The organism is Heyndrickxia vini, assembly GCF_016772275.1.
Classification (GTDB): Bacteria; Bacillota; Bacilli; order Bacillales; family Bacillaceae_C; genus Heyndrickxia; species Heyndrickxia vini.
Genome location: NZ_CP065425.1, coordinates 1,152,674 through 1,383,359 on the forward strand (window position 1 = coordinate 1,152,674; position 230,686 = coordinate 1,383,359).

The 230,686-nt window shown below is 35.9% G+C and carries 218 protein-coding genes, 22 tRNA genes, 3 rRNA genes, 4 pseudogenes, 2 riboswitches and 2 other annotated features (2 of these 251 cut by a window edge); of the genes and pseudogenes, 187 read left to right on the forward strand and 60 right to left on the reverse strand.

Features of this window, described 5'->3' with window-relative positions; translation table 11 throughout:
• The 3 genes from I5776_RS05660 to I5776_RS05670 form a co-directional block, all read left to right on the forward strand.
• Positions 1 to 497 carry the 3' portion of a GNAT family N-acetyltransferase gene (locus I5776_RS05660; RefSeq protein WP_246483935.1) on the forward strand. Its footprint begins 31 nt before the window's first position, so the window shows 497 of its 528 coding nt (coding positions 32-528); its start codon lies off the left edge, out of view; its stop codon occupies positions 495 to 497.
• A gap of 27 nt (positions 498 to 524) precedes the next feature.
• Positions 525 to 1,511, forward strand: coding sequence for an NAD(P)H-quinone oxidoreductase (locus I5776_RS05665; protein ID WP_202779364.1), 987 nt, complete (start codon positions 525 to 527; stop codon positions 1,509 to 1,511).
• Positions 1,512 to 1,689: 178 nt separating this feature from the next.
• Positions 1,690 to 2,676, forward strand: coding sequence for a nuclease-related domain-containing protein (locus I5776_RS05670; RefSeq protein ID WP_202779365.1), 987 nt, complete (start codon positions 1,690 to 1,692; stop codon positions 2,674 to 2,676).
• Between the two features lie 25 nt (positions 2,677 to 2,701).
• Here I5776_RS05670 and I5776_RS05675 read toward each other — a convergent pair whose 3' ends face one another.
• Together I5776_RS05675 and I5776_RS05680 are read right to left on the reverse strand one after the other, a co-directional pair.
• Positions 2,702 to 3,631: a VanW family protein gene (locus I5776_RS05675; protein WP_202779366.1), complete on the reverse strand. Its 930-nt coding sequence runs from the start codon at positions 3,629 to 3,631 to the stop codon at positions 2,702 to 2,704.
• 93 nt (positions 3,632 to 3,724) lie between these two features.
• Entirely contained in the window at positions 3,725 to 5,122 is a 1,398-nt protein-coding gene (locus I5776_RS05680) for a zinc ribbon domain-containing protein (protein WP_202779367.1), read from the reverse strand.
• A gap of 356 nt (positions 5,123 to 5,478) precedes the next feature.
• On the opposite strand from I5776_RS05680, the gene I5776_RS05685 reads away from it, so the two are divergent.
• The 29 genes from I5776_RS05685 to I5776_RS05825 all read left to right on the forward strand — a co-directional run bounded on the left by I5776_RS05685 (position 5,479) and on the right by I5776_RS05825 (position 40,572).
• The gene (locus tag I5776_RS05685) at positions 5,479 to 5,634 is read left to right on the forward strand and encodes a hypothetical protein (RefSeq protein ID WP_202779368.1); all 156 of its coding nucleotides are present in this window, start codon (positions 5,479 to 5,481) and stop codon (positions 5,632 to 5,634) included.
• 329 nt (positions 5,635 to 5,963) lie between these two features.
• Positions 5,964 to 7,085, forward strand: a complete 1,122-nt coding sequence (locus I5776_RS05690; protein WP_202779369.1) for an AAA family ATPase — start codon at positions 5,964 to 5,966, stop codon at positions 7,083 to 7,085.
• Positions 7,081 to 8,346 (forward strand): TadA family conjugal transfer-associated ATPase, encoded by a 1,266-nt coding sequence (locus I5776_RS05695; protein ID WP_425490372.1) that lies wholly within the window; start codon positions 7,081 to 7,083, stop codon positions 8,344 to 8,346. Before I5776_RS05690 ends, I5776_RS05695 begins: the two co-directional genes overlap by 5 nt.
• On the forward strand, positions 8,343 to 9,287 hold the full coding sequence (locus tag I5776_RS05700; protein ID WP_246483937.1) for a type II secretion system F family protein: 945 nt from the start codon (positions 8,343 to 8,345) through the stop codon (positions 9,285 to 9,287). The genes I5776_RS05695 and I5776_RS05700 overlap by 4 nt, the downstream gene beginning before the upstream one ends.
• A gap of 8 nt (positions 9,288 to 9,295) precedes the next feature.
• The gene (locus I5776_RS05705; RefSeq protein ID WP_246483989.1) at positions 9,296 to 10,156 is read left to right on the forward strand and encodes a type II secretion system F family protein; all 861 of its coding nucleotides are present in this window, start codon (positions 9,296 to 9,298) and stop codon (positions 10,154 to 10,156) included.
• Positions 10,157 to 10,191: 35 nt separating this feature from the next.
• On the forward strand, positions 10,192 to 10,389 hold the full coding sequence (locus I5776_RS05710; RefSeq protein WP_202779371.1) for a Flp1 family type IVb pilin: 198 nt from the start codon (positions 10,192 to 10,194) through the stop codon (positions 10,387 to 10,389).
• Between the two features lie 11 nt (positions 10,390 to 10,400).
• Positions 10,401 to 11,024 (forward strand): TadE/TadG family type IV pilus assembly protein, encoded by a 624-nt coding sequence (locus I5776_RS05715; RefSeq protein WP_202779372.1) that lies wholly within the window; start codon positions 10,401 to 10,403, stop codon positions 11,022 to 11,024.
• A 38-nt stretch (positions 11,025 to 11,062) separates the two neighbouring features.
• Positions 11,063 to 13,258 (forward strand): DUF5702 domain-containing protein, encoded by a 2,196-nt coding sequence (locus I5776_RS05720; protein ID WP_202779373.1) that lies wholly within the window; start codon positions 11,063 to 11,065, stop codon positions 13,256 to 13,258.
• Between the two features lie 21 nt (positions 13,259 to 13,279).
• Positions 13,280 to 13,948 (forward strand): DUF4352 domain-containing protein, encoded by a 669-nt coding sequence (locus tag I5776_RS05725; RefSeq protein ID WP_202779374.1) that lies wholly within the window; start codon positions 13,280 to 13,282, stop codon positions 13,946 to 13,948.
• Positions 13,949 to 14,074: 126 nt separating this feature from the next.
• Entirely contained in the window at positions 14,075 to 14,734 is a 660-nt protein-coding gene (locus tag I5776_RS05730) for a DUF4352 domain-containing protein (RefSeq protein WP_202779375.1), read from the forward strand.
• Between the two features lie 42 nt (positions 14,735 to 14,776).
• Positions 14,777 to 15,427 (forward strand): DUF4352 domain-containing protein, encoded by a 651-nt coding sequence (locus I5776_RS05735; RefSeq protein ID WP_202779376.1) that lies wholly within the window; start codon positions 14,777 to 14,779, stop codon positions 15,425 to 15,427.
• Between the two features lie 131 nt (positions 15,428 to 15,558).
• Positions 15,559 to 16,209: a DUF4352 domain-containing protein gene (locus tag I5776_RS05740; RefSeq protein ID WP_202779377.1), complete on the forward strand. Its 651-nt coding sequence runs from the start codon at positions 15,559 to 15,561 to the stop codon at positions 16,207 to 16,209.
• A 190-nt stretch (positions 16,210 to 16,399) separates the two neighbouring features.
• Positions 16,400 to 16,969, forward strand: coding sequence for a DUF4352 domain-containing protein (locus I5776_RS05745; protein ID WP_202779378.1), 570 nt, complete (start codon positions 16,400 to 16,402; stop codon positions 16,967 to 16,969).
• A gap of 106 nt (positions 16,970 to 17,075) precedes the next feature.
• On the forward strand, positions 17,076 to 17,639 hold the full coding sequence (locus I5776_RS05750) for a TadE/TadG family type IV pilus assembly protein (RefSeq protein WP_202779379.1): 564 nt from the start codon (positions 17,076 to 17,078) through the stop codon (positions 17,637 to 17,639).
• Positions 17,640 to 17,657: 18 nt separating this feature from the next.
• Entirely contained in the window at positions 17,658 to 18,179 is a 522-nt protein-coding gene (locus tag I5776_RS05755; protein WP_202779383.1) for an A24 family peptidase, read from the forward strand.
• 24 nt (positions 18,180 to 18,203) lie between these two features.
• Positions 18,204 to 19,865 carry a DUF6382 and FHA domain-containing protein gene (locus tag I5776_RS05760; protein WP_202779395.1) on the forward strand — a complete coding sequence of 554 codons (1,662 nt, stop codon included), beginning with the start codon at positions 18,204 to 18,206 and terminating at the stop codon, positions 19,863 to 19,865.
• A 6-nt stretch (positions 19,866 to 19,871) separates the two neighbouring features.
• Complete coding sequence (locus tag I5776_RS05765) at positions 19,872 to 20,816, forward strand: PP2C family protein-serine/threonine phosphatase (protein WP_202779396.1); 945 nt, start codon at positions 19,872 to 19,874, stop codon at positions 20,814 to 20,816.
• A gap of 5 nt (positions 20,817 to 20,821) precedes the next feature.
• A complete protein-coding gene (locus I5776_RS05770; RefSeq protein WP_202779397.1) occupies positions 20,822 to 21,748 on the forward strand; it encodes a serine/threonine protein kinase in 927 nt (308 codons plus the stop codon).
• A gap of 31 nt (positions 21,749 to 21,779) precedes the next feature.
• The gene (locus tag I5776_RS05775) at positions 21,780 to 23,243 is read left to right on the forward strand and encodes a type VII secretion protein EssB/YukC (RefSeq protein WP_202779398.1); all 1,464 of its coding nucleotides are present in this window, start codon (positions 21,780 to 21,782) and stop codon (positions 23,241 to 23,243) included.
• 37 nt (positions 23,244 to 23,280) lie between these two features.
• Positions 23,281 to 24,330: a DUF4352 domain-containing protein gene (locus I5776_RS05780; RefSeq protein ID WP_202779399.1), complete on the forward strand. Its 1,050-nt coding sequence runs from the start codon at positions 23,281 to 23,283 to the stop codon at positions 24,328 to 24,330.
• 325 nt (positions 24,331 to 24,655) lie between these two features.
• Complete coding sequence (locus I5776_RS05785; protein WP_202779400.1) at positions 24,656 to 25,957, forward strand: ABC transporter substrate-binding protein; 1,302 nt, start codon at positions 24,656 to 24,658, stop codon at positions 25,955 to 25,957.
• Between the two features lie 159 nt (positions 25,958 to 26,116).
• Positions 26,117 to 26,977 (forward strand): carbohydrate ABC transporter permease, encoded by an 861-nt coding sequence (locus I5776_RS05790; RefSeq protein WP_202779401.1) that lies wholly within the window; start codon positions 26,117 to 26,119, stop codon positions 26,975 to 26,977.
• On the forward strand, positions 26,977 to 27,798 hold the full coding sequence (locus I5776_RS05795) for a carbohydrate ABC transporter permease (RefSeq protein WP_202779403.1): 822 nt from the start codon (positions 26,977 to 26,979) through the stop codon (positions 27,796 to 27,798). The genes I5776_RS05790 and I5776_RS05795 overlap by 1 nt, the downstream gene beginning before the upstream one ends.
• Positions 27,799 to 27,865: 67 nt before the next feature.
• Positions 27,866 to 28,894, forward strand: a complete 1,029-nt coding sequence (locus I5776_RS05800) for a LacI family DNA-binding transcriptional regulator (RefSeq protein ID WP_202779404.1) — start codon at positions 27,866 to 27,868, stop codon at positions 28,892 to 28,894.
• 25 nt (positions 28,895 to 28,919) lie between these two features.
• Positions 28,920 to 30,605 carry a glycoside hydrolase family 13 protein gene (locus tag I5776_RS05805; protein WP_202779406.1) on the forward strand — a complete coding sequence of 562 codons (1,686 nt, stop codon included), beginning with the start codon at positions 28,920 to 28,922 and terminating at the stop codon, positions 30,603 to 30,605.
• Positions 30,606 to 30,656: 51 nt separating this feature from the next.
• Complete coding sequence (locus tag I5776_RS05810) at positions 30,657 to 32,315, forward strand: glycoside hydrolase family 13 protein (RefSeq protein ID WP_202780707.1); 1,659 nt, start codon at positions 30,657 to 30,659, stop codon at positions 32,313 to 32,315.
• Between the two features lie 297 nt (positions 32,316 to 32,612).
• The gene (locus I5776_RS05815; protein WP_246483938.1) at positions 32,613 to 39,590 is read left to right on the forward strand and encodes a DNRLRE domain-containing protein; all 6,978 of its coding nucleotides are present in this window, start codon (positions 32,613 to 32,615) and stop codon (positions 39,588 to 39,590) included.
• A gap of 25 nt (positions 39,591 to 39,615) precedes the next feature.
• The gene (locus tag I5776_RS05820) at positions 39,616 to 40,083 is read left to right on the forward strand and encodes a hypothetical protein (RefSeq protein WP_202779408.1); all 468 of its coding nucleotides are present in this window, start codon (positions 39,616 to 39,618) and stop codon (positions 40,081 to 40,083) included.
• A 75-nt stretch (positions 40,084 to 40,158) separates the two neighbouring features.
• Complete coding sequence (locus I5776_RS05825; protein ID WP_202779410.1) at positions 40,159 to 40,572, forward strand: SMI1/KNR4 family protein; 414 nt, start codon at positions 40,159 to 40,161, stop codon at positions 40,570 to 40,572.
• Positions 40,573 to 40,669: 97 nt separating this feature from the next.
• Here the strand turns inward: I5776_RS05825 and speD are convergent, their stop codons facing one another.
• The gene (gene speD / locus I5776_RS05830; protein WP_202779412.1) at positions 40,670 to 41,482 is read right to left on the reverse strand and encodes an adenosylmethionine decarboxylase; all 813 of its coding nucleotides are present in this window, start codon (positions 41,480 to 41,482) and stop codon (positions 40,670 to 40,672) included.
• 362 nt (positions 41,483 to 41,844) lie between these two features.
• Between speD and helD the strand changes: the two genes are divergently transcribed.
• Both helD and I5776_RS05840 read left to right on the forward strand, forming a co-directional pair.
• Entirely contained in the window at positions 41,845 to 44,148 is a 2,304-nt protein-coding gene (gene helD, locus I5776_RS05835) for an RNA polymerase recycling motor HelD (RefSeq protein ID WP_202779414.1), read from the forward strand.
• A 471-nt stretch (positions 44,149 to 44,619) separates the two neighbouring features.
• Positions 44,620 to 45,567 carry a magnesium transporter CorA family protein gene (locus tag I5776_RS05840; RefSeq protein ID WP_202779415.1) on the forward strand — a complete coding sequence of 316 codons (948 nt, stop codon included), beginning with the start codon at positions 44,620 to 44,622 and terminating at the stop codon, positions 45,565 to 45,567.
• Positions 45,568 to 45,836: 269 nt separating this feature from the next.
• On the opposite strand, the gene I5776_RS05845 is transcribed toward I5776_RS05840, so the two are convergent.
• The gene (locus I5776_RS05845) at positions 45,837 to 45,971 is read right to left on the reverse strand and encodes a lmo0937 family membrane protein (protein ID WP_202779416.1); all 135 of its coding nucleotides are present in this window, start codon (positions 45,969 to 45,971) and stop codon (positions 45,837 to 45,839) included.
• Positions 45,972 to 46,119: 148 nt separating this feature from the next.
• Between I5776_RS05845 and I5776_RS05850 the strand changes: the two genes are divergently transcribed.
• Positions 46,120 to 47,547, forward strand: coding sequence for a phospholipase D family protein (locus tag I5776_RS05850; RefSeq protein ID WP_202779417.1), 1,428 nt, complete (start codon positions 46,120 to 46,122; stop codon positions 47,545 to 47,547).
• A gap of 85 nt (positions 47,548 to 47,632) precedes the next feature.
• Positions 47,633 to 48,118 (forward strand): spore coat protein, encoded by a 486-nt coding sequence (locus I5776_RS05855; protein ID WP_425490373.1) that lies wholly within the window; start codon positions 47,633 to 47,635, stop codon positions 48,116 to 48,118.
• Between the two features lie 107 nt (positions 48,119 to 48,225).
• On the opposite strand, the gene I5776_RS05860 is transcribed toward I5776_RS05855, so the two are convergent.
• Complete coding sequence (locus I5776_RS05860) at positions 48,226 to 48,342, reverse strand: YjcZ family sporulation protein (protein ID WP_202779423.1); 117 nt, start codon at positions 48,340 to 48,342, stop codon at positions 48,226 to 48,228.
• A 255-nt stretch (positions 48,343 to 48,597) separates the two neighbouring features.
• Here I5776_RS05860 and I5776_RS21375 point away from each other — a divergent pair, with 255 nt between their 5' ends.
• The 3 genes from I5776_RS21375 to I5776_RS05875 all read left to right on the forward strand — a co-directional run bounded on the left by I5776_RS21375 (position 48,598) and on the right by I5776_RS05875 (position 51,019).
• Entirely contained in the window at positions 48,598 to 48,735 is a 138-nt protein-coding gene (locus I5776_RS21375) for a YjcZ family sporulation protein (protein ID WP_246483939.1), read from the forward strand.
• A gap of 44 nt (positions 48,736 to 48,779) precedes the next feature.
• Positions 48,780 to 50,615, forward strand: coding sequence for a terpene cyclase/mutase family protein (locus tag I5776_RS05870; protein WP_202779425.1), 1,836 nt, complete (start codon positions 48,780 to 48,782; stop codon positions 50,613 to 50,615).
• A 119-nt stretch (positions 50,616 to 50,734) separates the two neighbouring features.
• Positions 50,735 to 51,019 carry a hypothetical protein gene (locus I5776_RS05875; protein ID WP_202779427.1) on the forward strand — a complete coding sequence of 95 codons (285 nt, stop codon included), beginning with the start codon at positions 50,735 to 50,737 and terminating at the stop codon, positions 51,017 to 51,019.
• 75 nt (positions 51,020 to 51,094) lie between these two features.
• Here the strand turns inward: I5776_RS05875 and I5776_RS05880 are convergent, their stop codons facing one another.
• Positions 51,095 to 51,415, reverse strand: coding sequence for a thioredoxin family protein (locus I5776_RS05880; RefSeq protein WP_202779429.1), 321 nt, complete (start codon positions 51,413 to 51,415; stop codon positions 51,095 to 51,097).
• A 234-nt stretch (positions 51,416 to 51,649) separates the two neighbouring features.
• Between I5776_RS05880 and I5776_RS05885 the strand changes: the two genes are divergently transcribed.
• Positions 51,650 to 52,822 (forward strand): FtsW/RodA/SpoVE family cell cycle protein, encoded by a 1,173-nt coding sequence (locus I5776_RS05885; protein ID WP_202779431.1) that lies wholly within the window; start codon positions 51,650 to 51,652, stop codon positions 52,820 to 52,822.
• A 38-nt stretch (positions 52,823 to 52,860) separates the two neighbouring features.
• Here the strand turns inward: I5776_RS05885 and I5776_RS05890 are convergent, their stop codons facing one another.
• The 4 genes from I5776_RS05890 to I5776_RS05905 all read right to left on the reverse strand — a co-directional run bounded on the left by I5776_RS05890 (position 52,861) and on the right by I5776_RS05905 (position 57,437).
• Positions 52,861 to 53,919, reverse strand: a complete 1,059-nt coding sequence (locus I5776_RS05890) for a Ger(x)C family spore germination protein (protein ID WP_202779433.1) — start codon at positions 53,917 to 53,919, stop codon at positions 52,861 to 52,863.
• Positions 53,916 to 55,004, reverse strand: coding sequence for a GerAB/ArcD/ProY family transporter (locus I5776_RS05895; RefSeq protein ID WP_202779435.1), 1,089 nt, complete (start codon positions 55,002 to 55,004; stop codon positions 53,916 to 53,918). The genes I5776_RS05890 and I5776_RS05895 overlap by 4 nt, the downstream gene beginning before the upstream one ends.
• Positions 55,005 to 55,072: 68 nt before the next feature.
• Positions 55,073 to 56,593 (reverse strand): spore germination protein, encoded by a 1,521-nt coding sequence (locus tag I5776_RS05900; RefSeq protein ID WP_202779437.1) that lies wholly within the window; start codon positions 56,591 to 56,593, stop codon positions 55,073 to 55,075.
• Between the two features lie 157 nt (positions 56,594 to 56,750).
• Entirely contained in the window at positions 56,751 to 57,437 is a 687-nt protein-coding gene (locus I5776_RS05905) for a hypothetical protein (RefSeq protein ID WP_108069921.1), read from the reverse strand.
• Positions 57,438 to 57,629: 192 nt separating this feature from the next.
• Between I5776_RS05905 and I5776_RS05910 the strand changes: the two genes are divergently transcribed.
• The 4 genes from I5776_RS05910 to tatC are packed head-to-tail and all read left to right on the forward strand — an operon-like array spanning position 57,630 to position 61,111.
• Positions 57,630 to 58,385, forward strand: a complete 756-nt coding sequence (locus I5776_RS05910) for a gluconate 2-dehydrogenase subunit 3 family protein (RefSeq protein WP_202779439.1) — start codon at positions 57,630 to 57,632, stop codon at positions 58,383 to 58,385.
• Between the two features lie 16 nt (positions 58,386 to 58,401).
• On the forward strand, positions 58,402 to 60,117 hold the full coding sequence (locus I5776_RS05915) for a GMC family oxidoreductase (protein WP_202779441.1): 1,716 nt from the start codon (positions 58,402 to 58,404) through the stop codon (positions 60,115 to 60,117).
• A gap of 16 nt (positions 60,118 to 60,133) precedes the next feature.
• Entirely contained in the window at positions 60,134 to 60,331 is a 198-nt protein-coding gene (gene tatA / locus I5776_RS05920; protein WP_108069914.1) for a twin-arginine translocase TatA/TatE family subunit, read from the forward strand.
• 27 nt (positions 60,332 to 60,358) lie between these two features.
• Complete coding sequence (tatC, locus tag I5776_RS05925) at positions 60,359 to 61,111, forward strand: twin-arginine translocase subunit TatC (RefSeq protein ID WP_202779443.1); 753 nt, start codon at positions 60,359 to 60,361, stop codon at positions 61,109 to 61,111.
• A 37-nt stretch (positions 61,112 to 61,148) separates the two neighbouring features.
• Here tatC and I5776_RS05930 read toward each other — a convergent pair whose 3' ends face one another.
• On the reverse strand, positions 61,149 to 62,117 hold the full coding sequence (locus I5776_RS05930) for an ABC transporter substrate-binding protein (RefSeq protein WP_202779445.1): 969 nt from the start codon (positions 62,115 to 62,117) through the stop codon (positions 61,149 to 61,151).
• Positions 62,118 to 62,289: 172 nt separating this feature from the next.
• On the opposite strand from I5776_RS05930, the gene I5776_RS05935 reads away from it, so the two are divergent.
• The 5 genes from I5776_RS05935 to I5776_RS05955 are packed head-to-tail and all read left to right on the forward strand — an operon-like array spanning position 62,290 to position 66,196.
• Positions 62,290 to 63,294, forward strand: coding sequence for a FecCD family ABC transporter permease (locus I5776_RS05935; RefSeq protein WP_202779447.1), 1,005 nt, complete (start codon positions 62,290 to 62,292; stop codon positions 63,292 to 63,294).
• Positions 63,291 to 64,346, forward strand: a complete 1,056-nt coding sequence (locus tag I5776_RS05940; RefSeq protein WP_107921228.1) for a FecCD family ABC transporter permease — start codon at positions 63,291 to 63,293, stop codon at positions 64,344 to 64,346. Before I5776_RS05935 ends, I5776_RS05940 begins: the two co-directional genes overlap by 4 nt.
• Positions 64,347 to 64,357: 11 nt before the next feature.
• Positions 64,358 to 65,182: an ABC transporter ATP-binding protein gene (locus tag I5776_RS05945; RefSeq protein WP_373454653.1), complete on the forward strand. Its 825-nt coding sequence runs from the start codon at positions 64,358 to 64,360 to the stop codon at positions 65,180 to 65,182.
• A complete protein-coding gene (locus tag I5776_RS05950) occupies positions 65,172 to 65,927 on the forward strand; it encodes an IucA/IucC family C-terminal-domain containing protein (protein ID WP_202779449.1) in 756 nt (251 codons plus the stop codon). The genes I5776_RS05945 and I5776_RS05950 overlap by 11 nt, the downstream gene beginning before the upstream one ends.
• A gap of 20 nt (positions 65,928 to 65,947) precedes the next feature.
• A complete protein-coding gene (locus tag I5776_RS05955; RefSeq protein ID WP_108069906.1) occupies positions 65,948 to 66,196 on the forward strand; it encodes a DUF2573 family protein in 249 nt (82 codons plus the stop codon).
• A 21-nt stretch (positions 66,197 to 66,217) separates the two neighbouring features.
• Here the strand turns inward: I5776_RS05955 and I5776_RS05960 are convergent, their stop codons facing one another.
• From I5776_RS05960 to I5776_RS05985, 6 genes are all read right to left on the reverse strand, one after another.
• Entirely contained in the window at positions 66,218 to 67,543 is a 1,326-nt protein-coding gene (locus I5776_RS05960; RefSeq protein ID WP_108069904.1) for a (Fe-S)-binding protein, read from the reverse strand.
• A complete protein-coding gene (gene glcD / locus I5776_RS05965; protein WP_202779451.1) occupies positions 67,540 to 68,952 on the reverse strand; it encodes a glycolate oxidase subunit GlcD in 1,413 nt (470 codons plus the stop codon). Before glcD ends, I5776_RS05960 begins: the two co-directional genes overlap by 4 nt.
• Positions 68,953 to 69,256: 304 nt before the next feature.
• Positions 69,257 to 70,357, reverse strand: coding sequence for a CdaR family transcriptional regulator (locus I5776_RS05970; protein WP_202779453.1), 1,101 nt, complete (start codon positions 70,355 to 70,357; stop codon positions 69,257 to 69,259).
• A gap of 280 nt (positions 70,358 to 70,637) precedes the next feature.
• Complete coding sequence (locus tag I5776_RS05975; RefSeq protein WP_202779455.1) at positions 70,638 to 70,973, reverse strand: spore coat protein; 336 nt, start codon at positions 70,971 to 70,973, stop codon at positions 70,638 to 70,640.
• A gap of 14 nt (positions 70,974 to 70,987) precedes the next feature.
• Positions 70,988 to 71,272, reverse strand: a complete 285-nt coding sequence (locus tag I5776_RS05980; RefSeq protein WP_202779456.1) for a hypothetical protein — start codon at positions 71,270 to 71,272, stop codon at positions 70,988 to 70,990.
• Positions 71,273 to 71,294: 22 nt separating this feature from the next.
• Positions 71,295 to 71,426: a YuzL family protein gene (locus tag I5776_RS05985; protein ID WP_202779457.1), complete on the reverse strand. Its 132-nt coding sequence runs from the start codon at positions 71,424 to 71,426 to the stop codon at positions 71,295 to 71,297.
• A gap of 197 nt (positions 71,427 to 71,623) precedes the next feature.
• Here I5776_RS05985 and I5776_RS05990 point away from each other — a divergent pair, with 197 nt between their 5' ends.
• The 21 genes and pseudogenes from I5776_RS05990 to yunB all read left to right on the forward strand — a co-directional run bounded on the left by I5776_RS05990 (position 71,624) and on the right by yunB (position 92,792).
• On the forward strand, positions 71,624 to 74,053 hold the full coding sequence (locus tag I5776_RS05990) for a 3-hydroxyacyl-CoA dehydrogenase/enoyl-CoA hydratase family protein (RefSeq protein WP_425490339.1): 2,430 nt from the start codon (positions 71,624 to 71,626) through the stop codon (positions 74,051 to 74,053).
• Positions 74,054 to 74,105: 52 nt separating this feature from the next.
• The gene (locus I5776_RS05995; protein ID WP_202779459.1) at positions 74,106 to 75,281 is read left to right on the forward strand and encodes an acetyl-CoA C-acetyltransferase; all 1,176 of its coding nucleotides are present in this window, start codon (positions 74,106 to 74,108) and stop codon (positions 75,279 to 75,281) included.
• 30 nt (positions 75,282 to 75,311) lie between these two features.
• Positions 75,312 to 77,087 carry an acyl-CoA dehydrogenase FadE gene (locus tag I5776_RS06000; protein WP_202779460.1) on the forward strand — a complete coding sequence of 592 codons (1,776 nt, stop codon included), beginning with the start codon at positions 75,312 to 75,314 and terminating at the stop codon, positions 77,085 to 77,087.
• Positions 77,088 to 77,197: 110 nt separating this feature from the next.
• Positions 77,198 to 78,537, forward strand: a pseudogene (locus I5776_RS06005) (glycosyltransferase family 2 protein).
• A gap of 124 nt (positions 78,538 to 78,661) precedes the next feature.
• The gene (locus I5776_RS06010) at positions 78,662 to 79,018 is read left to right on the forward strand and encodes an arsenate reductase family protein (RefSeq protein WP_202779461.1); all 357 of its coding nucleotides are present in this window, start codon (positions 78,662 to 78,664) and stop codon (positions 79,016 to 79,018) included.
• 80 nt (positions 79,019 to 79,098) lie between these two features.
• Entirely contained in the window at positions 79,099 to 79,482 is a 384-nt protein-coding gene (gene gcvH / locus I5776_RS06015; protein ID WP_202779462.1) for a glycine cleavage system protein GcvH, read from the forward strand.
• Positions 79,483 to 79,555: 73 nt separating this feature from the next.
• A complete protein-coding gene (locus I5776_RS06020) occupies positions 79,556 to 79,861 on the forward strand; it encodes a thioredoxin family protein (protein WP_202779464.1) in 306 nt (101 codons plus the stop codon).
• A gap of 177 nt (positions 79,862 to 80,038) precedes the next feature.
• A complete protein-coding gene (locus tag I5776_RS06025) occupies positions 80,039 to 80,377 on the forward strand; it encodes an SCP2 sterol-binding domain-containing protein (protein WP_202779466.1) in 339 nt (112 codons plus the stop codon).
• Positions 80,378 to 80,503: 126 nt separating this feature from the next.
• Positions 80,504 to 80,610, forward strand: a riboswitch (SAM riboswitch).
• 112 nt (positions 80,611 to 80,722) lie between these two features.
• Positions 80,723 to 81,751 carry a methionine ABC transporter ATP-binding protein gene (locus I5776_RS06030; protein ID WP_202779468.1) on the forward strand — a complete coding sequence of 343 codons (1,029 nt, stop codon included), beginning with the start codon at positions 80,723 to 80,725 and terminating at the stop codon, positions 81,749 to 81,751.
• A complete protein-coding gene (locus I5776_RS06035; RefSeq protein WP_202779470.1) occupies positions 81,744 to 82,412 on the forward strand; it encodes a methionine ABC transporter permease in 669 nt (222 codons plus the stop codon). The genes I5776_RS06030 and I5776_RS06035 overlap by 8 nt, the downstream gene beginning before the upstream one ends.
• A gap of 25 nt (positions 82,413 to 82,437) precedes the next feature.
• Positions 82,438 to 83,271 (forward strand): MetQ/NlpA family ABC transporter substrate-binding protein, encoded by an 834-nt coding sequence (locus tag I5776_RS06040; protein ID WP_202779472.1) that lies wholly within the window; start codon positions 82,438 to 82,440, stop codon positions 83,269 to 83,271.
• A 252-nt stretch (positions 83,272 to 83,523) separates the two neighbouring features.
• Positions 83,524 to 83,682: a YuzK family famiily protein gene (locus I5776_RS06045; RefSeq protein WP_202779474.1), complete on the forward strand. Its 159-nt coding sequence runs from the start codon at positions 83,524 to 83,526 to the stop codon at positions 83,680 to 83,682.
• Between the two features lie 260 nt (positions 83,683 to 83,942).
• Positions 83,943 to 84,728, forward strand: coding sequence for a Fe-S cluster assembly ATPase SufC (gene sufC, locus I5776_RS06050; protein ID WP_202779475.1), 786 nt, complete (start codon positions 83,943 to 83,945; stop codon positions 84,726 to 84,728).
• A gap of 17 nt (positions 84,729 to 84,745) precedes the next feature.
• On the forward strand, positions 84,746 to 86,056 hold the full coding sequence (gene sufD, locus I5776_RS06055; RefSeq protein WP_202779476.1) for a Fe-S cluster assembly protein SufD: 1,311 nt from the start codon (positions 84,746 to 84,748) through the stop codon (positions 86,054 to 86,056).
• Complete coding sequence (locus I5776_RS06060; protein WP_202779477.1) at positions 86,056 to 87,285, forward strand: cysteine desulfurase; 1,230 nt, start codon at positions 86,056 to 86,058, stop codon at positions 87,283 to 87,285. The genes sufD and I5776_RS06060 overlap by 1 nt, the downstream gene beginning before the upstream one ends.
• Positions 87,275 to 87,706, forward strand: coding sequence for a Fe-S cluster assembly sulfur transfer protein SufU (gene sufU, locus I5776_RS06065; protein ID WP_202779478.1), 432 nt, complete (start codon positions 87,275 to 87,277; stop codon positions 87,704 to 87,706). Before I5776_RS06060 ends, sufU begins: the two co-directional genes overlap by 11 nt.
• A gap of 86 nt (positions 87,707 to 87,792) precedes the next feature.
• Complete coding sequence (sufB, locus tag I5776_RS06070) at positions 87,793 to 89,190, forward strand: Fe-S cluster assembly protein SufB (protein WP_202779479.1); 1,398 nt, start codon at positions 87,793 to 87,795, stop codon at positions 89,188 to 89,190.
• A 124-nt stretch (positions 89,191 to 89,314) separates the two neighbouring features.
• A complete protein-coding gene (locus tag I5776_RS06075) occupies positions 89,315 to 90,172 on the forward strand; it encodes a DUF72 domain-containing protein (protein ID WP_202780709.1) in 858 nt (285 codons plus the stop codon).
• 20 nt (positions 90,173 to 90,192) lie between these two features.
• Positions 90,193 to 91,569 (forward strand): bifunctional metallophosphatase/5'-nucleotidase, encoded by a 1,377-nt coding sequence (locus I5776_RS06080; protein ID WP_202779480.1) that lies wholly within the window; start codon positions 90,193 to 90,195, stop codon positions 91,567 to 91,569.
• Between the two features lie 57 nt (positions 91,570 to 91,626).
• Positions 91,627 to 91,947 carry a YunC family protein gene (locus I5776_RS06085; RefSeq protein WP_425490340.1) on the forward strand — a complete coding sequence of 107 codons (321 nt, stop codon included), beginning with the start codon at positions 91,627 to 91,629 and terminating at the stop codon, positions 91,945 to 91,947.
• Positions 91,948 to 92,030: 83 nt separating this feature from the next.
• Complete coding sequence (gene yunB, locus I5776_RS06090) at positions 92,031 to 92,792, forward strand: sporulation protein YunB (RefSeq protein WP_202779489.1); 762 nt, start codon at positions 92,031 to 92,033, stop codon at positions 92,790 to 92,792.
• A 260-nt stretch (positions 92,793 to 93,052) separates the two neighbouring features.
• On the opposite strand, the gene I5776_RS06095 is transcribed toward yunB, so the two are convergent.
• Positions 93,053 to 94,045: a M23 family metallopeptidase gene (locus I5776_RS06095; protein ID WP_202779491.1), complete on the reverse strand. Its 993-nt coding sequence runs from the start codon at positions 94,043 to 94,045 to the stop codon at positions 93,053 to 93,055.
• Positions 94,046 to 94,164: 119 nt separating this feature from the next.
• On the reverse strand, positions 94,165 to 94,863 hold the full coding sequence (locus I5776_RS06100) for a YhcN/YlaJ family sporulation lipoprotein (protein ID WP_202779493.1): 699 nt from the start codon (positions 94,861 to 94,863) through the stop codon (positions 94,165 to 94,167).
• Positions 94,864 to 94,974: 111 nt separating this feature from the next.
• Between I5776_RS06100 and I5776_RS06105 the strand changes: the two genes are divergently transcribed.
• The gene (locus I5776_RS06105) at positions 94,975 to 95,244 is read left to right on the forward strand and encodes a YutD family protein (protein ID WP_202779495.1); all 270 of its coding nucleotides are present in this window, start codon (positions 94,975 to 94,977) and stop codon (positions 95,242 to 95,244) included.
• A gap of 20 nt (positions 95,245 to 95,264) precedes the next feature.
• On the opposite strand, the gene I5776_RS06110 is transcribed toward I5776_RS06105, so the two are convergent.
• Positions 95,265 to 95,573 (reverse strand): cytosolic protein, encoded by a 309-nt coding sequence (locus I5776_RS06110; RefSeq protein ID WP_202779497.1) that lies wholly within the window; start codon positions 95,571 to 95,573, stop codon positions 95,265 to 95,267.
• A 139-nt stretch (positions 95,574 to 95,712) separates the two neighbouring features.
• On the opposite strand from I5776_RS06110, the gene I5776_RS06115 reads away from it, so the two are divergent.
• Entirely contained in the window at positions 95,713 to 96,150 is a 438-nt protein-coding gene (locus I5776_RS06115) for a DUF86 domain-containing protein (protein WP_202779499.1), read from the forward strand.
• Positions 96,151 to 96,203: 53 nt separating this feature from the next.
• Positions 96,204 to 96,968, forward strand: coding sequence for a TIGR01457 family HAD-type hydrolase (locus tag I5776_RS06120; protein ID WP_202779501.1), 765 nt, complete (start codon positions 96,204 to 96,206; stop codon positions 96,966 to 96,968).
• Between the two features lie 39 nt (positions 96,969 to 97,007).
• Here the strand turns inward: I5776_RS06120 and I5776_RS06125 are convergent, their stop codons facing one another.
• Complete coding sequence (locus I5776_RS06125) at positions 97,008 to 97,508, reverse strand: phosphatidylglycerophosphatase A family protein (RefSeq protein ID WP_202779503.1); 501 nt, start codon at positions 97,506 to 97,508, stop codon at positions 97,008 to 97,010.
• 108 nt (positions 97,509 to 97,616) lie between these two features.
• Here I5776_RS06125 and yutH point away from each other — a divergent pair, with 108 nt between their 5' ends.
• Positions 97,617 to 98,621 carry a spore coat putative kinase YutH gene (gene yutH, locus I5776_RS06130; RefSeq protein ID WP_202779505.1) on the forward strand — a complete coding sequence of 335 codons (1,005 nt, stop codon included), beginning with the start codon at positions 97,617 to 97,619 and terminating at the stop codon, positions 98,619 to 98,621.
• A 254-nt stretch (positions 98,622 to 98,875) separates the two neighbouring features.
• Here the strand turns inward: yutH and I5776_RS06135 are convergent, their stop codons facing one another.
• Positions 98,876 to 99,172, reverse strand: a complete 297-nt coding sequence (locus I5776_RS06135; RefSeq protein WP_202780710.1) for a NifU family protein — start codon at positions 99,170 to 99,172, stop codon at positions 98,876 to 98,878.
• A 73-nt stretch (positions 99,173 to 99,245) separates the two neighbouring features.
• Here I5776_RS06135 and I5776_RS06140 point away from each other — a divergent pair, with 73 nt between their 5' ends.
• Complete coding sequence (locus I5776_RS06140) at positions 99,246 to 99,581, forward strand: YuzD family protein (protein ID WP_202779507.1); 336 nt, start codon at positions 99,246 to 99,248, stop codon at positions 99,579 to 99,581.
• A gap of 56 nt (positions 99,582 to 99,637) precedes the next feature.
• Positions 99,638 to 99,874 carry a YuzB family protein gene (locus tag I5776_RS06145; RefSeq protein WP_202779509.1) on the forward strand — a complete coding sequence of 79 codons (237 nt, stop codon included), beginning with the start codon at positions 99,638 to 99,640 and terminating at the stop codon, positions 99,872 to 99,874.
• A 33-nt stretch (positions 99,875 to 99,907) separates the two neighbouring features.
• Here the strand turns inward: I5776_RS06145 and I5776_RS06150 are convergent, their stop codons facing one another.
• Positions 99,908 to 100,609: a DUF2225 domain-containing protein gene (locus I5776_RS06150; protein WP_202779511.1), complete on the reverse strand. Its 702-nt coding sequence runs from the start codon at positions 100,607 to 100,609 to the stop codon at positions 99,908 to 99,910.
• 232 nt (positions 100,610 to 100,841) lie between these two features.
• On the opposite strand from I5776_RS06150, the gene I5776_RS06155 reads away from it, so the two are divergent.
• A complete protein-coding gene (locus I5776_RS06155) occupies positions 100,842 to 101,204 on the forward strand; it encodes a HesB/IscA family protein (protein ID WP_202779513.1) in 363 nt (120 codons plus the stop codon).
• A 34-nt stretch (positions 101,205 to 101,238) separates the two neighbouring features.
• On the opposite strand, the gene I5776_RS06160 is transcribed toward I5776_RS06155, so the two are convergent.
• On the reverse strand, positions 101,239 to 102,237 hold the full coding sequence (locus I5776_RS06160; protein ID WP_202779514.1) for an NAD(P)/FAD-dependent oxidoreductase: 999 nt from the start codon (positions 102,235 to 102,237) through the stop codon (positions 101,239 to 101,241).
• Between the two features lie 335 nt (positions 102,238 to 102,572).
• Between I5776_RS06160 and I5776_RS06165 the strand changes: the two genes are divergently transcribed.
• The 6 genes from I5776_RS06165 (at position 102,573) to I5776_RS06190 (ending at position 107,570) form a co-directional block, all read left to right on the forward strand.
• A complete protein-coding gene (locus tag I5776_RS06165; protein WP_202780711.1) occupies positions 102,573 to 103,799 on the forward strand; it encodes an NAD(P)/FAD-dependent oxidoreductase in 1,227 nt (408 codons plus the stop codon).
• A 203-nt stretch (positions 103,800 to 104,002) separates the two neighbouring features.
• Positions 104,003 to 104,125 (forward strand): YuiA family protein, encoded by a 123-nt coding sequence (locus I5776_RS06170; RefSeq protein ID WP_202779516.1) that lies wholly within the window; start codon positions 104,003 to 104,005, stop codon positions 104,123 to 104,125.
• Between the two features lie 201 nt (positions 104,126 to 104,326).
• Complete coding sequence (locus I5776_RS06175) at positions 104,327 to 104,650, forward strand: YuiB family protein (protein ID WP_202779518.1); 324 nt, start codon at positions 104,327 to 104,329, stop codon at positions 104,648 to 104,650.
• 152 nt (positions 104,651 to 104,802) lie between these two features.
• Positions 104,803 to 105,513 carry a 3D domain-containing protein gene (locus I5776_RS06180; protein ID WP_202780712.1) on the forward strand — a complete coding sequence of 237 codons (711 nt, stop codon included), beginning with the start codon at positions 104,803 to 104,805 and terminating at the stop codon, positions 105,511 to 105,513.
• Positions 105,514 to 105,644: 131 nt separating this feature from the next.
• Complete coding sequence (locus I5776_RS06185) at positions 105,645 to 107,147, forward strand: leucyl aminopeptidase (protein ID WP_202779520.1); 1,503 nt, start codon at positions 105,645 to 105,647, stop codon at positions 107,145 to 107,147.
• A gap of 174 nt (positions 107,148 to 107,321) precedes the next feature.
• On the forward strand, positions 107,322 to 107,570 hold the full coding sequence (locus I5776_RS06190; protein WP_202779522.1) for a hypothetical protein: 249 nt from the start codon (positions 107,322 to 107,324) through the stop codon (positions 107,568 to 107,570).
• A gap of 52 nt (positions 107,571 to 107,622) precedes the next feature.
• Here I5776_RS06190 and I5776_RS06195 read toward each other — a convergent pair whose 3' ends face one another.
• Positions 107,623 to 107,997 carry a YuzC family spore coat inner layer protein gene (locus tag I5776_RS06195; RefSeq protein WP_202779524.1) on the reverse strand — a complete coding sequence of 125 codons (375 nt, stop codon included), beginning with the start codon at positions 107,995 to 107,997 and terminating at the stop codon, positions 107,623 to 107,625.
• 154 nt (positions 107,998 to 108,151) lie between these two features.
• On the opposite strand from I5776_RS06195, the gene I5776_RS06200 reads away from it, so the two are divergent.
• Positions 108,152 to 108,535, forward strand: a complete 384-nt coding sequence (locus I5776_RS06200; RefSeq protein ID WP_202779525.1) for a hotdog fold thioesterase — start codon at positions 108,152 to 108,154, stop codon at positions 108,533 to 108,535.
• A 32-nt stretch (positions 108,536 to 108,567) separates the two neighbouring features.
• Here I5776_RS06200 and I5776_RS06205 read toward each other — a convergent pair whose 3' ends face one another.
• Positions 108,568 to 109,779, reverse strand: coding sequence for an MFS transporter (locus tag I5776_RS06205; RefSeq protein ID WP_202780713.1), 1,212 nt, complete (start codon positions 109,777 to 109,779; stop codon positions 108,568 to 108,570).
• Between the two features lie 418 nt (positions 109,780 to 110,197).
• Positions 110,198 to 110,593 (reverse strand): kinase-associated lipoprotein KapB, encoded by a 396-nt coding sequence (gene kapB, locus I5776_RS06210; protein WP_202779526.1) that lies wholly within the window; start codon positions 110,591 to 110,593, stop codon positions 110,198 to 110,200.
• Positions 110,594 to 110,753: 160 nt separating this feature from the next.
• Between kapB and I5776_RS06215 the strand changes: the two genes are divergently transcribed.
• From I5776_RS06215 to I5776_RS06225, 3 genes are all read left to right on the forward strand, one after another.
• Complete coding sequence (locus tag I5776_RS06215; protein WP_202779527.1) at positions 110,754 to 111,347, forward strand: peptidylprolyl isomerase; 594 nt, start codon at positions 110,754 to 110,756, stop codon at positions 111,345 to 111,347.
• A gap of 119 nt (positions 111,348 to 111,466) precedes the next feature.
• Positions 111,467 to 111,670 (forward strand): hypothetical protein, encoded by a 204-nt coding sequence (locus I5776_RS06220; protein ID WP_202779528.1) that lies wholly within the window; start codon positions 111,467 to 111,469, stop codon positions 111,668 to 111,670.
• A 293-nt stretch (positions 111,671 to 111,963) separates the two neighbouring features.
• Complete coding sequence (locus I5776_RS06225) at positions 111,964 to 112,473, forward strand: superoxide dismutase family protein (RefSeq protein ID WP_202779529.1); 510 nt, start codon at positions 111,964 to 111,966, stop codon at positions 112,471 to 112,473.
• 21 nt (positions 112,474 to 112,494) lie between these two features.
• Here the strand turns inward: I5776_RS06225 and I5776_RS06230 are convergent, their stop codons facing one another.
• Both I5776_RS06230 and I5776_RS06235 read right to left on the reverse strand, forming a co-directional pair.
• Positions 112,495 to 113,334, reverse strand: coding sequence for an alpha/beta fold hydrolase (locus I5776_RS06230; RefSeq protein WP_202779530.1), 840 nt, complete (start codon positions 113,332 to 113,334; stop codon positions 112,495 to 112,497).
• Between the two features lie 181 nt (positions 113,335 to 113,515).
• The gene (locus I5776_RS06235; protein WP_202779531.1) at positions 113,516 to 113,719 is read right to left on the reverse strand and encodes a helix-turn-helix domain-containing protein; all 204 of its coding nucleotides are present in this window, start codon (positions 113,717 to 113,719) and stop codon (positions 113,516 to 113,518) included.
• A 193-nt stretch (positions 113,720 to 113,912) separates the two neighbouring features.
• Here I5776_RS06235 and yugI point away from each other — a divergent pair, with 193 nt between their 5' ends.
• Positions 113,913 to 114,290 carry a S1 domain-containing post-transcriptional regulator GSP13 gene (gene yugI, locus I5776_RS06240; RefSeq protein ID WP_202779532.1) on the forward strand — a complete coding sequence of 126 codons (378 nt, stop codon included), beginning with the start codon at positions 113,913 to 113,915 and terminating at the stop codon, positions 114,288 to 114,290.
• Positions 114,291 to 114,325: 35 nt separating this feature from the next.
• Here the strand turns inward: yugI and I5776_RS06245 are convergent, their stop codons facing one another.
• Positions 114,326 to 115,624, reverse strand: coding sequence for an AAA-type ATPase lid domain-containing protein (locus tag I5776_RS06245; protein ID WP_202779534.1), 1,299 nt, complete (start codon positions 115,622 to 115,624; stop codon positions 114,326 to 114,328).
• A gap of 253 nt (positions 115,625 to 115,877) precedes the next feature.
• Between I5776_RS06245 and I5776_RS06250 the strand changes: the two genes are divergently transcribed.
• Positions 115,878 to 117,071, forward strand: a complete 1,194-nt coding sequence (locus tag I5776_RS06250; RefSeq protein ID WP_202779536.1) for an ornithine--oxo-acid transaminase — start codon at positions 115,878 to 115,880, stop codon at positions 117,069 to 117,071.
• Between the two features lie 57 nt (positions 117,072 to 117,128).
• A complete protein-coding gene (locus I5776_RS06255) occupies positions 117,129 to 118,370 on the forward strand; it encodes a Glu/Leu/Phe/Val family dehydrogenase (RefSeq protein WP_202779537.1) in 1,242 nt (413 codons plus the stop codon).
• Positions 118,371 to 118,424: 54 nt separating this feature from the next.
• On the opposite strand, the gene I5776_RS06260 is transcribed toward I5776_RS06255, so the two are convergent.
• On the reverse strand, positions 118,425 to 118,658 hold the full coding sequence (locus I5776_RS06260) for a DUF378 domain-containing protein (RefSeq protein WP_202779539.1): 234 nt from the start codon (positions 118,656 to 118,658) through the stop codon (positions 118,425 to 118,427).
• 159 nt (positions 118,659 to 118,817) lie between these two features.
• On the opposite strand from I5776_RS06260, the gene I5776_RS06265 reads away from it, so the two are divergent.
• Both I5776_RS06265 and I5776_RS06270 read left to right on the forward strand, forming a co-directional pair.
• Positions 118,818 to 120,167, forward strand: a complete 1,350-nt coding sequence (locus tag I5776_RS06265) for a glucose-6-phosphate isomerase (RefSeq protein WP_202779540.1) — start codon at positions 118,818 to 118,820, stop codon at positions 120,165 to 120,167.
• Between the two features lie 292 nt (positions 120,168 to 120,459).
• Positions 120,460 to 120,864: a YugN-like family protein gene (locus I5776_RS06270; protein ID WP_202779541.1), complete on the forward strand. Its 405-nt coding sequence runs from the start codon at positions 120,460 to 120,462 to the stop codon at positions 120,862 to 120,864.
• A 5-nt stretch (positions 120,865 to 120,869) separates the two neighbouring features.
• Here I5776_RS06270 and I5776_RS06275 read toward each other — a convergent pair whose 3' ends face one another.
• Complete coding sequence (locus tag I5776_RS06275; protein WP_202779542.1) at positions 120,870 to 121,862, reverse strand: potassium channel family protein; 993 nt, start codon at positions 121,860 to 121,862, stop codon at positions 120,870 to 120,872.
• 117 nt (positions 121,863 to 121,979) lie between these two features.
• Here I5776_RS06275 and I5776_RS06280 point away from each other — a divergent pair.
• Positions 121,980 to 122,052 (forward strand) — tRNA-Ala (locus tag I5776_RS06280).
• A 270-nt stretch (positions 122,053 to 122,322) separates the two neighbouring features.
• Here I5776_RS06280 and I5776_RS06285 read toward each other — a convergent pair.
• A complete protein-coding gene (locus I5776_RS06285; protein WP_202779544.1) occupies positions 122,323 to 122,994 on the reverse strand; it encodes a transcriptional regulator in 672 nt (223 codons plus the stop codon).
• Between the two features lie 434 nt (positions 122,995 to 123,428).
• Between I5776_RS06285 and I5776_RS06290 the strand changes: the two genes are divergently transcribed.
• The gene (locus tag I5776_RS06290) at positions 123,429 to 124,655 is read left to right on the forward strand and encodes an MFS transporter (RefSeq protein WP_246483940.1); all 1,227 of its coding nucleotides are present in this window, start codon (positions 123,429 to 123,431) and stop codon (positions 124,653 to 124,655) included.
• A gap of 40 nt (positions 124,656 to 124,695) precedes the next feature.
• Here I5776_RS06290 and I5776_RS06295 read toward each other — a convergent pair whose 3' ends face one another.
• Positions 124,696 to 125,385: an MgtC/SapB family protein gene (locus I5776_RS06295; RefSeq protein WP_202779545.1), complete on the reverse strand. Its 690-nt coding sequence runs from the start codon at positions 125,383 to 125,385 to the stop codon at positions 124,696 to 124,698.
• A 115-nt stretch (positions 125,386 to 125,500) separates the two neighbouring features.
• Here I5776_RS06295 and I5776_RS06300 point away from each other — a divergent pair.
• The 31 genes and pseudogenes from I5776_RS06300 to menC all read left to right on the forward strand — a co-directional run bounded on the left by I5776_RS06300 (position 125,501) and on the right by menC (position 141,789).
• Positions 125,501 to 126,412, forward strand: a pseudogene (locus I5776_RS06300) (DMT family transporter).
• Between the two features lie 516 nt (positions 126,413 to 126,928).
• Positions 126,929 to 128,479 (forward strand): 16S ribosomal RNA (locus tag I5776_RS06305).
• Between the two features lie 189 nt (positions 128,480 to 128,668).
• Positions 128,669 to 131,616: ribosomal RNA gene (locus I5776_RS06310) — 23S ribosomal RNA — on the forward strand.
• 72 nt (positions 131,617 to 131,688) lie between these two features.
• Positions 131,689 to 131,805 (forward strand): 5S ribosomal RNA (gene rrf, locus I5776_RS06315).
• The 16S, 23S and 5S rRNA genes sit together here with 21 tRNA genes alongside, the layout of an rRNA operon.
• 12 nt (positions 131,806 to 131,817) lie before the next feature.
• A tRNA-Val gene (locus I5776_RS06320) sits at positions 131,818 to 131,893 on the forward strand.
• 169 nt (positions 131,894 to 132,062) lie between these two features.
• Positions 132,063 to 132,138: transfer RNA gene (locus I5776_RS06325), tRNA-Thr, on the forward strand.
• 14 nt (positions 132,139 to 132,152) lie between these two features.
• Positions 132,153 to 132,228, forward strand: a tRNA-Lys gene (locus tag I5776_RS06330).
• 10 nt (positions 132,229 to 132,238) lie between these two features.
• A tRNA-Leu gene (locus tag I5776_RS06335) sits at positions 132,239 to 132,319 on the forward strand.
• A 17-nt stretch (positions 132,320 to 132,336) separates the two neighbouring features.
• Positions 132,337 to 132,411 (forward strand) — tRNA-Gly (locus I5776_RS06340).
• A gap of 10 nt (positions 132,412 to 132,421) precedes the next feature.
• Positions 132,422 to 132,510: transfer RNA gene (locus I5776_RS06345), tRNA-Leu, on the forward strand.
• A gap of 36 nt (positions 132,511 to 132,546) precedes the next feature.
• Positions 132,547 to 132,623: transfer RNA gene (locus I5776_RS06350), tRNA-Arg, on the forward strand.
• A gap of 7 nt (positions 132,624 to 132,630) precedes the next feature.
• Positions 132,631 to 132,707, forward strand: a tRNA-Pro gene (locus I5776_RS06355).
• Between the two features lie 20 nt (positions 132,708 to 132,727).
• Positions 132,728 to 132,803, forward strand: a tRNA-Ala gene (locus tag I5776_RS06360).
• Positions 132,804 to 132,827: 24 nt separating this feature from the next.
• Positions 132,828 to 132,904 (forward strand) — tRNA-Met (locus I5776_RS06365).
• Positions 132,905 to 132,908: 4 nt separating this feature from the next.
• A tRNA-Ile gene (locus tag I5776_RS06370) sits at positions 132,909 to 132,985 on the forward strand.
• Positions 132,986 to 132,994: 9 nt separating this feature from the next.
• A tRNA-Ser gene (locus I5776_RS06375) sits at positions 132,995 to 133,087 on the forward strand.
• A gap of 22 nt (positions 133,088 to 133,109) precedes the next feature.
• A tRNA-Met gene (locus I5776_RS06380) sits at positions 133,110 to 133,183 on the forward strand.
• Positions 133,184 to 133,288: 105 nt separating this feature from the next.
• Positions 133,289 to 133,365, forward strand: a tRNA-Asp gene (locus tag I5776_RS06385).
• Positions 133,366 to 133,387: 22 nt separating this feature from the next.
• A tRNA-Phe gene (locus tag I5776_RS06390) sits at positions 133,388 to 133,463 on the forward strand.
• A 35-nt stretch (positions 133,464 to 133,498) separates the two neighbouring features.
• Positions 133,499 to 133,574: transfer RNA gene (locus I5776_RS06395), tRNA-His, on the forward strand.
• Between the two features lie 4 nt (positions 133,575 to 133,578).
• A tRNA-Gly gene (locus I5776_RS06400) sits at positions 133,579 to 133,652 on the forward strand.
• 8 nt (positions 133,653 to 133,660) lie between these two features.
• Positions 133,661 to 133,734, forward strand: a tRNA-Ile gene (locus tag I5776_RS06405).
• 5 nt (positions 133,735 to 133,739) lie between these two features.
• Positions 133,740 to 133,814, forward strand: a tRNA-Asn gene (locus I5776_RS06410).
• A gap of 21 nt (positions 133,815 to 133,835) precedes the next feature.
• Positions 133,836 to 133,926: transfer RNA gene (locus tag I5776_RS06415), tRNA-Ser, on the forward strand.
• Between the two features lie 4 nt (positions 133,927 to 133,930).
• A tRNA-Glu gene (locus tag I5776_RS06420) sits at positions 133,931 to 134,002 on the forward strand.
• A gap of 276 nt (positions 134,003 to 134,278) precedes the next feature.
• Positions 134,279 to 135,685 (forward strand): isochorismate synthase, encoded by a 1,407-nt coding sequence (locus tag I5776_RS06425; protein WP_246483941.1) that lies wholly within the window; start codon positions 134,279 to 134,281, stop codon positions 135,683 to 135,685.
• Positions 135,682 to 137,433: a 2-succinyl-5-enolpyruvyl-6-hydroxy-3-cyclohexene-1-carboxylic-acid synthase gene (gene menD / locus I5776_RS06430; RefSeq protein WP_202779546.1), complete on the forward strand. Its 1,752-nt coding sequence runs from the start codon at positions 135,682 to 135,684 to the stop codon at positions 137,431 to 137,433. The genes I5776_RS06425 and menD overlap by 4 nt, the downstream gene beginning before the upstream one ends.
• The gene (menH, locus tag I5776_RS06435) at positions 137,430 to 138,239 is read left to right on the forward strand and encodes a 2-succinyl-6-hydroxy-2,4-cyclohexadiene-1-carboxylate synthase (protein ID WP_202779547.1); all 810 of its coding nucleotides are present in this window, start codon (positions 137,430 to 137,432) and stop codon (positions 138,237 to 138,239) included. The genes menD and menH overlap by 4 nt, the downstream gene beginning before the upstream one ends.
• A gap of 40 nt (positions 138,240 to 138,279) precedes the next feature.
• Positions 138,280 to 139,098 (forward strand): 1,4-dihydroxy-2-naphthoyl-CoA synthase, encoded by an 819-nt coding sequence (menB, locus tag I5776_RS06440; RefSeq protein WP_202779548.1) that lies wholly within the window; start codon positions 138,280 to 138,282, stop codon positions 139,096 to 139,098.
• A gap of 95 nt (positions 139,099 to 139,193) precedes the next feature.
• Positions 139,194 to 140,669, forward strand: a complete 1,476-nt coding sequence (locus I5776_RS06445) for an o-succinylbenzoate--CoA ligase (RefSeq protein ID WP_202779549.1) — start codon at positions 139,194 to 139,196, stop codon at positions 140,667 to 140,669.
• 4 nt (positions 140,670 to 140,673) lie between these two features.
• On the forward strand, positions 140,674 to 141,789 hold the full coding sequence (menC, locus tag I5776_RS06450; RefSeq protein ID WP_202779550.1) for an o-succinylbenzoate synthase: 1,116 nt from the start codon (positions 140,674 to 140,676) through the stop codon (positions 141,787 to 141,789).
• A gap of 198 nt (positions 141,790 to 141,987) precedes the next feature.
• Here menC and I5776_RS06455 read toward each other — a convergent pair whose 3' ends face one another.
• The 3 genes from I5776_RS06455 to ytzI all read right to left on the reverse strand — a co-directional run bounded on the left by I5776_RS06455 (position 141,988) and on the right by ytzI (position 142,690).
• Positions 141,988 to 142,149, reverse strand: coding sequence for a DUF1540 domain-containing protein (locus I5776_RS06455; RefSeq protein WP_202779551.1), 162 nt, complete (start codon positions 142,147 to 142,149; stop codon positions 141,988 to 141,990).
• A gap of 97 nt (positions 142,150 to 142,246) precedes the next feature.
• Positions 142,247 to 142,483, reverse strand: coding sequence for a membrane protein insertion efficiency factor YidD (gene yidD / locus I5776_RS06460; RefSeq protein WP_425490341.1), 237 nt, complete (start codon positions 142,481 to 142,483; stop codon positions 142,247 to 142,249).
• A gap of 30 nt (positions 142,484 to 142,513) precedes the next feature.
• On the reverse strand, positions 142,514 to 142,690 hold the full coding sequence (ytzI, locus tag I5776_RS06465) for a YtzI protein (RefSeq protein WP_246483942.1): 177 nt from the start codon (positions 142,688 to 142,690) through the stop codon (positions 142,514 to 142,516).
• A gap of 136 nt (positions 142,691 to 142,826) precedes the next feature.
• On the opposite strand from ytzI, the gene I5776_RS06470 reads away from it, so the two are divergent.
• Positions 142,827 to 143,270 carry a Dps family protein gene (locus tag I5776_RS06470; protein ID WP_202779554.1) on the forward strand — a complete coding sequence of 148 codons (444 nt, stop codon included), beginning with the start codon at positions 142,827 to 142,829 and terminating at the stop codon, positions 143,268 to 143,270.
• Between the two features lie 37 nt (positions 143,271 to 143,307).
• Here I5776_RS06470 and I5776_RS06475 read toward each other — a convergent pair whose 3' ends face one another.
• Positions 143,308 to 143,568: a DUF6154 family protein gene (locus I5776_RS06475; protein ID WP_425490342.1), complete on the reverse strand. Its 261-nt coding sequence runs from the start codon at positions 143,566 to 143,568 to the stop codon at positions 143,308 to 143,310.
• A gap of 86 nt (positions 143,569 to 143,654) precedes the next feature.
• Between I5776_RS06475 and I5776_RS06480 the strand changes: the two genes are divergently transcribed.
• Positions 143,655 to 143,984: a hydrolase gene (locus tag I5776_RS06480; RefSeq protein ID WP_202779558.1), complete on the forward strand. Its 330-nt coding sequence runs from the start codon at positions 143,655 to 143,657 to the stop codon at positions 143,982 to 143,984.
• Between the two features lie 39 nt (positions 143,985 to 144,023).
• Here the strand turns inward: I5776_RS06480 and I5776_RS06485 are convergent, their stop codons facing one another.
• The 4 genes from I5776_RS06485 to I5776_RS06500 all read right to left on the reverse strand — a co-directional run bounded on the left by I5776_RS06485 (position 144,024) and on the right by I5776_RS06500 (position 147,567).
• Positions 144,024 to 144,878: a DUF6612 family protein gene (locus I5776_RS06485; RefSeq protein WP_202779560.1), complete on the reverse strand. Its 855-nt coding sequence runs from the start codon at positions 144,876 to 144,878 to the stop codon at positions 144,024 to 144,026.
• A 99-nt stretch (positions 144,879 to 144,977) separates the two neighbouring features.
• A complete protein-coding gene (locus I5776_RS06490; protein ID WP_202779562.1) occupies positions 144,978 to 145,787 on the reverse strand; it encodes an ABC transporter permease in 810 nt (269 codons plus the stop codon).
• Positions 145,771 to 146,544 (reverse strand): ABC transporter ATP-binding protein, encoded by a 774-nt coding sequence (locus tag I5776_RS06495; protein ID WP_202779564.1) that lies wholly within the window; start codon positions 146,542 to 146,544, stop codon positions 145,771 to 145,773. The genes I5776_RS06490 and I5776_RS06495 overlap by 17 nt, the downstream gene beginning before the upstream one ends.
• An 18-nt stretch (positions 146,545 to 146,562) precedes the next feature.
• Positions 146,563 to 147,567: an ABC transporter substrate-binding protein gene (locus I5776_RS06500; protein ID WP_202779565.1), complete on the reverse strand. Its 1,005-nt coding sequence runs from the start codon at positions 147,565 to 147,567 to the stop codon at positions 146,563 to 146,565.
• A gap of 136 nt (positions 147,568 to 147,703) precedes the next feature.
• Between I5776_RS06500 and I5776_RS06505 the strand changes: the two genes are divergently transcribed.
• Together I5776_RS06505 and I5776_RS06510 are read left to right on the forward strand one after the other, a co-directional pair.
• On the forward strand, positions 147,704 to 148,471 hold the full coding sequence (locus I5776_RS06505) for an alpha/beta hydrolase family protein (protein ID WP_202780717.1): 768 nt from the start codon (positions 147,704 to 147,706) through the stop codon (positions 148,469 to 148,471).
• A gap of 49 nt (positions 148,472 to 148,520) precedes the next feature.
• The gene (locus tag I5776_RS06510; RefSeq protein WP_202779568.1) at positions 148,521 to 148,763 is read left to right on the forward strand and encodes a DUF2584 domain-containing protein; all 243 of its coding nucleotides are present in this window, start codon (positions 148,521 to 148,523) and stop codon (positions 148,761 to 148,763) included.
• Between the two features lie 116 nt (positions 148,764 to 148,879).
• Here I5776_RS06510 and pckA read toward each other — a convergent pair whose 3' ends face one another.
• Positions 148,880 to 150,469, reverse strand: a complete 1,590-nt coding sequence (gene pckA, locus I5776_RS06515) for a phosphoenolpyruvate carboxykinase (ATP) (protein WP_202779570.1) — start codon at positions 150,467 to 150,469, stop codon at positions 148,880 to 148,882.
• A gap of 240 nt (positions 150,470 to 150,709) precedes the next feature.
• Positions 150,710 to 150,898: riboswitch (SAM riboswitch) on the forward strand.
• 383 nt (positions 150,899 to 151,281) lie between these two features.
• Between pckA and metK the strand changes: the two are divergent.
• Both metK and asnB read left to right on the forward strand, forming a co-directional pair.
• Positions 151,282 to 152,480 (forward strand): annotated as a pseudogene (gene metK, locus I5776_RS06520) (methionine adenosyltransferase).
• 484 nt (positions 152,481 to 152,964) lie between these two features.
• Positions 152,965 to 154,863 carry an asparagine synthase (glutamine-hydrolyzing) gene (gene asnB, locus I5776_RS06525; RefSeq protein ID WP_202779572.1) on the forward strand — a complete coding sequence of 633 codons (1,899 nt, stop codon included), beginning with the start codon at positions 152,965 to 152,967 and terminating at the stop codon, positions 154,861 to 154,863.
• Positions 154,864 to 154,886: 23 nt separating this feature from the next.
• Here the strand turns inward: asnB and I5776_RS06530 are convergent, their stop codons facing one another.
• Positions 154,887 to 155,645, reverse strand: coding sequence for a C39 family peptidase (locus I5776_RS06530; protein WP_202779574.1), 759 nt, complete (start codon positions 155,643 to 155,645; stop codon positions 154,887 to 154,889).
• A gap of 209 nt (positions 155,646 to 155,854) precedes the next feature.
• On the opposite strand from I5776_RS06530, the gene I5776_RS06535 reads away from it, so the two are divergent.
• Both I5776_RS06535 and I5776_RS06540 read left to right on the forward strand, forming a co-directional pair.
• Positions 155,855 to 156,661, forward strand: a complete 807-nt coding sequence (locus I5776_RS06535) for an alpha/beta hydrolase (protein WP_202779576.1) — start codon at positions 155,855 to 155,857, stop codon at positions 156,659 to 156,661.
• Between the two features lie 14 nt (positions 156,662 to 156,675).
• Entirely contained in the window at positions 156,676 to 157,797 is a 1,122-nt protein-coding gene (locus tag I5776_RS06540; RefSeq protein WP_202779578.1) for a tetraprenyl-beta-curcumene synthase family protein, read from the forward strand.
• Positions 157,798 to 157,854: 57 nt separating this feature from the next.
• Here the strand turns inward: I5776_RS06540 and mnmM are convergent, their stop codons facing one another.
• Positions 157,855 to 158,427 (reverse strand): tRNA 5-(aminomethyl)-2-thiouridylate-methyltransferase MnmM, encoded by a 573-nt coding sequence (gene mnmM, locus I5776_RS06545; RefSeq protein WP_202780718.1) that lies wholly within the window; start codon positions 158,425 to 158,427, stop codon positions 157,855 to 157,857.
• Between the two features lie 160 nt (positions 158,428 to 158,587).
• On the opposite strand from mnmM, the gene I5776_RS06550 reads away from it, so the two are divergent.
• The 8 genes from I5776_RS06550 to I5776_RS06585 all read left to right on the forward strand — a co-directional run bounded on the left by I5776_RS06550 (position 158,588) and on the right by I5776_RS06585 (position 166,484).
• A complete protein-coding gene (locus tag I5776_RS06550; protein ID WP_202779580.1) occupies positions 158,588 to 158,863 on the forward strand; it encodes a YtzC family protein in 276 nt (91 codons plus the stop codon).
• 20 nt (positions 158,864 to 158,883) lie between these two features.
• Positions 158,884 to 159,054 (forward strand): glycogen biosynthesis protein GlgD, encoded by a 171-nt coding sequence (locus I5776_RS06555; RefSeq protein WP_202779582.1) that lies wholly within the window; start codon positions 158,884 to 158,886, stop codon positions 159,052 to 159,054.
• Positions 159,055 to 159,266: 212 nt separating this feature from the next.
• Complete coding sequence (locus I5776_RS06560; protein WP_202779584.1) at positions 159,267 to 160,454, forward strand: MDR family MFS transporter; 1,188 nt, start codon at positions 159,267 to 159,269, stop codon at positions 160,452 to 160,454.
• Between the two features lie 63 nt (positions 160,455 to 160,517).
• Positions 160,518 to 160,748: a binding site (T-box leader), on the forward strand.
• Positions 160,749 to 160,795: 47 nt separating this feature from the next.
• Positions 160,796 to 163,210 (forward strand): leucine--tRNA ligase, encoded by a 2,415-nt coding sequence (leuS, locus tag I5776_RS06565; protein ID WP_202779586.1) that lies wholly within the window; start codon positions 160,796 to 160,798, stop codon positions 163,208 to 163,210.
• 221 nt (positions 163,211 to 163,431) lie between these two features.
• Complete coding sequence (locus tag I5776_RS06570) at positions 163,432 to 164,571, forward strand: processed acidic surface protein (protein WP_202779588.1); 1,140 nt, start codon at positions 163,432 to 163,434, stop codon at positions 164,569 to 164,571.
• Positions 164,568 to 165,149, forward strand: a complete 582-nt coding sequence (locus I5776_RS06575; protein WP_202779590.1) for a class D sortase — start codon at positions 164,568 to 164,570, stop codon at positions 165,147 to 165,149. Before I5776_RS06570 ends, I5776_RS06575 begins: the two co-directional genes overlap by 4 nt.
• Before the next feature lie 79 nt (positions 165,150 to 165,228).
• A complete protein-coding gene (locus tag I5776_RS06580) occupies positions 165,229 to 165,543 on the forward strand; it encodes a rhodanese-like domain-containing protein (RefSeq protein ID WP_202779592.1) in 315 nt (104 codons plus the stop codon).
• Between the two features lie 758 nt (positions 165,544 to 166,301).
• Positions 166,302 to 166,484: a sporulation protein Cse60 gene (locus I5776_RS06585; RefSeq protein ID WP_066235888.1), complete on the forward strand. Its 183-nt coding sequence runs from the start codon at positions 166,302 to 166,304 to the stop codon at positions 166,482 to 166,484.
• Between the two features lie 12 nt (positions 166,485 to 166,496).
• Here I5776_RS06585 and I5776_RS06590 read toward each other — a convergent pair whose 3' ends face one another.
• Positions 166,497 to 167,768, reverse strand: a complete 1,272-nt coding sequence (locus I5776_RS06590) for a BaiN/RdsA family NAD(P)/FAD-dependent oxidoreductase (protein WP_202779594.1) — start codon at positions 167,766 to 167,768, stop codon at positions 166,497 to 166,499.
• Positions 167,769 to 167,895: 127 nt separating this feature from the next.
• On the opposite strand from I5776_RS06590, the gene I5776_RS06595 reads away from it, so the two are divergent.
• Together I5776_RS06595 and I5776_RS06600 are read left to right on the forward strand one after the other, a co-directional pair.
• Entirely contained in the window at positions 167,896 to 169,515 is a 1,620-nt protein-coding gene (locus I5776_RS06595) for a putative polysaccharide biosynthesis protein (RefSeq protein WP_202779596.1), read from the forward strand.
• 60 nt (positions 169,516 to 169,575) lie between these two features.
• Positions 169,576 to 170,298 carry a pseudouridine synthase gene (locus I5776_RS06600; protein ID WP_202779598.1) on the forward strand — a complete coding sequence of 241 codons (723 nt, stop codon included), beginning with the start codon at positions 169,576 to 169,578 and terminating at the stop codon, positions 170,296 to 170,298.
• Between the two features lie 54 nt (positions 170,299 to 170,352).
• Here the strand turns inward: I5776_RS06600 and I5776_RS06605 are convergent, their stop codons facing one another.
• Positions 170,353 to 170,574, reverse strand: coding sequence for a DeoR family transcriptional regulator (locus I5776_RS06605; protein WP_108070268.1), 222 nt, complete (start codon positions 170,572 to 170,574; stop codon positions 170,353 to 170,355).
• Between the two features lie 464 nt (positions 170,575 to 171,038).
• On the opposite strand from I5776_RS06605, the gene pepV reads away from it, so the two are divergent.
• The 5 genes from pepV (at position 171,039) to I5776_RS06630 (ending at position 176,123) form a co-directional block, all read left to right on the forward strand.
• Positions 171,039 to 172,451, forward strand: coding sequence for a dipeptidase PepV (gene pepV / locus I5776_RS06610; protein WP_202779600.1), 1,413 nt, complete (start codon positions 171,039 to 171,041; stop codon positions 172,449 to 172,451).
• A gap of 27 nt (positions 172,452 to 172,478) precedes the next feature.
• A complete protein-coding gene (dat, locus tag I5776_RS06615) occupies positions 172,479 to 173,318 on the forward strand; it encodes a D-amino-acid transaminase (protein ID WP_202779602.1) in 840 nt (279 codons plus the stop codon).
• A 168-nt stretch (positions 173,319 to 173,486) separates the two neighbouring features.
• Positions 173,487 to 174,047, forward strand: coding sequence for an RNA 2',3'-cyclic phosphodiesterase (thpR, locus tag I5776_RS06620; RefSeq protein ID WP_202779604.1), 561 nt, complete (start codon positions 173,487 to 173,489; stop codon positions 174,045 to 174,047).
• A 20-nt stretch (positions 174,048 to 174,067) separates the two neighbouring features.
• Entirely contained in the window at positions 174,068 to 175,042 is a 975-nt protein-coding gene (locus tag I5776_RS06625; protein WP_202779611.1) for an NERD domain-containing protein, read from the forward strand.
• Positions 175,043 to 175,343: 301 nt separating this feature from the next.
• Positions 175,344 to 176,123 (forward strand): phosphotransferase family protein, encoded by a 780-nt coding sequence (locus I5776_RS06630; RefSeq protein WP_202779612.1) that lies wholly within the window; start codon positions 175,344 to 175,346, stop codon positions 176,121 to 176,123.
• Here the strand turns inward: I5776_RS06630 and I5776_RS06635 are convergent.
• Complete coding sequence (locus tag I5776_RS06635; protein ID WP_202780719.1) at positions 176,113 to 176,391, reverse strand: YtzH-like family protein; 279 nt, start codon at positions 176,389 to 176,391, stop codon at positions 176,113 to 176,115. The genes I5776_RS06630 and I5776_RS06635 overlap by 11 nt on opposite strands.
• Before the next feature lie 104 nt (positions 176,392 to 176,495).
• Here I5776_RS06635 and trmB point away from each other — a divergent pair, with 104 nt between their 5' ends.
• Entirely contained in the window at positions 176,496 to 177,155 is a 660-nt protein-coding gene (gene trmB / locus I5776_RS06640; RefSeq protein ID WP_202779613.1) for a tRNA (guanosine(46)-N7)-methyltransferase TrmB, read from the forward strand.
• Between the two features lie 295 nt (positions 177,156 to 177,450).
• Positions 177,451 to 178,290, forward strand: coding sequence for a YtnP family quorum-quenching lactonase (locus tag I5776_RS06645; RefSeq protein WP_202779614.1), 840 nt, complete (start codon positions 177,451 to 177,453; stop codon positions 178,288 to 178,290).
• Between the two features lie 47 nt (positions 178,291 to 178,337).
• On the opposite strand, the gene I5776_RS06650 is transcribed toward I5776_RS06645, so the two are convergent.
• Positions 178,338 to 178,649, reverse strand: a complete 312-nt coding sequence (locus I5776_RS06650; RefSeq protein WP_202779616.1) for a PepSY domain-containing protein — start codon at positions 178,647 to 178,649, stop codon at positions 178,338 to 178,340.
• A 116-nt stretch (positions 178,650 to 178,765) separates the two neighbouring features.
• On the opposite strand from I5776_RS06650, the gene I5776_RS06655 reads away from it, so the two are divergent.
• The 5 genes from I5776_RS06655 (at position 178,766) to I5776_RS06675 (ending at position 183,772) form a co-directional block, all read left to right on the forward strand.
• Positions 178,766 to 180,625: an LTA synthase family protein gene (locus I5776_RS06655; protein WP_202779617.1), complete on the forward strand. Its 1,860-nt coding sequence runs from the start codon at positions 178,766 to 178,768 to the stop codon at positions 180,623 to 180,625.
• Positions 180,626 to 180,914: 289 nt separating this feature from the next.
• Positions 180,915 to 181,985: a M42 family metallopeptidase gene (locus I5776_RS06660; protein WP_202779618.1), complete on the forward strand. Its 1,071-nt coding sequence runs from the start codon at positions 180,915 to 180,917 to the stop codon at positions 181,983 to 181,985.
• A 43-nt stretch (positions 181,986 to 182,028) separates the two neighbouring features.
• Positions 182,029 to 182,544, forward strand: a complete 516-nt coding sequence (locus I5776_RS06665; RefSeq protein WP_202779619.1) for a DUF84 family protein — start codon at positions 182,029 to 182,031, stop codon at positions 182,542 to 182,544.
• A 40-nt stretch (positions 182,545 to 182,584) separates the two neighbouring features.
• Entirely contained in the window at positions 182,585 to 182,896 is a 312-nt protein-coding gene (locus tag I5776_RS06670; protein WP_202779620.1) for a thioredoxin family protein, read from the forward strand.
• Between the two features lie 81 nt (positions 182,897 to 182,977).
• On the forward strand, positions 182,978 to 183,772 hold the full coding sequence (locus I5776_RS06675; protein ID WP_202780720.1) for a DUF1444 domain-containing protein: 795 nt from the start codon (positions 182,978 to 182,980) through the stop codon (positions 183,770 to 183,772).
• A gap of 37 nt (positions 183,773 to 183,809) precedes the next feature.
• On the opposite strand, the gene I5776_RS06680 is transcribed toward I5776_RS06675, so the two are convergent.
• Positions 183,810 to 184,367: a YhcN/YlaJ family sporulation lipoprotein gene (locus I5776_RS06680; protein WP_425490374.1), complete on the reverse strand. Its 558-nt coding sequence runs from the start codon at positions 184,365 to 184,367 to the stop codon at positions 183,810 to 183,812.
• A 247-nt stretch (positions 184,368 to 184,614) separates the two neighbouring features.
• Between I5776_RS06680 and I5776_RS06685 the strand changes: the two genes are divergently transcribed.
• Together I5776_RS06685 and murC are read left to right on the forward strand one after the other, a co-directional pair.
• The gene (locus tag I5776_RS06685; protein ID WP_246483943.1) at positions 184,615 to 187,101 is read left to right on the forward strand and encodes a DNA translocase FtsK; all 2,487 of its coding nucleotides are present in this window, start codon (positions 184,615 to 184,617) and stop codon (positions 187,099 to 187,101) included.
• A 265-nt stretch (positions 187,102 to 187,366) separates the two neighbouring features.
• Entirely contained in the window at positions 187,367 to 188,671 is a 1,305-nt protein-coding gene (murC, locus tag I5776_RS06690; RefSeq protein ID WP_202779622.1) for a UDP-N-acetylmuramate--L-alanine ligase, read from the forward strand.
• 34 nt (positions 188,672 to 188,705) lie between these two features.
• Here the strand turns inward: murC and I5776_RS06695 are convergent, their stop codons facing one another.
• Positions 188,706 to 189,821, reverse strand: coding sequence for an aminopeptidase (locus I5776_RS06695; protein WP_202779623.1), 1,116 nt, complete (start codon positions 189,819 to 189,821; stop codon positions 188,706 to 188,708).
• A gap of 236 nt (positions 189,822 to 190,057) precedes the next feature.
• Here I5776_RS06695 and I5776_RS06700 point away from each other — a divergent pair, with 236 nt between their 5' ends.
• Both I5776_RS06700 and I5776_RS06705 read left to right on the forward strand, forming a co-directional pair.
• Positions 190,058 to 190,549 carry a DUF948 domain-containing protein gene (locus I5776_RS06700; protein ID WP_202779625.1) on the forward strand — a complete coding sequence of 164 codons (492 nt, stop codon included), beginning with the start codon at positions 190,058 to 190,060 and terminating at the stop codon, positions 190,547 to 190,549.
• A 24-nt stretch (positions 190,550 to 190,573) separates the two neighbouring features.
• Positions 190,574 to 190,966 (forward strand): YtxH domain-containing protein, encoded by a 393-nt coding sequence (locus tag I5776_RS06705; protein WP_202779627.1) that lies wholly within the window; start codon positions 190,574 to 190,576, stop codon positions 190,964 to 190,966.
• 77 nt (positions 190,967 to 191,043) lie between these two features.
• Here the strand turns inward: I5776_RS06705 and I5776_RS06710 are convergent, their stop codons facing one another.
• Positions 191,044 to 193,200: a cell division protein FtsA gene (locus I5776_RS06710; RefSeq protein WP_202779629.1), complete on the reverse strand. Its 2,157-nt coding sequence runs from the start codon at positions 193,198 to 193,200 to the stop codon at positions 191,044 to 191,046.
• A gap of 273 nt (positions 193,201 to 193,473) precedes the next feature.
• On the opposite strand from I5776_RS06710, the gene I5776_RS06715 reads away from it, so the two are divergent.
• The 3 genes from I5776_RS06715 to lepB all read left to right on the forward strand — a co-directional run bounded on the left by I5776_RS06715 (position 193,474) and on the right by lepB (position 196,547).
• Positions 193,474 to 194,556, forward strand: a complete 1,083-nt coding sequence (locus I5776_RS06715; protein WP_202779630.1) for a bifunctional 3-deoxy-7-phosphoheptulonate synthase/chorismate mutase — start codon at positions 193,474 to 193,476, stop codon at positions 194,554 to 194,556.
• Positions 194,557 to 194,866: 310 nt separating this feature from the next.
• Positions 194,867 to 195,865: a catabolite control protein A gene (ccpA, locus tag I5776_RS06720; protein WP_202779638.1), complete on the forward strand. Its 999-nt coding sequence runs from the start codon at positions 194,867 to 194,869 to the stop codon at positions 195,863 to 195,865.
• A gap of 133 nt (positions 195,866 to 195,998) precedes the next feature.
• Positions 195,999 to 196,547, forward strand: coding sequence for a signal peptidase I (gene lepB / locus I5776_RS06725; protein ID WP_202779639.1), 549 nt, complete (start codon positions 195,999 to 196,001; stop codon positions 196,545 to 196,547).
• A 23-nt stretch (positions 196,548 to 196,570) separates the two neighbouring features.
• Here lepB and I5776_RS06730 read toward each other — a convergent pair whose 3' ends face one another.
• The 3 genes from I5776_RS06730 to I5776_RS06740 are packed head-to-tail and all read right to left on the reverse strand — an operon-like array spanning position 196,571 to position 199,071.
• Positions 196,571 to 197,749, reverse strand: a complete 1,179-nt coding sequence (locus I5776_RS06730; RefSeq protein WP_202779640.1) for an acetoin utilization protein AcuC — start codon at positions 197,747 to 197,749, stop codon at positions 196,571 to 196,573.
• A complete protein-coding gene (locus I5776_RS06735) occupies positions 197,746 to 198,396 on the reverse strand; it encodes an acetoin utilization AcuB family protein (protein ID WP_202779641.1) in 651 nt (216 codons plus the stop codon). Before I5776_RS06735 ends, I5776_RS06730 begins: the two co-directional genes overlap by 4 nt.
• 42 nt (positions 198,397 to 198,438) lie before the next feature.
• Positions 198,439 to 199,071, reverse strand: coding sequence for a GNAT family N-acetyltransferase (locus I5776_RS06740; protein ID WP_202779642.1), 633 nt, complete (start codon positions 199,069 to 199,071; stop codon positions 198,439 to 198,441).
• 242 nt (positions 199,072 to 199,313) lie between these two features.
• Between I5776_RS06740 and acsA the strand changes: the two genes are divergently transcribed.
• Complete coding sequence (gene acsA / locus I5776_RS06745) at positions 199,314 to 201,032, forward strand: acetate--CoA ligase (protein WP_202779643.1); 1,719 nt, start codon at positions 199,314 to 199,316, stop codon at positions 201,030 to 201,032.
• Between the two features lie 90 nt (positions 201,033 to 201,122).
• Here the strand turns inward: acsA and I5776_RS06750 are convergent, their stop codons facing one another.
• Entirely contained in the window at positions 201,123 to 203,951 is a 2,829-nt protein-coding gene (locus I5776_RS06750; protein WP_202779644.1) for a transglycosylase domain-containing protein, read from the reverse strand.
• 140 nt (positions 203,952 to 204,091) lie between these two features.
• Positions 204,092 to 204,305, forward strand: a binding site (T-box leader).
• 49 nt (positions 204,306 to 204,354) lie between these two features.
• On the opposite strand from I5776_RS06750, the gene tyrS reads away from it, so the two are divergent.
• On the forward strand, positions 204,355 to 205,614 hold the full coding sequence (gene tyrS, locus I5776_RS06755; RefSeq protein WP_202779645.1) for a tyrosine--tRNA ligase: 1,260 nt from the start codon (positions 204,355 to 204,357) through the stop codon (positions 205,612 to 205,614).
• Between the two features lie 88 nt (positions 205,615 to 205,702).
• Here the strand turns inward: tyrS and rpsD are convergent, their stop codons facing one another.
• A complete protein-coding gene (gene rpsD / locus I5776_RS06760; RefSeq protein ID WP_202779647.1) occupies positions 205,703 to 206,305 on the reverse strand; it encodes a 30S ribosomal protein S4 in 603 nt (200 codons plus the stop codon).
• Between the two features lie 425 nt (positions 206,306 to 206,730).
• Between rpsD and I5776_RS06765 the strand changes: the two genes are divergently transcribed.
• Positions 206,731 to 208,599: a sensor domain-containing diguanylate cyclase gene (locus tag I5776_RS06765; RefSeq protein ID WP_202779649.1), complete on the forward strand. Its 1,869-nt coding sequence runs from the start codon at positions 206,731 to 206,733 to the stop codon at positions 208,597 to 208,599.
• Between the two features lie 23 nt (positions 208,600 to 208,622).
• On the opposite strand, the gene I5776_RS06770 is transcribed toward I5776_RS06765, so the two are convergent.
• Positions 208,623 to 209,102, reverse strand: a complete 480-nt coding sequence (locus tag I5776_RS06770) for a GAF domain-containing protein (protein ID WP_202779650.1) — start codon at positions 209,100 to 209,102, stop codon at positions 208,623 to 208,625.
• Between the two features lie 187 nt (positions 209,103 to 209,289).
• On the opposite strand from I5776_RS06770, the gene refZ reads away from it, so the two are divergent.
• The 9 genes and pseudogenes from refZ to I5776_RS06815 all read left to right on the forward strand — a co-directional run bounded on the left by refZ (position 209,290) and on the right by I5776_RS06815 (position 218,768).
• Positions 209,290 to 209,928 (forward strand): forespore capture DNA-binding protein RefZ, encoded by a 639-nt coding sequence (refZ, locus tag I5776_RS06775; RefSeq protein ID WP_202779652.1) that lies wholly within the window; start codon positions 209,290 to 209,292, stop codon positions 209,926 to 209,928.
• Between the two features lie 177 nt (positions 209,929 to 210,105).
• Positions 210,106 to 211,800 (forward strand): septation ring formation regulator EzrA, encoded by a 1,695-nt coding sequence (gene ezrA, locus I5776_RS06780; protein ID WP_202779653.1) that lies wholly within the window; start codon positions 210,106 to 210,108, stop codon positions 211,798 to 211,800.
• 141 nt (positions 211,801 to 211,941) lie between these two features.
• A complete protein-coding gene (locus I5776_RS06785; protein WP_202779654.1) occupies positions 211,942 to 213,093 on the forward strand; it encodes a cysteine desulfurase family protein in 1,152 nt (383 codons plus the stop codon).
• Positions 213,090 to 214,298, forward strand: a complete 1,209-nt coding sequence (thiI, locus tag I5776_RS06790) for a tRNA uracil 4-sulfurtransferase ThiI (protein ID WP_202779655.1) — start codon at positions 213,090 to 213,092, stop codon at positions 214,296 to 214,298. Before I5776_RS06785 ends, thiI begins: the two co-directional genes overlap by 4 nt.
• 103 nt (positions 214,299 to 214,401) lie before the next feature.
• Positions 214,402 to 214,596 carry an alpha/beta-type small acid-soluble spore protein gene (locus I5776_RS06795; protein ID WP_202779656.1) on the forward strand — a complete coding sequence of 65 codons (195 nt, stop codon included), beginning with the start codon at positions 214,402 to 214,404 and terminating at the stop codon, positions 214,594 to 214,596.
• A 132-nt stretch (positions 214,597 to 214,728) separates the two neighbouring features.
• Positions 214,729 to 216,309 (forward strand): acyl-CoA synthetase MbcS, encoded by a 1,581-nt coding sequence (gene mbcS / locus I5776_RS06800; protein WP_202779657.1) that lies wholly within the window; start codon positions 214,729 to 214,731, stop codon positions 216,307 to 216,309.
• Positions 216,310 to 216,402: 93 nt separating this feature from the next.
• Positions 216,403 to 216,981, forward strand: coding sequence for an EamA family transporter RarD (gene rarD / locus I5776_RS06805; protein ID WP_202779659.1), 579 nt, complete (start codon positions 216,403 to 216,405; stop codon positions 216,979 to 216,981).
• A 51-nt stretch (positions 216,982 to 217,032) separates the two neighbouring features.
• A pseudogene (locus I5776_RS06810) lies at positions 217,033 to 218,380 on the forward strand (IS3 family transposase).
• 46 nt (positions 218,381 to 218,426) lie between these two features.
• Complete coding sequence (locus tag I5776_RS06815) at positions 218,427 to 218,768, forward strand: EamA family transporter (RefSeq protein WP_202779661.1); 342 nt, start codon at positions 218,427 to 218,429, stop codon at positions 218,766 to 218,768.
• 56 nt (positions 218,769 to 218,824) lie between these two features.
• Here the strand turns inward: I5776_RS06815 and I5776_RS06820 are convergent, their stop codons facing one another.
• Positions 218,825 to 219,625: an NAD kinase gene (locus tag I5776_RS06820; protein ID WP_202779663.1), complete on the reverse strand. Its 801-nt coding sequence runs from the start codon at positions 219,623 to 219,625 to the stop codon at positions 218,825 to 218,827.
• 195 nt (positions 219,626 to 219,820) lie between these two features.
• Here I5776_RS06820 and sppA point away from each other — a divergent pair, with 195 nt between their 5' ends.
• The 10 genes from sppA to I5776_RS06870 all read left to right on the forward strand — a co-directional run bounded on the left by sppA (position 219,821) and on the right by I5776_RS06870 (position 227,624).
• On the forward strand, positions 219,821 to 220,831 hold the full coding sequence (gene sppA / locus I5776_RS06825) for a signal peptide peptidase SppA (RefSeq protein WP_202779664.1): 1,011 nt from the start codon (positions 219,821 to 219,823) through the stop codon (positions 220,829 to 220,831).
• A gap of 13 nt (positions 220,832 to 220,844) precedes the next feature.
• On the forward strand, positions 220,845 to 221,363 hold the full coding sequence (locus tag I5776_RS06830; RefSeq protein ID WP_202779665.1) for an RDD family protein: 519 nt from the start codon (positions 220,845 to 220,847) through the stop codon (positions 221,361 to 221,363).
• A 113-nt stretch (positions 221,364 to 221,476) separates the two neighbouring features.
• Positions 221,477 to 222,154 carry a DUF2953 domain-containing protein gene (locus I5776_RS06835; protein ID WP_202779666.1) on the forward strand — a complete coding sequence of 226 codons (678 nt, stop codon included), beginning with the start codon at positions 221,477 to 221,479 and terminating at the stop codon, positions 222,152 to 222,154.
• Between the two features lie 17 nt (positions 222,155 to 222,171).
• On the forward strand, positions 222,172 to 222,654 hold the full coding sequence (gene ytfJ / locus I5776_RS06840; RefSeq protein ID WP_202779669.1) for a GerW family sporulation protein: 483 nt from the start codon (positions 222,172 to 222,174) through the stop codon (positions 222,652 to 222,654).
• Between the two features lie 87 nt (positions 222,655 to 222,741).
• Positions 222,742 to 223,242: a thiol peroxidase gene (gene tpx, locus I5776_RS06845; RefSeq protein ID WP_202779671.1), complete on the forward strand. Its 501-nt coding sequence runs from the start codon at positions 222,742 to 222,744 to the stop codon at positions 223,240 to 223,242.
• Positions 223,243 to 223,310: 68 nt separating this feature from the next.
• Complete coding sequence (locus I5776_RS06850; protein WP_202779673.1) at positions 223,311 to 224,300, forward strand: class I SAM-dependent methyltransferase; 990 nt, start codon at positions 223,311 to 223,313, stop codon at positions 224,298 to 224,300.
• A 403-nt stretch (positions 224,301 to 224,703) separates the two neighbouring features.
• Positions 224,704 to 225,891, forward strand: a complete 1,188-nt coding sequence (locus I5776_RS06855; protein WP_202779675.1) for an acetate kinase — start codon at positions 224,704 to 224,706, stop codon at positions 225,889 to 225,891.
• Positions 225,892 to 226,038: 147 nt separating this feature from the next.
• Positions 226,039 to 226,872 (forward strand): EcsC family protein, encoded by an 834-nt coding sequence (locus I5776_RS06860; RefSeq protein WP_202779677.1) that lies wholly within the window; start codon positions 226,039 to 226,041, stop codon positions 226,870 to 226,872.
• Positions 226,869 to 227,384 carry a MogA/MoaB family molybdenum cofactor biosynthesis protein gene (locus tag I5776_RS06865; RefSeq protein WP_202779679.1) on the forward strand — a complete coding sequence of 172 codons (516 nt, stop codon included), beginning with the start codon at positions 226,869 to 226,871 and terminating at the stop codon, positions 227,382 to 227,384. The genes I5776_RS06860 and I5776_RS06865 overlap by 4 nt, the downstream gene beginning before the upstream one ends.
• Positions 227,385 to 227,474: 90 nt before the next feature.
• Positions 227,475 to 227,624, forward strand: coding sequence for a hypothetical protein (locus I5776_RS06870; protein WP_202779680.1), 150 nt, complete (start codon positions 227,475 to 227,477; stop codon positions 227,622 to 227,624).
• 31 nt (positions 227,625 to 227,655) lie between these two features.
• Here I5776_RS06870 and I5776_RS06875 read toward each other — a convergent pair whose 3' ends face one another.
• Positions 227,656 to 228,753, reverse strand: a complete 1,098-nt coding sequence (locus I5776_RS06875) for a M24 family metallopeptidase (protein ID WP_202779681.1) — start codon at positions 228,751 to 228,753, stop codon at positions 227,656 to 227,658.
• A gap of 196 nt (positions 228,754 to 228,949) precedes the next feature.
• Here I5776_RS06875 and I5776_RS06880 point away from each other — a divergent pair, with 196 nt between their 5' ends.
• From I5776_RS06880 to I5776_RS06890, 3 genes are all read left to right on the forward strand, one after another.
• Complete coding sequence (locus tag I5776_RS06880) at positions 228,950 to 229,630, forward strand: metal-dependent hydrolase (protein WP_202779682.1); 681 nt, start codon at positions 228,950 to 228,952, stop codon at positions 229,628 to 229,630.
• A gap of 102 nt (positions 229,631 to 229,732) precedes the next feature.
• The gene (locus I5776_RS06885; protein ID WP_202779683.1) at positions 229,733 to 229,966 is read left to right on the forward strand and encodes a hypothetical protein; all 234 of its coding nucleotides are present in this window, start codon (positions 229,733 to 229,735) and stop codon (positions 229,964 to 229,966) included.
• An 86-nt stretch (positions 229,967 to 230,052) separates the two neighbouring features.
• Positions 230,053 to 230,686, forward strand: the beginning of a protein-coding gene (locus I5776_RS06890; RefSeq protein WP_202779684.1) for a CBS domain-containing protein. It continues 680 nt past the right edge of the window; the window shows 634 of its 1,314 coding nt (coding positions 1-634); it begins with the start codon at positions 230,053 to 230,055; its stop codon lies off the right edge, out of view.

Here is a 230,686-nt window from a genome sequence, read left to right on the forward strand (position 1 = left end):
CCGATGCTGTAATTTATCAGGAATTACGATTAAAAGCATTGAAAAATAATCCTGAAGCATTTGGCTCCACTTTTGAGAGGGAAAGTAAGTTCACCAAACAAATGATTGTTGACCGAATTAAGCCAACGGAAAATAAATTTGTGCTAGGGGCTTTTGACGAGAACATGGTATTAGTCGGAATGGTGACGTTTATGCGCGAAGCGAGTCCGAAAACAATACATAAAGCGAATATTTTCGGAATGTTTGTTGCACCTGAAGCAAGGGGTAAGAGTATTGGGAAATCACTCCTACTTGAATTAATAAAAATGGCCAAAAAGTGTAATGGAGTAGAGCAATTAAATCTAACGGTAGTTTCAGAGAATAAACCGGCGAAAAAGTTATATGAGTCTTTAGGATTTAAGGTGTATGGGGTTGAGCGAAATGCTCTTAAATTTAACGGAAAGTATTATGATGAGGATTTAATGGCATTCTACATTAATAGAATGGATACGATCTAGATATTACATAAACAGGAGGAGTATAGCATGAAAGCTGTAATCGTAAATCAAAATGGCACCAGTCAGTTGGAGCTTATCGAGCATCCGATTCCGAAGGCGAAAGAAGGAGAGCTGCTCATCAAAGTACATACAGCCGCAATCAATCGTACAGATATAGTTACGAGAGAAGGAAAAAGTGGTTATTTAACGAATCCTATCCTCGGAGTTGAGGTCGCGGGAACGGTTGTTGAAGCTAATGGAAGGAGTTCTTTTTCTGCAGGAGATCGGGTGATGGGACTGGTTAATGGCGGGGGTTACGCAGAATACGCAATTATGCCTATTAATCGAGCGATGAAAATACCTGAGAATTTCACATTTGAAGAAGCTGCGGCCATCCCGGAAGTATTTTTGACGGCGTATCAAACATTATTTTGGATTGGCAAACTTCAAAAACAAGAATCAGTTTTGATTCATGCAGGTGCAAGTGGAGTGGGAACAGCGGCTATTCAACTCGCAAAAAAGTTATGTGATGCGAAAGTGATCGTTACTGCAGGCTCCAAGGAAAAACTAGATTTTTGCAAGGAGCTTGGTGCTGATGTTGTTATAAATTATAAAGAGCAGTCATTTGAAGAAGAAGTTCAAAGAGCCACTGAAGGCTTGGGTGTTGATGTTATTTTAGACTTTGTAGGTGCTTCGTATTGGCAAAAGAACTTAGAAAGCATTAAAAAAGGTGGACGCTGGGTTTTAATTGGTATTCTTGGTGGCAGTGTAATAGAAAAGGTCAATTTAATGTCGTTAATGTCGAAGTATGTACAATTAACGGGAACACTGCTAACGCCAAGAAGTGATGAATATAAAGCACAGTTAACAAAAGAATTTGTTGAAAAGGTGACTCCATATTTTGAGCGAAAAGAAATTCGTCCTATCGTCGATACTATGTTTCCGTTGGAAAAAGCAAGAGAAGCACAACAATATATGGAAGAAAGCCGCAATACCGGTAAGATTATTCTTAAAGTGAATGAGCACCTTTCCTAAAATGGGAGGTGCTTTGCTTCGTTTGACCGAAATATTTCGTTTTTTGACCGATATTTCAACGAAGGTAGTTGATATATGTTAAATCCCGACCGATATTCTTATATAAATAAAATTAAAGGAGGATTTTGTTAAGTAATAATCGAATCTAGTAACAAATAAATTACAGGAGAGTGAGGATATGATTGTAAAACCGATTGAAATACCGGAATTTTTACAGCAATTGGAGGCATTAGATGGACGACTTTTTAAAAAACATGAAAAAAAAGAACTGGTTGGAAAGCAATTGACCTATCGAAGAACGGGTTATTACGGAGAAAAGTCGGTTGAATTTCCCCTAAGCTGTCTACCGAATAAGGATTACCTTATCCTTCACAATATTAGACTTCACTTTCAAAACCACTACTTTCAAATTGATACATTAATCCTTTCTCGCAATTTTTTCTTACTATTAGAAATTAAAAATTATTATGGTACACTCGTTTTTGATTCTGATTTTGATCAGTTTATACGAATTACAGATGAAGGTAGGAAAGAGGGATTTGAAAATCCAATTATTCAAGTAGAAAGGCACAAAAATCAATTAAATCAATGGCTTGTCAAATGTTTTGGCCTCGCCATTCCAATTGAAACACTCGTTGTCATAAGTTCTCCTCGAACAATCCTTATAAATGATTCAAATAATCCGCATGTCAAAGAAAAAGTTATCCACAGCGCAAACCTTCCATTAAAAATACAAGAGATACAAAATAAATATAGACACCCAATAGTCGATACTAAACAACTAACAAGGATTTCCAAAAAAATACTGAAGGAACATACACCTGCATGGAGAAACATACTGCAAATGTTTAATCTTAAAGAAAATGAGATTTTAACAGGGACCCGTTGTGACAGCTGCTTCCATATTCCCATGATTAGAAAAAATGGAAAATGGAGCTGTCCAATTTGCTATCATATTTCAAAGGACTCACACCTCTTTGCACTAAAGGATTATGCTCTTCTAATAAGAAAAACAATAACAAATAAAGAGGCGAGGAATTTTTTACACTTATCATCGGATACAACGACCAAGAGATTACTACAATCCATGGATCTACCATATATCGGCGAGAACAAAGGAAGAAAGTATTTGCTCGATTCGCTTGTAAAACGTTTTGAAAAGTGAAAAATAGACCGATATCTCCAAATGTTTATTCCTCTCGATGAACCTCAGATCCCATCGATTCCTCTTTTGGAAGTTTAAACGAAGCACTCGGTACCTTTCTTGGTGAGACTTTTAAATCTTCAGATGAGTAGATCGTAATACTTGCTGTTCCTCCATATACATTGGAACGTATAAGTATAGGTTGTTGATATTTGTTTGTAAACCGAAAATCCGGTCCATACCAGCTTACCGTAGCATCCCTTCCCGGTGGCACATAAGCGACCCGTTTGCTATGGGAATAACGTTCAGTAATCGTCATTCCTGCCGAATCAACGGCATTATATAACGTGGAGGAGATTTGGCAGATGCCGCCGCCAATATCTTCAGAAAGTTCTCCTCTTACAATGACTGGTGCGCGCATATATCCTTTTTCCTTCGTTCTTTTTCCTACGGTTTTGTTAAAGGAAAAGGTTTCCCCCGGAAATATAACTTGGTTATTAATTGCTTTACTTGCCAGTACAATATTATGGGAACGCTCTTTATTACCGGAATTAAAATAAGTTGCGTATTGCCCAATTCGCTTCACACGGATTTGAGAAAGTAGCTCACTATCAACGGCGGGAAATACTTTTCGCACGGGAACTTCAATAGTTGAGGCATCTTTTGTAAAAAAATATGTATAAAATAAACGTTTAAACGCTTCATGATCAAGTGTATAGCCAACCTTTTCCGATACGATATTTCCTTGTTTATCGATGCTTGCATTAGTAGGTGGTACATAGACGGATTTTTCGAGTCGTTGAATAAATGCTTCCAATTTATCATGATCAGCTATTGGAAGATTGATTAATGGATTGGCAAAATAGGTTCGATTGACACTAGCGACCGTGTTTCCTTCGTATGTTATTGTCAAATTATCAGGAAGATTACCTATACTTCCTATTAATAAAAAAATTGAAACTAAAAAATGCTTCATAAATCGCTATCCCTCCCAACAATAGTATGGGTAGGTTTGTCTTTTTTCATGTTAATTAATTTTTATATAAAAAACAGCCTTCAGAAAAGGCTGTTAAGAATGAAAATCGAATGATTTTAAATCGTCAGATTCGGTTAAGAAAAAGCTTCCATTATGATAATCTTCAATTTTCCACTTCTTTTCTTTTTCATCGAAATAAAGATCCATATAATAGGTTGTTATCGCATCGTCGCCTTTTCTTAATAGAGCATAATTATGAAGTTTTGGCTCATGCAGCGTGTATTCCGCCTCAACTTTTAGTTCATAGCGATTTTTTTCTTCATTAAAGACAGGAGTTTTTAACGTATCAGTGTTATATCTTGCTTTTGTGAAAGTAGCAACATATTTTTTCGGTCTTGATTTAATGCTCTTTGCTTCTTTTTTAACCGCTGCTTGATATTCTTTCGGTGCGTATGTCATTTTGGCTGTATTACCTGTCTGTAATGCCGCTGTGTGTTGCTTCCAATTCTCGTTTAGCATAACCATGAGTTCTTCTTGCTGATCTTGAGGAATTGCTACAAATTCCTCCATATTCATAAATTTGTCGTCTACAGGGTAATCTTCCGAAGTTGCCGAACCCCACGGGAATTCTTTTTCCAACTTAAACGTCGCTGTTCCATCTGTTGGGAGCATTCCTACTTCTTCCATATCCTTGCCTATTTTCACATCCGTTTTTTCGCCATTTACGTATAAAGTTGTATCATCATATATTGTCATGGCTTGTACTTCGGATGCCTGAATTTCTAACGTTTTATTTATTTCTCGATGTTTTTCATCGAATAATGCAACCGTCTCTTTCTCTTCAGCATTAATGTATTTACCAGGAAGTACAGCTTTGATTTCATGGTCTCCCGGTGAGAACGGCCCGTATGTTTTAGATTTTCCCTCATTTGTATTTGTTTCTACTTCTTTATTATCTACGAAGATCTTGGCGCTGTCTTTATTCACCGTAATATTAATATAGGCAGGGATGACATCTAATGAATAGTTATGGAAAAACAGCCACTTCTTTCCGTCCTCTTTCAAATGGATGCTAGCAAACGTTTCATCATTATTCATATAAATGGAATCGTCTGTAAAACTTTCTGCTTGTCGATCTAATTTTGTAAATAAATCATCTTTCATATCTGGATGATCTTCAAGGTAAGAAAGTAGCTCACTTGCATCCGCTTTTTTAAACTTCCAATTGTCAGTGCGAGAGTTCAACAAAGAAACAATTTTGCTTTCATTCTTCGCTTTAACAGCTTCTTTGAAAGCCGCAACCGTTTTATCAGGCGATGAAGCAGATAAGCCGATTTGATAAAGCACGATACAGAGAACGATGATTAGTAAACAGCTACCGAGCAGACCCATTCTTTTTTTTGTGAAAAAAGGTTTCTGAACCGGTGTTCCGCATTCAGGACAAAAGCTGGAACCTTTATTTAATGTGGTGCGACAGTTTTTACATTTCATATCTAAACCTCACTTTTCATAAATAATCCCACCAATTAGTAACCAATGGTGGGAATTTTAGGAATGATTAAATAATTATAAAATTTATGTTTCAATTTTACCATATTTGGGTAATGTATTCATGAAACATTTGTCATAGGAAAATTTACAGAGTCGATTTATTGTAAAATTTAGTACTATTTAAATGGATAGAGTAGATGGATATATTTTACACTCCTATTTTCGCTTCGTATTCTACTACTTCTAATTACCACATCATTCATTTTTAAAACATATCTTTCATTTTTCCATTAATAAAGGGGGAGAGTAATATAGCGAATCACGATGATACCGTGTTATTAGAGTCGAAAACAGAAATGGAAATGAAAAGTGATCATTACCAGGAAGAAAAATGGGGTCAAAGTAAAAAGGTACACAAGAAAAGTAAAAAACAAACCCTTATTACATTTGCCCCAGAAATAATTTTTTTAACTGCTGTCATTATTTTAAGTTTATATATTTACTTTACATAAGGTAAAAGTCCTGAAAAAGTTAGAATTACGCAAAACACAGGTATGAAAAACTACCTATTTTTCTGCTTGTGTATAGGAAAAAAGTTTTGATAGTATAATATTTTTTCTTCATAGTTAATTAGTATTTTACTTGAATTGTTGGTTGTATATAGGATAAGGACCTAATGACTATCTGGACTGTAAGGATTTTACTAAATAGGTAGCGGTACTATTTTCTCATTTTTTGGAATGTGTATTTTTTCCTGAACCCATTTTAGTATAATTTTAGTATTACTAAATAAATGGAATTTATTAAGAATTTATCATAAAGAGGAAGTAGGTGGTTTTATATGAAAAAATTACAACTGATACTATTGGACTCGGATTCTCTTTATCTAAAATCCTTTGGTGAGTATATTTTGTCCTCGAATTTAAATGCAAAATTCGATGTGAAGTTGTTTTCAAATACGTTAAGTTTCAAGCAACATTTATCTTCCGGCCAAACATATGATGTGTTGCTTATTCAGCCATCATTGTATGACTCTGGAATCATAGGCAATGAAAAAGGTTTAGTTGTTTTGTTGAAAGAGGAAGAAGCCGCTGAAGAAGGTCCGCTATTTTCCGTTTTTAAATATCAACCTTTAAATCAGCTCATCTCATCGATTTTGTCAGTCTATTATGAGAACCATTCAAGTCTATCAGGGTATTCAAGAAATGGGGGCAAAACAAAGGTCATTTCTATATACTCACCATCCGGTGGTTCAGGAAAATCGACTATTTCTGCAAACATGAGCAGGCAACTCGCATTAAGAGGGGATAAAGTTTTCTACTTAAACCTAGAATTAATGAATACAACATCGCTTTATTTTCGTTCTCAACAGGATCAACCATCACTGCAAATACTTTATTATTTGAAAGCAAGACCGAATCAACTATTAGCGAAGGTGGAAGCTCTTAAGAAATATGATCCGGAATCAAAAGTTGATTATTTTGATTTGCCCCCGTGTCCGGATGAAATGATGGCGATCACAAAAGAAGAAACAAAAAGATTAATTCACGCACTAATTGAAACACAAAGTTATGATTACATTATTATCGATTTAGATAGTGCCATCCATGACAGAATAGCTGCAGCATTTGAAGAAAGCAGTCTTATTATCTGGCTGTTAAACAATGATTTGCAAAGCTTCCATAAAACTTCTGCCTATATTGAGCGAATGAATGAAATCATTGGTACGGATCATGATATCGAGGGAAAATTGGCCTTCATAATGAACCGCTTTAACGGACAATTCCCTGAAGCATATATGAAATACAATCTTCCAATTCAAGGATATCTGTCGAATATTCAAGAGTGGGCTCTTGGAACAGAACCGCAACAACAATACTATCATCCTCTTTTTACACAAGAATTACTATCAATTGTAGAAGATATTGTTGTTAGGAATCAGGTGGGTGTGACGATTGATTAGTGAAAAAATAGTAAAGGATATTATCCAAAGGCTTAGAGAAACGTTAGATTTAATGCATTCCATTCCAAATGAGGAATTACTGGAATATGTCGAAACAGCCGTATTTGAATACGCGCAAAAAAATCGGATAAATTCTGAACAAATTCAATGGTTAGTCGAAAGAATTTATCATGCCTTTCGCGGTTATGATGTCATTCAGCCGTTGATCGATGACAAATCAATTACCGAAATTATGGTCAATAACCATAAGGAAATTTTCATCGAACGTGATGGAGAAATTTCTCAAGTTCCTATAGAGTTTGAAAGTCAACAAAAGCTAGAGGACATTATTCAAGCAATCGTCTCAAAAGTGGACCGTGTTGTTAATGAATCCTCACCAATCGTTGACGCAAGACTTCATGATGGATCGCGGGTAAACGTTGTTTTGCCACCTATCGCATTAAAGGGCCCAGTTATGACGATTCGTAAATTCCCTGAAAAAGCTCTAACGATGGAGGACTTAATCGAGAAAAAGGCAATCACAGAAGAGGTTGCTACATTTTTACAAGATTTAGTCATAGCGAAATACAATATCTTTATTGGGGGAGGTACCGGTTCTGGGAAAACGACCTTTCTGAACGTGCTTTCCAATTTCATTCCACACCAAGAACGGATTATTACGATTGAAGATTCAGCTGAGCTTCAAATTAAAAATGTTCCTAATCTAGTAAGCATGGAAACTAGGAATGCCAATACTGAAGGAAGAGGTCAAATATCGATTAGGGAACTGATCAAAACATCTCTACGGATGCGTCCGAACCGAATTATCGTAGGGGAGGTACGTGGGGAAGAAGCGTTAGATATGCTCCAGGCAATGAATACTGGTCATGATGGTTCATTATCAACAGGCCATGCCAATTCAACGACAGATATGTTAAGCCGTTTGGAAACAATGGTACTAAGCGGAGCAAGCCTTCCAGTTCAAGTAATCAGGAAGCAGATTAGTTCTGCAATTGATATTATGGTCCATCTAAGTAGATTACGAGACAATTCCCGAAAAGTTGTCGCGATTAGTGAGTTAACTGGATTAAAAGACGGAGAAATACAGGTGAATCCACTCTATGAATTTATCGAAGAAGGAGAAAGTCCCGAAGGCGAAATCATTGGGCGTTTGCTGCCAACGGGGAATCATCTGCAAAGCATCTCAAAGCTTAAACAAGCGGGAATTTATAATGAAGAATATCCGCATGAAAAAAATAATAGGCTGGTGATGAATGAATGAACGGGGATTCCTTGATTCTTTTATTACTTCCAATTATTTTCGGCGCTTACTTTTTATTGAAGCATCGAAAAAAGAAGAAAGACATGACGGCGATAGAAGAGGATGGAAAAAAAGCGGATCAAGGTCCATCTTTAGTGCAAATTGCTGTTGAAAAAAAACAAGAAGCCAATCGGAATCGATATCGAAAAGTCGAAGGGCATTTAATCGATTACTCAAAATATCACCTAAGCACAAAAGAGTATTTGTTTTATTCATTAAGTGCCATGATTGTTCTTTTCTTAATCGGAATTCTATTCTATGAAAATATTTTTATCGCATTAATTGTAGCAGCATTAGGATTATTATTTCCGAAAATGCAAAGGAAGAAACTTCTTAGAAAAAGAAAAGAAAAACTTTCTGTTCAATTTAAAGAAGCAATCGCATCACTGTCCTCTTCTTTAGCTGCAGGGAGATCAATCGAAAACAGCTTTAAAGAGGTAGTAAATGATTTAAAACTGTTATATCCGGATCCAAATACTTACATTATTCGAGAATTTGAAATTATTAATCGTCGTATTGAAAATGGTGAAACGATTGAAAGGGCGATTGAAGATTTTGCCCTGCGGTCAGATATAGAGGATATTATGAACTTTTCAGATGTCTTTATTACATGTAAACGAACAGGTGGAAACTTAGTGGAAGTGATTCGTCGAACTGCGGATGTTATTAGTGAAAAAATTGATATCCAGCAGGAAGTTCAAGTAATGGTTGCCCAGAAAAAATTTGAATCGCGAATTTTATCAGTTATGCCAATTGGAATGATTGCCCTATTAAAATACAGTTCAGGAGATTACCTGGCTCCCCTGTATAAGAATTTAGGTCCAGTTATAATGACCTTTTGCTTAGGTTTGCTTGGCTTCTCCTACTGGTTAAGTCAACGAATTATGAATATTAAGGTGTGATGCACTTGGTGATTTATGGATTATTTACATTCGTACTTATCGCTATCTATTTTACTTTTTCAGTTGCAGCGAGAAATAAATATGACCTTATTTTAGAAGAATTTAAGGGTGAGTACCCACTTATGTTTATGGCACCGGTCTCCATGCATATTTTAACAAAGTTTCGAATCATGGAGCGCTTTCATACGCAAGCAGCTAATATACAACAAAAAATGATTAGTCTTCATGGAAGCAGAGAAGCATTCAAGCATACAAGAATGTTTATTGTGCAACTTGTATCGATTATTCTTATCTGTTTGCTTGGTTCGTTTTTACTCGCTCTGCTCACTGGGGATCATCTATTATTTGCAGTCGGAATGTTCTTTACCATTCTCCTTCCCGCGTTTCTAATTAATCAGCTATCCAATAAAGAGAAGGAACGCAAGCATAAAATATTGCTGGAATTACCTGAGTTTGTTAATAAAATTATCCTACTCGTAAATGCAGGAGAAACGGTGCAACAAGCATTCATTCGTTGTGTGGAGATGAAAGAGAACAATCTTGAATCACCCTTATATCATGAGTTAACAGAAACGGTTAACCGTTTAACAAGTAATGAACCCTTTCCACATGTATTAAATGAATTAAGTAAAAAATGTGCCATACAGGAAGTAGCTATATTTACCACAACCGTTTTGCTTAATTATCGTAAAGGGGGTCAGGATTTAATTCTATCCTTGCGCGAGCTATCACACGACTTATGGGAAAAAAGAAAGAATATCTCAAAAACGAAAGGGGAAGAAGCATCTTCTAAATTAGTATTCCCCTTAATCTTAATCTTTGTGGCAGTTATGATTATTGTTGGTTATCCGGCAATAAGCATTATGTAAATATAAATAGAATGATTGAATTGGAGGATATTAGGATGAAAAAATTGACGAATTGGTTTAAAGCATTTTGGAAGGATGAAGAAGGTCTGCAAACACTTGAAATCATGCTTATTATTGCCGTAATTGTTGTTATTGCGTTGGCATTTAGAGACAAAATTACAACTTGGGTTAAAAGTTTATTAGATTTTGGAGATAGCAAAGTAGGTCAATTCCAAACTGATTCAGGAAAATAGGAGTGTCATTCATGAAGAAGAAAGTATTTTCCTTTCTTAAAAATGACAAAGGAAGCTTCACAATCGAAGCATCGATGCTTTTTCCGATGCTTCTTATTATCACCTTATGCTTGATTTTTTTCAGTCTCGTGATTTATTACAAATCTATCCTGCAATTTGAAGCCAATCGAATTGCCGATCAAGTTTCCTTTACATGGAATAATAGTTCGAAGGATTTAGAAACAGGAGCCTTTGACACGTATACAACTGATTTAGATGATGGACTTTACTGGCGTCTAACAGGAAATGAATTTTTCACACAATTTGGTCTTCCATCCTTCTCAGATGGATTAGTTGGGAAAAAGACAAATCATAGCATAATTGATAAAATTCCAGGACCAATCGATGGGGATATCAAATTCAAAAATGGCCTTGTAGGCAGTGAGATTATTGTTAATCTGAATCAGCCGCTACATTTACCTGGTTATGTTACCAATCTATTTAAAATGGATGTAATGGAAGCGAAGGCAACGCGATCCATTTCCGAGCCGCCGGAATTCATTCGGAATACTGACTTTGTTATTTATTTTTTTAAAGAGGCAAAGCAGTATGGAGGTTATATTAAGCAATTTAAAAATAAAGGAAAGAAAAAATAAGTTGAGTGTACTTTCAATAATAGAAAGGAGGAGATTAGATGAAGTGGATGAAAAAATTGTTTCATAGATTTATTATCGATGAAAATGGAGCAGTCACCATTTATGCAATTGTCATTACTCTTCTCCTTTTTATTTTCAATGCTGTCTTAATCGACTTTATTCGCATTATGGTTGCTGAACGCGACACAGATAAAGCGGCAAAGGCAGCCGTTCGATCAGTTATGTCCGCCTATAATAAAGATGTTAAAGCATATGGTCTATTTGGTTTAAATGGCGAGAATGCAAATGATGAATTCAAAAAGGTACTCGATGAAAATTTAAAGCAAGAAGGCGATTATTTTCGATTTGTCGATACAAAGCCTGAAGAGTCAAAAGTTGTACTTAATGACAATCGGATGCTTTCTAACAAAACAACATTTGAATACCAAGTTCTTGAAGAAATGAAATACATAGCACCGATGGAAATCGGAAAATCCATTATTGAAGGGTTTTTAGCTGTATCAGAAGCGATGGAACAAGCATCAACCTATGCTGATATCGCAACAAGCATTCAGGATGATGTCGATAAACGGGAAGATTTGCTTGATAAAGTGAAATCAAAGTTAGAAATTGCAAAACAAAGAAATGATGAATTAAAGAAAATTGTTCAGGATCCACCAAGCTCAGATGGAAAGTTCCCCATCGTAAGAAATATGAAAGATATGCTAAAACATCTTAATAAATATAAAGAAATTAAAGAGCGTGAGGGTGACGATGAATCTGATAAGGATGATGATTCCGATAAGGAGGATGATGAAAAAGAAAAAAGAAAGCAAGATCAAAAAGATGCAAGAACCTATGAGAAACGAGTCAAAGAATTAGTAGAAACCTTTGAATTAAAATCAAATGCAATAAGGGAAGAGCTAAAAGAAGCAAAAGAGCTTCTTGAACAAGCTGAGGAATTAAATAAAACAGTAAAAAAGACAATTGATGACAAAAGGAAAGAAAATCAAGAAAATTATTCAAATGCCAATGAAGCGGCGAATATGAGAGAAAATGATCGTGGCAATGCAAATGGAGCCTTAAATAATATTGAAGAAGCGAATAAAAAACTAGATGATTATGTCATTGATGATGAGTTTTTCAACAAGCTGAAACGAAAAATTAATTTAGCGATTGATGAAGTGGAAACAAGAAATAATACGAATTTAGCAGGCTACATTAACCAACTAAAGGAAAAGGTTAATGGAAGTGGGCTTTACCAAGACACTTACGGCGTAGCATCTATTGCGGATAAACTTAGAGTCCATCATAATTTGCTAACCGACTTGTTAGAAGATGCCCTTGCAATTATTTCAGGTGACCGTCCCAAAATTAAAGATGAAGAAGTCGAACAAAAAGAAGAAGAAGCAGAAGAAAACTTGGATAAAGTAAATGAGGAGCTAGACAAAGCACTCGAAGAAGCCGAAAAATACAGCAAGGATAATGAGCTTCTCCAAGAGATTGCTAACTTAGTAGCCAAATATAAAGGATCTATCGAAAATAGCAAAAATGAATTTAATCGGGAAGACCCGGATAAAGTAGCTAAAGATGCCATGAGCTTCGTTGACAAAGTCTTTAATGCACTAGGTGATGCTCTTATCAACTCAAGAGACAAAGCCTATCTCAACGAATACATTCTAACCAAGTTTAAAAGCCATGATTTCTCAGTAAAAGGTGCAGACGGCATGTCCCTTGACAATAACCAAGTCGAATACATCATGTATGGACTAAACTCCACCGGTGCCAACTTCTCCGCTGCTATGACCGAACTATTCGCCTTCCGATTTGCGGTGAACTTTGTGGAGGCATTTACACAGCAATCTGTAAGATCATTTGGTCCATATATGTGGGTAGCGGCTTTGGCTTATGCATTGGAACAAACTGTTATCAACATAAAACTAATTAATGAAGGAAAACCAATACGGTTTTTCAATAAAATGAATATTTTTACTAGCTATAAAGATTATCTTAGAATCTTTTTATTTATGCATCCAGATGGCAATAAAATAGCAAGGACAATGGCCTTAATTGATAACGATACAAGTGCAGATCTTACTACCTTGCCCACTTATATAAGTGGTGAAGCAACTACATCAGTAAAACTATGGTTTTTACCAGGTGTAACTAAGATGTTAGGAAAAACCGGAATATTAAATGGGAAAGTAAAAGGCAACAGATTTATTATCGATAAAAAAGTAGATTATTCATACTAATTACTTGGAGGTTGAAGATATATGAAGAAAACTATCGCTTTTTTTGCAACTTTGGTTTTATTTGTAGGAATTTTATCAGGATGTAATTCTTCAAATAATCAGGGTAGTTCTAGCAATAAAAATAAAAATAATGAGAATACACAAGTAAATAAAGATTCAAATAATGCAACAGAACAAGATTCTGGAAATGAAGATAAAGAGAATACAGAAAAAAAGGAAGATAATAGTAAAAATTCTTCTTCCACGGGAAATTTCAAAGATCAGACAGATCTAAAAATTGGTGACACGGGAAAATTAGAAAGCACCTTAGGAAAATATGAAATAACAGTAAAGTCTATAAAACTTAAAAATGAAATAGGAGGAGAAGTATCACAAATAGATCACTTATTTTTAACAGAAATTACTATAAAAAATATTGGCGATCAACCAATCGATGCTGCTGAAACAATTGGTCTGTTAGAATTAACAGATGATTTAGAAGGTTCTGGTTCACCGAATGATTCTGATTTTTATAAAGTAAGTAAGCCATTTTCTGGGGAAATAAAGCCAGGTCAGACTATGACGGGAGAAGCAGTTTTTCAAGGATTAGATTCCAAAACCTATTATATTCGAGTAACTCCCGGATTAATTGCTGCAAGTGCTGTTAAAAATAAAGCGATTTGGACATTCAAAAAAAGTGAAGCTGAATAAAAGTAAGAATTTTCTTCTGTCTGGCAGTGAAATCTGTCAGACAGAAAGTGTTAATTCATCTAGTAAAATGAACGTCTTCGTTTTCCTAGATGAATTAAGACTAATCTTGGAGGGGTGGAGTATATAATGAGAAAACTCATGTGTTTTATTGGTACCATAATTGTATGTTTTAGTATATTAACAGCTTGTCAATCCACAGATGACAACAAAAAGGCAAGTGCTAAAAATAATGATAAAACTTCCCAAATAAAAGTAAATGATACAAATAAGCAATCAACGGATAATGAACAAAAAAGTAAATCGGATTTGGAGGGGAAAAATGGTGAAAGTGTTCCTTCTTCAGGAGATTTCAAAGACCAAACAGATTTAAAACTTGGGGATACAGGTCAAGTAGAAAGTACGGTTGGAAAGTATGAAATAACCATTCATTCCGTAAAAATGATAGATGAAATAGATGGGCAATCACCGAGTCTTGATCATTTTTTTGTTGTTGAAGTAACAGTTAAAAACATTGGAAACAAGCCAATAGATGCAATAGAACCAATTAAAACTTTAGAGTTGACCAGTAATCCGGACGGTGGAGGCAATGGTGATGATTCCTCGTTTTATAAAAGTATTAATGCCCTAACGGGAGTAATTGAACCTGGAAAATCAGTCTCTGGAGAAGCTGTTTTCCAAGAAATGGACGCAAAAACATATTATCTTAGAACTAATGTTGGCTTGATTGCCGCTAAAGCTGTAAAAAACAAAACAACTTGGACGTTTGAAAAAAGTGAAGCTAAATAAAATTAAGTGATTTCATGCAATCTTGGATGGGTGGAGTATAAAATGAAAAAAATCATATGTTTTGTTATAGCTATGATCGCATGTTTCAGTATTTTATCAGCATGCCAATCTTCTGATAACAACAAAAAGACAAGTGATAAAAATAATGATAAAACTTCGATAATTAAGGAAAATGATTCAAATAAACAATCATCTAATACTGAAGAAGGAAGTAAACCAGAAGATAATAGCAAAAATTCTTCTACCACGGGAAATTTCAAAGATCAGACAAATCTAAAAATAGGTGATACTGGCAAGGCAGAAAGTACAGTTGGAAAATATGAAATAACCATTCATTCGGTAGAAATGAAAGATGAAATTGAAGGCCAAGCACCGATGTTTGATCATCTATTTATAGCAGAAATCACTGTTAAGAATATTGGGGATCAACCTATTGACGCAATTGAACCGATAAAAACTTTAGAATTTTCAAGCGAAGAGAATGGCAGTGGAACAGAGGATTATTCTAGTTACTTTAACAGTATAAAAACTTTCTCCGGAAAGTTACAACCAGGTGAGTCACTTAAAGGGGAAGCTGTTTTTGATGGAGCGGATTCGAAAAAATACTATATAAGAACAAATGTCGGCCTTGTTTCTTCCAAAGCCGTAAAAAACAAAACGACATGGACGTTTGAAAAAAGTGAAGCCAAATAAAATTAGGGGATACCATTCATTCTGTCTAGCAGTAAAAACTGTTAGACAGAAAGTGTTAATTCATCTAGTAAAATGAACGTCTTCGTTTTACTAGATGAATTAAGACCAATCTTGGAGGTGTGGAGTATATAATGAGAAAAATAATGTGTTTTGTTATAGCTATAATCGTATGTTTCAGTATTTTATCAGCATGCCAATCTTCTGATAACAACAAAAAGGCAAGTGATAAAGATAACGATAAAACCTCGCAAGTTAAGGAAAATGATTCAAATAAACTATCATCTAATAATGAAAAAGAAAGTAAACAAGAAGATAATAGTAAAAATTCTTCTTCCACGGGGAATTTCAAAGATCAGGAAAATCTAAAAATAGGTGATACAGGCAAGGCAAAAAGTACAGTTGGAAAATATGAAATAACTATTCATTCGATAAAAATGAAAGATGAAATTGAAGGCCAAGCACCGATGTTTGATCATCTATTTATAGCAGAAATCACTGTTAAGAATATTGGCGATCAACCTATTGATGCAAAGGAACCGGTTGGTACATTGGAAATAACTGAAGATTTAAATGGATCGGGGTCCGGCGACGATTCACAGTTTTTTAACAGCGTTAAAACCTTTGAGGGAACGATAGAACCCGGTAAAACTGTTACTGGTGAAGCAGTGTTTGACGGTAGAGAGGCCGATACTTATTACATTCGAACAATTAGTGGATTAATTGCATCAAAAACAGTAAAAAACAATACCGTTTGGAGCTTTAAAAAAAGCGAAGCTAAATAATTAAACTTTTCCGGCAGACCCTGCTAATACTGCCGGAAAATGAGCTTTTATTTCATCTAAATAAATGAATTGGATCGTTTATTTAAATGAAATAAAAATTCATACGCTGAATTACCATGGATTCAATTAGATTTTACAAATGACAAAAATGTAGGGCAAGAAGGGATTATTAAACGGAGGTTCATTACAAATGAAAAAATTCTCAGTTATTGTTGGAGCATTGTTTTTAAGTTTCAGTATTTTATCAGCCTGTAATTCTTCAGGTGGCGAAAAGGGTAAATCAGAAGGAAATGATAATAAAGCTACTACTTCATCTGGTGAATTTAAAGATCAAACAAATCTTAAAATAGGTGAAACTGCAAAAGTGGAGAGCACAATAGGAAAATACGAAATTACGATAAATTCTGTGAAAATGAAGGATGAAATAGGTGGAGAAGCGTCTCAACTTGATCATTTTTTTGTGACTGAAATCTCTTTAAAAAATATTGGTGATCAACCAATAGATGCTTTAGATACAATTGGTATCTTGGAATTAACAGAGGATTTAAAGGGATCGGGTTATTCGGATGTATCTGAATCTGTTAAGGTAAGCAACCCATTTTCAGGTGAAATAAAACCAGATCAAACTGTTACGGGGGAGGCAGTCTTTGAAGGCTTGGATTCAAACGAAAATTATATTCGAATTAGCCCTGGATTAATAGCAGCAAAAGGGGTTAAAAATAAAGCAATTTGGAAATTTGAAAAAGCCGAAGCAAAATAATTAATCGTTTTCGGCAGGCCAGTTAAGTCTGCCTGAAAGATACCTCTTTTTCCATCTAGAAATCCAATAATTTACTATCAATACCTAGAAAGGGGGCGAGGGAGATATGTTAAAGAAATTTAGAAAGGATGACGATGGAAGTTTAACATTGGAAGCAGCAATGGTGATGCCGATTTTTCTTTTATTTGTTGTGTTTTTGGCTACGATTATACGAATTTCCGTTGCCGATTTGGCGTTAAGAAATGCTGTCAATAATACAGCAGAAATTCTTGCCACCCATGCGTATCCCGCCTATTTAGCAGAAAAAGCAGCAAAGTCCAAAATCGATGATACGATTAAGAACTACACACAAGATCAGTTTGATCTTGAACAGGCAACGAAGCTGGCAAAAGGCGTGCTAGAGAAATTCAATATTAATTTAATGGACTATGTATCTAGCATTTCAGGTGCTATTTTAACCCCGGTCGTTAAAGAAAATTTTAAAGAGTCTAATAAAGATCAATTATTTAAGGAAAATTCATTGGAAATTAAAGTGGAACCCCCATCAACATTAGAAAATTCATATATAGGTATCATAGGTACTTATCGGGTAAGTATTACCGCCCCATTTGTTAATAAAAAAATCACGTTACAAAAAAAGGCCTATGAACGTTTATGGACAGGATCTTAATAGAAAGGAGGGAAATTGGTGCAGTTACATTTATATGATTATTTTCTATTTTTCTACCTATTAATTGCCCTATATTTAGATGTTAAATATAGCAAATTGCCGAACTGGTTAACGGTTTCGGGAATGGCATTTGGAATCATCTATCACCTTCTTACAAATGGCATACATGGTCTTATTTTTTCAATTGCTGGATTACTAGTTGCAGGACTTATATTTATTATATTGTATGTGTTTAAAGCTATCGGTGCGGGTGATGCCAAATTATTTGCTGCTATCGGTTCATTTATAGGGATTGAAATGGTTTTATATCTGGCTATGTATTCGATTGTTTTTGCGGGAATTATCGGTGTACTGATCTTATTATTCACAAAGACCTTTTTGAGAAAATTAACTAATGCATTTATGGAAATTATGTCGTCTATCCTATCAAGTGATTTTCAATCACTGGAAGACTACAAGGTAAACAAAAGTACGAGGTTCCCATTCATGTATGCAGTGATTCCGGCAGTCCTTACGACGTATTATTTCTTTTACATATAAAAAATTAGCTAGGAGGAGATAAAAATGAAATCATCAATATATGGAATTGGTTATGATTTTTATCAAAAAAATGGTCATTACCTAATGCTTTACGAAAATCAAGGGGAACAATTATTAGGGGATGCACTTATTCCACTTCAAGTAAAAATGATGCAATCCAATCAAATACCAAATATTCTTCCTCTTTCAATCGAAGAACTGGATTTCAATATACGGTTATATTATGACATAACATCCAAACGTAATTTACAATCCTATTTAGACAATCATACACTTTCATCTTTTGATTTCTATCAACTATTTATAAATATCATTACAACGTTGGAACAAAGTAAATTGTATATGCTCAATGAACATCATTACATATTAAAAGAAGACTTTATCTTTATTGGTAAAGAAGTGAAACAACTCTATTTAACCTATTTACCTATCCAATCGTTTGAGAAGAAATCAAGTACGTTGGATGAGTTGAAAGAATTACTACTGCGGATTGTTAAGCAAGTTGAAAGTTTACAAGGAAGTGAACAAAAGCATATTTCCCAATATGTGGAGGATCCATCATTTAGTTTAGCAGGATTAAAGGAACTGTTAATCGATTTACAGAGGCTCCGTCCAACACCTTATACCAATTATCAAAATGGATTAGCAAATCAATCGATTCATTCGAATCAAATGAATACAGGAGTTCAAGGAAATTACGCGAACCAACCAAATGCCATAAGTCAGCAATCATCACCAGTACAAAATCAAGAAGTAAAAACAGATTCACAGCCACCGGCTAAAAAGAAGACAAAAGAAACGTTAAAAAAAGAAAAGCGCGGTTCAGCTTTTACGCAAAGACAAAAAGTATATATTATTGTCCTTGGCCTGCTGGCATTAACAATTATTTGGAAGATTTTCGAAGCAGTTCCTACCCAAATGATGTTATTAGTATGTACTGTCTTATCTGTTGCTGTTCTTGTAATTGGTGCAATCTTGCTTTTGAAGAAGGGGCAAAGCACATTAGCAGCATCAGAAGCGGCTGCCTCTAATCAAGCAACGGAAAATCCAAATTTTCAACAAAATGTCCCATTACCAGTCGGTGCAATGAATAATCAAGCATTTGTGCCAAATCCTCAGCAATCTCAGTCATATTATGGGGGAAGTACAACAAACATTCAAACAGCAACGAATATCATGGAACCTCCCGCGGTTCCTCCAATGACACAAACGGATAGTAAGCAAGCAAAGGTTGAAAAACCGATTCGAATCAAACAAACCGAACAAAAGAAACTAAACCCTATTCGTGAAGAACAATCTTTTTCACTAGATACAAATTTACTAGTCGAAAATGACGATACCGTATTGTTAGCAGACGAGATGGATGATGACTTCGTTCAACCGATCGTTGAACCCTATTTGGAAGTAGATCGAAATGGGGAAGTTGAACATATTAAGTTAACAGAAGATCATTTTATGATAGGCAGAAATGAAGCGGCAGTTGATTATGTAGAGGATAGTGTAGGGATTTCTCGAGTTCATTTAGAATTAATCAAAATTGATAATAGCTACGGTGTGAAGGATCTTGGATCAAGGAATGGAACGAAATTAAATGGAGAAACATTAATCCCATATAAAATCTATGCCTTAAACGAAGATGATTGTTTAACTATCGGCAAAGTGGAATACCGATTTAAGTGGGAGTAGTAAGGAATGATTTCTAATCAAAATTGGCAAATAGGGATTGCAACTCACACCGGTCCTGTCAAACAAATCAATGAAGATGATTATTTTATTCAGACGATAGAAGATGCAGTTGGAAATGAATTTACGATAGTTGCCATTGCTGATGGTATGGGCGGTTATGAACGTGGTGATGCAGCAAGTAAAATGGCGATTACAATTCTTGAACAATGGTGGGACAGAAACATTAAAAAGTTTTTAAAGAAGAAAAATTGTCTTCAACGGCTAATCACCGAAATGAACCAATTGTTCAATAAAATGAATAAGCAATTATTGCAGTATGGGACAAAGATTGGAACAACCTTCTCTATCTTAATGTTATATAAAGGAGACTATGCGATTTGCCATGTCGGAGATAGTAGAATATACCAATTTAAAGGTGGAAATGTTGGATTTCAAAACTTCTTCCGGGCATTAAGTGATAGAGAAGGAATGGAATTTTTGAAAAAGCAAAATACAGAAACACTGGAAACCGATGTGGAAATTGTTCAGCTAACAGAGGATCATTCTTGGGTGGAACAGCAAGTGAAAAAGGGAAAACTGACCAAGGAAGAAGCACGTAATCATCGGAAGCGCAATGTATTAACCCAATGTTTAGGAATTGAAAACGGTATTAATCCATGGGGACAAATGGGTACCTATCAATCCAGTGATTTATTTTTATTATGTACGGACGGATTTTATTCAATGTTTTCCAATGATGAAATTGCGGACACGATTCTTGGTTTAGAGAAAGAATATACGGATCTGCAAACTTTAGCTGATTACTTAGTAAACTTAGCGAATTATACCGGGACAAAAGACAATATTACTGTCATTCTATTACGAAACATATTTAATAAAGAAAATGACAACAACCAAAGTCACGATAAGTTTAACCTATTATCCTTTTTGAATCATAAACGTTGGAGTTAGATACTATGGCCAAACATAATATTCATTTAGCCGAAGGAGATATTTTAAAGAACCAATATGAAATTATTCAACAAATCGGTTCAGGTGGAATGTCGGTCGTGTATCTGGCGAAAGAATGTAAAGAAGAAAACCGCCTTTGGGCGATAAAAGTAGCTGATATGGAGAAGAAGATTTCTAAAAGGCTATTTTCAGAGGCAAAAATATTAAGTGAATTGGATCATCCTTCATTACCGAAAATTGCCGATTTTTTCTCTTCACCAGACAAAGAATTCTTTTATCTCGTTCAAGAATATGTTGAAGGTGAAACCTTGTATGAATGGTTCGAACAAAATGATTGTTTCATCGATGAAGAGACAGTCGTAAACATCTGCATCCAACTATGCGATGTTCTGCATTATTTACATTCAAGGAAACCATCCCCAATTATCTATCGGGATTTAAAACCAGCGAATATTATGATCACGAAAACGAGGGATATAAAGCTAATCGACTTTGGAATTGCACGAAAGTACACGGAAAATAAAGCGAAGGACACATTACAAATAGGTACGGTCGGATTCGCGGCACCCGAGCAATTCGAAAAAAGACAATCGGATACGAGAACAGATCTGTTTTCATTAGGTGCATTAATGTACTACTTACTTTCCGGCGGCAAATATGTTTATATCACACAGAAACCTATTCAGTTTTTCCGAAAGCAATTACCAAAAAGCTTAAAGAAATGTATTCATTTACTAGTAAAATCAAACCCGAATGAGCGAATTCAAACGGCCGGGGAAGTAAAAGACTATCTAAAAAAAACGCAAATGCAGCTTGCTAAAGGAAAAAATCATTCATTAAAAAAGGGTTTGTTAATTTCGAAATATGTATTTTCTATATTTTTTTTCATCGGTGTAATTGTTTATATTGCCTACGACCAATTTCATAAATAAGTACAACTGTTAAAAACAAGGAGGCTTTCGAATGGCAGAGAGAATTAAGCTGCCCCACGGTGTATTACAGAAAAATGATCATGAGCTAATTGTCGAAATTCCATTGAAAAATACAAAAGTAATTGAAGCGGAGCAATTAATGGAATTAACGAAATCAGATTCTTTGTTCTTAGCTTGCCAGAAACAGGAGATAAAAGAATCAACGATTTATTTATGCTATACACTACCAAATGGTTATAAACCATTGCAGCAATATACTGGGGCAGCATTGAAAACAAAAATAAAGATCGCTAAAGAAATTATGCAAATCCAAAAAATTCAAGGAACACAATTTACTACCTATATTCATCCGGATAATATTTATGCTAATTCTTCAGGAGACGTAAAGTTTGTCCATAGAGGGATACGTTCGGTGCTTCCACCTGAATTGGAAGATGGAAAGGCATTTGTTTTCCACATTAAATGTTTGATTATCTCACTTTTTACTGGAAAATCTTTTGCTGAGCTTGTTAATAAAGGACTAACAAATATAACGGTCAAACATTCTTTTGTTAAAGATTTAGGAAAGGCTAAATCGTTGTCAGAAATTGAGAACATCCTTTCTTCTAACGTACAAGTGCAAGAAGCAGAGCAAAAAATAATAAAAGATAGCAAGCCTGTTGAGAAATTAAGTAAAACAAATGATAAAATAAACGACCAAAATTTATCTGAAATAAAGCCGCATAAAGAACAGGATAAGCAACAAATAACGAAGGAAAATAAAAAATGGGCTACACCGTTCAGCTTCTTATTGATCGGTCTTCTTATTGGTATCGTAATTATGTATATGGGCCAAGTCAAACCAAATTCGAATGCGCTTGCCTCAAGTAATGATGATAAAAAATCGGTAGAAAAAAAGCTAGTGATGGTAAACGCGGAAAAGGATCGGCAAGAACAGCTACTAGCAGCATATAGACTTTTGGCTGATGGAAAAAATGATGAAGCCATAAAGAAACTGGCAAGTATAAAGAATCTATCTGACGAAGATCAACAATTGCTTGTAAGGGAATATATGAAACAAAATACCCCAGAAAGCTTAAGAAAAGCAGCGATGTTATCTAATGAGTTTAATGATGAGATTGCAGCAAAACTAGTAGCACTTAACACAGAAGAATCCAAGAAAGTTTTGCTGAATTTACAATCTGATTCACCATCTATCCAAATTGAACAGGCATGGCTAAAAAAAGAGTATGATACGGTCACCCAAATAGCCGAACAGCAGCCAAAAAGTAACAAGCGGGCAAAAACATTAGCGATCAATAGTTATCTTGAATTAGGAAAGACAAAAGAAGCAGAAGGGCTCGCTAAAGAAATTGGTGACATCCCACTACAAATTAAAGCGAAAGAACAAGAAATAAAAAGTATTAAAGATGACAAAAAGAAATCAAAAAAGCAAAAGGAAAAAGAAATAAAGGAAATTAATAAATCAATAGAGAAATTGAAAAAAAAGAAATAGACTACTAGAAAAGCGGCTTGAAAGGATGTCCCTGTTTATGAAACCAACAAAATCGATGATCCTCATTGGTATAATCGTCGTATTAGCTATTGGATACTTTTTACGTTCAGGATCTACTGGTTTGCCCTTTCATAAAAACGATAAAAAAGCTGTCGAGGAACGGGCCGAGGCACTTATAAAAGAAGAACTTCCAGAAAAGACAACCATCACCAAGGATATGATTCCACAGGATTTGCAAAAAAAAGTACAGATTAAAGACGGGTATATTGAAAGGGTTATGCCTGATGGAATAAGGGCAGGGTATTATAATCCACGAAGAGGAAAAGTCGAAGGGGAAAAAACATATTACACGCTCCACCTTGATCTTGTTGCTGATGTCAAAGATACGATTAATGAAACATATCTACAAATGATGAAAGATACGCAAACAATTATCGAACGACTGGCTTCCTTTAAGTTAAAAGATAAATTGACATCGGACTTTTCAAAAGATTATATCCGAAATGTCAAAATAACGTGGAAGGCTCCTGTTAAGAACGAAACCGTTTTTGAACCGTTGAAATGGAACAATATTGCAAATGTCAATTTTAAAATAACCCGGGCAGTAGACTGGCCCCAATCACCTAAACACCTTAATGACTACATTGATATGCCAATTGAACTCAACTCTGGATTTTTATTAACGAAAAAGCAGAAGAATGCAGCGTTTAAAGTGGGTGATACAGCTGTAGTAGATCAAGTAGCATTTACTTTAAATGAGGTGAAAAAAGTAAGTGATTCTATCATACAAGTAAACTATACAATAAAAAATAATAGCAAATATAAACTATTATTCGATTCATCAAGTAATTTGCGTTTATACGCTGAATCCAATAAAGATGAACGTTTATATGGCGCAAGTAATAATCAGCAGCAAGAAGGATTCATCGCCCCAGGTGATCAAATAAAAATCACAACCAATTTTGAAGCGGGAACTGGAACTAAATATGCCTTACAATTAGGGTCGTTATCGTATATGGAAACGGATGATAAAAATAATAAATTTCTAAAATTGCTTCAGGCGGGCTGGGTTTTTGACGTTAAATAAAAGATAGATCGAGTGAATGAGAGTAAGGACTTGTTATGAAAACAAGTTTTTACTCTTTTTTAATGAAAAAAATTTTTTTATTGTAAATTAGAAATCTCTGTGCTAATATAATGACATAAGTTCATGCAATCGTTTGCACTACGTGTGGAACTTTTAGGTGAGTAGGCAAGATGCTGTTTTTCTTTTCTATGCTATGAAAGCGTTTAATTATTAGATTAGTAGCTTTAGATAAAAGAACGTATATTTGTCGATTTTTATGCAAACGGTTTCCTGAGTAGGCAACATTTCATGATTAGTGTCATAACAAATAATGGGGGTATCATTTATGAAAATGAAAAAGCTATTTCCAGCCATGCTTGCACTATTGCTTTTAGTAAGTGTTGGATTAGTAGGATGTTCTTCTAGTGATAAATCGAAAGGTGGAAGTTCATCAAAAGGTGATGTAGTGGTTGATATTTTTCAATTTAAAGTAGAATTTAAAGACCAATTTAAAGCGGTTGCAAAAAAATACGAAGATGAACATAAGGGTGTAAAAATCAATATTACTTCTGTCGGTGGTGGAGAAGATTACGGTGCAGCATTGAAATCTAAATTCGCGTCTGGTAATGAGCCTACTATCTATAATGTAGGTGGACCACAAGATGTGAAAGATTGGGAAACGAAATTAGCAGATCTATCTGATACAAAAGCAGCATCAGTTGCATTAGATGGAACACTTGATGGTGTGAAAAAAGGAAATGAAGTGTTAGGACTTCCATATAACCAAGAAGGATATGGCTTCATTTATAATACAAAAGTTTTTGAAAAAGCAGGAATCAATCCGAAAGACATTACTTCTTTTGCTAAATTGCAAGATGCAGTGAAAACATTAGACAATAAGAAAAAAGAATTAGGATTAAAAGGTGTATTTGCCTTACCTGGAAAAGAAACATGGGTAACTGGTTTACACTTATCTAATACGTTCTTATCACCAGAATTCAATGGAAATGTTATTGATACATTTAATGCGAAAAAAGTTGATTTTAAATATGGTGACGCATTCAAGAATGTGCTTGATTTAGAAAACAAATATTCTGTACAACCTACGGTAAGTCTTGATTACTCTCAACAGGTAGAGGAATTATTCTCTACTGGTAAGGTAGCAATGATTCAGCAAGGGAACTGGGTATATAGTTCAATTGCTGGTATTGATCAAGATTTAGCGGACAATGGCATTGGACTTTTACCAATCCCTGTTGAAGGATTTAAAGAAGATGCGATACCAGTCGGTGTACCTATGTACTGGGCAGTAAATAAAAATAAAGATAAGAAAGAAGTAGAAGAAGCGAAGAAATTCTTAGATTGGCTATATACTTCTGACGCTGGTAAAGAAGCGGTTATTAATGATTTCAAATTCATCCCTGCATATGATGGATTTGATGCAAGCAAAATTTCTGATCCTCTAGCTAAAGCAGTTTATCAATATGCACAAGACGGAAAAACAATTCCTTGGGTATTCATGGGCTATCCTACTGGATGGGGACAAGAAAAATTAGGTGTGGATATTCAAAAGTATTTAAGTGGAGAAATAAGCTGGGATGAATTAGTCAAAGATTCAAAAACAGCTTGGGAATCTTCAAGAAAATAATACGTCTTATTTAAAAATAGAAAACAAGGCAGCATGGGTTGCTTTGTTTTCTATATTATTTTAAAACTAAGTCATCTTAATGAGTGGCTTTACGGTTAGCCACTCATTAAGGTGACTTATAAAAAGGCGCTACCGCATTTCAATATTGGAGGAATAATGATGAAAAAAAGGAATTTATGGTATTGGTTGTTTTTAGCTCCTACTCTCATTGCGCTAGCAATCGTTGTTATTTTACCATTAATTTATGGAGTATATTACTCTTTTACGAACTGGAATGGAATTGAAAATCCTCAGTTTATCGGTTTCGAAAATTATATCAATCTATTTAAGGATCAGGAATTTTTGGAGTCCTTATGGTTTACTGTGAAATTTACAGTTGTTTCGGTATTCTTGATTAACTTTTTCGGGCTTGCTCTAGCACTTATTGTTACGCAAAAAATGAAAACAAGTAATCTACTAAGAACGATTTTCTTTATGCCGAATCTTATTGGCGGACTTATCCTAGGTTTCATTTGGCAATTCATATTTCTTAAAGTATTTTCCGGAATTGGTGAATTATTAGGGATTGAATCATTGCAAGGATGGTTGTCAACTTCAACAACCGGTTTTTGGGCTCTAGCAATTTTAATGAGTTGGCAAATGGCTGGATACATTATGGTTATCTATATCTCCTATCTTGAAAGTGTTCCACAAGAATTACTGGAGGCAGCAGAAATCGATGGGGCAAATAGTTTCCAACGCTTTATGCATATTACATTTCCTCTAGTTGCGCCAGCATTTACAGTAAGTTTATTTTTAACATTATCGAATTCATTTAAATTATATGATCAAAACCTATCATTAACAGGTGGAGGACCCTTTCATTCCACACAAATGGTGGCGATGGAAATTTACAAAACGGCATTTACTGAAAATGCGATGGCATATGCCCAATCAAAGGCAGTTATTTTCTTTATTATCGTTGCCGCCATTTCACTAACACAAGTGTATGTCAATAAGAAACGGGAGGTCGAAATGTAGTGAGCAGAAAAAAGAAAAAATCATTTATCATTGGTACGATAGGAATCATTTTGGCTCTCCTATGGCTTTCACCGTTTTACTTAATGATCGTAAACTCTTTTAAAACAAAGCGGGAAATATTCACTGATACGTTGAAACTTCCTAAACAATTTACCTTTGATAACTATGTGGAGGCATTTAACCAGTTAGATTTTTTAAAAACCTTATTTAATTCGATTTTAATAAGCGTGGTTGCAGTCGTCATAATTGTTATTTTTTCATCGATGGCAGCGTATGCACTATCACGCAGAAAAAGTAAAATTAGCGGGTTAATCTTTTTCCTTTTCGTTGCTGCAATGTTAATTCCATTTCAATCCGTCATGATCCCACTTGTTTCTATATTCGGGAAAATGGAAATGCTCAATCGAATAGGAATTATCATCATGTATCTAGGATTTGGATCAAGTCTTTCCATCTTTTTATATCATGGTACATTATCAGGAATTTCAAAATCTCTTGATGAGGCGGCTACAATCGATGGAGCGAATCGTTTTCAAGTATTTTGGTATATTATCTTTCCAATGTTAAAACCAATTACGGTTACTGTTGCGATTTTAAACATTATTTGGATTTGGAATGACTATTTATTGCCATCACTCGTTATTAATAAAGAAGGAATGGAAACGATTCCTTTAAAAATGTTCTTCTTCTTTGGAGAATATACGAAACAATGGCATTTAGCATTAGCTGGTTTAACAATTGCAATTATCCCGGTTATTATCGTGTATTTCTTCCTGCAAAAACAAATTATTAAAGGAATTTCTGAAGGCTCTGTAAAATAATCGTAATTATCAATACTTACCGTTTACAATAGAAATACTTACATTTGAATAACGGGGGATAGAAACAATGACAGTAACAATAAAAGACGTAGCAAGAGTAGCTCAAGTGTCACCTTCTACGGTGTCAAGGGTCATTGCTGATAATCCGCGCATTAGTGAAGAAACAAAAAGGCGGGTACGTGAAGCAATGAACGAATTAGGATACCATCCTAATTTCCAAGCACGAAGCTTAGTCGTAAAAAGTACGAAAACAATTGGAATCATTATGCCGAATTCAGCTACGCAAGTGCTAGAAAATCCTTTCTTCCCAGAAGTATTGAGGGGAATCAGTTTAATTGCACGGGAAAATCGCTTTGGTATCTATTTGTCTACAGGTGCTACTCAAGAAGAAATTTTTGAAGAAGTTATTCAAATGGTTCAAGGGCGTCGAGTTGATGGAATTATTCTCCTCTATTCAAAAACAGATGACAAAATCATGAAATATTTACTAGATAATGATTTTCCATTTACTGTTATTGGAAGACCATTTCATAATGCGGAGCGGATTACCTATGTTGATAATGACAATATATATGCCACTAAGCAAGTGACGAAATACCTTATTGATAAAGGGCACGAAAAAATTGCATTTATTGGTGTGAATACAGAAGATGTTTTTACCATTGATCGGATGGAAGGGTATAAACAAGCAATGGAGGAAGCCGGAATTCCCTTCAAGAAAGACTATGTAATCCATGAGAAATGGCTGAAGGAAAATGAAAAGGAAGCGATTATTGAATATTTATTCAGCAAAGAAGTGCCGACGGCCATTGTGTTAACAGATGATTTCCTTGCAATTAAATTGATGAGTATAGCAGAGGATTTATCGATACGCGTACCAGAGGATATTTCGATTGTCAGCTTTAACAATATTATGCTTTGTCAGTATATGAGACCTCCATTATCATCCGTAGATATCAATATTTTTCAATTAGGAATTGAAGCCGCAGGCTGTTTATTGGATAAAATAAATCATCCGGAAACTTTACCTAAGCGAATCACAATTCCGGCTAAAATGATCGAAAGAAAAACGTGTGCGAAAATTATAAAGAAATAATACGAATAAAAGGTGTGGGTATCAAATGGAAAAAAGCTGGTGGAAAGAGAGTGTCGTTTATCAAATTTATCCGCGAAGCTTTAATGACTCGAATGGCGATGGAATCGGGGATCTAAAAGGAATAACAAATAAACTGGATTATTTAAAAGAATTAGGAATTGATGTCATCTGGCTTTCTCCTGTATATCAATCTCCGAATGATGATAATGGATATGATATCAGTGATTACCGAGCAATTATGGATGAATTTGGAACGATGGATGATTTTGATGAATTACTAAGCGAAATCCATCATCGTGGAATGAAATTAATGATGGATTTAGTTGTCAATCATACGTCCGATGAACATGAATGGTTTAAACAAGCAAGAAGTTCTAAAGACAATCCATATCGAGATTATTATTATTGGATGCCGGGAGAAAATGGTCAGGAACCAAATAACTGGGAATCCGTCTTTAGTGGTTCGGCGTGGGAGTATGACGAAAAAACAGAAGAATATTACCTCCATCTTTTTAGCAAAAAACAACCCGATTTAAATTGGGAAAACCGTAAAGTTCGTGAAGAAGTATATGAAACAATGAAATATTGGTTAGATAAAGGCATTGATGGATTTAGAATGGACGTTATCAACTTTATTTCAAAAGTACCTGGATTACCGAATGGGGAAAATGTACAAGGGAAGAAATATGCATCGGGTGCTAATTTTTATATGAATGGACCGAAAATTCATGAATACTTACAAGAAATGAATCAGGAAGTTCTTTCTAAATATAACATTATGACAGTTGGTGAAATGCCCGGTGTAGATGTTGAAATGGCAAAACAATACACTGGCGAAAACCGTAATGAGTTAAATATGGTCTTTCAATTTGAGCATGTCGACTTAGATTCGGGACCTAAAGGGAAATGGGATTTAAAAGATCTGAATTTCCATGAATTTAAAGCCTCATTTACTAAATGGCAAAAAGGATTAGAAGGTGTTGGCTGGAATAGTCTTTATTTGAATAATCATGACCAACCAAGAATGGTATCAAGATTTGGTGATGATAAAGAATACTGGAAAGAATCAGCAAAGATGCTTGCTACATTTCTTCATTTTTTACAAGGGACCCCATACATTTATCAAGGTGAAGAGCTTGGAATGACGAATGTTCGTTTTGATTCAATTGATGACTATAAAGATATCGAGATTTTGAATATGTATAAAGAAAAAATAAGCGAAAACGATAGCAATCATCAGCAGATTATGGAATCCATTTATGTGAAAGGGAGAGATAATGCAAGAACCCCTATGCAGTGGAATGACCAGAATCATGGAGGATTTACATCCGGGACACCTTGGATAACAGTAAATTCAAACTATAAGGAAATTAACGCAAAGAAGCAGTTAACTAATGATGATTCTATTTTTCACTATTACAAACAGCTCATTCAATTAAGAAAACAACACGACATCATCGTGTACGGTACATATGATTTAATCTTGGCAGATCATAATGAAATCTTTGCCTATACTCGTACATTAGATGAAGAAAAGTTGTTGATTATTTTAAACTTTTCTAAAGAAAATTGTCTATTTGAACTTCCTAAGGAAATTCAGTTTACTGATAAAGAGCTGCTAATCTCAAATTATGAAGTCAATTCTGCTGACTCAATAGAAAAAATTACATTATTACCTTTTGAAGCTAGAGTATATAAATTATTCATATAAAAATGCTTCAGTTTACACCTTATGATGAAAAAGAAAAGCGAGGAAATGTTTATGAAGCAAACATGGTGGAAAGAAGCGGTTGCCTACCAGATATATCCTAGGAGTTTCAAAGATTCAAATGGCGATGGAATCGGCGATCTAAACGGGATTATTTCAAAATTAGATTATTTGAAGGATTTAGGAATTGATGTCATATGGATCTGTCCAATGTATAAATCGCCAAATGATGATAATGGGTATGATATTAGTGATTATCAAGATATCATGGACGAATTTGGGACCATGGCGGATTTTGACTTATTGTTAGAGGAAGTTCATAAACGTGACATGAAATTAATTATTGATTTAGTTATTAATCATACAAGCGACGAGCATCCTTGGTTTATTGAATCTAGATCTTCATTAAATAACCCGAAACGTGATTGGTATATTTGGCGCGATGGGAAGAACGGGAAAGAACCGAACAACTGGGAAAGTATTTTCGGTGGCTCTGCTTGGAAGTATGATGAGACGACCAATCAATATTTTCTTCATATTTTTTCTACAAAACAACCAGACTTAAATTGGGAAAATAAAGATGTGAGAAATGCGCTTTATGAAATGATGAATTGGTGGTTAGATAAGGGAATTGACGGATTTCGGGTGGATGCGATCAGTCATATTAAAAAAGAAGAAGGACTTCATGACATGCCTAATCCGGAAGGGCTGCAGTATGTTTCATCCTTTGATAAGCATATGAATGTGAAGGGGATTCAACCGTTTTTAGAGGAATTAAAGGAAGAAACCTTTTCAAAATACGATATTATGACCGTAGGCGAAGCAAATGGTGTTGGAATAGATGAAGCCGATGGATGGGTAGGGGAAGACAATGGGAAATTTAATATGGTCTTCCAATTTGAACACCTTGGTTTATGGGATGCAGAGAGCAAAACAAATATTGATATTGTAGAGTTAAAAAAGATTTTAAGCAGATGGCAAAAGGGCCTTGAAAACAATGGCTGGAATGCATTGTTTATTGAAAACCATGATAAAGCACGTGTCGTTTCAACATGGGGAAATGACGGAAAGTATTGGTATGGAAGTGCGACAGCTTTAGGTGCTATGTACTTTCTAATGCAAGGCACACCATTTATTTATCAAGGACAGGAAATTGGCATGACCAATGTTAAATATGCAACGATTGATGAATATGATGATGTAGCCACGAAGAATTTATATAAAATTCGTTCGGAAGCGGGTATATCCCATGAAAAAATCATGGAAGTCATTTGGGCATCTAGTCGAGATAATTCCCGAACGCCAATGCAATGGTCGGATGACACCCATGCCGGGTTTACAACAGGTACACCATGGATGGGCGTAAATCCAAATTATCGAGAAATAAATGTAGAGAAACAACAAAAGGATCCACATTCTGTCTATCATTTTTATAAAAAAATGATTGCTCTAAAGAAAGAAAATAAAATTTTCACGTATGGAAGTTATGATTTAATCCTAGCTAACGATCCACAAATCTATGCATATACACGTACAATAGAAAACGAAAAGGTAATAGTTATTACAAATTTATCGGAACAGCCAATTGAGTATTCGTATAACCATGTTTTAAACTATAACAATCTCCTACTTCATAACTATGAGGTTACACAGCATGATACAATGACACATTTTACTTTGCAGCCATATGAGGCAAGAGTGTATAAACTATAATTTTTCTGAACATGAACTTTTAATGAGGTTCATGTTTTTTTAAATTAGGTGTTTAAATGTCTGTTATTTAAACGGTTTTGAAAGAGCCCTTCATTCATATGCGGAAAAATCACTGTTCATTATTTGAGGCTTACTTTAGGTGTCTTAAATATTGAAAGAAAAAGCCTAAATATATCAAAAAAATTGGAAACATTAACCGCTTCAATACCTAATTTATCTTATTTATACTAGATTAGGTAAGTCTTAAAATTCCTTAACTTCCTAGACTTACCAAAAATCCTAGAAGGGAAGAAAAACATGCAAAAAACTTTACAAAAAGGACTGCTAGTATTATTAATCTTGTTTGTCATGTTCAGTAGTATTCCTATGAATGGTTTAGCCAAGACCATGAAGGAAAATCTAAAAGAAACGGAAACAAAACAAGAAAATAGCAATACAAAGCCTGCACTAGAAGATCCTGAAAATGGGGAGGTGGTAAGTGAACGAACAGAAAATACTCGATTATTTTATGATGGCAATGGGGAATACACAAAACAAATTTACTTCGATCCCATTTATAAAAAAGATAAAGCAGAGGGAGAATGGGAAGAACTTTCATCTGATATTTCAGAAGTTTCTAGCACCGAGCTTCAGACCGAGAATGCAAATTTAACATCAACATTTCCTAAGAAAACTTCCAACGGTCAATATGCTTCCTTTCAATATAATGAACATGCAATTGAATATTCTTTATTAGAAGCTTCGGGTAAGGAGCAAGAACCTGTTCAACCAAGTGAAGTAAGTGCTGATTATAAGAATAATAGTAATACTATTACGTACTCTAATATTCTTCCAGATATTGATTTAAGAAATATATCGTTTAATCAGAATACGAAAGAAGATCTCATTCTTAATCAATATAATGGCTTTAATATCTTTAAATTTAAATTAAAAACGAATTTACAAGCAGATATTCAAGACGATGGTTCTATACAATTTATTGATCAGAATCAAAAACAAGTGTTTCAATTACCCAAACCCTATATGATTGATTCAAACTTCGATGAACATTCCGGAGAATCCGCACGCTCTGAGGACGTAACATATAAATTGGATAAAACTGAAGATGGTTATATTTTAACTGTACAGGCTGATTCTGAATGGTTAAAGGACGCAAATCGGAAATATCCCGTTTATATAGATCCTACAACATCAATTAATACTACTTCTGATGCCTTTGCAGCAAGTGCTTACCCTACAACAAATTATAGTTCGGCTTCAAGTAAATGGGATGAAGGGCTAAAAAAATATATATTAAAAGTAGGATATTACGATAATACAACCGGTACAAATTTTGCTTACTTAAAACAAAGTTTATCAAGTATAAGTAATATGGAAATTACCAATGCAACATTCAATGTCTATGTTGCTCATGCTTATTACGTAAATACAGCTAATGGACTTTGGATAAATGCAAATACTCAAGATTGGTCCGCTAATACGGTAAACTGGAACAATAAGCCTACATCTTTAGCCATTGGAAAAGTAGACGTAGCAAGAAATCAGTGGGCAAAGTTTGATGTGACAAGCACTGTTCAAAAATGGATTGATGGAAGTCTTAAAAACTATGGATTTAAACTTCACACCGATGGGAATGGACAGGGCTTCTGGAAAAAAGTTGTTTCTTCTACGAATACTGACGATAAACCGTATTTATCTGTTACTTACACGATTCCTGCTCCAACAGGTCCAGCAGGGCAGGCTTATAGCAATGGGAACGGTACAGGGTATGTTGACTTAAACTGGAAGGCTGTTCCTGGTGCCATTGGATATAAAATATGGGTATATAACGGTGCACAATATGAATCTATTAATGTAGGAAATGTGACCTCGTGGTCAAGTAAAGGTCAAAAGATTTGGCCAACTGAAGCTGAAATAAAAAGTGGAAAATTTAATCTACACACCGATACAGATATCAATAAACGAACAGGAACTGAATTAGCTATTGATCCGAGCACGGTATACAAAAATTCGGGTGGAAACTATTCAACCAATACCAATTATTGGTTTAGAATTAGTGCGGTTTATTCACAAGGCGAAAGTAGCTATTCAACGTCATATTATCGGCCAACTCTACCGAATTTAAACTTGCCGCAAGCACCTGAAGGAATGAGTTATTCCAATGGCAATGGAACGGGTTATCTTGATTTCAATTGGAAACCAGTTAAAGATGCGAAAGGTTATAAGATTTGGCTTTATAATGGAAAGGAATATGAATCTAAAGATGTAGGAAATGTGACTTCTTGGTCAACGAAAGATCAAAAGTATTGGCCGACGACAGCGGAAGTTAAAGCAGGGAAATACAAACTTCATCTTAACGATAATTCTGGAGTAGAACTACCTGTAGATCCTTCGCCTGTTTATCATAATTCTGGTGGAAATTATGGGACAGCAACGAATTACTGGGTTCGAATAAGCGCCTATAATGATCAAGGAGAGACTGTCTTTTCATCTTACTATCGACCCAATATTCCGGATTTATCTGTGCCTACGAATATAAATGCTTTTCCATATACAAATATGGTTTCAAGTAACTCAGGATATGTCCAATTGAATTGGGATCCAGTCGATGAAGCAACTGGGTATAAGGTATGGCTGTATAATGGGATCAATTATGAATCATTTGATGTAGGGGATAAAGATTCATGGACTACTCAAAACCAAGGAATTTGGCCGACGGATGACGAAATTGCCAAAGGAAGATTCGAATTACATCATGATAAATCGGGAACAGAATTATCTACTGACCCATCCCCCGTTTATCGAAATTCAAAAGGTCATTATACGACGAACACCAACTATTGGTTTAAGGTAAGTGCCTATAATAATGATGGCGAAACGATTGTTTCGAAATATATTCGTCCGACGATAGGAGCTCCAACAGAATTACTAGGTACAGAAGATTACTGGTCAATCATCGATGTTACTAACGGTAGTGTGAATGCAGCAACGGGAAATTTAATAATCAGCGAAACGGATTTTTCTATTGATGGGCGTGGTCCAACGCTAGGTTTAAATAGAACATATAACAGTCTCTCCCCTAGTATTGGGCTGTTTGGTGCAGGCTGGCATAGTGATGCTGAGATGAAAATGGAAGCGATGGGCAATGAAGTTATTTTTACAGACGAAGATGGAACGGTTCATCATTTTCTAAAAGAATCGGACGGTAGTTATAAGCCACCTACAGGAGTGTACCTCGAACTTAAGGATACTACCAATGAATATATACTTACATCAAAAGATCAATCAGAAATGTATTTCAATAAAAAAGATGGTCACTTAATAAAAATTGTTGACGGACACAATAATGTACTGTCGTACACATTTACAGACAATCAACTACAATCAATAAAAGATGCTTCTGGACGGACTTTATTGTTTGAATACAATAAAGATGGCTTTGTTTCAAAAATTACAGATCCGAAAAGTAAGGACACAACCTTTGATTATGTAGACAATCAATTAGTTTCGGTAATAAATGCAAATTCAGAAAAAACAATATATGAATATGACGAGGATGGACGTTTAATTAAATACTATTCTCCTACACATATTCCAGAAAAGCCTGTAGCAACTCAATTCGGCTATGATAAAACGACCAATCGAATGATGGAAGTCACAAATCCTGAAGGCAAAAAAACAACGTTTGATTATAATACGCCAAAACGTGAACTAACAGTGACAATGCCGAACGGCAAAAAAATGTTCTATGTATACAATGCGGCAGGAAATCCAACAGAAGTAACTGTCGACCCAGATGGGCTAAAATTAACAACGACTTATAACTATGAAGGAAATAACCTAAAAGAGTCACGAGATCCAAATGATCAATCGTCAATTAAACCAACGGAGTCTTATCAATATGATTCTAACGGAAATGTAACGACTGCCGAAGATAGCTATGGGAAAGAAACCTATCAATATAATAAAAACAATGATGTGACTTCCTATGTAGATACAGAAGGCGACGAAACAACGGTTGCTTATGATGGATTAAATGCTGTTTCAGAAACTGATCAATCGGGAAAAACATCATCTATCTCGAAATACGATAAGTATGGGAATGAGATCGAATCAAGTGGTGACTTAGCTCCATCAAATAATCAATTATTGAATAATAATTTTGAAGATGGTACAACCTCATGGAATGTTGTAAATGTAAAAGATGACGGAAAGATGGTCATAGATCCAGAACAGGCATCTTCCGGAATGGGTGGTAAGCAATCCATTAAGTTATCCAGTCAAACAGCTTCAGCTGATTCCGAACATGGATATATTGCAGCTACTCAAGTGCTATCTGTATTACCAAATGTAACTTATACTTTAAGTGGACAAATCAAAACAAGCAATCTAAAAAATGCACAAGCGTTTTTTAATATTAGTTTTATTGACGGTACCGGCAAACATATTAGTTGGGCGGATAATCGTTATAGTCAGTTAACAGGCACAAAAAAGTGGACAAAGCGTCAATTGACATTCAAAACTCCTGAAAACGCAGCAAAAATTAAAATCTTTTTAGAAGTTGATCATACGTCAACAGATGCATCTGGTGAAGCATGGTTTGATGCTCTTCAATTAGAGCAAGGTGAAGTATCATCTAAATACAATCCAGTAATCAACAGCAGCTTCGAACAAAGCCTTGGTAATTGGTCTGGTTCAGGTGGTTCCGTCGATAAAACAGGTTTTGAAGGTGACAAATCGTTAAAAATTAATCGTACAAGTTCCACACAAACAAACAGCCGGTATAAACAAACGGTATCGATTGGTCAAAAACCTGAAGATAAGCCATTAGTTCTAACATTAACAGGTCTTTCTAAATCAGAAAATGTCAAAAATGGATCTTCTTCTGATCCGAATGCAGACTATGCACTTCTTGCCAAGGTTTACTTAACAGACGGAACATCGAAAAGTTATGAAGCAAAGTTTCCGTTGGGAACACAGGATTGGAATCGTTCTGCGGTTAAAATTGATCCGAATACCCCGATTGATAAAATTGAACTAACAGCCGTTTTCCAAAATGGAAATACGGGAACAGTTTGGTTTGATGGAATTCGCTTGCTAGAAGGAAATGTGATCACAAAACAAACGTTTGATAATAATGGAAACTATGCAACCCGTATCGAAGATGAATTAGGTCATGCAACATTAAACGAGTACGATGAAATCGGAAATCTTCTAACTGAAACGGATCCAAAAGGACATAAAAAGTCATATGTCTATGATGCGATGGATCGTCTCAAAGAACTAACGTTGCTTAATAGTACAAAAGTTACCTATGAGTTTGATAAAAATGGAAATAATACAAATAAATCAATTATTTCTAGTGATGGGAAAACTCAAACTTTCCATTATGAATATGATCGGAACGACCAATTAAAACAAGTAACTGACCCATTAGGTGGACTAGCAATCTATCAGTATGATGATAACGGGAATCAAATAAAAACTACCTTCCCTAATGGAAAGACGCAAGAATGGAAATATGATGGTGCTGACCGTCAAATTGAAACACTATTTGATGGAAAGAAAATGTTTACATTTGGTTATGATAAAAATGGAAATGAAAGGTCCGTTACGGATGTAGCCAGTGGAACAAGTAAAGAGAAAACATATGATTCTTCCAATCGCCTTCGTACATTAATAGAACGTGGAGGTAAAATCGAATGGACATATCCGACAACATCGGATAAAATGAATCAATTATTATTTTCTCACGGGACAACTTCTCTCAAGACAACGTTTGAGTACAATACGCTTGATCAGAATACCGTTGTCAAAGATGGTATATATTCGTATCAATTTGATTATGATGAGCAAGGTAATGTTGGAACGTATACAGCTGGGAATGGCTCTGGTTCAACCTTTGTTTATGATGATGCTGGAAAAATTAATAGTCTGGCAGTAGGCACGAAAAAGGGTGATATCCTTCTTGAGGAACATTATCGTTACGATGAAAACGGAAATCGTACAAAGATTGAATATCCAGATGGTTCGGATATATCTTACGAATTTGATTCCTCTGATCAGTTAACAAAAGAATCGTTAAAAAACGGTACTGAAAAATCATACAAATATGATGGATTTGGTAATCGTACTAACGTGAATGTAACATCAAAAGAAGGGGAAATTTCCACAGATGCCGAATATAATTCAGCCAATCAATTAACTAAATTCGGAAACGAAAAGATTACGTATGACCAAAACGGTAATCGATTATCTGATGGAAAATACATCTATGGATGGAATGCGGCCGATCAACTCATTTCCATTACCAAAAAAGAAGAAACGGCACCATTTGCGAAATATGTATATGATGAAGATGGTCGCCGAATTCAAAAAATAGTTGATGGAAAAGTCACTAACTATTATTATGATGGTGAAAGCCTGAACGTACTATACGAAACAGATGAACAAGACAAGGTTGTTCGCTCTTATGTCTATTCTCAAGATGGACAATTACTCGCATTACGTAAAGGTAGTGACACATACTTCTATCATTACAATGCACATGGTGACGTAATTGCTCTTACTGATAAAGAAAATAATATTGTTGCCGATTATCAGTACGATGCCTGGGGGAATGTGCTTCAATCAGATGAGCAAGACAGTGTGAAGGATAATCCTTACCGTTATGCAGGATATCAGTTTGACAAAGAAACAGGATTATATTATTTGATGGCTCGGTACTACAATCCGAATCACGGTGTTTTCTTATCTATGGATCCTGATCCTGGTGACGATGATGACATTTTGACCCAAAATGGCTATACGTATGGTAATAATAATCCGGTAATGTTAGTCGATCCAGATGGACATTGGGTATGGCTCGTCATTAATGCAGGGTTTGCTATTTATGATGGTTATAAAGCTTATAAAGCAGGAAAAAGTAAAAAACGAATTGCTTGGGCTGCAGCCTCAAGTTTTGTTGGAATCGGAAAAATAAATAAAGTTTCAAGGGCGGCAAAATATGCGGGGAGAGTTGGAAAGCAGACTAAACTAAAATCACTACTAAATCATAAGCATACGCCCCGACATGTAAAAGGACATATTAAAAATGAGTTAAGACATATTAAAAGTAAAAAAAGAAAAACAATTAGGGTACCACAAGGATATAATCTTGCACATAAGAGAGGATACGAAGCGAGAAAGGGATATGGTTATGCACATACAGTACTTCAAAATATAAAAAACCATAAAACTCAACATAAATATGATGGAAATGGTAGAAGAAGATAACTAAATATTAGAGGGTGATATTTTTATGAAGCTTTATAATAAAATGCTTGTTGGAATTGGGGAAAAAAGTCTTAAGTGTTTTTCACCTAAGGGAGAATTATTATATGTAGCTAGTAGTTTTGATAAAATGAAAGGGCGCTTACCCAAAGATCATCATTTCTTTGTTGGATTAACTGGAGATCGAACATTTTCAAGATATGGTGTTGTAAAAAAAATAAATGATCCTTTATCTGTGCATGATCTTGTGAAATTAGACTTTAAGTCTAGAAATTTGAGTATACCTAATTTGGCAGAGGTGGATTTACAACCGTATGAACGGTTTTTAGAGAAAGTAAACTCTTTTCCAGAACACACACCATTGGCTACTACTTGGATTGAAAAAGGTGTGGGCATACTTGAAAAAAAGAAAGAGTTACGAGTTCATAAAGTTTTCTTTCGTGATCTCACAAAAGAGGAGAAAATGGAATTGTTTGGATTTGAATTAAATTCTTAAAAAACACCAATTATTTTATTTCCTTTTTTACTTTTGGTGAAACCTCATAAATTAAATAAGGAGTATTAATTAATAATGCAGAATATAAGAAAGCTCATTTCTTCAAGGAAACCTGGAGTGTCGGAAGATTGTATATTAAGAACCGAAGAAAAGTTAGGAGCTAAATTTCCTATTCGATATAGAGAGTTGGTAAAATTAATTAATAATGCAGAGGTTGATAATTGGATTTTTTATCCTATAAAAGATGAAAATCGAATTGAAAAAACATTTGATGATATAGTTAGAGCAAATACCGATATAAATAATGAAAGTTCTAATAATTATATTGCTTTTGCAGAGGACGGAACTGGTGATCAATTATGTTTCAAAATTAAGGATGAAAAAATGCTTGAATATATTTATTTTTGGGATCATGAAAATAGCAGCGTTGAAATAATTGCGAAAAATCTAGAAGAATTTATTATTAATTTGTTAAAAGGAGATTTTTAATAACCATATTCTAAATACACAAGCCTAATACAGAAAATGTTGTTACAAATTTAAAAAGGGAATTAGAGTGTATCGCTCTGATTCCTTTTTTTATGGGTTACTGTTGCTCAATATTCCTCCCATAAAATATTTCATCCATTTCCTTTTTCAATCTTTCGGTTATTTTCTCTTCTTCCCCTTCAGCAAGTTCATCCTTTGTAGATCCGAATAGATAATTATTTAAATCGAATTTTTTGATCTTACATTTCGTGTGAAAAATATGCTCCGGATAGACGTTTACATCAATCATATCGTAGTTACTTTTGATGTTATCTGGAATATAATTTTGGATAGAGCTTATGTCATGGTCAATAAATAATTTCTGTCCTTTTTTGTTTCTAGTAAATCCTCTTACACGGTAATCTATTGTCATAATATCCGTATCAAAGGAATGTATAAGGTGATTGAGAGCTTTAAGCGGAGAAATTTCTCCACAAGTGGATACATCAATATCCGCACGAAACGTACTAATCCCTTCATCTGGGTGATATTCTGGATACGTATGTACAGTAATATGGCTTTTATCTAATTGTAATACAACAGATCCCGGAAGTGGCCCGGGAGACTCACTGTATGATTCAGTAGGAACATCGACAACAGGTCCTTCAGAAACTAGTAAGGTCACACTTGCTCCTTGGGGGATAAAATCTTGTTTTGCTGTGTTCAATACATGGGCACCGATGATATCTGATACATCATTTAAAATCGCTGTTAATCTGTCCGCGTTATATTGTTCATCAATATACTCAATATAAGCCTCTCGTTCTTCCTTCGTTTTTGTAAAGCAAATATCATACATATTAAAACTTAATGATTTAGTAAGATTATTGAAACCATGTAATTCAATACGCTGTTCAGGTGTAAGCTTCATATCGAATTCGCCCCCTTCTCCAATTGTTTACCCTCTTTTTATTATTACACTCGATTATTAGATAAATACTTATAAAGTAGTTCAAAAAAAGTGAATAATAAAATGATAATTGACTGCATAGGGTAAGGGTGTATCTGGGGATACCTGCAAAACAAAAACGACATGAATTAAACTTTGAAGTTAGTATGATGAATAGGGAAAATTTCGAATAAAAGGAGAATGTGGTGGATAACAAGCATAGAAAGTGCTATAATGAAAAGTGATCGATTATTATTTGTTAATTAATCATAATTATCTATATTAACATTAACACAAATAAAGAGCGATGTCAACTATTTTAGATTTTTTTCAGGAGGTTTCTTATGACAATTCAAGATAACGAATGGTTACAAGAACAAAAAAGGGTAGATGACACAGTTAGAAAGGTGAAAGATAAGAAGCAATCTTTGCTTTCTCAAGTGAAATCTGTCAAAGATGAAGCAGATGAGATTAAGCAGAACTTTTGGGAAGATGTGACAGTTAACCTTGACGAACCGGATGATGTTATTGAAACCTTTACAAGTATAAAGCAACAGGCAGAGCTTCTTTCAGAACGTGAACGAAGTTATAAGCATGTGGAAGAAAATATTTCTATTCTTAATAAGCTTGAATACTCGCCTTATTTTGCACGTGTGGATTTTAAAGAACAAGATGAAGAAAATGAAAACATATATATTGGCATCGGATCTTTTCTCGATGGTGATGATTATCTCGTTTATGATTGGCGGGCGCCGATATCAAGTATTTATTATGATGGAAGCCCTGGACCTGTTTCTTATGAAACTCCAGAAGGTCCTCGGAAAGGTGAAATGTTATTAAAACGACAATTTATAATAAAAGATGGACAGATTGAATCGTTATTCGATACAGGAGTAACGATAGGAGATGAAATGCTTCAAGAAGTGCTTGGGAATAGAGCGGATACGCAGATGAAAAACATCGTAGCGACTATTCAAAAAGAGCAAAATAAGATTATCCGTGATATAAGAAGTAGATTATTATTTGTTCAAGGGGCAGCAGGAAGTGGAAAAACATCTGCAGCATTGCAAAGAATAGCCTACCTCTTATATCGTTTTCGTGATTCGCTTTACTCTGATCAAATTATCCTGTTTTCACCTAACCGTTTGTTTAATCACTATATTTCAAAGGTACTCCCAGAGCTTGGCGAAAATAACATGGAACAAACAACGTTTTTGGAATTTGCGCAATCAAGAATTCCGGATCTCACTGTAGAAAGCTTATTTGAACAATTTGAAACAAGTTTAAACGCAGTGGATCATCACTACAGATCAAAGGCCATTCGATTAAAGGGCGATTTGCCTTTTGTTCATGCAATCAGTGATTATGTGGACAATTTAGTTACTTCAGGTTTGTTTTTTAAAGACATAAGCTTCCGTGGGAAGATACTCATATCAAAGGAGGAAATTTCTGAGCTCTTTTATTCATATGATCAATCCTATACATTGCCGAATCGTTTTCCTCTTATTAAGAAGGAATTATTAAAAAGATTAAAAGAAATAGCTAGGGAAGAAGAAAAGGCACCGTGGGTAGAAGAGGAGATGGAGCTATTAGATAGAGAGGATTATTTAAAGGCATTTCAGCATTCTCTAAAAGGAGAAGATGATTTCAATTCTTTCGATCAAGAGAAGAAATTTTTAGCTAAACAAATTGTTAATAATTATTTTAAAAAAATACGGGCCGGAATAAAACGGTATCGGTTTTTTCACCGTAAAGCTCAGTATGTAGATTTTTTAAAAAAGGTTCCAGAATTACTTACTCTTAAAAATTATGATATCAATGCAGAAGATTGGACAGAGATTCAAAGAAACACGATTAAATTACTAAATGAAAAAAATATTCAAATGGAAGATTCGGTTCCTTACATGTATTTATACGATTTAATTGTTGGGAGAAAGAATCAAACCTCAATTAAATATGTGTTTATCGACGAGATTCAAGATTACACACCCGCACAACTTGTCTATATGAAATTTATGTATCCATATAGTAAGTTCACGATGCTTGGTGACATCAATCAATCCATTTTCAATAAAGGAAGCGAATCTCCAATTCAAACATCGATGAACATATTTGGGGAGGAAAAAGCTGAGATTATCCGCTTGACGAAAAGCTATCGATCAACCGCTGCAATTACAGCATTCACTAAAGCCATTTTACCTGATGGGGAGGCAATAGAGCTATTTGAGAGGGAAGGAGAACTACCATCCTTTATCATTGAAAGTACATTTGAAGGAATGTTAGATCAAATTGTTAGGCAAGTAGAAAGAATAGCGTTAACATCCAGTTCCATCGCCATAATTGGGAAGACGATGAAAGATTGTGAGCAAGCTTACCAGCAATTAAAGAAAAAAATAAACATTTCATTAATCGACTTGAAAAACCAAGAATTAGCGGAAGGCCCAATCATTCTTCCTTCCTATTTAGCAAAAGGATTGGAATTCGACAATGTTATCGTCTTAAATGCATCAGACGATCGTTACAACGATGAATCAGAACGTACCTTGCTTTACACAATATGCACAAGAGCCATGCACCACCTCATCATCACCAGCCAAAACCAACCATCACACCTATTTGATAGGGTTCCTGAAAATTTATATAAGTAAAAATCTCAAATCAAGTATACATCCACGTATGCTTGATTTTTTACTTTTTTATACGGTTAAAGGAAATTCTTAGTCCTTACACGAAGTAGATTGGAGCGGAAGGGTGCGAGACTCCTGCGGGAAAAACGGTAAACGGGAGACCCCATAGCGAGGTACGAGCGAGGAGGCTCCCGAACCGCCCGCGGAAAGCGAGCACCCTGCAGCGGAAATCTACGTCCACGTCCAGCACAAAGTAATAAAATTCAGCATTATATATGAAAAGTATTCAGAAAAATAAAATGTTTCACGAATGGATTGTTCTTTCATCCATTTGAGTTTAAGATTAGAAGGTACAAAAAATTACTTTTATGGGGAGTTGATATATTTGGATAACCCAAATGGTCCTGAGCCAATAGAATATGAGGAAGTCAATATATCTGCGTACCTATTGAAGGTAAGATGACTTCCTCGTCACCAAGAGGAGGTTAGATGATGTTAGAAATCTACAAAACAAATGGAATGAACAAGCTAGAAGCTGTATCTGAAATCACAAAAGGATGCTGGATTAACTTAGTTTCACCAAATGAAGAAGAAATTCAATATGTGGCCAATCATGCGAATGTACCAGTGGATTTCATTAGGGATGCATTAGATGATGAAGAACGATCTCGGATTGAAAAAGAAGAAGGAGATGTCTTCATTATCATTGATTATCCGTATATTTTGAAGGATGAATCAGGCTATTCAGTGTATGAAACATTGCCGCTAGGAATTATTCTAACAAATGAGTGTATCATCACGATTTCACTTAAAGATGCCCAAGTACTGATGGATTTTAAAAATAACAAAATTAAAGGCTTTTATACGAATAAAAAAACACGATTTGCCTTACAAATCCTATTTGTCATTTCATCCTATTATTTAAGATACCTAAAACAAATCAACAAAAAGACGGATGATGTAGAACGAGAATTACATCAAACATCGATGAAAAACAAGGAATTGTATTCCTTGCTTGCATTAGAAAAAAGTTTGGTTTATTTTACAACATCATTGAAGTCAAATAAAATGGTGCTCGATAAAATTCTCCGTATTAATTATATAAAAATGTATGAAGAAGATAAGGACTTATTAGAAGATGTAATCATTGAAAATACACAGGCGATTGAAATGGCAGCGACGTATAGTTCTATTTTAAGCAGTATGATGAATGCCTTCGCATCCATCATTTCAAATAATTTGAACGTTGTTATGAAATTTTTAACTTCGATTACAATCATTCTTTCTTTTCCAACAATGGTTGCTAGTTTTTTAGGAATGAATGTCCATTTACCTTTTCATTTAGAAGAATACCCACATGCATTTTTAACAGCAATTATTTTTGCCATCTTTTTAGCGAGTTTAACTGCATTTATTTTTTGGAAAAAGAAATACTTTTGAAATAAGAAAAGCGGAAGCGCCTTGCTGATCGACGTAAAAACTGGATGGACTTTGACTGAGATAAAGGAAACGCGGGTTATGCAAGGGGAATCGATGTTGACTTATCGTAGGGAAAAGTCCTGAAGTTTTCTAGTCGATAGGCGCTGGAGCTAGACAAAGCAGGTACTTTATAGGAACATTGATCCTAATAAATTTATACTTTCTTTCCTTATAAACAAGGCTGATCCTCAGGATCAGCCTTTTAATATTAATGCATCGATCATTTTTCTTTAGCGTTTGATTAGCTTTATGATAAAAACAATGACAGCTATAACGAGGAGAATGTGAATTAGTCCACCGGCAACATGTCCGATTAATCCTAAAATCCATAGTACGATAAGAATTCCAATTATTGTCCAAAGCATATGTAACTCACCTTTCAAGTTTTTTTGTTATTGTTAGAATACCCATCGTGTTGAATAGTAAACCAGTAAGCCAATTGTGGACATGGTTATAACCGTTTCATTTTCGGGAAAACTACGGTAATGACTGCTATGGTGAGGAGGGCTACCCGTGACAAAGAAAAAAATTCTTTTTTTTATTTTATTCCTATTTTTTCTTGTTTACGTTAGCACAATCATTTATCACGTGTATAAACCTCTTCCGAAAGGAATTTCCTATGAGGGTCAAATACATCATGTTTCAGAAGATGATATTTCCTTTTTAACTGATTTAACCTACCAAAAGGCAGGACATCTGAAAATAGAGCAAGAAATCTTCCCTCGTATCTTTAAAGTCATTGATCAGGCTCAGAAATTTATTGTTTGTGATTTTTTTCTTTTTAATGGTTATTATGATCATGAATTGAATTTTCCGCCATTAAGCGAAGACGTGGCACAAAGACTCATTCGTAAAAAACAAGAAAACCCCAATATACGAATCATCGTGATTACCGACGATATCAATACATCCTATGGATCACATAAATCAAAAGAGCTTGAAGAATTAAAACGAAATGGAATAGAAGTAGTGATGACAAATTTAGATCCTTTACGAGATTCAACTCCCCTGTATTCCGCTCTTTGGAGAATGTTCTTTCGTCCATTTGGTCAATCAGGAAAAGGGTGGATACCTAATGCGATGGCAGATACTGCACCACATATGACCATCCGTTCGTACTTGAAATTATTAAATATCAAGGCCAATCATCGAAAAACGTTTGTGACAGAAAAATCCGCATTTATTTTATCAGGGAATCCTCATGATGCTAGTGCATACTTTTCTAATCACGCGATAGAAATCAAAGGATCGATTATTCAAGATTTACTGTTTTCTGAACAAGCAGCAGCTAATCTTTCAAATGGACCGACGCTTCCGACCTATCTATCGAAGGATGAAAAAGAGGGGAAATATCAGGTCCAATTATTAACGGAAGGGAAAGTATTTAAGCATATTTTACATGCAATCAATCAAACAAAAGCGGGGAACGAATTGTGGATGGGAATGTTTTATATTGCTGATCGAAAAATAATCCATTCCTTGCTAAATGCCGCTGATAGAGGAGTAAGAATTAAATTAATATTGGATCCTAATGAAAATGCCTTTGGAAATAAAAAATCCGGCCTTCCAAATCGACCTGTCGCTGAGGAGCTAAACAAGAAATCTAAAGGAAAGATTCGCATTCGATGGTATAACACGGGGAAAGAACAATATCATGCGAAGTTAATATATATAAAGAAACGAAAGCACGCCCTAATCTTTAGTGGATCCACCAATCTAACTTTTCGAAACTTGGCCGATTATAATCTTGAGACAGATGTGAAGATAACAGCTCCTATTCAAGCAAAATTAGTTGGTAAAGTTGACCGTTATTTTGAGCGAATTTGGTCAAATCAGGATGCCGAATATACATTGGAGCTTTCTAAGTTTCAAGGAAAACTTCTTTTTTTACAAAGAGGTGTGTATCGATTACAAAAACTATTGCATTTAACAACGTATTGACGAATGAAAAGCCCATTTTCCCAAGGATAACCTTCCATTTTCGCCTAGTATGAATAAACTAGTAGCGATTTGAAATAGGAGGGGAATACTGATGGCAAGACAATTAGCTTGGCACGAAACACTAGAATTGCATGAATTAATGGCGTTACAAGCAAACTGTTTAATGCATTTAAAAAAGTCTGTGAAAAAAGTGACAGATCCGGAACTTAATGATTTGTATGTATCATCGATTCGTTCGATTGAAAAAAACTTAAAAGAACTTGTTCCATTTGTGAAAAGAGCTCCCTCACCTAGAATGGACCTCATGCGTCAAGATGAAACCGGATTCTTTGCCGGGAATTTGTTAGGTGCTGCGAAAACATCAGTTAAATCATATGCTGCAGCAATAACAGAAACAGCTACTCCTGAATTAAAAGCAATCTTTACTAAGCATTTAAATAATAGTATTAAATGGCATACGAGGGTGTTCGAATATATGCATAGAAAAGGATTATATCCTGCCTATGATTTACACAAATTATTAGAAAATGATACAAACAACGTACAAAAGGCTTTATCAATGAAATATTAATTAATCTAAGCCCATCCAAATCGATGGGTCTTTTTATGTAAGAAGGGGAAAAATCATTCAATTCAATTTCCCCTCGTACACTTATTTACCGGAATAAGGAAGGGTTTTTAATAACCGCCTCCAACGTAAGCAGCTCCAATAATGACTAATAGAATAAACAAGACAACTATCAATGCAAAACCAGCTCCAGCGCCATATCCACCACCAGCAACAGCTTCACCCATAATAACACCTCCTGTTCATGGTTATTCTATGAAACTAAATTGATATCGTTATAGACATTAACCCGTCCTTTATGAATTAGTCAGACGCTTATTTTTTTAAATAGTAATCCCTACCTAATTCCAATCCCCCATAGACTTATGCCTTTCCAACAATAATGAATGTACATATGCTGGTAATGAAGTTGTTTGGAAATCTTGTTTTATACAAAATGATGGAAATTTCTATGCAACGAAAGTGGAAAGGAGGAGATCATAATGGGTTTTGGTTTTGGAGGAGCTCCATGGTGCCGACGTCAAGTAGTCCAGCCTGTTGCACGACCACCATTTAACTTTGCATTAATCGTAGTCCTATTTATCCTGCTTATTATTGTAGGTGCAGCTATTTGTATGTAATGTAATGGATGATTCTCAGGCGAGCAAGAGAGTGGGGTGAATAAATGAATATAAATGAAAAGATTAGCAATAAAATAAACCAACTTACCGAGGAGATTATAAACTGTCAAGAAAGTGATGGGGCATGGAGGCTTTGTTTCGAAAGCGGCACGATGACAGATGCTTATCTACTGATCATTCTGCGGATTTTGGAATATGAAGAGGAGAAATTAATCAAAAGACTTTACAGGCGATTAATCAATACTCAACAAACAAATGGAGCTTGGATATTATATGACGACGAGGAAGGAAATCTTTCAGCTACGGTTGAAGCATACACGGCTCTATTATATTCAGGCTATGTATCCCAATCAGACGAAAACATGAAAAAAGCAGAGACATTTATAGTAGAACATGGTGGTCTCGAAAAAGTTCATGTATCAACGAAATTTATGTTAGCACTAAACAATCTATACCCATGGCCTAAGTTCTTTCCTCTTCCACTATATCTACTAAATATTCCGAAATTCCTTCCAGTCCATTTTAATAAATTTAGTGCTTATGTTCGTGCACACCTATCACCTATTTTAATTCTAGGTCATAAAAAATTTGCAATAAAAAATGATTGGACACCCGATTTATCCCATTTACTCACTCGCCGAAAAAAAGGTCGGAAACGAAAAGGGCTTTTTTCACGACTTTCGCCATTTCATTTCCTCACTAAAAAAGCAATGGGAAAAGCCGAATCGTATATGCTTGAAAGGATCGAGGATGACGGAACACTATATAGTTACGCAAGTGCTACTTTTTATATGGTATATGCAATGCTTGCACTAGGTTACCGACCGAATTCACCATATATTCTGCATGCAATCGAAGGGTTAAAATCGTTGCTATTTCATCAATCAGAAGACAGCCATTTGCAGAATTCGCCATCAACCATTTGGGATACGGCATTACTAAGCTATGCTTTACAGGAATCAGGTATCCCGATAGATACTCCGGTCATTCAATCCTCAGCTAAATTCTTGCATTCTGTTCAGCAAACAGTAAAAAAAGAAGGAAGCACACATACACCGGGAGGATGGGGATTTTCAGTTACAAATACTTCTAATCCAGATATCGATGATACACAGGCAGCGCTGCGAGTTATTTCTCAGTTTGCTTTACATCAATCAGAATACCGAAAGTCATGGAATTTAGGGGTCAATTGGTTAATGTCCATGCAAAACGATGATGGAGGATGGGGAGCATTTGAAAGAAATCAATATAAAAGCTTTATAGGACTATTTCCTATTGAAAATTTTAAAGATACCGCGATTGATCCATCCACAGCTGATTTAACAGGAAGAACACTAGAGTTTTTTGGAAATTATGTGAATGTCTCAACACTACATCCACGGATTCAATTAGCTGTAGATTGGTTGTGCAAACATCAAGAGCAGAATGGATCGTGGTATGGACGATGGGGAGTTTCATATATATACGGAACTTGGGCAGCTGTAACCGGTCTGAGAGCCGTCGGTGTAGAAACAGCGCATCCATCGATTCAAAAGGCGAGAAATTGGCTGCTAAGTATTCAGCGAGCCGATGGAGGATGGGGAGAATCTTGTATAAGTGATATAGAAAAGAAGTATGTACCATTACCATTTTCAACAATTGTACAAACCTCCTGGGCTTTGGATGCACTTATTTCAACTGCTGAATATTCCACTCAAGAAATTGAGAGTGGGATCCATTTTCTCACGAAAGAGCGTGATGAATCGGAAAGATCTGTAACCTATCCAACAGGAGCGGGGTTACCCGGTCATTTTTATATAAACTATCATAGCTATCATTTGATTTGGCCCTTGCTAACATTAAGTCATTATCGTAATAAATATTTAAATGGGGCGATTTAACGATTTTGTATTAAAGGGTAAAATGCCGTTTCTTATACTAATTTGTTTTAATATGATATACCATGTCTTAAAAACTAAACTTATAGGAAATTCTCTAATAGGAGCAAAGGAGGGAGATAATGGCGTATCTAGATCCAGGATTAATGAGAGTATTTCGTGGCAGAATTGCTAACCCAATGACATTGAGGCGTGTTTACGGTATTTGTCGTTCCTATCGTTTACATGATTTGAGACGTCCTGCGGGAGCATACGGAATGGTAGACCGATTATCGAGATGTGTTGGTGTACCAGTAACACCAGCGCAAAGGCATAATGCAGCACAATGGTTGATGACATGTGGGGTAGATCCACAACACCCTGGTCATCGAAGAAGAATGTGGCGAATGATTCGCGGTGGTTGGTAAAAGGAATAAATAGTGAAATAATGAGTAAAAAGGGGTTGTCTGATGCTTTGCTTTTCAGACAACCCCTTTTGCTTTTTAGTAGCCAGTACTATCAAGAAATTCTCTGACTTGCTCAGGACTTTTTGCATTAGCACTATGAAGATGATGAGTTTTTTCTCCGTTTTGATAAATTAATAAACTTGGGATTCCCATGACATTATATTTTTCAGCAAGCTCAGGGAAGTTATCCCGATTAATTTCATACCATTTATATTGTCCGTAATCGTTAATGATGTCGTCAATGAACATATTTAGTCGTGTACAATCTGGACACCATCCCGCATAAAACTTTACAATAACCGGATTTGATCCAGAGATAATACTCTCAAATGTTTCTAATGTTGTAATTTCTTCCATTTTATTAACCCTCCAAATGAACTTGTTAAAATTTGTTTATCGTACTATTAGTATTGTATATATAGTTGTAATTTCATACAATGATTTAGCTTATGTTAGTTGGCTCCAAAGAGATTATAATATACAATAGTATTCTTGGTACAATTTGTTTCTTTGTTCCATTGACAGGATTCAGTATAATGATAGTATGTGTTTTTAACGACTTTTTTAGATTTACTTAGGAGACGAGGATGTATGACTTCTCAAAAAGGGAAAACTTCAAAAATAGATTACGGTCTTGTATTGACACTTATGCTAATGTGCTTAGTAAGTTTAATATCCATCTACAGTGCACAAAAAGCGGGACAATTAGATCAAAATTACTTAGTTAAACAGGTTGTCTGGTATGTAGTTGGTGTTTGTATTGTTGCTGTGACCATTCACTTTGATTCAGATCAGCTAAAAAAGTTATCATGGTATCTTTATGGATTTGGAATCTTATTACTAGGGTTTCTAATTATTGCTCCAGAGAGTATCGCCCATGTGACAAAGGGTCAAAAAAGCTGGTTTACCGTTCCGTTTATGGGAACTTTTCAGCCGTCTGAGGTCGTGAAAGTTTTCGTTATTATCGCTTTAGCACGAACGATTGTGGATCATCATGATAAATTTCTTATTAAAACAGTTAAGACGGATTTTTGGTTGTTAATCAAATTGGGTTTAGTTGCTGCACTGCCGCTTGCTTTAATTATGCAGCAGCCTGATTTAGGAACAGCTTTAGTAGTTGTTTCGATATTATTAGGAATCATTTTTGTATCAGGGATTACTTGGAAGTTACTGCTTCCGATTTTTGGCGGTGGCGGTTTATTAGCTGGTATTGTCCTTTATTTTGTCATTTGGATGCCGCAGATTTTAGAAAAGTATTTACATGTTAAACCTTATCAATTTAATCGTATTTATTCATGGCTTGATCCGTATAAGTATAAAAGTGATTCGGGTTATCAGTTAATTAATTCACTTCTTGCTATCGGGTCCGGTCAAACACTTGGAAAAGGTTTCAACATTAGTGAAGTGGACATACCTGAGAGACAGACCGATTTTATTTTTAGTATGATTGGTGAAAATTTTGGATTTATCGGGGCGAGCGTAGTCGTCAGCTTATTCTTTATGTTGATTTACCATATAACAAAAGCTAGCTTAGAAACGAAAAATAACTTTTATTCCTATATTTGTGCCGGGGTCATCGCGATGATTACGTTCCACGTGTTTGAAAATATCGGAATGACGATTGGACTACTTCCGATAACAGGTATTCCTTTACCGTTTATTAGTTATGGGGGAAGTTCATTAATGGGAAATATGCTTGCCATTGGTCTCATCTTTTCCATACGTTATCACTATAAAAAATATATGTTTGGTACGGAAAAGTAAAAAGCTTCTGGAGATAATTCCAGAAGCTTTTTTTTACTTTATTGGACAGTACCACTCTCCATGATTGTTACCTTAGGAACTACTTTGATTTTCATTGTTTTGTACTCATCTCTCCATTTACTGTAACTAAAGTTTCTCGTTTTATTTTTAACACGCAGGCCAAATCCAACAGGATCCATCCCTTCTTTTTGAAAGTCTTTTAACATCTTGAGACATTCCTTTTTAACTTCCTTTTCCATTCCCTTTTCTAAATTTTTTACAACTTTTGTCGTCACTTTTGTGCCCGAATATTCTCGAACGATAGCATTTAATTTTAAATAAACGGTTGCTTCAAGGGGGTGTTTCTTTATTTTTATTTTATTTTTAGAACGAATACTATGGACAACGGCATTATATTTACCTGCCGTTACTGTTTTTGTTCCTTCACTGTATTTATCAACTAATAATTTAAAATGAAATAAATGATCCGCATCCACCTTTTTTACAATTCTATTTTTTTTAAATACTGCCATTCCGGTTATATCCAGATCCGTATCATTTACTTTTTGGATGATCGGTAAATAGGCATCGCGACCCTTTTGGGCGTAGTATGAGCCAAATACATGGAGGTTCACTTTTGGAATATCGCCATTTTTCATATTATGTATGAGTAGATCGCGAATAAATGTACTATTTCCTTCAAATCCATAATTTCCGGTTAATATATCCTCGGCATTTCCTTCTGTAATCGCTATGAACAGCCGTGTACCAATATTAGGATCACGCTGCAATGAATCAACGAGTTTGACAAATCCATGTTTAGCTAATTCCTCTCCGAATAAAACGACTCCCACCCCGCCAGTTACAAGTGGGTCACTTGATCGTCTTTCTAAATTAGTAAGAACATCGCGACTCGTTTTTGCAGTGGCAGTTAATGTTCTGTTTTGCACTGATTTATCCGGCAAATATTTAACAAATAGAAGAGTCCCTCTTAACTGGTCATTTTCAGCAAGGTCATATCCTTGTGCTGTTTCAATATTTAACTTGTCGATTACTTGCTGTTGCACGCAACCGGTTAACAAAGGAATGATGAGTAGTAATAATAAACACTTTTTCATGTTTTATTTTTCACCTTCTTTACAATCCATACGCAAATGAACAAAAATGGAATATAGATGAAGTTAATAACAAATCCCAGACTACCTAATAGATTATTTATTAAATTTATTTGTTCCCGGGATTTAAAAATTGGAATAATGAATAAGGCGATTGCTCCAACTACATATACCCCTATTCTTTGGGGAATTCGATACGTTTGTTTGATTAAACGGGTGGCACACCATAAAGCAAGACATGCATTCGGTAAAATAATTAAACACCAATTGGCAATTCCGACATATTCAAAGCGCTCGACAACGGGGAGATGAACAATTTTCCAAGTTGTCAATGTTGCCCAAACGTATTTTTGTATTTGCTCCTCACTGTAGTACCCAAAAGATATGAGAGCGGTATAAAGATATAACCCGGTTGAGGATAATAAAGCGAGATGGGCCCATTTTTTTGATTTTTGTTTATCTTTTATAAATGGATAATATATTATGAATGATTCATAACCCATATATGTTAGTGACATTTGATAGGAAGCCTTTATTAAGTCCTTTGCAGAATGGTCCAATATTGGCAAAAAGTGACGGAAATTGGAATAGGGAATGGTAAATCCAAATAATATAATTAAATATGAAGGGACGACAACACCAAAAAAGGCAATACCTACTACGGTTCGAAAACCACCTCTTACAATATAGATACAAAGGGTGATAAAGAACATAGCAAAAAGAAAAACGTTTAAATCATTAAACATCCAAACTTGTACAATTTCGATGTAGGTACGAAGAACGATAATAATGAAAGTAGTAAAATAAAAGATGAATAATGTATTAAATATTCCTCCTATCCATTTTCCGTACACATATCGATGGTTTTCCCCAAGGTCCTCTTTTCCTAGTTCAACAATTTTATACATAAACCACAAAATCATATTTGTTGCTAGACCCGCGATAATGACGGAAATCCAAGCATCATATCCCGCAGTCTTTGCAATAATCCTTTGAAAGCCCAGTGCACCGACACCAATTTGTACGGAGGAAATAGCGAAAAAGACGAGAGATGGAGAAATTTTTCGGTTTTCAGGTACGGGCAACATAATTTAACCTCCGAAAGTAGTCTTTTTGGTGGTGCACTTTCTTTTTTTTGGGGCATTTAAAAATCTATTTATTCATCAATGTCCAATTTTCGCTTTCCATCCTTTGGAGGAAAACGGACAGTGTCTTGCGTCCGTAAAAATTGCGGGCGTTTCACATTTTTATTAAAACCTAAACGAACAATCGTATCCTTAAGATCCTTTATCCTTGGTGGATAAAGAGGTTCAAAATAAGGTCTTCCTAAAGAGGTTAAACGAATTAGGTGTGTAAGTAATATGCAAAAACAAAAGACAATTCCTAGTAATCCCCAAAGCTGTGCAAAAATTAAAAATGGAAAACGAATGAAACGAATGGTATTACCAATTTTATAAACAGGTGTAGTAAAGGAAGCTAGTGCGGCTAACGCAACAAAAATTAATAATACATTACTTGTAAGACCAGCTTCCACAGAGGCAGTTCCAATAACGATCCCGCCCACGATACCGATTGTTTGGCCGATTTTCGTAGGTAGTCTCGCCCCTGCTTCCCGTAAGAGCTCAATGGTAATTTCTAGAACTAATGCTTCTAAAATTGGCGGCAAAGGAACCCCTTGTCGGGAACTAATAAGGGTTGCCATTACTGCCCTCGGCACCATTTGATAATGATAGGTCAATGCTGCCACATATAAGGGGGTTACTAAAATCGAAAAGGTTACTGAGAAAACACGCAGTAATCTAAAGAAAGTAGCAATAATCCAGTTTAAATAATAATCCTCAAAAGATACAAAAAACTCCACTAACGTTGTTGGACCAATTAATGCATGGGGAGAGCCGTCAACAATTAAAACAACTTTCCCTTGACCTAACACACTTGCAGCACGGTCGGGTCGTTCTGTATCCAAAAATTGTGGAAAGGGTGATGAATGATTATCCGCTATAAGCTGTTCTATGAATGAGCTATCGCTGATCATATCAAAATCTAGTACATTAAGTCTCTGTTTAATTGTCTGCACATTTGTCAGGTCAACAATTTGATCCATATATAGAACAGCTACTTTTGTTTTTGATAATTTTCCTACCGTTAGTTCCTCAATAATTAATTCCGGTACGGGAAGACGTTTTCTAATTAAGTTTAAATTTTGATCAAGTGCTTCAACAAATGCCTCTTTTGGCCCAATTACACTAAATTCGATTTCAGGAGCGCTTACTGCTCTTGTAATTTCCTTTTGGGCAGAAATAAATGCATACTTGCCTTCATCTGTTTCGATTTGTAATAATACATATCCGTTATATAATTTTTGATTTACTTTTGACATGTCTGTTGTAATTTCTACATCGGCAACTGGAAGCAACTTGGAAATGTCTCCAATCGTCGCAAAATCGCCCTCAAGTAAATCTGGCAAAATATCCTTTTGAATAATCTCTTCATCTATTACTGTCGAGACAAAAGTTAAGGAAAACTCCATTCCGGTTCGACTATTTATATATTTAGCTTCTTTTACATCTTGTGATTTAGGTTTTGGCGCTTTTTTTTGCTGCGTTTCTTTTTTTTGTAATTCTTTTTCTTTTTTCTTTTGTTGTTTAAGCGCATTCCTTTTTTTAAAGAAATCCATAGTAATCCCCCGATAATATATTCAATAAATGTAGGAAACTGATAATTGATAATGATTGGAAGTACCTACGTGACATATTGTTACCAAATATCGGTTGAATATGTAAAACGATGCAAGAATTATCAAGTTAATACAGAAAAAAGCTGATAGTTATTAATCAGCTTTTTTCTTTCGTCATTTGAACAAGAGTATTTATATCATTTGTTAATTGATTATATGATGGGGCTTTGCCTTTTAAATTTGACTTTATTCTTTCAATTAATTTGGGGGCATTTGCGTTTGTAATCGTAAGGATTTGCACATGGCCATCGAATGCATCATTCATGATTCTTTTAGCATGATCTAAGTTATCATCAACATTGTTATCTATGTCATTCCGGCTATTATTTTCAACTTTACCGGATGATCCATTTGTTCCGCTTAAAACTCGATTTTGCATGTCATCATAGTGAATGGAGGTATTTTCCTGTTTTGCTCTTGCTAAGATAACAGTGTCATCGAGAACAAAAACTTTAATACCTGGAATTCCTTCACCAGCTAAACGAGATTCTAAATGAGAAGAAATACCACCATCATGTAAACTCGAACTTCCTATTAAGCTATAGACATTGGATCCGGGACCACTTGTAATCTCTCCATGTTGATTGGTTGTTAACTTTTTTGAACGATCCGTACTTGGAATGACATTCACATCCTGGTCATTATGTGTTGATACATTCATAGGATGTTGAGTATTCCTTATTCCTTGTTGTCTATCTTTAGCACCTTGTTGACTAGTACAAGCTGCTAAGACAAGAAGTACTCCAACAAAAGGAACCAACCATTTACTTCGCGTTTTTTTCACTTTGTTTACCTCCTAAATAGAAATTATTTCAAAAATAAGGTTCCCAAATTTTAATTATTTATGAGTAGTAGTTTTGTGTATATTTAAATATTTTTGGAACATATTAAAAAAAAACCCATGCTAGTCATTAATAATCTTTTTCGACTATTAAATTAAATTTTTTAACATGGATGAATTCAGGAGGTGGACCAGATGGTTGATGAAACAAAAAAGGAGATTCCAGAATCAGTATCCCGACGTAAGTTTATTCGAAACACTGGTTATGTTGTTGGAGGTGTTGTAGTAGGAGGAGCAGTAGGAAGCCTATTACCATTCGGTAACAAAACGAAGGAAATCAAAAATAATGAAACTTCTCCAACAAAGTCAGAAAATTTTAACCAAGCACTAATGCACTTTACTCAAGAACAATTTAATATTGTTCAAGCAGCGACGGAAAGGATATTTCCCGAGGATGAGAATGGGCCCGGAGCAAAAGCTTTAGGTGTTGCCTTTTTTATCGATCATCAGCTTGCAGGCGATTGGGGATTTAATTCAAGAGATTACATGCAAGCTCCGTTTTATAAAGGTGAAAAAGTCCAAGGTTATCAAGGTAGATTAAAGCGTAGGGAAATATTTGATATCGCATTACAAGAAATGCAAAACCATAGTATGGAAAAATATAAGAAAAAATTTACTGATCTTTCTGGAGACGAACAAGATGCAGTCCTAAAAGATTTTGAAGGAGACAAGGTGAATATAACAACGATTTCACCGAGTGGTTTTTTTAATATTCTAAGAAGTAGCACGTTAGAAGGTGTATATAGTGACCCATTATATGGTGGGAATATGAATATGGCCGGTTGGAAAATGAAGAATTATCCCGGCAACCAAATGGCTTATTCCGACATCATCGAAAAAGGTTACAAAAAAATAGCACCACAAAGTCTGCGTGACCATTTGGCTCATTAAAGAAGAGGTGAATAGTATGGTGAAAAAATTACCAAAAGTAGATGTTGTGATTATAGGTGTTGGTTGGGCAGGTGGGATTATTGCATCTGAGCTTACTAAAAAGGGATTAAATGTAGTTGGTTTGGAAAGAGGGAAAGAAAGAAAAACGGAAGATTACTATATGGTTCATGATGAATTAAGGTATGCCTTAAGATATGAGTTAATGCAAGATCTATCAAAAGAAACGATTACATTTAGAGGGAATGAAAGAACGAGAGCCCTTCCTATGAGACAATATGGATCCTTTTTACTAGGTGATGGCTTAGGAGGAGCTGGGGTACATTGGAATGGACAAACATTTCGATTTCTACCATATGATTTTGAAATCCGTAGTAAAACAATTGAAAAGTATGGAAAAAACAAAATACCAAAAGGAATGACAATTCAGGATTGGGGCATTACATATGATGAACTAGAACCCTACTTTGACCGTTTTGAAAAAATAGCAGGTATTTCCGGCGAAGAGAATCCTTTAGGTGGAAAACGTTCTGCAAAATACCCAACCCCACCTATGAAGAAATCTCCGCAAATGAATGATTTTGAAAAGGCGGCAAAGCAATTAAAGCTTCATCCTTATATTGTTCCTTCAGCAAACCTGTCGGAGTCATATACAAATCCTGACGGTATTTCAAGAGCGGCTTGCCAATATTGTGGATATTGTGAAAGATTTGGTTGTGAGTATGGAGCCAAAGCAGATCCAGTTGTAACAGTTATCCCAGTGGCGAAAAAAACAGGGAAATTTGAAATAAGAACCCATTCCAATGTTAGAAGAATTTTGCATAGTGGAAAAAAAGCGACAGGAGTCATGTATACTGATGTCACCACCGGAGAAGACATTGAACAACCAGCAGATATAGTAGTTTTGACAGGTTTTGTATTTAATAATGTAAGATTATTGTTAATGTCAAATATCGGAAGCCCATATAATCCGAGTAACGGAACAGGAGTAATTGGAAAAAACTATGCTTATCAAGTAGCAAAGGGGGGAGCAGTAGGATTTTTTGATGATAAAGAATTCAATACCTTTGCAGGAGCTGGTGCTTTAGGTGTAACTATAGATGATTATAATGGAGACAATTTTGACCATTCAAATTTGGGCTTTATTCATGGTGGAATGATCCAATATAATCAGTCCGGAATGCGTCCTATCCAAAACAATGCTGTTCCTTCAGGCACACCAACATGGGGAAAGGATTTCAAAAAAACATCGATAAAATATGCGAATAGATATTTATCAGTAGGCTCACAAGGCTCTTCCATGCCTTTCCAGCATCATTATCTCGATCTGGATCCAACCTATAAGGACGCATATGGAGATCCGTTAATTCGAATCACTTTTGACTTTGAAGAGCAGGATCAAAATCTAGCCAAATTTTTAGCGGGAAAATGTGGGGATATTTTAAAGGAAATGGGAGCTAACCATGTTGATGTATTAAAGGAGTTAGGTCCATATGAAATAACAACTTACCAATCCACACATAATACCGGGGGTGTCATTATGGGAGCTGACCCAAATACATCTGCAGTAAATAATTATTTACAAATGTGGGATATGGATAATTTATTTGTTGTCGGTGCCTCTGCTTTCGCTCATAACTCCGGCTATAACCCAACTGGAACAGTTGGTGCATTATCTTACAGAGCAGCAGAAGGAATCTTAAAATACCACAAAAAAGGTGGATCATTAGTTTAAGAAGGGAAGTGTTGAGATGTTATCAAATATTGGTATTCCGGGTCTAATCATTATTTTGGTCATTACATTAATTATATTTGGACCAAAGAAGCTGCCGGAAATCGGATCAGCCTTTGGGAAAACATTATCAGAATTTAAACGGACAGCGAATTCAATTATGAGTGATGAGGTAACGGAAGAAAAAACAACTAAGGAAACTCCTCCTAAAGGATGAGTTTCCTAATAAATGTAGTAGAAGGAGATGAGTGCATTGTCAGAAGATCTCCCATTTGAAGTGGAAAAAGAGGAAACGGCTTTGGACCATTTTACGGAACTTAGAAGGATTTTGCTTTGGTCCGCTTTTTTCTTTGCTATTATGTTTGTGACCTTTCTTGTTTTTATGCCTAAAGTTCTTCCTTTATTAGCTAATGGCTACAAGATTGTACTGATGGGGCCATTAGATGTGATTCGCTTTTACACGGGTGTTTCAGGTGCATTAGCATTGGGCCTAACAACCCCATTCCTCGGATACCAAATTTGGAGATTTGTAAAGCCTGGCTTAACCCCGACAGAAAGTAAAGTGACACTCACTTATGTGCCAGCTATCACGGCCAGTTTTTTGACGGGTATTGCCTTCGGCTACTTTATCGTTTTCCCTGTATTATTTAAGTTTCTCATGAATCTTGGAGAAAAATCGTTTGATGTTCTAATTACTGCAAGAGAATACTTTCTTTTTTTACTAACATCAACATTGTCTTTAGGATTTCTATTTGAATTGCCGATTGTAATGGTCTTTTTAACATCTGTTGGCATGTTAACTCCGGTAAAATTAAAACAAGTTCGAAAATATGCGTATATCTTGCTTGCAGTCATTTCAGCACTGATCACACCACCGGACTTTATAAGTCAAATATTAGTGCTGACTCCATTAATGGCTCTATATGAACTTGGGATACTATTATCCGTTGTTTCATTTAAGAAGAGGCAGAAACGGGTTGAACCTGCAGTTACATGAAAAAACCCGCAAATTTGCGGGTTTTTTCATGTAATATTTATTTTCCAAGAAAGATTTTCTCTATATCATCTAACATGAGATTAGCAGCAAGAACGCCACCGGCCGTATTCCAAATATCATCGTTTACTTTATGAACATTTCCAGCTTTAGCAACTTTTAAGTTTTTAAATAGCGGATCATTGATCCATTCCTTTTCAAGAGAAGCAGCTTCACCATCACCTGTTTCATAAGTGAAATAGAAAAGTATATCTCCGTCCATTGCCGGAATGCGTTCTTTCGTTAGGTTTCTTTCGGCAAAGTCATTTTTGTTTTGGTCGCCGGGACGGGCAAATCCTAATTCATCCAAAATAACACCGGAGAATGTATCCTTATGATAAATACGAACATCACCAGGCATAAAGCGAACCATTGAAACTTTCATTTTTAATTTATCGCCTAATTTTTCTTTTAAGTCAGCAATTCGTTGATCATATTGCTGAATAACTTCTTTTCCTTTTTCTTCTTTATTTAATGCTTTTGCATAAAGTTCAAAGTTTTCTTTCCAATCGCCGCGTAACGTTTCTGCAAATACAGTTGGAGCGATTGCACTTAGTTGATTATAGATTTTTTCTTGGCGCATTTTATTTCCAATAATAAGGTCTGGATGTAGCTTTGCAATTGCCTCTACATTTACTTCACTTTCTGTACCCACGACTTCAACATCTTTCATTTGATCGCTGATATGTTTATACCATGGATCACCTGTCCATGATTTAACCGCGCCAACAGGCGTTACCCCCATCGCTAAAAGAGCTTCAGTTCCCTCGTTTGTTAAAATGACTACACGTTTCGGGGTACCTTTTATAGGTGTTTTTCCCATTGCATGTTCCACTGTATAACTTGATCCGCTATTTTTTTCTGTATTCTTATTTGTTTCTTTGCTAGCTTCATTTTTATTGCCGCACGCAGCAAGGGCGAATAGGGCCATTATCGCTACTAGCGAAACAAAAAAACGCATTTTTTTCATCGTATGTACCTCCACAGTTATATGAATGATAATCGTTATCAATTACATACTAATCTTATCAGATGTTAGAAAGTTGTCAATAACTAAATGAAAATGATTTTCAAAGTCATTGACTAACTGAGAATCTTTCTCTACACTAAATAGTAGATATTATTGAAGAGGAACAGTGAAAATGGTTCTAAAGAAAAATTGGCAAAAATTATTTGCAATGATCATCGCTACTATTATTTTGTTGATGTTAATTGGGATGAGTATTGTTTTTGGATATACGGGGATTTCTATAAAAACAGCCATTCAATCCTTTATGGATTTCAATGGTTCAAATGAGCATGTCATAATTACTTCGGTTCGGTTGCCAAGGGCACTGATTGCAGCAGCAGTAGGTGCATGCTTAGCAATGTCCGGGGTGATTATGCAAACATTAACAAAAAATCCGCTTGCTGCTCCAGAAATTCTCGGATTAAACGCGGGAGCAAGTTTTGCAGTTGTATTAGCTGTTACCTTGTTTCACTTTTCGAGTCTGCAAGCATTTGCATGGGCATCATTTACTGGTGCAGCGATTGCGACAATTGGTGTATTTCTTATTGGATCGGTTGGCAATGAGGGACTGACTCCGATGAAATTAACACTAGCCGGTGCAGCCATAGCTGCGCTATTTGCTTCATTTACCCAAGGGCTATTGTCTATAAATGAGGCTGCATTAGAGCAAGTTCTTTTTTGGCTTGCTGGATCTGTTGCAAATAGAAAATTAGACATTTTAACATCTGTTTTCCCTTATATGCTTATTGGATGGATAATCGCATTGGTTTTTGCAAAAAAAATGAATGTATTATCGATGGGGGAGGACGTTGCGAAAGGATTAGGTCTAAAGACGGGCTTAGTGAAGATTGTTTCAGGGGTAGTCGTTATTTTGTTAGCAGGGAGTGCAGTTGCTGTTGCTGGACCAATTGGATTTGTTGGAATTGTTATTCCGCATATTGCCAGAAAAATAATTGGCATTGATCATCGTTGGTTGCTTCCATTATCCGGAATTTTAGGTGGCGTATTATTAGTAGCGGCAGACATTGCATCAAGATATGTGATTATGCCTCAAGAGGTGCCAGTTGGTGTGATGACGGCCATCATTGGGGTTCCATTTTTTATTTATATTGCTAGAAGGGGGTTTAATGGACGATGAGTCAATTCAAAAATCTTCGTCTTTTTAAAGGGAAAATCTCCTTTTTAGTTGATCTTCGTGCAACTTGGACTATCTTGATTTTGTTTATCGTGACTTTACTTGCACTCGTTATAAGTACAGGTTTAGGGGATATGAATATTAATCCGATAAATGTTGTTAAAACATTTTTCGGAGGTGGTTCAAGCATTGAGCAGTTAGTTGTATTAAAGTTTCGGTTACCAAGAATTCTTGTTGCAATGTTTGTAGGTATTGCATTAGCAATGGCAGGGGGAATTTTACAAGGAATTATCCGGAATCCATTAGCATCACCGGATATTATCGGAATAACTGGTGGGGCAGGTGCTGCCGTTGTTTCCTTTCTAGCCATTTTTAGTAATAAAGATAATAGTTTGACAGTGAGTATAGGCTGGATGCCAATTGCAGCTTTCCTTGGGGCAACAATCGTGGCATTTCTGGTATATTTTTTAGCTTGGAAAGATGGCGTTTCTCCCATAAGATTAGTATTAATAGGAATTGGAATTTCCGCTGTGATGAAAGCTATCACTACATTATTAATGTTAGTTGGACCTATTTATCGGGCAAGTGAGGCGAATATTTGGTTAACAGGTACCGTAAACGGATCCAGCTGGGGGAATGTTAAAGTTATTGTCCCATGGGTGCTAATACTGACGTTAATTTCCTTTTTATCCGCCCGAAAAATCAATGTACAAGAGTTTGGTGATGAACTCGCGACTGGTGTTGGAAGTCACGTTCAACGCCAACGATTTTTTCTTTTACTATTAAGTACGGCTTTAGTTGGTGCCGCTGTTGCATTTGGTGGGGGAATTGGCTTTGTTGGTTTAATGGCTCCACATATTGCGAGAAGACTTGTCGGTTCTTCCTTTGGTGTTTTATTGCCTGCATCAGCCTGTATCGGCGGAATTTTGGTCATGGTGGCGGATTTAATCGGACGTACCGTATTTACGCCGCTTGAAGTGCCGGCTGGAGTGTTTACTGCCGCGATTGGGGCACCGTATTTTATCTATTTATTATTTAAATCAAAGTCTGCATAAAAGGAGTGGGCATGATGAATGAAACAATTCAAGCAAAATCATTAACATTAGGTTATGGTGATTCGATTATTATAGATGAGTTAAATTTGAGTATTCCTAAAGGGGAAATTACCGTTTTCATTGGTGGGAATGGCTGTGGAAAATCGACTTTATTACGATCAATGGCACGTTTATTAAAACCGGAATCAGGTTCCGTTTTATTAGCTGGGAAAGAGATTGCTAAGCTCCCGACAAAAGAGGTAGCGAAAAATTTATCAATTCTCCCGCAAACACCAATAGCCCCGGAAGGATTAACAGTGCTGCAACTTGTAAAACAAGGACGATTTCCATACCAGTCATGGCTTAAACAATGGTCGAATGAAGACGAAGAAATTGTCATGCGCGCTCTAAAAGCTACTCGTATGGTTGAATTTAAAGATCGACCTGTCGATGAACTATCGGGAGGACAGCGACAAAGAGCATGGATTGCCATGACACTTGCTCAAGATACGGAGGTTATTCTACTAGATGAACCGACAACCTATCTTGATATGACTCATCAAATTGAAATTCTTGATTTATTATTTGAATTAAATGAACAAGAAAACAGAACGATTGTTATGGTGCTGCATGATTTAAATTTAGCGTGCAGATATGCACATAATATTGTTGCGATTCGTGATAAGAAAGTATATGCCCAAGGAACGCCGGAATCCGTGATTAGTTGCCAAATGGTTCGAGATGTTTTCGATATGGATTGTCAAGTATCAATGGATCCACTTTTTGGTACACCATTATGTATTCCACACGGTAAAGGCCGTTGCATATTAAAAGGCGGGGAGATTAATGCCATCTAGTTTATCATCGGAGCTTTCAAACTATCGATATATTGATGAAATAAAGAGTACGCATTCCTTTATAAATGGTAAAGATTTTTTCGATAGTGAAAAGCTTCCTGCTCATTTAGTGAAAATTGGAGCGCAAATGGGGTCCCCGACAAATAAAATAACGGCTTCCATGATTGTGAAGCGAATGGCATTTTATGGGGTCATTCATTTATATGCGATGAGTGTATGGAATAAAAGGTTAGTTGTGGATATAGATGAACTGAAAGTAGTTGAAAATCCGGGAGATCCACTATGGTTACCGGAATTTTACTTTGGAGAATATACCTTTATAGATGTGGAAAATGTACGGACATTGTGGAGAGAAGAGGTCATAGCGGAAGTTTTTTCAGGATTTTTCCACCCTTTATTGGAAACATTAAGGAATGTAACACGCTTTTCAAAGCTTGTTATGTGGGAGAATATCGCTATTTATATTTTTTGGTTATATGAAAGTCTTCTTAATAATGAAGAATATAATGCCCTTCATAACAGGCTTAGGGATGATTTCCATTTTATCGTCCATGAAGCGAGTCCCGCTTTATTTGGTCCTTATAAAAATAATCCACTTTCTCGCTTTGACAGTGAAAAAGTGATCCGTGAAAAGAATATCGAACCCATTCGCGTACGAAAAACATGTTGTTTTTCCAATCTTTTAGAAAAAAAGAAAAATAGATGTTCAACCTGTCCAAATGGATGTAACATGCCTCCTATATAAAAAAGAAAAGAGTGATCGTCATGGATCAGACATTTCGAGATCAGTTCGATGCATTATTAGAAAAATATACGGAGCTTTTACTTGGTGAATCGAATGATGAATTAATTGAAAAGATCAAAATGTGGGCACTTTATACATATATTGCAAAATCTATGCCTGACTTAGCAAAGCATTGGAATGCATTATATCCAAATGGAAAAGAGGAAATGAAAAAATTAATTTTTGAAATCAAGCATATGAATGATTTACATCGTGAAGCAAAAAAATAACCACTGGTATCAAACCAGTGGTTAATTCGTTACGGCTTCCATTAACAGGTCGACAATATGAACCGCTCGAACTTGTTCCGTCAAACCTTCCCGTTCTATTCCAAGTTTCATCTGCAATAAGCAGCCAGGATTTGCGGTCACAATGGTAGTTGCCTTCGTTGCCTTCGCATTCTTCATTTTTGAATCCAATATTTTCATAGACATTTCTGATTCAACGATATTATAAATTCCCGCCGATCCACAACAACGATCGGAGTCTTTCATTTCACGATAATCTGGACCAATAATTGATTGCAGTAATACTCTTGGTGCCTCAGATGTTTTCATAACATTCCTCAAATGACAAGAATCCTGATAGGTAATGATTTGTTCAGCTAATTTGAGTGAGTTATTTTTATGAAAATTCAACTCTACCAATATTTGAGTAATATCTTTTAATTTCTCCTTAAACGCCTTAGCACGTGGATACCATTCAGGATCGTTTTTTAATAAATGATCATAGTCAATAAGAAATGCGCCGCAACCACCTGCGTTTGTAATGATATAATCGGCATTCGTATGTTCAAATGCTTCAATATTGCGTTTAGCCAATTCTATTGATTTTTCCTTTTCACCGCTATGTCCATGTAACGCACCACAACAACCTTGCGTTTTCGGAATGATGATTTCACAACCTGCCTTTTGCAATAATTTAAGGGTTGCATTATTCGTTTCTAAAAACATCGTATCCATGAGACACCCAGTAAAGAAGGCAACCCTTTTTGCCTGAGTTTGCTCCGCAGGAAGGTACTCTGGACGATTCTTCATTTCTTTCATTGTCGGTACCTTTGGCAAAACTTTTTCCATTGTTGCTAAACTTTCGGGAAACAGCTTCATAAACCCAATTTTTCTCGTAACTTTTTGTAAACCGGATCGTTGATAAAAACCTAATAGGCCGGTTATCGATTGCATCCTGTTTTGATGAGGAAAAAGACCCTCAAATACCGTATTTCTAACGGCACGCACAATCGGTTTCTGCTTTTTATTTTGCTGGATAATATCTCTTGCCTCCTCTAGGAGATGGCCGTACTTTACACCAGATGGACAAACCGGCTCACATGCTCGGCAACCAAGGCAAAGACTTAAAGAACGTTCTACATCTTCATCGGGTTCAATCATCCCATCTTTTACTGCTTTCATTAGCGCAATTCGACCTCTTGGAGAGTGTATTTCCTGGAATCCTGATTCAATATAGGTTGGACAAGAAGGAAGACAAAAACCGCATCTCATACAATTTAATAATTCATCTTCATCCATTCTTTCCATGAAAACTTCTTGAATTTTACGTTGTTCTTCTATAGTCGTCATCTCGTTACCACCACGCGTTTCCTGCTATCCTTGGCAAATACCTTTCCGGGATTCATAATATTTAATGGATCAAAACTAGCTTTAATCGCCTTCATCGCTGCAATTCCTTCTTTTCCTAGTTTCCATTCGAGATACGGTGCTTTCATCACTCCAACACCATGCTCACCTGTAATCGTTCCGCCAAGTTCGATTGCCTTTTCAAAAATCTCGGCAAATGCTTGTTCGACACGTTCAATTTCTTCTTTATTTCGTACATCAGTTAAACATGTAGGGTGTAAGTTACCATCCCCTGCATGCCCAAAGGTGCTAATATTTACACGATATTTTTCGGCAATTTCATTAATCGCACGCACCATTTTGGCAATTTCGGAACGTGGGACTGTCGCATCTTCTAAAATGGTTGTTGGTTTTAAACGCGCCAAAGCTGAAAGTGCAACCCTTCTTGCTGTTCTTAACGCATCTGCCTCTTCCTCCGAATTAGCAACTTGAACAGCCTCTGCATCTTCTTCCAAGCAAATCGCAGCCATTTTGTCCATATCCCGATTCACAACTTCAGGACTACCATCTTGCTCGATTAATAGGACGGCTTTCACATTTGTAGGTAAACCGATTTTTGCAAAATCCTCTACAGCGATTAATGTTGGCTGATCAAGAAATTCAAGTGTAGTCGGAATAATTTTGTTCGCGATAATTTTCGAGACGGAACGTGCAGCAGCTTCTAAATCTTGAAATAATGCTAGCATCGTTTTTTTCGTTTCTGGCATTGGGATTAATTTTAAGGTAGCTTCAGTAATAATTCCGAGTGTTCCTTCGGATCCAACGAAAAGCCTTGTTAAATCATATCCAGCGACATCCTTGGCTAATTTTCCACCAGTCCGGATAATATCTCCATTCGGGAGCACGATTTCTAAGGCAAGGACATAATCCCGCGTGACACCATATTTTAAACCGCGCAAGCCACCGGAGTTTTCATTTATATTCCCGCCGATCGAAGAAATTTTCATTGAACTTGGATCTGGTGGGTAGAAGAGCCCTTTCTCCTCAACGGCATGAATCATATCCAGCGTAATAATGCCAGGTTGAACGGTAATCGTTAAGTTTTCTTCATCAATTTCGATAATTTGGTTCATATGTTTAAATAATAATACAAGTCCACCTTCAGTCGGGCATGTACCAGCACAAAGGTTTGTTCCAGAACCTCTAGGAACAATGGGAACTTTACATTCACTACAAAGCTTAACAATATCGGCGACTTCCTTCGTGTTTCTAGGGGAAGCAATGATATCTGGCATTGATTGAAACTGTGGTGTGGCATCATAGGAATATACTAATCTCCCAGCCTTTGAATCATCAACATTCTCCTTGCCAACGATTTGAATAAGTCGATCTTTGAAGGTTTGCGATAACATTATTATCCTCCTTATGAATGTCTCTTTTATTAAAGATTTTTGTTTTCCATATAACCGCACAGAGTGAATTGGAACGAAAGGCACTTGACTCCTGTGGGATTAGCTGGTCAGATGAGACCCCGCAGGGAGCGAAGCGCTGAGAGGAGGCTCATCGCCAGCCCCACTGAACCTGTAGCGGAAAGAAACGGTCATTTTTTTTCCAAAACAACAAGCATTATGAAAACAACATGTTATTAATAGTATAAAAAAAAGCGAGAGGAACTCGCTATGTATTTTCAAACAAAGAAAACGTTTTAAATGTTAATTAATTTGTATATTGATCTAAAATTTGAATACTTAAATAAAGGATTGTTTGATCTTTTATGATTTTTGGATTCAACTTAGTAAGTTCTTCAATTTTTTTTATGCGATAATGCAGTGTATTAATATGTATATGCAATTGTTCAGCCGTTTCTTTTAATGATTGGTTATATTCAAAAAATGTCCTTAACGTATGCATTAGTTCCAAATCATGAAGAAGTGGGGCAATGGTTCGTTGAACGAACTCTTTTTTCGTTTCACTTCGAACATCCTCAAAAATCATTTCGAGAGTGAGTTCTTCATCAAAGGCAATCCACTGATTTTCAGTAATTGAATGAAGCGCACGTTCGGCTTTTAAAAAAGAACTTTTCAATTCCTTTGGTTCTACAATTTGTCCGATTCCGAAGGTTAATAAAAAATTATTGTTATGTTCTATTTTAATTTTCCAATCATATAACCTTTTTTTTAGCTGTTTTTTGTCTACATTAGTTGTAGCTTCAAGTAATAGCAACAAGCGGTCATTTCCCCAATGAATGAATAAGTCATTTTTCTCTTCGACAGATTCCCATTTTGGAGTAAAGTTAATCATATTTGTTTGTGTTTTAGCCTTTACCATAATCACTTGTCTGGGGACAGATAAATTAATTCCTAAAAGATCGGCACGATTGTGAAAGGTTGAATCCCATTCTCTTAATTCTAACCAGTCAAAAATAAAAGCTTCTATTGCACGGTTTTGACGATTCATTTCCTCTTTATAGAAATTTTCTTGAATAAGGAGTTCAGTCATTTTTCGTAATAATTCTGCATATGGCAAAACTTCGTCGGGATTTCCTGTTATGCCAATGACACCGACCACATTTTGACCAAAGCAAATCGGTAAATTGATCCCGGCTTTTACACCTTTTAATTTTGTCTCATCTTCTTTTGATATAATCAATCGATCCTTTTTATGGACAGTAAGGAACGCACCTTCATGAAAAAAACCGATTCTCTTCGGATTGGTACTAGCAATAATGTATCCATTCGTATCCATAATAACAATTTCTTCATTGATTAATTTTCTTACTTCTTGAATGATTTTTTTTGCAAGAATGGTTTGTAACAAAGATACTCCTCCCCAGTTTCTTCTCTTTTTTAGCATAAAGGAATTGATGTAGAAATGAAAGTAGGGCAGGAAGGGGGGGAAGGATTGTAGAATGAACCTCAAGATGAGCTTTGGAAGGGAATCTTGGTCGATAAAAAGGCTGAATGAAGCCCAAAAAGCATTATGAGGAGGAATCTTGGTCAACAAAAAGGCTGAATAAAGCCCAAGATGAGTTACGAAAAGGAATCTTGGTCAACAAAAACAAAAGGGCACGAAATAATCCGTGCCCCTACATCGACTATTACTGCATTTGGTTTCCATAAGGAAATTGGTTTGAATACCCTTGGTGCTGTTGGAAGGATTGTTGAACTTTTTGTTGCTCAGCTGCTTCAAGCTTGTACCATCCGTTTTGAAACATTAAATTAAATAACTCGCGTTGCTCATTTTGTGTTTCTGTGAATACAGATAGTAAATCTTGATATAATGCTTCATGACTTGCCTCATTCATTGCATTATTGTACGAAGCTGTCATATATTTTTCCATTGATAAAAGATCATTCACCAGATCACGGTCACTCATTCGTGGTGTTTCTGGGACAGGTGTTTTTGGATTTTGGATTTTTTGCTGATTTGACATCGTTTGTCCTCCTATTACATAAATTGCTGGCTTTGCCCGCCCGGCTGTGTTTGTAGATGAGCTTGTAAATGATTGAGTATTTTATTGTAATGATTTTGATGCATTTGTCCGCATTTTTCGAGTGCATTTTTTACTGAAGCATCTTGGCAATGCATTGCAGCAAAATGCGCTTTTTTCATCGCAAGTAAATTCCAGGAAAGCATGTCATCGATATATGAAAGATCTTTTGTAGATAAAATATCGGGTGGTTGTGGCATCGACACCTGCTGATTTTGTTGATTATAAGGTTGCTGTTGCATCATAATCCTCCTTATCTAGAAATTATTTTTTGTATTGATTATTTTGGCTATTCACTTTCCCGCCGCCATCTTCTTCAACTGTTGGACCTGCATTCCCTTTTACACTAGCTGCACTGACACCAGCCTTCGAAGGATTTTTCTTACGTCTTGCCATTTTATTCACCTCCATAATAAGTATAGATTTTCCTAACGAATGTATATTATCCTAATTCAAATTTAATAATCGGTCGTCGAATCGAATGTATTTTTAGAAAATTTATCATTTTTAGAGATTAGTAATTGATAGTTTTGGAAAAATCATTTATATTATAGATAGTAAGCTCATTCATGAGATATTTTTTTAAAAGAAAAATGAATGAGTATTCATTCAAGAAGGCATTGAAGGAGGAAATAGCATTGAGTAAAAGCATTAAAAAAGCGGCTGTCCTAGGTTCAGGAGTTATGGGATCTGGAATTGCTGCACATTTAGCGAATATTGGGATTCCAACTTTGCTATTGGATATCGTGCCCAAAGAATTATCGGACGAGGAAAAAGCAAAAGGGCTAACATTAGAAGATAAAGTTGTTCGTAATCGGTTTAGTGATCTTGCTTTAAAAAAATTGCTGAAGCAAAAGCCGGCACCGCTAACGACAAAAGAAAATCTTGCACTCATTCAAGCGGGTAATTTAGAAGATGATCTAACGAAATTATCTGAAGTTGACTGGATTATAGAAGTTGTTGTAGAGAAATTAACAATAAAAAAGAATGTTTTTGAAAAGATTGATCAACATCGTAAGCAAGGAAGCATTGTCAGCTCAAACACATCCGGGATTTCTGTAGAAGCAATGGCAGAGGGAAGATCGGATGATTTTCAAAAGCATTTCCTTGGTACCCACTTTTTCAATCCACCAAGATATTTAAAGCTTCTTGAAATTATACCGACAAAACATACGGATCCAGAAGTTTTACAATTCATGAAAGTGTTCGGTGAAGATGTTCTTGGAAAAGGCGTCGTTGTTGCAAAGGATACACCAAACTTTATCGGAAACCGTATCGGCACATACGGACTTTTAGTAACTGTTCAAGAAATGCTCAAAGGCGGGTATAGCGTTGGTGAAGTAGATTCTATAACAGGTCCGCTAATTGGTCGCCCAAAGAGTGCAACCTTTAGAACGCTAGATGTCGTTGGATTGGACACATTCATTCATGTCGCGAACAATGTGTATGAACAAGTAGATGGAAAAGAAAAGGAAGTATTTGATGTACCTGAATTTATGAAGAAAATGTTCGAAAATGGTTGGTTAGGAAGTAAAAGTGGTCAAGGCTTTTATTTGAAAAAAGGTAAAGAGATATTAGAACTTGATCCACATACACTTGAATATGAAGAACGAAAAAAGTTAAAAGCACCTTCATTAGAAATAGCGAAGCAAGTTAAAGGTTCAGCTAATAAAATGAAAGCGCTTGTTTATGCAGAGGATAAGGCAGGTTCACTACTTTGGAATATTTTTGCGCCGGTCCTCATTTACTCAGCAGAATTAGTAAATGTAATTGCGGATGATATCGTCTCAATTGACAATGCGATGAAATGGGGATTTGGTTGGAAACAAGGTCCTTTTGAGGTATGGGATGCAATCGGGGTTGAAAAATCAGTAGCGAAAATGAAAGAAAGCGGTTTGATTGTTCCAACATGGATTGAGGAAATGTTAAATAAAGGAATTACTTCTTTTTACAAAGAAGAAAATGATGAAACGACTTTTTACCACGAGGGTGAGTATAAAAAGGTAGAACAAAATCCTAAAGTAATTAATTTAAAGCAATTAAAAAATCAAGGAAAACTTATCAAGAAAAATACTGGTGCAAGCTTAATTGATTTAGGAGATGGCGTCGCATTATTAGAATTCCATTCACCTAACAATGCGATCGGTTTCGACATTATTCAAATGATCAACTATTCCGTGGATGAAGTGGCAAAAAACTATAAAGGCTTGGTGATAGGAAATCAAGGAAAGAATTTCTGTGTCGGAGCTAATTTAGCATTAATGCTTATGGAAGCACAGGATGATAACTTCTTTGAACTTGATATGGTCATCAAACAATTCCAAAATGCGATGATGAAAATCAAGTATAGTCCAAAGCCTGTTGTGACTGCACCGTTTTCCATGTCATTAGGCGGCGGGGCCGAGGTTTGTTTACCTTCCGCACACATCCAAGCAACAATGGAAACATATATGGGATTAGTTGAGTGTGGTGTAGGCTTGCTGCCAGGGGGCGGCGGAAATAAAGAACTCTATATTAAACACTTAAAGAATATGCCAAATGGCGTTGATTTTGATTTACAAAAAGTAGCAAATAAAGTATTTGAAACCATTGCAATGGCAAAAGTATCTACTTCCGCTGAGGAAGCAAGAATGAACAATTTCTTAAGTAATGCTGATGGTATAAGTGTAAATCCGGATCATCAATTATATGATGCAAAACAAGCAGTACTTGCATTGGATGCACAAGGGTATAAACCACCTGTCAGACAAAAGGTGCCAGTCGTAGGTGAAACGGGTTATGCAACATTATTATTAGGTGCAGAAGGAATGTATTTATCAGGATATATTTCTGAGCATGATTTAAAAATTGCAAAGAAAATTGCCTATGTCATTGCCGGCGGTAAAGTACCATACGGTTCAAAAGTTGATGAACAATACTTACTTGACTTAGAAAGAGAAGCTTTCCTAAGTTTAATTGCTGAACCGAAAACACAACAACGTATGCAATACATGCTTGTAAAAGGAAAACCATTGAGAAACTAAGCAAATCAATTAACTAATAGATACGAATTGCTAAATGAAAGAGGGGAATCAAATGCGTGAGGCAGTAATCGTAGCTGGTGCAAGAACGCCGGTTGGAAAAGCTAGTAAAGGGACACTTGCAAATGTTAGACCGGACGATCTAGGTGCTTTAGTTGTTAAAGAAACATTGAAGCGTGCGGGGAATTATGAAGGGAATATAGATGATTTAATTATTGGCTGTGCGATGCCGGAAGCTGAACAAGGATTAAATATGGCGCGTAATATTGGTGCATTGGCAGGCCTTCCAAATACGGTACCTGCGGTAACAGTTAACCGTTACTGTTCATCAGGCCTTCAATCAATCGCCTATGGTGCAGAAAGAATCATGCTTGGATCATCAGATACAGTACTAGCGGGTGGAGCGGAATCTATGAGTCTAGTACCAATGATGGGCCATGTTGTCCGCCCGAATGCTACTCTTGCAGAAACGGCTCCTGAGTATTATATGGGAATGGGGCATACAGCCGAACAAGTTGCACAGAAGTTCGGCGTTTCACGTGAAGATCAAGATGCATTTGCAGTAAGAAGTCACCAAAAGGCGGCAAAAGCGATCGCTGAAGGAAAATTCGCAGACGAAATCGTGCCGGTAGATGTTACACTTTGTTCTGTCGGAGCAGATAATAAATTGGTTGAGAAAAAAATTGTATTTAGTCAGGATGAAGGGGTTCGTCCTGAATCGAGTGTAGATGTACTTGGAAAATTAAGACCGGCATTCAATCTTAAAGGATCAGTAACAGCAGGAAACTCTTCTCAAACAAGTGATGGAGCAGCAGCTGTGTTATTAATGGATCGGGAAAAGGCTGTGTCACATGGACTTGCGCCGATGGCTAAATTTCGTTCATTTGCAGTAGCCGGCGTGCCTCCGGAAATTATGGGAATCGGACCGGTTGAGGCAATCCCAAGAGCATTAAAAATTGCGGGACTGGAACTATCAGATATTGGCTTATTCGAATTGAATGAAGCTTTTGCTTCTCAATCCATTCAAGTCATTCGCCAGTTAGGAATAGATGAGGAAATTGTCAATGTAAACGGGGGAGCGATTGCTCTTGGACATCCATTAGGCTGTACGGGAACAAAATTAACATTATCCTTAATCCATGAAATGAAAAGACGCAATGTTCAGTTCGGTGTTGTGACTATGTGTATAGGCGGCGGTATGGGTGCTGCAGGTGTTTTTGAATTAATCTAGAAAATTAACATCGTTTAGGAGGAAGATAAAATGACTAATCAGGCAGGTAAATTAATTAAAGGTGGAAGCTTTTTAATTGAGGATATTTCTTTTGAGCAAATGTTTACTCCAGAGGATTATTCCGATGAACAAAAAATGATCGCGAAAACAACCGAAGATTACGTAAATAATGAGGTTGTTCCACAAGTAGAATATTTGGAAAAACATGAATTTGAGCGTTCTGTTAAACTATTAAAATCTGCAGGTGATCTAGGTTTGTTAGGTGCAGATGTTCCTGAGGAATATGGCGGTTTAGAATTAGATAAAGTAAGCTCAGCATTAATTTCGGAAAAAATGGCTAAAGTCGGCGGGTTCTCCATTTCCCACGGTGCACATGTAGGGATTGGATCCTTACCAATCGTGTTATTCGGCAATGAAGAGCAAAAGAAAAAATATTTGCCATTACTTGCAACGGGTGAAAAACTGGCTGCCTATGCATTAACAGAACCAAGCTCGGGCTCTGACGCATTAGGTGCAAAAACGACGGCAAAATTAAATGAAGCAGGGACACATTATATTTTGAATGGTGAAAAACAATGGATTACTAATGCTGGATTTGCAGATGTATTTGTTGTATACGCAAAAATCGATGGGGATAAATTTTCAGCCTTTATCGTGGAACGTGAATATCCGGGAGTATCAACAGGTGCAGAAGAAAAGAAAATGGGAATTAAGAGTTCTTCGACACGTACATTAATTTTAGAAGATGCAGAAGTTCCAGTTGAAAACTTACTCGGTGAGGTTGGAAAAGGGCATAAAATTGCATTTAACATCTTAAATATTGGCCGCTACAAATTAGGTGTAGGTACAGTTGGCGGTTCAAAAAGCGCATTTGAAATTACTGTGAAATATGCAAACCAACGTAAACAATTTAAAACACCGATTTCAGCATTCAATTTAACGAAAGAAAAATTAGCAACAATGGCTTCTAAAATTTATGCAGCAGAAAGCTCTGTATACCGTACAGTAGGTCTTTTTGACGAAAGAATGAGCCATGTTGATGTAAAAGATGGCCAAGAGATTGCAAATTCAATTGCCGAATATGCGATTGAATGTTCATTAAACAAAGTATTTGGCTCCGAAGTTCTTGATTATGTAGTAGACGAAGGTGTCCAAATCCATGGTGGTTACGGCTTTATGGATGAATATGAAATTTCACGAGCTTACCGTGATTCTCGTATTAATCGTATTTTTGAAGGTACAAATGAAATCAATCGTTTAATTGTTCCGGGAACATTGATGAAAAAAGCAATGAAGGGCGAGCTGCCACTTCTTCAAAAAGTCCAAAGCTTACAAGAAGAGCTTATGATGATGATGCCGGAAGAAATTGGAGATGGCGCATTAGATCAAGAAAAATATTTAACACGAAGTGCAAAAAAAGTGGCACTAATGGTAGCTGGGCTAGGTGCACAAAAATTCGGTACAAAACTTGAACAAGAGCAAGAAGTACTTGTTAACGTTGCAGATATTATTTCTTTAGCCTATGCAATGGAATCTGTTGTTTTACGTACGGAAAAGGCAATAGCTAAAGATGGCGTTGAAAAGAGCCAACAAAAAATTCTTTATACACAAATCTTCTGTCAAGAATCAATTAATGAAATTGAACAATTGGCTAAAGAATCAATTGTAGCTATTGAAGATGGTGATACACTACGGATGATGCTATCTGCACTTCGTAAATTAACCCGTCATACGCCAATTAATGTCATTGCTAAAAAACGTGAGGCATCAGTGAAGCTTATTGAAGCAGAACGTTTTGTCCTTTAATAAAATCTACGGAAATCCCTGATATATATTGTATCAGGGATTTTTTTCTTATTTATCGCATGATAATAATGACTAAATAAGGTTGTTGTTTAAAATTTGGAGGCATCTGTATGCGCAACTCTTGGAATCTCCTCAATAAACTCCAGCAAAAAATTTATATTACTGTCAAGTTTAAATTTTGGGTAAGCCATTTCGTCGCATTACTTTGGATGGCTTTCTCAATTATTATTTCTTTACCTTGGATTTATGATTTAGCTAAAATCGTTACTTTCCCTATCGCAATAGCTATTATTTCTGGAATATCTTATATTCCGGGGTATCTAAATTCATTTCTAATTATGAGTTTGTTGTTTGATAAACAACCCGAATTTAAAAATGAAGACCCAATAGAACCAGTTACTATTTTAATTGCGGCATTTAATGAAGAAAAAAGAATTTACACTACGTTAAAATACATTAAGAACCAAGATCATCGTGGGAAAATCACCATTCTGGTGATTGACAATGCTTCAAATGATCAAACGGTTGCAGAAGTAAAAAGAGCGATGGAAGAATTACAATTGGATATTAAATTGCTACGTGAAAAAAAGCGCGGAAAATTTTATGCATTAAATTTTGGATTACAGCAGGTAAAAACAAACTATGTAATCACATTGGATGCGGATACCATTATTCATTCGTCTGCGGTAAGAAATCTTATCGCTAGAATAGAAAGTAGTCCAAATGATGTTGCTGCTGTTGCAGGTTCCGTTCTCGTTCGAAACAGCCTTATAATATTTGGACGAAAATTCAAGAATGGGATTATTTCTTAGGCATAGCTTCGATTAAGAGACTTCAAGGGTTATACCAAGGAACATTAGTAGCACAAGGTGCGTTTAGCATATATCGTACAAAGAATTTGAAAGAAATAGGTGGATGGCCAAATGCCATTGGTGAGGACATTGTAGTCACTTGGAGATTACTCGAAAAAAAGAAAAAGGTTTATTTTGAACCCCTTGCAGTAGCTTTTACCGATGTTCCCGCATCTTTGCCTCATTTTATTCATCAACGTTCTAGATGGGCGAGAGGAATGATTGAAGGATTACAAGCAATCAAACCTTGGGAACAACCGCAAATATATACTAAATATTTAACGGGTGTGAACTTGATCATGCCCTTTTTAGACATCACCTACACCCTTTTTTGGATACCTGGTTTAATCCTGGCACTGTTTGGACATTATTGGATTGTTGGTCCGATGACATTACTTGTCTTACCGTTAACATTAATAAGTTTTGGAATTCTCTATCTATATCAAAAGCGATTTGTGTTCCGTCCATTAAATTTAAAAATAAGAAACAACATAGTTGGTTTTATTTGTTTTATTCTTTTCTACCAAATCATTATGTCCCCAGTTTCGACATATGGATATATTCAGGAGTTATTTAAAATGGAGAGGAAATGGAAATGATGCTTTTTAATAATGCTTTGTTTAAGTTCTTTTATTAAAATAATATCTTTGAATTTCATTAAATAAGAAGGTAAAATAAAATTAATGTCGAATCATATATTTGATTAGTAGGTGGTGAATAATGATGGCATTAACATTTTATTGGTACCCAAAATGTGGGACATGTCGTAAAGCAAAAAAATGGTTAGAAGTACATAACATTTCCTTTGAAGCCATACATATTTCTGAAAATCCGCCGACTCAAAAGGAATTAAAAGAACTTTATAAAAAAAGTGGCCTAGAGTTGAAGAAGTTTTTTAACACTTCAGGGCAAAAATATCGTGAACTAGGAATGAAGGATCGTATTAAAGCGGCATCCGAGGATGAGCTGTTAAGCCTTCTTGCTTCAGATGGAATGCTTATTAAACGCCCCATTCTGACGAATCATGATAAAGTGACTGTTGGTTTTAATGAAGAGATGTATGAGCAAACTTGGTTATAGTTTTAAGCGCCAGTTTTCTTGCTTGCAAAAGGGATTTATGTAACTATTATTTTTGAATAATCATTGGAGGGGTTTCTACCATGAGTTTACCAAATGAATTACGTTATTCTGAAGAACATGAATGGGTGAAAAAAGAAGGAGAAAGTTTACGGATCGGTATCACTGATTTTGCTCAATCTGAGCTTGGCGACATCGTATTCGTTGAACTGCCAGAAGTAGGGGATGAAGTAAAAGTTAACGAACCATTTGGCAGTGTTGAATCAGTTAAAACAGTTTCTGAATTATATGCACCAGTAAGCGGAAAAGTTGTTTCTGTAAATGAAGAACTAAGCGACAGCCCTGAATTTGTTAACGAATCACCATATGAAAAAGCATGGATGATTGTTGTTGAACCAAGCAACGCTGCTGAATTAGACGAATTAATGTCAGCAGAACAATACGAAGAAATGATTAAAGAAGACTAATAAATATTAATAAATGAAAACACCTTGGGGCTAGTTTCCAAGGTGTTTGCTATATAAAGGATGAAATATGCTTATGAAAGTATGGACGAAGGAAGAAGTTATTCAGTATACGGAAAATGCCGATAATCTTGCTCTTTATTTTTATACTCCACTTTGTGGAACATGCCAGGTAGCAGGAAAAATGTTAGATATCGTAGAGAAAATAGTGCCGGAATTTGAATTTAGCAAAGCGGATTTAAATTATATGCCTGAAATTGCCGCACAGTATTCCATAGAAAGTGTTCCTTGCTTATTGATTTTTCAAAATGGGGAATGTAAGGAAAAAATATATGCATTTCAATCAGTCACGAATCTATATGATGTACTTAAGCAATTCTAATGATAAAAACTGCATATGTTTCTCGACAAATTTCTTGGGAAATAACTAGATAGTGACTTGTTTAGACAAGATAAGCTATCTATTTTTTTATTTATAAAAACATTGTTGAACGATTGATAAAGGATAAATTATTTGTTTCGTGAATTAATAATGTAAAAAGCATAGGGTGGGATCTGTGTGGACACATTATTCAAACGCGTATTAGTTGAAATAAATAGAAGAAATCATTTACAAGCACTCCTTCCAAGTCATCTAATTTCAATATTGTTCAAATGTGAAGATAAAACATGGGTTATGAATCTTTCAAAGGTACAATGCAATTACACATCATATATAGATAAAAAAGCTGATTTAGAAATACATGTTTCTAAACAAGCATTACAGGCATTGTTAAATGGAGATATTCGTCTATATCAATTGGTGAAATATGGTGAAGTTCAAGTGAGTGGATCCTATCGGCATTCTTTATTAGTGGAATCATTATTATGGCTGTGCAGAGAATACCAAGTAGCATAACTTTTTTTTCGTCCAGTTCCAACGCTAACCAAGACGCATCCACTTTTGTTCTTGACGTTTTATTCTTACCATGCTAAAATCACTTTTGTACCTAATGAACTATTAAACAATTAAATAATAAACGTGCTCTTATCAAGAGAGGTGGAGGGATGTGCCCGATGAAGCCCGGCAACCGTCAGTTAACTGAAATGGTGCCAATTCACACAAAGTATTTTTACTTTGGAAGATGAGAGAAAGGTTTCTATATTCTCATGCCTTTCTGCTCATTTTGCAGAAAGGCATTTTATTTTGGCTTTTAGTAAGAATAATAGGTAATATTCGTTGTTAGAAAGTAGGTGGGACATCATGATATCTATACACAATGTAAAAAAGATCTTTTCAACAAAGGGTGGAAAAGTAACAGCTGTTGATGATATAAATCTTGAGATAAATAAAGGCGAAATTTTTGGTGTCATCGGCTACTCAGGTGCGGGAAAAAGTACACTTATTCGTATGCTTAATGGTTTAGAGATTCCGACAGAGGGAAGTGTTCTTGTCGCTGGTAAAGAAGTTTCCAAAATTAAAGGTGCCCAATTGCGACAAGCAAGACAAGAAATCGGCATGATTTTTCAACACTTTAATTTACTATGGTCTCGTACGGTACGGGAAAACATCTCATTTCCACTTGAGATTGCAGGTGTTTCAAGGCAGGAAAGAAGTAAAAAGGTAGATGAATTAATTAAACTAGTCGGGCTTGAAGGCAGAGAGAATTCCTATCCTTCTCAGCTAAGCGGTGGACAAAAACAGCGTGTAGGCATTGCTCGAGCGCTAGCCAATGATCCAAAGGTATTATTATGTGATGAGGCTACATCCGCACTGGATCCGCAAACAACGGATTCTATCCTTGATTTATTAGTTGATATAAATAAAAGACTTGGATTAACCATTGTTCTGATTACCCATGAAATGCATGTTATTCGAAAAATATGTCATCGAGTAGCTGTCATGGAAAGCGGAAAAATTGTTGAAATGGGAACAGTGCTAGATGTTTTTAAGAATCCTCAACAAGCAATTACGAAAAAATTTGTTACACAGTTAACGGATCAAGAAGAGACGCAGGAAACTGCAAAACAACTATTAGAAAATTATCATAGCGGGCAAATTGTTAAATTAACGTTTATCGGAAATTCCGCGGAACAACCGATTATTACAGATCTCATACGCAACTTTGAACTCTCGGTAAATATCATTCAAGGGAATATTTCGCAAACACAAAGTGGCGCATATGGAACGCTATTTGTTCATTTAAATGGCCAAACGGATGAAATTCATAAGGGAATTCAATATTTGCAACAGCAGCAGGTCGGACTTGAGGTGGTTAAAGCAAATGATTGAGAAGTATTTTCCAAATGTAGACTGGAATCAAATGTGGGATGCTACGAAAGAAACGCTTTTTATGTCCGCTTGGTCGGTAGTTGCCACATTTGTTTTAGGAATATTATTAGGTTTATTATTGTTTTTTACGACAAAAGGGAATTTGTGGCAGAACAGTTTAATTAATTCGATTGTTTCTGCCTTTGTAAACATTTTTCGGTCGATTCCTTTTATTATCTTAATCGTACTTTTAATTCCATTTACAAAAATAATCGTTGATACGATTATTGGCCCTAAAGCCGCTTTGCCTGCTTTAATCATAGGGGCAGCTCCTTTCTATGCTAGGCTAGTAGAAATTGGACTAAGAGAGGTAGATAAAGGGGTTATTGAAGCAGCACGAGCAATGGGTGCAAAAACAAGTACGATCATTTTTAAAGTATTATTACCTGAATCACTACCAGCAATCGTTTCAGGCATTACTGTTACATCCATTGCGATTGTTGGCTACACTGCGATGGCCGGAGCTATTGGTGCCGGTGGATTAGGTAACTTGGCTTATTTAGATGGATTCCAGCGAAATCGTCAAGATGTTACCGTAGTTGCCACCATTATTATTTTAATTATTGTCTTCATCATTCAAATGATTGGTGATGCAATAACAAGAAAAATAGATAAGCGTTAGATTCGCATCAGAGGAGGAAAAACAAATGAAAAAATGGTTAGCATTTCTTTTTACAGCTGTTTTAGTTTTTGGGTTAGCCGCTTGTGGCAAATCAGATGAAAAATCAAGTGGAGATGGAAAAGATACAACATTAGTAGTCGGTGCATCAAACGCACCACACGCAGTCATTTTAGAACAAGCAAAACCAATTTTAAAGAAAAAGGGCATTAATTTAGAAATTAAAAAATTCACGGATTATGTAATGCCGAATAAAGCACTTGATTCAAAAGAATTAGATGCAAATTATTTCCAACACATTCCCTACTTAAACAAACAAATGAAGGAATTTGGATATAAATTTGCTATCGCAGGTGAAATCCATATTGAGCCAATGGGAGTATACTCCAAAAAATACAAATCGCTTAAAGATCTACCAAAAGGTGCAAAAATATTAATGAGTAATTCAGTATCAGATCACGGTCGTATCCTTACATTATTCGAAAAAAATGGTTTAATTAAACTTAAAGATGGCGTGAATAAGGATGAAGCAACAATAAAAGATATTGCCGAAAACCCGAAAAATTTAAAATTTGACTATGAGTACGATCCGGGATTTTTAACAACTGCTTATAACAATGGTGAAGGGGATGCGGTTGTAATTAACTCTAACTTCGCCATTGATGTAGGTATGGATCCTAAAAAGGATTCCATTGCCATTGAAGGCGATGATTCACCATATGTGAATGTGATTGCTGTTCGAAAAGGTGATGAAAATAAAAAAGCAATTAAAACATTAGTAGAAGTTCTTCATTCAAAAGAAATTCAAGATTTTATTCTTAAAGAATGGAATGGTTCTGTCGTACCTGTTTCAAGTAAATAACCATTAAAAGAAGGCTTCGGTTTATTATACCGTAGCTTTCTTTACTATAATCAAGGATTTAAGATGATTATTAAGTATACATATACAATTTTTGCTTTCATGCTCCCTGAACGATTGAGGGGATAAATAAACCTTTTAAATGCACTTTGTTCATTGTTCTCATGTTTGTTACGATTGTATTCGTAAGTTTTAAAGCAAATATGGAAGGGATGATTCGTTATTAACTCTCTTGAGTTTCAGTACACAAATGACATGGAAAAGGCATTACATGGTGCACATGGAGTTGGATATGAGGTGTACAAAAGAAGGCATAAAGTGAGAATGCTCGTTGAAAGAAGAAGAGAGCGGGAATATATCAGGTCCCAACGAATGGCAGCAGACCTTGGACGAAAGACGTTAAGTAATTTATAATATAGAAGTAGGAGAAACCAGTGTTGTTTACACTGGTTTTTTTATTCCATACAATTATCAAGTACATAATCTTGGACAGCCCTACAACTTGAATGAAGTGAGGAGTAGAGGTAAAACTAAAGTGATATCAAAGCAGGCTTTTATTGAAAGTCAAAGGTCGGACTTTCATTATTGCTTATAGTTTTAATTTGTTATAAGATTATAATGAGAATAAATTGAGAATGAGTTTTGAAATTTTTATATACAACGGAGGTATAATCATGGCAGGTTCTACACTTATCATTAAAGATCTACATGTTGAGATCGAAGGAAAAGAGATTTTAAAAGGTGTTAACTTAGAAATTAAAGGCGGCGAATTCCACGCAATTATGGGTCCTAATGGTACTGGTAAATCAACGTTATCATCTGCAATTATGGGCCATCCTAAATATACAGTAACAAAAGGGAGCATTACCCTTGACGGCAAAGATGTTTTAGAAATGGAAGTTGATGAAAGAGCACGTGCAGGTCTCTTTTTAGCGATGCAATATCCAAGCGAAATCAGCGGTGTAACAAATGCTGAGTTCTTACGTTCTTCAATCAATGCACGTCGTGAAGAAGGCAATGAAATTTCTTTAATGAAATTCATTCGCGAAATGGATAAAAAAATGGAATTGCTTGAAATGGATCCGAATATGGCACAACGTTATCTGAATGAAGGTTTCTCTGGCGGGGAGAAAAAACGTAATGAAATTCTTCAACTCATGATGATTGAGCCGAAAATTGCCATTCTTGACGAAATCGATTCAGGTTTAGATATCGATGCGCTTAAAGTCGTTTCTAAAGGAATCAATGAAATGCGCAGCAGTGATTTTGGCTGCCTAATCATTACTCACTATCAACGTTTATTAAACTATATTACTCCTGACCATGTTCACGTTATGATGCAAGGTCGTGTAGTTAAATCCGGCGGTCCAGAACTTGCAGCTCGCTTGGAATCTGAAGGATATGACTGGATCAAACACGAACTTGGAATTGAAGACGAAACAGTAGGGCAAGAAGCATAAAGTTGGGAGGACTTAACATGACTGTAGAAACAAATCTTTCAGTAGATCAGGATTATGTTCGCTCCTTCTCAGAAGGAAAGGGTGAACCTGAGTGGTTTACGAAGCTTCGTATTCAAGCATTAGCTAAATCAGAAGAGCTTCCGATGCTAAAGCCTGATAAAACAAGAATTACTAGATGGAATTTTACTCAATTTGCACAGCATTCAATCGAAAGTGATACCTATCAAACTTTAGAATCACTACCTGAAGCGGTGAAATCATTAATCGATATAGAAAATGCAAACAAAAACTTATATATTCAACATAATCAAACCGCTGCATTTTTAACTCTATCAGAAGAGCTTAAAGACAAAGGTGTAATTTTCACAGATATTATCACTGCTGTAAAACAACATGAAGATCTTGTTCAAAAGTATTTTATGAAGGATGCAGTTAAAGTTGATGAACATAAATTAACCGCATTACATGCTGCACTTATGAATGGCGGCGTATTCTTATACATTCCTAAAAATGTAGAGGTTGCCGAACCTATCCAAACAATTTATGTACATGATCATACAGAGGCACCACTATTTAATCATGTACTTGTTGTTGCTGATGACAATAGTTCAGTAACTTATGTGGAAAACTATATTTCAACAAATGATCAAGCTAAAGGGATTGCGAATATCATCACTGAAATCATTGCAAACGGCAATGCCAAAATTGAATATGGTTCCGTCGATAATTTAGCAGAAGGTGTTACTACTTATGTAAATCGACGCGGAGTAGCTTATCGTGATGCCAATATTGAATGGGCTTTGGGTATGATGAATGATGGTGACACGATTTCAAATAACACAACGAATTTAATGGGAGATGGTTCTTCTTCTCATTCAAAAACTGTCGTTGTTGGCCGTGGAAGTCAAACTCAAAACTTTACGACACAAATTACTCACTTTGGTAAAAACACAGAAGGCTTTATTTTAAAACACGGTGTTATGAAGGATTCAGCTTCATCTATCTTTAATGGAATCGGAAAAATTGAACATGGTGCTTCTAAATCAGATGCTGAGCAAGAATCACGTGTTTTAATGCTAAGTGAAAAAGCACGCGGGGATGCCAACCCAATGCTCTTAATTGATGAAGATGATGTAATGGCTGGACATGCAGCATCTGTAGGACGTGTTGATCCTGTTCAACTTTATTATTTAATGAGCCGTGGAATTTCGAAAAAAGAAGCGGAGCGCTTAATTATTCATGGATTCCTTGCTCCAGTAGTAAATCAATTGCCTATTGAAGGTGTAAAACGTGCATTAACAGAGGTAATTGAAAGGAAAGTTAAGTAATGAATGCGAAAGAGATTCGTAAATTATTTCCGATTCTTGACCAAGAAGTCAATGGACATCCACTTGTATATCTAGATAGTGCTGCGACGTCTCAAAAGCCGTATTCAGTGATTGAAGCGATTAACAATTATTATAAAGAAGACAATTCTAATGTTCACCGTGGGGTTCATACATTAGGAACAAGGGCCACGGATAAATATGAAGGTGCACGAGAAAAGGTTCGCCGATTCATTAATGCATCTTCGACAAGTGAAGTAATATTCACCCGAGGAACTACAACGTCAATAAATACCATTGCAAACAGCTTTGGTCGTGATAATGTTAAAGAGGGAGATGAGATTGTCATCTCCTACATGGAACATCATAGTAATTTAATCCCATGGCAACAACTTGCGAAACAAAAAGGAGCGACATTAAAATACGTTCCAATGCAAGAGGATGGAACTATTACATTAGACGATGTTCAAAAAACAGTAACCTCCAATACGAAGATAGTAGCGATTATGCATGTATCGAACGTGCTTGGCACAATTAATCCAATTAAAGAAATTACGAAAATAGCTCATAACAATGGTGCATATATGGTTGTGGACGGTGCTCAAAGCACCCCACATATGAAAATTGATGTGCAAGATTTGGATTGTGACTTTTTTGCTTTTTCTGGTCATAAAATGTGTGGGCCAACCGGTATCGGAGTATTGTATGGGAAGAGAGAGCTTTTAGAAAACATGGAACCAGTAGAATTCGGTGGAGAAATGATTGATTTTGTGGATCTGTACGATTCTACTTGGAAGGAGCTCCCTTGGAAGTTTGAAGGCGGAACTCCGATTATTGCAGGTGCCATTGGCTTAGGTGCCGCGATTGATTTCTTAGAGGATATCGGCATGGAAAACATCACTAAATATGAACACCAACTTGCAGAATATGCTCTAAATAAACTTTCAGAAGTAAAAGGTATTACCATTTATGGACCAATGGATCCGATGAAGCGTGCGGGACTCGTTACATTTAATCTTGATGATGTCCATCCGCATGATCTAGCAACGGTACTAGATGCAGAAGGGATTGCGGTTCGAGCTGGGCATCATTGTGCACAACCGCTAATGAAATGGTTAAAAGTTTCAGCAACTGCAAGAGCAAGCTTCTATTTGTATAATACAGAAGAAGATATCGACCGTTTTGTTGCAGGACTTTTAAAAACAAAGGAGTACTTCAGCGATGTCTTTTAACAATCTAGATACTCTTTATAGACAGGTAATTATGGATCATTACAAAAACCCGCGAAATAAGGGGCATATTGATGAAAACAGTGTGATCATTGACATGAACAACCCTACTTGTGGAGATCGTATTCATTTAACAATGAAAGTAGAAGATGGAAAAGTTGTCGATGCGAAGTTTGATGGAGAAGGATGTTCGATCTCAATGGCCTCTGCATCGATGATGACTCAAGCAATTATTGGAAAAGATGCTGAAACTGCAGTTAAACTTTCACATATTTTTTCCGACATGATCCAAGGCAAGGAATATGACGATGATGAAGATTTAGGTGATATTGAAGCATTACAAGGAGTTTCGAAATTCCCAGCTCGTATCAAGTGTGCAACATTGGCATGGAAAGCGATGGAAAAGGGATTAGATTCTAAGTAATTCCCAAACACTAATAATAAGTATATCCTCTAGTCAAAAACTGGATTTCATAAATGTAAAGCTAATAGGATGGAGGAATGATTGATATGGCAAAAAAAATGCCTGAAATCGGAGATTATAAATATGGCTTCCATGATAAGGACGTCTCTGTTTTCCGTTCAAAACGAGGTTTAACACGTGAAATCGTGGAAGAAATCTCACGAATGAAAAATGAACCACAATGGATGTTAGATTTTCGACTCAAATCACTTGAGCATTTCTATAATAAACCAATGCCACAATGGGGCGGAGATTTGAATGGTTTAGATTTCGATGAAATCACTTATTATGTTAAACCTTCAGAAGCTCAAGGGCGTTCTTGGGATGAAGTTCCAGAAGAAATTAAAAATACATTTGATAAACTTGGAATTCCGGAAGCAGAACAAAAATATTTAGCAGGGGTATCTGCGCAATATGAATCAGAAGTTGTTTATCACAATATGAAAGAAGATCTTGAAAAGCTAGGAATTGTATTTAAAGATACGGATTCCGCTTTAAGGGAAAATGAAGATATCTTCCGTGAACATTGGGCAACGGTTATCCCGCCAACGGACAATAAATTTGCTGCACTTAACTCTGCTGTTTGGTCAGGTGGATCATTCATTTATGTCCCACCAGGTGTAAAAGTAGATACACCATTACAAGCATATTTCCGTATTAACTCGGAAAATATGGGACAATTTGAACGTACACTAATTATTGTTGACGAAGGTGCACATGTTCACTATGTTGAAGGATGTACAGCTCCTGTCTACACAACCAACTCACTTCATAGTGCGGTTGTAGAAATTATTATTAAAAAGAATGCTTATTGCCGTTATACAACAATCCAAAACTGGGCAAATAACGTATATAACTTGGTAACAAAACGTGCGGTATGTGAAGAAAATGCAACGATGGAATGGATTGATGGAAACATCGGTTCTAAATTGACAATGAAATACCCAGCTGTTCTTCTTAAAGGTGAAGGTGCCCGTGGTATGACATTATCTATTGCGATTGCCGGAAAAGGCCAACACCAAGATGCTGGTGCGAAAATGATGCATTTAGCACCGAATACGTCTTCCACAATCGTTTCTAAGTCAATTTCAAAACATGGTGGGAAAGTAACGTACCGTGGAATCGTTCACTTCGGCCGCAAAGCTGAAGGCGCACGTTCAAATATTGAATGTGACACATTAATTATGGATAATCAATCAACTTCAGATACAATTCCGTATAATGAAATTTTAAATGACAATATTTCATTAGAGCATGAAGCAAAAGTATCAAAAGTATCTGAAGAACAATTATTCTATTTAATGAGTCGCGGTATTTCCCAAGAAGAGGCGACTGAAATGATCGTAATGGGCTTCATTGAACCATTTACGAAAGAACTACCAATGGAATACGCTGTAGAAATGAACCGCTTGATCAAGTTCGAAATGGAAGGGTCTATCGGTTAATAATACCTTACGAAAAATCACTTGGAGATCATCCAAGTGATTTTTTTCGGATAAAAGGATCCAGCCTTTACATCCTTTTTAAGAATTTATGGTACGATATCATGAAGGAAAGTAGGTGAATCGATTGATATATATAGGTTTAGCTGGATGGGGAGATCATGATGCAATTTATCCAAATGGGACTTCACAAAAAGATAAGCTCAAAGAGTATGCGGGACATTTTCCAATAGTAGAAGTAGATTCGACTTTTTATGCTGTACCACCCGAAAGCAGTGTTCAAAAATGGATTAATGACACACCTGAACCTTTTCAATTTGTTGTCAAAGCATACCAAGGAATGACAGGACATGGACGTGGAAAAAATCCTTTTTCATCTAGGGAAGAAATGTTTGATGCTTTCAAAAAGTCGATTCATCTTTTCCAAGAAGCGGGTAAGTTAAGTATGGTATTATTTCAGTTTCCACCATGGTTTGATTGCAAAAAAAGTCATGTGGACTATTTACGTTATTGCAAAACAAAAATGAATCACTTTCCGATCGCGCTGGAATTTAGACATCAATCATGGTATTATCCCCAGTTTATTGAAAGTACTTTAGATTTTATAAAAAGTGAAGGTTGGATTCATAGTATTTGTGACGAGCCACAAGCGGGGGTAGGCTCTATCCCCATTATATTAGAAGCAACGAACCCACTTAAAACACTTATTCGGTTTCATGGAAGAAATATTCATGGTTGGCGGAAACCAAATCAAGGCGATTGGAGAGAAGTTCGCTATTTGTATCGATACAATCGGCAAGAACTTTTGGAGTGGAAAAGGCATCTTGGCGAGTTAAATAGACAATCAAAGGATCTTTACGTAATATTTAATAATAACTCCGGGGGAGATGCTGCAGATAATGCAAAACAATTTATTGATATGTTATCCATTGAATATCATGGATTAGCCCCAAGACAGTTAGATTTATTTCGTGAAAACAGCTAATACATTTAGGAGTGCAATGTATGATTGAAACTATTCATATTTACCATACAAATGATATACATAGCCATTTTGAAAATTGGCCGAGGATTAGAGATTTTCTTTTGCATCAAAAGAAAAATCACAAAGCAAATGGGGAAGAAGTCTTTCTATTTGATATCGGAGATCATGTAGACCGGTGGCATCCTCTGACGGAGGCAACAGTTGGAAAGGAAAATACTCGATTACTAAATGAAGTGGGCTATACAGCTGTAACCATTGGTAATAATGAGGGCATTACCCTTTCGTATAATGATTTGGATACTCTTTACACAGAAGCCGAGTTTGATGTCATTTTAGCTAATTTATATAACCATCAAAATCGCAGACCGTCTTGGACAATTCCCTATCAAATCTATCAAACAAAAAAGGGAATAAAAGTCGGCATTACTGGTGTTACTGCTAATTTTAAAAAATTATATACCATTCTCGGATGGGATTTAAAAGATCCTATTGAAGAAATACAGCGGCAAGTTGACCAATTGAAAAAAGAGTCCGATATCATTATATTGTTATCACATTTAGGAATTCATGATGACGAGAAAATAGCGAAACTTTATCCTGAAATAGATATTATACTAGGGGGACATACCCATCATATTCTTGAAAACGGGAGATTAATAACAAACGCTCTTGGTACAACTTTATTGGGTGCTGCAGGGAAACATGGGAAATTTGTAGGGCATGTACAATTGGAGATCGACGTAGAAAAAATGAAAATAAAAAATAAAGAAGCCCGATTATATACGATAGAGAATTTACAAGCACCAATCAATGAAACGAGTGAAATTGAAAAATTTTATGAAGAAGGTAGGAAATTACTTTTTCAAGAAGTTGTAACCATACCTGAAACGCTATCTGTTGAGTGGTTTCAGGATTCAATTCTTCCACATATTCTTTGTGAGGCGATTCAGGAATGGTGCAATGCAGACTGTGCAATGATAAATGCAGGCCTCATACTCGATCATTTGGAGAGAGGGATTGTGACCAAATATGAAATCCATAAAATTCTTCCACATCCGATTAACCCATGCATGATAAAGCTCAGCGGGGCAGAGTTGAAAAGCGTTCTACAGCAATCGTTTGATCCTAAATGGCCACCACTGGAGTTAAAGGGATTAGGGTTTCGGGGAACAATATTGGGGAATTTTGTTTATAATAATATTTCTATACGTGAAAATGATCTTTTTATTAATGGAATGAAACTTGAGGAAAATAAAATGTATACATTAGGAACGGTCGATATGTACACATTTGGACACTTCTTTCCTGAACTTTATTCAGCGGAAAAACAGTATTTTATGCCTGAATTTATCCGTGATGTGATGGAATGGAAGTTAAAAAAGATTTACAGAAAATAGTTCAATTTTGTAACCACTTTACGCCTATTCCATACACATGATAGTAGTTGGGATAAAATGAAAGGAGCGAGGCGTTTGGTTACAATTGAACCAGTCGTGATTAATGGATATACATTTATTGCAACAACAGTTAAGCTGCCCAAGACTACGTTACTTACTGTTTCAAACGACCACGGGTATATCATGTGTGGGGCACTTGATGTTAGTTTATTAAATGACAAATTAAAAGATCGAAAAATCATTGCAGGTAGAGCGGTTGGCGTTAAAACAATTGAACAATTACTCGATGCTCCATTGGAGTCAATTACCTTACAAGCTGAAAAAATTGGCATTGAAAAAGGTATGATAGGTAAAGAGGCATTGTTAAAAATGATATAAAATTCTAATCTAAATGTTTGATGATTTTAATCCTAGATCCCCTCTTACAAGCATACATATAGCTTGTAAGGGGGGATTTTAACTTGGGAAAATTTCGTCCACATAAATCCCGGCGCGGACCATTGCCAGTTCGTTATGTTCTTCTGTTAACTTTCGTGTTTTTCACATTTTCGACGGTTATTGGTCTTTTGCTTGTAAATAAGGGAATTAAACCAACCCTTTTAGATTATGCAGAAAGTATGAATCAAAAAATTGCTGCCAGTGCTGTAAGTGATGCAATAAAAAAAATTAAAGAAGAAAATTTAAATCAAATGATAAAGACAAAACAAAATAATAAAGGGAATATTGCCTCGGTAGATATATATCCCGGTATAGGAAATAAAATAACTGCACAAATTCAACAGGATATCCAATCATACTTAGACGGTGCCGAAGAAGGAAATCTAAAGGATTTTTCAGATTTAAATATTGAAAAAAGTAAAGGGGAAATTTTATATTCAGTTCCATTAGGTCGAGCTACTGATAATGTTTTACTAGGGGATTTAGGACCGAATTTACCAATTAAACTTCATGTTATAGGAGATACAGAGGTGAATTTTAAACCTGAAATTGGAGAAACAGGAATTAACGGAACTGTTGTAATGCTGAATATTTATGTAAAAGTTAATGTACAAACAATTATTCCATTTGCAACAGAAGTGAAAACATATGAACAAACAATTCCTCTTCCAGCAGGAATTTATAATATGGATGTTCCGCAATATTATAATGGAAACGGTGAATCATCCCCACCATCTATTCAATTAGACGGCGAAGAAACAAAAGAAAAAACGAAGAAAAAATAAGGAATTTTTAATTTTGCGGACACCAGTTCCGCTAACCGTGCAAAAATGGGTTAAAATCTAATGTTGGCGGACACCAGTTCCGTTATACTATAAAAAAGCAGTGATTTCCTTACGTTTTTTCACAAATAGCGTCCCATGTGTCCGCTTAACCGTGAAATTCCGGTCATTTAATAAAAATAACGGATTCTATGTCCGCTTAAATTATTGAAGAAGTACAATTTTGTGTTCAACAACTGAACCCATCAGAAAAAATAAGAGCCTCATTTTTTTGAGGCTCTTATTCTGTCTAATCGTTCCCATTGTGATAAATAAGGATATGGATCGAATGACCATTCTGTACGTCCATTATCTTTATACATACCATAGTGTAAATGCGGAGGGAATTTTCCAGATGTTCCTGGTGGGCCATAACCCGTGCTTCCTACGCTTCCAATCAATGTACCAGGTTTGACGATTTGCCCAATCTTTAACCCTTTTGCGAAGCCATTTAAATGGGCAAAATAATGATACGTATTATTAATATCGCGAATACCTACTCGCCAGCCCCCAAATTTATTCCATCCTTTCATTTCTACAATGCCATAGCTAGTGGATCGAACAGGGACGCCATATCCAGCAAAAATATCTGTTCCTTCGTGAATTCTTCTACCGCCCCAGCCCCTGGAATCTCCCCAAGTGTTGTGATAAGTAAAATTATAACCTCTCGGTAAAGGAAACGTTTTATGATTTAAATCCAATCTTCCGAAATGTTTATAAAGTCTTGCTTTCTCCATGATAATTCCAACGGTTTTATCCCTTTTATAATACTCCCATAAAGCAATTTTAAATTGATCTTCATCTACTCCATAATTTAAAATATAGTTCGCAAATGAAAAAAGAATGTCCATGTCATCATTAATATTAGCTTTTCCATCCCCATTTCCATCAGCACCTATTCCGTTAAAAAGCTGAATAGATAATGGATGAACATCTTTACGATCAGGGTTTAAAAAACCGCTCCATTGTTCAGGTTTGAAATAAATGCCGGTTATTCCTTCGGCTTTTGGCAAATCCCTTCTAACTGAACGTATACTTCTTTCATAATGATCAACGGCAGCCATATAATACCAAGGAAGATTAGTAACTGTTTCTACCCTTTTATACAACTCCATTCTTTTTTGAAAAATTTCTTCATCTGATAAAGTTTTGCTTGAAGCAAAACAAGTTGGTGTAATGAATGCAAGCAATAGAAGTGAACATAGTAGAATACGCACTTTCTTTGCCTCCTTGTAACATAATGATTGCTATCAATTATTATTTGATTGTATGAATCATTCATAAGTATAAAATAATGGTAAAAAGAAAACTGCGTCTATTTCGACGCAGTTCATCTCTACAAGTTTCCGTTATCCATTCGTTCGCGGTATTCATCTTGATCTTCCGCTTTATTTTTATGTTTATTAATTACTTCTCCATTTGCATTTTCTCCGTCATTAAGTTGACGCCCTTGAGGGGAACGGCTTAACATTCGTTTAACAAGACCTTTAATGGTTTCTTCTTTATTTTTTGAATTAGAATCCATGTATGCAATATTTTCGACATCTTGCCTTAGTGATGGATCATCTGTAACATAAACATGAAACCATCTTGGAAGAATGGTCAAAGCTGTAATCTTCACTTGATCTGCTACTTCAAATCTGTCCTTTTTGCTTTTCGCATCTGTTCGATAAGCAACCAATACTTCTTCGTCGGTAACTAAAACGGAAGCATCATGGACATTTGGAATGGTTACAAGCATATTACTTATTGATTTAGCAACTTTTTCTCTATTCATCGCATTATCTTGATTGAAATTTACATTTTTATTTGGCACTGGGCTTTTTACTTGGCGAACAAAACCAAATTCCTTTTCTTTTTCGGATTGTGTATTCACCTTTTCGGGGTTGTACAAATCTTCCTCATTTTGTTTATTTATTGTATTTCCGGAATGCTTATAAATTCCTGGACTTTCGGCAACATTTTTATTATTGGTACCACATGCAGTGAGAAGGGCTGTACCCAAAAAAGCAGCCGCAATTAATCGTTTTTGCAAAATAAAACACCTCCTATTTGTTATATTGCACTTGAATGAGTTTTTTTTTCTTAGTAATTGATGGGGATTAAGTTATAATTTTAATTAAGTGAAAATAAAAGAGGTGCTTAGATGATTAGTATTAATAATCAATCGTATGAGATAATCAAAGATTTTCGCAATGGTTTTAATGAAGAAGCATTCCGAAATCGATTTAGTGACATTTTATCAAGATATGATTACATAGTTGGTGATTGGGGTTATGGTCAATTAAGATTGCGGGGTTTCTTTGAAGACGAAAATCCAAAATCAACGTTTGATACAAAAATTGGAACATTAACCGAATATTTATATGAATATTGTAATTTTGGCTGTGCATATTTTGTAGCAAAAAGAATATAAAACTAGCCCCGTTTTAAGGGCTAGTTACTTTCATCATATGGAGGTTCTTGATTTACCTCACCGTCATCATGTGTAGGATGGGCACCAGGGTATTCTCTTGGTAAATCTTGATGAAAAGACTTAAACTCATAATTATACGCACTATATGGTCGTTGACCTTTTTTCCATGGAGTGGATTTTCCTTGGACAGGCTCATTCTCTCCCCGAGGTGCCCCATACGAACCTTCAGGTAAATCTTCGGGGATAATAAAATTTTTTCTCGTTTCCACGGTGGATACATCCGTATAAGGAATATCTTCTTTATCTATGTGTTCGTATTTTTCATCCATAATGACACACTTCCTTTTTAGGAGTTATGTTTATTATGTGTTATTTACATTTAAACAATCCTCAAGAAGGAGAAATCGTTTGATGGGTATGATAAAATAAATATTGTAGGAAACAGGAAAATGGAAGGGTGCGAAAGCAGTGTACTTTGTAGATCGGGAAAAAATCGAAACAACTTTACATTATATGGAGAATAAACTTCAGCTTTTGAATACAACAGAAAAATGGGAAACAGAAATTGAAAAATGTGCATTAGAAAGAATTGCCCATACAATAATTGAATCCATTCTAGATGTCGGAAACTCCATGATTGACGGTTTTATCATGAGAGATCCTGGCAGCTATGAAGATATTATTGACATCCTGCTTGATGAGAAAGTTATTAATGATGAAATGGCAAAAGGATTAATGGAAATCATCATGTACCGAAAAATTCTTGTGCAGCAATATACATCGATCAATCATGAAGAAATGTGCCAAATTTTTGCAAAGAATAAAGAACCACTTTCTCAATTTGCTTCACATGTAAGAAGCTATTTGGAAAATGAACTAGGACCAGTTTCCGCATTCAAAAATTAGAAACGCTATCCATCCGGAAGCGTTTTTTTTGGAATAGAAAGGATAAATATAACATGAAACAATATAAAGGATATTTAATTGATTTAGATGGGACGATGTATCGAGGCAGTGAAAAAATTGATGCTGCAGGCGATTTTATTCATCGATTAAAGGCAAAAGGAATTCCATATTTATTTGTAACGAATAACTCATCAAGAACACCAGAACAAGTAGCCAAGAAACTATGTGATTTTGATATACCCGCACAAGCCAATCAAGTCTTTACAACATCAATGGCTACTGCCGAATACATATATAAGCAAAAAAAAGACGGTACTGTTTATGCAATAGGAGAAGAAGGCTTAAAGACGGCCTTAAAAAATAAAGGGCTTCAGTTTAACGATACTGATCCAGATTTTGTTGTCGTTGGAATTGACCGTGAAATCAATTATGAAAAATTAGCATTAGCTTGTTTAGCTGTTCGCAATGGTGCTACGTTTATTTCGACGAATGCGGACATCGCATTACCAACGGAACGAGGTTTCTTACCTGGGAATGGTTCAATAACATCAGTAATTACAGTATCTACCCAAACAGAACCAATCTTTATTGGAAAACCCGAATCCATTATCATGGACCAAGCATTAGCCTATTTAGGGACAAATAAAGAAGAGACAATCATGGTTGGTGACTTTTACGATACAGATATTCTAGCTGGAATGAAAGCAGGGATGGATACTCTCCTCGTTCATACAGGGGTTACAACGAAGGATGCCTTATTGGAAAAAGAAAAACAACCCACATATGTAGTTAATTCCCTAGATGAATGGGAAGTGTAAAATAAAGCGTACATTTATCCCAAATGTACGCTTTTACTTTCAATCTTCACTAACTGCTCGGTGTGCTAATCTACTTGAAGCTGCAGCCGCAATGGCTCCTACAATATCATCCAAGAAAGTATGACAGTCTCCCGAGGAGTGATCATTTAATTTCTGCAGAATACCCGGTTTTTGCTTATCAATGTATCCGTAATTAGTAAAACCAATCGATCCATACACATTGACGATGGAAAAGGCTAAAATTTCGTCCACTCCGTACAGACTTTCATCCACTTCGATAATGGATTGCAATGGTTCATCAAGCATCTTTTTTTCTGCCAAAATATCCAATTGAATACCTGTTAATATGGCATTTTGTACCTCTCGCTTTGATAAAACGCGATTAATATTTTCAATACAATCCTCTATTTGTAAATCAGGATGATATTTTTGCTGCAAAAACATGACTAATTCTGCAATATCTTCGATGGTGACCCCGCGTTTATTCAGCCATTCTCTAGCCGTTTTTTCCGAAAGGGACATTTTTTGATTATTTGTCATATCGATTCACCTTTTCCTTGTATTTTATAAAAACAAAACATGAAGTTTAAATCCACTTATTTCATCATATATATTATTACTGGCAACTGTGATGAAAGGGGGAAAATCATGTCAGTTGATATTCTTAAAAAGTTTTTCAATGTTGAAGTCGAAAATTCATTTTTAGATGGGAAATACGTTCGGTACATGGCAAATGATACAATTTACACTCTTTTTCCTGTCACGAATGTTCGAGAGGAATTACTTGTCGAGTTATATGAAATGTCTGAACATATAGCAGGCATGGGAGACAAGTATATTTCAAGATTTATTCTCTCAACCGACAACAAGTACCTTATTACATCAAATGAAGAGGACTATGTGTTACTTCAAAATAAATCAACATCATTGCCGCGTCATTTGGATTATGGAAGAAAACTTGCTAAGTTTCACTACCGTGGAAGATCCATTCAAACCAGTATTGAACATGTCAGTCGTGTAGGTCAGTGGAAATCTTTTTGGGAAACACGTTTAGATCAAATGGAAAAAGCTTGGTATCGATTAGTACAAGAGCATCCTGATCAGGAATTTGAGCATTTATTTGTTGATTCATTTCCTTATTATATGGGTGTATGTGAAAATGCGATTCAATATCTTGTCGATACTGAAATAGATGATACACCTGTTCAAATCGATGCCGGAACGGTATGCCATGAACGTTTCAATAAAGATTCCTGGGGCAAGAACCAATGGATTCGTAATCCATTTGACTGGGTTTTTGATCATCCAAGCAGAGATATTGCCGAATGGATTCGTGATCAATATTTTCGCAACAAACGAACATTTTTGCCAGACGTCCAAGATTTTTTAAGAAGCTATCAATCCGTTTCACCGCTTTCATCCTTTTCCTGGAGGCTTTTGTATGCTCGCTTATTATTTCCACTTCATTACTTTGAATGCATAGAAGAGTATTTTATTACTAATTCTGAACAGCATCAAAAATATTTGGAGGAAAGATTAAGAAAGTATATGAGGGATTCAGTCGAATATGAAAGGTTTCTAAGTGACTTTTTTCAGATGGCGGAAGTTTCGGGGAAGTTAAATGTTCCTACAGTTGATTGGTTAATAAGTTAGAGGTGTTTTTTGCTAACGCTCTTTGCGTATAAATTGTTGTTTTTGGGACCATAGACCGTTCCTTTCCGCTACAGGAACCTGCTTTCCTCTATATCCCGCAGACGCGAAGCGTTGAGGAGGCTCACCGCCCGCCCCGCTAAAAAGCGAGCACCCTGGAGCGGAAATCACCTTCATACTGATCAATAGCAACAAAGTTTGCGAAAACAGTTTTTTTACAAAAATAAAAAGCGATTCAGCTTGAATCGCTCATGTTATTAAAAAACTTGTTCTACTTCTACTACACCAGGAACCTCTTCGAATAATGCACGTTCAATTCCGGCTTTAAGTGTAATGGTTGAACTTGGGCAAGTACCACAAGCACCTAGAAGACGAAGCTTCACAATCCCATCTTCAACATCGACTAACTCACAGTCACCGCCATCACGTAATAAGAACGGGCGTAATTTATCTAATACTTCTTGAACTTTTTCAATAATAGTTGGTTCTGACATCGAATATCGACTCCTTTCCATAATCCTATTATAATCAGTAATTGAAAAAAAATCTATTATATAACTTCATTCGCTACCCCCTTTTCATTCTCAAAATGTTGTGTACAATATAAGAAAGGGGAGAATAAATGAGATGAAAAAACAAGCAGAACTTATTATTTATGGTGCAGAAATCATTTGTGCAAGCTGTGTGAATTTACCTTCTTCCAAGGACACATATGAATGGTTGGAAGCGGCCATTTCTCGAAAATATCCAAATCAACCAGTCACGATGCGTCTAATTGATATTTATAATCCACCCGAAGAAGAAAATGTAAAACGCTTTGCTGAGAAGGTAATTGAAGAGGATATGTTTTATCCAGTTGTGACTTTGGAAGGAAATATAGTTGGTGAAGGAAACCCACGATTAAAAACCATTTATTCAGAGTTAGAAAAATACGGCTATTTACCTGCAAACGAAGTTCTTTAATTGACTGTAAGGATGAAAAAGGGTAGGATAAACCTTGGTAGTGAGGTGACTATCTTTTGAATCCTATAATAGAGTTTTGTGCGAGCAATCTTGCAAGTGGAGCATATAGAGCTCTTGAAATTCTAGAAGAAGATCCGAATTTGGATATTGTAGAATATAGCTGCTTAGATTATTGCGATATTTGTGGAATGGCACCTTTTGCTCTTGTAAATGGGGAGTATGTAAAAGGTGAAACGTCAGAAGAGCTCGTCGAAAATATATATAAATATTTAGAGGAAAATCCGATGTTTTAAAAAATAAAAGGAGGAAAAGCCTTCTTTTATTTTTTATGCCAAATTTTCCTCCTTTTTTGTTAACCTAATTTCCTGCCATTGATCTTTTGCCATTTCGATGATTGTTCTTTCGGTCGTTGTATTTTGCTTCTCAATCACTTTCGAGAGATACATAACAGCTTGTTCATTTTCCCCAATTTGGTACGACAATTGTGCAATTAAATACATGATTTTTATTTCCGACATTTGTGTACCGTGAAAATCACTATTTAAGTATGATTGAACATATTCTTCAACAGCAAATTTCATGAAGCGTTGTTCTTGATTGGTATTCTTTAACTTTCTGTATAACCATGCGATGCGTAAATAAAAACCTGCTGTTGTCACCTTTTTTTCTCTTTTTAATTCACCGCAGTATGCTGCAAGCTTATATGAATTGATTGCCTGTATAGGAGTACGATTTTTTCCATAATCTTGAGCTACCCATTGATCACTTACTCTATGTATAATTTCTTCACTAGTAGTTGGTGGAAAATATTTAGAAAAATCCTCGGTAAAAGAAAAACCACAATGTGGACATACAAAAACATTGTAGAAAAGAGGATTAATCATATCATCATGATAATTCGGACAAAAATCTTTATCATAATAATCCACTTTAACAAAACTAGAACGAATTTTCGTTGAAGTGAAACCCTTCTTACAAAGTAAACATTCCAGTTTTTTTTCATAAAATGGTGTTAAGGATGCATTCATAATATCAACACCTTTGATTATAAAATGTAGGACCAAAGACACTTAGCCTTATGTCCTATTATAATATAAATCATTCATATCCAATAGGGTATAGTGATGATTTTGAAAACTTTTTAATACAAATTGTCAAAAGCATTTAGGTTGAGTGTGTATAATAGAGGGTATATAATATAAAATAAATACTCAAATAAGCATAGAATTAATATATAACATTTATTATGGAGGTGGAAAAATGTCAAATGTCGTAGTTATTACTGAAGCAGCAGCTCTTCAAATAAAAGATATGATGAAGCAAAATGAAGAAGAAGGATCATTCTTACGTGTATCAGTAAATGGTGGCGGATGTACCGGCCTGTCTTACGGAATGGGCTTTGATCAAGAGAAAAAAGCGGATGATATGGAAGATAGCCAGCATGGAATAGCTATTCTTGTGGATAAAGAAAGTGCTCCGATTCTTCAAGGAACAAAAATTGATTATAAGCAATCTCTTATGGGCGGCGGCTTTACTATTGATAACCCGAATGCAATCGCATCCTGTGGGTGTGGTTCATCATTTAGAACAGCGAAAGTTACAGGGACACCGGAGAATTGTTAATAAAAAAACCTAGGAAAAAAATCCTAGGTTTTTCTTATGATGGAAATAAAGAAGTACTGTGCATTGGTTGCAAGCGGGCTTTTGGATCTATGTAAGCTTTGGCGTTACTTACAGCGGTAGGTGCTTCACCAAAACCGGTTGCGATTAATTTTATTTTTCCTTCAAATGTACAAATATCTCCGGCTGCATAGATTCCTGGGATGTTTGTTTCCATTTTGGAGTTAACAACAATTGAATTCTTTTCAATTTCAATGCCCCAATCTTTAATCGGACCAAGGGAAGAAACGAATCCGTAATTAACGATTAGTGAATCAAATTCTACTGTTTCTTTTTTGTCACCACGTACTTCTTCGAGAACTAGCTGTTTCGCTTGATTTTCATCGCCAACTAATTCAACCGGAACAAATGGCGTGACAATCTCAACTTTAGAATTACGCAATGTTTCAACACTATGTTCATGAGCGCGGAATTTATCACGGCGGTGAATTAAGGAAACTTTTTCAGCAATTGGTTCTAGCATTAATGCCCAGTCAACAGCGGAGTCTCCACCACCTAAAAGTGCTACTTTTTGTCCTGCGAAACTTTGAAGGTCCTCTACAAAGTAGTGTAAATTCTTCCCTTCATATTGAGCAGCATTTTCTAACTCTAAACGACGTGGTTGGAAGGCGCCAACACCAGCAGTTATGATTATTGTTTTAGAGTAATGAACTTCTTTATCTGTTGTCAGCTTAAATACTTCATTATCTTGTTTTTCAACATTTTCAACTGCTTGTTCAAGACAAATTGTCGGTGAGAACATGGCAATTTGTTCTTTTAAATTATTAACTAAATCTTGTGCTTTAATTTTTGGAAATCCTGCGACATCATAAATATATTTTTCCGGATACAATGCAGCAAGTTGTCCACCTAATTGTGGTAAACTTTCAATAATCTTCACACTTGCCTGACGCATACCTCCGTAAAATGCGGTGAACAATCCAGTAGGTCCTCCGCCAATAATTGTTATATCATAAATTTTTTGATCTTCCTTCAAAAAAATTCCCTCCATATCATATAATTTCAATTCCATAATATCACATCCGAAATCATGTAATCTATTGTTTGCATTTTGCACATCGTTTTTGGAATTTTTCTAAGTTTCATTTTTCCTAAATAGATATTGAAAAAGAACTGTAAAAGGAATATTATTAAGTGTGGATATTATTAATTTTTTATGACAATTATTAAGTGGGGCTTCGTTAATAATGCGGTTAGTTTAACAAAGCCTTATTTTACTATGTATTCATTAGTGAAATAAATCACAAATGTTTTTTTCATATTTATGGTGGTAACATATAAATACCATCACTAAAAAAATTAAAAGGTGGAATTGATACTGTGAGAAAGCCAAGAGTTGTTGTTTTGGGTGCAGGTTATGGTGGATTAATGACTGTAACTCGTTTACAAAAATTATTAGGGACGAATGATGCTGAGATAATCTTAATCAATAAAAATAAATATCACTATGAAACGACATGGCTTCATGAAGCATCTGCAGGTACTCTTCATCATGATCGAGTACGTTATGATATTAAAAATGTAATTAATCCCGCTAAAGTTGAATTTATACAAGCTACTATTGAAAAAGTGATTCCGGAAGAAAAGAAAGTAATTCTAGAAAATGCTGAAGTAGAGTATGATTATTTAGTTATTTCTCTTGGTTCTGATTCGGAAACATTTGGCATTAAAGGTTTAGACAAATATGCATTTGCCATCACAAATGTGAATGCGGCAAGACAAATTCGTGAACATATTGAATATCAATTCGCAACTTACAATACAGAAGTAGAAAAAGATGAAAAACGTTTATCTATCGTTGTAGGTGGTGCTGGATTTACAGGTATCGAATTTTTAGGTGAATTAACTAATCGTATTCCTGGATTATGTGAAGAGTATGATATTGATCCTAAAAAAGTAAGAATTACTTGTATTGAGGCTTCCCCTATGGTATTGCCACAATTTGATCGTGACCTTGTCAACTATGCGATCTCATTACTTGAAAGTAAAGGGGTAGAATTCCATATCGGTAATTCAGTTCAAGAAGTTACAGAAGATGGAGTATTCTTCGGTAAAAAAGGTGAGGAACCGGAGGAAATAAAAGCTGGAACTGTTATTTGGTCAGCAGGAGTTCGCGGCAACTCTGTCATTGATAAATCTGGGTTTGAAACGATGCGTGGACGGGTTAAAGTTAACGATGACCTGCGTATTCCGGGTTATGAAGATATTTTTGTCATTGGTGACTGCTCACTAATTATTAATGAAGAAATTAATCGTCCATATCCACCTACTGCCCAAATTGCGATGCAACATGGTGAAGTTTGTGCACGAAATGTGGCGAAGCTAGTACAAGGCAAAAACGATCTTGAAAACTTTTCTTTTGATGATAAGGGTACTGTTTGTTCGCTTGGTGAAGATGATGCAATTGGAGTTGTATTCGGGAAGAAAATCAAGGGAACGAAAGCTTCAGTTATGAAAAAAGTAATTGATAATCGTGCATTATTTATGGTCGGTGGTCCTTCACTAGTGATGAAAAAAGGTAAATTTAAATTATTATAATATGCAAAGAAAAGATGGAGGCAATTTATCCATCTTTTTTTGTTTTTGAAAAATTCAGAAATAAAGAGTTATAGAAAGATAAAAGATGAAAAGGGACTATTGTATGCGTTTTCTTCCCTCGATTTGCTTGTTTACCAATTGGATAAAAGATGATATATTATCAGAAAATTGAGAAATAAAATTCAGACGAGGAGTTGAGTAAAATGAAGATGGCGACTGCGGAGAATAAAACATGCACATATTGTTCTGGAAAAGGTTACTTTCAACTCATTTTAGGCGGTTCTGAAACTTGTCCGTGTTGTGATGGAACAGGTAAGAAAAAATAGAAGAATGATAATATAGATTGGGCCCTTAAAAGGGGCCTTTTTATTTTTACTCGGCTTTTTCAAAATGTTTGTTCTCAAAATGTTCATTTCTTTCCTAGCACTTTTATTGACTGGCTTATGAACATTAAGTACACTTGAAATTAGTGTATAATGGACTAGGTTTCGTTTGAAAGAAATGAATTTTTGGAGGTACGTGTTCGAATGCATATGGCATTACCGGTTTTAATTATTTCGATGTTATTATTTTTTGTCCTTTTCTTCGGCATCGGTTTCATTTTAAATATGCTATTAAGAATGACATGGTTAATGGCAATCGTTTATCCAATCGTAGCAATTTTGATTATTGATAATGTGCGCTTCTTAGAGTATTTCACTAATTCAAGTCATGCTTTTCATGAATTAGGAAAAAAAATAACTGCCTTATTAGCGCCTGACATTCTGATTTTATTAAGTGGTTTTATAGGTGCAATCGTAGCTGGTGTAGTTATGAAAATATTACGCAAAAAAGGTTATCGCATGTTTTAACATTCTATTATTAAAGCCTCTCACAGGCTTTTTTTTATTTAATAGATATATATTCCGACTTGGCGGAATTTTTAGTTTTTTATCCTTCCGATGAATATTTCAAATCGTTTTGGGAAAGGAATAGATTTGGGAGGAGTGGAAAAACTATGTATATGAAAAAAATATTAAGGCGTTTTCTTATGACAATTTTATTTATAGGTGCAGTGTTAGCGACATTTCAATCGATTTCTGGGGTAAAGGCTGAATCCCTAGAGTCGGGTATGATTTATGAGTCGGATGTAAAAATTTCAAATAGCCTTCAAAAGGCAGTTCGTAATTTAAGTAGTAAATCAATGGGTTTGGCATTAAAATCATTGAAAAAATCGGCGGTAACAACAACACAAATTTCATCAAGTGAATCAGTAAAAGGTTCAATACCAACATTAGAAAAAGCGATAAATTGGTCAAAATATCCTACAAAGGAAGTAGTGGCGACCGGCTATACAGCAGGTGTTGAATCAACTGGAAAAAATCCAAATGATCCGCAATATGGTATTACATATTCAGGCGTAAAAGTAAAAAGAGATTTATATTCAACGATTGCAGCTGACACAAATGTATTTCCGATAGGTTCTATTCTTTTTATTCCAGGCTATGGATATGGAGTAGTGGCGGATACGGGATCTGCTATAAAAGGAAATAGATTAGACCTATATTATGAAACGGTTAAAGATGTTTATGAGCAATGGGGAAAAAAGAGTGTAAAAGTTTATATTGTTGAAGTAGGTAAAGGAAAATTAACTGAAAAAGAACTCACGAAACTAAATGAAGATAAGGCCATGCAAGTATTTAGGCAGCAATATATTAAAACAAAATTAGAATAGATTGAGGTGGGCTGATTATGTCAGCCCACCTTACATTTTTTAGGACTTTTCGAAATAGATATAATTTTTGAATTGTGATAAATGTTATTATAGAAGTTTTTCGCTATAATAAACAATGGAGGTGTTTTAGGATGTTTAATATTATTAGTTCGAATCCTTTTAATGAGAGTCAGGAATGTCTTTTAGTTGGCTTAAAAGATACTTCGGAAAAGTTTTCTGGTATTTTAACAGATTTGGATGGTAAATTTGAAAACGGTTTGACAGAGCTTGTTAAATCAGGTGATATATCTGCAAAATTAAAGCAAATTTCAAAAGTACATACGTTAGGAAAAATTGCTACTAAACGATTAGTATTTATCGGTTTAGGAAAAGAGAAAGACTTAGAGTTTGACGCAATAAAAGAGGCGTTTGGAAAGGCATTCAAATTTGTAAATAAGAGTCGATTACAATCAGCAGCTGTCGCCCTTGATACATTTGTAACAGAATCTCTTTCTCACGAGGAGGTGGCAAATGCATTAAGTGAAGCATTGGCATTAGCCACTTATGAATTTGCTGGATATAAACAAAAATCAAATGAACCTGAGAAGAAAATCGAACAATTAAGTATTTTTACGGAAGCAGACAAAGAGGAGATTGAGGCAGCATTGACTGTGGGGTATGCTTATGGGAAGGCTACAAACTCTGCACGTACACTAGTCAATCTTCCCGGAAATATGTTAACAGCTACAGATCTAGCTCAATATGCTGCAGAAGTAGCAAAAAAATATGAATTTGAAGTAGAAATACTTGAAAAAGAGGAAATGGAAAAATTGGGGATGGGTGCTTTTTTAGCTGTTAACCAAGGATCCACAGAACCTCCAAAAATGATTGTGCTAAAATATCAAGGGAAAGAAGAATGGAAAGATGTTATCGGTCTCGTCGGCAAAGGAGTTACCTTTGATACTGGCGGGTATTCATTAAAAACAAAAACCGGTATCGTTGGAATGAAAACGGACATGGGTGGTGCTGCAGCTGTTCTAGGTGCAATGGAGATCATTGGTGAACTAAGACCAGAGCAAAACGTTGTAGCGGTCATTCCTTCCACAGACAATATGATTAGTGGTTCCGCATTTAAGCCAGATGATGTGATTACATCTATGAGTGGAAAGACAATTGAAGTATTAAATACCGATGCTGAAGGCAGATTAGCCCTAGCAGACGCTATTACTTATGCAAAACATCATGGAGCTAATTATTTGGTTGATGTTGCTACATTGACAGGTGGTGTCATTACTGCACTTGGCCTTGATAAAACAGGTGCTTTAACGAACCATGAAGAATTTTTTGAACAAGTATTAGAGGCATCCAGTGAATCGGGTGAATTTATTTGGCGCTTGCCATTAACGGAAAACGATAAAAAACGGGTTCGTGGAAGCAAAATTGCAGATTTAAATAATTCCCCAGGCAGTGAAGGCCATGCAATTATGGGAGGAGCTTTTGTCGGAGAATTTGCAGAAGATACTCCATGGGTACATTTAGATATTGCTGGGACAGCTGTTACAAGTAAGGAATACGATTTAGGGCCATCTGGTGCAACCGGAGTTATGGTACGTACATTAGCACTACTTGTGGAAAGATTTGAACCAATCAAATAATCCTATTTCAAAAAAACCGTATGATTACGGTTTTTTTTTGATGAAAAATCAGTATGTGACCTCTCTCATATATTTGGGCAGTTAAAAGCCTATCCAAAATCACGTTTGCCCATGCCATTCGCCCTTAACTCGCATAAAAAGATAAAGAGTGTCTTTAAAAAGGAGGTATACCTAATGTATTATTATCGACAGGCACCAGTCCCTCAAAATTATAGAATGTTTCCTTTTCTTTTTGGCGCCCCATTAGTAGGGGGATTTATTGGCGGGCTTATTGGTGGTGGAATAAGTAGTGCGTTTTTTAGACCGCGTCCTTATCCATATCCACAACCATACCCGCAGCCGTATCCGTATCCACAACCATATCCATACCCGCAATATGGGGGTTACGGCGCGAATGCATCCCCATATGTACCATACAGATAATATTCAGAACCTGAGCTCTTCGATTTCGAAGAGCTTTTTTCAATTTTCATTTTTATTGTCCCCAGCGAATTTTTAATTGAAGCAGGCAACAATTTGGTTCACTTTGGCTATTTGAAAAGTTTAAAACGAGACCGCTTGGAGTAAAGCGGATTTCTGGTATTGTTTTTACACCAATACTAGAAATCATTTTTTTTACCTCAATTAACTTAGATTGTTGGGCAAAAGTCATTAGTCTTTTAGAAAAATCTTCGGAGTTTGATATTTTTTCAACTATTTTTTCAGCGTCTTTTAAGATAGATAACGTTTTGGTGGCGGATTGTTTAAACAAAGTTGTGTTTACTGGCTGATATTGACGGGGGTTATAAAAAGGAATTGGTTGATAAGGGATAGGGGGATACATCGGATGATTTGGATAATTTCGGTTCAAAGTAATCGTCCCCTCCTAAAAAGTTAATTTATCTTCCTTTTCACAATATGCTGAAAGACCAGTAGTATGTGTTGCTAAATTTTTATTATGATACTAATATTCAAGAAGGATTATAAGGAATACTTCTTGAATATTAAGATAAGGGGGAAAGACAATGGATTACAAAAACACATTAATTGGGACGCTTGGAATTGAGTTTGTAGAAATTAGTAAAGGAAATGTAATTGCTACAATGCCTGTGAATGAACGAACAAAACAGCCATTCGGGTATTTGCATGGAGGGGCATCCGTTGCTCTGGCTGAAACCGTAGCTAGTGTTGGTGCAGCAGCAATTATTGATCCGGAAAGTGAAATATGTTTTGGTTTGGAAATAAACGCGAATCATATCAGATCTAAGCGAGATGGTATAGTCACCGCTTTTGCTGAAGCTGTTCATGTTGGCAAGAGTACACATGTATGGGAAATCAAAATTAAAGATGAAGAAGACCGGCTCATCTGTACGTCACGATGCACAATGGCAGTTGTACCAAAAAAATAACCTACAAGTGAATGACACTTGTAGGTTATTTTTTAGTAGCCTTCTTTTAACTGATGTCGATCGTGCTTGATACTGTAAAGCAGCATGCAGAACGCAAATAAAAATAACGCGCTAGTCACATAAAATACGGAAGATATCCCGCTAAATCCTGAAATTAGCCCACCTAAGACTGGACCTATGACATTTCCCAGAAAGCGGAAACTTTGATTATATCCAAGTACTTCCCCTTGCATTTCAAGTGGTGCTTCTCGGCGAATAAAGGCAGTGATACTTGGAAGCATTCCACCGATAGCCATTCCAAAAAAGAAACGGAAAATGACTAGTTCCCAAAGTTGGTTGGCTAGTGCTTGGGGAATGATAAATATAGAAGCAAGTACGAGTAAACACATTAATACCTTTTCATGGCCGATTTTATCCCCAAGTTTCCCCCATTGACGTGTCATTAATAAATTACCGAAACCGGTAGCGGAAAATGCCATACCGGCTAACAATGCGACGCTTCCTGCACTGCTTAATTGACTCACATAAAGGGCGAGTAGTGGTTGAATACTAAAGTTTGCAACTTGAATAAGCAGCGCGATAATCATTACAGTAATTAAAATGCGATGATTAAAAATTCTTTTTAATACGTCTTTGCGGCTGAAATCTTTTTGACCTTGTTTGGCTATTCTTGCCTTCTTGTTCTCAACAATACCGAATAGTACGCCGGTTGTGGCAATGATGATGGAAATAGAGGTAATAATAAATGTGTACTTAAAGCCGAATGAGTCAGCCATTGCACCACCAATTAATGGTCCGAATAAAGTTCCAGAAACGGTTCCCATTTGCAGCGTTCCTAAAACCTTCCCGGCACTTTCTTTAGGTGTTTGGGATGAAATAAGAGCAATGGATGTTGGTATAAATCCAGTCACGATTCCCATCATAAATCTTAAAATGAATAGACCTATTACATGGTGCATCATTCCCATAAAAAAGATACTGACGGCAATCCCATATCCAGTAATTAATAGAATTGGTTTAAATCCATACCGATCACCAAATCTTCCCCAAATTGGAGAAATGAAAAAAGCCACCAAAAAGGTCACTCCAAAAACAAATCCTGCCCATCTTTGTACATATTCATCACTATAATTTCCGAACGATTCGATGTATAAAGAAAGGAAGGGCATGATCATTGTTGTGCTTGCACCGACTAAGAAGTTGCAAATCCACATAATCAGTAAATTACGTTTTTCGTTATTAATCAAAGACACCTTCTTTTTTGGCTATTTTCGTATAGGTTGTTGTAGGAAATAATGAAATGAACCGTTCCTTTCCGCTACAGGCACTTGCTTTTTCGCGGTGCTACGATGAGCCTCCTCGTCGCTTCGCTCCTGCGGGGTCTCATCTGTCCAGCTGATCCCGCAGGAGTCAAGTGCCTTCCGCTCCAATTCACTCTGTGCTTATAACAGCAACAATCTTTTAGAAAAGAGCCTTTTATTTTTAATAACTTTCGTTTTTCTAATATTTAGTTTACCTAAATATTATATTGATATTTTCTAAAATTTCAACTATGAAAAAGCCCTTTTATTTTTTTGAAACCGCTTTAACTGTTGTGTTAATGGGAAGGGGACGGGCAATAAAAAAATAAAAAAAGAGATGATTCGTCATCATCTCCACACGTTAGTTATTCCATGTAATAGTGTACATCAATTCGTATTCTCGCTGGATGCTTCTTAAGCTCTCTATACTTTTTGCGTTAAAATCAGTTTCTTCAGCGGTAAGGTCGTTTATCATTTTCTCGACAGATTGTTTTAAAGAATCATTATATTTAGGGACATCTCCATCATAAGGTTTGACCATTTTTAATGGGATATTCGATTGTTCTCTGTATGCTAAAGCTTTTCTTTCGTGAAAAAAGGCAACGTCTGTTTCTTTCGGATGATGCAAATCCCCTTGCATTGGGTGTTTTAAAACAGCCAGCGTTCTGACAACATAATGATCAGGATATATGCCTGTAATTTCACCTATGTATTTTCCTGTTTTATTAAAAAAGGTTACTATTTGTTCTAATTCCATAATCATCTACCTCCTTATGACTATTATGATGGACAATAAACAAAATGAAAAGAAAAGAAGATGAAAGTTGCATCAAGGGATGTGAATTTAGTAAAGTAGGTGAAGGAAGATATGTATTATCATAAATAAATTTTAAATCATACATAAAGGAGTATATTAAATGACATATCCACAGCTTACTAATGAAGTATTAGAAAACGAAAAGGTAATTGAAATGCAAACCAATATGGGGAACATTAAAATTAAATTATTCCCAGAACTAGCACCTAAAACAGTTGAAAACTTTGTAAAGCACAGTCAAGATGGTTACTATGAAGGCGTTACTTTCCACCGCATTATTAACGGATTTATGATTCAAGGCGGCGACCCGCAAGGTAACGGTACAGGTGGAGAAAGTATTTACGGAGCTCCATTTGAAGATGAATTTTCTCAACAATTATTTAATTTCCGTGGTGCACTATCAATGGCAAATGCTGGTCCAAACACAAACGGCAGTCAATTCTTTATCGTACAAAGTGTGGCAGTTGATCCAAGAATGAAAGGCCAAATGGAAAGAGCGGGATACCCAGAAGAAGTGATTAATGCATATATGGAAAACGGGGGAACTCCACATTTAGATTTCCGCCACACAGTATTTGGTCATGTAATTGAAGGTATGGATATTGTAGATAAAATTGCTGAAGTAAAAACGGATATGCAAGACCGTCCAGTTCAATTTGATGTTGTTATTGAAAAAATAAATGTATTGAAATAATGTGAAGCTGTCCAATTGGGCAGCTTTTCTGTAATAATTTTGTCAAATTAAGCAATTGGTTTTAGCTTATGAATATTGGTATACTAGTAGTAGAAGTTTTATAAGAAAGGGAGTTTCACATGTTAAACTCTTTAAATATTTTCATACTAAATTTGTTTCTTTATTTTCCAGAAGATAAAAGAGAATATATTCCCGCATTTATCTCGTTTTCTATCTTTATGGTTCTATGCATATTAACGTTTATGTTTATTCTTAGAGTAAATAAAAAACAACTAAAGAAAGCGAAGGAATTTGAAGAAAAAGTTAAAGATACACTAAAATAATGGATGAGCCAATTCAACTAAAGGATTGGCTTTTACTTTTAGCTAATAGACCGTTCCTTTCCGCTACAGGCACTTGCTTTCCGCGGGGCTGGCGATGAGCGCTCCTGCGGGGTCTCATCTGTCCAGCTGATCCCGCAGGAGTCAAGTGCCTTCCGCTCCAATCCACTCTGCGTTTTGATTAAATTCATATTGATAGCAACATTCTGTGAGAAAACATCCTTAATTGTTACGAATAAACAGGCTTTGTTCTGGCTAGAATTGTGAATGAATAACAAATTTTGGAGGAATACATAATGAAATGGGCTGCTATTCTATTTACAACTATTTTATTGAGCGGGTGTACACAAGGGAATCCTAAAGATACAGATGTTGATATAAAAAATGCTGCAGGTGACAGTCTTGGGAAAATAAATTTACAAGAGCAAGCGAAGGGTGTCATGTTGAAGATCAATCTTACTGGTCTACCGCCGGGTGAGCATGCAATCCATTTTCACGAAAAGGGAAGTTGTAAAGCTCCCAATTTCACATCCGCCGGTAACCACTTTAATCCAGAAAAAAAGGACCACGGTCTATTAAATCCAAAAGGATCCCATGCAGGTGATCTGCCTAACTTAATCGTAAAAGACGATGGAAAAGCAAAATTAGACATTCTCGCACCACAAGTTAGTATGAACAGCGGAAAAAATTCGTTGTTTACAAAAGACGGAACTTCCATTGTCATCCATGAAACCAAAGACGATGGAATGACCCAACCTGCTGGTGATGCGGGTAATCGGATTGCGTGCGGGGTAATAAAAAAATAAAAGTAAAAAACCGGGAATTTATTAATTTACCGGTTTTTCATTTATATATTGATATATGTTTTGGTAAACTTCCTCTGCTTTTTCCTCTGGGATTAGATGCCCAGCTTCCTTTAAAACGACAAGTTTTGCATTGGGTATTTCCTTTGCTAACCGTTTTCCAATGTGAAGAGGAACGACTCGATCAAATTCTCCCCAAATTAATAGACAGGGAGTTGTGATCGCCTTTAATCTATCGGATGTTAAATCGCCTTCTCGGTCTCTCACCATTCTTGAGAGACCACGGAATATTTCATTATTTAAAAATGGCTGCTCGTAACCTTTTAACATGTCATCGTCAATAATCATTTTATTATGGACAACATTTTCGACATTTTTCTTAACGCCTGACTTTTCTAAGTAACGTTTAACAAAATAATGAAAAAACGGGAAGTAGCTTAGTAATCTTAATGATTGCGTAGCTGCTCCTAAATAGCCGGAACTGCAAAGAAGAATCCCTTTTTTCACTAAACTTGGCTTTTGGAGCATCATATTCAAAGCGATTTGACCGCCCATCGAATGGCCAATAAGATACACGCTACGGTATTCAAGATGATCGATTAAGGAAATAACCGTTGCGGCCAGATTATAATATGAATACTGATAGTGAGAATGTTTTCCACTTTGCCCAAAGGGAGGTAAGTCGATGGCAATCACGTTAAATTTTTCAGTTAAATAAGGAATCAATCTTCTAAAACTAAATGATGATGAGAGAAAGCCATGTAATAACACGAAGGTTTCTTTTGCATCTTTATTTTGATGTATTTCCAAATATAGATCGATACCTTTAATATTTTTTGTAAGCGTTGAAACAGTAATAGACACGAAATTCACTCCAAAAAGAGAAAATGACAAAAAAAAGGACGAGCATTATATCTCGTCAAAATAAAAATAAAAAGGGGGAATACTAGTGTATAGTATTGCCAATAGTAACAGTACTATACAGAAAGCCTTGTAATTATAGGATAACCAATTTTAATACTTTTTAATCAAATATAATAAAAAATTATTCTTTGGATTGAGTGAACACAGAAGCTGGAACATCTAAAACTGTTGATAATTTTAATATAGTTTGTGTATTAGGTACTTGCTCCCCAGATTCGTATTTTTCAATCGTTTTCGTTCCCAATCTTGCCTTTAATGCTAATTCTTCTTGCGTTAGATTATGTTGTTCACGATAAAATTTTAGATTTTGTGCAAATGAAGTCACGTGAATACCCCTCCAATAATCAGAATTCTTTTCTTTTATTGTATCACATAATAGTTTTTAGGCTTAAATCTGCTTCTTGAATATTTTGTGAGCATTTTACGTTATGCTTATTTTTGATTATCAATATTGACTGTGGTATAATTTTATATTGCGTATATATAGGAGAAAAAATTAGATAAATGGGAGTGTTTCGATGACGACAAAATACGAAATTGGAAATGTGTTAACTGGTAAGGTAGCAGGTATTCAACCATACGGTGCATTTATTGCACTTGATGAGGAAACTCAAGGATTAGTTCATATTTCGGAAATTAAACACGGTTATGTTAAAGATATTAATGATCATTTAAAAATTGGTGACGAAGTAAAAGTAAAAGTGCTTTCTGTGGATGAAGAAAATGGCAAGATTAGCTTGTCCATTCGTGCCACTGAAGAAGCACCAAAACAAGAGAAAAAACAACCTCGTCGTCGTCAAGCAAGTGTTATTCCTGAAGAGCCAACAGAGGGATTTAATACTCTAAAAGACAAATTGCAAGAATGGATTGCACAATCAGACTTAATCAAAAAATAATAAAAAAGAATCCGCTCATGTCGAGCGGATTTTTTTTATGGTTTTTCAATTCCATACTTGCGTATGCGATATTGTAAATTTTGACGGCTCATATGAAGTGCCTGAGCGGTTTTTGTAATGTTAAATCCATGGTACTGCAGGCCTTTTTGGATATAATATTTTTCCGCTTCTTGGATGTATTCATCGAATGGTTTGATTGGATTCTTTTGAATTAGAAATTGGTGTTCGTGTGATATTCGATGTCTAAAATAAGTTGGTAAATGATGATACTGCAGCAAATCTTCATTATCAAGCATCTTCATTGAGCTTTTAATGACATGTTCAAATTCCTTTATATTGCCAGGCCAATTATAATCTGAAAAACTTTCGAGACACTCATCTGATACTTTTTTTACATTTAGTTGAAAGCGCTCATTATATTTATTTAAAAAGAATGCAATAATTGAAGGAAGGGTATCAATACGATCGCGTATTGGCGGTATAAAAATTGTAAGTTCACTTAGATGATAATATAATGTCTTATTTAATTTTCCACTTCCTATTAAATCAATCGGATCTTTCCCAAGTGTGCAAATAATTTTATATGGACGCTCAGCAGTAATCATATTGAGAAAATGCAACTGACTAGTTGACGGAAGGTAATAAATATCCTCAATTACTAAGGTTCCGCCTTTTTCATTTTCTAAAAGTTTCATTGAATCAATTAGTACTTGCTCAATCGTTGATTCAGGCAGGGATGAACAATTTTGAAAAATAATCGGTTTTTCCGCTTGGTAAATCTCATGATGAATACACTCTGAAAGGATTTGTTGACCAGTGCCGGATTCGCCGATGATTAATATCGTTGACGAATTACTCGCCATTTGTTTGCCTGTTTCAATCACCTTTTGTGGGAAAAGATCAGACAAATTTTCAAAGGTATGAGTATGTGCAGAAGATGTTTCCCTTAGTGTATTTTTGTTCATCATTCTTTCTAATTTGGTTACATCTCGAACAATTTCCACGGCGCCAACTATTGTATTTTCATTGAAAATAGGAAATGTATTGTTCACTGTTTTTATTTCTTGACCTTTATTGTTAAAATACATTTGTTGAATGTTAAGAATAGGCTTTTTCGTATGTAAAACTTTTAATAAAGTGCTATCTTCACCTTGATAAAACTGAAATACATCTAATATATTTTTATCTAATATATCTTCAATATCCGTTCCTTCAATTTCAATCATTTTTTTATTGTACAAAATCGTTTTTCCATTCTCATCAATGACATGTACCCCTACATCAATGAGGTCGAGAATGGTTTTATAAATAGCTATTTCATTTTTAAGTTGCATGATAGGACACCCCTTAAAAAAATTCAAAAGAACAAGAAAAAACACTTGAAAAATGCAATGTCTTTTTGCATTATTATATATGTAAGGGTTTTCTAGAGCAAATAATTTTTGCACTATAGGTGTTAGAAATATAAATTATGATACTAAAAATTTTACTAAAAGCTTTTGAATGTTGTAATTAAATCTTTTGATTTCATTTTAATAAGGTCCTTCTTTTTGGAAAGGCTCTATATAATAGAATGGGGGAAATTTTATGGTAACAAAATCAGAAAAAATTATCGAACAAACAGAAAATTATGGTGCTCATAATTATCATCCACTACCAGTTGTTATATCTGAAGCTGAAGGAGTTTGGGTAAAAGATCCAGAGGGTAATAAGTATATGGATATGTTAAGTGCGTACTCTGCTGTGAATCAGGGACATCGTCACCCGAAAATTATTGAAGCGCTTAAACAACAAGCAGATCGTGTCACCTTGACTTCACGGGCATTTCATAATGACCAGCTTGGTCCGTGGTTTGAAATGGTGTGTAAATTAACTAATAAGGAAATGGCTTTGCCGATGAATACAGGTGCGGAGGCAGTCGAAACAGCAATTAAAGCAGCAAGACGATGGGCATATGATGTAAAGGGTGTAGCCGAGAATCAAGCTGAGATCATTGGATGCGAAGGGAATTTTCATGGGAGAACAATGACGGCAGTATCCCTATCTTCCGAAGAGGAATATAAACGTGGATTTGGTCCGATGTTACCGGGAATCAAACTTGTGCCATATGGTGATTTAGAAGCTTTAAAAGCGGTTATTACCCCAAATACAGCGGCGTTTATAATTGAGCCGATTCAAGGGGAGGCGGGAATCGTTATCCCACCGGAAGGTTTCTTAAAAGCTGCTTATCAATTGTGTAAAGAAAATAATGTACTATTTATTGCAGATGAAATTCAATCGGGCTTAGCTCGTTCTGGGAAAATGTTTGCGTGTGATTGGGAAGAAATTACCCCCGATATTTACATTCTTGGAAAAGCACTAGGAGGCGGAGTTTTCCCAATTTCATGTGTCGTTGCTAACAAAGATATTTTAGGAGTATTTAACCCGGGATCACATGGCTCTACATTCGGAGGAAATCCAATGGCCTGTGCCGTTTCCATTGCAGCTTTAGATGTCTTAATCGATGAAAAATTAAGTGAAAAGTCGTTGGAACTTGGAGAATACTTTATGGGCCAATTAAAAGAAATTCAGAACCCAATTATAAAAGAAGTTCGCGGCAAAGGCTTATTTATTGGTGTTGTCTTAGGAGAACCCGCCAGAAAATATTGTGAGGCATTAAAATTAGAGGGACTTTTATGTAAAGAAACTCATGAGAATGTGATTCGCTTCGCACCTCCACTAGTAATTACAAAGGAAGAACTTGATTGGGCCATTTCACGTATTAAAAAAGTTCTCTCTTAATAGGACATAGAAGTTAATAGTCTTTCACACGATCATACAGTAAAGAGGAGAATATCAATGGAAAATCTAAATTTATTCACATCTACTCAGGATGTCATTCAGGAAGCCCTTTCAAAATTAGGATTTAATAATGAGATGTATGAACTGTTAAAAGAGCCATTACGAATTTTGACTGTCCGAATGCCAATTAGAATGGATGATGGAACGATCAAAGTTTTTACAGGATACCGTTCTCAACATAATGATGCTGTTGGACCAACAAAAGGGGGCGTTCGCTTCCATCCCGAGGTAAATGAGGATGAGGTAAAGGCATTATCTATGTGGATGACAATTAAATGTGGAATTGTTGATCTCCCATATGGCGGAGGAAAAGGCGGAATTGTTTGCGATCCAAGAACGATGTCAATGGGAGAAATTGAACGATTAAGCCGTGGATATGTTCGAGCGATCAGCCAAATCGTCGGTCCAACAAAAGATATTCCTGCTCCTGATGTTTATACGAACTCACAAATTATGGCATGGATGATGGATGAGTATAGTAGTTTACGTGAAAATGATTCTCCAGGTTTTATTACTGGGAAACCTATTGTACTCGGTGGGTCAGAAGGACGTGATAAAGCGACAGCACAAGGAGTGACCATCTGCATCGAAGAGGCAGCCAAGAAAAAAGGGTTTGATTTAAAAGGTGCACGTGTTGTTATTCAAGGATTCGGGAATGCCGGAAGCTTCTTAGCGAAGTTTCTTCATGATGAAGGTGCTAAGGTTATCGGGATTTCTGATGCTTACGGCGCCCTGCACGATCCTAACGGTTTAGATATCGATTATTTACTCGATCGTCGTGATAGTTTTGGTACAGTAACGACACTATTTGAAAATACGATAACGAATAAGGAACTTTTGGAACTAGATTGTGATATTTTAGTCCCTGCTGCGATTTCCAATCAAATTACTTCGGAAAATGCTAGTAATATTAGAGCTTCGATCGTTGTAGAAGCAGCAAATGGTCCTACAACAGTTGAAGCTACGAAAATCTTAACTGAAAGAGGAATTCTACTCGTACCAGATGTTCTTGCGAGTTCCGGTGGTGTAACGGTTTCTTATTTTGAATGGGTTCAAAATAATCAAGGGTATTACTGGACGGAAGATGAAGTAAATGAAAAGCTACGGAAAAAACTTGTAGAAGCCTTTAATAATGTGTATACAACTGCGGAAACGCGTAAACTTAACATGCGTTTAGCTGCGTATATGGTTGGATTAAGAAATGCTGCTGAAGCATCTAAGTTTAGAGGATGGATTTAACAGTAGTTATATGTAAAAAGAACAGGTATACATGTACCTGTTCTTTTTTATTCTTTATTGCCTATTCGTTCTAGTTTCTGGGGAACGTTCAAACTCTTCATTTGGTTTAAACAAAATCCCTAAATTTATTAACCCGGCAATTCCAACTAGCCCATAAATAATACGAGTCAATGTAGTCGTATTTCCAAAAATAGAAGCAACTAAATTAAAGTGAAAAAATCCGATGAGACCCCAATTAATCGCTCCGATAATTGTTAGTACAAGTGCAATACGTTGAATGGCACTCATCCAATTCCTCCTTTCTCGTTTTAGTGTGAATCGTATACATAATATTTATTCATTTGGTCATCATTAGAACGTAGAGTAAAAGCTTAGTTTCTTGAAAAAATGAAGGTCATTCGATAAAGTGGATAAAGTAGTTGTAAATCTTTTATTGGAGGAATCTCTATGACACATATTCAATTTGATTATTCAAAAGCGTTATCCTTTTTTGGCGAGCACGAACTTACATATTTGGAATCTGCAGTAAAGGCAGCACACCAATCTTTACATAATAAAACTGGTGCGGGAAATGACTTTTTAGGTTGGATTGATCTACCTGTAGAATATGATAAAGAAGAATTTCAACGAATACTTAATGCCTCTGAAAAAATTAAAAATGACTCTGATGTCCTATTAGTTATAGGAATTGGCGGTTCCTATTTAGGAGCACGGGCAGCTATTGAAATGTTAAATCATAGTTTTTATAATTCGCAAACAAATGAAAAACGAAAAACACCGCAAATTTTATTTGTAGGAAACAATATTAGCTCATCGTATATGACTGATGTAATCGATCTGTTAGAAGGAAAAGATTTTTCAATTAATGTAATATCAAAATCAGGTACGACAACAGAACCAGCTATTGCATTCCGTATTTTTAGTAAGCTATTGAAGCAGAAATACGGTGAGGAAGCTGCGAAACATCGTATTTATGCTACGACAGATAAAGCGAAAGGTGCATTAAAAACATTGGCAAATGAGGAAGGCTATGAAACATTTGTTATTCCTGATGATGTTGGCGGACGTTACTCCGTATTAACTGCTGTTGGCTTGCTCCCAATCGCAGTAAGTGGTGTGAATATTCATGAAATGATGGATGGAGCAGCACAAGCGAGAATTGATTTTAATAATGAGAATTTGAAAGAAAATATTTCTTACCAATATGCTGCAGTTCGTAATGTTCTTTATAATAAAGGTAAAACCATTGAAATGCTGATTAATTATGAACCAGGCTTACAGTATTTTTCTGAATGGTGGAAGCAATTATTTGGAGAAAGTGAAGGAAAGGATCAAAAAGGGATTTTTCCTTCCTCTGCTAATTTCTCGACTGATTTGCATTCATTAGGACAATACATCCAAGAGGGACGTCGTGATTTATTCGAAACAGTTATTAAAGTGGCTAAAGCTAGACATGAGTTAGTGATTGAAGAAGAAGAACATGATTTAGACGGTCTTAATTATCTTGCGGGAAAAACTGTTGATTTCGTAAATAATAAAGCATTTGAAGGAACTCTATTAGCACATACAGATGGAAATGTTCCTAATTTAATTGTAGAAATTCCAGAAATGAATGCCTACACATTTGGATACTTAGTATATTTCTTTGAAAAAGCTTGTGCAATAAGTGGATATCTTCTCGGTGTGAACCCATTCGATCAACCAGGGGTTGAGGCATATAAGGTAAATATGTTTGCACTTCTAGGAAAGCCTGGTTACGAAGCGAAAAAGGCAGAATTAGAAAATAGATTAAAATAAGAAGAGCGCAAGCGACTTGCTCATCGACGTAAAAACTGGAAGGACTTTGACTGAGATAAAGGAAACGCGGGTGATGTAAGGCGAATCTATGTTGACTTATCGTAGGGAGAAGTCCTGAAGTTTTCTAGTCGATAGGCGCTGGAGCTAGATAAAGCAGTTATTTATTAGAAATATTAATCCTATAAATTTATACTTTCTTACCTTTTAAAAAATCCCCATTTGGGGATTTTTTTATTAAAGAATATGATTGTACTCCATGAGAGAAACTAAGAAAAAAGGAGTGCGATCATACATGTATAAGATTCCCTCAAAAATTGAAGGAAAGCAATTTCAATTGTATAAGCTCGAGCAACTATTAAAACCAAACGGTTATTCCATTGGTGGTGGTTGGGACTATGATCAAGGCTATTTTGATATAAAAATGGCGAATGATGATGGCTATCAATTTTTAAGGGTTCCATTCACTCCAGTCGATGGTCAGCTTGATACAAGAGGTGTAGTCGTTCAACTCGGGACCCCATTTGTTTTGAATCATGTATATCAAAATGATGTTGATGACGAAGCGGGTGTAGGTTATGCCGCAGCAGCATTTGATCAATTTGCTGAGCCGAAAGATGAAGATGGGAATATCCCTAAAAAATATATCGACTATGGAAAAGAATTAGTCCGTGAATTAGAACATATTCTTTTTTCTTAATTTGACTATTTAGAAATAACCAAAAGCTCATCATCATTTGTAATTTTACGATACAGGGGAGGGTTAATCATCGTATCTTCCCCTGTTTTCAATCCAATGAGTAATTTTCGGTCGTCTTGTAAAATGGTACTCAAAGCTTGAAAGGAAAGACCTACCCATTCCGGTTTAATTGAAATATATTTCAAATGATTATCGTTTAAATGATCCATCATAGAAAGTATGGTGTTCGACATCCCGCGGGAGAGGACACTGTTCATCATAATGTATGAAGTTTGCATATTAGTCTGAACAACTTCGTTCGCTCCGCCCCGTTTCGCATTCATAAAGTTTTCTGCCGTTAAAATTTCGACAACACAATACACATCTACATTTATTCCTTTAACAGCAAGTAATGTTAAAATTGTTCCCATGTCGGCATGTATTTCGGTTTTATGTTGATCAGATGTAATTAATACAAAATCGGCATAAGCGATATTCGCCTTTTTCAAAACTTCATCAATATACGGTTTTCCTCTTACAAAGTGAACTTGGCGGGTTAAAAATGGATTTTGTTCAAGTGTATCATCAATCAAAACAATTGGTTGTGGAAAATTAGTTTGCAATAATTGTTCAATAACACTTTTTGAACGGCCATTCCAGCCGATAATAATAATATGGTTTTTTCCAGTAAACATCGTTTTCCCTTTTATATAAGAATTTTGTAATCTTACGGTCGTTGCAGCAAGTGATGCGAAATAAGCAGATACTACGCCCGCGCCGATAAATACAAGAAGGATACCAAGAAGCCTTCCTTTAACCGTTACCGGGTAAACATCTCCGTATCCAACCGTTGCTGTTGTAATAACAGCCCACCAAATACCGACGAAAATAGACGGAAATGATTTCGGTTCAATAAAATGCATGGCTGCCCCAAAAATAATAATGACTGTTATCGCTAATAATAATATCCTTAAAATAACCGGCCAACGAAGAAATCGATAATAAAATTGCTGAAACATTTTATCAGCTCCTTTAAACACCCACCATTATCTCCTAATGCATACAAAACTATAACTTATAAGGATAAAATTCTCTTGTAAGGTTTTATTAAATTGAATATAATAAAAAATAGAGAAGGGGCATTAGCTCAGCTGGGAGAGCGCTACGCTGGCAGCGTCGAGGTCAGGGGTTCGAGCCCCCTATGCTCCATTTGAAAAACACTAACCGACTATGGGTAGTGTTTTTTTGTTTTCGGAGGTGAATGTTAACCTAAAGTTGGACAGAGGTTCCGTTATCTGTGACAAAAGAGGTAGTACTAGAGGTTTGCCGGACACTCGTTCCGTTATTACGGCAAATAGTCATGTTTTTTTATGATTTTCGTCGAATAACGGATTATGTGTCCTCTAACAATACGAAAATAAGGCATTTCATAGAAATAACGGACCCTATGTCCTTTAAAATACAATTGAGGTTGGAAAATCAATATTGTGGTAATTTCTGAGGGGAGAAAACGAGTTTATAACTTCGTGCACGTTGTTTACCGCCTGCAATAGCAAGTATTTGTAAATCAACTAGTTTATACAAAATCCGTCTAGTATGTCGATCACTTATTCTAAGATGATTTGCAAACTCAATGGGAGTGACCGGTCGCAACATGCGACGTGCAAAACGCACAGCCTCTGCCTCAAGCCAAGATAATTGGGATGGTACATCTGTTGAGATGAATTTCCCAATGAAAGATAAAATAAGTTGCTGACATCTTTTTGGTTCATCCCTTATGGATAAATAAGCAATAGGTAGGAATGTCCATCCATCGAGTGCCAATAATGAATGCCTCCAACATAAATCCTTAAATCTTCTTACATCAAGATCTCTGGCGTGAGGACCATATCCTTGAATTTCGATACCTCCTTTAGCTTCCCCAGGCATGTAGGCAAGATCGAGATAGCGATACCCGTTATTGAAATCTCGTACCTCCCATTCAGGATACAAGTGATCAAAATTTCCTACAGCAGGGAACCATACCGAGCGAAGAAATTCGATGGTCCCATGACCCAACCCTTTTTGAAGAATTTCGCGTCTTCTATGGTTTTTCTCATTTGAAATATTATCTTGGTGCCATTTTGTAAACTTATCTTCAAACTGTGACAACAATACACCCCCTTATCCTTATTTTAGTTAGCCATATAAAAATGCCACTTCTTTACAAATACTTAATGCCTAAGCATATTGTAATAGTATCGAAGCGGCACATTAAATGACTGACTATTTCATTTTATTTTAGCTTGAAACGAATGAATCTGCAATTTTTTGCAGGTGAGTAATTCTCCAATTGGACAGAGGTTCCGTTATCTGTGACAAAAGGGGTAATATTAGAGATTGATCGGACTCCCGTTCCGTTAAAGTCAAAAATAACGGTTGTTTTAAATGATTTTCATAAAATAACGGATTGTGTGTCCTCTAAAGGTATGAAATAAAGATTTAATTAGAAATAGCGGAACCAGTGTCCGTTTAAATTCATTTTTCTAATAAATTTAATTAGCAAACCGAAATGTTTTTTTGTACAATGAGTGATGAGATTAAAAATGAAGGGGGAATATAAACTGAATTCGAATACAGACGGCCTTCAATTAATGAAAAGTACTGAAAAAATATGGACAAGGGACTTTATATTAATTTGTTTAGCCAATTTTTTTATTTTTTTAGGTTTCCAAATGACATTACCGACAATCCCATTGTTTGTTGAACATTTAGGTGGAAATGATCAACTCATTGGTTTTGTAGTGGGTATCTTTACTTTTTCAGCATTGCTTCTTCGACCATTTGCTGGCCATGCGCTTGAATCAAAAGGCAGACGTTTTGTCTACTTATTTGGTTTGATAATATTTGTACTGTCAGTCGGCTCATTTGGATTTGCCATGAGCATTATGTTTTTATTTGCTCTACGAATTATTCAAGGGGTTGGATGGGGGTTTTCAACGACAGCATCCGGAACAATAGCTACAGATCTCATTCCACCTACAAGACGTGGAGAAGGTATGGGATATTATGGTTTATCAGGAAACTTAGCATTGGCTTTTGGACCATCACTCGGTCTTGCGTTAGCAGGAGTTCTTACATTTAAGCAATTGTTTTTTATTTGTGCAGGATTAGGAATTGCAGCATTATTATTATCTTCTAAAATTCGATACAAAAAGGTAGAGAAGTCTGAGTCGGCTCCGGTAACAGTTAAATGGGATTTTTATGAAAAAACGGCTCTTTCTCCATCCTTACTATTATTCTTTATCACCGTTACTTTTGGAGGAATTGCTTCATTCTTACCGTTGTATACGGCGCAAAAGGGAATTGCGGGAATTCAATGGTATTTCCTTATTTATGCGTTAGCATTGATGTTGACCAGAACTTTTGCGGGTAAATTATATGATAAAAGGGGACATCAAGCAGTATTTATTCCAGGTGCCTTGTTAATTATTCTAGCGATGATTTTATTAGCATGGCTACCAAATAGCTCCATTCTGTTTGTTGCAGCATTTCTTTATGGATTCGGTTTTGGATCGGTTCAACCAGCTTTGCAAGCATGGTCCATTGAGAAAGCACCAAAGAATAGGAAGGGAATGGCGAACGCTACTTTCTTTTCATTTTTTGACCTTGGGGTTGGTGTTGGAGCAATGGCCTTTGGACAAATTGGGCATTTATTTGGATACGGAAGTATTTACAAAACAGCTGCTATTTCAGTAGTCATTTCAATCATTTTATATTCAGTCATACTGCGAAAAGAGAAAAGTTCAAGTAATAGCAGGGTAAATGCATAAAAGGTAAAAGGGACTGATACTGTTCAGTCCTTTTTCTATATTAACTTTCGATTTCTGTTCCTTTTACTTCATTCAAACTCGAAACGATGTGAAAAATTTCAGTAGTTGGTCTTCTGTGACTTGTGACTGCTTTTAATACGATTAAATGTCCATCTTGTTGAAGGTCTTTAATGCGAATGCCCTCAATGGTTATTTTGTTTTCCTCAATTTGAGTGATTACTTTATCTATACTTAGTTTATCCTTTACTATAATTCGTAATAGGATATCTTTTTTTCTAAGTTGTTGAGGACCGATTTTCGATAAGATAGATGGGATAATTTCAACACTAATCATTAATAAAATAACACCTGCTGCTGCTTCAAAGTAAAAGCCTGCTCCTACTGCAATTCCAATACCTCCTGCGCCCCATATCATTGCTGCAGTAGTCAAACCTGTAATATTATCATTTCCTTTTTTTAAAATCACCCCAGCTCCTAGAAAACCAATACCTGAAACAATTTGTGCTGCTAGTCTTAATGGATCCATTTGAATTGGAACTCCATTTGAAGCTGGAAATAGATATGCTGATTGAATGGATACGATTGTTAATAGGCAGCTAATTATTGAGATTACTAAACTCGTTTTCAATCCTAACGGTTTTCGTTTTAGCTCTCTTTCTAGTCCGATAATTAAACCAAGTACTGCTGATATCCCAAGTTTAAATAATATATTTACGTCTAATAACTCCATCGTTATCCCCTTTCGATGCGTAACCGTATAAACAATGATAGAAAATAGGGTGAAAAGATTATAGAATAGGTGTATATATTTTATCATAATTTTCATACGGAATAAGGAGAGTTATATGAATAATCCAAAAGTAAATCCCTATTTTGCACTTATTATAGGTGTACTAACTGTCTCTACATCAGCTATACTTGTGAAACTTTGTACTTCAGGTGCAGGAGCGATTGCGTTCTATCGGCTTTTTTTCTCTGTTATTATTATGTTGCCGTTTTTTTTATCTAAGAACGTTAAGGAATTAATAAAAATATCGAAAAAGGATTGGGTTTTCTCTGGTATATCTGGTGCTTGTTTAGCGTTTCATTTTATCCTCTGGTTTGAATCTTTAAACTATACATCAGTAGCAAGTTCCACTGTTTTAGTTACACTACAACCTTTATTTGCATTTGCTGGGACTTTTATTTTTTTTTAAGAGTCCTTTACGTTAAAAGCAATATTCTGCGGTGTTTTTGCGATTATAGGTAGTATTGTTATTAGTTGGGGAGATTTCACGATTAGCGGAATGGCATTGTTTGGAGATTTATTAGCTTTTTTAGCATGCATGTTAGTTACTGCCTATTTATTATTTGGTCAAAATGTCAGAAAACGCATGTCTCTAATGTCGTATACATTTATTGTCTATACTATCAGTTCGCTGATTCTATTAATCTATGTTTTAGTAAGAGGCGAATCGCTTATTCCTACTGATAATATGGATTGGATTTACTTTTTACTTTTAGCTATTCTCCCAACACTATTAGGACACACACTTTTCAACTGGACAATTAAATGGTTAAGCACTTCTATTATTTCAATGGCAATATTATTTGAACCTATTGGTGCTTCAATTTTAGCTTATTTTATTTTAGAGGAAAATATTATCTGGACACAAGTTATCGGCGGATTGATCATCCTTCTTAGCATAACCCTTTTCATTATTGATGAAAAAAAAGCTAAGGCAAAATCGTTTGATACAAAAACAATTCAAGTCTAATAAAAAGTTTCTTTCGGCTTAACCTATCCTTTAATCTTTAAATAAACAGATAGGTTAAGCCTGAAAAAACAAATGCCATGATTAAGGTAAATAATATAGTGATAAAATGTTGGAATTTATTATTACCTATTTTTTTTTCGAAAAAGTATGTGCAGGTAAATAAATAAAATGTCATCGAAAGTGAAACTAGTAATGCGAAAATATTTATCTAACTCACCTTCCCAAATAATATTAAATTTGATAATATATATTTAACTATTGTCCATAGTATGATTAATAGGATTTAAAAATTTTTTCAAAAAAAAGCATTGCAACATGATAATATCCGTGTTATATTATTAAACGTCCGATACGGAAGTGTTTATAAAAACTTCAAAAAACATTTAAAAAAAGTGTTGACTGAGAATCGGAAAGATGTTAATATTTAAAAGTCGCTTTAAGAGCGAAAATTGATCTTTGAAAACTGAACAAAACGAAACGTCAATAAATTAACTTTTTAGAGCTAAATCAAACATCTTTTTGGAGAGTTTGATCCTGGCTCAGGACGAACGCTGGCGGCGTGCCTAATACATGCAAGTCGAGCGAACTTGATGGGAGCTTGCTCCCTGAGAGTTAGCGGCGGACGGGTGAGTAACACGTGGGTAACCTGCCTGTAAGACTGGGATAACTCCGGGAAACCGGGGCTAATACCGGATAACTTTTTCCTTCGCATGAAGGAGAATTGAAAGGTGGCTTTTAGCTACCACTTACAGATGGACCCGCGGCGCATTAGCTAGTTGGTGAGGTAACGGCTCACCAAGGCGACGATGCGTAGCCGACTTGAGAGGGTGATCGGCCACACTGGGACTGAGACACGTCCCAGACTCCTACGGAGGCAGCAGTAGGAATCTTCCGCAATGGACGAAAGTCTGACGGAGCAACGCCGCGTGAGTGATGAAGGTTTTCGGATCGTAAAACTCTGTTGTTAGGGAAGAACAAGTATCGTTCGAATAGGGCGGTACCTTGACGGTACCTAACCAGAAAGCCACGGCTAACTACGTGCCAGCAGCCGCGGTAATACGTAGGTGGCAAGCGTTGTCCGGAATTATTGGGCGTAAAGCGCGCGCAGGCGGTTTCTTAAGTCTGATGTGAAAGCCCACGGCTCAACCGTGGAGGGTCATTGAAACTGGGAGACTTGAGTGCAGAAGAGAAGAGCGGAATTCCACGTGTAGCGGTGAAATGCGTAGAGATGTGGAGGAACACCAGTGGCGAAGGCGGCTCTTTGGTCTGTAACTGACGCTGAGGCGCGAAAGCGTGGGGAGCGAACAGGATTAGATACCCTGGTAGTCCACGCCGTAAACGATGAGTGCTAAGTGTTAGAGGGTTTCCGCCCTTTAGTGCTGCAGCTAACGCATTAAGCACTCCGCCTGGGGAGTACGGCCGCAAGGCTGAAACTCAAAGGAATTGACGGGGGCCCGCACAAGCGGTGGAGCATGTGGTTTAATTCGAAGCAACGCGAAGAACCTTACCAGGTCTTGACATCCTCTTGCTCTCCCTAGAGATAGGGATTTCCCTTCGGGGACAAGAGTGACAGGTGGTGCATGGTTGTCGTCAGCTCGTGTCGTGAGATGTTGGGTTAAGTCCCGCAACGAGCGCAACCCTTGACCTTAGTTGCCAGCATTTAGTTGGGCACTCTAAGGTGACTGCCGGTGACAAACCGGAGGAAGGTGGGGATGACGTCAAATCATCATGCCCCTTATGACCTGGGCTACACACGTGCTACAATGGATGGTACAAAGGGTTGCTAGACCGCGAGGTTACGCCAATCCCATAAAACCATTCTCAGTTCGGATTGTAGGCTGCAACTCGCCTACATGAAGCCGGAATCGCTAGTAATCGCGGATCAGCATGCCGCGGTGAATACGTTCCCGGGCTTTGTACACACCGCCCGTCACACCACGAGAGTTTGTAACACCCGAAGTCGGTGAGGTAACCTTTTGGAGCCAGCCGCCGAAGGTGGGACAGATGATTGGGGTGAAGTCGTAACAAGGTAGCCGTATCGGAAGGTGCGGCTGGATCACCTCCTTTCTAAGGAATATGGAAGACCACTGACGTGGTTACAAAAAGACGCTTTCGTTTTGTTCAGTTTTGAGAGGTTAATTCCTTTCAAACTAATTGTTCCTTGAAAACTAGATAAAATGAGAAATAACCAAGTAATAACCGAGAATCGCCACTTTATGGATGAATCCATTAAGTAAGTAATAAACAACCTTTTTAGGTTAAGTTAGTAAGGGCGCACGGTGAATGCCTTGGCACTAGGAGCCGATGAAGGACGGGACTAACACCGATATGCTTCGGGGAGCTGTAAGCAAGCTTTGATCCGGAGATTTCCGAATGGGGGAACCCGCTGCCCGTAATGGGGTAGTATCCTTACTTGAATACATAGAGTATGGAAGGCAGACCCGGGGAACTGAAACATCTAAGTACCCGGAGGAAGAGAAAGCAAATGCGATTTCCTGAGTAGCGGCGAGCGAAACGGAAGAAGCCCAAACCAAGAGGCTTGCCTCTTGGGGTTGTAGGACACTCTATACGGAGTTACAAAGGAACGAAGTAAATGAAGAGGTCTGGAAAGGCCCGTCAAAGAAGGTAACAACCCTGTAATTGAAACTTCGTTCCCTCCAGAGTGGATCCTGAGTACGGCGGGACACGTGAAATCCCGTCGGAAGCAGGGAGGACCATCTCCCAAGGCTAAATACTCCCTAGTGACCGATAGTGAACCAGTACCGTGAGGGAAAGGTGAAAAGCACCCCGGGAGGGGAGTGAAAGAGAACCTGAAACCGTGTGCCTACAAGTAGTTAGAGCCCTGTGCGTATTTCCTTCGGAAAGACGCCGGGTGATAGCGTGCCTTTTGTAGAATGAACCGGCGAGTTACGATTTCAAGCGAGGTTAAGCTGAAGAGGCGGAGCCGCAGCGAAAGCGAGTCTTAATAGGGCGAATGAGTTTGAGGTCGTAGACCCGAAACCAGGTGATCTACCCATGTCCAGGGTGAAGGTAAGGTAACACTTACTGGAGGCTTCGAACCCACGCACGTTGAAAAGTGCGGGGATGAGGTGTGGGTAGCGGAGAAATTCCAATCGAACTTGGAGATAGCTGGTTCTCTCCGAAATAGCTTTAGGGCTAGCCTTAAGGTAAGAGTCTTGGAGGTAGAGCACTGTTTGGACTAGGCCTCATCGGGTTACCGAATTCAGACAAACTCCGAATGCCAATGACTTATCCTTAGGAGTCAGACTGCGAGTGATAAGATCCGTAGTCAAAAGGGAAACAGCCCAGACCACCAGCTAAGGTCCCAAAGTATACGTTAAGTGGAAAAGGATGTGGAGTTGCTTAGACAACCAGGATGTTGGCTTAGAAGCAGCCACCATTTAAAGAGTGCGTAATAGCTCACTGGTCGAGTGACTCTGCGCCGAAAATGTACCGGGGCTAAACGTATCACCGAAGCTGTGGATGGACACCGTCTGGTGTCCGTGGTAGGAGAGCGTTCTAAGGGCTGAGAAGCTAGACCGTAAGGACTGGTGGAGCGCTTAGAAGTGAGAATGCCGGTATGAGTAGCGAAAGAAGGGTGAGAATCCCTTCCACCGAATGCCTAAGGTTTCCTGAGGAAGGCTCGTCCGCTCAGGGTTAGTCGGGACCTAAGCCGGTAGAAAGGCGTAGGCGATGGACAACAGGTTGATATTCCTGTACCACCTCTTCACCGTTTGAACGATGGGGGACGCAGGAGGATAGGGTAAGCGCGCTGCTGGAATAGCGCGTCCAAGCAGTTAGAGGGGTGACGAGGCAAATCCCGTCACCATGTACCTTGAGCTGTGATGGCGAGGGAAATATAGTACCGAAGTTCCTGATTCCACACTGCCTAGAAAATCCTCTAGTGAGGTGAAAGGTGCCCGTACCGCAAACCGACACAGGTAGGCGAGGAGAGAATCCTAAGGTGAGCGAGAGAACTCTCGTTAAGGAACTCGGCAAAATGACCCCGTAACTTCGGGAGAAGGGGTGCTCTGTTAGGGTGCAAGCCCGAGAGAGCCGCAGTGAATAGGCCCAGGCGACTGTTTAGCAAAAACACAGGTCTCTGCGAAGCCGCAAGGCGAAGTATAGGGGCTGACGCCTGCCCGGTGCTGGAAGGTTAAGAGGAGAGGTTAGCGCAAGCGAAGCTTTGAATTGAAGCCCCAGTAAACGGCGGCCGTAACTATAACGGTCCTAAGGTAGCGAAATTCCTTGTCAGGTAAGTTCTGACCCGCACGAAAGGCGCAACGATCTGGGCACTGTCTCAACGAGAGACTCGGTGAAATTATAGTACCTGTGAAGATGCAGGTTACCCGCGACAGGACGGAAAGACCCCGTGGAGCTTTACTGCAGCCTGATATTGAATTTTGGTACAGCTTGTACAGGATAGGTAGGAGCCTTTGAAGCCGGAGCGCCAGCTTCGGTGGAGGCGTCGGTGGGATACTACCCTGGCTGTATTGAAATTCTAACCCGCACCCCTGATCGGGGTGGGAGACAGTGTCAGGCGGGCAGTTTGACTGGGGCGGTCGCCTCCTAAAAGGTAACGGAGGCGCCCAAAGGTTCCCTCAGAATGGTTGGAAATCATTCGCAGAGTGTAAAGGCACAAGGGAGCTTGACTGCGAGACCTACAAGTCGAGCAGGGACGAAAGTCGGGCTTAGTGATCCGGTGGTTCCGCATGGAAGTAGTATCGCTCAACGGATAAAAGCTACCCCGGGGATAACAGGCTTATCTCCCCAAGAGTCCACATCGACGGGGAGGTTTGGCACCTCGATGTCGGCTCATCGCATCCTGGGGCTGTAGTCGGTCCCAAGGGTTGGGCTGTTCGCCCATTAAAGCGGTACGCGAGCTGGGTTCAGAACGTCGTGAGACAGTTCGGTCCCTATCCGTCGTGGGCGTAGGAAATTTGAGAGGAGCTGTCCTTAGTACGAGAGGACCGGGATGGACGCACCGCTGGTGTACCAGTTGTCTTGCCAAAGGCATCGCTGGGTAGCTATGTGCGGAAGGGATAAGTGCTGAAAGCATCTAAGCATGAAGCCCCCCTCAAGATGAGATTTCCCTTAGTTTATCTAAATAAGACCCCTGAAAGATGATCAGGTTGATAGGTTCGAGGTGGAAGTGTGGCGACACATGGAGCTGACGAATACTAATCGGTCGAAGACTTATCCTAATTTGATTTGACGTTATTATGAAGTATTTCTCATCTATCTAGTTTTGAGGGAACAATCCCTGAAATTTTTAGTCTGGTAATTATGGCGAGAAGGTCACACCCGTTCCCATCCCGAACACGGAAGTTAAGCTTCTCAGCGCCGATGGTAGTTGGGGGCTCTCCCCCTGCAAGAGTAGGACGTTGCCAGGCTGTATAATACATGGAGGATTAGCTCAGCTGGGAGAGCACCTGCCTTACAAGCAGGGGGTCGGCGGTTCGATTCCGTCATCCTCCACCATCTTTTAGACAAAAAATCATTTTGCCGGCCTAGCTCAATTGGTAGAGCACGACCGAATACGCTTCGTAGGAATAACTTCAGCGTACAGCTTGAGCCGCTACTTGAATAATCAGTCTGAAAGCTGGACGACCTTCTTAAGTGGTTCAATATAAGGAAAATAATTTAATATGCCGGCCTAGCTCAATTGGTAGAGCAACTGACTTGTAATCAGTAGGTTGGGGGTTCAAGTCCTCTGGCCGGCACCATTTTTAAAAGAAATGAGCCATTAGCTCAGTCGGTAGAGCATCTGACTTTTAATCAGAGGGTCGAAGGTTCGAGTCCTTCATGGCTCACCATTAAATTTACGCGGGTGTGGCGGAATTGGCAGACGCACCAGACTTAGGATCTGGCGCCGCAAGGCGTGGGGTTCGACTCCCTTCACCCGCATTATAACTAATTAAGTCGCGGAAGTAGTTCAGTGGTAGAACACCACCTTGCCAAGGTGGGGGTCGCGGGTTCGAATCCCGTCTTCCGCTCCAGACAACCCTTGCCGGGGTGGCGGAACTGGCAGACGCACAGGACTTAAAATCCTGCGGTAGGTGACTACCGTACCGGTTCGATTCCGGTCCTCGGCACCAAAGTTTTTTTGCGAAGCGAAATAACTTTCATTATATGCGCCCGTAGCTCAATTGGATAGAGCGTTTGACTACGGATCAAAAGGTTAGGGGTTCGACTCCTCTCGGGCGCGCCATTAAGTTCGGGAAGTAGCTCAGCTTGGTAGAGCACTTGGTTTGGGACCAAGGGGTCGCAGGTTCGAATCCTGTCTTCCCGACCATTATATACAAAAACTAATATGGGGCCTTAGCTCAGCTGGGAGAGCGCCTGCTTTGCACGCAGGAGGTCAGCGGTTCGATCCCGCTAGGCTCCACCAATTAAATTTTAATTATAACTATATGGCGGCGTAGCTCAGCTGGCTAGAGCGTACGGTTCATACCCGTGAGGTCGTGGGTTCGATCCCCTCCGCCGCTACCATATAGGACCTTTAGCTCAGCTGGTTAGAGCAGACGGCTCATAACCGTCCGGTCGTAGGTTCGAGTCCTACAAGGTCCACCATATAATTTCGGAGGAATACCCAAGTCTGGCTGAAGGGATCGGTCTTGAAAACCGACAGGCGGGTTACACCGCGCGGGGGTTCGAATCCCTCTTCCTCCGCCATATGAATGTATATTAATATTGCCGCGGGGTGGAGCAGTCTGGTAGCTCGTCGGGCTCATAACCCGAAGGTCGCAGGTTCAAATCCTGCCTCCGCAATTAAAGATAGTTATTTTGACATTAGTCAAAAATATACTGTTATTTTCAGCTGTCGCTGAAAGAAAAATAAGGATGTTTATTTTCTCCTTATGTTGAAAAAAAATTGGTCCGGTAGTTCAGCTGGTTAGAATGCCTGCCTGTCACGCAGGAGGTCGCGGGTTCGAGTCCCGTCCGGACCGCCATTTACATATAATATACATACTTGGCTCGGTAGCTCAGTCGGTAGAGCAATGGACTGAAAATCCATGTGTCGGCGGTTCGATTCCGTCCCGAGCCACCATATAAAGTTATCAAAGATTGTATATATACAATGTGGCGGCTATGGCGAAGTGGTTAACGCATCGGATTGTGGTTCCGACATGCGTGGGTTCGATTCCCACTAGCCGCCCCATATTGCGGGTGTAGTTTAGTGGTAAAACTACAGCCTTCCAAGCTGTTGTCGTGGGTTCGATTCCCATCACCCGCTCCATATTTTATGGGCCTATAGCTCAGCTGGTTAGAGCGCACGCCTGATAAGCGTGAGGTCGATGGTTCGAGTCCATTTAGGCCCATTTATTCCGCAGTAGCTCAGTGGTAGAGCTATCGGCTGTTAACCGATCGGTCGTAGGTTCGAATCCTACCTGCGGAGCCATTTTATTATTTAAACAATATTGGAGAAGTACTCAAGTGGCTGAAGAGGCGCCCCTGCTAAGGGTGTAGGTCGGGTAACCGGCGCGAGGGTTCAAATCCCTCCTTCTCCGCCATTTAGGCCCGTTGGTCAAGCGGTTAAGACACCGCCCTTTCACGGCGGTAACACGGGTTCGAATCCCGTACGGGTCATAATATATTCGAATATATAGTAAGTTGGGAGTTTAAAAGATATGTCTTTTAAACTCCTTTTTTCTTTTGAAAATCTTCATTCAAAGGATATAAAAAAGCCATCTTTTAAAGTTCTATGTCGTCGGAAAAATTTCTATATAATCAATATTTAATGTGTGAAATGGGGAAGATAAGTTGTGTTCATTGACTCTATTCTATTAGAGGTGTATCTTAAAGATTGGACATAAAAATTTAAAAAGATTCGTCGTTGCACGGTTGTTTTTGGGAGAGATAATTTTGAAAAAAATTGAACAGATGAACATTGAAAATGAATGCAATATTGCTTTAACAAAGGCTAAAAAAAAGAACAAATCGATCTTATTTAGTTATACAGAACAATTAAATAATATTGACCCCCTATCATTTTATTCATCTGCAAAAACGCTATTTCAAGGAGAACGTTTTTTCTGGAAGGTTCCGAACGATGAGATGATTATAGTTGGTCTAGGTAGTACACAAACTTTCAAGACGGAAGTAGAAGAAGATCGATTTGATTACATTGATAAGGAATGGAATCAATTAATACAGGATGCTCATATATATAATCCTTTCGATGTTCAGGGAACCGGTCCTGTAATTTTTGGTGGATTTTCATTCGATCCTTTAAGTATGAAAGAGTCAGAATGGGCTCCGTTTAACAATGCCTTATTTCATCTGCCAAAACTAATGCTCGTTATAAATAAACAAGAAGTTTTTTTCACAATTAATATATTATGTAATTCAGATGATCATTTAGGTATTCTAAATCACCATCTAAAAATACAAAGAGAAATATTAGAGACTAAATTTTCAAAAGGGAAAAATAGCAATATTAAACAGGAACATGAAATGAACCGCCAAGAATGGGTAGACTCAGTCGCGGAAGTGGTTGACCTTTTAAAAAAAGATAGTCAATTAAATAAAGTAGTTATGGCAAGGAAAATGAATATTGAATTTAATGATAAAATAGCAGCTGAAAACGTATTAGAGAATTTATGGGAAGAACAACATGAAAGCTATATTTTTTCATTAGAGACGGTTGATCGCTGTTTTACAGGTGCGTCTCCTGAAAGACTGATTAAGAAGAATGGAGACGCTATTCTATCCGCATGCCTTGCTGGATCAATAAAGCGAGGGAATACGATAAGTGAGGATGAGTCTCTAGGTGAGACATTATTTAATGATGTGAAAAATCGACATGAACATCAGCTCGTAGTTTCAATGATCGCTGAAGTCATTCGTAAATATTGCAGGAATGTTAACATTCCAGAAATACCTACAATCATGAAAATGAGAGATATACAGCATTTGTTTACACCTGTAAATGGAACAATTAAGGATGATCAGATTTCTATTTTTCCATTAGTCAAAGATCTTCACCCAACACCCGCTATGGGGGGAGTACCTACTAATGAAGCTTTACAAATCATCCGCGATAAGGAAAAAATGGATCGTGGGTTTTATGCTTCTCCAATTGGTTGGGTTGATTACAGGGGGAATGGAGAGTTTGCTGTAGCCATTCGATCAGGATTAATTAAAGAGAATGAAGCATTTTTATATGCTGGGTGCGGTGTAGTTTCCGACTCAATCCCAGAGGATGAATATTTTGAAACAAAAATTAAATTTCGTCCGATGCTTCGTGCATTAGGAGGAAAGAAATTATGAATCATCAAGAGACACTTACAACATATTTAGCTAGCTTTATTCAGGGATTGTCAAATTCAGGTGTTCGGGATGTTGTCATAAGCCCCGGCTCACGGTCAACACCTTTAGCTTTGTTAATTGCTGACCACCCTAAGCTTAAATATCATATAAATATTGACGAACGTTCAGCTGCTTTTTTTGCATTGGGAATTGCAAAACAAACAAGGAATCCTGTTGCCCTATTATGTACTTCTGGAACTGCAGCGGCTAACTATTTTCCTGCAATTGTAGAAGCAAAGCTTTCAAGAATTCCATTAATCGTATTAACGGCTGATCGCCCACATGAATTGCGGGATATTGGGGCACCACAAGCAATCGACCAGATTCATTTATATGGAAAGCATGTAAAATGGTTTGCTGAAATGGCACTTCCAGAGATAGGGAAAGAAATGACATACTATGCTAGAACAACAGCTACAAGAGCTATTAGTATGTCTATACAGCAACCAGCGGGCCCAGTACATTTAAATTTTCCAATTCGCGAGCCATTACTACCAAGATTGACCCCTTCTCCATTCGGGGAATTGGAGGATCAATCAGTAATTAAAGTGAAGCAAGGGAGTACCCTTCTTGATTTGGGGGAAATGAAAACGATTTGCGATCGACTGCAAACTCTTGAAAAGGGCTTAATTGTATGTGGGGCTATTGATTATCCACAATTTTCAGCAGCGGTTTTAGAAATGGCTGATTCATTAGGCTATCCAATTATTGCAGACCCACTTTCACAGCTTCGAAGTGGGACATTCTCGGAGAATAATATCATTGATAGTTATGATGCAATATTAAAAGACATTGTTTCAGATGAAATGTTGTATCCTGATGTTATTATTCGATTTGGCGGAATGCCGGTTTCAAAGCCTTTAACTAAATTTATGAAACGACTTGAGGGAACTGAACAATATATTATTGAAGCGGGAGATAGTTGGCGCGATCCAATTAATTCGGCTACCCAAATGATCTATTGCGATGAAACATTATTTTGTGAAGGATTATTAAATCAATTGGATACAAAAAGACATTCAAAATGGTTGAAAATGTGGCAGAATCTAAATCAGATTGCTCGGAATACAATTATTAACGAAATTAGTGATATTTCTGAATTAGATGAAGGAAAGCTCGTTTTAGAATTAATAAAAAGATTGCCGCAAAATAGCCATTTATTTGTTGGTAATAGTATGCCAATTCGCGATGTGGATACATTTTTCCATTTTAATCAACAAAATATACGGGTATTAGCTAATCGCGGAGCAAATGGGATTGATGGTGTAGTTTCAAGTGCATTAGGAGCAAGTTTATATGGAGAATCGCTGTTTTTATTAATTGGCGACTTATCATTTTTCCATGATTTAAATGGGTTATTAGCAGCAAAGATGCATCAATTAAACATCACGATTATCGTAATTAATAATAATGGCGGAGGAATTTTTTCTTTCTTGCCACAATCGAATGAGCCAAAACATTTTGAAGCACTATTTGGTACACCAACAGATATTGAATTTGAATATGTTGTAAAAATGTATAATGGTAAATATAGTAAAATAAGTAACTGGGATGAATTTCATCGTTCAATAAATGAAGCGATTACATTGAAAGGATTAAATGTGATAGAAGTTCCTACGAATCGTGATGTGAATGTTGAAATTCATCGAAAAATGTGGAAACGTGTTTCCGCGGAAATTGAACAATATGTTCATGGAGAAATAGAATGAACATTGTAGTAAATAATGTGAATTATCATGTGAACATTATTGGAAAAGGTGAACCGGTCATCATGTTACATGGTTTTACCGGTGATATGACCAGTTGGGATGGGATTAATCCATATTTAAAGGAAAAAAATCAACTAATATTAATAGATATTCTTGGGCATGGTAAGACGGAGATTCCTATAAATATCGATCGGTTTCATATTGAAAAAGTTGCGAAAGATATAAGGGATATACTCCTTCATTTAAAAATAAACAAGACAAATATTTTAGGTTATTCAATGGGTGGAAGACTCGCTCTAACATTTACTTTTTTATATCCTAAAATGGTCAATAAGCTCATTTTAGAAAGTGCCTCTCCGGGGATAGAAACTGAAGAGGGAAGAAAATTACGGCGTGAAAATGATGAAAAGTTAGCTAATAAAATCATGGATGAAGGGGTAGAATCATTTGTTCATTTTTGGACAAATATTCCCTTGTTTAACTCCCAAAAAAGGTTAGACCATTCCATCCAGGAAAAAGTTAAACAGCAAAGATTACAAAATGCTCCCATTGGACTTGCTAATAGTTTAAAAGGGATGGGAACTGGGAAAATGCCTTCTTTATGGGATAGGCTTCATCAACTGGATATACCAGTGCTTATTTTGTCTGGTAGTTTAGATGAAAAATATTGTGACATCGGAAAAAAGATGAAAAGCAATCTTCCGCATGTAATGCATTATATATTTGAAGACATTGGTCATGCAATTCATGTGGAAGATTCTCAAAAGTTTGGTACAATAATAATGGAGTTTTTGTCGAATAAATGATTGATTCTACAAAAATATAATTTTAAAGGGAGGATTTTACATGACTGTAGAATGGCAAACAGAAAGAGAATATGATGAAATTCTTTATGAATCATATAATGGGATTGCTAAAATTACGATTAATCGTCCGCATGTACATAATGCATTTACACCAAAAACAGTTACAGAAATGATTGATGCATTATCTCGTGCTCGTGATGATTCAAAAATTGGGGTCATTATTTTTACGGGTGCGGGCGAAAAGGCCTTCTGCTCAGGAGGAGACCAATCGGTTCGTGGGCATGGCGGTTATGTTGGCGATGATAATATTCCACGTTTAAACGTACTAGACTTACAAAGATTAATTCGTTTTACACCAAAACCGGTTATTGCAATGGTAGCTGGCTATGCTATTGGTGGCGGACATGTATTGCATGTTGTTTGCGATCTTACAATTGCTGCTGAAAACGCGATTTTTGGACAAACTGGACCTAAAGTAGGCAGCTTTGACGCTGGTTATGGTGCAGGGTATTTAGCTCGTATTATCGGACATAAGAAAGCAAGAGAAATTTGGTACTTATGCCGTCAATACAATGCACAGGAAGCATTAGACATGGGGCTTGTTAATACAGTTGTGCCTCTAGAAAAACTTGAAGAAGAAACAATTAAATGGTGCGAAGAAATTCTTGAGAAAAGCTCAACTGCACTTCGTTTCTTAAAAGCTTCGTTTAACGCTGATACAGATGGTTTAGCTGGCCTCCAACAATTTGGTGGAGACGCTACATTATTATACTATACAACGGATGAAGCAAAAGAAGGACGCGATGCCTTTAAGGAAAAACGTAAACCTGATTTTGGGCAATTTCCTCGTTTCCCTTGATTTAAATTGTAAATGCCCTAAGGAAGGGCTCTAAAAAGCTTGATGGATATTCCATCAAGCTTTTTTATAGAAATTCTACATAAAAGGTGATTTATATGAACGGTATGATACCTAATCTTTTAAAACAAAGAGCGTTTTTAACACCAAAACGAAAGGCACTCCTATTTGAAAATAAAGAGTGGAGCTTTTTAGATTTGTATAAAGAAGTTGAAATATATGCAAAGAAAATTGCATCATTGGGAGTGAAAAGAAAGGATTCAGTGGCAATTCTTTTAGCGAATCGTCCACATACAGTAATAATTATTCATGCATTACAGCAGCTGGGAATTACTTCGGTTTTTTTGAACCATCGATTAACTGCAAGTGAAATGGTTTTTCAATTAAAAGATAGTCAAACAAGTTTAGTTATTGGTGAAAAGGAATTAGAAAATAAACTAGCAGAAATACATGAGATTTATCCAAATGTTGTTAGTAAGACAGTTGAAGAAGTACAACAGCAAAAGGAAGAAAATTATCCATTTATTAATGAATATTTAATGGACGATGTATGTTCAATCATGTACACATCTGGCACAACTGGCAACCCTAAAGGAGTTCTCCAAACTTACGGGAACCATTGGTGGAGTGCTATAGGATCTGCCTTAAATCTTGGATTAGGGGAAGATGACGGTTGGCTTTGTGCAGTTCCTTTGTTTCATATTAGTGGATTATCTATTCTAATGAGAAGTGTTATTTATGGAATGCCGGTTTATTTATATGAACATTTTAATGAGAAAATTATTAATGAGAAATTACAATCTGGTAGTGTGACGATTATGTCCGTAGTAAGCACAATGCTTCATCGTTTGCTTGATGATTTGAAAGAAAGTCGTTATCATGAACGTTTTCGCTGTATGCTTCTAGGGGGTGGACCAGCGGCTAAATCATTGCTTGAAGCATGTTTAGACAAAAATATCCCCGTCTTTCAATCGTACGGAATGACTGAAACCTCCTCTCAAATTGTCACTTTATCTCCTGAAGATAGTTTATTAAAGATTGGATCAGCAGGAAAGCCGTTATTTCCTTCGCAGTTGAAAATAATGTCAGAGGGTAAACAATTAGATGCGAATCAACCAGGGGAAATCATTGTTAAAGGTCCAAATATTACGATTGGATATTTAAATCGAAGTGAAGCGAATCGGGAGCATTTTAAAAATGGTTGGTTCTTTACAGGTGATATAGGTTATGTAGATGAGGAAGGATATTTATTTGTTCTCGACCGACGTTCAGATTTAATTATTTCTGGTGGTGAGAATATTTATCCTGCTGAAATTGAAGAGGTACTGTTATCACATCCAAACGTTCTTGAAGCTGGGATAACAGGTATAGAACATTCCTTATGGGGCCAGATTCCTATTGGGTTTGTTGTTTGTAAACCATTCATAGAGGAAGCAGAATTGATTACGTATTGCCAAGAAAGACTTGCAAAATATAAAATTCCGAACCGAATTTATTTTGTTGATGAATTGCCTAGAAATGCATCGAATAAACTACTCCGTCGAAAATTAAAAGAGCTAATTCCAAAAGGATGATCATATGAGAATTCATGAAGTAAATATTTTCATAATTAAAATGCCTTTAAAAACCCCATTTTCAACTGCCTTAGAAACGGTCATTGAGCGGGAAGGAATGATACTGGAAGTTATTGATGAACAAGGGGCTAAAGGTTATGGGGAAGTTGTCGCTTTCTCAACTCCATGGTATACAGAAGAAACGGTCAAAACTTGTTATCATATGTTAAAGGATCTTCTAATCCCATTAGTTTTAGACAAACATATAAATCATCCAAATGATCTCTATATGGCTTTTAACCATATTAGGGGAAACCATATGGCTAAGGCGGGACTGGAAACAGCTATATGGGACGTATATTCAAAGCTAAAATCAAAACCGCTTTGGACAATGATTAATGGTGTTCGAGAAGAAGTACCAGCTGGCGTTGTCGTTGGAACTGAAAATATAAAAAATGCCATTGAACAAATTTCCTCTTATATGGAAAATGGATATGAACGGGTTAAAGTAAAAATTAAACCTGGGAAGGATTATCAGTTTATTAAAGAAATTCGCTCGTTTTGCCCTAATCTCGCATTAATGGCAGATGCAAATTCTTCTTACACATTAAATGATATTGAATTATTAAAATCACTTGATGATTTTAATTTGTTAATGATTGAGCAACCATTAGCCGTTGATGATATTGTTGAACATTCGATTTTACAAAAAGAATTGAAAACGCCAATTTGTCTGGATGAGAGTATTATTACCTATCATGATGCTAAAAGCGCCATTCAGCTTAATAGTTGTGGTGTCATTAATATTAAAATTGGCCGTGTTGGCGGCTTACGCAATGCCATTGCTATCCATGATCTATGTCGAAAAAATGATATTCAAGTCTGGTGCGGTGGAATGATTGAGTTTGGGGTGTCTAGGGCACATAATTTGGCTCTTTCTACTAAAGAGGGTTTCACCATTCCAGGAGATCTTTCAGCATCAAATCGCTTTTGGGAAGAAGATATCATATCCCCACAAGTAGAAGTGTTCGATGGAAAAATAAAAGTACCGAATCAGCCGGGAATCGGTTTTGATATAAATTTTAACCGGCTCCATCAAGTAACTACCTATCGAGAAAATATAAACTGCAAGCACAAATAAGTACTTGCAGTTTTAAAAGTTTTTGCAGCATTCTTACAAAATTACCTGCGATGTCCAGCTTCAGCACCTATCGACTAGAAAACTTCAGGACTTTTCCCTACGATAAGTCAGCATCGATTCACCTTGCAGGCTCATCGTGTTTCCTTTAAGTCCCGCAAGTCTTTTACGTCGATGAGCAAGGTGCTTACGCTTTTCTAATTACCAATTTCCTTCAGGTTTAAATGTTTTGCAGTCAGTTTCTTCTGTATTTTTTGCTTGATCGCCTTTATGGCTTACTACGTATATTTCATTTGCGGAACAACGATTTCCCTTTGCCCAATAATGACAATTATTCACTTCACATAATACGTCTTTTGCCATTGTACCTCACCCCTTAAAAGGTTTTTTATGATACAAAATTAGTTTCTGTATTAGCGAGAAGATCTATGTTTGGAAAGTAACGCCATCCATTGTTATATTATTTTGATGGATGATTCTTTTTTTCCGGTACAGGATCGAATCCGCCTGGATGCAAGGGATGGCACTTAAGTATTCGTTTAATGGTTAAAAAGCCCCCATGAAATGCACCGAATCGTTTTATTGCTTCAAGTCCGTATTGGGAACATGTCGGGTAAAATCGGCATGTTGGCGGCTTAAGAGGGGATATAACAATTTGATAAAATCGAATCATTTTAATAAAAATAAATTTTATCATAATAAGTAGGACATCCTTGTAAAATAATTATTAGTTGCTCTTTTTGTTTATATTATTTTCTTCTTCATTATTTGTTTTGATATTAGGATTATTTTCAATTGGATCTATTGTATGCTTGTACGAATATGCTTTTGAAGTTGTTAGTGCAGATGCGAGAATAATCACTATGATGATCAAAATGGATACAATCAAAATGAATGTGTACAATGGAATAAACCTCCTAATAATATCTAACCTATATTTTAGCATGTAATTTCATTTTTTGTGAAAGATATGAAATGGATGTTTAACGAATTTGTGAAAGGGTAAAGATTAAAGTAGTAGTTTACAGGAGGAGATACATATGGAAAAACAAGTACAAGTACAAGATGCATTAAATAAACAGGTAGCAAACTGGACAGTTCTTTATACAAAGCTCCATCATTTTCATTGGTACGTAAAAGGCCATCATTTCTTTTCACTTCATGAAAAACTAGAGGAGTTATACAATAAAGCAGATTCCGTTATTGATGAATTCGCTGAAAGATTACTTGCGATTAACGGCAAACCAGTATCTACACTGAAAGGTTCATTAGAGTTAGCGAGTATACAAGAAGCGGAAACCACTTCTGGCGCTGATGAAATGGTGAAAGAAGTTGTAAATGATTTTACAATCATTATTGGTGAATTAAAAGAAGGAATTGCTTTAGCAGACGATGTAAAAGATGATGTAACAGAAGATATGTTCATTTCACTGCAAGAAGAATTAGAAAAACATGTATGGATGTTAAATGCTTATTTAGGATGAAAATAAGGGAAACTGTTGTGTTGAACAGTTTCCTTTTTTAATGCAAAAATTTTGATTTCGTACGGTGGGTTAGATCAGTAGTATGGCTAGCAAATTTATTTTTTAGGCTTTCGATTAAGTACAGGCTAATAAAGTATTGGATTTCCTCATCATTCATATCTTCAACTATTTTCATTAAATCATTTCGATCTGATTCTTCTAATACTGCATATGCAATGATATCAATATCCTCATCGTCTCCGGTCAAACGATTTTGATAAATTTCAAATAGCTCATCGACAAGTCTCACGTTAATCATCCTTTTTTAATGACTTAAGAATATTTTTGCTTAATTTGTGGGAAACGATACATAAAGAATAAATTTAACTTGTGAGGAGTGCAGGAATGGATCAGCAAAAAAACACCTATTATATTAATGTCGGCAGCGGGGAAATATCGAGAAGCTCAACTGATTCTCCGTGGAATTTTAAAATAGAAGCTACAGATGAGGAGATTACACGTTTAAGACAGATTTTTGATGCTAATTATGATGAGGAAATAGATGGATTTTTGCGTGCGCATGTTCCTTTTATGGAATATCATCATGATCGCTCGAATGATGAGTATGATAAACACATGATTGAAGTGTATCAAATGATTTACGAATTAGGGGATCAAGAGGCGAAGCGGCATATTGACAAAATCGGTATTTTAAGGGATTTTACATCGGAATAATGAAAAGCCAGCAACTTTAATGAGTTGCTGGCTTTTTCCTTAATTTACTTTTTGAGCAGTATCTAATACTTCCTTAGGTACTTTAATTTCGTCCACTTTATTATAGTTTGAGTATGTTCCTTTCATTTCTTGCTTTAAACTCATTTTTTGGTCTTCCATAACCATTTCCATTTCTTGAGTCATGTTTAATGAATTAATGTTAAATGTCTTCTTATCAATAAATATTTCGTAGTTAACATTTTTAAAGGTAATGTTATTAAGCGCATCGGCATTTTCTTTCAGACCATCCGGCATTAATTGTTTGGCATTTTCCTTTAAAAACTGATCAAACTTTGCTCCAGATGCTTTCAAATTCAAGATATATTGAGTATCGTCTTGTTTAAAAGAGAAATCATCGGTAAATTGTTGTAATTGTTTAAGTTGTTCTGCTGGGTTTGCTTGTTGTTCAGGCATCTGTAATATTTGCTTAGAAAGCTCTTCAGGCATTTGCATCCATTGTTTTGAAGTTGGGTCATATAAAAAGAAACCTTCTTTTGTCAAATATGACTCCATATCCATTGCTTGGTTTTGAGGAGCGTCCCCGCCTTCAATATTCATTTTCATTTTTTGATACATCGCTAAGGGATTCAACACCATATCAATTGACATGTTTGAATTAATATTCATTGGTGTTGGTTGACCCGGTGACGTTATTGCTTGTTTAAGATCCATATCCATATGCACACTTTTTAAATTTTTAGATGCATCAGTTGTTTTATCAAATACTTCCTGAAGAGTTAGACTATCCTTCTTTTTAGTTTTTACTTTTGAATTGACTGGATCGGCAGTCTCGCTGCATGCAGCTAAAGTAAATAAAAACATAACAGAAACGAGACTAATCAATAATTTTTTCATAAAACGAACATCACTCCTTTTTGTTATCACTTATATGTACGCTTGTAACTGGAAAAGGTTTCATAAAAGATTCGCCGACCATAACGAATCGGCGAATTGTCATGAATCATTTTTTACTAATTTCTTTTCTAATAGGCCAACTAACTGGTACATAATCGTGGCAATAACGGCAACAACCATTAAGGAGAGCATTACTAAAGTGAAATTAAATACTTGAAAGCCGTAAATGATTAAATAACCAAGACCTTTTGAAGCCACAAGATATTCACCAACGATAACGCCAACCCAAGATAATCCGACATTAACTTTTAAGGTTGAGATAATGGTTGGAAATGTTGCGGGAAGAATAGCTTCTTTAAACATTTGGCCCCTCGAGGCACCAAATGTTTGTAGAACTTTTATATAATTTGGATCTACATCGCGAAATGCCGTATAGATGACGATTGTTGTCACGATGACGGAAATAATGATGCCCATCGCAATACTGGAATTTAAACCTGTTCCGAAAATAACAATTAACATTGGACCAAATGCTACTTTTGGCATCGCATTAAAAATAACGAGATAGGGGTCGAGAATTTTTGAGAGTTTTGGAGACCACCAAAGAATACCTGCTAATATAGCTCCTAAAAGGGTTCCAAGAATGAATCCAAGCATTGTTTCATAAACGGTCACTCCGGTATGCAAATATAGACTGCCGTCTTGGAGTTTGCTAATAAATAGTTTCCATATTTTTGAAGGTGAACTAAAGATCAGTGGATCAATCCAATGGAAACGGCTGGCTATCTCCCACAAAGTGAAAAATGCAAGTAAGATAATGAACTGATATAGACGTACCAATCTTTTTTCTTTTTTTAAGTGATGAAGATATTGTTGATGAAAGAGTGTGGTATTATCCGTCATTTTCAAGGGACTCCAACTCCTTCCAAATTTCTTGAAATAATATTGAATATGCTGCTTTACTTCTTACATCAAATGGACGGAGTTTGCGCAATTCCTCTGGAACGGAGAATACTTTGTGAAGTCTGCCTGGTTTTGCATTAAATAATAATATTCGATCACTCATAGAAATGGCCTCTCCAATGTCGTGTGTAACAAGAACTGCAGTTTTTCGATAGGCTTTAAGTGTATCGAAAACTAAATCCTCTAGTTTTAATTTTGTTTGGTAATCTAATGCAGAGAAAGGCTCATCTAAAAATAAAATTTTAGGGTTAATTGCAAGTGTGCGTACTAATGCGACCCTTTGTCTCATTCCACCTGATAGTTGTTTAGGATATTGGGTTTCAACTCCACTTAGGCCGATTTCCTTCAGAAGGCTGAGAGATTTCTCCTTTTTTTCCTCGGTTAGTTGATTTTGAAGTTTTAACCCTAATAAAATATTTTCTTTGATTGTCTTCCAAGGAAATAAATAATCTTGTTGGAGCATATAACCAATTGAAGTTGTTTGGGAATTAGGTAACCTGCCATCAATCAATACTTTTCCTTCTGTCGGTGAAATTAAACCAGATAGAATGGATAGCATTGTTGTTTTTCCACATCCGCTTGGTCCAACTAAGGAAATAAACTCCCCTTCCTCTATGTCAAAATTTATGTTTTGTAAGGCGTTTGTCACTGATTTCGGTGTGAAATAACTATGATGGACATTTTGGACGGTTAGGAAGCTCATAATATTAGAAAAACCTCCTTATTTATTTTGTATAGCTTTTTCAGCAATTGATGTATTGACTAGTGTTTTATAATCAACTCTTTTTGGTAATTCACCAGCTTCGTCCATTATATCTTGTAGGTGATTCCAGCCTTCTTCATTCAAAATGAGATCTGTTCCAAATGAACCCTGTTTTTGGTAACGATCAATTGAAGAAGTTAATATTTCAACATCAACGTCCTCAAAGAATGGTTGAACGACTTTGGCAACGTCTTTTGGATCATTTTCTTCTACCCATTTGGCGGCCTTATAAATAGCGCGAACAAATTTTTCAAGTGTATCTTTATTTTTTTTAAGATAACTTTCTTTCGCCATATAATCAGTGTAAGGGACACTGCCAGATTCCTTTCCGAAAGAGGCAACAATATGACCTTTCCCTTCTTTTTCAAAAACGGATGCTGTCGGTTCAAATAATTGAACATAGTCTCCAGTTCCTGAAGCAAAAGCGTTTGCGACATTAGCAAAATCAATGTTTTGGATTAATTTCAAATCTTTATGTGGTTCGATTCCTTTATCTTTTATAACAAATTCGCCAACCATTTGTGGCATTCCGCCTTTACGCTGGCCGAGGAATGTTGAACCTTTTAATTGATCCCAAGAAAAGTTTTCCTTTTTTTCGCGGGAAACTAAAAATGTCCCATCCGTTCTCGTTAGCTGTGCAAAATTAATGACCGGATCTTCTGCACCTTGTGCATAAACGTAAATGGACGTTTCTGAACCAACTAACGCTACATCGGCTCCATCAGATAATAGAGTCGTCATCGTTTTGTCTCCACCAGCTGTTGTTTTTAAATCAATGTCCAGTCCTTCGTCCTTAAAAAATCCTTTTTCAATAGCAACATATTGTGGTGTATAGAAAACGGAACGTGTAACTTCTGCCACTCGAACTTTCTTTAAGGATTCTGTTTTGGAACAAGCACCCAGGGTAAAAATAAGAATGGCGGCCATTAATAGTGAGAAGCTAATCTTAAGCCCTTTTTTCATGACCCATTATCCTCCTTTTTGTTACTGATTCTGATAAAGTATCGTATGATAAACTTAAAAATGTGTGAATGCCTATTTCTTTGAAGTTAGATGCTGGAGGTAAAAAAATTTGCAAGATAAAATTAGCGCATTTGGAATGGAAAAGACGCCTTTTCCTTCACCAAATCCAAACGTTCAAATGTACTTGATTACTTATTTATCGGCTGGCTTAAAGGTAAAAGGTCTATTAGCAGAGCCTAAAGATGAGATGATATACGATGGGTTTCTTTATTTAAGGGGTGGGATTAAAGGTGTTGGTATGGTGAGACCTGCTAGAATTGGCCAATTTGCTGCCGAAGGTTTTATTGTTTTCGCCCCGTTTTATCGTGGAAATCGTGGGGGAGAGGGAAATGAAGATTTTGCAGGGAATGACCGGGAAGATGCATACACTGCTTATGATCTTTTGAAGCAATATGTACGTGTGAAAAATGAACGGATTCATATATTTGGATTTTCAAGAGGAGGAATTATGGCCCTCCATACTGCGATTAACCGTTCGGAAGCTAAATCAATTGTCACATGGGGCGGGGTATCTGATATGGTGTTAACGTATTATGAACGACATGATTTGCGAAAAATGTTAAAACGGGTCATTGGTGGCACACCGAATAAATATCCTGCCCTTTATCAAGAGAGAACCCCTTTATATTCAATTGACAGGATTAAACAACCCGTATTAATCATTCACGGAGTAAAAGACAAGAATGTTTCAATTGAGCATGCAATAAGGTTAGAAGAAAGGTTAAGAGAATGTGGGAAAGAAGTTGAAACATGGTACTTTCAAAATTATACTCATTATTTTCCACCAGCAATAAACCGCCAAATTGTTTCCGATCTATGCTCATGGATGAAAAATAGGCCATAATCATGATAAAATAAAAGGAACATTATGTACGAAAGAGGAGGCTGTGACGATGGGGATGCCATTAGAATTAAATACAATGATTGTAACGAAAGGAAAAGAAAAAAGATTAGAAGAAAATTTATTCAGATTGGAAAAGGAAGGATACCGTTTGTATCCAATTGATATTCCAATGGATATACGTAAAACGAAAGAAAGTGAAACAAGAGGAACTGCTATAATAAGAAAACTTGAGTGGGAAAATGAAAAAACGAATATTACATATCAATTAATTTCATTAAATTCAAGTAATTAATTAGAAAAGCGGAGGCTAGACGCCGAAGTTGGACAAAAACCGAATGTTATACTTTTATAAAGTAAAGGGACTCAAGGAAAATATAGTTCATTTCCTCAAGTCCCTTTTTTCTAAATTTATTTAATGATTGGTCCACCCTGTATTTCAATTTCTTGTGACACATGACCAAATTTCTTGAAGTTTTCTTTGAATTTTGTAGCAAGCTCTTGTGCTTTTTCATTATATGTCTGTTGGTTACCCCATGTTTTATTAGGAATTAACACTTCATCGGGTACACCAGGTACATGCAATGGAATGTGTAATCCGAAAATTTCATCTTGTTTTGTTTCAACAGATTCAAGTTCGCCTTCTAATGCAGCCTGAACCATTGCTCGTGTATAGCCTAATTTCATTCGACTTCCTACTCCATATTCTCCGCCAGTCCATCCTGTATTGACTAAGAAAACTTGAACGCCATGCTCATCGATCTTTTTCCCAAGCATTTCAGCATATACAGTAGCTGGTAAAGGTAAGAATGGTGAACCGAAACAAGTAGAGAAAGTGGCTTCAGGAGAAGTAATTCCACGTTCGGTACCCGCTAGTTTGGATGTATACCCGCTAAGGAAATGATACATTGCCTGTTCTTTTGTTAATTTGCTGATCGGAGGTAATACCCCGAAAGCATCCGCTGTTAAAAAGACAATCGTTTGTGGGTGTCCTGCAATACTTGGTTCAATGATGTTGTCAATTGCTTGGATTTGGTATGCAGCGCGTGTATTTTCAGTTAATGTCGCATCATCATATAATGGTTCACGGGTCAATTCGTCCACCATGACATTTTCCAAAACTGCTCCGAATCGAATCGCATCATAGATTTGCGGTTCTTTTTCACGAGTAAGGCCGATACATTTTGCATAGCATCCACCTTCAATATTAAATACACCATTTGAAGACCATCCATGTTCATCATCACCGATTAAGCGGCGATTTGGATCAGCGGATAATGTTGTTTTGCCCGTTCCGGATAATCCGAAGAATAAAGCGACATCTCCTTCAGCACCTACATTTGCAGAACAATGCATCGGTAGAATATCATTTTGAGGTAAAAGATAATTCATGATAGAAAAAATACTTTTCTTCATTTCACCAGCATATTCGGTTCCGCCGATAAGAATAATTCGGCGTTCAAACGAAACAACGACAAATGTTTCTGAATTTGTGCCATCTGTTAATGGATCCGCTTTCACATTGGGAGCAGATAAGATAGTAAATTCAGCTTCATGGGTTTTAAGTTCCTCTTCGGTTGGACGGATAAATAATTGATGTGCAAATAAATTATGCCAAGCATATTCATTTACTACTTGGATTGGTAATTGAGTTCTTTTGTCAGCACCTGCAAATCCCTTAAAAACAAAAACTTCATTTTGCTCTTGTAGGTAATTAATCACCTTAGTATATAATTTATCAAATGATTCCTCAGAAATTGGTTGATTTACAGAGCCCCAATCGATTGCATCTTTTGTGGAAGCCTCTTCAACAATATATTTATCTTTAGGAGAACGGCCAGTATATTTTCCAGTTTCAGCACGGACTGCACCTGTAGATGTTAAGATTCCTTCTCCTCGTTTTAATACCTTTTCTACTAATTGAGGTACTGCTAATTGAGTAAGGATGTTTTTTCCGGCTAAAACATTTGTTAATGTATTTGAAAAAGTAACTGATTTCATTTATACTAACCTTCCTTTGTAAAAAATTTAAGTATCCTTTATTCGTTAATTAGTATAACACAATTATATAAATAGTCTATACTATATGTGCGTATTTTTTTAAAAATATATGAAATTGTTCAATTAAAATTATTTTCATTTCCACAATATAATAAGGAAGTCAATTGTACAAGTTTAAATGGAAAAATAATTTATTGACACCATCCAACAAATTGCGTATTATTTTACCTTGAACGGATACTCTTATCCCGAGCTGGTGGAGGGACAGGCCCAATGAAACCCAGCAACCGACATTCTATAGGTTAGTAACTTGGAAGTTAGAAACGGAAGCTGGCTTTGCCGGTTACTTCAAAATCTAACCTCTTACTTCTAACAGCTAGAGCGCACGGTGCTAACCTGAGGCAAGGTAAAATCCTTGAACGATAAGAGTGAAAGGCACGGGTAATGAACCTTTCCTCACATAGTACATATGATGGGGAAGGGTTTTATTCATTTTTAAATGATGTCTAGCGAAAGCAACCGGCCCCTCGAGATCAAATAACCTTCGACAATTGAAGTTAAAGAGCAAACTTCATTTGTGGGAAAGTTATAAAGCCAACTTTCCTTTTGGGAAAATCAAAAGGCAGATTTCCCCAGAACATTTGCTTGTCGGGGCTAATCAAGGTGCTTGCGCTTTTCTTATTTACCCACTTTCGAAACCTATGAACCGGATTTTAGCTTAGGATAAAATCTGTGGTTTATTTCATACTAATAGGGAATGAGTACCGTGAGGCGTAAAAATAGATAGCAATTTGTATTAGGGAGGAATAAAAATGACAAAAAAGCGTCGTTTATTCACATCTGAATCAGTTACAGAAGGACATCCAGACAAAATCTGTGACCAAATTTCAGATGCCATTTTAGATGCGATCCTAGAAAAAGATCCAAATGCCCGTGTAGCTTGTGAAACATCCGTTACGACAGGTCTTGTGTTAGTAGCAGGAGAAATTACTACTAATACATATGTCGACATTCCAAAAATTGTTCGTGGAACAATCAAAGATATCGGATATACACGTGCAAAATATGGCTTTGATTCGGAAACATGTGCAGTATTAACATCGATTGATGAACAATCAGCAGACATAGCTATGGGTGTCGATAAAGCATTGGAAGCACGCGAAGGCCAAATGTCTGAGGATGAAATTGAAGCAATCGGTGCAGGTGACCAAGGGTTGATGTTTGGCTTTGCTTGTAATGAAACGAAAGAGCTTATGCCTTTACCGATTTCTTTAGCACATAAGTTAGCACGTCGAATTTCAGAGGTTCGTAAAGAAGAAATATTGCCATATTTGCGACCAGATGCAAAAACACAAGTAACAGTAGAATATGATGAAAATGATCAACCGATCCGTATCGACACAATCGTCGTTTCTACACAGCATCACCCTGAAATTAGCTTAGAACAAATTCAACGAAATGTTAAAGAACATGTGATTAATCCAGTTGTTCCTAGTGAATTAATCGACGAAGAGACAAAATACTTTATTAATCCTACAGCCGTTTCGTTATTGGTGGGCCTCAAGGGGATGCAGGCTTGACTGGCCGAAAAATCATCGTTGATACGTATGGTGGTTATGCACGTCATGGCGGGGGAGCATTTTCAGGAAAAGATCCTACAAAAGTTGACCGCTCTGCCGCTTATGCTGCACGTTATGTCGCTAAAAACATTGTAGCTGCAGGATTAGCTGATAAATGTGAAGTCCAACTTGCCTATGCAATAGGGGTTGCTCAACCAGTATCCATTTCCATTGATACATTCGGTACAGGAAAAGCATCTGAAGATGTATTAATCGATGCCGTACGAAAATATTTTGATCTACGTCCAGCAGGAATTATCAAAATGTTAGACTTACGTCGCCCAATTTATAAACAAACAGCTGCTTACGGTCATTTCGGCCGTCATGACCTTGACCTTCCATGGGAAAGAACAGATAAAGCCGAAAACTTACGTAAAGAAGTATTAAAATAATAAAAGAGGCTTTTTGTAAAACGCTCATTTCTAAAAGATTGTTACTTTAAGCATATTAAGTGCAGAGTGGATTGGAGCGGAAGGAGCTTGACTCCTGCGGGACATAGAGGAAAAGTCGAGACCCCACAGGCGCGCAGGAGCGCCGAGGAGGCTCGACTTCCTCCCCGCGGAAAGCAAGCTCCTGTAGCGGAAAGGAACGGTATATTTCCAAAAACAACAAACAATACAAAAATGACCTTAATAAGCAAGTGGAGTTACAGTATTTGTAACTCCATTTGCTTTTGTTAAAATAGTATTCGCAGTTCTTACCAATAAAATATATATATTGTCTACTGCAAAAAGGAAAAAAAAATGATAGTATAATATGGTGTGAAAAATGTTGAATATTGCCCATTGCAGTAGCTCATTGGAATCACGACGAATATTAATATAAAATTGTAATAAATAAGTATGTTAATTTGGAATGGAGTAGGTGACATACATAATGTGTGGATTTGTAGGTTGTATACATGACAACGAGGTTGGATTAAGAGAAACAGACAGACAACTTTTTAAAAACATGAACAATATTATCACTCATCGTGGTCCCGATGATGATGGATTTTTTGAAGATGAACATATTCAATTTGGTTTCCGCAGATTGAGTATTATTGATATAGAAAGTGGACACCAACCTTTAACATATGAAAATGAACGTTATTGGATCATTTTTAATGGTGAAATATATAATTATGTGGAACTGCGAAATGAATTGGTTGAAGCGGGGTTAACTTTTGAAACGGCTTCTGACACGGAAGTTATTCTTGCGCTTTATAGTTACTATAAAGAAGAAGCGGTATCGAAGCTTCGGGGCATGTTTGCTTTTACGATTTGGGATAAACAGGAGCAGTTATTAATTGGAGCACGTGATCCTTTTGGTATCAAACCGTTTTTTTATAGAGAAGAAGAAGGACGCACATTCTTTGCTTCTGAAAAGAAAAGTATTTTGCTCGCAATGGAACATGAAGAATTAAATTATGAAGCTGCTCAACATTATATGACATATCAATTTGTTCCAGAACCAGAAACAATGACAGAAGGAATCAAAAAATTAGAACCTGGCCATTATTTTATTAAAAAATTGGGCAAACCAATGGACATCAAACGTTATTGGAAAGCATCTTTCCAACCTGTACAAAAATCAGAAGATGAATTTATAAAGGAAATTAGAGACGTCTTATTTGATTCTGTAAACGTTCATATGAGAAGTGATGTACCCGTTGGATCGTTCTTATCAGGTGGGATTGATTCTTCGATAATTGCTTCCATTGCTAAGCAATATCATCCAAGCATTAAAACATTTTCAGTCGGTTTTGAACACAATGGTTTCAGTGAAATTGACGTAGCAAAAGAAACCGCGGATAAACTTGGAGTTGAAAATATTAGTTATATTATCACTCCAGAAGAATATATGAAGGAATTGCCAAAAATTATTTGGCATTTAGATGATCCATTAGCAGATCCTGCCTGTGTTCCTTTATATTTTGTAGCACGTGAAGCAAGAAAGCATGTAACGGTCGTTTTATCAGGTGAAGGTGCTGATGAACTATTCGGTGGTTATAATATTTATAGAGAACCGCAATCACTAGAAGTCTTTAATAAAATTCCTGCCGTTGGTAAGTCTTTATTAAAAGCATTAGCGAAAATTATGCCAGAGGGTGTGAAAGGGAAAAGCTTTATTGAGCGTGGAGTAACACCGATGGAACAAAGGTATATTGGGAATGCAAAGATGTACACTGAATCGGAGAAAAAAGATTTGCTGGCGCAATATCGGTCAGGTATAGAATACACAGACATTACGAAACCTTTGTATGCTGAAACAAAAGATTACGATCCAGTTGATCGTATGCAATACATTGATATTCACACATGGATGCGCGGTGATATTTTATTAAAAGCGGATAAAATGACAATGGCACATTCATTGGAATTAAGGGTTCCATTTTTAGATAAAGAGGTATTTAAAATTGCTTCCAAAATACCAACAAGCTTAAAAACAGCGAATAATACTACGAAATACATTTTAAGAAAAGCAGCTGAAGGCGTTGTTCCTGACCATGTACTGACCCGCAAGAAACTTGGCTTCCCGGTACCAATCCGTCATTGGTTAAAAGATGAAATGCATGATTGGGCAAAACAAATTATTCATGAAAGTGGTACAGATCACATCATTAATAAGCATTATGTTTTAAACCTTTTAGAGGAACATTGCCAAGGAAAAATGGATCACAGTCGTAAAATATGGACCGTCCTCATCTTTATGATATGGCATGCAGTTTATTTAGAAGAAAAATATGATTTCCAAAAACAATATAAGCTCCAAACTGAAGGGGCAAATATTTAAAAAAGCAGCCGCGATATACATATCTACTCTTGGTATGTAATCGCTTGGCTGCCCATCTGCACCCAGGCTTCTTGGAAGTCGTGAATGGGTGCTTTTTTATTTTTCTGACCTGTCAGTGGATCGTTGAAGTAAATAAAGTCTTTATCGTAACCTGTAATTAGTACAGAATGTTCCTTACTAGTAATGCGGATGGTCCCTTTTTTTGTATGCCATGTTGTAAAATAGGAATCAGGAAGTTCTTTATAATGAGTATTAATAATTACCCAAACTGGTTGCCCGTTTGATAGAGGTATTTTTAAATCTTCAAATGAGCTTTTCGTCAAATTGACAATTTTACCAGGCATATATTTATTCGCTAATTCAATAATTGGTTGAACATAAACACCAAGGCCAGGTTTGCTATACGTATACATATCGCCAACAAATCCATCATTAGGGTGTCCGTAATGGATATTGTTATTAATTATTTTACGTGGTGTCGCATCTTTTTTGATTTGTTTCGCAAGGGTCAATTTATCAGTTTTGATTCCCGCTGAGTTAAGTAACATCGATAGGCTAGTTACTTCACATCCACGAGCTAATTCTGGAAATTGAGAAATGACAGGAATATTTAAAAGAACATTATCTTTTATTTTGATAATTGAATATTTTTTTGAATCAGTGTGGCTTAAATCAATCGTTTGTTTTTTAACTTCACTAGCATGTTCAGAATTTTGATAACCGTAAATAAAAATAATTATAAAAAATAGAAATGCTATAAAACCTGTTATAATAGACTTCATAAAATCACCTTTACATTATCCTTACTTTATACATCGTCATTTTTCGTCAAATTTAAAGTCTTTTTTAAAAGCAAATAAAAAAACAAATGATCCTGTTATTTTGCCTTTATAGAAAATGGGTACAATATAAATGGTTCTTTTCCTATTTCGCCTTTTTCTTTTATAATTAGGAAGAGATTACTATGCTAGTTATTAAGGAGGTATCAGATATGTGGAAGTGGGAAGCGGATCAAGGTCCAAAAGCTATTATCGTAATGGTTCACGGAGCGATGGAACACCACGGGAGATATAGTTGGCTTATTGAAATGTGGCGTTCATCAGGATACCATGTAATAATGGGAGATTTACCAGGGCAGGGAATGACAACAAGATCCCAAAGAGGTCATATCGATTCCTTTGATGAATATATTTTCGAATTAAAAGATTGGGTACAAACTGCCTATCAATTTGATGTACCAGTATTTCTGCTTGGACACAGTATGGGAGGTTTAGCGGTCATTCGGACCCTTCAAGAAGAAAAGCTAAATCTTGCGGGTGTTATTCTTTCCGCACCATGTTTAGACTTAGTTACTTATCCCTCGAAATTCTTAAGTTCACTGTCAGTAGTAATGAATAAAATAGCTCCACAAGTAAAGTTTTCTAGTGGTTTAACGATAGAAGATATAACAAGAAATGAAGAGGCACGGGAACTCGCATTAAATGATTCTTTATATGTTACAAAGATATCTGTCAGGTGGTATAGGGAATTGGTAAAGGCAATGAAATTAGCATTCACAAATATGTCGAAAATACCGGATATTCCTTTTTTGGTTTTACAAGGTGGAAATGATAAAATTGTAAATAAACAAGCTGTAAACGATTGGTTTAATAAAGTGACACTTTCTGATAAACAATATAAAGTTTGGCCAAATAGCTATCATGAACTATTTAATGAACCAGAACGGGAAGAAGTTTTTCAATATGCGAAGAATTTTGTCGAAACAAGACTTCGCACTTTAGGTTATATAATTAATTGAGGTGATTTTTAAAGATGTCCGTCCCTTCGAATCCATTTTCATTGATGAATCAGGTGTACAGGAAAGTATTTCCGGATGTTCATCGTGAATTAATGTACTGGAAAGAAAAAGCTGCATCAATTCCCAACCAAGAACTAAGAAACCAAGCATTAGCTAGTATTGAGCATAAAACTTTTCATTGTGAGGGAGGTTCCATTCTTGCACTACTAGCTCTTGACCGCAGGGATGAGGCAATAAAGTTTATCGTAGCATACCAAACGATTAGTGATTACTTAGATAATCTTTGTGACAGAAGCACCTCTTTAGATCCCGCTGATTTTGAGGCCTTGCACGAGTCGATGAAAGATTCATTATCGATTCATGCGAAACCAAAAAATTATTATCGGCTTCGGGATGATCAAGATGATGGTGGTTATTTAGAGGACCTAGTCTTAACTTGTCAAAAAGTACTATCTTCGTTAACAAAATATGATTTAATAAGAGATTCTTTATTAGAATTGTGCCAGTATTACTGTGATTTACAAGTACATAAGCACGTAAAAGTTGAAGAAAGAGAGCCTCGTTTACAATCATGGTTCAAAACATATCAATCATCTTTGCCACAAATGGGCTGGCATGAATTTTCCGCATGTTCAGGTTCTACATTAGGCATATTTTGTCTCGTTTCCTATTGCTTCCGAAATGATTTTATTGAGGAACACGCAAAAAGCATCCGTGAAGGGTATTTTCCTTATATTCAAGGTTTACACATCCTTCTTGATTATTTTATCGATCAAGACGAAGATCGAGAGGGTGGAGATTTAAACTTCTGTTTCTATTATGAAAATAATGAGGAAATGTTTGAACGATTAACACACTTTTTAACAGAGGCGGATATACATACGGAAAAATTGCCCGATCAGAAGTTCCATAAATTTATTAATCGTGGGCTTTTAGCCGTTTATTTATCTGATGATAAAGTGAATAAACAAAAAGATGTTCAAAAAATAGCGAGAGAATTGATTAAACATGGGGGATCAATTAGCTACTTTTTTTATTGGAATGGACGAGCATACCGAAGAATAAAAAGCTTAATCCCGACTGGGATATTAAAAGCTTTGTTAAAAACGAAAAAAAGAAGTGCAGAGTTAAACTAAGAAAAGCGGAAGCTAGGCGCTGTAGCTGGAAAGCAAGAAAACGATAACCGATTGTGGTTATCGTTTTTCAATGGCGATAATAAATGGAGGGTTATTCTTTTGATTAATGAATTCATATTTTAAGACGTGTGCCTCTTTTTGATCAATACTTTTTACAAAATTCAATACTTCATCTCTTTCAATCGCGCCTTCTGGATGGCCATGGTAAATGACAACAACAAGAATAGCTTCAGGCCTCATTATTTCTAATAGTTGTTTAATTGCCGAAATAGTTGTTGAGGATTGTGTAACAATCTGTTTATCACCACCAGGCAAATAACCTAAATTAAAGATTGCGGCAGAAATGTTACCAAAAAGGTGTGGTGGAATGGTTTCTTTAATCGTTTCATGTCCTTTGTTAAAAAGTGTAATATTGGTTAATAGATTTTTTTTATCTAAATAATTTTTAGCGTGGTTCAGTGCTTTTTCCTGTATATCAAACCCATAAACATGTCCATTTTGTCCAACAAGTTTTGCTAAAAACTCCGTATCATAGCCGTTGCCCACAGTAGCGTCCACGACCGTATCATTAGGTGAAATAGCTTTTTCGAGTAAAGAATGAGCAAATTCTAAAATTTTATGTAGTTTCACGACAGCACCTCTAGTTTCCATCAAAAATTTCTTTAACGATACAAGTCTAAATTATTTCCTCGAAATTGCCAACATAGTCCGTATCCAATTGAACAAAATAATGTTGAGGCATGCAATAGCAATGCCTTAATGCTCCGTAATGTAAAAGGAGGAGTCTGAATTGGCAACGAGACAATCTGTTGGGGAACGTATTCAACGATGTGAAGAAGCTATAAGCTATGCAAAAGAACAGTTTATCGAAGGAAGTAGACAGGAACATTACTATGATAACGAATATCAATATGCAATGCAGCAACTGGAAGGTTCATACAATGAATTAGCCCAGCTTGCAAATAGTGCCAATTCCCAACAAAGGGAACAATTACATCGTATGAGATTACAGATTCAACAATTGCAAAATCAAATGACTCTTTTAAATCATGATCGACCACAATAATTATTTTTACGGAGGTAATCATGGCTAAGCGATCGAAGCAAAATAATCCAGAGCAAAAAACAAAAAATGGCATAAATAATCAAGATATGGAAGTTGGTCAAGATTACGATCCGGTTAAAGAAGTAAAGAAGCAAAATTCCAAAAAGAGTCAGCCTATACGATCAAAACAACATATCGAAAATCCGGATTAAACTAGTGATAGTAATGAAAGGAGTGAGCGATAGCTCGCTCTTTTTTACATTTCTGTCCGGATTCTGCGCCTAACAAGGCGCTTCCATCTTTCTAATGATTAACAGAATATTATGTGTATGCCTTTTTGAGATTTGCCTCTTGAAGCTGCTTATGAAAAGAAATAAAATGATGTAGGTAATGCAAAATTTTAGGGGGAAAGGGAGCGTTTTTCATGCCTAGATCCTTATGGCTATTAGTGATCGGTATGATGGTGAATGTAACAGGCTCTTCTTTTTTATGGCCGTTAAATGCTATCTATATTCATGATCACTTGGGGAAATCACTATCGGTTGCAGGAGTCGTTTTAATGCTAAATTCGGCTGCAAGCGTAATAGGAAATTTAATTGGTGGAAACTTATATGATAAAATTGGCGGATATCGTTCGATTTTACTTGGAATAATGATTACAATCTTCTCTTTAATCGGAATGACTTTTTGGCATGGATGGCCGTTATATCCAATCTTTTTAACAATTATTGGGCTTGGAGCGGGTATCATTGTACCAGCGATGTTTGCGATGGCAGGTGCGGTCTGGAAAGAAGGGGGAAGAAAAGCTTTTAATGCCGTTTATATTGCGCAAAATTTTGGTGTTGCAGTAGGTTCGGCACTTGGTGGTTTTGTTGCGTCTTTTTCTTTTGATTATATCTTCCTTGCTAACTTAATTATGTTTATTGTCTTTTTCTTGATTGCCTTTTTTGGTTATCGAAAAATTAACATTGATCGAGGAAACTATACTTCGGTCATTCAAGAGAAAAAAGTTGTGAAGAGCAGAACAAAATTAATTGCCTTGTTGATTTTATGCAGCGGCTACTTATTATGTTGGGTCGGATATGTGCAATGGCAGTCTACGATTTCCACATACACGCAAGAAATAAATATTTCACTTAGACAGTATAGTATGCTGTGGACGATTAATGGCGCATTAATTGTTTTGGGGCAGCCATTATTAAATCCAATCGTAAAGCGGTTTGGAACGAATTTAAAGGCGCCCATCATTACGGGAATCATAATCTTTATGATTTCGTTTGGTATTGCCGGTTATGCATCAGATTTTAAAGGGTTTTTAGCTGCTATGATTATTTTAACGATTGGTGAAATGTTTGTTTGGCCGACTGTGCCAACGATTGCCGATAGTTTGGCTCCAAAAGGAAAAGAGGGATTCTTCCAAGGAATTGTTAATAGTACGGCGACTGGCGGGAGAATGATTGGTCCATTATTGGGTGGAATTTTAGTCGATTTATATTCTATGTCCATATTATTTAAAGCATTGCTAATTTTATTTGTTATATCCATTGTATTATCTTTAATCTATGACCGTCCATTGAAATCAAAAGCGGAGAAACAGTCGATTTCGATGTGAGTTTTAAAAAGGGCTTGAAAGATTGAATAAAATTGGATAAAATGGTGAATACAATTATCAGATATTTAAACGTTGATAAGGATTAGTAATGATGCCCCCTTGATTAAGAGAGTTGGCGGCCGGTGAAAGCTAACCAAGACCATCATGAACTCACCTTAGAGTTGCAAATGTGAACATCCATTTCAGGATTAAGTAGTGTTTGCCGTTTTCCGCGTTAAGGATGAATGAAGTGAGTGGTGTTTACACTAATCTGGGTGGTACCGCGGGAGTTAACTATAACCTCTCGTCCCTTTATAGGGATGAGGGGTTTTTTGTATGAAAAAATTAGGAGGTTGAGATTCATGAGCTTTAATCATCATGAAATTGAAGAAAAGTGGCAAAAGTATTGGGAACAAAACAAAACATTTAAAACAACTGAGGATGAGAATAAGAAAAATTTCTACGCATTAGACATGTTTCCTTATCCGTCTGGGGCGGGCCTGCATGTGGGGCACCCTGAAGGCTATACAGCAACAGATATTGTTTCAAGAATGAAACGTATGCAAGGATATAATGTACTTCATCCAATGGGATGGGACGCTTTTGGATTACCTGCAGAACAATATGCTATTGATACAGGGAATGATCCTGCTGAATTCACAATGCATAATATTGAAACGTTTCGACGTCAAATTAAAGCACTTGGGTTCTCCTATGATTGGGAACGTGAAGTGAATACGACTGATACGGATTATTATAAATGGACACAATGGATTTTCCTTAAGCTGTATGAAAAAGGACTTGCCTACATTGATGAAGTAGCAGTAAACTGGTGCCCAGCTCTTGGTACCGTGCTGGCAAATGAAGAAGTTATTGATGGGAAAAGTGAACGTGGCGGCCATCCCGTAGAACGCCGTCCGATGAAACAATGGATGCTTAAAATAACTGCTTATGCTGATCGTCTGCTAGATGATTTGGATGAGCTTGATTGGCCAGAAAACCTAAAGGATATGCAAAGAAATTGGATTGGTCGTTCAGAAGGTGCAGAGGTTACTTTCAATATTGAAAATACGGAAGAAACATTTACGGTATTTACAACACGCCCTGATACTTTGTTTGGTGCAACATATGCTGTACTTGCTCCAGAACATCCACTAGTTGATGTAATTTCTACGGAAGAACAAAAGTTAGCAATTGCTACATATTTGGAGCAAATTAAATCAAAAAGCGATCTCGAACGAACGGATTTAGCGAAAAATAAAACAGGTGTGTTTACTGGTGCTTACGCAATTAACCCAGTTAATAATGAAAAAATGCCAATTTGGATCGCGGATTATGTATTAATGAGCTACGGTACAGGTGCCATTATGGCGGTCCCTGCACATGATGAAAGGGATTACGAGTTTGCGAAAAAATTTGGTATAGCAATAAAGGCAGTTCTTCAAGGTGGGGATATTGAGAAGGAAGCTTATACTGGTGATGGTGAGCATATTAATTCTGACTTCCTTAATGGCCTTAACAAAGAAGATGCAATCGAAAAAATGATTGCGTGGCTTGAAGAAAAACAGGTGGGAACAAAGAAAATTACCTATCGCCTTCGAGACTGGTTATTTAGTCGTCAACGTTATTGGGGGGAACCAATTCCGATTATTCATTGGGAAGATGGGACAATGACGCCAGTGCCCGAAGACCAACTTCCGTTAACCCTTCCTGTAACAAAGGAAATTAAGCCATCTGGCACAGGAGAATCGCCTTTAGCAAATATTCAAGACTGGGTAAATGTGGAGGATCCACAAACAGGTAAGAAAGGTAGACGCGAAACGAATACAATGCCACAATGGGCTGGAAGCAGCTGGTATTTCTTGCGCTATGTCGATCCAAAAAATGATAAAGCAATTGCCGATTTTGATAAATTAAAGAAATGGTTACCTGTTGATATATATATTGGTGGACAGGAGCATGCGGTTCTCCATCTTCTATATGCAAGATTCTGGCACAAGTTTTTGTATGATATTGGTGCTGTACCTACGAAAGAACCTTTTCAAAAGTTATTTAATCAAGGGATGATCCTTGGTGAAAATAATGAAAAAATGAGTAAATCAAAAGGGAATGTCGTCAACCCTGATAAAATCATTGATAGTCATGGTGCAGATACGTTACGTCTTTATGAAATGTTTATGGGTCCGTTAGATGCATCGATTGCCTGGTCAACGAACGGATTAGACGGTGCAAGAAGATTCCTTGATCGTATATGGAGACTAATGGTCGATGAAAATGGCCAAATTTCAAATAAAGTCCAAACTGGTAATAGTGAAGTTCTTGAAAAAGTATATCATCAAACTGTTAAGAAGGTTACAGAAGACTACGAAAGTTTAGGCTTTAATACGGCAATTTCACAAATGATGGTATTTATCAATGATGCATACAAAGTGGACGTTTTACCGAAAGCATATATTGAAGGATTTGTTAAATTACTTTCACCAATCTGTCCACATATTTCAGAAGAGCTTTGGAGTAAACTAGGGCATAGTGAAACAATTTCATACGAACAATGGCCAGCTTATGATGAGTCGAAACTTGTTGATTCAGAGGTTGAAATCGTCATTCAGTTAAATGGAAAAGTTTGTTCAAAAATGATGGTATCTCGTGAAACCACTCGTGAACAACTAGAATCAGAAGTAATGAATGATGCTAAAGTCAAAGAATTAATTGAAGGAAAAACGGTGCGAAAAGTGATTGCTGTACCAGGAAAACTTGTAAATATTGTTGCGAATTAAAAAAAGTTGGTGGAAACAGAGGTACATTTATCCAAAGGAGCTTATTATTTCTTTCGTATCCAAAATGCAGAACCCTTTAAATAAAAGGTTCTGCTTATTTTTTTAATTTGAAAAACTTTGGAATTATAATACAAAGGTAACCGTATGTCAATTCTACCCAAAAAATTATTTATCGTTTATTGTAAAAAGGTTCATAATTGACATCTAGGGGGAGCAAGAAATTGAAAAGATTTTTATTATTCATTGCAGTCGTTTTTCTTTGTTTTACAACTTTACCTAAAATAAGTTTTGCCGCACCAAATAAAACGGAGCTTCAAACGTATTTGGAAAGTATCGATATGTCCGAAAAAGATTTAAATGAGCATTTGGAGTATTTTTACAATACATCAATCCAATCTTTTTCAACTGTAAACGATATTAAAAAACTAGTGGGTGAGCCGCTTTCAGAAAGTAATTTGCAAAATTTGATAAAAAAATATCAGTTTAAAGATGAATCTGATGTTAAGAATTTTTTAGTTAAGAACGGAGAAATGGAAAAAAACGATAATATTTATGATGTCTACCATTTTACCAATGCCCTTGACGATGCTATTTCTTTCTATATTGGAACACCAATTACAGATAAAAACCTTAATGAATTATTGAAAGAGTATGATATGACATACGATGAAATGGTAGATTTATTGAAAAGTAATGGTGATTCAATTGATAACTATGAATTCATTGAGGACCTTGAAGATGCACTTATCTCTTATTCAGATGATTCGATTTCAGATATCTTTTCCGGTATTTTTGAAGAGATTGGCATTACTGATGAAGAAGTAGGGAATTTACTTAATCACTTTATGTCACTTAATTTGGATGAAAATACGGAGGAAAAGTTAAATAAATTATCGGAACGTATGATGGCACTAGGAGATTTTGAAAGTAAATCAGATTTATCGGAAAAAGAAATAAATGAAATCGTAAATGTTTATCAAGAACTGCTTGGCATATTTGAGTTAAATACTAAATTTTATTTAGTGAAAGGTTCAGATAAAAAGCCAATTTCATTAAATGAATTAGCCCAATTAACATCAACAAATGGATATAATTTATTAATCGAAATTTACGATAATAATAATAAATTATTAGCAGACTTAATACTTACTCCAGATATGTTTGGATCAGAAATTATTAAAGATACAGCTGAAAAGGTAAACAAAGTTGAAAAAGTCATTACGAAACCAATGAAGAAAACAATTAAAGGTGGTAAGTTGCCAAATACTGCTGGACATTATGGAGATTATTTATTAGGTGGATTAATATTAATGGCAATTGGCATATTTATGTTCCGTAGGTGGCGATCGATAAATCTATGAAATTAACAAAAAAACGAGTATATTACGTTTGTAGTATCGTAGTAATAGCAGCGGGATTAATTATGATAAGTATAAACGGTTATAAATTATTAAAGCCCGAAGCTTCCGAAAAGAAATTTGATGCTCATAAGAAGACCAATCAGCTGAAAACAGATGAACCGTTATACAAAAGAGCACCTGTTAAAGGGGAAATAATTGGTCAACTAATCATTCCGAAAATCAATGCAGATTTACCAATATATGAGGGTGCGGATGAAGATGAATTAGAAAAAGGTGTTGGACATTTTGCTCAAAGTGTTTTGCCGGGTGAAAACGATAATTCTGTGTTATCTGGTCATCGGGATACAGTGTTTCGAAAGCTTGGGCAAATGCAAAAAAATGATATAGTCATTGTAAAAACGAGCGCAGGACAATTTAAGTATAAAATTAGAAAAACGAGAATTGTTGATGCGGATGATCGTACCGTCATCGTACCAAAGCCCAGGGCAACATTAACAGTGACCACCTGCTATCCATTCAACTTTATCGGCGATGCTCCACAACGGTTTATTATAGAAGCTGTTTTAATCACTAAGTAAGGTTCCAAAAAGGTGTATTTCCTTTCTATGATGATATAATAATAAAGGTATATTAACAGACAAGAAAGGAAGGTATTCTATGAGTGATTTTCGTACCATTACTCCAGATGAGTTAAAGGACAAGCTAAATAAAGGTGAAAAATTAAATCTTATTGACGTTCGTGAACATGATGAGGTTGCTGAAGGTATGATTGCGCAGGCAAAACATATCCCGATGGGAGACATACCTGATTCACTTGAGCAATTAGACAAAAATAATGAATATATAATGATATGCCGATCCGGTGGCCGAAGCGGCCGTGTATGTGAATATCTTCATGAAAATGGCTATAAAGTCATTAATATGGAAGGTGGCATGCTAAACTGGACTGGAGAAACAAAACCGAAGCTGTAACTTGAATGGGAGCCGACTAAACATATGTTTAGTTGGCTTTTTTCAAAATGGACGAAGCGATTTTGTGAATCTATCGGGTGTCCGATGTTCGGAAAGAGGAGAAGTGGTCCGATGAGGAAGTCGAGTGTGAGTCTATGGGTTCGGAAAGAGGAGAAGCGGTCCGATGAGGAAGGGAAACACGAGTCCATGGGTCCGGAAAGAGGAAAAGCGGTCCGATGAGGAAGGAAAGCGCGAGTCTATGGGTTCGGAAAGAAGAGAAGCGGTCCGATGAGGAAGTCAAACGTGAGTCTATGGGTTTGGAAAAAGTAAAAGCGGTCCGATGAGGAAGTCAAACGTGAGTCTATGGGTTCGGAAAGAAGAGAAGCGGTCCGATGAGGAAGGAAAGCGTGAGTCTATGGGTTCGGAAAGAGGAGAAGCGGTCCGATGAGGAAGTCAAACGTGAGTCTATGGGTTCGGAAAGAAGAGAAGCGGTCCGATGAGAAAGGGAAACACGAGTCCATGGGTTCGGAAAGAGGAAAAGCGGTCCGATGAGAAAGGAAAGCGCGAGTCTATGGTACCGGAAAGAGGAAAAGCGGTCCGATGCGGAGGAAGTATGGGCAGTAATGGGACAGCATATGTGTTTTTTGTATGTCTCTATAAATGCATCATAGTTTAGCACAAGTAATTCCTGTTTTAAAACCAAATTTATACAGAATGTTTTGAAAACTAGTCTTTCTGTCTAAAATAAGAGTAACTAGATGGAGAGAGGAAGATAAAAAATGATCCAAGTAAAATTGTTTGATTATGAGCATGAAAAAGATTTGGAAGCGGATGTTAATCTATTTCTAAAAGATATTGAGGAAAATAAATTATTAGATATTAAGTATCATGTAGCAGTTACTTCGGAGGATGAAGATGAACAAATTTATTGTTTCAGTGCTATGGTGCTATACAGGAAATAGGAGAACGGAGTCCTAAATGGACTCCGTTTCATTATTTGCAGCATTCATTCCTGCTAATCTTCCTGTTACTAATGCTGATGTGATATTATATCCACCGGTGTATCCATAGATATCTAATACTTCCCCACAGAAATAAAGACCTTGGATAAATTTAGAGGCCATTGTCTTTGGCTCGATTTCCTTAACGGAAACCCCACCACCGGTGACAAACGCTTTTTCTAATGGAAGTGTCCCATTTACTTGAAATTGAAATTGTTTGCACGATTTTACGAAACTTCTTAATTGCTCCGTAGAAATAGTCGACCCTTGTGAATCAGGAGAGATATCGTTTTGTTCAAACAAAAAGAGTAAATAACGCTCAGGTACAATTCCTTTTAACGAATTTTTTATTGCTTTTTTTGGCTCTTCCTTTACTAACTTCACTAGCTTTTGAAATAGTTCCTCCCCATTCATTGAAGGGATGGCATCAATATTCATAGTTACATGTTTCAAGTTCCATTTTTTCATTGCTTTTACAACAAACTGGCTGCATCTTAAAACAGCTGGCCCGGAAATTCCAAAATGGGTAAAGATCATGTCCATTTGATGTGTAATTAATGGCTTCCCTTTTGGATTTAATACACTGACCGCAACATCCCTTAATGACAATCCTTGCAATGTTTTTGCTTTTATAAAGGGCTCGTCCGATGTTACAGGTACTTCAGTTGGAAAAAGCTCTGAAATAGTATGTCCGGCTTTTTTAGCCCACGGAAACCCGTCACCAGTAGAACCAGTATGAGGCACGGACTTACCACCAACAGCAATAACGACGGAATGAGTAGCAATCCTGTTCCCATCTATTAGCTCAACACTTTCAATTGCCCCATTAGAAAAATGAAGATCTTTAACAGTCGTATTCGTCCGAACTTCTACATCTAATTCTGTTAAACGACTAAGTAATGCATCTACCACAGACTGCGCCTTGTTAGATACCGGAAACATTCGTCCGTGATCTTCTTCCTTTAGTTCAATGCCTAAATTTTCAAAAAAACGGATAATATCTTCATTATTAAAAATGGAAAATGCACTATATAAAAATCTTCCGTTACCAGGAATATGCTTAACGATTTCATCGATAGGAAGCCGATTCGTTACATTGCATCTTCCGCCCCCAGATATCGCTAACTTGCGTCCCAGTTTATTTCCTTTATCAATTAATAAAACTTTTGACTTTTTTTCACCAGCTGCAATGGAAGCCATTAATCCAGATGGCCCGCCACCGATAATAATTACATCGTACGTCATTACTAAACACCTTTTTCTGTCGAAATTCTGTATTTAAAAAGAATTAACGAATAAATTGTCAATTTTTTAAGTAAGAGGTAAACTACATATTAGTGTGTAAATTAAATTTTATTGATTGAGGGATTATATGTCTTCAAAACTAATACGTGGTACGTTTATATTAACATTAGGAACAATTATATCAAAGATAATTGGATTGTTTTACGTTATTCCATTTCATGCAATTGTAGGAGGTTCTGAGCCAGAAGCACTTTATCAATTTGGTTATGTACCTTATACATTGTTTATCAGTATTGCCACAGCAGGTGTTCCACTTGCTGTATCTAAATATATCGCAAAATATAATGCATTAGAGGAGTATGCAGTAGGAAGAAAACTATTTAAATCAGGAATTTTATTAATGCTAATAACTGGTATTGTCAGTTTTTTACTAATGTATATATTTGCTCCTACATTCGCCGAGCTTAGCATGACCGGAGTTGAATCGAAGAAATTCTCAATCGCAGATGTAACAACCGTCATTCGAGCTGTAAGTTTTGCATTAATCATTATTCCGGTAATGAGCTTAATAAGAGGATATTTTCAAGGTCATCAATCAATGGGGCCATCTGCCGTTTCACAGGTTATTGAACAATTAGTTCGAATCGTATTTCTTTTATTAGGTGCTTATTTAGTTCTGCATGTTTTTCATGGAAAAATGGTTACTGCCATTAGTGTCGCAACATTTGCCGCATTTATTGGAGGCATTGCAAGTTTATTTGTTTTGTTTTGGTACTGGAAGAAAAGAAAATCTCATTTTGATGAATTATTAAACTATGACAAAGGTACGATGAATGTTTCCTTAAGGGAAATGTATAAAGAAATTTTTATCTATGCCCTGCCATTTGTTTTTGTCGGAATTGCAAATTCACTTTATCAATATATTGATCAATTAACATTTAATCGAGGAATGGCTGCTATTGGAAAGGGAAAAGAGGCACTTGAAGCGATAGGAATCCTAAACTTCGATTCACATAAACTTGTCATCATTCCGGTATCTCTTGCCACTTCTTTTTCCTTAACACTTGTACCTCTTATAACTGAATCATTTGCAAAAGGAAGACGTTCTGAATTGGTACGTCAAGTTGATCAAACTTTTCAAGTTTTGTTGTTTTTAACGGTCCCTGCAGCAATCGGTTTATCGTTGCTTGCACATCCGATTTTTACAGTATTTTATGAACCTAATAAATTAGGTACAGACGTATTAGGCCATTATGCGCCCGTCGCCATTTTATTTGCCTTGTATTCTGTTACAGCGGCTATTTTACAAGGAATTAATGAACAAAGGTTTACCATTTTAAGTCTATTAGTAGGTTTATTGCTAAAATTGACTTTCAATATTCCATTAATCAAGCTTTTTGAAACTAACGGAGCAGTGTATGCAACAGTACTAGGTTATTCAGCATCTATAATAATTAATCTTTTCGTCATAAAAGTATTTGCGCAGTATCCTTTTAAAACAATTTTTAGAAGAACTATTTTAATTTTATTGATGAATGCAGTAATGGCGGGAATTGTCATTATTGTTTATAAACTTATCACGCTGCTATTAGTCCCAGATGCAAAACTTCAAGCATTAATCATTACCATCATTTGTGGGGCAGTTGGTGCAATTGTTTATGGATATTTAGGATTAAGGTCGAAATTAGCTGAAAAATTATTTGGTTCCCGTATAAGTAGAATCAAATCAAGATTGCATATTGGATAGAAGAGGAGGTCAGCACGATTTGACCTCCTTTAAAAGTAGGGGTATGAAAGAGGTGTTAGAATGAGAATTGATAAATTTCTAGCCAATGCTGGATTAGGTAGTAGAAAAGAAGTGAAACAAATTTTAAAGAAAAACATCGTTAAAGTAAATGGTGTAGTTATAAAGGATAGTAAAGTACATATCAATCCTCAGCAAGATGAAGTAACTGTCCGGGGAGAGGAGGTTGACTACAAGGAGTACATCTACTTAATGATGAATAAGCCCCCTGGTGTAATATCAGCAACAGAGGACCCACACGATGAAACGGTTATCGATCTTTTAGAATTGAAAGATACAATATTAAATCCTTTCCCAGTTGGACGTTTGGATAAAGATACGGAAGGATTATTATTGTTAACGAATGACGGACAGCTTTCTCATCAACTTCTTTCACCGAAGAAACATGTACCAAAAACCTATTTTGCAGTAATTAAAGGTGAAGTGACTGATCAAGATATTTCTGAGTTTAGTAATGGAGTTATACTGGATGATGGTTATCATACGAAACCGGGAGAATTAGTCATATTAAAATCCGGCATCCATTCCGATATAGAATTAACAATTATGGAAGGGAAATTTCATCAAGTGAAACGAATGTTTGAAGCAGTAGGTAAAAAGGTCATTTATTTAAAAAGAATGTCGATGGGGCCACTAGCTTTAGATGAATCACTTAAGTTAGGTGAGTATCGTGAACTTACCGATGAGGAAATCGCATTATTAAAGGAATACGAACCAAAAGCATAGAAAGGAGCTGCACAGCATGCAGCTCCTTTCCTTTATATTTAGTTGATTTTTTGCTTAAGAAGACATCTTAACTCTCTTTTCTGTTGTTGTCCATTTTCCACGGTGTGGGCTTATAATTAAGTCATTGTATGCTAACACATTCAAATCTCTTTGAATGGTGCGAGGTGTGATGCCGAACTCTTCTACAAGGTCCTGTGTCGTTACAGTCCCATTTTCTTTAATAAACATGTAGATAGATTTAATTCGGGTTAACATGCGATTAGTTGAAGGTTTCAAAAAACCACTCCCTCATCTTTATTCCAAAGACCAAGTTACGGACGGCTTATTTGGTAAGACATTGGTCACAATACTTGTATGATAAATACAAATTGTGAAATGAAACTCCAATATCGTTAGAAAAGATGTATTGTTATCCGGACAGACAGCTCCTTTTTTCTGAAGGCAGATTTCATTTTGAAACGAGCCTTTGATTTTTATTATCTAAGATGTCAGACAATTATATTGTACACCTTCCTTTTTAAATTATCTAGGGATAGGATTGAAATTTGTTTAGCCCCTTTAAATAATGTATATGAAAGGTAATTATAAATATTATAATTTTCAGATAACTATTTATGTTTTATTTCACATAATTGATTTTTTTCACGAAATGATTTATTAAATGTTGGAAAAGGAGTAATATTAACTAAGGTATGAATAATTCGGAATACATAAAATTCCTTCAAAGGAGTGACAACACAATGGAGAATATAAATTGGACAGAGGAAGTTCTAAAGAGAAAAGATCAGATTATTGACGATTTAAAAGGATTGTTAAAAATAAACAGTGTTTTAGATGAAGAAAATGCTACCGAAGATGCACCGTTAGGAAAAGGGATTAAAGAGGCATTACAATATTTATTAGATTTAGGCGAAAAAGATGGCTTTACTGCTAAAAATGTTGGCAATTTGGCTGGACATTTAGAAATGGGACAAGGAAATGAATTAATTGGTATCCTATGCCATGTGGATGTAGTGCCTGAAGGAGATGGCTGGAGTGTCGATCCATACGGTGGAGAGATTGCAGATGGAAAAATTTATGCTAGAGGAGCAAGTGATGATAAAGGACCAACAATGGCGGCCTACTATGCAATGAAAATTGTTAAAGATTTGGGTGTTCCTTTAGAAAAGCGTGTACGAATGATTATTGGAACGGATGAAGAAAGCAATTGGCGTTGTGTTGATCATTATTTCCAACATGAAGAGATGCCAACAATGGGTTTTGCGCCAGATGCGGATTTCCCTATTATTAATGCTGAAAAAGGAATCGCTGATTACGATATTGTTTTGCCGGCTAAAACGGATGATCAGCAAGTGAAAAATACTCTACTATCATTTCAATCCGGGCGAAGATATAATATGGTACCTGATTTTGCAGAAGCTATTATCACCTTTGATGGTGAACAAACGGATTTATTTCAAAAGTTCACAAGCTTCTTAGAGGGAAATGAGGTAAAAGGAAAGTATTTTGTTGAAAATGGGGAATTGCACCTTGAATTGGAAGGTGTATCTGCTCATGGAATGGAACCGCGAAATGGGAAAAATGCAGGATTGTTTTTAACAAAATTTTTATCTACATTAGAGCTAAATCAAAATGCTAAGAAATTTGTTGATTTTGCTGTAAACGTATTATTTGATCAATCACGCGGAGAAGGCCTAGGTGTCCAATATAGCGATGATATTACAGGTGATTTAACGATTAATGTTGGAAAAATGAATTATGACAATAAAAAAGGTGGAAGTTTTGGGATTAATATGCGCTATCCTGTAACCTTTAATATGGGTGAAGAAAAAGAAAAAATTTCTACAATAGCATCGGAATATGGATTTTCAATTGAAAACTTTTCCGACTCAAAACCACATCATGTAGATGCTAATGACGGGCTAATTAAAACTTTGCAAAAGGTTTATGAAGAGCAAACGGGAGAAAAAGCTGAACTTCTCTCAATTGGAGGAGGAACTTATGCACGCTCGTTAAAGTCTGGTGTCGCATTCGGTGCACTTTTCCCTGGACGACCGGATGTTATGCATCAAAAGGACGAATACATGCCAGTCGATGATTTATTAAAAGCAACGGCAATTTATGCCCAAGCAATTTATGAATTAGCCAGATAAAAATCAAAATATGAAGGGGAACTTAGTGTGGAGAAAATAATTTTTAATGGGGAAATTATTGAACGTTCAAAGGTGAATATTGATATTGAGGACCGAGGATATCAATTTGGAGACGGAATATATGAAGTCATACGAGTGTACAATGGAACACTTTTTACTAAGGAAGAACATGTTAATCGTTTATATGAAAGTGCAGAGAAAATTTCGATTCACATTCCATATGAAAAATTGGAACTCATTCAAACATTAGAGGAATTGGTTCAAGTGAACCAACTCAAAACAGGCATTATTTACTTGCAACTAACCCGTGGAAGCTTTCCAAGGCAACATGGGTTCCCTAAATCGGAAGTCCCACCAGTTTATGTTGCATACACACGCGAAATGCCGATCCCGAAAGTATCTATGGATGATGGTGTAAAAGGATTATTAGTAGAAGATGTTCGCTGGCTAAGATGTGATATTAAAAGTTTAAACTTATTGGGAAATATTTTAGCTAAACAAAAAGCTGCAGAGTCGGGTTGCTTTGAAGCGATTCAACATCGAGGGGAAGAAATTACAGAAGGGTCTTCATCGAATGTGTTTATCGTTAAGGACCATTGTTTAATCACGCGGCCCGCTACTAATTTAATCCTAAATGGAATTACAAGACAAGTTATTATTAAATTATGCCAAGAAAATGGTATTTCTATTAGGGAAGAAATATTTACAATTAATGATTTATTGGAAGCGGATGAAGTGTTTATTTCGAGTACAACTTCAGAAGTAATGCCGATTATTCAAGTAAATGATAAAGTGATATCATCAGGAACGCCTGGAGAAATAACAAGAAAACTTCAACATTTATTTCAACAAAAAATTGGTTTGTAATTGTAATGTTTTCAGATAGCAGAAAAAATAAACCAGTAATTCTGGTTTATTTTTTTTCATTGTGAATAATAATAAATAGGTAATTTATGAGATCATTAATAATTAGTAGTATCACTGTAGAATTTTGATAAACTAGGGTTATCAAAACAAAAATTAAGGGTGATGAAATTGTCGAATAAACATTATTTTTTTGCTGTTCCATTACCTCCTAATATTAAGGAATCACTCTTTCAACTATGTGAAAATGTAAAAATAGAATTTCCATTTAAGCGTTGGGTACATGAAGAGGATTATCACATTACTTTAGCTTTTTTAGGAGATGCGGATAATACTCAATTAATAAAAGCAATAAAATTAATTAAAGAAAGTTTAGTTAGTTCTTCTTCGTTTAATATAAAAATTAACCATCTGGGGATTTTCGGAAGAGAGAAAGCACCTCGAATCTTTTGGGCAGGCTTACTTGAATCTTCTGAGTTAGCTAGGCTTAGGGAAATCGTTTATGAAAGCTGTATAAATGTAGAATTCAAATTAGATAGGAAACCATTTAACCCACATATCACATTAGCAAGGAAATGGGATGATACGAAACAGCTTTTTTCTTTAGAGAAACTTAAAGAGATAAAAGTATCCTCATTGAGCTTTCAAGTAAATCAAGTAGTGTTATATGAAACAAATATTGAGACCACTCCAAAGTATCATAAAAAGGCTGTTATTCAATTGGGTGACTAATAGTAAAGGAAGAAAAATATATGGGACAGCTAATAAAACTTCAGGATTATATATCCCGTTATGAAATGGATCCTTTTCGGTATCCTGCACAGTATGTAAGATTAAAAAAACAACAATGGAAGAAATTAAAGCTCGATTGGGAGAATCAAACACCTATTTCTATCGAAACAAAAGAAGCGGAAGAAGACACTAAACCAAGATCTTTGAACGTAATCAAAAAATTATTTCAAAAATCATATAGTGAAAAAGGTGATTGGGTTCACGAGAATCAGTTACCTTCTGAATCAATGTTTCAATTTGCACCGGAATTACTATATTACCCAGATTCGATAGATGAGTTAAAGCATTTATTTCTCGATCAGTTATTTTCGTTTCAAATGAAATGGGCGAGCTCAACAATTATTGAAAAGTCTTATATAGATAAAAGCTATTACAGAAATGAAAAGTTAAAATATTTATTACAACGGTTTCCTGATACTTTTTTATTTCTATACGAGCCTATCTTTTTATTGAAAAAGGCGCCAATAGAAATGGAGGTCCTATTAATAACGCCCACGGAGATTTGGTGTATTGTATTTTTAGAAGAAGAGAATGAGGCGGTATTTTTAGGTTCTAAGGAACGGTTTTGGAGTAAAAGAGCAAATGGGAATGAAAGCAAGATTTTAAATCCGGTGATATCATTGAATCGGATGGCGAAGATTATTATGCAACTATTAAACTACCATCAAATAGACATCCCAATGAAAAAAGCAATAATTAGCCGCAACGGATATATTGATTACCCTAATGCACCTGTTGACGTTGTATTATTAGAAAAGAGAAAGTATCCGGAATGGTTCAAACAACAAAGGAATCATCTTTCTCCTTTAAAACATATTCAATTAAAGGCGGCAAAGGTTCTGTTAGATTATTGTCAAACGACAAGTGCTAAAAGGTCAGAATGGAATAGTAGTGAGGGATTAGAAGAAAATCCTTTTGAAATCGAAAATGATTAAACAATCGTTCTAATAATTAACTTGACGAAAAATGTCATAAAGAATAAAATTTATTAAAGACACTTTTCTATACTTTTTTATTTAAAAAACATTCTTTTGTTGAAATATTTTGCTAAATAATAGTAAACTAAATTTTGTCTTTGAAAATTTAACATAATCGCAACAATTTTTTTGAAATCAGTTTATTAAAGCTAGCTATTGTTGTCTGCTAAATTTCAATAGCTAGCTTTTTTTTTGACTATGTAATGATATTTTGAGCGCCGAAAGTGATGGGCGGCGAATTAATTGAAGGTGAATGATGTTGGAACACATACTTGGTCAAGGTTGGGAAGTAATCCCGGCCGGAGGGGCAACTGGAGAAGCATTCTTTGCCAAACATCAAGATCAAAAATTATTTTTAAAAAGAAACTCCTCTCCTTTTTTAGCTGTTTTATCTGCAGAGGGTATCGTACCGAAGCTTGTTTGGACCAAACGAACTGAAAATGGCGATGTTATAACCGCACAACAATGGTTAAACGGGAGAGAACTAAAGCCAGAAGAAATGAGCCAAGATCGTGTTGCCAAACTTTTGAAAAAAATTCACGATTCTGCCCCTCTTCTTTCAATGCTATTAAGATTGGGGAAAACACCATTTGAACCAGAGATGATGCTCGCTCAAATTGAAACAGAATTGGATAAGGAACTTTTAAACTTACCAATTATTGATTCATCCCTAAGCTTTCTCCAACAAGAAGTCGTAAATATTAAAACGAATAATTATGTTGTTTGTCATAGTGATATAAATCATAACAACTGGCTGCTAACAGACGACAACCAGCTGTATTTGATTGATTGGGATGGACAAATGATTGCTGATCCCGCACTAGATATTGGAATGCTTCTTTATTTATATATTGATTCTAAAGAATGGAATGAATGGTTCTTACAATATGGAATACATGTAGATGAACAGCTTCTATTAAGAATGAAATGGTACTTTGTTGCTCAATCACTCTTATTTGTACAATGGCACAAGTCCAAGGATCGATTAATGGAAATGGACCAGTGGATCAATAGGCTTCAAGCAATTTTTAAAAGTTAATATTCATTTGATCTACCCATTGGGATAAATTTTCTTGATTGGATTCAATATGTGAATTTAAGTGTTGTGTATATTGTCCATTTTGACTATAATCGTAAACCTCTTGAAGAACTGATTTCACGGAATCATTGATATGAGGATCTGTCATTAGAGATTTGACAAGGCGCTCCAATTGTTCACATTCTGATACAGAACCACAGCAATCAACTTGATGATTGTTTAATATATCTTTTAATAAAGTAATTTGGTCTAGATGGGATAGAGGCATACGAAACATCCTTTCAATTTTTGTAATATAAAAAAGGAATCCACAATTATTTTGTGAATTCCTTTTATCTTTATTCATATAAAATCAAACTGAGGTGTAAATACATGCGTTTAAGACACAAACCGTGGGCGGCTGATAAATTAATGCAATACCCGCAATATGTAGTACAAAATCCCGAACAGAGTAAAGGTCAATGGAATAAAGTTTTTGAAAATGACCATCCCCTTCATATTGAAGTTGGAACTGGTAAAGGACAATTTATTGTTGGAATGGCAAAAGCAAATCCAAATATTAATTATATAGGAATTGAGCTTCAAGATAGTGTAATAGTATCTGCATTGGATCGAATTATTGAAGCAGAACTGCCAAATGTAAAGTTATTAAATGTGGATGGAGAAAAGTTACGGGAGTTCTTTGAAAAAGGTGATGTTAATCGAGTTTATTTAAATTTTTCAGATCCTTGGCCGAAGAATCGACATGAAAAGAGACGATTAACGTACAAAACGTTTTTAAAATTATATGAAGATGTTTTAGTGGATGATGGGGAAATCCATTTTAAAACAGATAACCAAGGTCTTTTTGAATATTCATTAACAAGTTTTTCTGAATATGGGTTACTGCTTAAATATGTAAGTTTAGATTTACACAATAGTGATTTTCCGGATAATATCATGACGGAGTATGAAGAGAAGTTTTCAGCAAGAGGTCAAAGGATTTATCGGTGTGAGGTAAAATATCCTACAAATAATCAAGAAGCTAAATGAAAGGGAAATGACTGATAGCAGTCATTTCCCTTTTTTAAAAGGTAGTATAAAACTTTTTGAGATTAATGTTCCTGAAAAAATATCTGCTTTGTCTAGCTCCAGCGCCTATCGACTAGAAAACTTCAAGACTTTTCCCTACGATAAGTCAACATCGATTCGCCTTACAGGCTCATCGTGTTTCCTTTATCTCAGTCAAAGTCCTTCCAGTTTTTACGTCGATGAGCGAGGCGCTTCCGCTTTTCATACTACTAACAAATTATTCGAAATGTTACAATTAGGTTAAGGAGGGATATGTATGGAGAAATTAACGGTTGGGGATTTAACAATATGGTGGTTGAACGGTGGAGTTACCTATTTAGATGGTGGTGCCATGTTTGGCGTCGTGCCAAAACCGTTGTGGTCAAAAAAATATCCGGTTAATGAAATGAACCAAATTGAATTACGGACGGATCCAATGTTTCTTCAGTTGAATGGGAAAAATATTCTAATTGAAACAGGCATCGGAAACGGAAAGCTTACTGAAAAGCAAAAGAGAAATTTTGGTGTTGCTGAGGAATCGGCTATTGAGAAATCATTAGATGAACTTGGTTTAACTGCCGAAGATATTGATATTATTTGTATGACGCATTTGCATTTTGATCATGCGAGTGGATTAACAAAATGGGAAAATGATCAATTAATTCCCATGTTTCCAAATGCAACGATTTACACTTCACAAGTGGAATGGAATGAAATGAAAAATCCAAATATCCGCTCAAAAAATACATATTGGGCCGAAAACTGGGAGCCTATACAGCATCAGGTCAAAACATTTGAAAAGCTGATAGTTATTGAGGATAGTTTGAAAATGATTCATACAGGTGGTCATAGCGATGGGCATTCAATCCTTCAAATTGAAAGTAACGGTGAGAAGCTGATACATATGGCAGATTTAATGCCTACCCATGCACATAAAAATCCATTGTGGGTTCTAGCATATGATGATTATCCAATGACATCCATTTTTGCAAAAGAAAAATTTATTTCCGAAGCAATTAATGAAAACGCATGGTTTATTTTTTATCATGATGCATTTTTTCGTGCGATAAAATGGGATAAAGAGGGAAATATTATTGAAGAATTGAAAAAAAAATAATCTAGGAAAAAGGTATCCTTTCGGGAGCCTTTTTCCTTATCTCTTTATTATAAGGGGTAAACATCTAAAATCGAGCCAGTATAGGCATCAGCGATGAATTCATATTGTTTTCTTTCTTCCCCAATTCGACATGTAATACCACCGCGATAAATTTTCGTTTTAATAGGAAATTTTTCATACTCTTCTTTCATAATTTGAATCCATGAACCTTCAACGGTCGTCTCTTCTTTAAAAGCCTTTTTCACCTTCGTTAAAACCGTTTCACTTGAAATAAAGGTTTTACTTTTAACAGCCTCATTAACTAAATATCCACTTACTGCACCAACAGCAATTCCCGTAACAAATGATTTCCAGTTCATAAGCATTACCCTCCCATTTTTATCTAGTTTACCATATTCATTCGTTAAAAAAATTTATTTATCTTGTAAAAAGCTACCTTTTTTTCTTACAATGGAGAAAGGAAAGGATGGATTGTATGAAAAAATTAAATGGTTTTACTTTATACATATTAGCAGTATTACTATTATGGATTAAAACGCTAATTATTTACTTTTTTGAATTTGATTTAAGAACGGACACCGTTTTAGATACATTGATATTATTGATAAATCCTATTGGTTCAATTGCACTATTTCTTAGCATTGGTCTGTTTTTTTCAAAGAAAATGAGGAAAACCGTATTTATTGTAATATACATACTTTTATCCGGAGTTTTATATGGAAATATTTTGTATTATCGTTTTTACATAGATTTTATCACTGTTCCTGTGCTATTCCAGTTTCAAAATGTAGGAGGTTTGAGCCAAAGTACATTAGAACTGATCAATTGGACAGATCCTTTTCTATTTGTGGATGTTGCCATCTTAATTTGGCTATTAGCGAAAAAAACGGAAAAGGGTTTACCTTTAGTACGAAGAAAACTATACATTGTCGGTACAAGTTTGGCTCTAATTGCCGTTGTCATTGTTAGCGGGGTAATTGAAAACCCTCGTATTTTAAAAAAATCATATGATCGGGAAGCATTAGTGAAAACGCTTGGAAGCTATAATTATCATATTTACGATATCATCTTTAATTCAAAAATGTTTGTTCAGCGCGCACTTGCAGATAGTGCTGATATAAAGGAAGTAAAAAACTATCTTCAGAGTCGGAAAATTGGCAAAAATAATCAATCTCGATTAAGCGGTAGTGGCAAAGGGAAAAATGTTATCGTCATTTCATTAGAATCCACGCAGCAATTGGTTATTAATCGGAAAATAAATGGGGAAGAAATTACACCGTTTTTGAATTCATTAATTAAAGAAAGTTTATATTTTCCGAATGTATACCATCAAACTGCACAAGGAAAAACGTCGGATGCTGAGTTTATGATTGATAACGGTTTATATCCTTTATCGGGGGGATCTGTGTTTGTAAGACGACCGCGAAATGAGTTTTATGCTTTGCCGGAGATATTGAAAGAGAACGATTATTATAGTGCCGTTTTTCATAGTAACGATGAAACGTTTTGGAATCGAGAAAATATGTATCACTCATTAGGATATAATAAATTCTTTTCTAAAACTTCTTATCAAGTAAACGAGGAAAACAGTGTTAACTATGGTCTAAAAGATATCCCGTTTTTTAAACAATCCATTCCATTATTAGAAAAGGTGCCACAGCCTTTTTATGCAAAGTTTTTAACGTTAACAAACCATTTTCCATTTTTGTTAAATGAAGAAGATCAATATCTTAATGACCAGGAAGAAAACCCTGATTTAGTTCATCGCTATTTTCGAACAGTTAGGTATGAAGATGAAGCAATTAAAACTTTTATTAATGGGCTCAAAAAAAGCGGCATTTATGATCAATCTGTTATTGTCTTATACGGGGACCATTATGGGATTTCAAAAAGCTATCATAAACAATTAGAACCTGTTCTTGGAAAAGAAATTACACCAAATGAGCAAGTAGAGCTTCAAAAAGTTCCATTGATTATTCATATCCCTGGACAGAAGGCGCAGGAATTTGATTCGATTGGCGGTCAAACAGATATTAGACAAACGATTTTAGATATATTAGGTGTCAAGCCGCAGAAAAATGTCGTTGATTTTGGACAAAGCTTAATTTCCAATAAAGAAAAGGATTTTGTTATCTTTCGTGATGGAACTTTTGTAACGAATAAATACACATATACTGAGAATACATGTTTTAACAAAATATCTGGAAAAAAAGTAAAAATGAACAAATGTACACCTTATTTTGATCGTGTTCAAAATGAACTAAATCTGTCGGACAATGTCATCTTCGGAGACTTATTGCGTTTTAAAGATGAAGATAGAAAGCATAATAAGTAGAATCCTTTTTATAAAATCGTTGCTTATAATAATGAAATGTAGAGTGGATTGGAGCGAAAGGTGCTTGACTCCTGTGGGATATAGAGGAAAAGTCGAGACCCCACAGACGCGTAGCGTCGAGGAGGCTCGACTTCCTCCCCACGGAAAGCAAGCACCTGTAGCGGAAAGGAACGGTCTTACTCTATACGAAAAAGCTAATAATTAAGACGGGCAATCAGAAAACTAGAAAGGCGTATGAAAGTTCTGTAAAATAGAACCGTGAAAAAAATATTTTTTAAGGGGAATGCACATGGAACGCGAGACGCTAGAATTATTTAGAACATTGACCGAATTACCTGGTGCACCGGGAAACGAGCATGCAGTTAGAAATTTTATGAGATCCGAATTAGAAAAATACGCGGATGAAGTAGTCCAAGATCGTCTCGGGGGCATTTTTGGTGTTAAACGTGGAAAAACTGATGGCCCGACTATTATGGTAGCGGGACATATGGATGAAGTAGGATTTATGGTAACATCGGTAACAGAAAATGGAATGATTCGCTTCCAAACGTTAGGTGGTTGGTGGAGTCAAGTTCTTTTGGCACAAAGAGTTGAAATCATCACGGATAATGGCCCTGTTATTGGTGTAATCGGATCTATTCCACCGCATTTATTAAGTGATAATCAGCGCAATAAACCAATGGATATAAAAAATATGTTAATTGATATTGGTGCTGATAATCGTGAAGATGTAAAGAGAATTGGCGTGAAACCTGGCCAGCAAATTGTTCCTGTTTGTCCATTTACACCGATGGCTAATGATAAGAAGATTTTGGCTAAAGCGTGGGATAATCGTTATGGCTGCGGACTTTCAATCGAGTTATTAAAAGAACTTCAAGGGGAAAACATACCAAGTATTCTCTATTCAGGTGCCAATGTACAAGAAGAGGTTGGTTTACGCGGAGCACAAGCAGCTGCAAATATGATTAAACCTGATTTATTCTTTGCTTTGGATGCAAGCCCAGCGAATGATATGTCAGGTGATAAGAATGAGTTTGGCCAACTTGGAAAAGGGGCATTGCTACGCATTATGGATCGATCAATGATCACACATAAAGGTATGCGTGAATTGATATTAGATACTGCCGAAAGCAATAATATTCCTTATCAATATTTTGTTTCACAAGGTGGAACTGATGCAGGAAGAGTACATACGTCCAATGAAGGAATCCCTAGTGCAGTTGTTGGTATCTGTTCAAGATATATTCATACTCATGCTTCCATCATTCATGTTGATGATTATGCAGCAGCTAAGGCATTATTAGTAAAATTAATTAAAACATGTGACCAATCGACAGTCGATACAATTCTTTCAAAATAGGGGGGGGCAATGGCCTCCCTTTCGTTAAAAAGGAGATTGAAACATGAAAATTGCAGTAGGATCTACTAATCCTGCGAAGATAAATGCAGTGGAAGCAGGATTTAAGCTAACAGAAATAGATGTATCGGTTATCCCACTTAAAGTACCATCAGATGTTAGTGAACAGCCTTTCTCAGATGAAGAAACGATTAAGGGGGCTATTCATAGAGCAGAGAATTGTTTGAAAGCAATAGATGCACAAATTGGCATTGGACTTGAAGGTGGAGTGACTGAAACACCATTTGGCTTATCTATTTGTAATTGGGGAGCACTTATAGAAAGAGGTCAGCCACCGATTATTGGCGGAGGGGCACGGTTTATTTTGCCTGAAGAGATTGCGGTAAGGTTACGGAATGGGGAAGAGTTAGGGCCAGTCATGGAGGACTTTTCGCAAAGAGAAAACGTTCGAAAAAAAGAAGGAGCCATTGGCATTTTTACAAATGGAAAGATAACACGTGACGAAATGTTCTTGCATGTAATGAAAATATTAATTGGTCAATATGAATACAGAAAGATGTAAGATATAAAGGTCAATGAACATTTTTGAAAGGATGATTCAGATGAATAAACTAACTTCGATTGAAGAATTTCAACAATTAAAAAGTAATGGAAAACACATTTTTATGTTTTCGGCAGATTGGTGTCCTGATTGTCGGGTGATTGAACCAGTCTTACCAGAAATAGAGGCCGAGTTTAAGGACTTTACCTTTATTTATGTAGACCGAGACCAATTTATTGATTTATGTGCTGAAATGAGTATTTTTGGCATACCAAGCTTTGTTGCTTTCTCAGAAGGGAAGGAACTTGGGCGATTTGTAAGCAAGGATCGTAAAACAAAAGAAGAAATTGAAAACTTTATAAAAGGACTATAATCCTTCATCTTTGTGATGGAGGTTTTTTTCATGTAATATAGTTACAGGCAATCCAACAAAAGGTGGGGAACCAAAATGAAAATGGACACAATTAAAATGAAACGGGAACTGGAAAATAGACTTCGATCAGAAAAAAGAAGCTTAATATATGACCGTGATAAAGAAATACTTAGAGTTGAAAATGTAGAAACCGGTAAAGGAATAAATGTCTCAATACCTAATATCGTTTCTAAATGGCATGAAAAGAAAGAAACAGCAATCGATGAAGTGGTTTACTATGTTGAAGAGGCACTGGATGTAATGGGTGTACAACAATCAATGAGCGGCAAGGAAAAACTAATTTTCCCTGTGATCCGATCCACTTCATTCCCAATCGAATCTACAGAAGGGATTCGGTTTTTTACAGAGGATCATACGGCTGAAACGCGCATTTTCTATGCACTTGATTTAGGGAGTACCTATCGATTAATTGATGAGGTTATGCTGGAAAAAGAACAGTGGGATAAAGAAAAAATTAAACAAATGGCACGATTCAATCTTCGTTCCCTTTCTACAGAAACAAAACAGGATACTGTAGCGGGAAATCAATTTTATTTTTTAAATACGAATGACGGGTATGATGCAAGTAGAATATTGAATGATAAATTTTTGAAAGAGATGTCCCAAAGAGTAACGGGTGATATGACCATTTCGGTACCGCATCAAGATGTACTTATTATTGGAGATATTCAAAATGAAACAGGCTATGATGTACTTGCACAAATGACGATGAGCTTTTTTACTAATGGACACGTTCCGATAACAGCTTTGTCATTCATCTATGAGGAAGGTCAGTTTGAACCTATTTTTATTATGGGGAAAAATAGAAAACAATAAAAGGTCAGCTTCAAAGAAACTGACCTTTTATTATTATTTATCTTGCATTTGGGAAGATTCTTTGAACTGTTTGGTTGAATTGATCGAACAGTCCACTAATAGGATGTCCGTTACGGATATCATTCCCATAGTCAGTCATTCTGTCAAAGAAATCCGGGTTAACCGAGACATAAACATTATCGATATCATTGTCGGCTTTTCGCACTTCTTTAGCTATTTTATTTTCGACTGTTTTTGATAATTCATTACGTGAGCGATCGGTTAACATGACTGCGACATATGCATTATTATCAGTTACGATAACATTTGCACGATCCACTTCTTTTAATTTAGCAACTTTGTCTGCAGCTTTATCGGCAACTCTCATTTTATTGTTGACATTGCCATTGTTGTTAATGTTGTTGTTATCATTAACCAAATCATTCGCATTGTTATTATCGACTAAATCGTTGTTATAGTTAACATTACGAGGATTAACGTTTCGATCATCATTATTGTAACGAACTGGACTAACATTGTTGCGTTTCGTTCCATTGTTATCATTATTTGTAGCACATCCCATTAATAACCCTGAAACAACTCCTACACAAATCATCGTTTTAGCTATTTTCAACTTTGACTCCTCCTTTTTTTTAAAGTCATTACTAATTTTCCAAGCGCGAGAAATTTTATGCCGACTAAATTAAGGATATTTGTCCAATTCGTAATGTAAATATCATCTAAAAATCCTCGAAAAAAAATATTTTACTTGTATAATGAAAGAAGCGGTTCCTTCGATACGCATGTATATATGAGAATTGCCAATCTAATTTATTTTTTATTAATGAAAGAGTGATTTAAAAGTGAGCTGGATAAAAAAAATAATAAATCTTTTTACTGTTGAAGTAGAAGATGATGAAGAAATGAATATTGATCGAAAAAAAGCAAATTCTAATCAAAATGATACATATAGAAATTTTGAAACTCGAATGAAATATGAATATCCAAAAGGAAAATTCCGCTTTCCAATTATTCCCGATGAGGAACAGGGAGAACAGATAAAACAGATTAATTCAAAGAAAGTTCCGGAGCGTCCTCAAAAGCAGCATCCAATCATTCATCACAAAAAAACGGAACAACCAGTGAAAAAAACAACGATAGAAAAACTAGCCAAACCGGAAGTAGCTTATAAAAAAATTGAGCCCATCAATAAACGGCCATTTAAACCGACAGAAATCCCTTCTCCCGTGTATGGATTTAAAAGACCGCCTAAAAAAGAGGAGAAGGAAAGTGATTTTGAATTTGAATTGCCTGGCATAACAACTACACAAACATTTAACGATGTAGGGTTGGAAGAAAGTGTCACTTCTGAAAAAACGATCGATTTATTACGAGAAATAAAATTAAAAGCACCAATTCCAAAAGAAGAGGAAGAAGTTCTAGAAGCTAAAGATGAGGGTAACGGCCGAATAATTGAAGAGAGTCAAAATAATATGTTTGATCTTAATAATGGCAGCGAATTGCTAAGTAAAGAAGAAAACGTTGAAATATCTGAAGTAAATGAGTTTAACGAAGAAAAAAACGTTGAAATAACTGAAGTGAATGAGTTTAACGAAGAAAAAAACGTTGAAATAACTGAAGTGAATGAGTTTAACGAAGAAAAAAACGTTGAAATAACTGAAGTAAATGAGTTTAATGAAGAAGCAAATTTTGAAATAGATGAAGTAAGTGGAGTTAATGATGAGGACGAACAAACAGAAACAGATATAACTGTTGAAACTGAAACACCTTCCAGATCTCATATTCCTTTCAATGTCTTAATGTTAAAGCAGGATCGACAAAAATGGGAGGAAAAAAGTCAAAAAAAGATTTCTTCAGAAAAAGAATTAAAACAGGAAACAATGGTAAATCGTGAAATATTCCAGTCATTTGTTTTTCCTTCATATCAATTATTATTGCCGCCGGTAATATCGGATGTAGATGGTGAGTGGGTTAAAAAACAGAGCGATATTTTAAATGAAACATTATTAAATTTTAATGTAAGAGCAAAAGTGGTAAATGTTAGTCAAGGGCCATCAGTTACAAGATTTGAAATTCAACCTGAACCGGGTGTAAAAGTAAATAAAATAACTAATTTGAGCGATGATCTAAAACTAAGCCTTGCTGCAAAAGATATAAGGATTGAGGCGCCAATACCGGGTAAACATACAGTTGGAATTGAAATTCCTAATATGAATAGCAGGCCAGTCATGATTAGTGAAATCATTTTCAATTCAGTATTTAAAGAAAGTAAATCCCCGCTGACCGCGGCACTTGGTCTTGATATTTCCGGTAACCCAATCATTACCGATTTAAGGAAAATGCCTCATGGTTTAATTGCCGGTGCTACTGGTTCAGGTAAAAGTGTTTGCATTAACTCAATACTTGTTAGTTTATTATATAAAGCAACGCCGAATGAGCTAAAGCTGTTACTAATCGATCCAAAAATGGTAGAGCTTGCACCATATAATCACATACCACATCTAGTTAGTCCTGTTATTACGGATGTCAAAGCAGCAACAGCAGCATTAAAGTGGGCAGTTGAGGAGATGGAACGGCGGTATGAGCTATTTGCCCACACCGGGGTTAGAGATATTCAACGCTTTAATGAATTAGCTGAAGCTCATCGACAATTCAATGATAAACTGCCTTATATTGTTATCGTGATTGATGAGTTGGCAGATTTAATGATGATGTCTCCAGCAGATGTCGAAGAAGCAATTTGCCGCATTGCTCAAAAAGCACGTGCATGCGGTATACATTTAATTATCGCAACACAAAGGCCATCTGTAGACGTTATTACGGGATTGATAAAAGCAAATGTGCCAACGAGAATTGCTTTCTCTGTATCCTCACAAGTTGATTCTCGAACGATTATAGATATAAGCGGGGCTGAAAAACTTCTTGGAAGAGGAGATATGCTGTTTTTGGAAAATGGTTCTTCGAAACCAGTTAGACTTCAAGGCACATTTGTGACGGATGAGGAAATCGATCGAGTTGTCCATCATGTTCGACAAGAGGAAAAACCGAATTATCTATTTGAACAAGAAGAACTGTTGAAGAAAGCACAAATTGAGGACGAGGAAGATGAAATATTTTTTGAAGCTTGTGAATTTATCATTGATCAAGGCGGTGCTTCCACCTCATTATTACAAAGAAATTTTCGAATCGGGTATAATAGGGCCGCTCGATTAATTGAAATGATGGAACAACAAGGGATTATTTCAGAGGCGAAGGGAAGCAAACCAAGAGATGTTTTAATTTCAAGAACGGACTTAGAAGCGCTTTATGAAGCAACTTCGAGTTATTAATAGGATAAATAAGCGGAGCATTTGCTCTGCTTTTTATCATTTCTTGTATTTATATGCATAGCTATACTGTAATAAAGATGTTATACATATCATAGTCATGAAATATAAAAAGTGATATAATATTGGAATATGAACAATTTATTTTAATCAAATGTTCACATAAACTATTTTGTATGAGCAAGGAAAACACGATTTAGTTTTTCTTAGCAAATGATATACATATATCATATACTGTGTACATATAGACATTGTTGGAGGTTCTATTATGAATGTATACCATTTCGTAGGTATTAAAGGATCCGGTATGAGTGCATTGGCACAAATACTACACGATATGGGTTATGAAGTGCAAGGATCAGACGTTGAGAAGTATTTTTTTACTCAAAAGGGTTTGGAAGAATCGGGAATCAAAATATTGCCGTTTGGACGTGAAAACATTAAATCGGGATTAACCGTTATTGCAGGAAATGCCTTTGCTGATACTCACGAAGAAATTGATGAAGCAATGAAAATGGGAATTCCAGTCATTAGATACCATAAATTTTTAGGGGAATTTATGCAGAAGTTCACGAGTATTGCTATCGCGGGTGCTCACGGAAAGACATCAACTACAGGATTACTTGCCCATGTAATTTCTGGATCTGAACCGACTTCCTATTTAATTGGGGACGGGACAGGACATGGCGAAAGGGATGCACAATACTTTGTCTTTGAAGCATGTGAGTATCGACGCCACTTTTTATCGTACTACCCTGATTATGCGATAATGACAAATATTGATTTTGATCATCCGGATTATTTTGCAAATATTGATGATGTATTTTCTGCCTTTCAAGAGATGGCAATGCATGTGAAAAAAGGGATATTTGCATATGGGGATGATGAGCAGCTGCAAAAGATACAAGCAAAAGTACCCGTATTATTCTACGGTTTTGCAGAGGAAAATGATTTCCAAGCCACAAATATTGAAAAAACAGAAAATGGAACAAAATTTGATGTTTTTGTTCGTAATAATTTCTATGCAAGCTTTGAAATTCCTACCTTTGGGAACCATAATGTCTTAAATGCATTATCTGTTATTGCTTTATGTCATTACGAAGAAATTAACACAGAAACAACGAAAGAATACTTAAAGACTTTCCAAGGTGTAAAACGGAGATTTACTGAGAAACAAATAGGCTCGCAAATGATTATTGATGATTATGCACATCATCCAACTGAAATTAAAGCGACAATTGATTCGGCAAGACAAAAGTATCCAGATCGAGAAATTATTGCCGTTTTTCAACCCCATACATTTACAAGAACACAAACATTTTTAATGGAATTTGCTCAAAGCCTAAGTGAAGCTGATCAAGTTTTTCTATGTGAAATATTTGGTTCAGCTAGAGAAATTCATGGACAGTTGACAGTCAATGATTTAAAAGACAAAATTGGCGGGGCGCAAATTCTACAAGAGGAAGATATGTCACCGCTTCTTCAACTTAAAGACAGTGTTATTATCTTTATGGGTGCGGGTGATATTCAAAAGTATCAACGGGCATATGAAGTGCTTCTGGAAAATAACTAAAAAAAACAGGCTTCGCGTTGAAGCCTGTTTTTTACTATTTTAAGTTGTTTGGATTTAGGCATTCTAATTCAGGTAATACAAACAATCCGTCCTTACGAATAAGGACATCATCAAAATAAATCTCCCCTCCGCCATATTCCGGTCTTTGAATTAGTACCATATCCCAGTGGATATTTGAATTATTTCCATTTGGAGCTACATCGTAGCATTGCCCCGGTGTGAAGTGAATGCTTCCAGCAATTTTCTCATCAAATAAGATATCTTGCATTGGATGAAGGATATAAGGATTTACGCCAATCGCAAATTCTCCTATAAAACGGGCACCTTCATCAGTATCAAAGATTTTATTTATTCGTTCCGTGTCATTTGAAGTTGCCTCGACAATTTTTCCATCTTTAAATGTCAATTTCACATTTTCAAATGTAAAACCTTGGTACGGAGATGGAGTATTATATGTAATTGTACCATTTACAGAGTTTCGTACTGGTGCAGTATATACTTCTCCGTCAGGTATATTCAGACGCCCAGCACACTTTATTGCAGGAATATCTTTAATTGAAAACGTTAAATCTGTTCCAGGACTTACTAAGCGGACTTTATCGGTGTTATTCATTAAGGCAACTAATGAATCCATTGCTTTATCCATTTTACTGTAATCTAAATTACAAACATTAAAATAAAAGTCTTCGAATGCTTCCGTACTCATTTTTGCTAGTTGAGCCATTGCAGAATTTGGATAACGAAGGACAACCCATTTTGTTTGTGGAACACGAATCTCCCTATGTACTTTTTTCCCTACGGTATTTCCTTGGATTTTCATTTTTTCATCAGGAACATCGGCATGTTCATTAATATTGTCACCTGATCTTAATCCGATATAAGCATCCATCTTTTTCATTACATCTGCTTCGAAATCAGCCAACATATTGAATTGTTCTTCTTGTGCTCCCATTAACAGGGCACGGTCCACTTGATGGTCTTTTAAAGAGACAAAAGGATATCCACCCGCTTTATATGCCTCATTTACAAGAGCTACCACTAGTTCTCTTTGAAGTCCGAAGTTTTCAATTAAAACTTTTTCACCAGGTTGTAATTGAACAGAATAATTAATTAAATTTTTCGCAAGTTGTCCTACTCGTGGATCTTTCATACTAATTCCTCCATAAATAGATTTATTTCTATTTCATTGTACCCATTATTAAATCATTTGTTTATTAAAAAGCTTGAAAAATAAAAAGGAATTTTCACGCAATAAACATTTGGCGAAAATCAAGGAATATGAGAAAATAAAGTAGAAAATTGTATGTATTTGGTGTTAACGTACATAATTAAGTTTTCAATTTATTTATTCGGGTATTGTTTAAGTACAAGGAGGGGTATAGCTACATGATTATTATTCTGTATTTAAGTGTTGCATTGATTGCTGTTGCTTTTTTAATTTTAGTAATTAGTGTATCGAAAACTTTAAATTCAGTAAAAGAAACATTAAATCAAGTTTCCAAAACAATGGAAGGCATTGAAGGGCAAATGCAAGGAATTACCGGTGAAACTACGATGCTGCTACATAAAACGAATGCTTTGGCTGAGGATATTCAGCAAAAATCCGAAAAGCTGAACACCGTTGTCTATGCTGTCCAAGATGTTGGAACAACGATTAAATCTCTTAATGAATCCGTTAGAAGAGTGACAAATAATGTTACACACCAAGTGGAAAAGAACCAAGATAAAATGACACAAGTAATTCAATGGAGCAATGTCTTTAAAGAAATTAAGGACAAATGGGCAGAGAATAAGGAAAAAAAGTTAATCAAGCAATCAATTAAAAATAATAGCGAAAATGAATCTCAATTACGTGAAGTTAGAAGAGCGAGAAGCTAAAAGTTTATAAAGGAGGAATGTAACATGGCGAATAACGAAGTTAGTAAACAATTAGAAGAACAAAGCGAAGGAAGATCTAAAGACTTTATAGTTGGAGCAATCATTGGTGGAGCAGTTGGTGCTTTAACAGCATTACTTTTAGCACCTAAATCAGGTAAGGAATTACGTGATGATCTAACAGGTCAGGTTGAAACGCTTAAGGGAAAAACAGATCATTTACGAATTGCTGTTACCCAAAAAGGAAATGACTTAGCAGCGGCGACGAAGGAAAAAACGATTCAACTTAAAGATTTAGCTGTCGATAAAGGAAACCAACTCGTAGGTACAGTCAAAGATAAAGCGGAAAAGCTGCAAAATAAAGATGAAAAAGATGATAAAGTTGAAAAAGAAGAAAGTTACGATGAGGAATTCATTTAAAAAATCGGAGGTTAATTACCTCCGATTTTTTAACGTCTAGCGCAAGCGCCTGACCATGGCGCTTGCGTATTTGTTCCTTATTTATAAACAGATGGCCAAATAATTTCCAACTGATCACCTTCTGAAATGGTATCATAAAAGGTAACAGCCTCTTTATTATTTAAGAGTTCAAATTTTCCATTGCTATTTTGAGGCATACTTATATCAACAAATCGGAAAATATCTTGAAAAATAAATGGTTCAATTTTATAAAACTTTAACTCTATTTCATCACCATAAAGAATATATTCGTCTGGGGACAATAGTTGACCAGATTTAAAAACTTCGGTTAATGGTTTACTTATTGTTACATTCTCCCCATTAAAATATACATGAAGACAATAATCTAATTTTATATTTTTAAGTTTGGCAAACTCTCTTACCGTTAGAGGATTTCTTCTTTCTATGGTGATACAATCCATATGAGAAAAATGGTTAGATAATTTAGCTTCCTCTGAATTAATGAATATTTTAGCAGATTGTGAAGGAAAGAATGTTTCTTTGCCATCGACTTTCAGACGAAAGGGTTTTAATTCATTAAGTATATCAAACATGTGTAATGTATGAAGAAGTTCTTCCATATTATTTGGAAAGGAAATTTCGATTGAGTCCCCATCTGCAAGTATTTCCTCAGAAGAAACGACATCTCCATTTTTTCTAATTATCATTGAAACTGTTATGGGCTTTTCGTTAATAAATATTTTTTTACTTGGAATCTCATCAAGGAGATCTTTAATTTTTATATGCGGGGGTAGGCCGTCTTTCCCTTGTATAATCGTAATTTGATCCCCATTATTTATTAATGTATCTAGTGTGGATGGATCCCCGTTTTTTATAATGGTAGGTGGTTCCCCGTGTTCACCCGGAATCGTAATTTGCTGACCATTAAGTGAAACTACTATTCCCATACCAGGCTTTCCATGTATAGAGCTAAGTTTAATTCCTGAACCTAATATACAATCCCCAATCGTTAATTCTCTTACCTCAAATAATCTAACCGGTTGTTCGTTTACATACGCAGTTACGTAATGAACAGGTGATGATTGAGCTGCAATCGCAATTCCAATTGGAGTGATAAATTCTGGACCTTTCGGAATATCAGCTGAGATTGTCAAACTTTGAATGGCATCTGTACCTCTTATGGCGACCCTATTCACAGGTAATTGCAAATTGCCAGAAATTCTATTGCAAATATCTGGTGTTTGACTCCCACCGCCAACGAGCATAACTGCTTTGGGCGCTTTCCCATTATTGAGTAATAAAATTTCTTCAGAAATAGCTTTTGATAGTTTCTCAATTGCAGGTGATATTTGTTCAATCATATTCTCTTTCGTTATTTCTGATTCAAACCCTAGAATATCATTTATTCGAATCAAATCATTGTCGATTAACTGCCTTTTCGCTTGTTCAGCATCAGGAAAGTCCAGCAAGAATTGATCACTAATTGCTTCAGTAATTTCATCCCCGGCAATAGGTACCATTCCATAAGCAATGACTGTTCCTAAATCAGTTATTGCAATATCGGACGTTCCTGCACCAATATCTACAAGGGCCACATTTAGCCTTCTCATGGATGCAGGGACTAAAACATTAATCGCTGCAATTGGTTCGAGTGTTAGTGCATCCATTTCTAAGTTTGCTCTTTGAAGCGCAGAAATCAATGATTCTACCACAACCCTTGGGAGGAATGTAGCAATAATTTCAACTGCGGCCTCATCTCCTTGCTGATCGATAAGATTCCCAATCTCTTCTCCATCTAATCGATATTGAAAAACCGAATAACCAACACAATAGTAAAATTGACTTTGTTGAGCAGAATACTTTTCCGCTGCTAACGATTGTGCTTTTTGAACTGCACTTAGTTCAAGATGCAAAATATCTTGTTTTGTCATCATCGGCTTTCCCTTTATAGAAATAGAAACCTCAGCCTTTTCAGTCTTAAGTGCACGACCGGCAGCTGCGACACATACTTTGCTTAATGGTCCATGATGTTGTTCTAATTTTTCTTTTACTTCCTTTATAACATTTGAAACTGAAACAACATCATGAATTTGTCCATCAAGCATTGCTCTTTCTGAATGTTCCTTCACGAATACATCAGCTACATAATAGTGTTGATCTGCTTCTTCAAGAATAATTCCAACAACAGATCGTGTACCAATGTCCAATGCAAATATCTTCTTTTTATCTTGCAAATGATACACCTTCTTTAAGATATTTCATAAAATGCTTTAACACTTAAAAGCGTTTGATTATTAAAGTTTTTTATAGTGACATTTTGAATGCAATGAATTATAATTATGCCTAATAAATATTTTAATCTCTATGGTGATATGACATAATCCTTTTTAAAATGTATCATAAAGGCGAGTAAAATTAAACTGACTTTGTCATTTCATTAGTATGTTAACAACTTGGACTTGAGAGTGTTCAGTAAGATGTTATTTATATGAGAGAGGATGAAAAGAATGGGAAATCAGGAGCTAGATCAATTACGAAAACAGGTTGAGGATTTGAATTTACAGCTTTTAGAATTAATAAATCAAAGGGCAGAATTAGTACAGAAAATTGGACGAGTAAAAGAAACCGGGGGCGTAAACCGCTTCGATCCAGTTCGTGAAAGATCAATGCTCAACTTGATTAAAGAAAATAATCATGGACCATTCGAAAACTCTACGATCGAACATATTTTTAAAGAAATTTTTAAAGCAGGGCTAGACCTTCAACAAGATGATCATCAGAAGGCTCTTCTTGTTTCTCGTAAAAAGAAACCTGAAGATACGATAATAAATATTAAAGGTGCAACAATTGGTGATGGAAATGCCCATTTTGTATTTGGCCCGTGTGCGGTTGAGTCATATGAACAAGTTGCACAGGTAGCAAAGTCCGTAAAAGAAAAAGGACTAACACTATTAAGAGGTGGGGCATTTAAGCCGCGTACATCACCATATGATTTTCAGGGACTAGGTTTTGAAGGATTAAAAATTCTTAAACAAATAGCAGATGAATTTGGATTAGCAGTCATTAGTGAAATTGTCTCACCTGAAGATATCGAAAAAGCAGCCGATTATATAGATGTAATACAAATTGGGGCGCGAAATATGCAGAACTTCGAATTATTAAAGGCTGCTGGCGCTGTAAACAAACCGGTTCTTTTAAAACGGGGTATCGCTGCCACTATTGATGAATTTATCAATGCTGCAGAATACATTATGTCACAGGGGAACGGTCAGATTATTCTTTGTGAACGAGGAATCCGAACATATGAAAGAGCTACTCGAAATACATTAGATATTACTGCAGTACCGATTTTGAAACAAGAAACCCATTTGCCGGTATTTGTTGACGTTACACATTCGACTGGTAGAAGAGATTTATTATTACCAGCTGCTAAAGCTGCATTAGCAATTGGTGCTGATGGTGTAATGGCTGAGGTTCATCCAGATCCAGCAGTTGCACTTTCCGATGCCGCTCAGCAAATGGATTTAAACCAGTTTGATCAATTTTATAAAGAACTACAGGCTTCTCGCGGTGTGGCAAAAGTCTTCTGATTTTTTCAGAAGGCTTTTTTCTTTTTGTCTTTGTTAAAGGCTATTATTGATTTATTTCACCTAGTTGAATGGAGTGAAGCGCCGGGAGGAGAAATCAACTACCAAGTTTAACTCAGCTTTCTTCTTAAAATCATTAATACTTTTGAATATATTTAAATATTGTCAAATTGGTGTTATTCATTGCATGATATATCAGTCTATCGTATGATTATAATATATTTTTTTCACTTCTTTTAAGATAAATGATTAGAATGACGATGACTGTTAAAAACTATCAATGTATAGTGTAAATATTGGAGCGTGAATATGCATGAATATAACGATTTATGATGTAGCCCGTGAAGCTAATGTTTCTATGGCCACTGTATCTAGGGTGGTAAATGGAAATCCTAATGTTAAACCTGCTACAAGAAAAAAGGTTGTAGAAGTAATAGAAAGACTAGGATACCGTCCAAATGCGGTTGCACGTGGTCTAGCTAGTAAGAAAACGACAACAGTTGGAGTAATTATTCCAGATATTTCAAATATTTTCTTTGCTGAATTAGCTAGGGGTATTGAGGATATTGCTACAATGTATAAATACAATATTATTTTGAGCAACTCTGATCAAAATAAGGAAAAAGAATTACATCTATTAAATACGATGCTTGGTAAACAAGTGGATGGTATTGTGTTTATGAGTGGTAATATTACAGAAGAGCATGTTGCGGAATTTGAACGTTCACCTGTTCCGATTGTTTTAGCTGGTTCAATCGAACCATTTAATAAAATTCCATCTGTTAATATTAATTATCGACAGGCAGCTTTTGATGCGACAACCGAGTTTATTGAAAAAGGGCATAAGCAAATAGCATTTGTTGTAGGTCCTTTGCATAATCCTATTAATAAGAATCAAAAGTTAGAAGGGTATAAAGAAGCACTTAGTAAGGCCGGAATTCCTTTTAATGAGGAATATGTAATTGAAGGTGACTATACATATGACTCTGGAATTGAAGCTTGGCAGAAATTAAATACATTTTCTAATAGACCAACTGCGATATATGTTGGTAATGATGAGATGGCTCTTGGAGTTATCCACGGTGCTCAGGACTCAGGTCTTGTCATTCCTGAGCAAGTTGAAATCATTACTTCTGATAATACAAAATTAGCACAAATGGTTCGTCCACAGCTTACTTCTGTTGTTCAGCCGCTTTACGATATAGGTGCTGTAGCAATGCGTCTGTTAACTAAGTATATGAACAAAGAAAAGGTTTCTGAGAATATTGTAATCCTTCCGCATCGAATCGAACATAGAGATTCTACAAAATGAACTTGAATATTAGGATGATAGAAAAAATCAAATTGCTACCTTGATTTATTTCTGATAATCTTAATATAAATATGAGAAGTGGAATGAAATAAACAACTTCATTTGTTTGATTTCAAGAAGGAAGTGACTGATTTTGGGGAACAAAACGAAGAAAGAACTTTATTCATGGATAAAATCCATTATCCTTGCCGCAATTATTGTTTTTGTTGTTCGGTATTTTGTTTTTACACCATCTATCGTTGTAGGTCAATCGATGATGCCGAATTTACAAGATGGTAACCGAATTATTGTTAGTAAGCTTAGTGATATTAAAAGATTTGATGAAATTGTTTTTCAGGCACCCGATGCGGACGAGCATTATGTAAAGAGAGTAATTGGCCTCCCAGGTGATCATATTGAAATGAAAAATGATGTCCTATACATTAATGGTAAAGCATATAAAGAACCTTATTTGAAAGCAAATAAGGAAGATCTGCCATCATCGCAAAAATTAACAGAGGACTTTACTTTAGAAGAACAGATTGGTAAAAAAGAAGTTCCTAAAGGTTATTTATATGTACTCGGTGATAACCGCTTAGTTAGTAAAGATAGTCGAATTTTTGGCGTAATCCCGATGGATTCCGTCGTAGGGAAAGTGAAGCTTCGTTTTTGGCCGTTTAATGAAATCAAGGTATTTAAATAAGATTAAAGAAAATAGTCCTCCTTTTATACAAGGGGACTATTTTTTTTCGTGTTTTGTTGTTGTAAAAAATGAAGGATTCGTTCAGCTGTCTTGAAATTTTTTTCGGTTATTTCCGGTTTTCTTGGGATTGGTTCATACAGATCTTGTGGATCTTCCCAAGTAGTAGCGATAGGAATAGGCGCTTTCTTTTGCCATTTGTCTACCCACGAAATGGGCAGCTTACCTGAAAGGGGAGAATGATTAATCATTTCTAGCCAAATCATAGACCATGCCCGCGGGACAACCCGCCAAATGTCATACCCTCCACCCCCAACAGCAATCCATTTACCGTCGCAATATTGATGTGCCAGTTCGTGAGCAATTTTGGGTATTTCTCGGTAAATATTAATAGATGCAGATAAATGCGTTAATGGATCATAGTAATGAGAATCTGCACCATTTTGAGTTAAAATAACATCTGGTTTAAAATATGCCGCTACTTCTTTAATTGTTGTTGTAAAGCATTGGAGCCATGATTCATCTTCTGTAAAAGCATCGACGGGCATATTAAATGAATAACCATAGCCTATTCCATTTCCCCATTCATTGACATTGCCTGTCCCAGGAAATAAATACCTACCTGTTTCATGAATGGAAAAAGTGCATACATCATTATCATCATAAAATGACCATTGCACCCCATCACCGTGATGGGCATCTGTATCTATATAAAGAACTCTAGCATGATATTTTTCTTGTAAATATTTTATAGCAACAGAGCTATCATTATATACACAAAAGCCGGAAGCTTTGCCTCTAAAACCATGGTGCAGACCCCCACCTAAATGTAATGCATGCGGGGTTTTCCCGGTCATTACATAATCAACCGCAGTAAGTGTTCCTCCCACTAAAAGGGCACTTGCCTCATGCATCCCGGGGAATGTTGGGGTATCTTCTGTTCCTAATCCATAGTTTTCGGCTATCTCTTCAGATAATTGCCCCTTGCCTGCACTTTTTACCGCAGCAATATATGCTGGATCGTGAATTAATTGAAGTTCCTCATCTTTTGCCATTCTAGGTTTAATAATATCTTCGTTATGAATAACTTTTAATTCATTTAAAAGATCAAGTGTTAATGTAAGGCGAAATTGGTTAAATGGATGATCTTTAGAAAATCGATAAGAAAGAAGTTCATCTGAATAAATAAAAACCGCATCTTTCATACTGACATACCTGGCATATTTGGCCATAATACTATATGACCTTTTTCTTTAAGGTGCTGGATAACACGGATGGGATTCATTGTTTGAATCCGAAATACCAATATTTTTGATTGAGAGTCTTTCTTATCTGGATAAACAAGAACACTATGCACATTAACATGCATTTCACTGAAAATGGCGGTTATTTCATGAAGCATTCCCGATCGATTAGGAACTTTAATTTCAATTTGAGAGCCGGGTTGGTTCACACCTGTTAATTCCACCATCGTTCGAAGAAGATCAGTACTAGTAATGATACCGATGATTTTTTGTTTCAAAATGATTGGAAGACAGCCGATTCTGTGTTCGTAAAAAAGGCCTGCAACTTCCTCAACAAAATCTAATGGGTGTCCTGTTATCACATTGGTTTTCATAATATTGCTGATGGGAAAATTCAGTTCTTTTTCTAGTTGATCATTTCTGAAAAATGGGGATGGTACTGTATCTTTTATATCCCTTTCGGTTATTAAGCCGACTAATTGCTCCTGTTGATCTACAATTGGGATATGGCGAATTTTCCTTTCCCTCATCAATAATAGGGCAGAATGAATAGTATCTTCAGCATGTAAAGTGATAACATCTGTCTTCATTATTTCCTCAATAATCACAGAACTCAACTCCTAATATGTAACTATTCCCAACCTGCGAATCTAGTACATAAATCGATTCATGAATCGCAATTGGTCGAACTTTTGAATGGATTCATTATCTATTCTTTTTCCTATTTTGACCATTAAACAATTGGCTGGATGCGAACTAATTTCCGGATCATCTGTTGCAAACCATTTTAATCCCCCAGCCCCCATCATTTTTTCCATTACTTTTCTATATTCCCAAACATTCAATCCAGTTCCTTTTAAATCCCAATGCCAATAATACTCAGTTGTTATTGTAATATAATCTTCCATCGCGTCATCCATCATCGATACTTTTAATAAACTTTTCCCAACTGAACAACCCCTATATTTCGGAATTACTTCAATAGCACCTAGTTCGATTAAATTTTCCATCTTTCCTTTTGACCATCGTTCCAAAGGGTCAGGGTATAGGAATGTAACGTATCCGACAATGGTATTGAATTCTCTTGCGATAATAATTCGTCCCTCTGGCAAATCGGCAATTTCAATTAATGCTTTATGTTGTTGTGTTGGCGGACGAAAGGCAACTAAGTCTTGATGAAATTCAAAGCTTGCTAGCTGCTCTGAAGGAATAGGGCCTTCAATAATTAAATTTCCTTTAGTTGTCTTTAACTCCATGGCATTATAAATTTTTATATGCTCCATTTTGCCACTCCTATTACTTTTTTCTAAAGTAATTATACATAACTTTTCAAAAAGGATGTTTATGTGATGGATAAAAAAAGATAGTTTTGTATAAATTAAGCGCTTACAACTATTATACATGACAAATTACTTTTTCACTTTATAAATCAATAGGAATATATAAAAAAATAAAAATTTTTTGTGAAATCTTTTGTTTTGTACTATAATAATAGTGTGAATTTTTTTAATAAGGGGGATTTGTAATGGAAATGAGAACGCTGCCATCTGTGAATGGGAACTATAATCTACAAAGCTATGAGGATACATATAATGGCTTCGATTGGAAGGAAGCAGAAAAGGCTTTTTCTTGGTCGGAAACCGGAAAAGTAAATATGGCTTATGAAGCAATTGATCGACATGCAAATACCTTTCGTAAAAACAAAATAGCCCTCTACTTTAGAAACGAAACAAGAAATGAAAAATATACATTTAAAGAGTTAAAAGAGCTATCAGATAAAGCAGGTAATGTATTCAAAGCAACTGGAAATGTTGAAAAAGGCGACAGAGTATTTATTTTTATGCCGCGATCTCCAGAGCTTTATATCGCAGCTTTAGGAGCTGTTAAAGTAGGAGCAATCGTCGGGCCATTATTTGAAGCATTTATGGAAGGTGCGGTAAAAGATAGATTAGAAGATAGCGAAGCAAAAGTATTAGTAACAACACCTGAACTTGTTGGACGTGTTCCAGTGGATCAGCTTCCTGCTTTAAAAACAATTTTCCTTGTAGGTGCGAATATCGAGGAAGATGAAAAATATAAAGATTTTCAAAAACATTTAAAAACAGCTTCCAAGGACCTAGAGATCGAATGGGTGGATCGTACCGATGGACTAATTCTTCATTATACCTCTGGATCGACAGGCAAACCAAAAGGGGTATTACATGTCCATAATGCAATGATTCAACAATATCAAACTTCTAAATGGGTTCTAGACTTACAGGAGGAAGACGTATATTGGTGTACGGCTGATCCTGGATGGGTTACTGGTACTTCATATGGTATGTTTGGCCCTTGGTTAACAGGAACATCGAATGTTGTTGTTGGTGGCCGTTTCAAACCAGAAGATTGGTATAAAACAATTGAGGATTTTGGTGTAACTGTTTGGTATAGTGCACCAACCGCATTCCGCATGCTAATGGGAGCTGGCGATGAGATTATTAAGAAATTCAACTTAACTACATTGCGTCATGTATTGAGTGTAGGAGAGCCGCTTAATCCTGAAGTTATTCGCTGGGGAATGAAAGTATTTAATAAACGCATTCATGATACATGGTGGATGACGGAAACGGGCGCACATTTAATTTGCAACTATCCATGTATGGAAATCAAACCTGGTTCAATGGGTAAACCAATTCCGGGTGTAGAAGCGGCTATCGTAGATGACCAAGGGAATGTATTACCTCCAAATCGTATGGGAAATTTAGCGATTAAAAAAGGTTGGCCGTCAATGATGTATACCATTTGGAATAATCAAGCAAAATATGATTCCTATTTCTTGCCTGGTGGATGGTATGTGTCAGGTGACTCTGCGTACATGGATGAGGATGGTTATTTCTGGTTCCAAGGTCGCGTGGATGACGTAATAATGACTTCCGGAGAACGTGTCGGCCCATTTGAAGTGGAAAGTAAATTATTAGAGCACCCGGCAATTGCTGAGGCAGGAGTTATTGGTAAACCAGATCCTGTCCGTGGTGAAATTATTAAGGCATTTGTAGCATTATTGGATGGGTTCGAGGAGACGGATGAGTTGAAGGAAGATATTCGTCAGTTTGTGAAAAAAGGATTAGCAGCACATGCTGCACCTAGAGAAATTGAATTCCGTGATAAACTTCCGAAAACTAGAAGCGGAAAAATTATGCGCAGAGTTTTAAAAGCATGGGAACTTGACTTACCAGTAGGCGATTTATCAACGATGGAAGATTAATAACTAAAATAATAGACAAGAGAAAGGCCCGCATCGTGAAATGCGGGCTTTTCTCTTGTCTTGCTCATCATATTAAAATTTTGCGGTTGATCATGACTTCTTTTTGTTTTTCTTGTCTTTAGTATGATTTTTGTCGTTTCCTTTTGAATTTTCATTTTGATTTTTCTTCTGATCCTTTGATGTGTTGGCGCCGATTGTGACTTCGTTTGATGGACCGGATTGTTTACCTGCAATGTCTACTGCGACAACATAATATGTTCCGTTTCCTGCAGAGAAGGACAAATGGTTATCAGCGGGAATTGAGCCTATTTTATTTCCGCCACTATAGATTCGATAACCAACTACATCAGGGCTTTTCGATGCTTGCCATACGAGCTTGCCACCTGAGGCATTAAGCTTTATAGATGCTGGTGCTTTACCGTCATCACTTATTTTATCTTCAGGTGCAAGAATTTTTTTCCAAAGTGGATCATTTGGCGGTATCAATTGTCCCGGATCAATATTGCCGCTTTTAGATAACTTTTTGACAAAGTCAGGGTTTAATATTAATCCTGATTGTGCAAATTCTGCTGGTGTAGAATCAAGTGCTAAATATTTTTTGCCATGAATGATAACATATTTTCCTTGAATTAAACTATTATCCGTTTCTGTAGGAACATATTTACTATTAAATAAATCAGTTTTTACTAGTCCGGCATTGGCACATCCTTCTGACGGAAGCATTCCTGATATTGCACAAAATGATCGTTGAACAATCCCACTTGGCATTTTGAATCTTTCATCCGGATCGATTAGTTTTGGATTTGCATCATAGGCAGTATTGATTAATTTACTCCAAATTCGATAGTTTCTAATATTGTAATCCTCATATCCAATAGCCTCTAAGCTGCTTGGTGTATCATAACCAATCCAAGTTCCGAATGTGACGTTTGGATTCGATGCTACGATCCATGAATCCTTATAATCATTACTTGTTCCTGTTTTTCCCGCCCAATCAGCAGAAAACTTAAGCATACTAGGAACACTTGCTGCGGTACCATACCTGAAAACATCACGCATCATATCAAGCATAAGATAAGTAGTTTGGCTGCTAAATACATTCACAGGTTTTGCTTTATGCTTGTATATTACTTTTCCGTCTTTGTCTGTAATTTTGTCGATTAAATAAGCGTCGACAAATTTCCCGTCATTAGCAAAGGTTGTATATGCATTAACGTTTTCTTCAACAGTGACCCCATTGGTAAGACCACCTAATGCAGTTGCTAGGTTCTCATAATCGCCGGGAACTAAATCTGAAAAGCCCATTTTCTTAAGATATTTCGCTGGTCTTTGATTAATCGTTCTTTGATACACTTTGACAGCGGTGACGTTATGTGATTTCGCTAACGCTTCCCTAGTTGTAACTAACCCATAATATCTTCCTGAATAATTGGTCGGCCATGCTCTACCACCAGACCTAATACCAGTATCTGAATCAGCAATTACAGTGCCAGGGGCAGTCACACCCATTTCCATCGCAGGGGCGTAAACTAGAAGCGGCTTCATTGTTGAACCATTTGGTCTTCTTGCTTGGGTAGCATGGTTTAACTGCTCTTTTTTGAAATTTCTGCCGCCGACAAAGCTTAATATTTTTCCTGTTTTATTTTCAATTAATATCCCGCCGATTTGAACGGGTTCTGTTACTGATTTTTCTTCACCAGTTTTTGGGTCAATTTTTGTCACTGTTTTATTTGGTCCATAACTAGTAAATTCATTTTTTGCTTTTTGCATTTTATCATATATTTTTTTATTGATTGTAGTATGAATATTATAGCCATTTTGTCGAATATTACGATCGGCAAGGGTAGTGTATTTTTCATATAATTTTTTACTTTTATTTAACTCTTTTTCTTTATATCCATCTTTTTGCGCCAATATAATGGCTACGATATTTCGAGCACGGTCTTCGATCTCATAAGTTAACCATGGGTATTTTTCCCGTGGACTTTTTTGTGGTTTGATAAAATCTTTAACAATATTATAGTTTGTTGCATCGGTATATTGCTTTTCCGAGATATAGCCATTATCAAGCATACGATTTAAAACCAGTTTCATCCGGTTGATACCTGGCTCTAATCCTTCTTTGCTTTTAAGCTTTCCTCCATTTGTAAATGGGGTGTACATAAACGGGCTTTGCGGTAATCCGGCTATAAAAGCTGATTGTGCAAGGTTTAGCTTTTTTGCAGAGACTCCAAATATCCCTTCAGCCGCCGACTCAACACCAGCAATATTTTGGCCAGATGAATTTCTGCCAAACGTAGATACATTTAAATAAGCTTCTAGTATTTCATCCTTTTTAAAAAACTTTTCTAAACGGAGAGCTAACAATACTTCCTTAGCTTTTCGATCAAAGGACACTTCATTTGTTAATATTTGATTTTTGATAATTTGTTGTGTCAGCGTGCTTCCTCCAGTTTGTGTAGAGGAATTCGTTACTTCTTGAAAAACAGCACGGAATAACGCTTTTGGAACAACACCGTTATGCTCGTAAAAGTATTTATCTTCGGTAGCTATTAAAGCATCTTTTAAAAACTTCGAAACATCTTTGATTTTCACTTCTTCACGCTCTAAATCCGATTTTACTTTTCCTAAATAAACATTTTTAGCGAAATAAAGTTGCGATGTCTCTTCATAATTATATATGTCCTTTTTCATTTCATTATAAGGACGAACAGGTTCATCTTTAACTAATGCTGCAAAATAACCTGCGGCAACACCGCCAGCAAAAAAACCACCTACGACAAGTACAATGAATAATATTAATAAAAGATTCCAAATAACCCCGATTGTAATTCTAGAGTTTTTTTGTACTTTTCTGTTTCGAAAAATCGCAAATGATTTCTTTAAACTTTCTAATAATCTAGTCATTTTTTCACCCATCTAATTCCCCCTCAAAATCACCTACATTATAGCATAAATTGATTATGGAAATGTTAAAATCGTAATTTTTCTAAAAGCAATTGACTTTATAAGGTAGGTATGTTTAAAATAGATTAACTTTTATAAGAACAAATTCATATGAATAAGCGTTGAAAGGATAAAGTAGTCTAACTATCCATGTCTTAGAGAGTCGACGGTTGCTGAGAGTCGATACAAATGGTTATGATGAATTACATCCTGGAGCATTTACTGTGAAATGTAGTAGCAGTAAACGGGAGATACCGTTATATTTTTGAGTGGAGAACATATTTGTTTCTCAAGTTGGGTGGTACCACGATAATGATCGTCCCTTCGTTTTTAAACGAAGGGGCTTTTTTATTTTATTGAAATGGAGTGATATGAAATGAGTTTGTTAGAAGATTTACAGTGGAGAGGGATTATTTATCAACAAACAGATGAAGAAGGAATTAAAGAGGTCCTAGATAAGGACAAAATTTCGTTATACTGTGGGGTTGACCCGACAGCTGATAGTATGCATATCGGTCATTTGCTTCCGTTTCTTACATTAAGAAGATTTCAACAAAAAGGACATTGCCCAATCGTGCTTGTCGGTGGTGCTACTGGACTAATTGGAGATCCAAGTGGTAAGAAAGAGGAAAGAAAGCTTCAAACTATAGAAACTGTTGACCAAAATGTTCGAGGACTTAAAAAACAGTTAGAACATATTTTTGACTTCGAAGGGGAAAATGGCGCAATCATGGTGAATAACTATGATTGGAATGGTACGATGGATCTTGTAACGTTTTTAAGAGACTATGGGAAGCACATTGGTGTAAATTATATGTTGGCAAAGGATACAATTGCTTCACGTCTCGATACGGGAATATCGTTTACTGAATTTACCTACACCATTTTACAGGCAATTGACTTTTTCCATCTCTACCAAAATCACAACTGCAGAATGCAAATTGGTGGAAGTGATCAATGGGGAAATATCACAACAGGCCTAGAACTTATTCGAAAAATGAGCCCAGAAACAGATAAAGCGTTCGGATTGACAATCCCATTAGTGACAAAGGCAGATGGAACAAAATTCGGAAAAACAGAAGGCGGGTCCATCTGGCTTGATCCAGAAAAAACATCCCCATATGAATTCTATCAATTTTGGATTAATACTGCGGACGCTGATGTTATTAAATATCTCAAGTTCTTTACGTTTTTATCACGAGAAGAGATTGAAGGATTAGAAAAAGCTGTGCAAGAGGAACCACATTTACGTAAAGCGCAAAAAGCATTAGCTGAAGAAATGACTCGCTTAATTCATGGAGAAGATGCTTTAGAGCAAGCAATGAAGATTACACAAGCCCTTTTCAGTGGCGAGGTAAAGAATTTAACTGCGGATGAAATTAAGCAAGGATTTAAAGATGTTCCATCTTTTGATTATAAAGGCAATGAAGAAATCGCACTTGTTGATTTATTAATCGAAGCCAAAATCGCGCCATCAAAACGCCAAGCCCGGGAAGATATTCAAAATGGTGCCGTTTATATTAATGGAGAAAGAAATTCAAATGTCGAATATATTTTGTCAAAGAATGATCGGATAGAAGATCAATTTACGGTCATAAGAAGAGGGAAGAAGAAGTATTTCTTAATTCGCTATTAAAAAATAAAGACGAACCAAAAATGGTTCGTCTTTTATTTTTATTTCAAAAGAAAAACCACTTGTATAAATACAAGTGGTTTTAGAAAAATTAACGAGAGTAGAACTCAACGATGAATGATTCGTTAATTTCAGCTGGTAATTCAGAACGTTCTGGTAAACGAGTGAAAGTACCTTCAAGTTTATCTGCATCAAAAGTAAGGTATTCAGGTACGAAGTTATTTACTTCGATAGCTTCTTTGATGATAGATAAGCTAGTAGATTTTTCACGTACACCAATTGTTTGACCAGGTGCTACGCGGTAAGATGGAATATCAACACGTTTTCCATTTACAAGAATATGTCCGTGGTTTACAAGTTGACGTGCTTGACGACGAGTACGAGCTAAACCAAGACGATATACAAGGTTATCTAAACGAGATTCAAGAAGAATCATGAAGTTTTCACCGTGTTTACCTTGCATTTTTCCAGCTTTTAAGAAAGTGTTATGGAATTGGCGTTCGTTCACTCCATACATATGGCGAAGCTTTTGCTTCTCTTGTAATTGAAGACCATATTCAGAAAGTTTTTTGCGTTGGTTAGGACCATGTTGTCCAGGTGCATAAGGACGTTTTTCTAATTCCTTACCAGTTCCGCTTAATGAAATGCCAAGACGACGAGATAATTTCCAACTTGGACCAGTATAACGAGCCATTTAAGACTCCTCCTTTATTGTTTTTATTTTGAGTAAAATAAAAACCAGGTGTGAATAATCATTAAGTGTATGATGTTTTCATGTACCATCGCCCCAGCAGCAGAGGGTTACTCGATACACCACATTTTTAGGAATCTAGAAATGGGAACAACATACGATCATAAAGCTGTTCACAAAGGCTGCAATTATTTTACACAAAGTACATTATATGTTCTCTTATGAATAAAGTCAAGCTGATATTTTATGTTCAGGTAAACGTTGAATTTCAGTAATGGTAGATTTTTCTATGCAAAAAACGAATCATATAGTATAATAGTACTATGCTTATAGAACTATTTTTATTTTACGAAACCAGCTTTTGTTATTAATTGATATGAGAAAAAATCTATGAATATTAGGTTCTTATAATGACAGGTGATTATACTATGGAAATATGTGCTCAGAACTTTATCTTATATTATAAATCTCGATTATTTGATATTATGGAAGATAAACTAGAAAAACGTATTGCTAATTGGATATCCATTGTCGTTGATTGTTTAGACGTAACACATGCTGTTTATTATAAACCGCAACAAGAGAATAATAATCGGAATTGTTTTGAATATTCATTTTCTAATCAACCATTCGACTTCCCAAAATGCATCTCTGCCAAAATGTTACATGCAATTTTTATCGAAGGTAATTATGTTGGTCGTGATATATTAAAAACGCTCCCAAATTTAAGCCTATTTAATGCTGCCTTTCATTTAAAGTATAACGGGGTGGAAAAGGGTTATTTATTTCTTCGAGCTAATGAAGATAAAATAAGTGAATTAATTTCTCCGAATGCAAACTCTTTTATAGATGAAAGTGGAAAAGTCATACAAATCATTGAGAAGCAGTCGGATATTATTAATGAAGAGGGTAGATATAAAGAGCTTTTTCGCGTTACGGAAAAATTCCATTCCTCAATGGACGTAGATGTTGTCTTGAATGAAATCATTAAAGCGTTAAAAATAGTTTTTCCCAACTTTACATATAATTTAATACTTTCGAATGATTTAAAACACGATAAAACGTTACCCATAAAAGAACTTCAATTCGATCATATTGATGGCACTGTCATGGATTCATATGTAAGTGGTGAAATAAGAATTGAAAAAAGATGTTCTGAAAATCATACGATATTATACGCCCCACTCTGCGGAAAACAAGGGGTATATGGTGTGTTGGAGGTTGTTACTTACGCCTCGTTTGTTTTTCAAAATAGTGAGGTTGAATTCATACGATTACTTGCAAATACTGGTGGCAGTGCATTTGAAAATGCCAAATTATATGAACAATCGCAAACATTAATTGGGGATTTACAACTAATCAATGATACCTCCCATCGATTAAACTCATCAACTAGCTTGGACGAAACCATTCAATTTTTAAAATCACAAATAAAAAAATCATTTAAAACAGAAGATATTGGATTTGTTCTAATTAAGGATAGCGAGTTTACTATTCTCGACGGGAGCAACAGGATTTTTCATTCAGAGGAAGGGAAGAAGTGTGTAGAATTTATTGCGGATAATATTCGAGTGAAGAATGAGGCCATTTTATATAGTAATATCCAGAATCAGTTGGCAGATGAAACAATCCCTTTTTCATCATTAATGGCCGTTCCAATGATTGAGAGTGATAGTTTAAAAGGTTTCTGCATTGTTTCGCACAGTATCCCCTATTTTTTCACGTTTGATATGTTTAAATTATTTCAATCATTAATTCATCATTCTACATTGGCAATTACAAATTCAATGTTAAGAGAAGAGTTAGAACGGATGGTCATCACTGATCATTTAACACAGCTATTTGCTAAAGGTTTTCTTAATGATGAAATTAAACAATCGATGGAAAAAGATGAGGAAGGTACCTTCATTTTACTCGATATTGATAATTTCAAAAAGGTAAATGATACTTTTGGACATCAAACGGGGGATGAAATTCTCGTTCAAGTGGCTAACATTATTCAACAAAATATTCGTACTTCAGACATAGGTGCACGTTGGGGAGGAGAAGAACTGGCCATCTATCTTCCAGGAGCTTCATTGAAAACGGGATCTCAAGTTGCCCACCGTTTAGTGGAAGCAGTTTATAAAAACACCAATCCCAAAATTACCGTTTCTTGCGGTGTTTCCTACTGGAATAAGAAAAGAGAAGATCGAGTAGAAAGCCTCTTTAACCGTGCAGATATCGGCCTTTATCATGCAAAAGAACGTGGGAAAAATCGAGTAGTCATTAAAGAGGAGAATAGGATAATTATTTAGAGCCCCTTTAGGGCTCTTTATTCTTATAAATATGTCTCCAAAATTTCAACAAATTCTTTCAAGTGTATTTCGTCTGTCTCATCAAATCGATTTGTTTCCGGACTATCAATATCTAAAACGCCAATGACTGAATCGTTTTTAATGATAGGAATGACGATTTCTGATTGTGATGCAGAGTCACATGCAATATGTCCGGGAAATTGATTTACATCAGACACTCTTAATGTTTTTCTTTCTTGAACAGCTGTCCCGCAAACACCTCTACCAATTGGAATTCGAACACATGCTGGCAATCCTTGAAAAGGACCTAGTATTAGTTCGTTCCCTTCCATTAAATAAAAGCCAACCCAATTAATACGCTCTAGAAATTGGTTCAGTAGTGCAGAAGCATTACTTAAATTAGCGATTTGATTGGGTTCGTCTTCGATTAATGCCTTTAGCTGCTTTTTTACTAATGCATACTGATCTGATCGTGTTCCATCATATTTTGTCGAATGAAACATATAATTCACCTTATTTCTACAATTTATTTTCTTAAACGCTAAATCTTGTTGATAATGTCGATATTTCCTTAAAGGGAAAGCTTGCTATGAACAAGAAATAATATAAATGAATAGATCACTACCTGAATTACTTGTAGCATAAATATTTTTATTATTCAAGAAAAAAAGATTGATATGGGGTGTATTTATGGTAAATAGAAAAAGTTCGACTAAGGATACAATAGTAGACGCGGCGATTCTTTTATTCAATATAAAAGGTTTTGATGGAACATCTATTCGAGATATTGCGAAAAAGGCAAAAGTAAATCCGGCCAATATATCGTATTATTTTGAAGGTAAACAAGGCTTGCTTGAAAAATGTTTAATTCAATTTTTCGAAGTGTATCTTGAATTTTTAGAAGAAGAAGTAAATTTATTACGATATGACCGTCCTGACTATTGTATGAAACGAGCAGTGTATAAAATTTTAGCTTTTCAAAGCAAGAACCATCATCTGGCACGCTTTGTTTGGAGGGAAGTATCAATTGATTCACAGATTGTCCGTGAAATAACTTCATCATATTTAATGAAGGAAAGGTTTTTATACAAAAAGTTAATCGAAGCAATCATACCCGCTCAATCTCATTTCGATTCAAATATAGGTTATTTAATTATACAGTTAAGAAGCCTTATGACGATGCCATTTTTGAATAGTCAATATATAAGAGAGGTGTGGAACTTATTCCCACAAGAAAGTTATTTCGTAGAAAAATATTATGAACAAATTGATGAATGGATCGAAACATCCATCATAAATCATTCAAGAAAAATTAATATTCCAATTTAGCAGCTCTGAATATTTCCTCGGAGTTGTTTTTTTTCTATAAATACCAAGAAAAATGTTGAATTTAATAGTCAAAAATTGTCGTTACATGGTATCATAAATACTACATACTAAAATAAGTAAAATCAAATCGATTAATTAAAAATATAGATCAGTTTTGGACGGAACAGGGGGCTTACGATGGTTTTAGTCATCGGTGCAATCGTAATTGTACTCATATTCTTAGTATTTGGATTTATTACGAGAAAGAAATATTATAAAGAGATTGATAAATTAGAAGCTTGGAAAATCGATATAATGAATCGCCCAGTCGTTGACGAGTTGGGAAAAGTAAAGCAGCTAAACATGACAGGTGAAACGGAAGAATTATTTGAAAGATGGAGAAAATCCTGGGATGATATTGTTGCTGTTGAACTTCCAGATATTGAGGATTTTCTTTTTGACTCCGAAGAATTTACAGATAAGTTCCGTTTTAAAAAAGCAAAAGAATCGAATTTGAAAATCGAAACCATTTTAACGAACGTGGAAGGTAAGATCGAATCGATTTTGGCGGAATTAAGAGATTTAATTGGCAGTGAAGAAGAAAGCCGCGTTGAAATGGAAGAATTGAGTAACAAGTATAAAATGATAAAAAAGACGCTATTAATTGAGCGGCATGTATATGGTAAGTCCATTCAAAATTTAGAAATGAAACTGGATGCTATTTCTGCAAAATTTCATCATTTTACCGAACTGACAGGGAACGGAGATTACCTCAAAGGAAGGGAAGTAATCATTGTTGTAAAGGATGAAGTGCAAATATTAATTGAGAAAGTTGCAAAAATCCCAGAATTAATTACCGAAGTAACATCAATACTCCCTTCACAATTGAATGAAATAGACGAAGGGTATAAAGAAATGAAGGAACAAGGATTTATTTTGGATCATCTCCAAATAGATAAGGAAATAGAAAGCTTAAGGAAATCCTTGCAAACATATGAGGAATTATTGGAAAAAACAGATGTTAATGAAGTAGATACCGGAATAGCTGAACTAAAGGAAAAGATAGATATTCTTTATGAACTTTTGGAAAAAGAAGTGAACGCGAAACACTTTATACTTAAGCATCATGAGAATACAAAAGATGAATTAACTTTGGTTAAGGAAACTAATGAAAAAATGAAAGAGGAAACGAATTTTGTTAAACAAAGTTATCAACTATTAGAAGGGGAGCTTGAAATCCCTAATAGTCTTGATAAACAACTTGGAAAATTAATTAAAAGATTTAATACACTTGAAGTAAAAATAATTGATGATGGTTCTGCATATACCATTTTAAGTGACGAATTAACCGAAATTCGTGACGCAATTGAGAAAGTAAAAGAAGATCAGAAAGAATTTACACTACATCTACAAAATTTACGAAAAGATGAACTAGATGCACGAGAAAAATTAACTGAATTAAAAAAGAAAACGAGTGATGCATTAAAAATCATTTCAAAAAGCAATATTCCCGGTCTACCAAATGATTTTGAACTATTTATGGAACAAGTTCATGAAAACATTCAAGATGTTTTTAAAAGCTTAAATGAGAAGCCTTTAAATATTAAAGCAATTCAGAACTACTTACAGGAAGCGATAAATGCGGTTGATGGATTATATGAAAAAACGATAGAACTTGTAGAAACTGTGGTGTTAGTCGAAAAAGTCATTCAGTATGGAAATCGTTATCGTGCACGTAACCCGAAATTAGCTGAAGGATTGAGGCAAGCTGAAGAATATTTTAGAAGCTACGACTACCATTTAGCATTAGAGGAAGCTGCAACTGCTGTAGAAGAAGTTGAGCCGGGAGCATTGAAAAATATTGAAGAAATGATTAATCAAGAGGTAATATAGAACGAATGCGCTTTTCGCATTCGTTTTTGTTTTTCAGTAAGGAAGAGTAGCGATTCCTTCCATTTTCAATTTTCTTATCCTATGTTATGATTTATCATTGGAATGTACTAATAAGATGACATATTTGAAGGTGTTTAATAAATGATTTATTTTGATAATAGTGCGACAACGAAGCCATATGATGAGGTGATTGATACATTTGCAAAAGTGTCAAAGGAATACTACGCAAATCCTTCCTCTCTTCATAATTTTGGCGGGAAAGTAGAAACTTTAGTAAACCAAGCTAGAAAGCAAATTTCAAATCTGTTACATGTAAAGGATAATGAAATATATTTTACATCTGGTGGAACGGAAGGAAATAATTTAGCAATTAAGGGCACAGCTTTACAGTATCGTTCTCGTGGAAATCATATTATAACGACGAGGGTAGAACATCCTTCCGTATACGAAGCATGTGAACAGCTTAGTAAATTAGGTTTTGAAATTACGTATTTACCGGTAAATGAATCTGGACAAGTTGACATTCAAGAACTTAAATCTTCCATTAAGGACAATACGATACTCGTTTCGGTTATGCATGTAAATAATGAAATGGGGGCAGTTCAGCCAATTGAAGAAATTGGGGACCTTTTGTCAAATTACCCAAAAATCATATTTCATGTTGATCATGTTCAAGGAATTGGGAAGGTTCCTTTACATCTTCATCAAGCAAAAGTTGATTTATGTTCAATCTCTGCTCATAAATTCCATGGTTTAAAAGGAAGTGGCGCTCTCTTTATACGTGACGGACTACGTATTTCGCCATTATTTTCGGGTGGAAACCAGGAAAATAAAGTACGAAGTGGTACGGAGAATGTCAGTGGAATTGTAACGATGGCGAAAGCACTCCGTTTAACCGAAGAGAAACGTAAGCAAAAAGGTACAGACATGTTGATGATAAGGGATTATTTAATCTCAAACTTAAAAGAACAGTCTGCCATTAAAGTGAACACGAATCCATCAACATCCGCTCCTCATATTGTTAATTTTTCTGCAATTGGTTTAAAGGGAGAAGTCATTGTTCACGCTTTAGAAGCTGAAAATATTTATGTGTCTACGACCAGTGCTTGTTCATCTAAACAAAAATCGATAAGCAGAACACTGCATGCGATGGGAGTCACAGATGAAGAAGCGATAGGAGCTGTTCGAATAAGTTTATCTTATGACAATACAATGGATGAAGCAAAAATATTTATAACAAAATTAGAAAGAATATTAACCAAACTGTATGAAGTAGTGGGGGATACAAAATGAAATATGATCGTATATTAATTAGATATGGAGAATTGTCAACAAAAGGGAAAAATAGAAATCATTTTATCACCCATTTGAAAAGAAATATCCGCGGGGTTCTTAAAGAATTTAAAGATATTAGCATACAAGGCGGACATGATCGGATGTTTATTTTGCTAAACGGTGAAGATAGTGAACCGATTATGGAAGAATTGTCAAAAGTATTCGGTATTCAATCATTCAGTTTAGCAGTGAAAACGGAAAAACAAATTGAAGAAATGAAGGAAGTTGGTTTAACCCTTGTTAAACAACTTTACCATGAGGGTGCTACATTTAAGGTTTCTACAAGACGTGGTGATAAATCATTTGAATTGGATACAAATGATATAAACCAAGCGATTGGAGCATATATTCTTACCAATCTCGAAGGAATCAAGGTTAATGTGAAAAATCCGGATATAAACCTTATCGTTGATGTCAGAAGTGATGGCGTTTATATGTCGAGTGAAATTATCCGTGGTGCAGGTGGCTTACCGGTAGGTTCCTCAGGGAAAGCGATGCTTATGCTTTCAGGAGGAATTGATAGTCCCGTGGCAGGATATTTAACGATGAAAAGAGGAGTGAAAGTGGAAGCTGTTCATTTCCACAGCCCTCCATTTACGAGTGAACGTGCGAAGCAAAAAGCGATTGATCTTGCACAAAAAATGGCAGGATATAATGGCTTTGTTAAAATGCATGTTGTTCCATTTACAAAAATACAAGAAATCATTCATAAGCAAATTCCTGAAGGCTATTCTATGACAGCAACGAGAAGAATGATGCTTCGAATTACTGACGAAATTAGACGTATGAATAATGGCTTAGCTATTGTTACGGGGGAAAGCCTTGGTCAGGTTGCGAGTCAAACATTAGAAAGTATGATTGCAATTAACGACGTGACTGCTACTCCAATTCTACGTCCATTAATTTCAATGGATAAGCTGGAAATTATTGATATAGCTAAACAAATTGATACATTTGAAATATCTAATTTGCCATACGAGGATTGTTGTACAATCTTTACACCTCCAGCACCAAAAACTCGGCCAAAATTAGATAAAATGCAGTACTTTGAAAGTAAAGTGGATTTTGAATCGCTAATTCAAGAGGCAGTCCAAAATGTAGAAACAATCATTGTTTCTTCCGAAAATAAGAGCCGTGAAGATGCCTTTTCTGATTTACTATAATTTATTGGATAACTCTATATTTATAAGGAACAATTACCAATCAATAATTTGAATGAAGGTATGTGTTTTCGCACACTCTATACTCACAAGGAGGTGAAAACACATGCCGAACAATAATCAATTAGTAGCACCTGGTGCAGAACAAGCACTTGATCAAATGAAATACGAAATTGCTCAAGAATTTGGTGTAAATCTTGGAGCAGACACAACTTCACGCGCTAACGGTTCTGTTGGTGGTGAAATTACAAAACGCCTAGTATCTATGGCTGAACAACAACTTGGTGGTTTCCAACATTAATTAAATAATATGGCTAAGGGAAGCGGGATAGTCCGCTTCCTTTTTACGTATAATACCCTCCTTTGTTATTACTATTTAAAATTTTTGAATTATTTAGTATAATAGAACTAACTTTTTCGAGGAGGTATTACAATGAAGCGTGAAGATCTATTAGCACCTAAAGAATACAATATTGTAGAAGAAGTAGAAAAATATGCAGCCAATCAAGACAAGGTAGCAATTAAATGGGAAAATGATTTAGGAGAAACGAAAAAAATTACATATAAAGAATTAATTAAGAGAGTTAATCAAATTGGGAACGTTTTCTTAGAAAGCGGACTTCAAAAAGGGGATACGATACTTATTATCGTTCCAAGATTAATCGAAGCATATGAAGTATATCTTGCAGCACTTAAGACTGGCATGGTTGTCATACCTAGTTCCGAAATGTTAAAAACAAAAGATTTACAATATAGAATACAGCATGGGGATGTAAAAGGGATTGTTTCTTATTATCCTTACATTAATCAATTTGAAGAAGTAGTTGAATCTCATCCATTAAAACGATTTGTAATAGGAAAAGAGATCAGTAATTGGTTATATTTAAATGATTTAGCAGATAAAGCAAGTGACTCTCTTGAAATTACTCGGACTTCTAAAGATGATATGGCTTTTCTATCTTATACTTCTGGAACAACTGGTAATCCAAAAGGTGTCGTCCATACTCATGGATGGGGCTATGCCCATTTACGTACAGCAGCCCCACACTGGCTTTGTATTAATGAAAATGACACGGTTTGGGCCACTGCAGGTCCAGGGTGGCAAAAGTGGATTTGGAGTCCTTTCTTATCTGTTCTTGGATCGGGAGCAACTGGCTTTGTTTATAATGGGAAATTTGATCCGAAGACATACTTAAGCTTACTTGATAAACATGAAGTGAATGTATTGTGCTGTACACCTACAGAATATAGATTAATGGCAAAAGTGGATAATCTATCTGACTACCGATTAAAACATATTCATAGTGCAGTATCTGCCGGTGAACCATTAAATCGGGAAGTCATTGAGACATTCCAAAAATATTTTAATATTATAGTTCGTGATGGTTATGGTCAAACGGAAAATACATTATTAGTTGGAATTACAAAAGATATGGAATTGAAACCTGGCTCAATGGGCAAACCGACCCCAGGTAATAGGGTAGAAGTAATTAATGAACATGGATTACCTTGTCAAGTAGGAGAAGTGGGAGATATTGCCGTTCACATCGAAACACCCGCTTTATTCAAAAATTATTATAAAGATCCGGAAAGAACCGCGATGCAATTTCGAGGTGATTATTATGTAACAGGTGACAAGGCAAAAATGGATGAAGAAGGGTATTTGTGGTTTGAAGGACGTGGGGATGATATTATTATCAGTTCCGGATATACCATTGGACCTTTTGAAGTGGAAGATGCACTTGTTAAACATCCGGATGTAAAGGAATGTGCAGTTGTTGCTAGCCCAGATGAAGTTCGGGGGAATATTGTAAAAGCTTTTGTCGTTTTACAGGATGGAGTAGACCCTAAGAAGCCTGACTTAATCAAGTCCTTGCAGAATCATGTAAAAGATTTAACAGCACCATACAAATATCCTCGTGAAATCGAATTTATTCAGGAATTACCGAAGACAACATCGGGAAAAATTCGTCGAATTGAACTTCGGCAACAGGAATTGGAAAAAATTAAATAGATAACAATGACAGATAGCAAAATAAGCTATCTGTTCTTTATATTTTTAGCTTGAAAACATTCATATATAATCTTAAGAATTGAGGCGCATTATATGAAACATGAAGAGAAAACGGGAATTATTTTTGCTGTCTTTTCGTATATCGTTTGGGGAATACTTCCTATGTACTGGAAATGGTTGAATCATATTTCGGCAGAGGAAATTTTGGCGAACCGAATTTTTTGGTCTTTCGTATTTATGCTCTTTCTTCTTTTAATAACAAAAAAGTGGGGAGTATTCATTCAAATATTGATGACTTTAAAAGAAAACAGAAAGATTCTTATCGCACTTGTCTTAGCCTCTATATTAATTACGGTAAACTGGTTCATTTACATATGGGCAGTCAATACTAACCATATTGTTGAAACGAGTCTTGGATACTACATCAATCCATTAGTGAGCATATTATTGGGCGTATTTATTTTAAAAGAAAAGCTGAATAGAGTACAAATAATTTCTTTTTGTATTGCCGCATTAGGTGTATTAATTCTAACGGTCTCCTATGGGAAATTTCCTTGGATATCCTTTAGCTTAGCAATTTCCTTTGGTCTTTATGGCTTAGTAAAGAAAGTAATTAAAGTTGATTCATCCATAGGATTAACCCTAGAAACAATGACAATAGCCCCGTTATGAACTGCACCCCAATTGTTAGACACAACTAACAATTGGAGGTGCAGTTTTTCTATGTCTAAATATTCGTTTGAATTAAAATTAAGGGCAGTATTAGATTATTTAGAGGGCAAAGATTCCTTTCAAATAGTCGCTAGCCGTTTTAATGTCAGCCTGCCTCCTTTAAAGAATTGGGTGGCACATTATAGAAAAAATGGTGAAGCTGGTTTAATTTCCAACTATACAAATTATGATATTCAATTTAAAATGGACGTACTAAATTATATGAGTGAATTTGGAGCGTCCTTAACACAAGCTGCGGCTGTTTATAATATTTCTTCCCCTTCTACGATTCTTCAATGGCAGAGGCAGGTTGAAAGATTAGGTGTGGACGCTCTATTACCAAAGAAAAAGGGGCGTCCATCCATGAAAAAGGAAATTAAGAAATCAGTTCCTGTAGAGGGTTCATATGAAGCATTACAAGCTGAAAATGAGCGTTTACGCATGGAGATTGCCTATTTAAAAAAGTTACGAGCCTTAATTCAAGAAAAAGAAAAATCACCGAACAAGACAAAGCGCAAATAATATATGAGTTAAGGCACGAATTTAAGGTGATTGAGTTAGTAAAGATCGCTGGAATTCCACGTAGCACTTATTATTATTGGGTAAAACAAATGGATCGACCGGATAAATATAAGGAAATGAAGGAGTTAATTAAGCAGATTTTTGAAGAACATCAGGGACGTTATGGTTACCGTCGAATTACATTAGAATTACGTAATAAAGGGTATACAATTAATCATAAAACGGTCCGCCGTTTAATGATTGAGCTGGGTTTAAAGTGTCTCGTACGAATGAAAAATATCGGTCATACCGAGGACAAGTGGGCAAAACTGCACCTAATATATTAGAACGAGATTTCCATGCATCTAAACCTAACGAAAAGTGGGTGACGGATGTGACAGAATTCCACCTACATGGGGAAAAGCTATATTTGTCGCCAATTATGGATTTATATAATGGTGAGATTATAGCTTATAATATAGAACATCGCCCTGTATTCTCACTTGTTTCAAAAATGTTGGACGAAGCCTTTGACCGATTAAATGAGGAAGACACTCCTATCCTCCATTCTGACCAAGGATGGCATTATCAGATGAATCAGTATCGATCTGCATTAAAAGAACGAGGAATCATTCAGAGTATGTCCCGTAAAGGGAACTGCTTGGATAACGCAGTCATGGAGAACTTCTTTGGCTTATTAAAGTCTGAATTGCTTTATCTAAAAGAATTTGAGAGTATGGAACATTTTAAAGTAGAGTTAGTGAATTACATTCACTACTATAACCACAAACGGATTAAGGCAAAATTAAAAGGCATGAGTCCGGTTCAATACCGAACTCATGCCCCAGTAGCTGCCTAAATCCCGTGTCTAACTTTTGGGGTTCAGATCATTATCTTTAATATATATGGTTTATTTAGTTTTTAATAGAAGCTTTTCCTTGTTCAAGGGATCCATACAAACGGATCTATTATTAATAGGCGCCGGGGCTGCAACTGCTATTCCACTTCTCTTTTTTGCTAAAGGGGCACAAAGAATCCCCTTATATTTACTTGGATTCTTACAATATATTGCCCCTTCATTTATGCTGATACTCGGCGTATTTGTTTACAAAGAGCATTTTAGTATGGTCCATATGATTGCGTTTATCTGTATATGGGTTGCAGCTATTATCATTTCAGTCGGTCATTCAAAATGGTTTATTAGTATGACAAATCGGTTAAAAAAGAATAACAGTTTTAGTGCATGAAAATGGACACAAAAAGCAAAGTAATCATTAATTAGATTGTATTGTGTTCCAGCCTTTTACAAAAAGATCCTTTTAACTTTCTCCCAAAATGAGTTGTCTTTTAATTTTACCGTTTTGATTAATTTATCACTTAGTTGGATGTCGATTTTTTCAACGTGGCGAATACTTAGTGCTTCATTGTCCATGCCCATTGTCGGATAAGCATTGCCTGTTTGTACAACTTTCAAGGACAATTTTCTTTTGCCGCTAAGGATAAAAGAGGAACCTAATGTTCTGTATTGATTATTGTTTAGCGATGCAAGCTCACTCACTTGAAGACATGGCAACAATGGATCTACTATTGCTCCGTTTACTGATTTATTATAAGCGGTGCTTCCAGTTGGTGTAGCAATTAGCATCCCATCTCCTCTAAATGTTTCGAATGGAAGGTCATCTATGAATACATCCATAACAAATGTTTTAATAATCCCGGAGCGAATGCTAAATTCATTGAGACAATAAAATGAACCTTGTTGATTTATATTTACTTGAATAACAGGATATTTTCTTACTTCTATTTTGTCCAATTTCATCGCATCAATCATTTCGGCCACATCATCAATATGAAAATCACAATACATTCCTAGGCGATCTTTCGTAGACACGCCTAGATAAAGACAATCTTGCCTAAATCCTGACTTTCTAACTGCCTGCAAAAAGGTGCCATCACTTCCGACACTAATAATAATGTTTGCATCTTCCGCATGATCCACAAGGGTAAAATCATACTTTTTTGCTGAATCTATTAAAGGGGTTAATTTTTGTTCGATTTCTTGTTGATTATTGTAATAAAAGTAAATATTCTTTCTTTCAGCCATGAAATATCACCTTTCTCTTAGTGAATTTTTAATTCAAACTTTCATTTGTGTGCAAGATAAGTTTACCATTATTACGAAACTTTTTAAAAAAGGAATCCGTACTACAAAAGAGTATAAATACCGAAGTTTTCTCATCTATACATATCTTATTATGTCCATACTAATAAATAGAGAGAAAGAAGGATGATGTGAATTATGAATAAAAAACGGTGGGGAGCACTTGCCATTGCTGTACTGCTTTTTGGAGTATCAATTATTGTGAATTTTGCTAGTCTTGCATTTACAACAGATTTCTCGAAGTTTTTTGAGGAGACTTTCACTACATCCAATGAAAACTTTTCGGAAGAAATAATGGAAGACGGTGATGAATTTGAAAAAATTGCCATTCTAGAAGTTGATGGGGTCATTCAAGATACCGGCAGTAGCAACTCTTTGCTCAATAGCGGTTCTTACAATCATCAAGATTTTATGAAGCAGTTAAATCATGTAAAAGAAGATAATGATGTGAAAGCAATGATTTTGCGAGTGAATTCTCCAGGCGGCGGTGTCGTAGAATCAGCAGAAATTCACGATAAAATAATCGACATTCAACAAAAAGCAAAAAAACCTGTGTATGTATCAATGGGTGCAACTGCCGCTTCCGGTGGTTATTATATTTCTACTCCTGCGGATAAAATCTTCGCGAGCAAAGAAACGATGACAGGCTCACTTGGTGTGATTATGCAAGGAGTCAATTATTCAGAATTAGCAAAAGACTTCGGGGTAGACTTTGTAACGATAAAAAGTGGACCTTACAAAGATATAATGAGTCCCTCTCGAAAAATGACAAATGAAGAGAAAAAGATTATTCAAACGATGGTAAATAACTCATATGAAGGTTTTGTTCAAGTCATTGCACAAGGCAGACATATGTCAGAAAATACGGTAAGAAAAATAGCTGATGGGCGCGTTTACGATGGAAGGCAGGCAAAAGAATTACATTTGATTGATGGTTTCGGTTACTTAGAAGATGTGATTGATCATGTACGAAGTGATTATCATTTGAAAAATGCACAAGTTGTTCGGTATAAAAATGATGGGGGCTTAGGTTCTCTCTTCTCAATGGCTGCCCAAAAAATGATGGGAAAAGAAGCTGACGTAACGGGTTTAATGAAAATGTTGTCACAGCCTAATGCACCACGATTAATGTATATCTACTCGGAATAAGGGGGGAGCACTGATGACTGTAGAACAAGATTCAGCAAATAAACAAAACGAAATGCCGGTAATCAATGAAACCATAAATGTAAGTCAGAAATTCTCTTTTGCAGGATTTTGGATGAGATTTTGGGCATATCTTCTAGATATTGTTGTAATAGCTAGTATAAGTCGATTAATTATAAAGCCTGTTTTTCGAATTATAGATATCCCTTTAACTGATTCAGGATTGTTTACACCCTATTCAATTGTCACAGCCTTAGTATTTTATTTATACTTCATAATAATGACTAAATTTTTGAGTGCCACGATTGGAAAAATGGTGTTTGGATTAAAAGTGATTTCACTAAAAGAAAAGAAACTTACATGGAGTACAATCATTTTCCGTGAAGGTATCGGACGGTATATTTCAGTTTTTATAAAAATATTATATGTTCTCGTTGCTTTTACTCCGTATAAACAAGGTATCCATGATATTTTTGCCGATACATCCGTCATACATGAGAGAACAGTAAAACAATTTCAATCAAAACCGGCATGAAATGAAAAATGTTATCAAACAGCGATATATAAACCCGTATTACAGTATTTAGTAATACGGGTTTATTTTTTTTCTATTATGGCGAGAATGTAAGGCTGAAAGGTTGTGAAGAAATGATCGTAGCCTCTATTATCATAGGTATTTTACTTCTATTTTTACTTATTATTTGGTTTACAACACTCACTATCTTCATAGATTATTCACATAGAATGGACGATGACCATTTAAGGGTTCATTTCATTATTTGGAAGTTTATTCGCTATAAATTGAAAATACCGACAATCAAAGTTGAAAAAGATGAGCCGACTATTACATATGAAAAGAAAACGAATACTGGGACACATACACACTCTGAAATTACTACTAAAGAAATAACTGAGCGAATATCAGATTTTAAGGAGTTACTAGAACATATTTTTGGATTAAAAATTATTATAAGAAAATTTTTAAAAAAAGTCAGAATCACTCAATTGGAGTGGCATTCTACCATCGGCTTAAAAGACGCAGCATTAACGGGAAAACTGACTGGAACAGCAATGGCACTAAAATCAATCATTATCGCTTTCATTAGCAAGAAAATGAACTTGATGCAATTTCCTAGTTACTCCGTTACACCATCTTTTCAAATTCCGATCTCAGAAACTGCACTGAAATGTATGATTAAAATAAGAATCGGGAATGCTATTGTAGCAGGATTAAAAATAGTAAAGTTTTGGAGAGGCGGTAAAGGGTCTTTCAAAACAAAGCCATTAACGATGATTTCTAAAGAAGATTCTAATGAATCTTTGTAAGAGATAGGAGGATTACTATGGGTGAACATCCAATTGAAGGATTAATGACAGCAGCAATGGAAAACTTAAAGGAAATGATTGATGTAAATACAATCATTGGTGATCCCGTTGAAACACCAGATGGTAGTGTCATCTTAACTGTATCAAAAGTGGGATTCGGGTTTGCCGCAGGTGGAAGTCAATTTAATGGCCCTAAAAAGTCAAGTTCGGAAGGACAAGGACAAAACGGTCAACAAGGTGGTAAATCGGATTTACCATTTGGAGGCGGAAGTGGTGGTGGAGTTTCGATTACCCCTATTGCTTTTTTAATCGTTAACTCTCAAGGAGTAAAAATGCTTCATCTTGATGAGAGTACACATTTACTTGAAAAAATATTGGATATTGCCCCAAGTGTTGTGGATAAAATTCAAGGTATGATAAAGAAAAATAATCAAAATACCGATTCAAATGGATGGAAAAACCACCAACCAACGAACCAAAAACAAGATTTTGATTTTTAAAACTCGCCAATGGCGAGTTTTTAATTGGTAAAATAGATAAAATTTCAGTATGATTATCATAAATACATAAAAGGAGGAATTCAAACGATGACAAATGTTACATTTAAAGGAAATCCAGTAACTGTGCTTGGAAATGAAGTGAAAGTGGGAGATACTGCTCCGAATTTCACCGTGTTGGCTAATGATTTATCAGAGGTAACACTTAACGATACAAAAGGGAAAGTTCGTTTAATTAGTGTTGTACCATCGATTGATACTGGTGTATGTGATGCACAGACACGTCGTTTTAATGAAGAAGCATCAAAATTAAACAATGTTGAAGTGTTAACAATTTCTTGTGATCTGCCATTTGCCCAAAGCAGATGGTGTGCTGCAAGCGGTTTGGAAAATGTTAAAACGTTATCTGACCATCGCGATCTTTCATTTGGAGAAGCATACGGTGTAATTATGAAAGAATTACGATTACTTGCTCGTTCAGTGTTTGTAGTCGATAGTAATGATAAAGTAGTTTATGTTGAATACGTAGGCGAAGGCACGAATCATCCTGATTATGAAAAAGCAATCGAAGCAGCTAAACAAGCGAAGTAAATTAAAAAATGTAAGGAATCAGTGTCCCCGATACGAATCGGGGATTTTATGTTGGGAGGAAAAGACTTATGAATACTACTCCAATGGAAACGATCTTCAATGTTTTAAATGAAACAGCTCTAATATTGCAAGAGGAACTCTCCTGCACTTATTTGGAGGCACTTGCCGAAACTGGAGAAAATTTATTTCATGGGGATATTGTGCAAGAAGAAGTAAGTGAATTAAATAAAAAAAGACTAAAGAAAAAATACGAAGAAATTAAACTTCCTTCATTTACCCAAGAACAAATCCGGAAAGCATTCCAATTAGCCATTTTAAAAGGGATGAAAGACAATGTTCAGCCAAATCATCAAATGACGCCTGATACGATTGGGTTAGTGATAAGTTATTTAATTAAGAGATTTACAGAGCGGTATAAAACGTTTTCTATACTTGATCCAGCAGTTGGTACGGGAAATTTGTTAACGACAATAATGAATCAATTAGAGGATAAAGCAACCACCGCTTATGGAGTAGATATTGATGATATTCTAATTAAACTGGCATACATCGGAGCAAATCTGCAAAGTCAGCCTGTTCAATTGTATAATCAAGATTCATTAGAACATTTATTTATCGATCCTGTAGATGTGGTTGTAAGTGATCTACCGGTTGGGTACTATCCAAATGATATGGGTGCTTCAAAATATGAGCTGAAATCAGAGAAAGGTCATTCCTATGCCCATCATCTATTTATCGAGCAAAGCATAAATTATACGAAGCCAGGAGGATATTTATTTTTTCTAATTCCAAATGGACTATTTGAATCAGAAGAAGCACCGAAATTACATAAATTTTTATCGGAGCAAGCACATATCCAAGGTGTGATTCAACTTCCGCTTTCCATCTTTAAAAATCCAAATGCTGCAAAAAGCATCTTGATTCTTCAAAAGAAGGATGATTCCGTACAAGGACCGAAACAAGTACTTATTGCTAATCTACCAACATTATCAAACCAAAATGCAATGGAGTCAATGCTCGCAAAACTTGATAAGTGGTTTCGGGAAAATAAAGAATGATGAAAACTAATAACCGGTATTTGATATGCCGGTTACTTTTATTTGTTCGAAATCGTTCGAATAAACTTTCTTCTTTCGTGTAAACGATTACTCCCTTCTTTATGCTTGAAAATATCTATTTTGACTATTAAAATGAGAAGTCGTTAATAGTTATAGATTGAAATGCATAACCTAAGTAATGATATATTTCATAAAATCAGTAGTGTAAGATAGATGACTTTCTGAATAAACTGTCTAGCTGCAGCGCCTAGCCCCTCGAGGGAAAGTTCTAATGCCAACTTTCCTAGGTCAAATGTTCTTCGGCAATAAAAGTCAAAGAGCGGACTTTTTTTGCCGAAGAACATTTGCTTGTCGGGGCTGAGCAAGGCGCTTTTAGCTTTTCTAATAGAAAGGAAAGGTAGTAATGTCAAAAATTATCGCAATTAATGCAGGTAGTTCCTCACTTAAATTTCAATTATTCGAAATGCCTGAAGAACGTGTAATATCAAAAGGACTTATTGAAAGAATTGGATTGGCAAATTCAATTTTTACTATATCGGTAAATGATGAAAAATATAAAGAAGTTATGGATATTCCTAATCACGAGGTAGCAGTCAAACTTCTTTTAGAAAAGTTAACCGAATTAAAAATCATTGAATCATTAAATGAAATAGAAGGTATTGGTCACCGTGTTGTACATGGAGGCGAAATTTTTAATGATTCCGTTCTTATCACGGAAGAGGTAGTGGAACAACTAATTAAACTTTCAGATTTAGCTCCACTTCATAACCCAGCAAATATTATTGGAATTCAGGCCTGTCATGCGGCATTACCTAATGTTCCGGCAGTAGCTGTTTTTGATACTGCTTTCCATCAAACAATGCCTGAAAGTTCATTTTTATATAGCTTGCCATATGATTATTATAAAAAATATGGCATTCGCAAATATGGTTTTCATGGAACCTCTCATAAATATGTTTCTCACCGTGCGGCTGAAATGCTCGGTCGACCAATTGAACAACTTCGATTAATCTCTTGCCATTTAGGAAATGGTGCAAGTATTGCAGCAATTGAGGGAGGCAAGTCAATTGATACCTCAATGGGATTCACACCTTTAGCAGGTGTAGCGATGGGCACTCGGTCAGGAAACATTGATCCTGCCTTAATCCCGTTTATTATGGACAAAACAGGTAAAACGGCTGATGAAGTGTTAGATGTACTAAATAAAAAATCGGGTATGCTTGGTGTTTCCGGCTTTTCCAGTGACCTTCGAGACATTGAACAAGAAGCGGCGCAAGGAAATAATCGGGCCGAATTAGCTTTGGAAGTGTTTGCGAATCGAATTCATAAATATATTGGTTCCTATTCTGCAAGAATGTCTGGAGTAGACGCGATTATTTTTACAGCTGGTATTGGTGAAAATAGTGATCTTGTTCGTGCGAAAGTTCTTCACGGTCTCGAATTTATGGGAGTATATTGGGATCCAGCATTAAATAAAATTCGTGGCAAAGAAGCCTTTATTAATTATCCACACTCACCAGTTAAGGTAATGGTCATTCCTACTGATGAAGAAGTGATGATTGCAAGAGATGTTGTACGCTTAATAAAGTAAATAGTAGAAAGGCAAATCAAATCTATTTGGTTTGCTTTTTTTTTCGTTGAAATAAATATAAGAATATCCGTGTTTGTTTATAAAAGCGTTTAGAATTCACTTATGCTATACTGATGGATAATAATTCCTTATAAAGAGGTGGAAGTGATGGCGTGGACGAAAAGAGATCAAATAATCGGGGATCAATTGCAGGAATGGATTCAAACATTGAATCAGGATAATTCTAATGATTTTAAAGATACATATGTTAAATGGTTGGAACATGGATATTCACTTATACCTGATAAGATAAAAACACCTTTTTTTGAAAAACTGGACACATGGTTATTTCATCTTCATTCACTTATTCAAAGTATGCAAATTCAAGAAGATACTAGAAATCGAATTTTAAGTACCGCAAGAGTTTTTGATGATAAAGTTCAAACGATTTCAGATATGAGAAATTTAACAATAGATCAACTCTCATATATTGCTGATCAACATTCGGCACGTCATCGATTGTATTCCTTCATACAAGGAGGTGTTACAGGAACAGGAAAATCTATGATCCTAAGTACTGATTTTCTTGTTATGATAATTTTAAATATGCGAGCGGTTCAAATTATTGCTGTGTCTTATGGCTATGACATTAAAACTCCATTTGAAATGATGACATCTTTAAAGGTTTTTCATGCAGCATCACTCCCGAAACGGTTAAAGGGAAAAGCGTGGGAATTATTATTGAATGACTTGGAGGAACAACAATACTTTTATGAAGGGATTGACCAAGTAACCTCTTATCAGTGGCTGGAAGAGCCGTTTAAGCAAGTGGCTAAAGCATATTTGATTTCACTGTTTCAAAAGGAAAAGGATTCAAAATTGTCGTTGATTCCTTTAGCAATTGGAGCTGGAGCTAATTATCAATTTTCTAGGAAAGTAACTGATTTTGCCGATAAATATTATAAATTTCGCTATTTATATGATAAGGGATGGGAGTTATGAGTATAGGTACACATAAACAAGCTTCTTCAAATAATATTCATTGTGGAATAATTACTGTAAGTGACACTAGAACAACAGAAACAGATAGAAGTGGTCATCTAATGGTGGACTTATTAAAGTTTCATGGTCATTCAATCAAAATGTATCAAATAGTAAGGGATGACCAACAGTTAATAAAGGAGGCGATTGAGAAAATTACTGATGTCGAAGGGATACAAGCGATTTTAATTAATGGAGGAACTGGAATTGCAGCAAGGGATGTAACCATTGAATCAGTTTCGTCACTTTTTGATAAAGAGGTAACGGGATTTGGTGAACTTTTTCGGTATTTAAGCTTTACGGAAGATATCGGTTCAGCAGCGATGTTATCCCGTGCTACTGCAGGAATTTACAAGAATAAAATTATTTTTGTAACACCTGGTTCGACGGGTGCGGTGCGCTTAGCAATGGAAAAACTTATTTTACCAGAATTAGGTCATATCATCTACGAAATTGAGAAAGACATAAAATAATTCATCCCTGCTTCCTATAATACCAATTTATGGTTCGTATATCTAAAAAGAGATTTCGAACAATAGTAAATATAGGAAGGGGGCACCATTTTGAAAAAACAAGATCGTGAAAAAGAAATTACTTATGATGAGCAAGGCATCAATCAAACAACCAATCAAATTATGGGAGCGTATGCAAGCGGTGTGGTTGATCAACCAGATGGACAATTTCACATTTATGATCAAGATGAGGAAGCATAAAAAAGGAATCAGCATATGCTGATTCCTTAAATTATTTCACAATTTGCAATGATTTTGGATAGGCAGTTAATATTTCTACTCCGTCTTTTGTCACAAACACATCATCTTCTATACGAACCCCTGCTACGTTTGGTACATAAATTCCAGGCTCAATTGTAAAAACCATTCCTTCTTGAATAAGTAGTTCATTTGTATTAGTTATTGAAGGATATTCATGTACTCCAATGCCTAATCCATGTCCTAGTCGGTGTGGAAAATAATCTCCATATCCCGCATCAGAAATAATATTTCTTGCAATTATATCTAATTCCTTTGCTGTTATTCCGGGTTTAACGGCTTTAATTGCTTCCTCTTCTGCTTTTAAAACAATATTATATATTTTTTCTTGATCATCATTTGTATGATCATATGCAACCGTACGGGTAATATCGGAGCAGTATCCTTCATAAACGACCCCCAAATCAAAAAGGACTAAATCGCCTTTTTTAATTTTGGTTAAACCAGGGTTCCCATGTGGTGAAGCGGCATTACTACCAGTGAGAACCATTGTCGAAAAGGACATCTCAGAAATCCCTTTTTTCTTTAATTCGTACTCAATTGCTGCAATAATATCTAGTTCGGTTTTTCCTTCTTTTATTTCGTTTACACCAACTTGCACAGCATAATCCGCGAATTCAGCAGCTTTTTTTAGTATTTCTTTTTCCTTTTCGTCTTTAATTAAACGCAATTGACGAAGCTTAGCTTCAGCTGCAACAAATTTCGCACCATTAAAATGTTGGAGTAATAATTCATATCTTTCAATATTCATATGTTCTTTTTCTACCGCGATTGTGTGAATCGCATTTGTCCGTTTTTTAACTTGTTTTTCAAGTACTTCCCAAGGATTGTCAGTATCTGAACATCCGATGATTTCGTATTCCCAACCTGACGCTTTCGCATCATTTACATCAAGTGATGGGCAAATCATAAATGGTTCCTGATTTGGAAAAGCTGCAATGCCAAGTAATCGTTCATGAGGATCACTTAGAAAACCACTGAAATAAAAAACATTTTCAGGGGCAGTAACAAATGCAAAATCAATCGTTTCTTGTTGTAACCAGCTAGTTAATTCTTGTAGTCTTTTGTTCATATTTTTCATCTCCTCACCTGAGTATATATTAAGAATATCAGATTATACACATCGTTTCTATTTTTCACTATGCCCATCATATAAAAATTCAACTTTTAAACAGATTACTTAAAGGGTATTTTGATATTAGATAGAGGAGTTTTGAAATTTATATTGAATATGGAAATAGACAATTTTTTTAAGGAGAGGGATCGTAATGAAAGTATCTTATCATGGTCATTCTATTATAAAAGTAGAAACAAATGGGAAAACGATTCTGTTTGATCCGTTTATTAACGGAAATTCTCAAACTGATTTAAAAGTGGAGGAAGAGAAGCCTGATTATATTATTTTAACTCACGGCCATAACGATCATGTAGGTGATACCGTACAAATTGCAAAACAGAGCGGAGCGTTAGTTATTGCTAATAATGAAATTGCCAATTATTTAAGCTGGCAAGGTTTAAACACCCATCCAATGCATATTGGGGGATCTTTTGAATTTGAATTTGGTAAGGTGAAGCTAACTCCTGCATTCCATGGCTCAGCAATAGTTACAGAAAATCAAGAGTTAATTTATTTAGGAATGCCAACAGGTGTGTTATTAATGGTTGAAGGAAAAACGATTTATCACGCAGGTGATACAGGTTTATTTTCCGATATGAAATTAATTGGTGAGCTTCACCCAATCGATCTAGCGTTTTTACCAATTGGTGATAACTTTACGATGGGACCCGAAGATGCTGCAATTGCTGCAAAATTTTTAAATGCCAAAACCGTTGTACCGATTCACTACAATACCTTTCCTGTAATTAAGAAAGAACCAAATCAATTCATCGATTTGCTCGAGAAGAAAAATGGCAAGATAATGAGTGCTGGTGAATTTATTGAATTATAACAAAAAAAGATACATCTGTTTTTTCACAGATGTATCTTTTTTGTGTTGGACTTCGGTATTAGAGCATACAATAATACAAGCTTAAATACTGGAGGGAGTCCAATGAAAAATAGATATTTACTTTGTATTTTGCTAACAGCGTTAATGCTCTATTACGCTTTACCGAATTTAGCTTTTTCAATTCAGGATGAGGCAGGTATATTTTCCATTGCTTGGCTTGGTCTAGCATTGCTTGTTTTTGCTGGTAATCTTACGGCATGGCTTTATGCACCGAAAAAACAGCGAGCAAATAAAAATGCAGTTAAACCTTTACAAAAACGTATGAAATCACATTAATTAAGGAAGATTCGTTAACAATTGAATTGTCAGGCTTCTCACCTTATAATAAATCTAACGAAGTAGTCGCGAAAAGGGTGAGGAGCTTGGCAACTAAACATGAACAAATACTAGAATACATTGATCACCTCCCAATTGGAGAGAAAATTTCGGTAAGACAAATTGCCAAGGCTTTAAATGTGAGTGAAGGAACGGCATATAGAGCAATAAAGGATGCTGAAAATAAAGGCTATGTTAGTACAATTGAACGAGTAGGCACAATAAGGATTGAAAGTAAGAAAAAGAATAATATTGAAAAGCTCACCTTTGCTGAGATTGTAAATATCATTGATGGACAGGTGCTTGGAGGGAAAAAAGGGTTACACAAAACATTAACTAAATTTGTTATCGGTGCCATGAAACTAGAAGCGATGATGAAATATACAGGTGCAGGAAATCTATTAATTGTTGGTAACCGAACGAAAGCACATGAGCTGGCGTTAAGAGCAGGTGCAGCAGTATTAATTACAGGCGGTTTCGACACGGAGGACGATGTGAAAAAGCTGGCGGATGAATTAGAGTTGCCCATTTTGACTACCAGTTATGATACATTCACAGTCGCAACGATGATTAATCGAGCGATTTATGATCAATTAATAAAAAAAGAAATCATTTTAGTAGAAGATATTTTTACCCCAATAGACCAAACAGCTTATTTAATGATTAATGATCAAATAAGTA

Bases quoted from the DNA above. Each gene is read 5' to 3' on its own strand.
- I5776_RS06265 (WP_202779540.1), top strand. From the start codon at position 118,818: ATGACACATATTCAATTTGATTATTCAAAAGCGTTATCCTTTTTTGGC.
- menH (WP_202779547.1), top strand. From the start codon at position 137,430: ATGAACATTGTAGTAAATAATGTGAATTATCATGTGAACATTATTGGA.
- yidD (WP_425490341.1), bottom strand. From the start codon at position 142,483: ATGATAAAATTTATTTTTATTAAAATGATTCGATTTTATCAAATTGTT.
- sufC (WP_202779475.1), top strand. From the start codon at position 83,943: ATGGCAGGTTCTACACTTATCATTAAAGATCTACATGTTGAGATCGAA.
- I5776_RS06250 (WP_202779536.1), top strand. From the start codon at position 115,878: ATGGTAACAAAATCAGAAAAAATTATCGAACAAACAGAAAATTATGGT.
- I5776_RS06595 (WP_202779596.1), top strand. From the start codon at position 167,896: ATGTCTTCAAAACTAATACGTGGTACGTTTATATTAACATTAGGAACA.
- I5776_RS05900 (WP_202779437.1), bottom strand. From the start codon at position 56,593: ATGGATTTCTTTAAAAAAAGGAATGCGCTTAAACAACAAAAGAAAAAA.
- I5776_RS06120 (WP_202779501.1), top strand. From the start codon at position 96,204: ATGAAACAATATAAAGGATATTTAATTGATTTAGATGGGACGATGTAT.
- I5776_RS06865 (WP_202779679.1), top strand. From the start codon at position 226,869: ATGAGTATAGGTACACATAAACAAGCTTCTTCAAATAATATTCATTGT.
- I5776_RS06495 (WP_202779564.1), bottom strand. From the start codon at position 146,544: ATGAGCTTCCTAACCGTCCAAAATGTCCATCATAGTTATTTCACACCG.
- I5776_RS06125 (WP_202779503.1), bottom strand. From the start codon at position 97,508: ATGACAAATAATCAAAAAATGTCCCTTTCGGAAAAAACGGCTAGAGAA.
- I5776_RS06030 (WP_202779468.1), top strand. From the start codon at position 80,723: ATGATATCTATACACAATGTAAAAAAGATCTTTTCAACAAAGGGTGGA.
- I5776_RS05785 (WP_202779400.1), top strand. From the start codon at position 24,656: ATGAAAATGAAAAAGCTATTTCCAGCCATGCTTGCACTATTGCTTTTA.
- speD (WP_202779412.1), bottom strand. From the start codon at position 41,482: ATGAAGCTTACACCTGAACAGCGTATTGAATTACATGGTTTCAATAAT.
- I5776_RS06190 (WP_202779522.1), top strand. From the start codon at position 107,322: ATGTATTATTATCGACAGGCACCAGTCCCTCAAAATTATAGAATGTTT.
- I5776_RS05810 (WP_202780707.1), top strand. From the start codon at position 30,657: ATGAAGCAAACATGGTGGAAAGAAGCGGTTGCCTACCAGATATATCCT.
- I5776_RS06290 (WP_246483940.1), top strand. From the start codon at position 123,429: ATGAAGGGGGAATATAAACTGAATTCGAATACAGACGGCCTTCAATTA.
- I5776_RS06535 (WP_202779576.1), top strand. From the start codon at position 155,855: ATGTGGAAGTGGGAAGCGGATCAAGGTCCAAAAGCTATTATCGTAATG.
- leuS (WP_202779586.1), top strand. From the start codon at position 160,796: ATGAGCTTTAATCATCATGAAATTGAAGAAAAGTGGCAAAAGTATTGG.
- sufU (WP_202779478.1), top strand. From the start codon at position 87,275: ATGTCTTTTAACAATCTAGATACTCTTTATAGACAGGTAATTATGGAT.
- I5776_RS05685 (WP_202779368.1), top strand. From the start codon at position 5,479: ATGGAAATGAAAAGTGATCATTACCAGGAAGAAAAATGGGGTCAAAGT.
- I5776_RS06140 (WP_202779507.1), top strand. From the start codon at position 99,246: ATGAAAAAACAAGCAGAACTTATTATTTATGGTGCAGAAATCATTTGT.
- tpx (WP_202779671.1), top strand. From the start codon at position 222,742: ATGACAAATGTTACATTTAAAGGAAATCCAGTAACTGTGCTTGGAAAT.
- acsA (WP_202779643.1), top strand. From the start codon at position 199,314: ATGGAAATGAGAACGCTGCCATCTGTGAATGGGAACTATAATCTACAA.
- I5776_RS06080 (WP_202779480.1), top strand. From the start codon at position 90,193: ATGATTGAAACTATTCATATTTACCATACAAATGATATACATAGCCAT.
- I5776_RS06085 (WP_425490340.1), top strand. From the start codon at position 91,627: ATGAAAGGAGCGAGGCGTTTGGTTACAATTGAACCAGTCGTGATTAAT.
- I5776_RS06180 (WP_202780712.1), top strand. From the start codon at position 104,803: ATGAAAAAAATATTAAGGCGTTTTCTTATGACAATTTTATTTATAGGT.
- I5776_RS06860 (WP_202779677.1), top strand. From the start codon at position 226,039: ATGGCGTGGACGAAAAGAGATCAAATAATCGGGGATCAATTGCAGGAA.
- I5776_RS06830 (WP_202779665.1), top strand. From the start codon at position 220,845: ATGACTGTAGAACAAGATTCAGCAAATAAACAAAACGAAATGCCGGTA.
- I5776_RS06670 (WP_202779620.1), top strand. From the start codon at position 182,585: ATGAATAAACTAACTTCGATTGAAGAATTTCAACAATTAAAAAGTAAT.
- I5776_RS05910 (WP_202779439.1), top strand. From the start codon at position 57,630: ATGGTTGATGAAACAAAAAAGGAGATTCCAGAATCAGTATCCCGACGT.
- I5776_RS06715 (WP_202779630.1), top strand. From the start codon at position 193,474: ATGGGAAATCAGGAGCTAGATCAATTACGAAAACAGGTTGAGGATTTG.
- I5776_RS06730 (WP_202779640.1), bottom strand. From the start codon at position 197,749: ATGAAAGATGCGGTTTTTATTTATTCAGATGAACTTCTTTCTTATCGA.
- I5776_RS06445 (WP_202779549.1), top strand. From the start codon at position 139,194: ATGAACGGTATGATACCTAATCTTTTAAAACAAAGAGCGTTTTTAACA.
- tyrS (WP_202779645.1), top strand. From the start codon at position 204,355: ATGAGTTTGTTAGAAGATTTACAGTGGAGAGGGATTATTTATCAACAA.
- I5776_RS05975 (WP_202779455.1), bottom strand. From the start codon at position 70,973: ATGTCAAATCAGCAAAAAATCCAAAATCCAAAAACACCTGTCCCAGAA.
- I5776_RS05935 (WP_202779447.1), top strand. From the start codon at position 62,290: ATGGTTCTAAAGAAAAATTGGCAAAAATTATTTGCAATGATCATCGCT.
- I5776_RS06225 (WP_202779529.1), top strand. From the start codon at position 111,964: ATGAAATGGGCTGCTATTCTATTTACAACTATTTTATTGAGCGGGTGT.
- rpsD (WP_202779647.1), bottom strand. From the start codon at position 206,305: ATGGCTCGTTATACTGGTCCAAGTTGGAAATTATCTCGTCGTCTTGGC.
- I5776_RS05680 (WP_202779367.1), bottom strand. From the start codon at position 5,122: ATGAAATGTAAAAACTGTCGCACCACATTAAATAAAGGTTCCAGCTTT.
- I5776_RS06880 (WP_202779682.1), top strand. From the start codon at position 228,950: ATGAAAGTATCTTATCATGGTCATTCTATTATAAAAGTAGAAACAAAT.
- thiI (WP_202779655.1), top strand. From the start codon at position 213,090: ATGAAATATGATCGTATATTAATTAGATATGGAGAATTGTCAACAAAA.
- I5776_RS06260 (WP_202779539.1), bottom strand. From the start codon at position 118,658: ATGAGTGCCATTCAACGTATTGCACTTGTACTAACAATTATCGGAGCG.
- rarD (WP_202779659.1), top strand. From the start codon at position 216,403: ATGAAACATGAAGAGAAAACGGGAATTATTTTTGCTGTCTTTTCGTAT.
- I5776_RS06695 (WP_202779623.1), bottom strand. From the start codon at position 189,821: ATGAAAGATCCACGAGTAGGACAACTTGCGAAAAATTTAATTAATTAT.
- I5776_RS05845 (WP_202779416.1), bottom strand. From the start codon at position 45,971: ATGCTTTGGACAATAATTGGAATTCTTATCGTACTATGGATTTTAGGA.
- I5776_RS05825 (WP_202779410.1), top strand. From the start codon at position 40,159: ATGCAGAATATAAGAAAGCTCATTTCTTCAAGGAAACCTGGAGTGTCG.
- I5776_RS06650 (WP_202779616.1), bottom strand. From the start codon at position 178,649: ATGAACTGGAAATCATTTGTTACGGGAATTGCTGTTGGTGCAGTAAGT.
- I5776_RS06600 (WP_202779598.1), top strand. From the start codon at position 169,576: ATGAGAATTGATAAATTTCTAGCCAATGCTGGATTAGGTAGTAGAAAA.
- I5776_RS05885 (WP_202779431.1), top strand. From the start codon at position 51,650: ATGACTTCTCAAAAAGGGAAAACTTCAAAAATAGATTACGGTCTTGTA.
- I5776_RS06485 (WP_202779560.1), bottom strand. From the start codon at position 144,878: ATGAAAAAATTATTGATTAGTCTCGTTTCTGTTATGTTTTTATTTACT.
- I5776_RS05860 (WP_202779423.1), bottom strand. From the start codon at position 48,342: ATGGGTGAAGCTGTTGCTGGTGGTGGATATGGCGCTGGAGCTGGTTTT.
- I5776_RS05930 (WP_202779445.1), bottom strand. From the start codon at position 62,117: ATGAAAAAAATGCGTTTTTTTGTTTCGCTAGTAGCGATAATGGCCCTA.
- I5776_RS06540 (WP_202779578.1), top strand. From the start codon at position 156,676: ATGTCCGTCCCTTCGAATCCATTTTCATTGATGAATCAGGTGTACAGG.
- I5776_RS05820 (WP_202779408.1), top strand. From the start codon at position 39,616: ATGAAGCTTTATAATAAAATGCTTGTTGGAATTGGGGAAAAAAGTCTT.
- I5776_RS05665 (WP_202779364.1), top strand. From the start codon at position 525: ATGAAAGCTGTAATCGTAAATCAAAATGGCACCAGTCAGTTGGAGCTT.
- I5776_RS05800 (WP_202779404.1), top strand. From the start codon at position 27,866: ATGACAGTAACAATAAAAGACGTAGCAAGAGTAGCTCAAGTGTCACCT.
- I5776_RS05760 (WP_202779395.1), top strand. From the start codon at position 18,204: ATGAAATCATCAATATATGGAATTGGTTATGATTTTTATCAAAAAAAT.
- I5776_RS06625 (WP_202779611.1), top strand. From the start codon at position 174,068: ATGGGACAGCTAATAAAACTTCAGGATTATATATCCCGTTATGAAATG.
- I5776_RS06770 (WP_202779650.1), bottom strand. From the start codon at position 209,102: ATGTTTCATTCGACAAAATATGATGGAACACGATCAGATCAGTATGCA.
- refZ (WP_202779652.1), top strand. From the start codon at position 209,290: ATGGTAAATAGAAAAAGTTCGACTAAGGATACAATAGTAGACGCGGCG.
- I5776_RS05895 (WP_202779435.1), bottom strand. From the start codon at position 55,004: ATGTTGCCCGTACCTGAAAACCGAAAAATTTCTCCATCTCTCGTCTTT.
- I5776_RS06000 (WP_202779460.1), top strand. From the start codon at position 75,312: ATGACTAATCAGGCAGGTAAATTAATTAAAGGTGGAAGCTTTTTAATT.
- I5776_RS05735 (WP_202779376.1), top strand. From the start codon at position 14,777: ATGAAAAAAATCATATGTTTTGTTATAGCTATGATCGCATGTTTCAGT.
- I5776_RS06040 (WP_202779472.1), top strand. From the start codon at position 82,438: ATGAAAAAATGGTTAGCATTTCTTTTTACAGCTGTTTTAGTTTTTGGG.
- I5776_RS05710 (WP_202779371.1), top strand. From the start codon at position 10,192: ATGAAAAAATTGACGAATTGGTTTAAAGCATTTTGGAAGGATGAAGAA.
- I5776_RS05875 (WP_202779427.1), top strand. From the start codon at position 50,735: ATGGCGTATCTAGATCCAGGATTAATGAGAGTATTTCGTGGCAGAATT.
- I5776_RS05940 (WP_107921228.1), top strand. From the start codon at position 63,291: ATGAGTCAATTCAAAAATCTTCGTCTTTTTAAAGGGAAAATCTCCTTT.
- I5776_RS06875 (WP_202779681.1), bottom strand. From the start codon at position 228,753: ATGAACAAAAGACTACAAGAATTAACTAGCTGGTTACAACAAGAAACG.
- I5776_RS06020 (WP_202779464.1), top strand. From the start codon at position 79,556: ATGAAAGTATGGACGAAGGAAGAAGTTATTCAGTATACGGAAAATGCC.
- helD (WP_202779414.1), top strand. From the start codon at position 41,845: ATGACAATTCAAGATAACGAATGGTTACAAGAACAAAAAAGGGTAGAT.
- I5776_RS06060 (WP_202779477.1), top strand. From the start codon at position 86,056: ATGAATGCGAAAGAGATTCGTAAATTATTTCCGATTCTTGACCAAGAA.
- I5776_RS06045 (WP_202779474.1), top strand. From the start codon at position 83,524: ATGGAAAAGGCATTACATGGTGCACATGGAGTTGGATATGAGGTGTAC.
- I5776_RS06295 (WP_202779545.1), bottom strand. From the start codon at position 125,385: ATGGAGTTATTAGACGTAAATATATTATTTAAACTTGGGATATCAGCA.
- I5776_RS06765 (WP_202779649.1), top strand. From the start codon at position 206,731: ATGGAAATATGTGCTCAGAACTTTATCTTATATTATAAATCTCGATTA.
- pepV (WP_202779600.1), top strand. From the start codon at position 171,039: ATGGAGAATATAAATTGGACAGAGGAAGTTCTAAAGAGAAAAGATCAG.
- sufB (WP_202779479.1), top strand. From the start codon at position 87,793: ATGGCAAAAAAAATGCCTGAAATCGGAGATTATAAATATGGCTTCCAT.
- I5776_RS05950 (WP_202779449.1), top strand. From the start codon at position 65,172: ATGCCATCTAGTTTATCATCGGAGCTTTCAAACTATCGATATATTGAT.
- I5776_RS05720 (WP_202779373.1), top strand. From the start codon at position 11,063: ATGAAGTGGATGAAAAAATTGTTTCATAGATTTATTATCGATGAAAAT.
- I5776_RS06175 (WP_202779518.1), top strand. From the start codon at position 104,327: ATGCATATGGCATTACCGGTTTTAATTATTTCGATGTTATTATTTTTT.
- I5776_RS06750 (WP_202779644.1), bottom strand. From the start codon at position 203,951: ATGGGTGAAAAAATGACTAGATTATTAGAAAGTTTAAAGAAATCATTT.
- I5776_RS05870 (WP_202779425.1), top strand. From the start codon at position 48,780: ATGAATATAAATGAAAAGATTAGCAATAAAATAAACCAACTTACCGAG.
- I5776_RS05915 (WP_202779441.1), top strand. From the start codon at position 58,402: ATGGTGAAAAAATTACCAAAAGTAGATGTTGTGATTATAGGTGTTGGT.
- I5776_RS05890 (WP_202779433.1), bottom strand. From the start codon at position 53,919: ATGAAAAAGTGTTTATTATTACTACTCATCATTCCTTTGTTAACCGGT.
- I5776_RS06705 (WP_202779627.1), top strand. From the start codon at position 190,574: ATGGCGAATAACGAAGTTAGTAAACAATTAGAAGAACAAAGCGAAGGA.
- pckA (WP_202779570.1), bottom strand. From the start codon at position 150,469: ATGAAATCAGTTACTTTTTCAAATACATTAACAAATGTTTTAGCCGGA.
- I5776_RS06580 (WP_202779592.1), top strand. From the start codon at position 165,229: ATGAGTGATTTTCGTACCATTACTCCAGATGAGTTAAAGGACAAGCTA.
- I5776_RS05995 (WP_202779459.1), top strand. From the start codon at position 74,106: ATGCGTGAGGCAGTAATCGTAGCTGGTGCAAGAACGCCGGTTGGAAAA.
- murC (WP_202779622.1), top strand. From the start codon at position 187,367: ATGAATGTATACCATTTCGTAGGTATTAAAGGATCCGGTATGAGTGCA.
- I5776_RS05690 (WP_202779369.1), top strand. From the start codon at position 5,964: ATGAAAAAATTACAACTGATACTATTGGACTCGGATTCTCTTTATCTA.
- I5776_RS06575 (WP_202779590.1), top strand. From the start codon at position 164,568: ATGAAATTAACAAAAAAACGAGTATATTACGTTTGTAGTATCGTAGTA.
- I5776_RS05790 (WP_202779401.1), top strand. From the start codon at position 26,117: ATGAAAAAAAGGAATTTATGGTATTGGTTGTTTTTAGCTCCTACTCTC.
- I5776_RS06555 (WP_202779582.1), top strand. From the start codon at position 158,884: ATGGCTAAGCGATCGAAGCAAAATAATCCAGAGCAAAAAACAAAAAAT.
- I5776_RS05805 (WP_202779406.1), top strand. From the start codon at position 28,920: ATGGAAAAAAGCTGGTGGAAAGAGAGTGTCGTTTATCAAATTTATCCG.
- I5776_RS05670 (WP_202779365.1), top strand. From the start codon at position 1,690: ATGATTGTAAAACCGATTGAAATACCGGAATTTTTACAGCAATTGGAG.
- I5776_RS06560 (WP_202779584.1), top strand. From the start codon at position 159,267: ATGCCTAGATCCTTATGGCTATTAGTGATCGGTATGATGGTGAATGTA.
- I5776_RS06635 (WP_202780719.1), bottom strand. From the start codon at position 176,391: ATGCCTCTATCCCATCTAGACCAAATTACTTTATTAAAAGATATATTA.
- ccpA (WP_202779638.1), top strand. From the start codon at position 194,867: ATGAATATAACGATTTATGATGTAGCCCGTGAAGCTAATGTTTCTATG.
- I5776_RS06110 (WP_202779497.1), bottom strand. From the start codon at position 95,573: ATGGATGAAAAATACGAACACATAGATAAAGAAGATATTCCTTATACG.
- I5776_RS06275 (WP_202779542.1), bottom strand. From the start codon at position 121,862: ATGTTTCAGCAATTTTATTATCGATTTCTTCGTTGGCCGGTTATTTTA.
- I5776_RS05980 (WP_202779456.1), bottom strand. From the start codon at position 71,272: ATGCAACAGCAACCTTATAATCAACAAAATCAGCAGGTGTCGATGCCA.
- I5776_RS06585 (WP_066235888.1), top strand. From the start codon at position 166,302: ATGATCCAAGTAAAATTGTTTGATTATGAGCATGAAAAAGATTTGGAA.
- I5776_RS06590 (WP_202779594.1), bottom strand. From the start codon at position 167,768: ATGACGTACGATGTAATTATTATCGGTGGCGGGCCATCTGGATTAATG.
- I5776_RS06820 (WP_202779663.1), bottom strand. From the start codon at position 219,625: ATGGCTGAAAGAAAGAATATTTACTTTTATTACAATAATCAACAAGAA.
- asnB (WP_202779572.1), top strand. From the start codon at position 152,965: ATGTGTGGATTTGTAGGTTGTATACATGACAACGAGGTTGGATTAAGA.
- gcvH (WP_202779462.1), top strand. From the start codon at position 79,099: ATGAGTTTACCAAATGAATTACGTTATTCTGAAGAACATGAATGGGTG.
- I5776_RS05700 (WP_246483937.1), top strand. From the start codon at position 8,343: ATGAACGGGGATTCCTTGATTCTTTTATTACTTCCAATTATTTTCGGC.
- I5776_RS06885 (WP_202779683.1), top strand. From the start codon at position 229,733: ATGAAAAATAGATATTTACTTTGTATTTTGCTAACAGCGTTAATGCTC.
- I5776_RS06155 (WP_202779513.1), top strand. From the start codon at position 100,842: ATGTCAAATGTCGTAGTTATTACTGAAGCAGCAGCTCTTCAAATAAAA.
- I5776_RS06665 (WP_202779619.1), top strand. From the start codon at position 182,029: ATGAAAATTGCAGTAGGATCTACTAATCCTGCGAAGATAAATGCAGTG.
- I5776_RS05945 (WP_373454653.1), top strand. From the start codon at position 64,358: ATGATGAATGAAACAATTCAAGCAAAATCATTAACATTAGGTTATGGT.
- I5776_RS05985 (WP_202779457.1), bottom strand. From the start codon at position 71,426: ATGGCAAGACGTAAGAAAAATCCTTCGAAGGCTGGTGTCAGTGCAGCT.
- I5776_RS05770 (WP_202779397.1), top strand. From the start codon at position 20,822: ATGGCCAAACATAATATTCATTTAGCCGAAGGAGATATTTTAAAGAAC.
- I5776_RS05955 (WP_108069906.1), top strand. From the start codon at position 65,948: ATGGATCAGACATTTCGAGATCAGTTCGATGCATTATTAGAAAAATAT.
- I5776_RS06645 (WP_202779614.1), top strand. From the start codon at position 177,451: ATGGAGAAATTAACGGTTGGGGATTTAACAATATGGTGGTTGAACGGT.
- I5776_RS05815 (WP_246483938.1), top strand. From the start codon at position 32,613: ATGCAAAAAACTTTACAAAAAGGACTGCTAGTATTATTAATCTTGTTT.
- I5776_RS06815 (WP_202779661.1), top strand. From the start codon at position 218,427: ATGGTTTATTTAGTTTTTAATAGAAGCTTTTCCTTGTTCAAGGGATCC.
- I5776_RS05725 (WP_202779374.1), top strand. From the start codon at position 13,280: ATGAAGAAAACTATCGCTTTTTTTGCAACTTTGGTTTTATTTGTAGGA.
- I5776_RS06245 (WP_202779534.1), bottom strand. From the start codon at position 115,624: ATGCAACTTAAAAATGAAATAGCTATTTATAAAACCATTCTCGACCTC.
- I5776_RS05775 (WP_202779398.1), top strand. From the start codon at position 21,780: ATGGCAGAGAGAATTAAGCTGCCCCACGGTGTATTACAGAAAAATGAT.
- I5776_RS06105 (WP_202779495.1), top strand. From the start codon at position 94,975: ATGATTAGTATTAATAATCAATCGTATGAGATAATCAAAGATTTTCGC.
- I5776_RS06220 (WP_202779528.1), top strand. From the start codon at position 111,467: ATGTTAAACTCTTTAAATATTTTCATACTAAATTTGTTTCTTTATTTT.
- kapB (WP_202779526.1), bottom strand. From the start codon at position 110,593: ATGGAATTAGAACAAATAGTAACCTTTTTTAATAAAACAGGAAAATAC.
- I5776_RS06200 (WP_202779525.1), top strand. From the start codon at position 108,152: ATGGATTACAAAAACACATTAATTGGGACGCTTGGAATTGAGTTTGTA.
- I5776_RS06835 (WP_202779666.1), top strand. From the start codon at position 221,477: ATGATCGTAGCCTCTATTATCATAGGTATTTTACTTCTATTTTTACTT.
- I5776_RS06655 (WP_202779617.1), top strand. From the start codon at position 178,766: ATGAAAAAATTAAATGGTTTTACTTTATACATATTAGCAGTATTACTA.
- tatA (WP_108069914.1), top strand. From the start codon at position 60,134: ATGTTATCAAATATTGGTATTCCGGGTCTAATCATTATTTTGGTCATT.
- I5776_RS05730 (WP_202779375.1), top strand. From the start codon at position 14,075: ATGAGAAAACTCATGTGTTTTATTGGTACCATAATTGTATGTTTTAGT.
- I5776_RS06680 (WP_425490374.1), bottom strand. From the start codon at position 184,367: ATGATTTGTGTAGGAGTTGTTTCAGGGTTATTAATGGGATGTGCTACA.
- I5776_RS06675 (WP_202780720.1), top strand. From the start codon at position 182,978: ATGGACACAATTAAAATGAAACGGGAACTGGAAAATAGACTTCGATCA.
- I5776_RS05765 (WP_202779396.1), top strand. From the start codon at position 19,872: ATGATTTCTAATCAAAATTGGCAAATAGGGATTGCAACTCACACCGGT.
- I5776_RS21375 (WP_246483939.1), top strand. From the start codon at position 48,598: ATGGGTTTTGGTTTTGGAGGAGCTCCATGGTGCCGACGTCAAGTAGTC.
- I5776_RS06185 (WP_202779520.1), top strand. From the start codon at position 105,645: ATGTTTAATATTATTAGTTCGAATCCTTTTAATGAGAGTCAGGAATGT.
- I5776_RS06010 (WP_202779461.1), top strand. From the start codon at position 78,662: ATGGCATTAACATTTTATTGGTACCCAAAATGTGGGACATGTCGTAAA.
- I5776_RS06475 (WP_425490342.1), bottom strand. From the start codon at position 143,568: ATGATTAACGTGAGACTTGTCGATGAGCTATTTGAAATTTATCAAAAT.
- I5776_RS06795 (WP_202779656.1), top strand. From the start codon at position 214,402: ATGCCGAACAATAATCAATTAGTAGCACCTGGTGCAGAACAAGCACTT.
- I5776_RS06255 (WP_202779537.1), top strand. From the start codon at position 117,129: ATGGAAAATCTAAATTTATTCACATCTACTCAGGATGTCATTCAGGAA.
- I5776_RS05715 (WP_202779372.1), top strand. From the start codon at position 10,401: ATGAAGAAGAAAGTATTTTCCTTTCTTAAAAATGACAAAGGAAGCTTC.
- I5776_RS06500 (WP_202779565.1), bottom strand. From the start codon at position 147,567: ATGAAAAAAGGGCTTAAGATTAGCTTCTCACTATTAATGGCCGCCATT.
- glcD (WP_202779451.1), bottom strand. From the start codon at position 68,952: ATGTTATCGCAAACCTTCAAAGATCGACTTATTCAAATCGTTGGCAAG.
- yutH (WP_202779505.1), top strand. From the start codon at position 97,617: ATGTCAGTTGATATTCTTAAAAAGTTTTTCAATGTTGAAGTCGAAAAT.
- I5776_RS06505 (WP_202780717.1), top strand. From the start codon at position 147,704: ATGGAAAAGACGCCTTTTCCTTCACCAAATCCAAACGTTCAAATGTAC.
- I5776_RS06270 (WP_202779541.1), top strand. From the start codon at position 120,460: ATGTATAAGATTCCCTCAAAAATTGAAGGAAAGCAATTTCAATTGTAT.
- I5776_RS06660 (WP_202779618.1), top strand. From the start codon at position 180,915: ATGGAACGCGAGACGCTAGAATTATTTAGAACATTGACCGAATTACCT.
- I5776_RS05840 (WP_202779415.1), top strand. From the start codon at position 44,620: ATGTTAGAAATCTACAAAACAAATGGAATGAACAAGCTAGAAGCTGTA.
- I5776_RS06850 (WP_202779673.1), top strand. From the start codon at position 223,311: ATGAATACTACTCCAATGGAAACGATCTTCAATGTTTTAAATGAAACA.
- I5776_RS06480 (WP_202779558.1), top strand. From the start codon at position 143,655: ATGGATCAGCAAAAAAACACCTATTATATTAATGTCGGCAGCGGGGAA.
- sppA (WP_202779664.1), top strand. From the start codon at position 219,821: ATGAATAAAAAACGGTGGGGAGCACTTGCCATTGCTGTACTGCTTTTT.
- I5776_RS05960 (WP_108069904.1), bottom strand. From the start codon at position 67,543: ATGACGACTATAGAAGAACAACGTAAAATTCAAGAAGTTTTCATGGAA.
- I5776_RS05750 (WP_202779379.1), top strand. From the start codon at position 17,076: ATGTTAAAGAAATTTAGAAAGGATGACGATGGAAGTTTAACATTGGAA.
- mbcS (WP_202779657.1), top strand. From the start codon at position 214,729: ATGAAGCGTGAAGATCTATTAGCACCTAAAGAATACAATATTGTAGAA.
- I5776_RS05880 (WP_202779429.1), bottom strand. From the start codon at position 51,415: ATGGAAGAAATTACAACATTAGAAACATTTGAGAGTATTATCTCTGGA.
- I5776_RS06740 (WP_202779642.1), bottom strand. From the start codon at position 199,071: ATGGAGCATATAAAAATTTATAATGCCATGGAGTTAAAGACAACTAAA.
- yugI (WP_202779532.1), top strand. From the start codon at position 113,913: ATGACGACAAAATACGAAATTGGAAATGTGTTAACTGGTAAGGTAGCA.
- ezrA (WP_202779653.1), top strand. From the start codon at position 210,106: ATGGTTTTAGTCATCGGTGCAATCGTAATTGTACTCATATTCTTAGTA.
- menD (WP_202779546.1), top strand. From the start codon at position 135,682: ATGAATCATCAAGAGACACTTACAACATATTTAGCTAGCTTTATTCAG.
- I5776_RS06455 (WP_202779551.1), bottom strand. From the start codon at position 142,149: ATGGCAAAAGACGTATTATGTGAAGTGAATAATTGTCATTATTGGGCA.
- sufD (WP_202779476.1), top strand. From the start codon at position 84,746: ATGACTGTAGAAACAAATCTTTCAGTAGATCAGGATTATGTTCGCTCC.
- I5776_RS05740 (WP_202779377.1), top strand. From the start codon at position 15,559: ATGAGAAAAATAATGTGTTTTGTTATAGCTATAATCGTATGTTTCAGT.
- I5776_RS05675 (WP_202779366.1), bottom strand. From the start codon at position 3,631: ATGAAGCATTTTTTAGTTTCAATTTTTTTATTAATAGGAAGTATAGGT.
- I5776_RS06510 (WP_202779568.1), top strand. From the start codon at position 148,521: ATGGGGATGCCATTAGAATTAAATACAATGATTGTAACGAAAGGAAAA.
- tatC (WP_202779443.1), top strand. From the start codon at position 60,359: ATGAGTGCATTGTCAGAAGATCTCCCATTTGAAGTGGAAAAAGAGGAA.
- I5776_RS05745 (WP_202779378.1), top strand. From the start codon at position 16,400: ATGAAAAAATTCTCAGTTATTGTTGGAGCATTGTTTTTAAGTTTCAGT.
- I5776_RS05990 (WP_425490339.1), top strand. From the start codon at position 71,624: ATGAATGAGTATTCATTCAAGAAGGCATTGAAGGAGGAAATAGCATTG.
- menB (WP_202779548.1), top strand. From the start codon at position 138,280: ATGACTGTAGAATGGCAAACAGAAAGAGAATATGATGAAATTCTTTAT.
- I5776_RS06470 (WP_202779554.1), top strand. From the start codon at position 142,827: ATGGAAAAACAAGTACAAGTACAAGATGCATTAAATAAACAGGTAGCA.
- I5776_RS06700 (WP_202779625.1), top strand. From the start codon at position 190,058: ATGATTATTATTCTGTATTTAAGTGTTGCATTGATTGCTGTTGCTTTT.
- menC (WP_202779550.1), top strand. From the start codon at position 140,674: ATGAGAATTCATGAAGTAAATATTTTCATAATTAAAATGCCTTTAAAA.
- I5776_RS06215 (WP_202779527.1), top strand. From the start codon at position 110,754: ATGACATATCCACAGCTTACTAATGAAGTATTAGAAAACGAAAAGGTA.
- I5776_RS06530 (WP_202779574.1), bottom strand. From the start codon at position 155,645: ATGAAGTCTATTATAACAGGTTTTATAGCATTTCTATTTTTTATAATT.
- I5776_RS06150 (WP_202779511.1), bottom strand. From the start codon at position 100,609: ATGAATGCATCCTTAACACCATTTTATGAAAAAAAACTGGAATGTTTA.
- ytfJ (WP_202779669.1), top strand. From the start codon at position 222,172: ATGGGTGAACATCCAATTGAAGGATTAATGACAGCAGCAATGGAAAAC.
- I5776_RS05780 (WP_202779399.1), top strand. From the start codon at position 23,281: ATGAAACCAACAAAATCGATGATCCTCATTGGTATAATCGTCGTATTA.
- I5776_RS06170 (WP_202779516.1), top strand. From the start codon at position 104,003: ATGAAGATGGCGACTGCGGAGAATAAAACATGCACATATTGTTCTGGA.
- I5776_RS06035 (WP_202779470.1), top strand. From the start codon at position 81,744: ATGATTGAGAAGTATTTTCCAAATGTAGACTGGAATCAAATGTGGGAT.
- trmB (WP_202779613.1), top strand. From the start codon at position 176,496: ATGCGTTTAAGACACAAACCGTGGGCGGCTGATAAATTAATGCAATAC.
- I5776_RS06785 (WP_202779654.1), top strand. From the start codon at position 211,942: ATGATTTATTTTGATAATAGTGCGACAACGAAGCCATATGATGAGGTG.
- I5776_RS06855 (WP_202779675.1), top strand. From the start codon at position 224,704: ATGTCAAAAATTATCGCAATTAATGCAGGTAGTTCCTCACTTAAATTT.